The 226,261-nt window shown below is 74.9% G+C and carries 213 protein-coding genes, 6 tRNA genes, 1 other RNA gene and 1 pseudogene (2 of these 221 cut by a window edge); 71 read left to right on the top strand and 150 right to left on the bottom strand.

Features of this window, described 5'->3' with window-relative positions:
* A protein-coding gene (locus EDF32_RS05680; protein ID WP_123307526.1) for a hypothetical protein crosses the window boundary here: on the top strand, window positions 1-876 show its 3' portion. Its footprint begins 195 nt before the window's first position; only the last 876 of its 1,071 coding nucleotides appear in the window; the start codon falls outside the window, past its left edge; the stop codon is at window positions 874-876.
* A gap of 25 nt (window positions 877-901) precedes the next feature.
* On the opposite strand, the gene truB is transcribed toward EDF32_RS05680, so the two are convergent.
* The 6 genes from truB to rimP all read right to left on the bottom strand — a co-directional run bounded on the left by truB (window position 902) and on the right by rimP (window position 7,352).
* Window positions 902-1,864, bottom strand: coding sequence for a tRNA pseudouridine(55) synthase TruB (gene truB / locus EDF32_RS05675; RefSeq protein WP_123307525.1), 963 nt, complete (start codon window positions 1,862-1,864; stop codon window positions 902-904).
* Complete coding sequence (gene rbfA / locus EDF32_RS05670) at window positions 1,861-2,307, bottom strand: 30S ribosome-binding factor RbfA (protein ID WP_123307524.1); 447 nt, start codon at window positions 2,305-2,307, stop codon at window positions 1,861-1,863. Before rbfA ends, truB begins: the two co-directional genes overlap by 4 nt.
* Window positions 2,308-2,476: 169 nt before the next feature.
* Window positions 2,477-5,323, bottom strand: coding sequence for a translation initiation factor IF-2 (infB, locus tag EDF32_RS05665; protein WP_123307523.1), 2,847 nt, complete (start codon window positions 5,321-5,323; stop codon window positions 2,477-2,479).
* A gap of 70 nt (window positions 5,324-5,393) precedes the next feature.
* Window positions 5,394-5,654, bottom strand: a complete 261-nt coding sequence (locus EDF32_RS05660; protein WP_233565726.1) for a YlxR family protein — start codon at window positions 5,652-5,654, stop codon at window positions 5,394-5,396.
* A gap of 138 nt (window positions 5,655-5,792) precedes the next feature.
* On the bottom strand, window positions 5,793-6,824 hold the full coding sequence (gene nusA, locus EDF32_RS05655; RefSeq protein ID WP_123307521.1) for a transcription termination factor NusA: 1,032 nt from the start codon (window positions 6,822-6,824) through the stop codon (window positions 5,793-5,795).
* Between the two features lie 3 nt (window positions 6,825-6,827).
* Entirely contained in the window at window positions 6,828-7,352 is a 525-nt protein-coding gene (gene rimP, locus EDF32_RS05650) for a ribosome maturation factor RimP (protein ID WP_123307520.1), read from the bottom strand.
* Between the two features lie 205 nt (window positions 7,353-7,557).
* Between rimP and EDF32_RS05645 the strand changes: the two genes are divergently transcribed.
* Window positions 7,558-8,529, top strand: a complete 972-nt coding sequence (locus EDF32_RS05645) for a DUF4439 domain-containing protein (protein ID WP_148061568.1) — start codon at window positions 7,558-7,560, stop codon at window positions 8,527-8,529.
* Between the two features lie 17 nt (window positions 8,530-8,546).
* Here EDF32_RS05645 and EDF32_RS05640 read toward each other — a convergent pair whose 3' ends face one another.
* Window positions 8,547-10,358, bottom strand: coding sequence for a proline--tRNA ligase (locus tag EDF32_RS05640; RefSeq protein WP_233565725.1), 1,812 nt, complete (start codon window positions 10,356-10,358; stop codon window positions 8,547-8,549).
* A 33-nt stretch (window positions 10,359-10,391) separates the two neighbouring features.
* Between EDF32_RS05640 and EDF32_RS05635 the strand changes: the two genes are divergently transcribed.
* Window positions 10,392-11,306, top strand: a complete 915-nt coding sequence (locus tag EDF32_RS05635) for a DNA-formamidopyrimidine glycosylase family protein (RefSeq protein WP_123307518.1) — start codon at window positions 10,392-10,394, stop codon at window positions 11,304-11,306.
* Between the two features lie 18 nt (window positions 11,307-11,324).
* Here EDF32_RS05635 and EDF32_RS05630 read toward each other — a convergent pair whose 3' ends face one another.
* The 12 genes from EDF32_RS05630 to EDF32_RS05575 form a co-directional block, all read right to left on the bottom strand.
* Window positions 11,325-12,212, bottom strand: a complete 888-nt coding sequence (locus tag EDF32_RS05630; protein ID WP_123307517.1) for a DUF4081 domain-containing GNAT family N-acetyltransferase — start codon at window positions 12,210-12,212, stop codon at window positions 11,325-11,327.
* On the bottom strand, window positions 12,213-13,352 hold the full coding sequence (gene ispG / locus EDF32_RS05625) for a flavodoxin-dependent (E)-4-hydroxy-3-methylbut-2-enyl-diphosphate synthase (RefSeq protein WP_199734825.1): 1,140 nt from the start codon (window positions 13,350-13,352) through the stop codon (window positions 12,213-12,215). It abuts the gene before it with no gap.
* 44 nt (window positions 13,353-13,396) lie between these two features.
* Window positions 13,397-14,710, bottom strand: a complete 1,314-nt coding sequence (locus EDF32_RS05620; RefSeq protein ID WP_370449928.1) for an RIP metalloprotease — start codon at window positions 14,708-14,710, stop codon at window positions 13,397-13,399.
* Between the two features lie 24 nt (window positions 14,711-14,734).
* Complete coding sequence (gene dxr, locus EDF32_RS05615) at window positions 14,735-15,961, bottom strand: 1-deoxy-D-xylulose-5-phosphate reductoisomerase (protein ID WP_123307677.1); 1,227 nt, start codon at window positions 15,959-15,961, stop codon at window positions 14,735-14,737.
* Entirely contained in the window at window positions 15,961-16,515 is a 555-nt protein-coding gene (locus EDF32_RS05610) for a DivIVA domain-containing protein (RefSeq protein WP_123307514.1), read from the bottom strand. The genes dxr and EDF32_RS05610 overlap by 1 nt, the downstream gene beginning before the upstream one ends.
* Window positions 16,512-17,705, bottom strand: a complete 1,194-nt coding sequence (gene rlmN / locus EDF32_RS05605; protein ID WP_123307513.1) for a 23S rRNA (adenine(2503)-C(2))-methyltransferase RlmN — start codon at window positions 17,703-17,705, stop codon at window positions 16,512-16,514. Before rlmN ends, EDF32_RS05610 begins: the two co-directional genes overlap by 4 nt.
* 43 nt (window positions 17,706-17,748) lie before the next feature.
* Complete coding sequence (locus tag EDF32_RS05600; RefSeq protein ID WP_123307512.1) at window positions 17,749-18,591, bottom strand: phosphatidate cytidylyltransferase; 843 nt, start codon at window positions 18,589-18,591, stop codon at window positions 17,749-17,751.
* Window positions 18,591-19,148 carry a ribosome recycling factor gene (gene frr, locus EDF32_RS05595; RefSeq protein ID WP_123307511.1) on the bottom strand — a complete coding sequence of 186 codons (558 nt, stop codon included), beginning with the start codon at window positions 19,146-19,148 and terminating at the stop codon, window positions 18,591-18,593. The genes EDF32_RS05600 and frr overlap by 1 nt, the downstream gene beginning before the upstream one ends.
* A gap of 97 nt (window positions 19,149-19,245) precedes the next feature.
* Entirely contained in the window at window positions 19,246-19,983 is a 738-nt protein-coding gene (gene pyrH / locus EDF32_RS05590; RefSeq protein WP_123307510.1) for a UMP kinase, read from the bottom strand.
* 175 nt (window positions 19,984-20,158) lie between these two features.
* Complete coding sequence (tsf, locus tag EDF32_RS05585; RefSeq protein ID WP_123307509.1) at window positions 20,159-20,998, bottom strand: translation elongation factor Ts; 840 nt, start codon at window positions 20,996-20,998, stop codon at window positions 20,159-20,161.
* Window positions 20,999-21,136: 138 nt separating this feature from the next.
* Window positions 21,137-22,114: a 30S ribosomal protein S2 gene (gene rpsB / locus EDF32_RS05580; protein WP_123307508.1), complete on the bottom strand. Its 978-nt coding sequence runs from the start codon at window positions 22,112-22,114 to the stop codon at window positions 21,137-21,139.
* Between the two features lie 357 nt (window positions 22,115-22,471).
* Window positions 22,472-23,038, bottom strand: a complete 567-nt coding sequence (locus tag EDF32_RS05575) for a GrpB family protein (protein WP_233565724.1) — start codon at window positions 23,036-23,038, stop codon at window positions 22,472-22,474.
* 139 nt (window positions 23,039-23,177) lie between these two features.
* Here EDF32_RS05575 and EDF32_RS05570 point away from each other — a divergent pair, with 139 nt between their 5' ends.
* Window positions 23,178-23,933: a murein hydrolase activator EnvC gene (locus tag EDF32_RS05570; protein ID WP_233565723.1), complete on the top strand. Its 756-nt coding sequence runs from the start codon at window positions 23,178-23,180 to the stop codon at window positions 23,931-23,933.
* 19 nt (window positions 23,934-23,952) lie between these two features.
* Here EDF32_RS05570 and EDF32_RS05565 read toward each other — a convergent pair whose 3' ends face one another.
* From EDF32_RS05565 to EDF32_RS05415, 31 genes are all read right to left on the bottom strand, one after another.
* Window positions 23,953-24,921: a tyrosine recombinase XerC gene (locus tag EDF32_RS05565; protein WP_123307674.1), complete on the bottom strand. Its 969-nt coding sequence runs from the start codon at window positions 24,919-24,921 to the stop codon at window positions 23,953-23,955.
* Window positions 24,922-24,952: 31 nt separating this feature from the next.
* The gene (gene dprA / locus EDF32_RS05560; protein ID WP_233565722.1) at window positions 24,953-26,212 is read right to left on the bottom strand and encodes a DNA-processing protein DprA; all 1,260 of its coding nucleotides are present in this window, start codon (window positions 26,210-26,212) and stop codon (window positions 24,953-24,955) included.
* Window positions 26,205-27,755: a YifB family Mg chelatase-like AAA ATPase gene (locus tag EDF32_RS05555; protein ID WP_233565721.1), complete on the bottom strand. Its 1,551-nt coding sequence runs from the start codon at window positions 27,753-27,755 to the stop codon at window positions 26,205-26,207. The genes dprA and EDF32_RS05555 overlap by 8 nt, the downstream gene beginning before the upstream one ends.
* Window positions 27,752-28,123: a YraN family protein gene (locus tag EDF32_RS05550; RefSeq protein WP_123307507.1), complete on the bottom strand. Its 372-nt coding sequence runs from the start codon at window positions 28,121-28,123 to the stop codon at window positions 27,752-27,754. The genes EDF32_RS05555 and EDF32_RS05550 overlap by 4 nt, the downstream gene beginning before the upstream one ends.
* 135 nt (window positions 28,124-28,258) lie before the next feature.
* Entirely contained in the window at window positions 28,259-28,558 is a 300-nt protein-coding gene (locus EDF32_RS05545; protein ID WP_123307506.1) for a DUF2469 domain-containing protein, read from the bottom strand.
* 7 nt (window positions 28,559-28,565) lie between these two features.
* Window positions 28,566-29,327, bottom strand: coding sequence for a ribonuclease HII (locus EDF32_RS05540; protein WP_123307670.1), 762 nt, complete (start codon window positions 29,325-29,327; stop codon window positions 28,566-28,568).
* A 53-nt stretch (window positions 29,328-29,380) separates the two neighbouring features.
* Window positions 29,381-30,157 (bottom strand): signal peptidase I, encoded by a 777-nt coding sequence (gene lepB / locus EDF32_RS05535; protein WP_370449921.1) that lies wholly within the window; start codon window positions 30,155-30,157, stop codon window positions 29,381-29,383.
* Between the two features lie 118 nt (window positions 30,158-30,275).
* Window positions 30,276-30,626, bottom strand: coding sequence for a 50S ribosomal protein L19 (gene rplS / locus EDF32_RS05530; protein ID WP_123307505.1), 351 nt, complete (start codon window positions 30,624-30,626; stop codon window positions 30,276-30,278).
* A gap of 221 nt (window positions 30,627-30,847) precedes the next feature.
* Window positions 30,848-31,624, bottom strand: a complete 777-nt coding sequence (gene trmD, locus EDF32_RS05525) for a tRNA (guanosine(37)-N1)-methyltransferase TrmD (protein ID WP_123307504.1) — start codon at window positions 31,622-31,624, stop codon at window positions 30,848-30,850.
* A gap of 1 nt (window position 31,625) precedes the next feature.
* Entirely contained in the window at window positions 31,626-32,201 is a 576-nt protein-coding gene (gene rimM / locus EDF32_RS05520; RefSeq protein ID WP_123307503.1) for a ribosome maturation factor RimM, read from the bottom strand.
* Window positions 32,202-32,297: 96 nt separating this feature from the next.
* Window positions 32,298-32,537 carry an RNA-binding protein gene (locus EDF32_RS05515; RefSeq protein WP_123307502.1) on the bottom strand — a complete coding sequence of 80 codons (240 nt, stop codon included), beginning with the start codon at window positions 32,535-32,537 and terminating at the stop codon, window positions 32,298-32,300.
* Window positions 32,537-32,953 (bottom strand): 30S ribosomal protein S16, encoded by a 417-nt coding sequence (gene rpsP / locus EDF32_RS05510; protein WP_123307501.1) that lies wholly within the window; start codon window positions 32,951-32,953, stop codon window positions 32,537-32,539. The genes EDF32_RS05515 and rpsP overlap by 1 nt, the downstream gene beginning before the upstream one ends.
* Window positions 32,954-33,112: 159 nt before the next feature.
* Complete coding sequence (locus EDF32_RS05505) at window positions 33,113-34,264, bottom strand: amidohydrolase family protein (RefSeq protein WP_123307500.1); 1,152 nt, start codon at window positions 34,262-34,264, stop codon at window positions 33,113-33,115.
* A gap of 2 nt (window positions 34,265-34,266) precedes the next feature.
* Window positions 34,267-35,883: a signal recognition particle protein gene (gene ffh / locus EDF32_RS05500; RefSeq protein ID WP_123307499.1), complete on the bottom strand. Its 1,617-nt coding sequence runs from the start codon at window positions 35,881-35,883 to the stop codon at window positions 34,267-34,269.
* Between the two features lie 42 nt (window positions 35,884-35,925).
* Window positions 35,926-37,656 carry a [protein-PII] uridylyltransferase gene (locus EDF32_RS05495; RefSeq protein WP_123307669.1) on the bottom strand — a complete coding sequence of 577 codons (1,731 nt, stop codon included), beginning with the start codon at window positions 37,654-37,656 and terminating at the stop codon, window positions 35,926-35,928.
* 74 nt (window positions 37,657-37,730) lie between these two features.
* Window positions 37,731-38,069 carry a P-II family nitrogen regulator gene (locus EDF32_RS05490; RefSeq protein ID WP_123307498.1) on the bottom strand — a complete coding sequence of 113 codons (339 nt, stop codon included), beginning with the start codon at window positions 38,067-38,069 and terminating at the stop codon, window positions 37,731-37,733.
* Window positions 38,066-39,328: an ammonium transporter gene (locus EDF32_RS05485; protein WP_123307497.1), complete on the bottom strand. Its 1,263-nt coding sequence runs from the start codon at window positions 39,326-39,328 to the stop codon at window positions 38,066-38,068. Before EDF32_RS05485 ends, EDF32_RS05490 begins: the two co-directional genes overlap by 4 nt.
* A gap of 180 nt (window positions 39,329-39,508) precedes the next feature.
* Window positions 39,509-40,687 carry a signal recognition particle-docking protein FtsY gene (gene ftsY, locus EDF32_RS05480; protein ID WP_123307496.1) on the bottom strand — a complete coding sequence of 393 codons (1,179 nt, stop codon included), beginning with the start codon at window positions 40,685-40,687 and terminating at the stop codon, window positions 39,509-39,511.
* Window positions 40,684-41,427, bottom strand: coding sequence for a hypothetical protein (locus EDF32_RS05475; RefSeq protein ID WP_123307495.1), 744 nt, complete (start codon window positions 41,425-41,427; stop codon window positions 40,684-40,686). The genes ftsY and EDF32_RS05475 overlap by 4 nt, the downstream gene beginning before the upstream one ends.
* Window positions 41,428-41,562: 135 nt before the next feature.
* Window positions 41,563-45,153 (bottom strand): chromosome segregation protein SMC, encoded by a 3,591-nt coding sequence (smc, locus tag EDF32_RS05470; RefSeq protein WP_123307494.1) that lies wholly within the window; start codon window positions 45,151-45,153, stop codon window positions 41,563-41,565.
* A 66-nt stretch (window positions 45,154-45,219) separates the two neighbouring features.
* Window positions 45,220-45,684, bottom strand: coding sequence for a nucleoside-diphosphate kinase (gene ndk / locus EDF32_RS05465; RefSeq protein WP_123307493.1), 465 nt, complete (start codon window positions 45,682-45,684; stop codon window positions 45,220-45,222).
* 21 nt (window positions 45,685-45,705) lie between these two features.
* On the bottom strand, window positions 45,706-46,182 hold the full coding sequence (locus tag EDF32_RS05460) for a DUF4233 domain-containing protein (protein ID WP_233565720.1): 477 nt from the start codon (window positions 46,180-46,182) through the stop codon (window positions 45,706-45,708).
* A gap of 4 nt (window positions 46,183-46,186) precedes the next feature.
* Window positions 46,187-47,959 carry an MDR family MFS transporter gene (locus EDF32_RS05455; RefSeq protein WP_123307492.1) on the bottom strand — a complete coding sequence of 591 codons (1,773 nt, stop codon included), beginning with the start codon at window positions 47,957-47,959 and terminating at the stop codon, window positions 46,187-46,189.
* Between the two features lie 85 nt (window positions 47,960-48,044).
* Window positions 48,045-48,653: a TetR/AcrR family transcriptional regulator gene (locus EDF32_RS05450; RefSeq protein WP_233565719.1), complete on the bottom strand. Its 609-nt coding sequence runs from the start codon at window positions 48,651-48,653 to the stop codon at window positions 48,045-48,047.
* Between the two features lie 65 nt (window positions 48,654-48,718).
* Complete coding sequence (gene dhaM / locus EDF32_RS05445) at window positions 48,719-49,471, bottom strand: dihydroxyacetone kinase phosphoryl donor subunit DhaM (protein WP_123307490.1); 753 nt, start codon at window positions 49,469-49,471, stop codon at window positions 48,719-48,721.
* Entirely contained in the window at window positions 49,468-50,109 is a 642-nt protein-coding gene (gene dhaL / locus EDF32_RS05440; RefSeq protein WP_123307489.1) for a dihydroxyacetone kinase subunit DhaL, read from the bottom strand. Before dhaL ends, dhaM begins: the two co-directional genes overlap by 4 nt.
* A gap of 43 nt (window positions 50,110-50,152) precedes the next feature.
* The gene (dhaK, locus tag EDF32_RS05435; protein WP_123307488.1) at window positions 50,153-51,148 is read right to left on the bottom strand and encodes a dihydroxyacetone kinase subunit DhaK; all 996 of its coding nucleotides are present in this window, start codon (window positions 51,146-51,148) and stop codon (window positions 50,153-50,155) included.
* 108 nt (window positions 51,149-51,256) lie between these two features.
* Window positions 51,257-52,669, bottom strand: a complete 1,413-nt coding sequence (locus EDF32_RS05430) for a folylpolyglutamate synthase/dihydrofolate synthase family protein (protein WP_123307487.1) — start codon at window positions 52,667-52,669, stop codon at window positions 51,257-51,259.
* Window positions 52,666-55,995 carry an isoleucine--tRNA ligase gene (ileS, locus tag EDF32_RS05425; protein ID WP_123307486.1) on the bottom strand — a complete coding sequence of 1,110 codons (3,330 nt, stop codon included), beginning with the start codon at window positions 55,993-55,995 and terminating at the stop codon, window positions 52,666-52,668. Before ileS ends, EDF32_RS05430 begins: the two co-directional genes overlap by 4 nt.
* 301 nt (window positions 55,996-56,296) lie before the next feature.
* Window positions 56,297-56,503, bottom strand: a complete 207-nt coding sequence (locus tag EDF32_RS05420) for a hypothetical protein (protein WP_123307485.1) — start codon at window positions 56,501-56,503, stop codon at window positions 56,297-56,299.
* Between the two features lie 313 nt (window positions 56,504-56,816).
* On the bottom strand, window positions 56,817-58,514 hold the full coding sequence (locus tag EDF32_RS05415; RefSeq protein WP_123307484.1) for a molybdopterin-dependent oxidoreductase: 1,698 nt from the start codon (window positions 58,512-58,514) through the stop codon (window positions 56,817-56,819).
* A 273-nt stretch (window positions 58,515-58,787) separates the two neighbouring features.
* Between EDF32_RS05415 and EDF32_RS05410 the strand changes: the two genes are divergently transcribed.
* From EDF32_RS05410 to EDF32_RS05400, 3 genes are read left to right on the top strand one after another with little or no spacing between them, the layout of a single operon-like run.
* On the top strand, window positions 58,788-59,852 hold the full coding sequence (locus EDF32_RS05410; RefSeq protein ID WP_233565718.1) for a putative F420-0 ABC transporter substrate-binding protein: 1,065 nt from the start codon (window positions 58,788-58,790) through the stop codon (window positions 59,850-59,852).
* A gap of 4 nt (window positions 59,853-59,856) precedes the next feature.
* The gene (locus EDF32_RS05405) at window positions 59,857-60,894 is read left to right on the top strand and encodes a putative F420-0 ABC transporter permease subunit (RefSeq protein WP_199734824.1); all 1,038 of its coding nucleotides are present in this window, start codon (window positions 59,857-59,859) and stop codon (window positions 60,892-60,894) included.
* Entirely contained in the window at window positions 60,891-61,751 is an 861-nt protein-coding gene (locus EDF32_RS05400) for a putative F420-0 ABC transporter ATP-binding protein (RefSeq protein WP_123307665.1), read from the top strand. The genes EDF32_RS05405 and EDF32_RS05400 overlap by 4 nt, the downstream gene beginning before the upstream one ends.
* A 19-nt stretch (window positions 61,752-61,770) precedes the next feature.
* Here the strand turns inward: EDF32_RS05400 and EDF32_RS05395 are convergent, their stop codons facing one another.
* The gene (locus EDF32_RS05395) at window positions 61,771-62,256 is read right to left on the bottom strand and encodes a DUF1772 domain-containing protein (protein WP_123307483.1); all 486 of its coding nucleotides are present in this window, start codon (window positions 62,254-62,256) and stop codon (window positions 61,771-61,773) included.
* A 74-nt stretch (window positions 62,257-62,330) separates the two neighbouring features.
* Between EDF32_RS05395 and EDF32_RS05390 the strand changes: the two genes are divergently transcribed.
* From EDF32_RS05390 to cofD, 3 genes are read left to right on the top strand one after another with little or no spacing between them, the layout of a single operon-like run.
* A complete protein-coding gene (locus EDF32_RS05390; RefSeq protein ID WP_123307482.1) occupies window positions 62,331-62,777 on the top strand; it encodes a hypothetical protein in 447 nt (148 codons plus the stop codon).
* Window positions 62,778-62,781: 4 nt separating this feature from the next.
* Window positions 62,782-63,375: an HhH-GPD-type base excision DNA repair protein gene (locus EDF32_RS05385; RefSeq protein ID WP_123307481.1), complete on the top strand. Its 594-nt coding sequence runs from the start codon at window positions 62,782-62,784 to the stop codon at window positions 63,373-63,375.
* Window positions 63,376-63,379: 4 nt separating this feature from the next.
* Entirely contained in the window at window positions 63,380-64,411 is a 1,032-nt protein-coding gene (gene cofD / locus EDF32_RS05380; RefSeq protein WP_123307480.1) for a 2-phospho-L-lactate transferase, read from the top strand.
* Between the two features lie 37 nt (window positions 64,412-64,448).
* Here cofD and cofC read toward each other — a convergent pair whose 3' ends face one another.
* From cofC to EDF32_RS05365, 3 genes are read right to left on the bottom strand one after another with little or no spacing between them, the layout of a single operon-like run.
* The gene (cofC, locus tag EDF32_RS05375; RefSeq protein ID WP_123307479.1) at window positions 64,449-65,096 is read right to left on the bottom strand and encodes a 2-phospho-L-lactate guanylyltransferase; all 648 of its coding nucleotides are present in this window, start codon (window positions 65,094-65,096) and stop codon (window positions 64,449-64,451) included.
* Between the two features lie 25 nt (window positions 65,097-65,121).
* Window positions 65,122-65,949: a coenzyme F420-0:L-glutamate ligase gene (gene cofE, locus EDF32_RS05370; RefSeq protein WP_123307478.1), complete on the bottom strand. Its 828-nt coding sequence runs from the start codon at window positions 65,947-65,949 to the stop codon at window positions 65,122-65,124.
* Window positions 65,946-66,947, bottom strand: coding sequence for a TIGR03557 family F420-dependent LLM class oxidoreductase (locus EDF32_RS05365; RefSeq protein WP_123307477.1), 1,002 nt, complete (start codon window positions 66,945-66,947; stop codon window positions 65,946-65,948). Before EDF32_RS05365 ends, cofE begins: the two co-directional genes overlap by 4 nt.
* Window positions 66,948-67,006: 59 nt before the next feature.
* Between EDF32_RS05365 and valS the strand changes: the two genes are divergently transcribed.
* Entirely contained in the window at window positions 67,007-69,754 is a 2,748-nt protein-coding gene (gene valS, locus EDF32_RS05360) for a valine--tRNA ligase (RefSeq protein WP_123307664.1), read from the top strand.
* Window positions 69,755-69,839: 85 nt separating this feature from the next.
* On the opposite strand, the gene EDF32_RS05355 is transcribed toward valS, so the two are convergent.
* Together EDF32_RS05355 and EDF32_RS05350 are read right to left on the bottom strand one after the other, a co-directional pair.
* Window positions 69,840-71,030, bottom strand: a complete 1,191-nt coding sequence (locus EDF32_RS05355; protein WP_123307476.1) for a Vms1/Ankzf1 family peptidyl-tRNA hydrolase — start codon at window positions 71,028-71,030, stop codon at window positions 69,840-69,842.
* A 102-nt stretch (window positions 71,031-71,132) separates the two neighbouring features.
* Window positions 71,133-71,465 carry a chorismate mutase gene (locus tag EDF32_RS05350; protein WP_123307475.1) on the bottom strand — a complete coding sequence of 111 codons (333 nt, stop codon included), beginning with the start codon at window positions 71,463-71,465 and terminating at the stop codon, window positions 71,133-71,135.
* 94 nt (window positions 71,466-71,559) lie between these two features.
* Here EDF32_RS05350 and EDF32_RS05345 point away from each other — a divergent pair, with 94 nt between their 5' ends.
* Window positions 71,560-73,371 (top strand): long-chain fatty acid--CoA ligase, encoded by a 1,812-nt coding sequence (locus EDF32_RS05345; protein ID WP_123307474.1) that lies wholly within the window; start codon window positions 71,560-71,562, stop codon window positions 73,369-73,371.
* Window positions 73,372-73,404: 33 nt separating this feature from the next.
* Here EDF32_RS05345 and clpX read toward each other — a convergent pair whose 3' ends face one another.
* From clpX to EDF32_RS05320, 5 genes are all read right to left on the bottom strand, one after another.
* Window positions 73,405-74,679 (bottom strand): ATP-dependent Clp protease ATP-binding subunit ClpX, encoded by a 1,275-nt coding sequence (clpX, locus tag EDF32_RS05340; protein WP_123307473.1) that lies wholly within the window; start codon window positions 74,677-74,679, stop codon window positions 73,405-73,407.
* A gap of 196 nt (window positions 74,680-74,875) precedes the next feature.
* Complete coding sequence (locus EDF32_RS05335; RefSeq protein ID WP_123307472.1) at window positions 74,876-75,592, bottom strand: ATP-dependent Clp protease proteolytic subunit; 717 nt, start codon at window positions 75,590-75,592, stop codon at window positions 74,876-74,878.
* A gap of 58 nt (window positions 75,593-75,650) precedes the next feature.
* On the bottom strand, window positions 75,651-76,274 hold the full coding sequence (locus EDF32_RS05330) for an ATP-dependent Clp protease proteolytic subunit (RefSeq protein WP_370449919.1): 624 nt from the start codon (window positions 76,272-76,274) through the stop codon (window positions 75,651-75,653).
* A 266-nt stretch (window positions 76,275-76,540) separates the two neighbouring features.
* Window positions 76,541-77,932 (bottom strand): trigger factor, encoded by a 1,392-nt coding sequence (gene tig / locus EDF32_RS05325; RefSeq protein ID WP_123307471.1) that lies wholly within the window; start codon window positions 77,930-77,932, stop codon window positions 76,541-76,543.
* A gap of 279 nt (window positions 77,933-78,211) precedes the next feature.
* Window positions 78,212-78,285 (bottom strand) — tRNA-Pro (locus tag EDF32_RS05320).
* Window positions 78,286-78,408: 123 nt separating this feature from the next.
* On the opposite strand from EDF32_RS05320, the gene EDF32_RS05315 reads away from it, so the two are divergent.
* The 3 genes from EDF32_RS05315 (at window position 78,409) to epsC (ending at window position 80,479) form a co-directional block, all read left to right on the top strand.
* Window positions 78,409-78,479, top strand: a tRNA-Gly gene (locus tag EDF32_RS05315).
* Between the two features lie 468 nt (window positions 78,480-78,947).
* Window positions 78,948-79,883, top strand: coding sequence for a cysteine synthase A (gene cysK / locus EDF32_RS05310; RefSeq protein ID WP_123307470.1), 936 nt, complete (start codon window positions 78,948-78,950; stop codon window positions 79,881-79,883).
* Between the two features lie 2 nt (window positions 79,884-79,885).
* On the top strand, window positions 79,886-80,479 hold the full coding sequence (gene epsC, locus EDF32_RS05305; RefSeq protein WP_123307469.1) for a serine O-acetyltransferase EpsC: 594 nt from the start codon (window positions 79,886-79,888) through the stop codon (window positions 80,477-80,479).
* Between the two features lie 59 nt (window positions 80,480-80,538).
* Here epsC and EDF32_RS05300 read toward each other — a convergent pair whose 3' ends face one another.
* Both EDF32_RS05300 and EDF32_RS05295 read right to left on the bottom strand, forming a co-directional pair.
* Window positions 80,539-81,573 (bottom strand): LLM class F420-dependent oxidoreductase, encoded by a 1,035-nt coding sequence (locus EDF32_RS05300; RefSeq protein ID WP_123307468.1) that lies wholly within the window; start codon window positions 81,571-81,573, stop codon window positions 80,539-80,541.
* Window positions 81,574-81,656: 83 nt separating this feature from the next.
* A complete protein-coding gene (locus EDF32_RS05295) occupies window positions 81,657-82,058 on the bottom strand; it encodes an MGMT family protein (RefSeq protein WP_370449918.1) in 402 nt (133 codons plus the stop codon).
* 60 nt (window positions 82,059-82,118) lie between these two features.
* On the opposite strand from EDF32_RS05295, the gene EDF32_RS05290 reads away from it, so the two are divergent.
* Window positions 82,119-83,486 carry a GNAT family N-acetyltransferase gene (locus EDF32_RS05290; protein WP_123307467.1) on the top strand — a complete coding sequence of 456 codons (1,368 nt, stop codon included), beginning with the start codon at window positions 82,119-82,121 and terminating at the stop codon, window positions 83,484-83,486.
* Between the two features lie 13 nt (window positions 83,487-83,499).
* Here EDF32_RS05290 and EDF32_RS05285 read toward each other — a convergent pair whose 3' ends face one another.
* The 6 genes from EDF32_RS05285 to EDF32_RS05260 all read right to left on the bottom strand — a co-directional run bounded on the left by EDF32_RS05285 (window position 83,500) and on the right by EDF32_RS05260 (window position 86,938).
* A complete protein-coding gene (locus EDF32_RS05285; protein WP_123307466.1) occupies window positions 83,500-84,525 on the bottom strand; it encodes an Fpg/Nei family DNA glycosylase in 1,026 nt (341 codons plus the stop codon).
* A 1-nt stretch (window position 84,526) separates the two neighbouring features.
* Complete coding sequence (locus EDF32_RS05280) at window positions 84,527-84,997, bottom strand: ribose-5-phosphate isomerase (protein WP_123307661.1); 471 nt, start codon at window positions 84,995-84,997, stop codon at window positions 84,527-84,529.
* Window positions 84,998-85,070: 73 nt separating this feature from the next.
* Window positions 85,071-85,535, bottom strand: a complete 465-nt coding sequence (locus tag EDF32_RS05275; RefSeq protein ID WP_199734822.1) for a PTS glucose transporter subunit IIA — start codon at window positions 85,533-85,535, stop codon at window positions 85,071-85,073.
* Window positions 85,532-85,762, bottom strand: a complete 231-nt coding sequence (locus EDF32_RS05270; RefSeq protein ID WP_123307464.1) for a PTS transporter subunit EIIB — start codon at window positions 85,760-85,762, stop codon at window positions 85,532-85,534. Before EDF32_RS05270 ends, EDF32_RS05275 begins: the two co-directional genes overlap by 4 nt.
* A gap of 67 nt (window positions 85,763-85,829) precedes the next feature.
* On the bottom strand, window positions 85,830-86,111 hold the full coding sequence (locus EDF32_RS05265; RefSeq protein ID WP_123307660.1) for a PTS transporter subunit EIIB: 282 nt from the start codon (window positions 86,109-86,111) through the stop codon (window positions 85,830-85,832).
* Window positions 86,111-86,938 (bottom strand): GntR family transcriptional regulator, encoded by an 828-nt coding sequence (locus EDF32_RS05260; protein WP_123307463.1) that lies wholly within the window; start codon window positions 86,936-86,938, stop codon window positions 86,111-86,113. The genes EDF32_RS05265 and EDF32_RS05260 overlap by 1 nt, the downstream gene beginning before the upstream one ends.
* Window positions 86,939-87,088: 150 nt before the next feature.
* Here EDF32_RS05260 and EDF32_RS05255 point away from each other — a divergent pair, with 150 nt between their 5' ends.
* Window positions 87,089-88,486 (top strand): PTS transporter subunit EIIC, encoded by a 1,398-nt coding sequence (locus EDF32_RS05255; protein ID WP_123307462.1) that lies wholly within the window; start codon window positions 87,089-87,091, stop codon window positions 88,484-88,486.
* Entirely contained in the window at window positions 88,483-90,162 is a 1,680-nt protein-coding gene (gene ptsP, locus EDF32_RS05250; protein ID WP_123307461.1) for a phosphoenolpyruvate--protein phosphotransferase, read from the top strand. Before EDF32_RS05255 ends, ptsP begins: the two co-directional genes overlap by 4 nt.
* 72 nt (window positions 90,163-90,234) lie before the next feature.
* Here the strand turns inward: ptsP and EDF32_RS05245 are convergent, their stop codons facing one another.
* A complete protein-coding gene (locus tag EDF32_RS05245) occupies window positions 90,235-90,510 on the bottom strand; it encodes an HPr family phosphocarrier protein (protein WP_123307460.1) in 276 nt (91 codons plus the stop codon).
* A gap of 139 nt (window positions 90,511-90,649) precedes the next feature.
* On the opposite strand from EDF32_RS05245, the gene EDF32_RS05240 reads away from it, so the two are divergent.
* Complete coding sequence (locus EDF32_RS05240) at window positions 90,650-92,671, top strand: M13 family metallopeptidase (protein WP_123307459.1); 2,022 nt, start codon at window positions 90,650-90,652, stop codon at window positions 92,669-92,671.
* A 22-nt stretch (window positions 92,672-92,693) separates the two neighbouring features.
* Here the strand turns inward: EDF32_RS05240 and EDF32_RS14545 are convergent, their stop codons facing one another.
* Together EDF32_RS14545 and EDF32_RS05230 are read right to left on the bottom strand one after the other, a co-directional pair.
* Window positions 92,694-93,647, bottom strand: a complete 954-nt coding sequence (locus EDF32_RS14545; protein ID WP_158614058.1) for a hypothetical protein — start codon at window positions 93,645-93,647, stop codon at window positions 92,694-92,696.
* Between the two features lie 119 nt (window positions 93,648-93,766).
* Entirely contained in the window at window positions 93,767-94,411 is a 645-nt protein-coding gene (locus EDF32_RS05230; RefSeq protein WP_123307458.1) for a DsbA family protein, read from the bottom strand.
* Between the two features lie 259 nt (window positions 94,412-94,670).
* Here EDF32_RS05230 and pepN point away from each other — a divergent pair, with 259 nt between their 5' ends.
* Window positions 94,671-97,244 carry an aminopeptidase N gene (gene pepN / locus EDF32_RS05225; RefSeq protein WP_123307457.1) on the top strand — a complete coding sequence of 858 codons (2,574 nt, stop codon included), beginning with the start codon at window positions 94,671-94,673 and terminating at the stop codon, window positions 97,242-97,244.
* Window positions 97,245-97,313: 69 nt separating this feature from the next.
* Here the strand turns inward: pepN and malQ are convergent, their stop codons facing one another.
* Window positions 97,314-99,443: a 4-alpha-glucanotransferase gene (gene malQ / locus EDF32_RS05220; protein ID WP_123307456.1), complete on the bottom strand. Its 2,130-nt coding sequence runs from the start codon at window positions 99,441-99,443 to the stop codon at window positions 97,314-97,316.
* Between the two features lie 98 nt (window positions 99,444-99,541).
* On the opposite strand from malQ, the gene EDF32_RS05215 reads away from it, so the two are divergent.
* Entirely contained in the window at window positions 99,542-100,477 is a 936-nt protein-coding gene (locus EDF32_RS05215; protein WP_123307455.1) for a mechanosensitive ion channel family protein, read from the top strand.
* A gap of 30 nt (window positions 100,478-100,507) precedes the next feature.
* Here EDF32_RS05215 and EDF32_RS05210 read toward each other — a convergent pair whose 3' ends face one another.
* Window positions 100,508-100,756 (bottom strand): glucose PTS transporter subunit EIIB, encoded by a 249-nt coding sequence (locus EDF32_RS05210; RefSeq protein WP_305037912.1) that lies wholly within the window; start codon window positions 100,754-100,756, stop codon window positions 100,508-100,510.
* Window positions 100,757-100,854: 98 nt separating this feature from the next.
* Between EDF32_RS05210 and EDF32_RS05205 the strand changes: the two genes are divergently transcribed.
* From EDF32_RS05205 to EDF32_RS05185, 5 genes are all read left to right on the top strand, one after another.
* Window positions 100,855-101,292, top strand: coding sequence for a globin (locus tag EDF32_RS05205; protein ID WP_123307659.1), 438 nt, complete (start codon window positions 100,855-100,857; stop codon window positions 101,290-101,292).
* 47 nt (window positions 101,293-101,339) lie between these two features.
* Window positions 101,340-102,251, top strand: coding sequence for an acyl-CoA thioesterase domain-containing protein (locus EDF32_RS05200; protein ID WP_123307658.1), 912 nt, complete (start codon window positions 101,340-101,342; stop codon window positions 102,249-102,251).
* 52 nt (window positions 102,252-102,303) lie between these two features.
* Window positions 102,304-103,305, top strand: a complete 1,002-nt coding sequence (locus tag EDF32_RS05195; protein ID WP_123307453.1) for a DNA topoisomerase IB — start codon at window positions 102,304-102,306, stop codon at window positions 103,303-103,305.
* Between the two features lie 83 nt (window positions 103,306-103,388).
* Window positions 103,389-104,963 (top strand): SDR family oxidoreductase, encoded by a 1,575-nt coding sequence (locus EDF32_RS05190; RefSeq protein ID WP_123307452.1) that lies wholly within the window; start codon window positions 103,389-103,391, stop codon window positions 104,961-104,963.
* Window positions 104,960-105,469 carry a GNAT family N-acetyltransferase gene (locus EDF32_RS05185; RefSeq protein ID WP_233565717.1) on the top strand — a complete coding sequence of 170 codons (510 nt, stop codon included), beginning with the start codon at window positions 104,960-104,962 and terminating at the stop codon, window positions 105,467-105,469. Before EDF32_RS05190 ends, EDF32_RS05185 begins: the two co-directional genes overlap by 4 nt.
* Before the next feature lie 30 nt (window positions 105,470-105,499).
* Here the strand turns inward: EDF32_RS05185 and EDF32_RS05180 are convergent, their stop codons facing one another.
* From EDF32_RS05180 to EDF32_RS05145, 8 genes are all read right to left on the bottom strand, one after another.
* A complete protein-coding gene (locus tag EDF32_RS05180) occupies window positions 105,500-105,994 on the bottom strand; it encodes a thioesterase family protein (RefSeq protein ID WP_123307451.1) in 495 nt (164 codons plus the stop codon).
* A 35-nt stretch (window positions 105,995-106,029) separates the two neighbouring features.
* Window positions 106,030-106,650, bottom strand: a complete 621-nt coding sequence (locus EDF32_RS05175; protein ID WP_123307450.1) for a GNAT family N-acetyltransferase — start codon at window positions 106,648-106,650, stop codon at window positions 106,030-106,032.
* A 43-nt stretch (window positions 106,651-106,693) separates the two neighbouring features.
* Window positions 106,694-108,292: a GTPase gene (locus tag EDF32_RS05170; protein ID WP_123307449.1), complete on the bottom strand. Its 1,599-nt coding sequence runs from the start codon at window positions 108,290-108,292 to the stop codon at window positions 106,694-106,696.
* The gene (locus EDF32_RS05165) at window positions 108,292-110,271 is read right to left on the bottom strand and encodes a dynamin family protein (protein WP_123307448.1); all 1,980 of its coding nucleotides are present in this window, start codon (window positions 110,269-110,271) and stop codon (window positions 108,292-108,294) included. Before EDF32_RS05165 ends, EDF32_RS05170 begins: the two co-directional genes overlap by 1 nt.
* 149 nt (window positions 110,272-110,420) lie before the next feature.
* Window positions 110,421-112,103: an energy-dependent translational throttle protein EttA gene (ettA, locus tag EDF32_RS05160; RefSeq protein WP_123307447.1), complete on the bottom strand. Its 1,683-nt coding sequence runs from the start codon at window positions 112,101-112,103 to the stop codon at window positions 110,421-110,423.
* A 162-nt stretch (window positions 112,104-112,265) separates the two neighbouring features.
* Window positions 112,266-112,805: a single-stranded DNA-binding protein gene (locus EDF32_RS05155; protein WP_123307446.1), complete on the bottom strand. Its 540-nt coding sequence runs from the start codon at window positions 112,803-112,805 to the stop codon at window positions 112,266-112,268.
* A 45-nt stretch (window positions 112,806-112,850) separates the two neighbouring features.
* Window positions 112,851-114,437: a GTP-binding protein gene (locus tag EDF32_RS05150; protein ID WP_123307445.1), complete on the bottom strand. Its 1,587-nt coding sequence runs from the start codon at window positions 114,435-114,437 to the stop codon at window positions 112,851-112,853.
* Window positions 114,434-116,149: a GTPase domain-containing protein gene (locus tag EDF32_RS05145; protein ID WP_148061567.1), complete on the bottom strand. Its 1,716-nt coding sequence runs from the start codon at window positions 116,147-116,149 to the stop codon at window positions 114,434-114,436. Before EDF32_RS05145 ends, EDF32_RS05150 begins: the two co-directional genes overlap by 4 nt.
* 111 nt (window positions 116,150-116,260) lie before the next feature.
* On the opposite strand from EDF32_RS05145, the gene EDF32_RS05140 reads away from it, so the two are divergent.
* The 11 genes from EDF32_RS05140 (at window position 116,261) to EDF32_RS05090 (ending at window position 128,445) form a co-directional block, all read left to right on the top strand.
* A tRNA-Arg gene (locus EDF32_RS05140) sits at window positions 116,261-116,333 on the top strand.
* A gap of 24 nt (window positions 116,334-116,357) precedes the next feature.
* Complete coding sequence (locus EDF32_RS05135; RefSeq protein WP_123307443.1) at window positions 116,358-117,452, top strand: toxic anion resistance protein; 1,095 nt, start codon at window positions 116,358-116,360, stop codon at window positions 117,450-117,452.
* Between the two features lie 72 nt (window positions 117,453-117,524).
* The gene (locus tag EDF32_RS05130; RefSeq protein ID WP_123307442.1) at window positions 117,525-118,052 is read left to right on the top strand and encodes a hypothetical protein; all 528 of its coding nucleotides are present in this window, start codon (window positions 117,525-117,527) and stop codon (window positions 118,050-118,052) included.
* Window positions 118,049-119,377: an AAA family ATPase gene (locus EDF32_RS05125; protein WP_123307441.1), complete on the top strand. Its 1,329-nt coding sequence runs from the start codon at window positions 118,049-118,051 to the stop codon at window positions 119,375-119,377. Before EDF32_RS05130 ends, EDF32_RS05125 begins: the two co-directional genes overlap by 4 nt.
* Complete coding sequence (locus EDF32_RS05120; protein ID WP_123307440.1) at window positions 119,374-120,702, top strand: hypothetical protein; 1,329 nt, start codon at window positions 119,374-119,376, stop codon at window positions 120,700-120,702. Before EDF32_RS05125 ends, EDF32_RS05120 begins: the two co-directional genes overlap by 4 nt.
* Window positions 120,699-121,748 (top strand): glutamate ABC transporter substrate-binding protein, encoded by a 1,050-nt coding sequence (locus EDF32_RS05115; RefSeq protein WP_123307439.1) that lies wholly within the window; start codon window positions 120,699-120,701, stop codon window positions 121,746-121,748. Before EDF32_RS05120 ends, EDF32_RS05115 begins: the two co-directional genes overlap by 4 nt.
* Entirely contained in the window at window positions 121,745-122,857 is a 1,113-nt protein-coding gene (locus EDF32_RS05110; RefSeq protein WP_123307438.1) for a hypothetical protein, read from the top strand. The genes EDF32_RS05115 and EDF32_RS05110 overlap by 4 nt, the downstream gene beginning before the upstream one ends.
* The gene (locus EDF32_RS05105; RefSeq protein ID WP_123307437.1) at window positions 122,854-125,136 is read left to right on the top strand and encodes a serine/threonine-protein kinase; all 2,283 of its coding nucleotides are present in this window, start codon (window positions 122,854-122,856) and stop codon (window positions 125,134-125,136) included. The genes EDF32_RS05110 and EDF32_RS05105 overlap by 4 nt, the downstream gene beginning before the upstream one ends.
* Window positions 125,133-126,257 carry a protein phosphatase 2C domain-containing protein gene (locus tag EDF32_RS05100; RefSeq protein ID WP_123307656.1) on the top strand — a complete coding sequence of 375 codons (1,125 nt, stop codon included), beginning with the start codon at window positions 125,133-125,135 and terminating at the stop codon, window positions 126,255-126,257. Before EDF32_RS05105 ends, EDF32_RS05100 begins: the two co-directional genes overlap by 4 nt.
* Before the next feature lie 2 nt (window positions 126,258-126,259).
* Window positions 126,260-127,561 (top strand): VWA domain-containing protein, encoded by a 1,302-nt coding sequence (locus EDF32_RS05095; protein ID WP_123307436.1) that lies wholly within the window; start codon window positions 126,260-126,262, stop codon window positions 127,559-127,561.
* Window positions 127,558-128,445: an FHA domain-containing protein gene (locus EDF32_RS05090; protein ID WP_123307435.1), complete on the top strand. Its 888-nt coding sequence runs from the start codon at window positions 127,558-127,560 to the stop codon at window positions 128,443-128,445. Before EDF32_RS05095 ends, EDF32_RS05090 begins: the two co-directional genes overlap by 4 nt.
* Window positions 128,446-128,464: 19 nt before the next feature.
* On the opposite strand, the gene EDF32_RS05085 is transcribed toward EDF32_RS05090, so the two are convergent.
* Complete coding sequence (locus EDF32_RS05085; protein WP_123307434.1) at window positions 128,465-129,187, bottom strand: phosphatase PAP2 family protein; 723 nt, start codon at window positions 129,185-129,187, stop codon at window positions 128,465-128,467.
* A 439-nt stretch (window positions 129,188-129,626) separates the two neighbouring features.
* Between EDF32_RS05085 and orn the strand changes: the two genes are divergently transcribed.
* Both orn and EDF32_RS05075 read left to right on the top strand, forming a co-directional pair.
* The gene (gene orn / locus EDF32_RS05080) at window positions 129,627-130,277 is read left to right on the top strand and encodes an oligoribonuclease (protein WP_123307433.1); all 651 of its coding nucleotides are present in this window, start codon (window positions 129,627-129,629) and stop codon (window positions 130,275-130,277) included.
* An 88-nt stretch (window positions 130,278-130,365) separates the two neighbouring features.
* Window positions 130,366-130,441 (top strand) — tRNA-His (locus EDF32_RS05075).
* 63 nt (window positions 130,442-130,504) lie between these two features.
* Here EDF32_RS05075 and EDF32_RS05070 read toward each other — a convergent pair.
* Complete coding sequence (locus EDF32_RS05070) at window positions 130,505-131,464, bottom strand: RimK family alpha-L-glutamate ligase (RefSeq protein ID WP_123307432.1); 960 nt, start codon at window positions 131,462-131,464, stop codon at window positions 130,505-130,507.
* Between the two features lie 59 nt (window positions 131,465-131,523).
* Window positions 131,524-132,597 carry an ABC transporter ATP-binding protein gene (locus EDF32_RS05065; RefSeq protein ID WP_123307431.1) on the bottom strand — a complete coding sequence of 358 codons (1,074 nt, stop codon included), beginning with the start codon at window positions 132,595-132,597 and terminating at the stop codon, window positions 131,524-131,526.
* A 120-nt stretch (window positions 132,598-132,717) separates the two neighbouring features.
* Between EDF32_RS05065 and EDF32_RS05060 the strand changes: the two genes are divergently transcribed.
* From EDF32_RS05060 to EDF32_RS05050, 3 genes are all read left to right on the top strand, one after another.
* Window positions 132,718-133,377, top strand: coding sequence for an ABC transporter permease (locus EDF32_RS05060; RefSeq protein WP_123307430.1), 660 nt, complete (start codon window positions 132,718-132,720; stop codon window positions 133,375-133,377).
* Window positions 133,374-134,054, top strand: coding sequence for an ABC transporter permease (locus EDF32_RS05055; RefSeq protein WP_123307429.1), 681 nt, complete (start codon window positions 133,374-133,376; stop codon window positions 134,052-134,054). Before EDF32_RS05060 ends, EDF32_RS05055 begins: the two co-directional genes overlap by 4 nt.
* A gap of 163 nt (window positions 134,055-134,217) precedes the next feature.
* Window positions 134,218-135,255: a glycine betaine ABC transporter substrate-binding protein gene (locus EDF32_RS05050; RefSeq protein WP_123307428.1), complete on the top strand. Its 1,038-nt coding sequence runs from the start codon at window positions 134,218-134,220 to the stop codon at window positions 135,253-135,255.
* 97 nt (window positions 135,256-135,352) lie between these two features.
* Here the strand turns inward: EDF32_RS05050 and EDF32_RS05045 are convergent, their stop codons facing one another.
* The 5 genes from EDF32_RS05045 to EDF32_RS05025 all read right to left on the bottom strand — a co-directional run bounded on the left by EDF32_RS05045 (window position 135,353) and on the right by EDF32_RS05025 (window position 140,036).
* Entirely contained in the window at window positions 135,353-136,918 is a 1,566-nt protein-coding gene (locus tag EDF32_RS05045; protein ID WP_123307427.1) for an NAD(P)/FAD-dependent oxidoreductase, read from the bottom strand.
* A 52-nt stretch (window positions 136,919-136,970) separates the two neighbouring features.
* The gene (locus EDF32_RS05040; RefSeq protein ID WP_233565716.1) at window positions 136,971-138,626 is read right to left on the bottom strand and encodes a cation acetate symporter; all 1,656 of its coding nucleotides are present in this window, start codon (window positions 138,624-138,626) and stop codon (window positions 136,971-136,973) included.
* Entirely contained in the window at window positions 138,623-138,961 is a 339-nt protein-coding gene (locus EDF32_RS05035; RefSeq protein ID WP_123307426.1) for a DUF485 domain-containing protein, read from the bottom strand. The genes EDF32_RS05040 and EDF32_RS05035 overlap by 4 nt, the downstream gene beginning before the upstream one ends.
* Window positions 138,962-139,104: 143 nt before the next feature.
* The gene (trmB, locus tag EDF32_RS05030) at window positions 139,105-139,854 is read right to left on the bottom strand and encodes a tRNA (guanosine(46)-N7)-methyltransferase TrmB (protein ID WP_123307425.1); all 750 of its coding nucleotides are present in this window, start codon (window positions 139,852-139,854) and stop codon (window positions 139,105-139,107) included.
* Between the two features lie 106 nt (window positions 139,855-139,960).
* A tRNA-Lys gene (locus EDF32_RS05025) sits at window positions 139,961-140,036 on the bottom strand.
* Window positions 140,037-140,184: 148 nt separating this feature from the next.
* Between EDF32_RS05025 and bcp the strand changes: the two genes are divergently transcribed.
* Complete coding sequence (bcp, locus tag EDF32_RS05020; RefSeq protein WP_123307424.1) at window positions 140,185-140,661, top strand: thioredoxin-dependent thiol peroxidase; 477 nt, start codon at window positions 140,185-140,187, stop codon at window positions 140,659-140,661.
* A gap of 22 nt (window positions 140,662-140,683) precedes the next feature.
* Window positions 140,684-140,765 (top strand) — tRNA-Leu (locus EDF32_RS05015).
* Window positions 140,766-140,847: 82 nt separating this feature from the next.
* On the opposite strand, the gene trxA is transcribed toward EDF32_RS05015, so the two are convergent.
* Window positions 140,848-141,231 (bottom strand): thioredoxin, encoded by a 384-nt coding sequence (gene trxA / locus EDF32_RS05010; protein ID WP_123307423.1) that lies wholly within the window; start codon window positions 141,229-141,231, stop codon window positions 140,848-140,850.
* Window positions 141,232-141,368: 137 nt separating this feature from the next.
* Here trxA and EDF32_RS05005 point away from each other — a divergent pair, with 137 nt between their 5' ends.
* The 3 genes from EDF32_RS05005 to EDF32_RS04995 are packed head-to-tail and all read left to right on the top strand — an operon-like array spanning window position 141,369 to window position 145,036.
* Entirely contained in the window at window positions 141,369-142,814 is a 1,446-nt protein-coding gene (locus EDF32_RS05005) for an MFS transporter (RefSeq protein ID WP_123307422.1), read from the top strand.
* Window positions 142,811-144,436, top strand: a complete 1,626-nt coding sequence (locus EDF32_RS05000) for an aminotransferase class V-fold PLP-dependent enzyme (protein WP_123307421.1) — start codon at window positions 142,811-142,813, stop codon at window positions 144,434-144,436. The genes EDF32_RS05005 and EDF32_RS05000 overlap by 4 nt, the downstream gene beginning before the upstream one ends.
* Before the next feature lie 9 nt (window positions 144,437-144,445).
* Window positions 144,446-145,036: an NUDIX hydrolase family protein gene (locus EDF32_RS04995; RefSeq protein WP_123307420.1), complete on the top strand. Its 591-nt coding sequence runs from the start codon at window positions 144,446-144,448 to the stop codon at window positions 145,034-145,036.
* Between the two features lie 18 nt (window positions 145,037-145,054).
* Here EDF32_RS04995 and EDF32_RS04990 read toward each other — a convergent pair whose 3' ends face one another.
* Window positions 145,055-146,668 (bottom strand): ATP-binding cassette domain-containing protein, encoded by a 1,614-nt coding sequence (locus tag EDF32_RS04990; protein ID WP_123307419.1) that lies wholly within the window; start codon window positions 146,666-146,668, stop codon window positions 145,055-145,057.
* A gap of 55 nt (window positions 146,669-146,723) precedes the next feature.
* Between EDF32_RS04990 and EDF32_RS04985 the strand changes: the two genes are divergently transcribed.
* Window positions 146,724-147,185 carry a DUF3054 domain-containing protein gene (locus EDF32_RS04985; protein WP_123307418.1) on the top strand — a complete coding sequence of 154 codons (462 nt, stop codon included), beginning with the start codon at window positions 146,724-146,726 and terminating at the stop codon, window positions 147,183-147,185.
* Window positions 147,186-147,199: 14 nt separating this feature from the next.
* Here EDF32_RS04985 and rdgB read toward each other — a convergent pair whose 3' ends face one another.
* From rdgB to clpS, 7 genes are all read right to left on the bottom strand, one after another.
* On the bottom strand, window positions 147,200-147,874 hold the full coding sequence (gene rdgB / locus EDF32_RS04980) for an RdgB/HAM1 family non-canonical purine NTP pyrophosphatase (protein WP_123307417.1): 675 nt from the start codon (window positions 147,872-147,874) through the stop codon (window positions 147,200-147,202).
* Window positions 147,871-148,644 (bottom strand): ribonuclease PH, encoded by a 774-nt coding sequence (gene rph / locus EDF32_RS04975; RefSeq protein ID WP_123307416.1) that lies wholly within the window; start codon window positions 148,642-148,644, stop codon window positions 147,871-147,873. The genes rdgB and rph overlap by 4 nt, the downstream gene beginning before the upstream one ends.
* A gap of 35 nt (window positions 148,645-148,679) precedes the next feature.
* Window positions 148,680-149,510: an MBL fold metallo-hydrolase gene (locus EDF32_RS04970; protein ID WP_123307415.1), complete on the bottom strand. Its 831-nt coding sequence runs from the start codon at window positions 149,508-149,510 to the stop codon at window positions 148,680-148,682.
* A complete protein-coding gene (gene murI, locus EDF32_RS04965; RefSeq protein ID WP_123307414.1) occupies window positions 149,510-150,310 on the bottom strand; it encodes a glutamate racemase in 801 nt (266 codons plus the stop codon). Before murI ends, EDF32_RS04970 begins: the two co-directional genes overlap by 1 nt.
* A 106-nt stretch (window positions 150,311-150,416) precedes the next feature.
* A complete protein-coding gene (locus EDF32_RS14660) occupies window positions 150,417-150,569 on the bottom strand; it encodes a hypothetical protein (protein WP_199734821.1) in 153 nt (50 codons plus the stop codon).
* A gap of 131 nt (window positions 150,570-150,700) precedes the next feature.
* The gene (locus tag EDF32_RS04960; protein ID WP_123307654.1) at window positions 150,701-151,306 is read right to left on the bottom strand and encodes a DUF2017 family protein; all 606 of its coding nucleotides are present in this window, start codon (window positions 151,304-151,306) and stop codon (window positions 150,701-150,703) included.
* Window positions 151,303-151,623 carry an ATP-dependent Clp protease adapter ClpS gene (gene clpS / locus EDF32_RS04955; RefSeq protein ID WP_123307413.1) on the bottom strand — a complete coding sequence of 107 codons (321 nt, stop codon included), beginning with the start codon at window positions 151,621-151,623 and terminating at the stop codon, window positions 151,303-151,305. The genes EDF32_RS04960 and clpS overlap by 4 nt, the downstream gene beginning before the upstream one ends.
* Window positions 151,624-151,728: 105 nt before the next feature.
* Here clpS and EDF32_RS04950 point away from each other — a divergent pair, with 105 nt between their 5' ends.
* Window positions 151,729-153,063 carry a nicotinate phosphoribosyltransferase gene (locus EDF32_RS04950; protein ID WP_255414242.1) on the top strand — a complete coding sequence of 445 codons (1,335 nt, stop codon included), beginning with the start codon at window positions 151,729-151,731 and terminating at the stop codon, window positions 153,061-153,063.
* Window positions 153,064-153,093: 30 nt separating this feature from the next.
* Here EDF32_RS04950 and EDF32_RS04945 read toward each other — a convergent pair whose 3' ends face one another.
* The 9 genes from EDF32_RS04945 to EDF32_RS04900 all read right to left on the bottom strand — a co-directional run bounded on the left by EDF32_RS04945 (window position 153,094) and on the right by EDF32_RS04900 (window position 162,926).
* Window positions 153,094-154,833: a DEAD/DEAH box helicase gene (locus tag EDF32_RS04945; RefSeq protein WP_233565749.1), complete on the bottom strand. Its 1,740-nt coding sequence runs from the start codon at window positions 154,831-154,833 to the stop codon at window positions 153,094-153,096.
* 125 nt (window positions 154,834-154,958) lie between these two features.
* Window positions 154,959-155,270 (bottom strand): DUF3039 domain-containing protein, encoded by a 312-nt coding sequence (locus EDF32_RS04940; protein ID WP_123307410.1) that lies wholly within the window; start codon window positions 155,268-155,270, stop codon window positions 154,959-154,961.
* A gap of 172 nt (window positions 155,271-155,442) precedes the next feature.
* Window positions 155,443-156,225 carry a glucosamine-6-phosphate deaminase gene (gene nagB / locus EDF32_RS04935; protein ID WP_123307409.1) on the bottom strand — a complete coding sequence of 261 codons (783 nt, stop codon included), beginning with the start codon at window positions 156,223-156,225 and terminating at the stop codon, window positions 155,443-155,445.
* The gene (locus tag EDF32_RS04930) at window positions 156,225-157,202 is read right to left on the bottom strand and encodes an ROK family protein (RefSeq protein WP_233565715.1); all 978 of its coding nucleotides are present in this window, start codon (window positions 157,200-157,202) and stop codon (window positions 156,225-156,227) included. The genes nagB and EDF32_RS04930 overlap by 1 nt, the downstream gene beginning before the upstream one ends.
* Window position 157,203: 1 nt before the next feature.
* On the bottom strand, window positions 157,204-158,112 hold the full coding sequence (locus EDF32_RS04925) for a carbohydrate ABC transporter permease (RefSeq protein ID WP_123307408.1): 909 nt from the start codon (window positions 158,110-158,112) through the stop codon (window positions 157,204-157,206).
* Window positions 158,109-159,077 carry a carbohydrate ABC transporter permease gene (locus EDF32_RS04920; protein ID WP_123307407.1) on the bottom strand — a complete coding sequence of 323 codons (969 nt, stop codon included), beginning with the start codon at window positions 159,075-159,077 and terminating at the stop codon, window positions 158,109-158,111. Before EDF32_RS04920 ends, EDF32_RS04925 begins: the two co-directional genes overlap by 4 nt.
* A 162-nt stretch (window positions 159,078-159,239) precedes the next feature.
* Window positions 159,240-160,580, bottom strand: coding sequence for an extracellular solute-binding protein (locus EDF32_RS04915; RefSeq protein ID WP_233565714.1), 1,341 nt, complete (start codon window positions 160,578-160,580; stop codon window positions 159,240-159,242).
* Window positions 160,581-160,741: 161 nt separating this feature from the next.
* Window positions 160,742-161,905 (bottom strand): ROK family transcriptional regulator, encoded by a 1,164-nt coding sequence (locus EDF32_RS04905; RefSeq protein WP_123307404.1) that lies wholly within the window; start codon window positions 161,903-161,905, stop codon window positions 160,742-160,744.
* 109 nt (window positions 161,906-162,014) lie between these two features.
* The gene (locus EDF32_RS04900) at window positions 162,015-162,926 is read right to left on the bottom strand and encodes a PfkB family carbohydrate kinase (protein ID WP_123307403.1); all 912 of its coding nucleotides are present in this window, start codon (window positions 162,924-162,926) and stop codon (window positions 162,015-162,017) included.
* A gap of 144 nt (window positions 162,927-163,070) precedes the next feature.
* Between EDF32_RS04900 and EDF32_RS04895 the strand changes: the two genes are divergently transcribed.
* Entirely contained in the window at window positions 163,071-164,039 is a 969-nt protein-coding gene (locus EDF32_RS04895) for a DUF4349 domain-containing protein (protein ID WP_158614057.1), read from the top strand.
* An 85-nt stretch (window positions 164,040-164,124) separates the two neighbouring features.
* Here the strand turns inward: EDF32_RS04895 and ssrA are convergent.
* The 14 genes and pseudogenes from ssrA to EDF32_RS04825 all read right to left on the bottom strand — a co-directional run bounded on the left by ssrA (window position 164,125) and on the right by EDF32_RS04825 (window position 175,309).
* Window positions 164,125-164,492: a transfer-messenger RNA gene (gene ssrA, locus EDF32_RS04890) on the bottom strand.
* 184 nt (window positions 164,493-164,676) lie between these two features.
* On the bottom strand, window positions 164,677-165,090 hold the full coding sequence (locus EDF32_RS04885) for a hypothetical protein (protein WP_123307401.1): 414 nt from the start codon (window positions 165,088-165,090) through the stop codon (window positions 164,677-164,679).
* Between the two features lie 123 nt (window positions 165,091-165,213).
* The gene (gene smpB, locus EDF32_RS04880) at window positions 165,214-165,684 is read right to left on the bottom strand and encodes an SsrA-binding protein SmpB (protein ID WP_123307400.1); all 471 of its coding nucleotides are present in this window, start codon (window positions 165,682-165,684) and stop codon (window positions 165,214-165,216) included.
* A gap of 94 nt (window positions 165,685-165,778) precedes the next feature.
* Window positions 165,779-167,260, bottom strand: coding sequence for a M23 family metallopeptidase (locus EDF32_RS04875; RefSeq protein ID WP_123307399.1), 1,482 nt, complete (start codon window positions 167,258-167,260; stop codon window positions 165,779-165,781).
* 1 nt (window position 167,261) lies between these two features.
* Window positions 167,262-168,176: a permease-like cell division protein FtsX gene (ftsX, locus tag EDF32_RS04870; RefSeq protein WP_123307398.1), complete on the bottom strand. Its 915-nt coding sequence runs from the start codon at window positions 168,174-168,176 to the stop codon at window positions 167,262-167,264.
* Window positions 168,177-168,427: 251 nt separating this feature from the next.
* Window positions 168,428-169,108, bottom strand: a pseudogene (ftsE, locus tag EDF32_RS04865) (cell division ATP-binding protein FtsE); the annotation flags it as partial.
* A 167-nt stretch (window positions 169,109-169,275) separates the two neighbouring features.
* Window positions 169,276-170,394 carry a peptide chain release factor 2 gene (gene prfB / locus EDF32_RS04860; protein ID WP_123307652.1) on the bottom strand — a complete coding sequence of 373 codons (1,119 nt, stop codon included), beginning with the start codon at window positions 170,392-170,394 and terminating at the stop codon, window positions 169,276-169,278.
* Between the two features lie 20 nt (window positions 170,395-170,414).
* Window positions 170,415-170,948 carry a pilus assembly protein TadG-related protein gene (locus tag EDF32_RS04855; RefSeq protein ID WP_233565712.1) on the bottom strand — a complete coding sequence of 178 codons (534 nt, stop codon included), beginning with the start codon at window positions 170,946-170,948 and terminating at the stop codon, window positions 170,415-170,417.
* Window positions 170,949-170,971: 23 nt separating this feature from the next.
* Window positions 170,972-171,472: a pilus assembly protein gene (locus tag EDF32_RS04850; protein ID WP_233565711.1), complete on the bottom strand. Its 501-nt coding sequence runs from the start codon at window positions 171,470-171,472 to the stop codon at window positions 170,972-170,974.
* Window positions 171,469-171,849: a TadE/TadG family type IV pilus assembly protein gene (locus EDF32_RS04845; protein ID WP_123307397.1), complete on the bottom strand. Its 381-nt coding sequence runs from the start codon at window positions 171,847-171,849 to the stop codon at window positions 171,469-171,471. The genes EDF32_RS04850 and EDF32_RS04845 overlap by 4 nt, the downstream gene beginning before the upstream one ends.
* On the bottom strand, window positions 171,846-172,103 hold the full coding sequence (locus EDF32_RS04840) for a hypothetical protein (protein WP_123307396.1): 258 nt from the start codon (window positions 172,101-172,103) through the stop codon (window positions 171,846-171,848). The genes EDF32_RS04845 and EDF32_RS04840 overlap by 4 nt, the downstream gene beginning before the upstream one ends.
* 85 nt (window positions 172,104-172,188) lie before the next feature.
* Entirely contained in the window at window positions 172,189-173,124 is a 936-nt protein-coding gene (locus EDF32_RS04835; RefSeq protein WP_123307395.1) for a type II secretion system F family protein, read from the bottom strand.
* Window positions 173,121-173,981 (bottom strand): type II secretion system F family protein, encoded by an 861-nt coding sequence (locus EDF32_RS04830; protein ID WP_123307394.1) that lies wholly within the window; start codon window positions 173,979-173,981, stop codon window positions 173,121-173,123. Before EDF32_RS04830 ends, EDF32_RS04835 begins: the two co-directional genes overlap by 4 nt.
* A complete protein-coding gene (locus tag EDF32_RS04825) occupies window positions 173,981-175,309 on the bottom strand; it encodes a CpaF family protein (protein WP_123307393.1) in 1,329 nt (442 codons plus the stop codon). Before EDF32_RS04825 ends, EDF32_RS04830 begins: the two co-directional genes overlap by 1 nt.
* Window positions 175,310-175,456: 147 nt before the next feature.
* On the opposite strand from EDF32_RS04825, the gene EDF32_RS04820 reads away from it, so the two are divergent.
* Window positions 175,457-176,707, top strand: a complete 1,251-nt coding sequence (locus EDF32_RS04820) for a pyridoxal phosphate-dependent aminotransferase (protein WP_123307392.1) — start codon at window positions 175,457-175,459, stop codon at window positions 176,705-176,707.
* A 21-nt stretch (window positions 176,708-176,728) separates the two neighbouring features.
* Here the strand turns inward: EDF32_RS04820 and EDF32_RS04815 are convergent, their stop codons facing one another.
* Window positions 176,729-178,078 (bottom strand): LCP family protein, encoded by a 1,350-nt coding sequence (locus EDF32_RS04815; RefSeq protein ID WP_233565710.1) that lies wholly within the window; start codon window positions 178,076-178,078, stop codon window positions 176,729-176,731.
* Between the two features lie 124 nt (window positions 178,079-178,202).
* On the bottom strand, window positions 178,203-179,441 hold the full coding sequence (locus EDF32_RS04810) for a multidrug effflux MFS transporter (protein WP_123307391.1): 1,239 nt from the start codon (window positions 179,439-179,441) through the stop codon (window positions 178,203-178,205).
* A 140-nt stretch (window positions 179,442-179,581) separates the two neighbouring features.
* Here EDF32_RS04810 and EDF32_RS04805 point away from each other — a divergent pair, with 140 nt between their 5' ends.
* On the top strand, window positions 179,582-180,328 hold the full coding sequence (locus EDF32_RS04805; RefSeq protein WP_123307390.1) for an SOS response-associated peptidase: 747 nt from the start codon (window positions 179,582-179,584) through the stop codon (window positions 180,326-180,328).
* Between the two features lie 47 nt (window positions 180,329-180,375).
* On the opposite strand, the gene EDF32_RS04800 is transcribed toward EDF32_RS04805, so the two are convergent.
* Window positions 180,376-181,503: an adenylate/guanylate cyclase domain-containing protein gene (locus EDF32_RS04800; protein WP_370449916.1), complete on the bottom strand. Its 1,128-nt coding sequence runs from the start codon at window positions 181,501-181,503 to the stop codon at window positions 180,376-180,378.
* A 68-nt stretch (window positions 181,504-181,571) separates the two neighbouring features.
* Entirely contained in the window at window positions 181,572-182,453 is an 882-nt protein-coding gene (locus EDF32_RS04795; RefSeq protein WP_123307388.1) for a biotin--[acetyl-CoA-carboxylase] ligase, read from the bottom strand.
* Window positions 182,454-182,567: 114 nt separating this feature from the next.
* On the opposite strand from EDF32_RS04795, the gene EDF32_RS04790 reads away from it, so the two are divergent.
* The 12 genes from EDF32_RS04790 to efeB all read left to right on the top strand — a co-directional run bounded on the left by EDF32_RS04790 (window position 182,568) and on the right by efeB (window position 195,499).
* Window positions 182,568-184,172 (top strand): acyl-CoA carboxylase subunit beta, encoded by a 1,605-nt coding sequence (locus EDF32_RS04790; protein WP_233565709.1) that lies wholly within the window; start codon window positions 182,568-182,570, stop codon window positions 184,170-184,172.
* Between the two features lie 64 nt (window positions 184,173-184,236).
* Window positions 184,237-184,764 (top strand): hypothetical protein, encoded by a 528-nt coding sequence (locus EDF32_RS04785; protein WP_123307387.1) that lies wholly within the window; start codon window positions 184,237-184,239, stop codon window positions 184,762-184,764.
* On the top strand, window positions 184,761-185,009 hold the full coding sequence (locus EDF32_RS04780) for an acyl-CoA carboxylase epsilon subunit (protein WP_123307386.1): 249 nt from the start codon (window positions 184,761-184,763) through the stop codon (window positions 185,007-185,009). The genes EDF32_RS04785 and EDF32_RS04780 overlap by 4 nt, the downstream gene beginning before the upstream one ends.
* Window positions 185,006-185,629, top strand: coding sequence for a hypothetical protein (locus EDF32_RS04775; protein WP_148061566.1), 624 nt, complete (start codon window positions 185,006-185,008; stop codon window positions 185,627-185,629). Before EDF32_RS04780 ends, EDF32_RS04775 begins: the two co-directional genes overlap by 4 nt.
* A gap of 101 nt (window positions 185,630-185,730) precedes the next feature.
* Window positions 185,731-186,855 carry a glycosyltransferase gene (locus tag EDF32_RS04770; protein ID WP_123307384.1) on the top strand — a complete coding sequence of 375 codons (1,125 nt, stop codon included), beginning with the start codon at window positions 185,731-185,733 and terminating at the stop codon, window positions 186,853-186,855.
* Window positions 186,856-186,893: 38 nt separating this feature from the next.
* A complete protein-coding gene (locus tag EDF32_RS04765) occupies window positions 186,894-188,636 on the top strand; it encodes a DUF885 domain-containing protein (RefSeq protein WP_123307383.1) in 1,743 nt (580 codons plus the stop codon).
* The gene (locus EDF32_RS04760) at window positions 188,633-189,307 is read left to right on the top strand and encodes a nucleoside triphosphate pyrophosphatase (protein ID WP_123307382.1); all 675 of its coding nucleotides are present in this window, start codon (window positions 188,633-188,635) and stop codon (window positions 189,305-189,307) included. Before EDF32_RS04765 ends, EDF32_RS04760 begins: the two co-directional genes overlap by 4 nt.
* A gap of 197 nt (window positions 189,308-189,504) precedes the next feature.
* Window positions 189,505-191,295: a biotin carboxylase N-terminal domain-containing protein gene (locus EDF32_RS04755; RefSeq protein WP_233565708.1), complete on the top strand. Its 1,791-nt coding sequence runs from the start codon at window positions 189,505-189,507 to the stop codon at window positions 191,293-191,295.
* Between the two features lie 2 nt (window positions 191,296-191,297).
* Window positions 191,298-191,852, top strand: a complete 555-nt coding sequence (locus EDF32_RS04750; RefSeq protein ID WP_123307381.1) for an NUDIX hydrolase — start codon at window positions 191,298-191,300, stop codon at window positions 191,850-191,852.
* A 136-nt stretch (window positions 191,853-191,988) separates the two neighbouring features.
* Entirely contained in the window at window positions 191,989-192,888 is a 900-nt protein-coding gene (gene efeU / locus EDF32_RS04745) for an iron uptake transporter permease EfeU (RefSeq protein WP_123307380.1), read from the top strand.
* Window positions 192,885-194,150, top strand: coding sequence for an iron uptake system protein EfeO (gene efeO, locus EDF32_RS04740; RefSeq protein ID WP_123307379.1), 1,266 nt, complete (start codon window positions 192,885-192,887; stop codon window positions 194,148-194,150). Before efeU ends, efeO begins: the two co-directional genes overlap by 4 nt.
* Complete coding sequence (gene efeB / locus EDF32_RS04735) at window positions 194,147-195,499, top strand: iron uptake transporter deferrochelatase/peroxidase subunit (RefSeq protein WP_123307378.1); 1,353 nt, start codon at window positions 194,147-194,149, stop codon at window positions 195,497-195,499. The genes efeO and efeB overlap by 4 nt, the downstream gene beginning before the upstream one ends.
* 18 nt (window positions 195,500-195,517) lie before the next feature.
* On the opposite strand, the gene EDF32_RS04730 is transcribed toward efeB, so the two are convergent.
* Window positions 195,518-196,957 carry an NAD(P)H-quinone dehydrogenase gene (locus EDF32_RS04730; protein ID WP_123307377.1) on the bottom strand — a complete coding sequence of 480 codons (1,440 nt, stop codon included), beginning with the start codon at window positions 196,955-196,957 and terminating at the stop codon, window positions 195,518-195,520.
* A gap of 111 nt (window positions 196,958-197,068) precedes the next feature.
* On the opposite strand from EDF32_RS04730, the gene EDF32_RS04725 reads away from it, so the two are divergent.
* Both EDF32_RS04725 and EDF32_RS04720 read left to right on the top strand, forming a co-directional pair.
* The gene (locus EDF32_RS04725; RefSeq protein ID WP_123307376.1) at window positions 197,069-197,917 is read left to right on the top strand and encodes a purine-nucleoside phosphorylase; all 849 of its coding nucleotides are present in this window, start codon (window positions 197,069-197,071) and stop codon (window positions 197,915-197,917) included.
* 1 nt (window position 197,918) lies between these two features.
* Entirely contained in the window at window positions 197,919-199,697 is a 1,779-nt protein-coding gene (locus EDF32_RS04720; RefSeq protein ID WP_123307375.1) for a phospho-sugar mutase, read from the top strand.
* 97 nt (window positions 199,698-199,794) lie between these two features.
* Here EDF32_RS04720 and EDF32_RS04715 read toward each other — a convergent pair whose 3' ends face one another.
* The 14 genes from EDF32_RS04715 to EDF32_RS04650 form a co-directional block, all read right to left on the bottom strand.
* The gene (locus EDF32_RS04715) at window positions 199,795-200,637 is read right to left on the bottom strand and encodes a siderophore-interacting protein (protein WP_233565707.1); all 843 of its coding nucleotides are present in this window, start codon (window positions 200,635-200,637) and stop codon (window positions 199,795-199,797) included.
* A gap of 5 nt (window positions 200,638-200,642) precedes the next feature.
* On the bottom strand, window positions 200,643-201,362 hold the full coding sequence (gene deoC / locus EDF32_RS04710) for a deoxyribose-phosphate aldolase (protein ID WP_123307374.1): 720 nt from the start codon (window positions 201,360-201,362) through the stop codon (window positions 200,643-200,645).
* On the bottom strand, window positions 201,359-202,456 hold the full coding sequence (locus tag EDF32_RS04705) for an adenosine deaminase (protein ID WP_123307373.1): 1,098 nt from the start codon (window positions 202,454-202,456) through the stop codon (window positions 201,359-201,361). Before EDF32_RS04705 ends, deoC begins: the two co-directional genes overlap by 4 nt.
* Before the next feature lie 10 nt (window positions 202,457-202,466).
* Window positions 202,467-203,306 carry a hypothetical protein gene (locus tag EDF32_RS04700; RefSeq protein WP_148061565.1) on the bottom strand — a complete coding sequence of 280 codons (840 nt, stop codon included), beginning with the start codon at window positions 203,304-203,306 and terminating at the stop codon, window positions 202,467-202,469.
* 37 nt (window positions 203,307-203,343) lie between these two features.
* Complete coding sequence (locus tag EDF32_RS04695) at window positions 203,344-203,703, bottom strand: DUF202 domain-containing protein (RefSeq protein ID WP_158614056.1); 360 nt, start codon at window positions 203,701-203,703, stop codon at window positions 203,344-203,346.
* The gene (locus EDF32_RS04690) at window positions 203,700-204,188 is read right to left on the bottom strand and encodes a YidH family protein (protein WP_123307370.1); all 489 of its coding nucleotides are present in this window, start codon (window positions 204,186-204,188) and stop codon (window positions 203,700-203,702) included. Before EDF32_RS04690 ends, EDF32_RS04695 begins: the two co-directional genes overlap by 4 nt.
* 41 nt (window positions 204,189-204,229) lie before the next feature.
* Window positions 204,230-205,543: a thymidine phosphorylase gene (locus EDF32_RS04685; protein ID WP_123307369.1), complete on the bottom strand. Its 1,314-nt coding sequence runs from the start codon at window positions 205,541-205,543 to the stop codon at window positions 204,230-204,232.
* The gene (locus tag EDF32_RS04680; RefSeq protein WP_255414241.1) at window positions 205,540-206,001 is read right to left on the bottom strand and encodes a cytidine deaminase; all 462 of its coding nucleotides are present in this window, start codon (window positions 205,999-206,001) and stop codon (window positions 205,540-205,542) included. The genes EDF32_RS04685 and EDF32_RS04680 overlap by 4 nt, the downstream gene beginning before the upstream one ends.
* Window positions 206,002-206,005: 4 nt before the next feature.
* Window positions 206,006-207,295 (bottom strand): ABC transporter permease, encoded by a 1,290-nt coding sequence (locus tag EDF32_RS04675; RefSeq protein WP_123307368.1) that lies wholly within the window; start codon window positions 207,293-207,295, stop codon window positions 206,006-206,008.
* Window positions 207,292-208,542 (bottom strand): ABC transporter permease, encoded by a 1,251-nt coding sequence (locus EDF32_RS04670; protein WP_123307367.1) that lies wholly within the window; start codon window positions 208,540-208,542, stop codon window positions 207,292-207,294. The genes EDF32_RS04675 and EDF32_RS04670 overlap by 4 nt, the downstream gene beginning before the upstream one ends.
* On the bottom strand, window positions 208,539-210,146 hold the full coding sequence (locus EDF32_RS04665) for an ABC transporter ATP-binding protein (RefSeq protein WP_123307366.1): 1,608 nt from the start codon (window positions 210,144-210,146) through the stop codon (window positions 208,539-208,541). The genes EDF32_RS04670 and EDF32_RS04665 overlap by 4 nt, the downstream gene beginning before the upstream one ends.
* Before the next feature lie 147 nt (window positions 210,147-210,293).
* Window positions 210,294-211,385, bottom strand: coding sequence for a BMP family protein (locus tag EDF32_RS04660; RefSeq protein ID WP_158614055.1), 1,092 nt, complete (start codon window positions 211,383-211,385; stop codon window positions 210,294-210,296).
* 259 nt (window positions 211,386-211,644) lie between these two features.
* Window positions 211,645-212,850, bottom strand: a complete 1,206-nt coding sequence (locus EDF32_RS04655) for an amidohydrolase (protein ID WP_123307365.1) — start codon at window positions 212,848-212,850, stop codon at window positions 211,645-211,647.
* 22 nt (window positions 212,851-212,872) lie between these two features.
* Window positions 212,873-213,994 carry a mannose-1-phosphate guanylyltransferase gene (locus EDF32_RS04650; protein WP_123307364.1) on the bottom strand — a complete coding sequence of 374 codons (1,122 nt, stop codon included), beginning with the start codon at window positions 213,992-213,994 and terminating at the stop codon, window positions 212,873-212,875.
* A 239-nt stretch (window positions 213,995-214,233) separates the two neighbouring features.
* On the opposite strand from EDF32_RS04650, the gene sdhC reads away from it, so the two are divergent.
* The 4 genes from sdhC to EDF32_RS04630 all read left to right on the top strand — a co-directional run bounded on the left by sdhC (window position 214,234) and on the right by EDF32_RS04630 (window position 217,747).
* On the top strand, window positions 214,234-214,614 hold the full coding sequence (gene sdhC / locus EDF32_RS04645) for a succinate dehydrogenase, cytochrome b556 subunit (protein ID WP_123307643.1): 381 nt from the start codon (window positions 214,234-214,236) through the stop codon (window positions 214,612-214,614).
* The gene (locus EDF32_RS04640; protein ID WP_123307363.1) at window positions 214,614-215,078 is read left to right on the top strand and encodes a succinate dehydrogenase hydrophobic membrane anchor subunit; all 465 of its coding nucleotides are present in this window, start codon (window positions 214,614-214,616) and stop codon (window positions 215,076-215,078) included. The genes sdhC and EDF32_RS04640 overlap by 1 nt, the downstream gene beginning before the upstream one ends.
* Window positions 215,079-215,150: 72 nt before the next feature.
* Window positions 215,151-216,983, top strand: a complete 1,833-nt coding sequence (gene sdhA / locus EDF32_RS04635; RefSeq protein ID WP_123307362.1) for a succinate dehydrogenase flavoprotein subunit — start codon at window positions 215,151-215,153, stop codon at window positions 216,981-216,983.
* Window positions 216,983-217,747 carry a succinate dehydrogenase iron-sulfur subunit gene (locus EDF32_RS04630; RefSeq protein WP_123307361.1) on the top strand — a complete coding sequence of 255 codons (765 nt, stop codon included), beginning with the start codon at window positions 216,983-216,985 and terminating at the stop codon, window positions 217,745-217,747. Before sdhA ends, EDF32_RS04630 begins: the two co-directional genes overlap by 1 nt.
* A gap of 96 nt (window positions 217,748-217,843) precedes the next feature.
* Here the strand turns inward: EDF32_RS04630 and EDF32_RS04625 are convergent, their stop codons facing one another.
* The 5 genes from EDF32_RS04625 to EDF32_RS04605 are packed head-to-tail and all read right to left on the bottom strand — an operon-like array spanning window position 217,844 to window position 222,384.
* Entirely contained in the window at window positions 217,844-218,935 is a 1,092-nt protein-coding gene (locus tag EDF32_RS04625) for a YihY/virulence factor BrkB family protein (protein WP_123307360.1), read from the bottom strand.
* Between the two features lie 13 nt (window positions 218,936-218,948).
* Window positions 218,949-219,503: a 2'-5' RNA ligase family protein gene (locus tag EDF32_RS04620; protein ID WP_123307359.1), complete on the bottom strand. Its 555-nt coding sequence runs from the start codon at window positions 219,501-219,503 to the stop codon at window positions 218,949-218,951.
* The gene (gene trpS, locus EDF32_RS04615; RefSeq protein WP_123307358.1) at window positions 219,500-220,585 is read right to left on the bottom strand and encodes a tryptophan--tRNA ligase; all 1,086 of its coding nucleotides are present in this window, start codon (window positions 220,583-220,585) and stop codon (window positions 219,500-219,502) included. The genes EDF32_RS04620 and trpS overlap by 4 nt, the downstream gene beginning before the upstream one ends.
* Window positions 220,586-220,631: 46 nt before the next feature.
* A complete protein-coding gene (locus EDF32_RS04610; protein ID WP_123307357.1) occupies window positions 220,632-221,003 on the bottom strand; it encodes a Sec-independent protein translocase TatB in 372 nt (123 codons plus the stop codon).
* Between the two features lie 10 nt (window positions 221,004-221,013).
* Window positions 221,014-222,384, bottom strand: coding sequence for a S1C family serine protease (locus tag EDF32_RS04605; protein ID WP_233565706.1), 1,371 nt, complete (start codon window positions 222,382-222,384; stop codon window positions 221,014-221,016).
* 183 nt (window positions 222,385-222,567) lie between these two features.
* Here EDF32_RS04605 and EDF32_RS04600 point away from each other — a divergent pair, with 183 nt between their 5' ends.
* Window positions 222,568-223,173: an O-methyltransferase gene (locus EDF32_RS04600; protein ID WP_123307356.1), complete on the top strand. Its 606-nt coding sequence runs from the start codon at window positions 222,568-222,570 to the stop codon at window positions 223,171-223,173.
* A 69-nt stretch (window positions 223,174-223,242) separates the two neighbouring features.
* Here EDF32_RS04600 and EDF32_RS04595 read toward each other — a convergent pair whose 3' ends face one another.
* From EDF32_RS04595 to EDF32_RS04580, 4 genes are all read right to left on the bottom strand, one after another.
* Window positions 223,243-223,407: a DUF3117 domain-containing protein gene (locus EDF32_RS04595; RefSeq protein ID WP_123307355.1), complete on the bottom strand. Its 165-nt coding sequence runs from the start codon at window positions 223,405-223,407 to the stop codon at window positions 223,243-223,245.
* A gap of 136 nt (window positions 223,408-223,543) precedes the next feature.
* Window positions 223,544-224,818 (bottom strand): hypothetical protein, encoded by a 1,275-nt coding sequence (locus EDF32_RS04590; RefSeq protein ID WP_123307354.1) that lies wholly within the window; start codon window positions 224,816-224,818, stop codon window positions 223,544-223,546.
* Complete coding sequence (gene folP, locus EDF32_RS04585) at window positions 224,815-225,654, bottom strand: dihydropteroate synthase (RefSeq protein ID WP_123307641.1); 840 nt, start codon at window positions 225,652-225,654, stop codon at window positions 224,815-224,817. The genes EDF32_RS04590 and folP overlap by 4 nt, the downstream gene beginning before the upstream one ends.
* 86 nt (window positions 225,655-225,740) lie before the next feature.
* A protein-coding gene (locus EDF32_RS04580; RefSeq protein ID WP_123307353.1) for a TIGR00730 family Rossman fold protein crosses the window boundary here: on the bottom strand, window positions 225,741-226,261 show its 3' portion. It continues 343 nt past the right edge of the window; 521 of the gene's 864 nt are visible here — the last part of the coding sequence; the start codon falls outside the window, past its right edge — the gene reads right to left on this strand; it ends in the stop codon at window positions 225,741-225,743.

The raw sequence follows: 226,261 nt of genomic DNA, 5'->3' as shown, positions 1-226,261 counted from the left end.
GAACCGAAGGACGTGCCGGTCGCGGTCACCGGTCCCGCGCAGGCGGTCGACGCGCTCGATCAGGCCGTGCAGCAGCAGATGCCGGGCGTGATCGACCTGCTCCGCGTCGACGACCGCGCAGCGGCCGTCGACGCGATCGAGACGCGCGACGCGTACGGCGCCGTCGTGCTCGGCAAGACGCCCGAGGTGCTCACCGCCTCGGCCGCCGGCAGCGCCGTGGAGCAGGTCGTCACCGGGCTCGCCACGCAGCTGCAGGAGCAGCAGCCCGCGACGACGGTGACCGACGTCGTCCCCCTGTCCCCCGACGACCCCCACGGCACGGGCCTGACGGCGGCGCTCTTCCCGTTGGTGCTCGGCGGGATGCTCGGCGGGATCGGCATCTCGATCCTCGTCGTCGGCGCCGGCCGGCGCATCCTCGCCGTCGGGGTCTACGCCGTCGTCGGCGGGCTGGCGCTCACGGCGATCCTGCAGGCGTGGTTCGGCTCGATCCAGGGCGACTGGTGGGCGAACGCCGCCGCCATCGCGCTCGCCCTCGCCGCCATCGCCTCGCCGATCACGGGGGCGGTCGCCCTGCTCGGGACGGCGGGCATCGGCGTCGGGGCGGTGCTGATGATGCTCGTCGCCAACCCGCTCTCCGGGGCCACCGTCCCGCCCGAGTTCCTGCCGTGGCACTGGGGCGCGATCGGCCAGTGGTTCCCGCCGGGCGCCGGCGCCACGCTGCTGCGGGACGAGTCCTACTTCCCCTCGGCTCCCGCGGGCCTGGCCTGGCTCGCGCTGGGCCTGTGGACCGCGGCGGGGGTGCTCGGCTCGCTCGTCGGGCACTTCCGCACGGCAGGGGGCACCGAGCCGGACGCCGAGGCCGCGCTCGACAACTGACGGCGCCGTCGGTCCTCGCCCCCGCTCACGCCGGGGCGAGGACCAGGACCGGCCTCGCCAGCGGCTGGCCGCGGCGCACCGCGTCCTCCAGCAGCGCGACCAGGGTGCCGTCCGGGCCGATCGCGGCGACGGCCCCCGACGCGCCGGTGGGCGCGACCCACTGGCCGTACGAGAGCGCCCGGGCCTCGGCCTCCGTGAGGTCGCGCACCGCGAACGTGGCCCGGGCGGCCTCGGCCGGCGGGAGCGTGGCCAGCACGCCGTCCGCGTCGGCCTGCTCCTCGAGCCCCTCGAGCGTCCGCGCCGCGTCGAGCCGGTAGCCCCCGACGCGGGTGCGGCGCAGCGCCGTCAGGTGGCCGCCGACGCCCAGGGCGACCCCGAGGTCGCGGGCCAGCGCCCGCACGTACGTGCCGGAGGAGACGGTCACGGCCACGTCGACGTCCAGGGCCGTGACGTCGTCGCCGTCGCGGTGCTCGCGGACGGCCAGCACGTCGAACCGCGAGACGCTCACGGGTCGGGCCGCCAGCTCGACGTCCTCCCCGTCCCGCACGCGCGCATAGGCCCGGCGCCCGTCCACCTTGATCGCGCTGACGGCGCTGGGCACCTGCTGCAGGTCCCCGGTGAGCCGGGCGACCGCGGCGTCGAGCGCCTCGCGCGCGACGCCCGCCGCATCGACGACCGCCAGCACCTCGCCCTGGGCGTCCTCCGTCGACGTCGTCACGCCCAGCCGGACGGTCGCGTCGTAGTCCTTGTCGGCGCCGACGACGTACGTCAGCAGCCGGGTGGCGCGCCCGACGCCGACGACCAGCACACCCGTCGCCATCGGGTCGAGCGTGCCCGCGTGCCCGACCTTGCGCGTGCCGGCCAGCCGGCGGCACCGCCCGACGACGTCGTGGCTCGTCCAGCCGGCGGGCTTGTCGACGACGAGCAGCCCGTCAGGCGCGGTCGGCCGACGGCCCGCCGGAACGGCTGCCGGGGCGGGCACGCTCAGGCGTCCTCGTCCTCGTCGTCGCTCTCCGCCGGACGGCGGTAGGGGTCCTCGTCGCCGGCGTAGGTCGCCTGCGCGCGCAGCGCCGCGAGCTCGGCGTCCCGGCGGTGCGCCTCGAGCAGCGCGGCGTCGAGGGTCGCGGCGGTCTCCGGCACCGCGTCCAGGTGGAACTCGAGAGCCGGCGTCAGCCGCACGCCGGTCTGCTTGCCGACCTCGGAGCGGATCAGGCCCTTGGCGCTCTCGAGCGCGGCGGCCGTGCCGGCGCGGGCCTCGTCGTCACCGTAGACCGTGTAGAAGATCGAGGCGTTCTGCAGGTCGCCGGTGACGCGGACGTCGGTCACCGTCACGAAGCCGAGCCGCGGGTCCTTGATCCGGGTGTCGAGCATCTGCGCGACGATCACCTTGATGCGGTCGGCGAGCTTGCGCGCCCTGGGGTGGTCGACCATGTCTGGTCCTCTCTGCCTCCCCGTCCGTCGTACGGCGGGGAGCGATGAAAGCCGCCCCGAACCTCGGGGCGGCGGAGTCGTGACGGGTCTGGCGGGAGCGCCGCGAGGAACGCGCGGCGCGGAAGGAAGACCCGCCGCCCCATGAGGGGGCGGCGGGTCTACCGACGGATCACTTGCGCGGCTTCTCCCGCATCTCGAACGTCTGGATCGTGTCGCCGACCTCGAGGTCGTTGAACGAGCCGAGCCCGATACCGCACTCGAAGCCCTCGCGGACCTCGGTCGCATCGTCCTTGAACCGCTTGAGCGACTCGACGGTCAGGTTGTCCCCGACGACCGCACCGCCGCGCAGCACGCGCGCCTTGGTGTTGCGCCGGATCTCGCCCGAACGGACGATCGAGCCCGCGATGTTGCCGAACTTCGAGGAGCGGAAGATCTCGCGGATCTCGGCGGTGCCGAGCTCCGCCTCCTCGTACTCCGGCTTGAGCATCCCCTTGAGGGAGGCCTCCACGTCGTCGATCGCCTGGTAGATGACCGAGTAGTAGCGGATGTCGACACCCTCGCGGTCGGCCAGGGCCTCCACGCGCTCCGCGGGCTTGACGTTGAAGCCCAGGATGATCGCGTTGTCGACCGTCGCGAGGTTGACGTCGTTCTGCGTGATCGCACCGACACCGCGGTGGATGATGCGCAGCTCGACCTCGTCGCCCACGTCGATCTTGAGCAGCGCGTCCTCCAGCGCCTCGACGGCACCGGAGACGTCGCCCTTGAGGACCAGGTTGAGGGTCTCGACCTTGCCCTGCTCGAGCTGCTGCTGGAAGTCCTCGAGGCTGATGCGCTTGCGACGCTTGGCCAGCGTCGCGGCACGCTCCGCCGCCTCGCGCTTCTCGGCGATCTGCCGCGCGGTGCGGTCGTCCGGCGCCACGATGAACGTGTCGCCGGCCCGCGGCACGGACGTGAGCCCGAGCACCAGGACCGGACGCGCCGGCTCCGCGGCCTCCACCGTGTCGCCGTGCTCGTCGAACATCGCACGGACGCGGCCGTAGGCCGTGCCGGCGACGATCGAGTCGCCGACGTGCAGCGTGCCGGACTGGACCAGGACGGTCGCGACGGCGCCGCGACCCTTGTCGAGGTTCGCCTCGATGGCCACGCCGCGCGCGTCCTTGTCGGGGTTCGCCCGCAGGTCGAGGGCGGCGTCCGCCGTCAGCAGCACGGCCTCGAGGAGGTCGTCGATGCCCTGGCCCTGCTTCGCCGAGACGTCGACGAACATCGTGTCGCCGCCGTACTCCTCGGCCACCAGGTTGTACTCGGTGAGCTGCTGCCGGATCTTGGCCGGGTTCGCGCCCTCCTTGTCCACCTTGTTGACCGCCACGACGATCGGCACGTTCGCCGACTGGGCGTGGTTGAGCGCCTCGATGGTCTGCGGCATCACGCCGTCGTCCGCGGCCACGACGAGGATCGCGATGTCGGTCACCTTGGCACCGCGGGCACGCATGGCGGTGAACGCCTCGTGGCCCGGGGTGTCGATGAAGGTGATCGCGCGGTCCGTGCCCTCGTGCTCGTGGCGCACCTGGTAGGCGCCGATGTGCTGCGTGATCCCGCCGGCCTCGCCGGAGATGACGTCGGTCGAGCGGATCGCGTCGAGCAGCCGGGTCTTTCCGTGGTCCACGTGGCCCATGACGGTGACGACCGGGGGCCGGGCGGCGAGCTCGTCGTCGCCCTCCCCCTCGAGCTCGGCATCGAGGTCGATGTCGAACCCACCGAGGAGCTCACGGTCCTCGTCCTCCGCCGAGACCATCTCGATCTGGTAGCCGAGCTCGTCGCCGAGCGAGCTGAACGTGTCCTCGTCGAGCGACTGCGTCGCGGTCGCCATCTCACCGAGGTGGAACAGCACCGTGACCAGGCTCGCCGGGTTCGCGTCGATCTTGTCGGCGAAGTCGCTCAGCGAGGAGCCCCGGCGCAGCCGGATGACGGTCGAGCCGTCGCCGCGCGGGACCTGCACGCCGCCCAGCGAGGGGGCCTGCATCTGCTCGAACTCCTGGCGCTTCGCGCGCTTGGACTTGCGTCCACGCACGGGGCGCCCTCCAGCACGCCCGAAGGCACCCTGAGTGGAGCCACGACCGGCGCCGCCACGACCGCCGGGGCGGCCGGCGAACCCGCCGCCCGGGCGTCCGCCGAAGCCTGCGCCGCCGGCGTTGCCGCCGCCCGCGCCGCCGCGACCGCCGCTGCCACGACCCCCGGGGGCCGGACGGTCACCGGGACGGCCGATGCTCGACTTGCCGGGCATCATGTTCGGGTTCGGCCGGGCGCCGCCGCCGGGGCGCGGGGCCGGACGGGGGCCGCCCGGACGCGGGCCGCCGGAGCGCTCCGCGCCTGCCTCGCCACGGTCCGAGCGCTCGGGGCGCTGCCCCGGACGGGGCATCCCCTGGCTCGGGGCGAACGGGTTGTTCCCCGGACGCGGCTGTGCGGGACGCGGGCCGCCGGAGCGCTCCGCGCCTGCCTCGCCACGGTCCGAGCGCTCGGGACGCTGCCCCGGACGGGGCATCCCCTGGCTCGGGGCGAACGGGTTGTTCCCCGGACGGGCGGCGCCGCCGGAACGCGCCGGACGCGCCGTCGGCTGCGCCGCAGGGCGCGGGGCGCGCGGCGTCGGGGCCGCAGGCGCGGGAGCGGCCGCAGCGGCGGGCTCCGTCGTCTGCGCCGCGGGGGCGGGCTCGGCGACGGGGGCCGGCGCGGCCGCGGGGGCCGGCGTCGGCGCGGTCTGGGTCGCGGCGTCCGAGGACGTCGCGGGTGCCGCGGACGGCTTCGCCGCGGGCTTCGGGGCCGCCATGCGCGCGGCGGGCTTCGGCTCCGCCGTGCTCGCGCCGTTCGCCGGGTACTGGTCACGGATCTTGCGGACCACCGGCGGTTCCAGTGTCGATGATGCTGAACGGACGTACTCTCCTGCTGCCTTCAGCTCGGCGAGCAGGGTCTTGCTCTCCACCCCGAGCTCCTTCGCGAGCTCGTAGACGCGGACCTTTGCCACAACTCTCCTGTCTCGGCCCGCCCCGGACAGGGAGGACCGTCGTTAGTACCGGGTGCTCATCGCTGAGTACTCATCGGGTGCCCATCGGCTTCTGACCCGCTTCCTTCTCGACGTGTCGTGCATGTCGGTCCGTCCCGGCGAGGATCTCCTCGACGGCCTCGGAGCCGGCCGCTCCCGGCGCACGCAGCGCGCGCTGGAACGCCCGGCGCCGCAGCGCCAGGTCGACGCAGCGCGGGTCGTGATGGACCCAGGCGCCCCGACCGGGGGACGAGCTCGTGGTGTCCACGACGAGCCGGGGCTCCTCGTGGGACGTCGTGCGGTCGACGACCACACGGGCGAGGACGGACCGCTGGTCACGCTCCCGGCAGCCGACGCACGTGCGCACCGGACCTTGGGGGTCCGAGGCAGGGGACGACGACCGAGCACGCGGCCCGTTCTCGTACATCTTAGCGCGTCGCGCCACCGGCGGTCAGGCGTCCCCGGCGGCGGGGCCGTCCTGGGCGCCGCCCTCGTCCGAGCGGATGTCGATGCGCCAGCCCGTCAGCTTCGCCGCGAGCCGCGCGTTCTGACCCTCCTTGCCGATCGCGAGGGACAGCTGGTAGTCCGGGACGACCACGCGCGCCGACCGGGCCTCGGCGTCCACGACCGTGACCGAGGTCACTCGCGCCGGGGACAGGGCGTGGGCCACGAGCTCGGCCGGGTCGTCGCTGTGGTCGACGATGTCGATCTTCTCGCCGTGCAGCTCCGCCATGACGGCACGCACCCGTGCGCCCATCGGGCCGATGCACGCACCCTTGGCGTTCAGCCCGCGGACCGTCGAGCGGACCGACACCTTGGTGCGGTGCCCCGCCTCGCGCGCGACCGCGACGATCTCGACGGACCCGTCGGCGACCTCGGGGACCTCGAGCTCGAACAGCTTGCGGACGAGTCCCGGGTGCGTGCGGCTGAGCGTGATCTGCGCACCCTTGGATCCGCGGGCGACCTCGACCACGAGCGCTCGCAGGCGCTCGCCGTGCACGTAGTCCTCCGTCGGGACCTGCTCGTGCGCCGGGAGCACCGCCTCGACGTCGCCGAGGTCCACCAGCACGGTCCGCGGGTCGCGCCCCTGCTGGATGATCCCGGCGAGCACCTCGCCCTCCTTGCCGCTGAAGGCGCCCAGGACCTGGTCGTCCTCGGCGTCGCGCAGCCGCTGGACGATGACCTGGCGCGCGGTCGCGGTCGCGACGCGTCCGAAGTCCGCCGGCGTGTGGTCGAACTCCGGACCCAGCTCGACCGGGGCCCGGTAGCCGTCCTCGTCCGGCTCCGGCGTCGAGACGACCTCGCGCGCCCAGACGGTCACGTGACCGCTCGTCCGGTCGAGCTCGACGCGGGCGCGCGAGTACGCGTCCGGGGTCCGCTGGTAGGCCGAGAGCAGAGCCTGCTCGATCGCCTCCACCAGGACGTCGAGACTGATCTCGCGCTCCCGCTCGAGCAGCCTCAGGGTGCTCATGTCGATGTCCATCGATCAGTCCTCCTCGTCCTCGGGGCCGAGGTCGGCCTCCGCCATGCGCTTGAGCTCGACCTCGACGTGCGCGTCCGCGACGTCGGCGAGCGGGATCTCGTGCCGGGCGCCGGTGCCCGCGCCGGCCGGTCCGTCGTCGGCCAGGACGAGGACGCCGTCGACCACGTCCTGGACGCGCGCCGTCGTCGTGGCACCGCCGCGCGTCACCACGCGGGCGAGCCGCCCACGGGCACGGCGGAAGTGGCGCGGCTCGCTCAGCGGCCTCGACGTGCCGGGCGTGCCCACCTCGAGCGTGTACACGCCGGGCACCACGTCGGTCGCGTCGAGCACGTCCGACACGGCCCTGGAGACGTCCGCGACACGGTCCAGGTCGACACCGCCGAGCTCGTCCTCCGGCAGGTCGACGACGACGCGGACCACGCTGCGGCTGCCCGCGCGAGAGACGCTGACGTCCTCCAGGAAGAGACCCGCACCGGCCACCACCGGCTCCACGGCCTCGCGCACCGCGTCCTGCGTCTGGTTGGACATCGTCTTCGCTCCTGTCGGTCCTGCGCGCCCACCGGGCTCGGACTCGACCGGTGTGTTGTTGTGCGGGGTCAAGCCTAACGACTCGGGGGCGCCGACCGTGACAAGATCGGCCACGATGCACCCCACACGCGCAGCACGGACGACCGCCGGCGAGGACCGCGAGACGCCCAGGCTCCGTCGGCGCGAGCGAGGCGCGGTGGCCGGCGTGGCCGCACTGGTGGCCGTCGTCGCGCTCGGGGGGTGCGGCGTGCGCGTCGACACCCCGCCGCCCGCCGAGCCCTCCCCCGGGCCGCACGAGGTGATCCGGTCCTCCGCGGTCACCGACGCGCTCCAGGTCGAGCAGCTCGCCCGCACGCTCGGCGACGAGATCGCCTCGGGGGACGCGCCGGGTGCGGCCGACGGCGAGGCGGCGCTCCTCGGCCAGATCGCCGACTTCGCGTCCCAGCACGTGGCGCAGCTCGGGGGCGTCTACCGCTCCGGGCTGCCCGGCTCCGCAGGAGCCGCTCCGGGCGAGACCTCGACGAGCGCGACGGGCACCCCGGACGTCGCCGACGTGGACGCCGGCGACGTGCTCGACGCCCTGGCCGGCGCCTCCGTCCGGGGACGGGCCGGCGCGGACTCCACCCGGGACGGGGCCCTCGCCCGGCTGCTCGCGTCCGTCTCCACGTCCCAGATCGTCTCGGCCGGCCGGCTCGCCGACCTGGTCGGGGCGCGCATGCCGGCCACGATCGTGCCGGGCGACCCGGCGCTGCCGGAGAAGACCCCCGCCGGGCTGGCCGCCGCGGACCTCGCCACGCTCGTCGCGTCCGAGGACGCCTCCGGCTACACCTACGAGGTCGAGGCCGCGCGCTCGACGGGCTCGACCCGCACGCGGGCGGTCCGGCTCGCCGCCGCGCACCGGGACCGCGCCGAGGGCTGGGCGCGGCTCGTCGACGTCGCGGGGGGCGCGCAGGACCCCCGCCGCGTGGCCTACCAGATCGAGGGCACGTCGGCGAAGAAGACGGGCCGCGGGCTCGAGTCGTCGCTGGCCACGACCTACGCCACGCTCGTCGGCGAGGCCGCGCCCGTGCACCGTGCCGCCCTCGTCGACCTCATGGCCGAGGCCACGCGCGACGCCGGCACCTGGGGCGCGGCCCAGCTCCCGTTCCCCGGCATGCCGGAGCGCGCCGCGGACTGAGGACCGCGTCGCCCGGCTCAGCCGGCGACGGCTGCCTCCACGCGGGCGAGGACGTGCTCGAGGACCTCGTCGACCGGGACCTGCACGGCGTCGTCCCCGGCGCGCGAACGCACCTCCACGAGCCCGTCCGCCAGCCCACGGCCCACCACGACCACGAGCGGGACCCCCAGCAGCTCGGCGTCCTTGAACTTCACGCCGGGCGAGACCTTCGGCCGGTCGTCGTAGAGCACCTCGGCGCCTGCCGCCTGCAGCTGCAGGGCGAGCGCCTCGGCCGCATCGAAGACCTCCGCGTCCTTGCCCGTGGCGACCAGGTGCACGTGCGCCGGGGCGACGTGCGCGGGCCAGGCGAGGCCCTTCTCGTCGTGGTTCGCCTCGGCGATGGCGGCGACGGCACGGGTGACCCCGACGCCGTAGGAGCCCATGGTGACGGTGACGGCCTTGCCGTTGACGTCCAGGACCTTCAGGTCGAGGGCCTCGGCGAACTTGCGGCCGAGCTGGAAGACGTGGCCCATCTCGATGCCGCGCGCGGTCTCGAGGACCCCGTCCCCGTTCGGGCACGGGTCGCCGGCCCGGACCTCGGCCACCTCGATCGTCCCGTCCGCGGTGAAGTCGCGACCCGCGACCAGGTCGACGACGTGCCGTCCGGGCTCGTCGGCGCCCGTGACCCAGCGGCTGCCCTCGACGACGCGCGGGTCGACGAGGTAGCGGATCCCCGACGAGCGCTCCTCGCCGAGCGCCCCCGGACCGATGTAGCCCTTGACCAGCGCCGGGGCCGCCGCGAAGTCCTCCTCGCCGAAGGGCACGAGCTCCGCCGGGTAGAACGCGGCCTCCATGCGCTTGGCGTCGACCTCGCGGTCGCCGGGGACGCCGATGGCGACGCCCTCGGTCGTGCCGTCCGGGTGGGTGAGCCGGAAGAGCACGTTCTTCAGCGTGTCCGCCGCGCCCCACGGGCGGTCGTCGCGCGGCAGCGTCCGCTCGAGGTGCGCGACGAGCGAGTCGATGGTCGGCGTGCCCGGGGTGTCCTCGACGTGCGCCGCGGGGGCGTCGTCGTAGGGCACCGGCTCGGGGACGGGCGTGCGCGCCGCCTCCACGTTCGCCGCGTACCCGCACGCCCGGCACTCGACGTAGGTGTCCTCGCCGATCGGGGACTTGGCGAGGAACTCCTCGGACCTCGAGCCACCCATGGCGCCGGCGTGCGCCGAGACGATCACGTACTCGAAGCCGAACCGGTCGAAGATCCGCCGGTAGGCCGCACGGTGCTTGGCGTAGCTGGCCTCCAGGCCCGCGTCGTCGACGTCGAAGGAGTACGAGTCCTTCATGACGAACTCGCGCCCGCGGATGAGCCCCGCGCGCGGGCGCGCCTCGTCCCGGTACTTCGTCTGCACCTGGAAGAGGGTCAGCGGCAGGTCCTTGTAGGAGGAGAACAGGTCCTTGACGAGGAGGGTGAACATCTCCTCGTGCGTGGGCGCGAGCAGGTAGTCCGCCTTCTTGCGGTCCTGGAGCCGGAACAGGTTCGGGCCGTACTCCGTCCAGCGGCCGGAGACCTCGTAGGGCTCGCGCGGCAGCAGCGCCGGGAAGTGCACCTCCTGGCCGCCGATCGCTTCCATCTCCTCGCGGACGACGGCCTCGACCTTCGCGAGCACCCGCAGCCCGAGCGGCAGCCAGGTGTAGATGCCGGGCGCGGCGCGACGGATGTATCCCGCCCGCACCAGCAGACGGTGGCTCGCGACCTCGGCCTCCGCCGGGTCGTCGCGCAGGGTGCGCAGGAAGAGGGTGGACATGCGCAGGAGAGCCGGCGGCCGCGCGGCCGCGAGGCGAGCTGAGGACATGCGGACAGCCTACCGGCGGGCCAGCATGGGACCGTGCCCGAGCTCCCCGAGGTCGAGGCCCTCGCGCAGTTCCTCGACGACCGCGCGCAGGGCAGGACGGTCGTGGCCGCCGACGTCGCGGCGATCGCCGCGCTGAAGACGTACGACCCACCCGTGAGCGCCCTCGTCGGGCGCCGGGTCGCGGGGGTCGCACGGCACGGCAAGTGGCTCGACGTGGGCTTCGGTCCCGCCGCGGGCACGGCCGACGACGACGCCCCGCTGCACCTCCTCGTCCACCTGTCCCGCGGCGGGTGGGTGCGCTGGTCCGAGAAGGCCCCGACGACGCCGGTGCGCCCGTCCTCGAGCCGCGGCGGCACCCGCGCCGCACTCGGTCTGCGCGTCCGGCTCGACGACGGTTCCGGGTTCGACGTGACCGAGGCGGGGACGCGCAAGCGGCTGGCGCTGCACGTGGTCCGCGGCCCGGCGCAGGTGCCGCAGGTCGCCTCGCTCGGCATCGACCCGCTCTCGGCGGCCTTCACCCCGGACGCGCTCGCCGGGCTCCTCGCCGCCCGGAACCAGCAGGTCAAGGGTCTGCTGCGCGACCAGGGCGCGATCGCCGGGATCGGCAACGCCTACTCCGACGAGATCCTGCACGTGGCCCGGACCAGCCCGTTCCGGCTGACCCGGACCTGGTCGGGCGACACCGACGCCGTCGACCACCTGCACCGCGCCGTCGTCGACGTGCTCACCGAGGCGGTCGCCACGTCGTCGGGCAGGCCGGCGGCCGAGCTCAAGGACGCGAAGCGTCGCGGCATGCGCGTGCACGGGCGCACCGGCGAGGCGTGCCCGGTCTGCGGCGACGTGGTGCGCGAGGTCTCGTTCGCCGACCGCAGCCTGCAGTACTGCGCGACCTGCCAGACCGGCGGCCAGGTGCTCGCCGACCGCCGGATGTCCCGGCTGCTGCGCTGACCGCGTCCCGCGCGGCCCTCAGAACAGCACCGTCGCGTACGTGCCGACCTGCTCGAAGCCCACGCGCCGGTACGTGCGCAGCGCCCGCTCGTTGTAGGAGTTCACGTACAGGGAGACGGTCGGCGCCACCGACGCGCGGGTGAGCTCGACGACCGCGGCCATGCCCGGTGCTGCCGCGCCCCGGCCCCGGTGACGCGGGTCGACCCACACCCCCTGCACCTGCGCGACCTGCGGCGTCGCCGCGCCGATCTCGGCCTTGAACACGACGGGGCCGCCCGCCGTGCCCGCGTCGCGGCGCACGAAGGAACGCCCGTCCCGGACGAGCGCGCGCACCCGGTCCTCGTAGACCCGCCCGTTGCCCGAGACCGGGGAGTAGCCGACCTCCTCGACGAACATGCGCACGCACGCCGGCAGCACCACGTCGAGCTCCTCGACCCGCGAGCGCCGCACCTCAGGGTCGGGCGGGACGTCGGGGACGCGGTCGATCGCGAGCGACGGCTGGTCGTCGCGGACCTCGCGCGCGGCAGGCCAGTGCACCGAGAGCCGCCGCCAGAGGGCGAGGGCGGCGTCCCGCTCCCCCACGATCGAGGAGCTGCGCCGCCCGTGGCGCAGGGCGAGGGCGGCGAACGCCTCGGCGACCTGGTCGGGGTCCGGCCCACCGGCCGGCGAGGACACGGGGACCACCGGGACGAGGTTCGCGCCCGCCCAGCACACCGCCTGCAGCGGCCCGGTCGCCGGGTAGCCCCAGACGGCGCCTCCCGTGGCGCGCAGGCCGGTGCGGCTGGCCTGCAGGATCCGGTTCGCGGCGAGCACGGACGCCACCGGGTCGAGCGCGCACAGCCGCAGGGCCTCGGCCAGGTCCGTGTCGCGGAGCGTGCGCCCGCCGTGCCGCGGCTGGGCCGGCACTCAGCCGACGCTCACTGTGGGCGCGCCCGCCTGGGCCTCGCCCTGCGGGGGCATCTGCTCCGCGATCCGCATGGCCTCGTCGATCAGCGTCTCGACGATCAGCGCCTCGGGCACGGTCTTGACGACCTCGCCCTTGACGAAGATCTGCCCCTTGCCGTTCCCGGACGCGACGCCCAGGTCTGCCTCGCGCGCCTCGCCCGGGCCGTTCACGACGCAGCCCATGACCGCGACCCGCAGGGGCACCTCCATGCCCTCGAGTCCGGCGGTGACCTTCTCGGCGAGCGAGTACACGTCGACCTGCGCGCGTCCGCAGGACGGGCAGGAGACGATCTCGAGCTTGCGCGGGCGCAGGTTGAGCGACTGCAGGATCTGGGTCCCGACCTTCACCTCCTCGACCGGCGGCGCGGACAGGGAGACCCGGATCGTGTCGCCGATGCCCTGGCTCAGGAGGGCGCCGAACGCGGTCGCCGACTTGATCGTGCCCTGGAATGCGGGCCCCGCCTCGGTCACGCCGAGGTGCAACGGCCAGTCCCCCGCCTGCGAGAGCAGCTCGTACGCGTGCACCATGACGACGGGGTCGTTGTGCTTGACGGAGATCTTGAAGTCGTGGAAGCCGTGCTCCTCGAAGAGCGAGGCCTCCCACCGCGCCGACTCCACGAGCGCCTCGGGGGTCGCCTTCCCGTACTTCGCCAGCAGGCGCCGGTCGAGGGAGCCGGCGTTCACGCCGATGCGCAGGGACACGCCCGCGTCGCTCGCCGCCCGCGCGATCTCCTTGACCTGGTCGTCGAACTGCCGGATGTTGCCGGGGTTGACGCGCACCGCCGCGCACCCCGCGTCGATCGCCGCGAAGACGTACTTCGGCTGGAAGTGGATGTCGGCGACCACGGGGATCTGCGACTTGCGCGCGATCGCCGGCAGGGCGTCCGCGTCGTCCTGCGTCGGGACGGCGACCCGGACGATGTCGCAGCCGGCCGCGGTGAGCTCCGCGATCTGCTGGAGCGTGGCGTTGACGTCCGTGGTGGGGGTCGTCGTCATCGACTGCACGCTGACCGGCGCGTCCCCCCCGACGTCGACGGACCCGACCCGGATCTTGCGCGTCGGACGGCGGGGTGCGAGCACCGGCGCGGGGGCTTCGGGCATTCCGAGACTGATGGGCTGGCTCACCCGACCAGTATCCACCCCGGTCAGCCGATCGTGACGGGGTTCACGATGTCCGCGTAGATCAGCAGCCCGCCGACGCCGACGAGCACGACGAACATCACGTACGCCACCGGCATCATCCGCGCGACGTCCGCCGGACCGGGCCGCGGAGCGCCCCGAACGCGCGCGACCTGCCGCTTCGCGCCCTCGTAAAGGGCGTTGACCACGTGCCCGCCGTCGAGCGGCAGCAAGGGGATGAGGTTGAACACGAACAGGGCCACGTTCAGGGACGCCAGGAGCGAGAGCAGGAAGGCGAGCCGGTCGACGACCGGGGAGTCCGACTCGGCGGCGTCCACCGCGATGCGCCCCACCCCGACCACGCCCATGACCGACGTCGCGTCGCGCTCCTGGCCGCCGAACGCCGCCTCCGCCACGCCGACGATCTTCGCGGGGAGGGTCACCACGACACCGGCGGTCGCCGCGACCTGGTCCCAGACCGCACCCGGCACGGACGAGACCGGCTGGGACACCCGCTCGGAGGTCGGCGCGAGGCCGACGTAGCCGCCGGGCCGGGTGACCGGGTCGCCGTCACCGTCGACGACGGGCGTGCCCGCGGCGGAGACCACCTGGCGCTGGACCGGCGCCGGGGTGACGGTCAGGGTGGTCCGCGCGCCGCCGCGGACGACGTCGACCTCGGTCGGGGTGCCCGCCGCGCCGTCGATCAGCCCGACCATCTGGTCCCACCCGGTCACGGCCGTGCCACCGACGGCGACGATCTCGTCGCCCGGCTCGAGGCCCGCCGCCGCCGCGGGAGACTGCGGGTCGTCCGCCGTGCAGGTCGAGGGGGCCGTCGTCGCGCTCGTCGAGGTGACGCACGGGACCACGGAGGCGACGGTGGTCGTCGCCGTCGGCAGGCCGATGCCCACGTCCACGACGAGCAGCAGGACGAGGGCGATGACGAGGTTCATCACTGGCCCGCCGAGCATCACGACGACCTTCTTGGGCGCCGAGAGGTGGTAGAACGCCCGGCCCTCCTCGCCGGGCCGGACCTCCTCGGTGCTCTGCTCGCGCGCGTCCGCCACGAGCCGTCCGAAGAAGCCGGTGGGCCGGTCCGCGGCAACGGCGCCCGCCGGCGCCGGCGGGTACATCCCGACCAGGCGGACGTACCCGCCGAGCGGGACCGCCTTGAGGCCGTACTCCGTCTCGCCGCGCACGCGCGACCACAGCGTCGGGCCGAACCCGACCATGTACTGGCTCACGCGCACGCCGAACCGCCGGGCCGGCACCATGTGCCCCACCTCGTGCAGCGCGATCGACGCCAGCACCCCGACGACCACCACGACGATCCCGACGATCATGTCCACGGGGGCAGGGTACGTCGCTCAGGTGTGCGCCAGGTGGGCGCGGGCCCGATCGCGCGCCCAGCGCTCGGCGTCGTGCACGGCCTCCAGCGTGAGGTCCGCGCCGCGGACGCCGTCGTGCTCGCCCAGCACCCGCTCGACCGTCGCCACGACGTCGCCGAAGCGCGCGCGGCCCGCCAGGAACGCCGCGACGCACACCTCGTTGGCCGCGTTGTAGACCGCCGGGTGGGTCGCCGAGGTGTCCACGGCCTCGCGGGCGAGCCGCACGGCGGGGAACGCCGCCTCGTCCAGGGGCTCGAACGTCCACGTCGCCGCCGACGTCCAGTCGCACCCAGGGACCACGGGGTCCAGGCGCTCCGGCCAGCTCAGGCCCAGCGCGATCGGCAGCCGCATGTCGGGCGGTGACGCCTGGGCGATCGTCGCCCCGTCGACGAACTCGACCATCGAGTGCACGACCGACTGCGGGTGGACGACCACGGTGATGTCGGACGTCGGCACGTCGAACAGCAGGTGCGCCTCGATCAGCTCGAGCCCCTTGTTCACCAGGCTCGCGGAGTTCACGGACACCACCGGGCCCATCGACCACGTGGGGTGGGCGAGCGCCTGCGCGGGCGTGGCCGCCGCGACCCGGTCGGCCGGCCAGCCGCGGAACGGGCCGCCCGACGCGGTCAGGACGAGCCGGCGCACCTCGCGCCGCGCGCCCCCGCGCAGCGACTGGGCGATCGCCGAGTGCTCGGAGTCGACCGGCACGATCTGATCCGCGCGCCGCCGCGCCGCGCGGACCAGTGCGCCCCCGGCGACGAGCGACTCCTTGTTCGCGAGGGCGAGCGTCGACCCGGCCCCCAGCGCCGCCAGCGTCGGGCCGAGACCCACCGACCCGGTGATCCCGTTGAGCACCACGTCCGCGCCCGACGCCGCCACCCGGCTCGCGGCGTCCGGTCCGGCGACGACGTCCACGCCCGCCGCCCCGACTGCGCGCAGCGCGGCGGCCAGCCGGTCGGTGGCGCCCGCGTCCGCGACGGCGACCCGGGCGACGCCCAGGCGCGCGGCCTGCGCGGCGAGGAGGTCGATGTCCGACCCCCCTGCCGTCAGCGACTCGACCCGGAAGCGGTCCGGGTGCGCGCACAGCACCTCGACGGCCTGCGTACCGATCGAGCCGGTCGACCCGAGGAGCGCGACGCTCCGGGCGTCCGCGACACCGCCTTCGCCGGCGGGCGTGCGGCGGTCCGGCACGTCCGGCACGGGCATCACTCGACGCCGAGCAGCACCTCGACGGCGCGTGCGAGGAACGCGTCGACGGGCCCCTCGGCGTACCCGGCGGTGCCGCGCCGGCGCCGGAAGACGGTGTCGCGCACCTCCGTGGAGGTGAGCGGGACCTGCCGGTCGAAGAAGTCCACGAGGCGGTCGCACAGGTCGTCGACGTCGTCCGTGTCGTAGGCGGGCTCGCCACGCTCCGCCGGACGGAACTTCTGCCCCTCCGGGCGGCCGAGGCGGTCGTAGAGCGTGCGTGCGCGCTCGGCGAGCGCGTCGAGCCAGGCCTGCTGGCCGTGCGCCGCGACGTAGGCCGCGCGCTGACGCGCGATGAAGGCGCCCTCGAGGCGGTCGAGCGCCTCGTCGACCTCGTGGGTGTCGTACCCGCCGCGCACGAGCTCGAACGTGGAGGTCTGGATCTGGGTGCTCGTCAGCGACCTGCCCTCGCGCCCCTCGTACAGCGCGCGCGCCTGCGCGAAGAAGGTGTCGACCTCGTCGGGCTCGTACCCGCGCTCGGACCCCTTCACGGTGCTGAACAGGCTCGTCGTCACTCGTCCTCCTCGGCTGCGAGCTGTCCGCAGGCACCGTCGATGTCGCTGCCGCGGGTGTCACGGATCGTGGTGGGGATCCCGTGCGCGCGCAATCGTGCCACGAACTCGTCCTCCACGTCACGGTCGCTGGCCGTCCAGATCGAGCCAGGCGTGGGGTTGAGCGGGATCGGGTTGACGTGCACCCAGCCCTTGCCCCGCGCGTTGAGCTTCTCCCCCAGCAGGTCGGCACGCCACGCATGGTCGTTCATGTCCTTGATCAGCGCGTACTCGATGCTCACGCGCCGACCGGTCTTCTCGAAGTAGGCCCGCGCGGCGTCGAGCGCCTCGTCGACCGACCAGCGCGTGTTGATCGGCACGAGCTCGCTGCGCAGCTCGTCGTCCGGCGCGTGCAGCGACAGCGCGAGGGTCACGGGGATCCCCTCGTCCGTCAGGCGGCGCATCGCCGGGACGAGCCCGACCGTCGAGACCGTGATGTTGCGCGCCGACATCCCGAACCCCTCGGGGGCGGGCGCCACGAGCCGGCGGACCGTGCCGATGACGGCCTTGTAGTTCGCCATCGGCTCGCCCATACCCATGAAGACCAGGTTGTTCAGCCGGGCGGGTCCGCCCGGGATCTCCCCGTCCGCGAGCGAGCGGGAGGCGGCGCGCACCTGCTCGACGATCTCCGCGACGGAGAGGTTGCGGGTCAGGCCGAGCTGGCCCGTCGCACAGAACGGGCAGGCCATGCCGCAGCCGGCCTGGCTGGAGACGCACAGCGTCGTCCTGCGCGGGTAGCGCATGAGGACCGACTCGACCTTCGCCCCGTCGAACAGGTGCCAGAGCATCTTCACCGTCGTGCCGCCGTCGGCCTCCATGCGGCGCCGGGGCGTGAGCAGCTCGGGGAACAGGTGCTCGGCGAGCAGGTCCCGCGTGGCGGCCGGGAGGTCGGTCATCCCGTCCGGGTCGCGCGTGAGGTGGCTGTAGTAGTGCGTGGCGAGCTGCTTGGCGCGGAACGGCTTCTCGCCGAGGCTCTCGACGACCTCGCGGACCTCGTCGGAGGTGAGGTCGGCGAAGTGGCGCGGCGGCTTGCCGCGGCGACGAGCGGTGAAGCTCAGCGGCAGGGGCGCGGTCTCGTCCGACGGGCGCACCGTCGGACGGCCGAGGTCGGTCGTGCTGCCTCGCGCGGGGCGGGAGGTCGGGTGCTCTGCCATGTCAGGTCCTGAGGTCGGTGTGGTGGCGGGGACGTCGCGGCGTTCAGACCGCGACGCTGAGGATGAGGTAGACGAAGGGTGCGGTCAGCAGCATGGAGTCGAGCCGGTCGAGCACGCCCCCGTGCCCGGGCAGGAGCGAGCCCATGTCCTTGAGCTCGAGGTCGCGCTTCATGAGGGACTCGGCGAGGTCCCCGACGGTCGCGGTCAGCGGGGCGACCACACCGAGGGCGACGCCGAGCCACGGGCTCGCGTCCAGCCCCCACGTCGCGCCGACCACGCCGACCACGATCGCGAGGACGAACGATCCCGCGAGCCCTTCCCAGCTCTTCTTCGGGCTGACCGTCGGCGCCAGCGGGTGGCGCCCGAAGAGGACCCCCGCCACGTACCCGCCGACGTCGTTGGCCACGGCCAGCAGGATGAACAGGAGCACGCGCACCCGACCCTGGGGGTCCGCGAGCATGAGCATCACGAACCCCGCCATGAACGGCAGGTAGGTCACCGCGAAGGTGGTCGCGGCCGAGTCGCGCACGGCCGCCGGCCCGCCGCCGTCGACCAGGCGCCACACGACGCACCCGACGACGGTGATCAGGAAGGCCACCATGAGCGCCTCGGCACCCGAGACGTAGGACGAGACGATGATCCCGGTGCTCCCCACGAGGAGCGGGACGATCGGGATCCGGATGTCGCGGCGGGCGAACGCCGTCCGCAGCTCCCACAGGGCCGCCCCGACCGCCACCGCCGCGAAGACGACGAACGGCACAGCGCTGTAGCCCAGCGACGCACCGACGACGACGAGCAGCAGGACCCCGACGCCGATGGCGGCCGGGAGGTTGCGCCCGGCGCGCGGGACGCGCGCCGGACGCTCGGAGAGGGGGTCGGCAGTCATCAGACCTCGAGCAGCTCGTTCTCCTTGCCCGAGAGCAGGTGGTCGATCGCCTCGACGTGGGACCGGGTCAGGCCCTCCAGCTCCTTCTCGGCGCGCGAGCCCTCGTCTTCGCCGGCCTCGCCGTCCTTGACGATGCGGTCGAGCGCCTCCTTGGCCCGACGGCGGACGTTGCGCACCGAGACGCGCGCCTCCTCCGCCTTCGAGCGTGCCAGCTTGACGTACTCGCGACGACGCTCCTCGGTCAGCACGGGCAGCACGACGCGGATGATGTTGCCGTCGTTGCTGGGGCTGACCCCGAGGTCGGAGTCGCGGATCGCCTTCTCGATCGCCGCCATCGCCGTCTTGTCGAACGGGGAGACGACCATCGTGCGGGCCTCCGGCGTCGAGAACGACGCGAGCTGCTGCAGCGGCGTCGGCGCACCGTAGTACTCGACGGTGATCTTGGAGAACATCGCAGGGTTCGCGCGGCCCGTCCGGATCGTCGCGAAGTCCTCCTTGGCGACCTCGATCGCCTTGTCCATCTTCTCCTCCGCCTCGAGGAGGGTCTCGTCGATCACCTGTGCTCCTTAGTGCGTGCGTCGGGCGTCGTGCGGTGCAGCGTCCGCCCCTGATCGATCCGTCGCCGCGCCCGGGGCACGGCGTCCCACCGCGGTCTCAGTCCGCAGTGACCAGTGTGCCAATACTCTCGCCCAGCAGGGCACGGGTCACGTTGCCCGGCTCGTTCATGCCGAACACGCGCATGCGCACGTCGTTGTCGCGGCACAGGCTCATCGCGGTCTGGTCCATCACGCCGAGATCCTGGACCAGCGCCTCCGTGTACGTCAGGTGCTCGAGACGGACCGCGTCGGGGTCCACCCGCGGGTCCGCGGTGTAGACCGCGTCCACACCGTTCTTGCCCATGAGCACCTCGTCGCAGTGCACCTCCAGCGCCCGCTGGACCGAGACCGTGTCGGTCGAGAAGTACGGCATGCCGGCGCCCGCGCCGAAGATGACGACCCGACCCTTGTCGAGGTGGCGGATCGCGCGCAGCGGGATGTACGGCTCGGCGACCTGCCCCATCGTGATGGCGGTCTGCACCCGCGTGCTCGTGCCCGACTGCTCGAGGAAGTCCTGGAGCGCCAGGCAGTTCATCACCGTGCCGAGCATGCCCATGTAGTCGGCGCGGGCGCGGTCCATCCCGCTCTGCGAGAGCTCCGCGCCCCGGAAGAAGTTCCCGCCGCCGACGACGATCGCCACCTGCACGCCACGGTCCACGGCGCCGGAGATCTCCTCCGCGACCCGGCGGACGACGTCGGCCGCGAGACCGATCTCGCCCCCGCCGAAGGTCTCGCCCGAGAGCTTGAGGAGCACGCGGCGGGCTCTGCCCGCCTCGACCTGGTTCGTCGCGGTCACCGTTCGAAACACCGTCCTTCGTCGTCGTGCTGGTCGGGCCGGGCACCCGCCACGACACCGTACCGCCGCAGGGGGGCACGGGCCGCCGGGGCCGACCGGGCGGTCGCCGTCCACGACCGTGCCCGGGTGCGCGTCGGCCCGGCCCGCGTGACGCGGGCCGGGCCGACGGGTGGGGTCAGGAGCCGACGCGGAAGCGCACGAACGCGCTCATCGAGCCGCCGACACCCTCGAGGTGCTTCGCGACCGTCGTCTTCGGGTCCTTCGCCAGCGGCTGGTCGAGCAGCACCGCGGACTTGAAGTAGCCGTTCAGCCGGCCCTCGACGATCTTCGGGAGCGCCGCCTCGGGCTTGCCCTCGTTGCGCGAGGTCTCCTCGGCGATCCGGCGCTCGTTCGCGACGGTCTCGGCCGGGACGTCCTCGCGGGTGAGGAACTCCGGCGACATCGCCGCGATGTGCTGGGCGACGTCCTTCGCGACGGCCTCGCCCTTCGCGTCGGTGACGACGACCGCGGCGATCGACGGCGGCAGGTCCTTGGCCGTGCGGTGGAGGTACGCGGTGACCTTCTCGCCCTCGAGGCGCGCGACACGACGCAGGACGATCTTCTCGCCCATCGTGGCGGCGGCCCCGTTGACGGCGTCCTGCACGGTGCCCTCGCCCAGCGGCGCGGCGAGCGCGGCGTCGAGGTCCGCGGCACCGGCCGCGGCGACGGCCGCGAGGACGTCGTTCGCGAAGCCGATGAACGTGTCGTTCTTCGCGACGAAGTCCGTCTCGGAGTTGAGCTCGACGACCGTGGCCGTCTGGCCGCCGTCGACGTCGTCGACCTGCACGGCGACGAGGCCCTCGGAGGTGGTGTTGCCCTCGCGCTTGGCAACGCCCTTGAGGCCCTTGACGCGGATGATCTCGAGCGCCTTGTCGGCGTTGCCGTCGGCCTCGTCGAGCGCCTTCTTGACGTCGAGCATGCCGGCGCCGGTGCGCTCGCGGAGCGCCTTGATGTCAGCAGCGGTGTAGTTCGCCATGTCTGCTTCCTTACGTCGTGTCGTGGATGGTGCCGGGTCCGCCGTCGGAGGGCGGTGCACCGGACCGCCGGAGCCTGCAGCTGCGGCCGGTCGCGGCAGGACCCCGGGCGAGACTCGCTCGCCCGGGGTCCTGTCGGCTCACTTCGAGTCGGTCGCCTCGGCGGCGGGCGCCTCGGTCGTCTCGGCGGCGGGCGCCTCGGTCTCGGCAGCCGGAGCCTCGGTCGCCTCGGCGGCGGGCGCCTCGGCCTCGGGAGCGGCAGCCTCGGTCGCCTCGGCGGCGGGCGCCTCGGTCTCGGCAGCCGGAGCCTCGGTCGCCTCGGCGGCGGGCGCCTCGGCGGCCTCCGCGCCGGTCAGGAGCTCGCGCTCCCACTCGGCGAGGGGCTCGGTCTCGTCGGACGCGTCCTGCTCGCCGCTCTTCTTGCCGGAGTGGCGCTGCATGAGGCCCTCGGCCGCGGCGTCCGCGATCACGCGGGTGAGCAGCGTGACGGCGCGGATCGCGTCGTCGTTGCCGGGGATCTTGTAGTCGACGACGTCCGGGTCGCAGTTCGTGTCGAGGATCGCGACGATCGGGATGTTGAGCTTGCGCGCCTCGTCGACGGCGAGGTGCTCCTTGTTCGTGTCGACGATCCACACGGCGGAGGGGACCTTCGCCATGTCGCGGATGCCGCCCAGCGTGCGCGTGAGCTTGTCCTTCTCGCGACGCAGGACCAGGAGCTCCTTCTTGGTCAGACCCGACGCGGCGACGTCGTCGAAGTCGATCTCCTCGAGCTCCTTCATCCGCTGCAGACGCTTGTGCACGGTGGTGAAGTTGGTGAGCATCCCACCGAGCCAGCGGTGGTTCACGTAGGGCATGCCGACGCGCGCGGCCTGCTCGGCGACGGGCTCCTGCGCCTGGCGCTTGGTGCCGACGAAGAGGATGGTGCCACCGTGGGCCACCGTCTCCTTGACGAACTCGTAGGCGCTGTCGATGTAGGACAGCGACTGCTGCAGGTCGACGATGTAGATGCCGTTGCGCTCCGTGAAGATGAAACGCTTCATCTTCGGGTTCCACCGGCGGGTCTGGTGCCCGAAGTGGACACCGCTCTCGAGGAGCTGGCGCATGGTCACGACGGCCATGGCACGTCCTTTCGCGCGTGGCCCAGGACCCACCCGGTACCACGCTTGTCAGGCGCCCTGCCCGGTCTCCCGGCGGGACGCACTCTCGGTTGTCGGCGAGGGCCGGACGGCCCGCACCCCTGGTGCCACGTCCCGCCGGCGCCGCCCCGGAGGGCGGACCGCTACCGACGACGACCCACGACCACCGGGCAGGACCCGATGACGGTGGAGGTGGCACGCGATGTCGACCGACGGGACCCGGAGACCTCCGGGGACGCTGCCTCGGCGGCGCCGTGCGCGCGGGCATGGCCCACCGGTCGCAGCACCGAGTCTACCCGATCGGCGCGGGGCTCCGGACCCTGCCGGTCCCGCACGTCCTCACCGCTCGCGAGCCGACCTCGCCCGTGCCTTGACCGCCGTGATGACCTCGGTCTTGGCGTCGGCGTAGTCGTTCATGTCGTCCCACCGCCTGCTGAGCAGCGCACGCTTCGTGCTCTCGTAGAGGGCGCGGTCGGTCGGGCCGGAGCGCAGGTGGTCGCGAAGGAGCAGGTACTCGTCCACGGCGGGGTCGCCACGCTCGTACAGGTGCACGTGGACGTCGCGGACCGGCGTGCGCACGAGGCGGTGCCCCGGCTCGCGGACCCGCAGCTCGTATCCGGCGGACAGGAGCGCGTCGAGGTAGTCCTCCTCGGCGGTGATGTCGTCCACCGCCACCACGATGTCGATGATCGGCTTCGCCGCCAGCCCGGGGACCGACGTGGACCCGATGTGCTCGATCTGGGCGTCCGACGCTCCCAGCGCCTCCAGGATCCGCCCCCGGTGCTCGAGGTAGGCGTCCGCCCAGCGACCGTCGTACCCCTGCAGCTGGTGCTCGAGCCGCTCCGGGCCGCCGACCAGCTCGACTCCCGTGACGTCCGGCCGGCGCCGCTCGTGGTTCTCCCTCACGCGACCATCCTCGCACCGGTGCGAACCGGACCAGGGGCCGCGGCCTCGGCGCCCTCCACACCGCGCCCCTGCGCGGCCGGCCTCCACAGGCTCGCCCCTCCGCGCGCCGCCACCGGGGTTCTCGCGCCAGGGTCGCAGCATGGCCTCGCCGATTGTGCCCGCCCCTGTCCCCGCCGCTGGACGCACCGGTGCCCCGTCCGGTGCGACCGCCGGCGCGCGGCCGCGAGCGCAGCGCGCCGTCCTCGCGGCGGCCGTGGTGCTGCTGCTCGCCGGGTCGCCGTCGACCGCGGCCGTCGGGACAGCGGGCACCCGCGCGGCGGGCACCGGTGCGGCCGGCGCCCAGGCCATGGACACCGCGGGAGCGGGCTCCTGGACCCTCGGACCCGGGCCCACCGGCGCGCCGCGCGCCGTCGGCGTACCACGGGAGGCCGACCCGCGCCGCCCGGGAGGCGACGCCTCGGCGGACGCGGTCTGGGTGCTGCCGCTGCCGGGACCGGCGGACGTCGCGGCGCCCGCGGACCTCCCCGCGCACGACTGGCTGCCCGGGCACCGCGGGGTCGACCTCCGCGCCGCGCCGGGCGCCACGGTGCTCTCCCCCGCCGACGGTGTCGTGACGTTCGCCGGGCCCGTCGCCGGGCGACGCGTCCTCGTCGTCACGCACGACGGCGGCCTGCGCACCAGCCTCGAACCGGTGGCAGCGCTCGTGGACGTGGGCGACCGGGTGCGCCGCGGCGACGCGGTCGGCACGCTCACCGACGACGCCGGGCACTGCGACGGGCCGTGCGTGCACTGGGGAGTGCGGCGGGGCGAGCGCTACCTCGACCCCATGGTCCTGCTCGCCCAGGGCGACCCGGTCGTCCTGCTCCCCCTCGGTCGGCTGCCCGCCGTCTCCTAGGTCGCGGGCGACACGAGGCTCACGCGCGCGGGAACGCCTGCTCGAACGAGGACCGCAGGCGCTCTGCGCCGACGTGGGTGTAGCGCTCGGTGGTGGCCAGCGACGTGTGCCCCAGGACCTCCTGCACGGAGCGCAGGTCGGAGCCTCCCTCGAGGAGATGGGTCGCGGCGCTGTGGCGCAGGGCGTGCGGGGCCACGTCGTCGACCCCCGCGCAGGCCGCCGCGCGGTGCACCGCCTCGCGCGCCTGGCGCTGGCCCCATCGCCCGCCGCGGTCGCCGACCAGCAGCGCCGCGCCCGCGGCGGGGCTCCACAGCGCGGGGCGCCCCCGGTCGAGCCAGGCCCGCAGGGCGCGCGCGGCGGGAACGCCGAAAGGGACCACGCGCTCCTTGCGCCCCTTGCCCAGGACCCGGACGCTGCGCCCGGCGAGGTCCACGTCGTCGACGTCGACCGACACCAGCTCTCCCACCCGGGCACCCGTGCCGTAGAGCAGCTCGAGCGCGGCCCACGTGCGCAGCGCCGCCGGGTCGCCCTCCTGTGCGGCGTCCCGCGCGACGTCCATCAGCCGAGCCGCCGGTGCGACGTCGAGCACGACGGGCAAGGTGCGGGCGACCCGCGGGCTCGCGAGGCGCACGGACGGGTCGCTCGGGACGAGCCCCGCCCGGCGCGCCCACCCGAAGAACGCCCGGACCGACGCGCCGCGGCGCGCGATGCTCGCCCGCGAGCGACCCGCGGCCGACATCCCCGCGAGCCACGCCCGCAGGTCCCCGAGCCCGACGTCCTCGAGCGCGCGCCCGGCGCCCACGGAGGCCAGCATCGACGCGGTGTCCCCGACATAGGCCCGGACCGTGTGCTCGGACAGCCCACGCTCCACGAGCAGGTGCTCCTCGAACGCGGCGAGAGCCCGGGCCGCGCCGCCGCTCACGCCGCACTCGGCGCTCTCGGCGCTCTCGGCGCTCTCGGCGCTCGTCGCGCCCGTGGGGGTACCCATGACGCCAGGGTCGGTGCCGCGCCGCACCGGATCAAGCAGGCGCTCCGCGCGCGCCGACCCCGGCCCGCCCGGCCGGGGCACGCCGCCAGCGGCCGTCGACCCGCTCGGCGTACCCCCCGAGCTCGAGCACGCCGAGCACGCCGAGCGTCTCGGCGAACGAGAGGCCGGCGGCGCGCGCCACCGAGGCGGGCTCGGCCCCGCCGCGCAGCGGGAGCGACTCGAACACCCGGCGACCCGCCGGGTCCAGCTCGTCGCCGGGCCGGGCCGTGGCCGCGCGCTCGGGCGCCAGGTCGGCGAGGTCGCCGGCGAGCTCCACCACCTCGTCGGCGTCCGTCACGCACACGGCCCCCTCGCGCAGCAGGCGGTGGCAGCCTGCCGAGGCCATCGAGGTCACCGGGCCGGGGACCGCGCCGACCGGCCGCAGGAGGTCGCGCGCCCGGGCGGCGGTGCTCAGCGAACCCGAGCGCCACGCGGCCTCGACCACCACCGTCGCGCACGCGGCAGCGGCGATGAGCCGGTTGCGCAGCAGGAAGCGGGCCCTGCTCGGCGCCGACCCGGGAGGCACCTCGCTGACCACCGACCCGCCCCGCTCGACCACCGCGCGCAGGACGTCGGCGTTGCCCGCCGGGTACAGGCGGTCGGGTCCGCCGGCGAGGAACGCGACCGTCGGGCCCCGTGCCGCGAGCGCGCCCCGGTGCGCCGCGACGTCGATGCCGTACGCGCCGCCGGAGAGCACCGTGACACCCCGCGACGCCAGCGTCTCGCCGAGGTCTGTCGCCACGCGGCGGCCGTAGTCGGTGCAGGCGCGCGCGCCCACGAGCGCCACCGAGCGGGCGAAGGCCGCGGAGAGGTCGGCGTCGCCGCGCACCCACAGGCACAGGGGGGACTGCGGCCCGAGGTCCTGCGTCCGCGCGGGCCACCCCGGTGCGCCGGGTGTCACGAGGCGACCGCCCAGGCGGTCCAGCACGGCCAGGTCCCGCTCCGGGTCGAGCCCGTCGAGCCGTGGCTCCCACCGCTCCAGGGCGCGTCGCAGCCGCTGCGGCGCCGTGAAGGCCGGGGCGGCCGGGGCGCCCGCCTCCGCGTCCGCTGCCGCGTCCGTCCCCGCGCCCCCGTCTGCCGCGCGCACGGCGCCCGCCGGGTCCTCGACCGCGGCGCACACCCACCCGAGCGCGCCGCCCGGGCCCATGGCGTCCACCAGCGCCGTGGCGACGGCGTCACCCGGTTCGACGAGCCGGCTCCAGGCGGCCCGCGCCAGGCGCTCGTCGCCGAGGTCGAAGCGGGGCTCAGCCACCGGTCCCCCTCGTGCGCAGCGCGAGGCCCTGACCGATCTCCGCCCGCCCGGGCGCCGTGCGGCCGGCGAGGTCGGCGAGCGTCCACGCCACGCGCACCACCCGGTCCGCCCCCCGCAGGCTGAGCGTCCCCCGGTCGATCGCGCGGTCGAGATCACCGAGCAGGCCGCGTCCCGGACCGAGCCGCTCGCGCAGCCACCGGCCCGGCACCTCCGCCGTCGTGCGCCACGGTGTCCCGGACAGCCGCTCGGCCGCCGCGGCACGCGCCGCCGCGACACGCACGGCAACCTGCGCGCTGGACTCCGCCTCGGGCGCCGCGTCGAGCGCGCTGCGCCGGACGGGGTGCACGTCGACCTGCAGGTCGACACGGTCGAGCAGCGGTCCGGACAGGCGCGCGAAGTAGCGTCGGCGCTCGAGCGCGGTGCAGGTGCAGTCGAGCCCCTTGCCGATCCCGTGGCCGCACGGGCACGGGTTGGCGGCGAGCACGAGCTGGAAGCGCGCCGGGAAGCGCGCGCTGCCCGCCGCCCGGTGGATCACCAGCTCGCCCGCCTCGAGCGGCTGGCGCAGCGTCTGCAGGACCCGCGAGCCGAACTCGGGCGCCTCGTCCAGGAACAGCACGCCGCGGTGGGCCCGCGACGCCGCTCCGGGACGAGGGACCCCGGAGCCGCCGCCCACCACGGCCGCGGGGGTCGCGGTGTGGTGCGGGTCCTCGAAGGGCGGGCGCCGCACCAGCCCGGCGTCGGCGTCGAACGTCCCCGCGACCGAGTGGATCGCCGTGACCGCGACCGCGTCCTCCTCGTCGAGGTCGGGGAGGAGGCCCGGCAGCCGGGACGCGAGCATCGTCTTGCCCGCCCCGGGCGGCCCGACCATGAGCAGGTGGTGCCCCCCGGCGGCCGCGACCTCGAGCGCGTGCCTCGCCTCCGGCTGGCCGACGACGTCCCGCAGGTCCCCGGGCACGGCGCCTCGCACCCGCACGGGCTCCGGCCGCGGCACGGGCTCGGCCGGGACGTGGTGCTCCAGGACGGCGCCGTGCATCACCAGCACGTCCCCGAGGCTCGCCGCCCCGCGCACACGGGCCCCGGGCACGAGCGCCGCCTCGCCCGCGTCGGCGGACGGGACCACGACGTCACGGAAGCCGGCGGCGACGGCCGCGGCGACGGCGGGCAGGACGCCCCGGCCGGGCTGCAGGCGGCCGTCGAGGGAGAGCTCCCCGATGTGCACGGTCCGCGAGACGTCCCGGGGCACCAGCCCCACCCCCGCGAGGACGGCCACGGCCACCGCCAGGTCGAACCCCGTGCCGGACTTCGGCAGCGACGCGGGCGAGAGGTTCACCGTGATCTTGCGCTGCGGCCACGGCACCCCCGTCGAGGAGACCGCGGCGCGGACGCGGTCCCGCGACTCGCTCACGGCGGCGTCCGGGAGCCCGACGAGCGAGAACCCGGGCACCGAGGCGGCCAGGTGGGCCTGCACCTCGACGACGTGGCCGGCGAGCCCCACGAGCGACACCCCGGCGGTCACGCCCAGCCGGCTGCGGTACCCGCTCACCAGACACCGGCCAGGTGCTCGATCTCGGCGGCCCCGGCCTGCGGGAGCACGACCGCGACGACGTCGATGCGCACGTCACGCACGTACGGTGCGCCCTCCAGGGACAGGTGCGCCGTCATCCACTCCCCCGCGAGCCGTCGGACGCGGGCGAGCTTCGCCGGCGTCACGCCCTGGGCAGGATGCCCGTACGCGGTCCCGCGCCGTGTCTTGACCTCGACGACCACGAGCGTCTCTCCGTCGAGCGCGACGACGTCGAGCTCCCCGCCCGTGCCCCGCCAGTTGCGGTCCAGCACCACCCAGCCCGAGTCCTCCAGGAACCGGGCCGCCAACCGCTCTCCGTACTCACCCACCGCGTCTTTCGCGAGCATGCGCCACCTCCGCGACCCACGGTGCCGCAGGCGCGAGGGTCGGGAAGGGCCGGTGCGGGCGGTCGTGGACCGGAGGGCCGCGGAGGCCGGGTGTGGACGAGCACGGGCCAAGCGCCCGGCGGCCCGGCGCCCCGCTCAGAGCTGGAGGTCCGCCTTGGCGAGCTCCTCGACGTTGACGTCCTTGAACGTCACCACCCGCACAGACTTCACGAAGCGCGCCGACCTGTAGACGTCCCACACCCACGCGTCGGCGAGCCGGAGCTCGAAGTAGACCTCGCCGGCCGCGGAGCGCACCTGCAGGTCGACGTGGTTCGCGAGGTAGAACCGCCGTTCCGTCTCGACGACGTAGGAGAAGAGGTTCACCACGTCCCGGTACTCGCGGTAGAGCGCGAGCTCCATGTCGGTCTCGTAGTTCTCCAGGTCCTCGGCGCTCACGAGCCCATCATTCCTCATGCACCCCGATCGGCGTGCCGACCGCCGCCACGGGCGCGCCGGGCTCGGTCCCGGGGACCAGCCCGGGCAGGCGCCAGCTCGTGCGGTGCAGGGGGCTGGGTCCGTGCCGGCGCAGCGCGTCGGCATGCTCGGCAGACGCGTAGCCCTTGTTGCTCTCCCAGGCGTAGGCGGCGTGCTCGTGCGCGAGCCCGACGAGCATCGCGTCCCGCTCGCACTTGGCCAGCACGCTCGCTCCCGCGACCGACGCGCACCGCAGGTCCGCTTTGACGAGCGTCACGACGGCCGGGTCCCCGACCAGCGCCTCGTCCGCCGCGCCGCCCCCTCCGCCGGGCACGGGCGCGGCGAGCCCCGCGAACAGGTCTTCCTGCGGCCGGCTCAGCCAGTCGTGGGACCCGTCCAGCAGGACGACGTCGACCGGACCGCAGCGGTCCGCGACGGCGGCGAGCGCCCGCCGCCCGGCCAGGCGCAGCGCCGCGACGATGCCCACGGCGTCGATCTCCCAGGACGACGCGTGGCCCACCGCCGAGGCCACGCACCAGCGGCGCGTCGGCGCGACGAACCCCTCGCGGGCCCGCGGGGTGAGCAGCTTGGAGTCGGTCAGACCTCGCGGGCAGGACCGCGTGCGCTCGTCGACGACGACGACCCCCACGCTGACCGGCCCCGCGAGCGCGCCGCGCCCGACCTCGTCCATCCCCGCGACCAGGCGGGCGCCGCCGCGCAGCAGCGACCGTTCGTGGCGCAGGTCGGGCATCGTGCGCGCCCTGCGGGCCGACGGCGCCTGGGCCGTCGTCCCCCCCGGGACGGTCACGGTGCGGGGACGTCCGCGAAGACGTCACCCGGGTTGCGCAGGAAGGCGAAGCGGTCGAGCGGCCAGACGCGCAGGAACGCCGTCCCCGTCACGTCGTCCATCGGCACGAACCCGCCCCCCGGCTTGCCGGTGTTGTAGCGCGAGTCGGCGGAGTGCTGGCGGTTGTCGCCCATCACGAAGAGCATGTCGTCCGGGACGGTCACGTCGAACGGGATCTCGCTCGGCACCGAGCCGGGCTTGACGTAGGTCTCGTCGATGCTCTGACCGTTGACCTGCACGCGCCCCTGCGCGTCGCAGCACGTCACGTGGTCGCCGGGGGTACCGATGACGCGCTTGACGAGGTGGTCCTCGCTGTCCTGCGGCACGAGGCCCACCCAGGTCAGGACGTCGTGCACGCCGTTGCCCAGCGCGCCGCGGTCCGTCTCGGTGTACTGCGGGCCCAGCCAGCCGCCCGGGTCCTGGAAGACGACGACGTCGCCCCGGTGGACGTCGAAGACGTCCGGCACCATCCGCGAGACCATCACCCGGTCGTTCACCTTCAGCGTGTCCTCCATGGACTCGCTCGGGATGTAGAAGGCCTGCACGAGGAAGGTCTTGATCAACCACGAGAGCAGGAGCGCCGAGACGAGGACGATCGCGACCTCGCGCAGGAACGAGCCGCGCCGGGCGGGAGCGCCGCCGGTCTCGGCTCGCGCCCCGGCGGCCGAGAAGTCCGCCGCGGGCTGCAGGGCGGGCACGGCCGGGGAGTGCTCGGGGGCGGTGTCGTCGGTCACGCGGACACTCTGCCACCTTTTCCTGGGCGCCGGAAAACCCTCGCGGGGCCCCGCCCGCGGACGACGACGGGCACCCACCAGCAGGTGGGTGCCCGTCGTCCGTGCCGTGCAGGAGGGGTCAGCGCGCCTCGCGCTTCTCCTTGATCTTCGCCTTCTTGCCGCGCAGCGCACGCAGGTAGTACAGCTTCGCGCGGCGCACGTCACCGCGGGTCGCGACCTCGATCGTGTCGATCGTCGGGGAGTGCACCGGGAAGGTGCGCTCGACGCCGACGCCGAAGCTGACCTTGCGGACGGTGAACGTCTCGCGGACGCCCTCGCCCTGGCGCGCGATGACGACGCCCTGGAAGAGCTGGACGCGAGAGCGGTTGCCCTCGACGACCTTCACGTTGACCTTGAGGGTGTCACCGGCGCGGAAGTCCGGGATGTCGCTGCGCAGCGATGCTGCGTCGACGCTGTCGAGCGTGTGCATGTCTTCTCCTCGCACCGCCACAGGTCGGTCGCGTACTCGTGGCCCGCCCGAGGCGGGTCCGGCTGGTCGATCGGTTCGGGGTGCGTGCCCGGTGACCGCTCGCACGCGTCCGCGTGGTCACGCTCCGTCACCGGCAGGCGTCGGGGACCGGACCGTCGAAGGTCGGCACCCCGTCGCACCCTCCCCTGTGGCAGAGGACGCGAACCGCACACACCGAAGGTCTATTCTGCCACAACCCTGCCGTCGGACACGACCCAGCCCAGCTCGCCCAGCAGCCGCACGTCGTCCTTGTCGAGCGCGGCCGTGTCCAGCGCCGCCACGAGGTCCGGCCGGCGCGCCGCGGTCCGTCGCAGCGACTCGTCGCGGCGCCATCGTGCGATCCGCGCGTGGTGCCCCGAGAGCAGGACCTCCGGGACGGCGAGGCCCTCCCACCGCGGCGGCTTGGTGTAGACGGGGTACTCCAGCAGCCCGGCCGCGCCGTGCGACTCCTCGACCAGCGACGCGGGGTTCCCGACGACGCCCGGCAGGAGCCGGGCCACCGCCTCGATCATCACGAGGGCGGCCACCTCTCCCCCGTTGAGCACGTAGTCGCCGATCGAGACCTCGCTGACCCGGCCGCCGGACGCGCGGTGGCGCTCCGCGACCCGCGCGTCGATCCCCTCGTACCGGCCGCACGCGAACACCAGGTGGGCCTCCCCGGCCATGGACTCGGCCGTGCGCTGGGTGAACGTCGTGCCCGACGGCGTCGGGACGACGAGGTGCGCCGGCCCCGGGGCGAGGACGTCGTCGAGTGCCGCGCCCCACACGTCGGGCCGCATGACCATCCCGGCACCGCCGCCCGCGGGGGTGTCGTCGACGGTCCGGTGCCGGTCGGTCGTCCAGTCGCGCAGGTCGTGGACCCGCAGGTCCAGCAGACCTGACGTCCGGGCCTTGCCCACCAGGGACAGGTCGAGGGCCGCCAGGTACTCGGGGAAGATCGAGACGACGTCGATGCGCACGTCAGGCCCCGGCCCCGTCCGCCCCGGCGGGCCCGTGGGTCTCCTCCGAGACGACGAGCGCGGCCGCGTCGCTCGCCAGCAGCCCGCCGGGCGGGGTCAGGACCACCCGGCCGCCGGAGACGTCCACGACCGGGACGATGGCCGTCACGAACGGCACCAGGGTCCGCTCGCCGCCGGGCTCGCGGAGCACCAGGACGTCCTGCGCGGGCAGGTGCTCGAGGCCGACCACCTCGCCGACGACGGTGCCGTCCGTGAGCTCGGCCCGCAGCCCGGCGAGCTCGTGCTCGTACCAGGCGTCCTCCTCGTCCGCCTCGGCGTCCTCGTCCACCTCGACGACGATCGTGGTGCCACGCAGCGCCTCGGCGGCGCCGCGGTCCTCGACGCCCTCGAACCGGGCGAACCACCGGCCGTCCTGGTCGCGGGTCGAGACGACGGTGAGCGGACCGGCCCCCGCAGGCTCGGTGGTCAGGCTCGCGCCGACGGCGAGCCTCGCGGCGGGGTCGTCCGTGCGGACGTCGAGCGCCACCTCGCCCTTGAGGCCGTGCGGCCGGCCGATCCGTGCGACGGTCAGCTTCATCGCGTCATCTCTCGTTCCGTGCTCGTGGGCGGTGCTGCGGGTACGGGTGAGGCCCGGTCCCAGGAGGGACCGGGCCTCGCCCGCGGTGGGCCGGTCTCAGCGCCGGTCGACGTCGACGACGTCCACCCGCACCGGACCGTCGGTCGCGAGAGCCGAGACGATCGTGCGCAGCGCGCGCGCCGTCCGTCCCCCGCGACCGATGACGCGACCGAGGTCGTCGGGGTGGACGCGGACCTCGAGCAGCTCCCCGCGCCGCAGCACCTTCGAGCCCACCCGGACGTCGTCCGGGTGGTCGACGATGCCGCGCACGAGGTGCTCGAGCGCGTCGGCGAGCATCAGGCCTCGTCGGACGCGGCGGCGTCCTCGGCGGGCGCCTCCGCCTTCTTCTCGGCGGCCTTGGCCTTGGCCTTCTCGGCCTCGGCGGAGACGGCCTCGACGGCGGCAGCCGTGTCCGCCTTCTCGCCCTTGACCTTCAGGGTGCCCTCGGCGCCCGGCAGGCCCTTGAACTTCTGCCAGTCGCCGGTGATCTTGAGCAGCACGAGGACCTGCTCGGTCGGCTGCGCGCCGACGCCGAGCCAGTACTGCGCACGCTCGGAGGAGATCTCGATGAACGAGGGCTCCTCGGTCGGGTGGTACTTGCCGATCTCCTCGATCACGCGGCCGTCGCGCTTGGCGCGCGAGTCGGCGACGATGACGCGGTAGTACGGCGAGTGGGTCTTGCCGAGACGCTTCAGACGAATCTTGGTGGCCACAGTGGTGGTCTCTCCTGGTTCCGGTGGTGGTGACCCGGGGCACGACCCCGTGGGGCGAGGTCGGATCGGGTCGGGACACGGCGCTGCACGGTGAGAGGGGCCGGGCACGCCGAGTACCCCGCCATTCTGCCAGATGTCCGGGTGTGCGACCAATCCCGGTCAGCGCGCCGTGACGTGCCCGGCGGACCGCCCAGCGAGCCGCCCGGCCACGACGCGCCCGCGCAGGACGACGGCGGTCGGGTGGCGCAGCACCTCGACGTCCTCGCGCGGGTCGGCGGGATAGACCACCAGGTCGGCGCTCGCACCCTCAACGAGAGACCCGTACCCGAGGATCTCGCGCGCCTGCCAGCTCGCCGCCGCGACGACGTCGCGCACCGGGATCCCCGCGGCGACGAGCTCGGCGCACTCGTCCACGACCCGCCCGTGCGCGATGGTCCCGCCCGCGTCCGTGCCGACGAGGAGCCGGACCCCGGCGTCGAACAGGTCGCGCACGTGCTCGTACCGTCGCGCGTGCATGCGGCGCATGCGCGCGGCATAGACGGGGTAGCGCCCGGCCCGGGCCGCGATCGCGTCGAACTGGGCCACCTGCAGCAGCGTGGGGGTGACCGGGATGCCCCGCGCGGCGACCTCGCCGATCGTGGACGCGTCGATGCCCGTGCCGTGCTCGATGCAGTCGACGCCCGCCGCGAGGAGCATCGGGACCACCTCGTCGGAGAAGGCGTGCACCGTCACCCGTGCCGCCTCCGCGTGGGCCGCTGCTACCGCCTCGTCCAGCACGGCCTGCGGCCACAGGGGGCGCAGGTCGCCGTCCGCCCCCAGGTCCCGGTCGATCCAGTCGCCGACGAGCTTGACCCAGCCGTCCCCGGAGCGGGCCTCCGCGCGCACCGCCTCCGGCAGCATCGCCGGGTCCTCGAGCTCGAGCCCGTAGCGTCGCAGGTAGCGCCGGGGGCGCGCGAGGTGCCGGCCGGAGCGCAGGATGCGCGGCATGTCCTCGCGCCGCTGCAGCCACCGGGTGTCGCGGGGGGACCCGGCGTCGCGCAGGAGCAGGACGCCGGTGTCGCGGTCCGCCGTGGCCTGGGTCTCGGCCGTGACGTCGTCGACGGGGCCGTCCGCGTCGAGCCCGACGTGGCAGTGCACGTCCACGAGCCCGGGCAGCACCCAGCCCTCGAGCTCGAGCATCGACGAGCCCTGCGCCGACGGCCGGGTCAGCGTGACCCTGCCGTCCTTGACCCACAGCTCGTCGATCTCCCGGTCGCGGCCGAGGACGACCCGTCCGCGCACGTGCACGCTCGGCGCCTCGGTCCCGGCCACGGTCAGCGCCCGCCGAGCAGCTTGTCCAGGCCCTCCGGGAGCTCGAGGTCGGAGGCGGAGGCCGCCGGGCCGGAGCGTGCCTGGGTCCCGCTCCCGGCCGGGGCGCCGAAGGAGGAGCCGGGCGCGGCGGCGGGCGCCCCGCCCGTCGAGCGCGTGGCGGCGGCACGCTCCTGCGCGGCGCGCTTCGCGGGGTTGCCGGACTTGCCCTTCTTGCGCGCCGGCGCCGGGGTGCGTCCACGCGCCTTCTTGCCGCCCATCCCGGGGAGGCTGCCCATGCCGGGCATCCCGGGCACACCGCCGCCCTTGTTCATCTGGCGCATCATCTTCTGCGCCCCGGCGAACCGCTCCAGGAGCTGGTTGACGTCGCTCGTGCGCACGCCGGAGCCGCGGGCGATGCGCGCCCGCCGGGAGCCGTTGATGATCCGCGGGTTGTCCCGCTCGGCCGGGGTCATCGACCGGATGATCGCCTCGACGCGATCCATCTCCCGCTCGTCGAAGCTGTCGATCGCCTCGCGCATCTGGCCCATGCCCGGGAGCATCCCGAGCATCTTCTTCATCGAGCCCATCTTCTTCATCTGCTGCATCTGCACCAGGAAGTCGGCGAGCGTGAAGTCCTGCCCCGCGGCGACCTTGGCCGCCATCCGCTCCGCCTCGTCGGCGTCGAAGGCCTTCTCGGCCTGCTCGATGAGCGTCAGGACGTCGCCCATGTCGAGGATGCGCGAGGCCATCCGGTCGGGGTGGAAGGCCTCGAAGTCGGTGAGCTTCTCGCCCGTCGAGGCGAACATGATCGGGCGGCCGGTGATCTTCGCGACCGAGAGCGCGGCACCGCCACGGGCGTCGCCGTCGAGCTTGGACAGCACGACCCCGGTGAAGTCGACGCCCTCGAGGAACGCCTGCGCCGTGAGGACCGCGTCCTGGCCGATCATCGCGTCGATGACGAACAGGACCTCGTCCGGCTGCACGGCGTCGCGGATGTCCGCGGCCTGCTGCATGAGCTCGGCGTCGACGCCGAGCCGTCCGGCCGTGTCGATGATGACGACGTCGTGCTCGCGCGTGCGGGCCGTCGCCACGCCGTCGCGCGCGACGGCGACCGGGTCGCCCGTCGGCACCTCGTCCTCGCCGGAGACGCCGGGGTGGGGCGCGTACACGGGGACCCCGGCCCGCTCGGCGACCACGGAGAGCTGCGTGACCGCGTTCGGGCGCTGCAGGTCGGCCGCGACGAGCAGCGGCGTGTGCCCGCGGCCCTTGAGGTCGAGCGCGAGCTTGCCGGCCAGGGTCGTCTTGCCGGCGCCCTGGAGCCCCGCGAGCATGATCACGGTCGGGGGCGTCTTGGCGAACCGCAGCGGGCGCGCCTCGCCGCCGAGGATCGTCACCAGCTCGTCGTTGACGATCTTGACGACCTGCTGGGCGGGGTTCAGCGCGCCCGAGACCTCCGCGGAGAGGGCACGCTCGCGCACGCTCGCGGAGAACTCGCGCACGACGGGCACGGCGACGTCGGCGTCCAGCAGGGCGCGCCGGATCTCCCGGATCGTCGCGTCGATGTCCGCCTCGCTGAGCCGGCCCTTCGAGCGCAGGTTCTTGAAGGTGGACGTCAGACGGTCCGACAGCGTGGTGAACAACGCAGGGTCCTCACGGTTCGTGGATCTCGGGGCCCCACCAGCCTACCGTTCGCCCGGCCCGTCCTCCTCGCCCCCCGGTGCGCCCAGCCCGCGCAGCGACGGTGCCGTGCGTGCGACGAGGTCGTCGTGCAGCCTCGCCCGCCACGACGTCCACGCCGTCGGGCCGAGCGACGACGCGTCCGCCTCGGTGAGGTACCGCAGCACCTCGAGCAGCTCGGCGCGCCCGTCGACGGCGTCGACCAGCTCCGCCACCGTCGCCGGGTCGTCCGGGTCGTGGTGCACGGCGAGGCGCGCGAGCGTGAGGTGGTGGCGCACGAGCCGAGCGACGTCGTCGGCCGCCTCGTCGCCGAAGCCCAGGCGCGCGACGACGTCGCGGGCGAGCGGGGCTCCGACGACCGAGTGGTCGCGCGCCCCCGCGCGCTTGCCGAGGTCGTGCAGGAGCGCCGCGAGCAGGAGCAGGTCCGGCCGGGCGACGCGCCTGCGGAACCCGGACGCCCGCGACACGGTCTCCACGAGGTGGCGGTCGACGGTGTGCCGGTGGACCGCGGCACGCTGCGGGCGGTTGCGCACCCCCGCCCACTCCGGCATCCACGTCGTCACCACGCCGGCGAGGTCGAGCGCCTCCCACACCGGCACCTGGGCGTGCCCGCTCCCGAGCAGCTGCAGGAACGCCGCACGGGCCGCCCTGGGCCAGGGGTCCCCCGGCGCCGGGCAGCGGGCGAGGCTCGCCACCGAGATCGGGGACAGCGTGAGGCCGGTGCGCGCGGCCGTGGCCGCCGCGCGCACCGCGAGCAGGGGGTCCTGCTCCGGCTGGGCGCCGATCGCGAGCACGAGCTCGCCGTCGTGCTCGACCAGCCCGTCGCCCACCGAGCGCAGCCGCGGCGCGGCGCGGCGCCCGCGCACGAGGACGGGCCGTCGCAGCGAGGGGCGCTGGAGCGCCTGGCGCGCCCGGCGCACGGTGGTGTCCAGCGCGTAGGAGACCTCACGGCCGGAGGCAGCCAGGCTGGCGAGGAGCTCGTCGGGGTCGTCGTGGCCCGTGACGGCGGCGACCTCGTCGAGGTCGGCCAGCAGGAGCCGGTTGGTGTGCCGGCCGGTGACGACCTGCACGGCGTCGCGCACGTCGAGCAGGTGGCTGTGCGCCCGGTCCACGGTGCCGTGGGGGCGGTCCGTGAGCCAGGTGGCCGCGAGCGCCGAGAGCACCACGGCGTCGCGGATGCCGCCGCGGGCCTCCTTGAGGTCGGGCTCGATGAGATAGGCGAGCTCGCCGGAGCGTTCCGCGCGCTCCTTGAGGGACGTGAAGAGCTCGGGCAGCCGCCGGCGCGACGCCGAGCGCCAGTCCGTCAGGACGGCGCTCGCCGCCCGGTGCACGACGACGGTGTCCCCCGCCACCGCGCGCACGTCGAGCCAGCCCACCGCCGCGGGGACGTCCTTGGAGGCGACCTGCCGGCACTGCGCCAGCGACCGCACGGCGTGGTCGAGGTCCACCCCGGAGTCCCACAGCGGGTACCAGAGCCGCTCGGCGACCTCCTGCACGACGTCCGCCGGATGGCTGCGCCCGTCGTGCACGAGGACGAGGTCCAGGTCGCTCGCCGGGCCGATGTCGCCGCGCCCGAGGCTGCCGACGGCCGCCAGGGCCAGGCCGGTCGGGTCCACGTCCGCCGTCGCCGCGTCCCACAGCTCGACGAGGCGGCCCGTCACGAGCTCGACCAGCGCCGAGCGTCGCGCGACGCCGCTGCGACCGGGCCCGGTCAGGGACCGGGCGACGGCGGCCATCTCGCCGCGGAGGTCCCGCACCCCGGCGGGGTGCGGGACCTCCTGCGGCTCACCCACGGCGGACCCCGGACTGCTCAGAGAGCACCGGCGCCGTGCTCTCCCGTGCGGACCCGGGCGACGTCGTCGACCGGGACCGTCCAGACCTTGCCGTCGCCGATCTTGCCGGTCTGCGCGGCCTTGACGATCACGTCCGTGACCGTCTCGGCGTCCGCGTCGTCGACGAGGACCTCGAGGCGGACCTTCGGGACCAGGTCGACCGTGTACTCCGCACCCCGGTAGACCTCGGTGTGGCCCTTCTGGCGGCCGTAGCCGCTGGCCTCGGAGACGGTCATCCCCCGGACCCCGGCGGCCTCGAGCGCGGACTTCACGTCGTCGAGACGGTGAGGCTGGATGATTCCGGTGACGAGCTTCATGAACGGACCTCCTTGATGACACTGCCCTGGGCGATGTTCTCGTACGCGGTCTCCCCGTGCACCGCGAGGTCGATCCCGCCGACCTCGGCCTCCTCGCTGACGCGGAAGCCCATGGTGGCGCGGATGACGAACCCGATGATCATGGTCATGACGAACGAGAACGCGACGACCGCCAGCGCGGAGACGACCTGGATGACCAGCTGCGAGGCGCCTCCGCCGTAGAGCAGGCCGTCGACGCCCGCGGGGGCGTCGGCCGTGGCCAGGAAGCCGATGAGGACCGTGCCGGTCAGGCCGCCCACGAGGTGGACGCCGACGACGTCGAGCGAGTCGTCGTACCCGAACCGGTACTTCAGGCCGACCGCGAGGGCGCACAGCACGCCGGCCACGACACCCACGACGATCGCGCCGATCGGGCTGACGGCGGAGCAGGACGGCGTGATGGCCACGAGGCCCGCGACCACGCCGGAGGCGGCACCGAGGGAGGTCGCGCTGCCGTCGCGCAGCTTCTCCGTGAGCAGCCAGGCGAGCATCGCGGCGCAGGTGGCGACGAGGGTGTTGACCCAGACCACGCTCGCCGAGTTGTTCGCGGCCAGGGCGGAGCCGGCGTTGAAGCCGAACCAGCCGAACCACAGCAGCCCGGCACCGAGCATCACGAAGGGCAGGTTGTGCGGACGCATCGGCTCCTTGGCGAAGCCCTTGCGCTTGCCGAGCAGGATCGCCAGGACCAGGCCGGCCACGCCGGCGTTGATGTGCACCACGGTCCCGCCCGCGAAGTCGATCGCGCCGTACTTGAAGATCCAGCCGTCGGAGGCCCAGACCCAGTGCGCGACGGGGAAGTAGACCAGCGTGACCCACACGCCCGCGAAGACGAGCCACGAGCCGAACCGCGCGCGGTCGGCGATCGCCCCCGAGATCAGCGCCACGGTGATGATCGCGAACGTGGCCTGGAACCCGACGAACGCCATCGAGGGCAGCGTCGCCTCCGGGTCCTCGGCGAGGAGGTTGCCGAGGCCGAACCCGTCGAACGGGTTGCCGAAGAGGCCACCGACGTCGGTGCCGAAGGCCATCGGGTAGCCCCAGAGCACCCAGACGACGCCGACGACGCCCATCGCCCCGAAGCTCATCATCATCATGTTCAGGACGGACTTGCCGCGCACCATGCCGCCGTAGAAGAACGCCAGGCCTGGCGTCATCAGCAGCACGAGGGCGGAAGCCGTCAGGATCCAGGCGGTGTCGCCGGAATTCAGTGCGGAGTCCATTGGTCCTGTCTCTCCCCTCGCCAGCCCGGGGTGGCTGGTCGGGATCAACCGTCGTGGAGAGCGGTTTCGATCGAGAGGTCCCCCGGTTACGGGGTCGTGACAGAGGCTGCGCGCGTGTAAACATCGCGTTTCCGGTCTCACGGAGCAAGACCGGCCCCGCACCGGCGGCCGGCGGGCGGCTCAGACGTCGCCGAGCAGCCCGTCCACGAACGACCCGGCGTCGAAGGGCGCGAGGTCGTCGGGCCCCTCGCCCAGGCCGACCAGCTTGACCGGCACGCCCAGCTCGCGCTGGACCGCGACGACGATGCCGCCGCGCGCGGTCCCGTCGAGCTTGGTCAGCACGATGCCGGTGACTCCGGCGACCTCGCCGAAGACGCGCGCCTGGTTCATGCCGTTCTGCCCGGTGGTCGCGTCCAGCACGAGCAGCACCTCGGCGAGCGGCGCCTCCTTGGTGATGACGCGGCGGATCTTGCCGAGCTCGTCCATGAGACCGGCCTTGTTCTGCAGCCGGCCGGCGGTGTCGACGAGCACCACGTCGACCGAGTCCTCGCGGCCGCGCCGGACGGCGTCGAACGCGACGGCCGCCGGGTCGGCGCCCTCCTTGTCGGAGCGCACCGTCGGGACGCCCACGCGCCCGCCCCAGGTCTGGAGCTGGTCCGCGGCGGCCGCGCGGAACGTGTCCGCGGCGCCGAGCACCACCGCGCGGTCCTCGGCCACGAGGACCCGCGCCAGCTTGCCGACCGTCGTGGTCTTGCCCGTCCCGTTGACGCCGACCACGAGGACGACGGCGGGAACCTCGACGCCGTCGTCGCGCCGCACGCGCGTCGTCGCGAGCGAGCGGTCCAGGCTCGGGTCCACCAGCGCGAGGAGCTCGGCGCGCAGCATCGCTCGCACGGCCGCGGGATCGCGCACCCCCTCGACGCGCACCCGGGTGCGCAGCGCGTCGACGATCTCCGAGGTGGGCCCGGCGCCGATGTCCGCGAGCAGGAGCGTCTCCTCGAGCTCGTCCCAGTCGTCCTCCGTCAGGTGGTCGCGCGAGAGGACGGCGAGCAGGCGCGCGCCCAGCGGCGACCCGGAGCGCGCCAGGCGCGAGCGCAGGCGGACCAGGCGGCCCTCGACCGGCTCCGGGACGTCGAGCTGCCGCGCGGGCCGCTCGAGGACCTCGGCCTCGGGCGCCGCAGGCTCCGCGGTCCCGGCCTCCGGGCGGTCCAGGACCCCGGTGCCGCCCGCCGCACGCGGGGGCCCGGCCTGCGGCGGACGCGGCGCGCGGCGTCCGCGCGTGGACGCCACGAGCGCCGTGCCGAGCGCGGCGACGAGGACGACGGCGAGAAGGATCCAGATCCAGGCGGTGTCAGTCACGCCGAGATTCTCTCAGGCCCGTCCGTCCCGGTGCGACGTACGGGCGCCCAGAGCGGGACGAGCGGCGGCAGGTCGTCCTCGTCGTCCGCGTCGGAGGACCCGGCCGCGCCGTCGTGGTCGGCCGCGCGCCGGTGGTCCTTCGCGTCGTCGGCGTCCGCCGTGCCGTCGCGGTCGGCGGTGTCCTCGGTGACGGGCCCGTCGGAGGCACGAGGCGCGCCGCCGGCGACGGCCTGCGCCCCCGGCTCGCGCGGCTCGACCGTCGTCCACCCGTCGGGCAGGCGCAGCGTGCCGACGCGCTGCTCGTCCTCCGGCACGTCCCCGTCCGCCGGCCGCTCGGACCGCGCCGTGCGCTGCTCGTGCCACGTCCGGGCGCGCTCGCGCGCCAGGACCGCGTGGTCCCGGGCCCACAGGAGCGGCTCGGTGATCTCGGTGGGGTCCACGTACGCGGGCTCGGCGACCTGGGTGGCCTCGAGGAACTCGGCCAGACCGGCGTTGGGGCCGGTGGACCGCGGCGCTCGGGCGGCGGCGTCGGGCACCTCGGCGGGCGCGGTCCCGGACGCGGCGTCGGGCACGTCACGGCGCCGCCGGCCGAACCCCCGCAGGCCGGCGAGGACGTCCGCGAGGAACCCCCGCAGGCCGCCGGACACCTCGCGGTGGTCGCTCGTCACCCGCGCAGCGAAGACGAGCACCGCCACCGCCGCGGCGAGGGCGACCGCCCACCAGAAGAAGAGTCCGACCATGGTGACCAGTGTGCGTGGCCTCCCCGCGAGCCGTCGCAACGACACGGACCCACGGGTGTGATTCCCACAGCATCTCCACAACTGCAGGTCTGCACGTGTCTCCACGTGACCCCCCGACCGCCGCGGGCGAGGGGCTCAGGCCGGCTGCTCCGCACGCATGCGCTGGCTGATCACGGTCGTGACGCCGTCGCCGCGCATCGTCACCCCGTAGAGCGCGTCGGCGACCTCCATCGTCCGCTTCTGGTGGGTGATGACGATGAGCTGGGAGTCCTGCTGCAGCTCGGTGAAGATCTCCAGCAGCCGGCCGAGGTTGACGTCGTCGAGCGCCGCCTCGACCTCGTCCATGACGTAGAACGGGCTCGGCCGCGCCTTGAAGATCGAGACGAGGATCGCGACGGCAGTGAGCGAGCGCTCCCCGCCGGACAGCAGCGAGAGCCGTTTGACCTTCTTGCCGGCGGGCCGGGCCTCCACCTCGATCCCCGTCGTGAGCATGTCGGACGGGTCGGTGAGCACGAGCCGGCCCTCCCCACCGGGGAACATCCGGGCGAAGACCCGCTCGAACTGGTCCGCGGTGTCGGCGAAGGCCGAGGCGAAGACCTGCTCGACGCGCTCGTCGATCTCGCGGACGATCTCCAGGAGGTCCGCGCGGGACTTCTTCAGGTCGGCCAGCTGGGTGGTCAGGAAGGTGTGCCGCTCCTCGAGCGCGGCGAACTCCTCGAGCGCGAGGGGGTTCACGCGTCCCAGCGTCCTGAGCGCCCGCTCGGCGGAGCGCAGCCGCTTCTCCTGCTCCGCCCGCACGTACGCCACCTCCGCCGGGCCGTCCCCGGGCGCGTCCGGGTCGGCGCCGGGGACCGGCACGGGGCGGTGGGGACCGAACTCCTCGACGAGCACCGCCGGGTCCGTGCCCAGCTCCTCGACGACCCGCGCCTCGAGCTGCTCGATGCGCATCCGCTGCTGGGCCCGCGCCAGCTCGTCCCGGTGCGCGACGTCCGTGAGGTCGCGCAGCTCGCCCGTCAGCGCGTCCGCGTCCGCCCGCGCGCGCCCCGCCTCGACGTCGCGCCGGGCCCGCGCCTCCTCGGCCGCCGCCTTCGCGTCCGCCGCGCGCGTGATCGACGCGTCGATCGCCCCCAGCGCGACCTGTGCCGCCTCGAGCACCGCTCGCGCCCGGTCGGCGCGCACGACGCGCTGCTGCTCGCGACGGTCCGCCTCGACCCGGGCCGCGCGCTCGGCGGCCGCGGCACGGTCCAGCGACTCGGCGCGGCCGCCCAGCGCCCGGGCCCGCTCCTCGCACGTGCGCACCGCGAGCCGCGCCTCGGTCTCCGCCGCCCGCGACCCCTGCGCCGCGGTCGCCGTCGCGTCACGCTCGGCGCTCGCCGCGCCGACGGCGTCGTGCGACTCCTCCGGTTCCGCCTGCGCGACGTCCAGCCGCTCGACGAGGGCGGCGAGCGCCTCCTGCTCGTCCTCCAGCCCGGACCCCGCGCGCTCGAGGTTCGCCCGGGCACGGTCCGCCTCCGCGGCCGCACCCCGTGCGGTGGAGCCCAGCGTGCCGAGCCGCTCCGCCACCGCGGCCAGCGCCGCGTCGTTCTCGTCGAGCCGCTCCAGGGTCGCGTCGTACCGCTCCTGCGCCGCCGCGAGCCGCTCGCCGGCCCCGCCGAGCGCGAACCTGCTCCGTTCCCCGCGCGCGACGGCCGCCGCGTGCTCCTCGCGGGCCTCGTCGAGCGCCGCCTGCAGGTGCAGCACACCGGGGGCGGAGGCCGACCCGCCCCAGGCCCGGTCGGGTCCGAGCAGGTCACCGGCCGGCGTGACGGCGGTGGTCCCGGGGCGTTCGACGACCAGGCGGCGCGCCTGGGCGAGGTCCTCGACCACGACGACGTCCGCGAGCAGCCGCTCGACCGCCGCCCGGGCGGCCGGGGCGGCCTGGACGACGTCGGCGGCCCGGCGGGCCCCGGCGGGCAGCCCGCCCGTCGCGGACGCGTCGCGCGCGGGGGGGGCGTCCGGGCCGTCGCCCGCCGCCGGCCCGTGCGCGAGCAGGAGCCCGGCCCGGCCGGCGTCCTCGTCGCGCAGGTGCCGCAGCGCGTCGACCGCCGCGTCGAGGCTCTCCACGACGACGGCGTCCGCCGCGCTGCCCAGCGCCGCCGCCACCGCGTCCTCGTACCCGGCCTCGATGCCCACGAGCGCGGCGACCGAGCCGAGGGTGCCCGCGACGTCTCCCGACAGCAGCGCGCCCGCGCCGTCCTTGCGCTCCAGGCTGAGCTCCAGCGCCTCGACCCGCGCGCTCCAGGTCGCGCGCTCGCGCTCGGCGGCGGACTCCTGCGCGCGCAGTCGCTCGACCGCCTCCGTGGCCTCGGCGAGCGCGTCGGCCGCCTCCTCGTGGGCGGCGTCCAGCCCGACCTCGCCCTCCTCGGCACCGACCACCTGCGTCTCGAGCGCGGCGAACTCCCGGCGCGCGGTCTCGGCACGCCGCTCGGCCTCCGTCACGACCTCTCGCAGCCGGCCGATCTCCGCCTGGGTGGCCTCCACGCGGCTGCGCCGCGCCGCGACCTGTCCGGTCAGCCGCGCCAGTCCCTCGCGCCGGTCGGCGGCGCCGCGCACCAGGGCGGCGAGCCGCTGCTCGGCGCCGCGCGCGGCGTCCTCGTCCGCCGCACGCACCGCCACGGCGGCGTCCAGCGCCTCACGGGCCGCCCCGAGCTCGGCCGCGAGCTCGCGCTCCGAGCGCCGCACGGCCTCCGCCTGCCGCGCCAGCTCCTCGGGGTCGCGACCCTGGTGCGCCGGCCCGGGCGTGCCGAGGTGGCGCACCCGCTCCTCGGCGAGGCTCTGCGTGCTGCGCAGCCGCTCGCGCTCCGACGAGAGGCGGTACCAGACGTCGCCCGCGCGCGTGACCTCGGGGGCCGAACGGGCGGCATCCTGCTCGAGGTCGGCGAGCCGCGCCCGCGCCTGGGCGAGCCGTGCCTCGACGTCCGCGACCCGCTCGCGCACGGCGGCCTCGTCCTCGAGGTCCTGCTCCAGGGCGGACGTGAGCTGCACGAGGTCGTCGGCGAGCAGCCGGGCCTTGGCGTCGCGCAGGTCGACCTGCACGGTCTGTGCCCTGCGGGCCACCTCCGCCTGGCGCCCGAGCGGACCGAGCTGGCGCCGGATCTCGCTCGTCAGGTCCCCGAGCCGCGTGAGGTTGCCCTGCATCGCGTCGAGCTTGCGGAGGGCCTTCTCCTTGCGCTTGCGGTGCTTGAGGACCCCCGCGGCCTCCTCGACGAACCCGCGCCGTTCCTCCGGCGTCGCGCGCAGCACCGCGTCGAGCCGGCCCTGGCCGACGATGACGTGCATCTCGCGCCCGATGCCGGAGTCGGAGAGCAGGTCCTGGATGTCCAGGAGGCGGCACCCGGAGCCGTTGATCGCGTACTCCGAGCCCCCGTTGCGGAACAGGGTGCGCGAGATCGTGACCTCGGTGTACTCGATCGGCAGCGCGCCGTCGGTGTTGTCGATCGTCAGCGAGACCTCGGCACGCCCGAGCGGCGGGCGCCCGGACGTGCCGGCGAAGATGACATCCTCCATCTTGCCGCCGCGCAGCGTCTTGGCGCCCTGCTCCCCCATCACCCAGGAGAGCGCGTCGACGACGTTCGACTTGCCGGAGCCGTTGGGTCCGACGACGCACGTCACGCCCGGCTCGAACCTCAGCGTCGTCGCCGACGCGAAGGACTTGAAGCCTCGCAGCGTGAGCGTCTTCAGGTGCACGCACCGCACTCTAGTGCGGGCAGGCCGCCCGCCCCGGGAGGACGGGCCCGCGCGGGGGCGTCCGGCTCAGAGCCCGGGGAACCAGAGCGCGATCTCGCGCTCCGCCGACTCCGCGGAGTCCGACCCGTGCACGAGGTTCTGCTGGACCTTCAGCCCCCAGTCGCGGCCGAGGTCGCCGCGGATGGTCCCGGGGGCGGCCGACGTCGGGTCGGTGGCGCCCGCGAGGGAGCGGAAGCCGGCGATCACGCCCTGCCCCTCGGCGACGACGGCGAGGATCTTGCCGGAGAGCATGAAGTCGACGAGCGGCTGGTAGAACGGCTTGCCCTCGTGCTCGGCGTAGTGCGCGGCGAGCAGCTCCGGGTCGGCGTCGCGCAGCCGGACCTCGGAGAGGGTGTAGCCCTTGGTCTCCACGCGGCGCAGCACCTCGCCCGACAGCCCCCGGCGGACGCCGTCGGGCTTGACGAGGATGAGGGTGCGCTCGACGGTCTCGGTCACTGCGGGCGCCACGGTGTCGGCGAGGGTCTCGGTCATGGAGCCAACCCTACCGGCGCGTCAGGAGACGTTCGGCGCGGTCTCGGGGTGCGCGGCGTCGTACGCGGCACGCTCCCGGTCGATGCGCCCGCCGAGGCGCAGCGACACGATCCACATCGCGGCGAAGACCACGCCCACGACGAACATCAGGGGCACGACCAGGCCGGTCGCGAGGACCGGGAGCTGCACGACGCTCCCGGCGACGTAGCCCGGCCCCGTGCCGACCGCACGCGAGAGCACGACCAGCACCACCATCAGCACGGCGCCCACGGTCCAGATCGCCGCACCGGTCGGCGGCGCCACGGCGTCGGGCCACACGGACGGGACGGTGCGCAGCGCGTAGACCGTGAACGTCGCGAACAGCACGACGACCGCCTCGAGCACCAGCGTCGTCGACGTGAACTGGAGCTTCGCGGACTTCTTCGCGCGGATGCGCGGCGCGGCGCCGTCCGCGCCCGGACCGGGCACGGAGGACGCCGCGGCGTTCGGGTGGCTCACCCGATCAGGATACCGGCGCGTCGCCGCGTCCCGGTCCTCCGGCACCGTCCGGCCCCGCGCCCGGCGAGCCCGCACCGGGGCCCGCGACGCGCACCGGCTCCAGCCGGGCGCCGGCGTCCGCGCCCCCGGAGGCTGCGGGCTCGGCCGACGCAGCGGGCTCGGCCGACGCAGCGGACGCAGCGGCGGACGGGTCGTGCGCGAGAGCCTCGCCGCGGGCGACCATCCCGGCCGTGTCGGAGAGCTTGACGACGGGCAGGAAGATCGCCAGCACGGCGCCGACGGCGAGCAGCGGCACCAGGTACCAGAACGAGGGGGCGAGCGCGTCGGCGAACGCGTCGACCACGCCCGAGTGCAGCGGCTCGGGCAGCTGCTGGACGGCGGCGGGCGTCAGCGACGAGGCGGAGCCTGCGGGCACCGCGCCGGCCGGGGCGCCCGCGAAGACACCCTGGAGGTTGTCCGTGAGCCGGCTGGTGAAGACGGTGCTGAAGAACGCGGTGCCGACCGCCGCACCGATCTCGCGGAAGAAGTTGTTCGCGCTCGTCGCGGTGCCGATCTCCCGGGGGTCGACGGCGTTCTGCACGGCGAGCACGATCGTCTGCATCACGAGCCCGATGCCGGCCCCGAGAGCGAAGATCATCGTGCCGAACAGCAGCATCGAGATGTCCCCGGTCATGGTCGTCATCCACACCAGCGCGAGCGTCGCGACGATCATCCCGGCGATCGGGAACGGCCGGTATCGGCCCGTCCGGGTGATCGCGATGCCGGAGGCGATCGACGTGGCCATCAGCCCGACCATCATCGGCAGCATGAGGAACCCGGACTCGGTGACGCCGGCCCCGGTCGCCATCTGCAGGAAGGTCGGCAGGAACGCGAGCGCGGCGAACATGCCCATGCCCACGGTCAGGCCGATGAGCGTGGCCAGCGTGAAGGTGCGGTTCGTGAACAGGCGCAGGGGCAGCAGCGGGTCCGCGACACGCAGCTCGACCACGACGAAGAGCACGACGCCGAGGACCGTCGCCACGAGGAGCCCGAGCAGCGTGGGGTCGCTCCAGTCGTACGTGCCGTTGCCGAGGCTCTTCCAGCTCGTCATCAGGACGATGCCGGAGGTCGCCACGACCAGGAAGAAGATGCCCCAGACGTCGATCCTCGCCCGGGCGCGGTGGGACGGCAGCCGGAGGGCGAAGTACGCGATCGCGAAGGCCGCGATCCCGATCGGCACGTTGATCCAGAAGCACCAGCGCCAGTCGGCGTGCTCGGTGAACACCCCGCCCAGCAGCGGGCCGAGCACCGCGGAGACCCCGAAGAGCGCGCCCATCGGCCCCATGTACTTGCCGCGCTGGGACGCCGGCACGATGTCCGCGATGATCGCCTGGGAGAGGATCATCAGCCCGCCGCCACCGAGGCCCTGCAGGAAGCGCCAGAAGACGATCTCCCCCATCGACCCGGAGAGTCCCGCACCGAGCGAGGCCAGCGTGAAGACGCCGATCGCGACGAGGAAGATCCACCGGCGGCCCCAGACGTCGCCGAACTTGCCGTAGAGCGGCATCACGATCGCGACGGCGAGGATGTAGGCGGTGACGACCCAGCCCTGGTGCTCGACCCCGCCGAGGTCTCCGACGATCGTCGGCAGCGCCGTGCCGACGATGGACTGGTCCAGGGACGCCATGAACATCCCGGCCATCAGGGCTCCGAAGATGAGCCACACGGTCCTGGGGGTCAGGACGATCAGGGGCTTGTCCGGTGCGGGCGCTCCGGTGGTGGTGCTCGACGAGCTCATGGGTGCCTCTCGGTTCGGGTCAGGGTCGGGTCAGGTCAGGTCAGGTCAGGGTCGGGTCGGGCGGTTCGGCCTCTGGCGGGTGCGCTCACTCGCGCAGCAGCGCGCGCAGGTCCTCGAGCGCGGGCCCGACGGCGTCCGGGAGCGAGCCCGCCGCGCCGTCGCGCTCCCACCGCAGGTAGGCCGCACGGAAGACGGCCATCGCCACGGTGATGACCAGGTCGGGCTCGACGCCGGTGCGCGTCGCCCGGGCCCGGGCGGCGAGCAGCGCGCGCATCCCCTCGAGCTGCGACTCCATCCACGCCATCTGGTGGGCGACGAGGCGGGGCTCGTCGTGCACGATCTCCAGCACCGCCGCGACGCGCTCGGGCGTCATCAGCGGCCCCTCGAGGCACTCGGCGATCAGCGGGAGCAGGTCGTCGACCAGCCGCCCGCTCGGGCCGCCGGCCGTGAACGTCGCCGTGGTCGCCTCGGACAGCTCGATCGGGACGATGCCGAGGACGGCGTCGTCCTTGCTCGCGAAGTAGTTGAAGAAGGTGCGGGTGGACACGCCGACGCGGGCGCAGACGGCCTCGACCGTGACGCCGTCGAGGCCGCGCTCGCGGACGAGCGCGTGGGCGGCGTCGACGAGCGCGGCGCGCCGCAGGCGCTTCTTGCGCTCCCTCAGCCCGACCGGCTGGTCCGGTGTTTCTTGCACGTCGTGCATTCTTGCACTGCGTGCAGGTTCCGCTCCAGGCGCCCGGGAGTGAGGTCGGTCACGCGTCAGAGGTCGCCGAGCCCGCCCTCGATCGCGCCGACGACGGCGTCGACGGCCTCCGCGGCGCCGGTGCCGCTCGCCCGGACCTCGACCGTGCTGCCCTGGCCGGCCCCGAGCTTCATGATCTCCAGGACGCTCGCCCCGTTCACCCCGTCGATCGTGACCGCGACCCCGAGGCCCGCCACCATCCGGGCGAGCACCGCTGCCGGACGCGCGTGCAGCCCGGTCGGGTTGGGCACGACGACGGTCCGCACCGCGCCCGTCCCGGCGCCGGCATCGCGGCCCGACCCGACCGCGGTCTCGGGCACCGGCGCGGTGTCGCCGTCACCGGCGGCGCCGAACATCGTCCCCGCGTGCTCCGCCGACCGGGCGACGACGTCCAGGTCACCCCCGCCGTGGGCGGTGACGGCAGCGGCGACCGCGCCCTCCAGGAACGGCGCGCTGACCAGCCGGGAGCGCTCCGCGAGCTCCGGCTCGGCCTCCAGGACCGCCTCGACGGTCATCACGGCCGACCCCAGGTCCGTCAGCACGACCGCGGTGGCGTCCGCGTCGTCGAGCGCCGCGCGCAGCGCGTCCTCGACCCGCTCGTAGCCCGTGCCGATCCCGCCGTCCTCGGTCCCGCCCGCCGGGACGAGGCGCACGCCCGGCGCCATCTGCGCGGCGAGCTCGCACACGCCCTCGGCGACGGAGGCGGAGTGGGAGACCAGCACGAGGCGCACCCGAGCGACCGCCCGCGGCGCGGGGGCGGTCGCGCTCATCCGCGCTCCTCCGCCGCGCGGACCGCCGCGTCGAGGATCAGCCGGGTCGACGCGGCGCCCGGGTCCTCGTGCCCGGCGCTGCGCTCGCCCAGATAGCTCGCCCGGCCCTTGGTCGCCACCATCGGCGTCGTGGACCGCGCGCCGTCGGCGGCCGCGCGCGCCGCCGCGGCCAGCACGCGCTCCGGGTCGTCACCCGCGCCGGCCGCCGCCTCGGCGGCGTCGACCGCGGGCTGCCAGGCGTCGACCATCGTCTTCTGCCCCGCCTCGGCGTGCCCGCGTGCGGTGATGCCCTCGAGCGCCGCCTCGAGGAGCGCGACGACCCCCTGCGAGTCGAGCTCCGGGATGCCGGTGACCTTCGCGGCCCGCAGGAACGCCGTGCCGTACAGCGGGCCCGACGCGCCTCCCACCTTGGACATGAGCGTCGTCGCCACGATCTTGAGCACCTCGTCGATCCGTGCCGGCTGCTCCTCGAGCGCCCCGAGCTTGGCGCTCACGGCCGTGAACCCCCGGTCCAGGTTCTCCCCGTGGTCGCCGTCGCCGATGACCCGGTCCAGCTCGGTGAGCTCGTCCTTCGCCGCCCGGACGGACTCCGCCGTCAGCCGTACCCACAGCAGCGCCCACGTCACGTCCAGCGTCATCCCGCACCCTCTTCGGATCGCCCACCTCGGTCGCCGGGACGGCTCACCAGCGCAGAGCAGCCGTGTGCACAGGAGCGTCCCAGAGGGTCGTGAGCTCGGGGTCCAGGCGGAGCACCGTCACCGACGCCCCCTGCATCTCGAGGGACGTGACGTAGCTCCCGACGAGCGAGCGCGTCACGCGCACGCCCTGTGCCTCGAGCACCGACCGAGCCCGACGATAGACGACGTAGAGCTCCGACAAGGGCGTGCCGCCAATACCGTTAACGAACAGCAACACGTCCTCGCCGTCGGCGAGCGACAGGTCCTCCACGACGGGCGCGAGGAGCTGGTCGGTGATCTCGTCCGCGCTCGCCATCGGCACCTTGTGGCGACCCGGCTCGCCGTGGATGCCGATGCCGATCTCGATCTCGTCGTCGGCGAGGTCGAAGCTCGGCCGGCCCACGTGCGGGACCGTGCACGCGCTCAGGGCGACGCCCATGCTGCGCACGTTCGCCACCACGCGCCGCGCGACGTCCGCCACCGCATCGAGGTCGTCGCCGCGCTCGGCCGCCGCACCCGCGATCTTCTCCACCGCCAGCGTGCCCGCGACACCGCGCCGGCCGGCGGTGTAGAGCGAGTCCTCGACCGCCACGTCGTCGTTCACCACGACGCTGAGCACGCGGCGGTCCTCGGCCTCGGCGAGCTCGACCGCCGTCTCGAAGTTCAGCACGTCGCCGGTGTAGTTCTTGACGATCGCGAGGACCCCGGCACCGGAGTCGGCCGCCTCGAAGGCCGGGGCGACCTGGTCGGGCGTCGGGGACGTGAAGACCGCTCCGGGGACGGCGGCGTCGAGCATCCCGCGCCCGACGAACCCGGCGTGCAGGGGCTCGTGCCCCGACCCGCCGCCGCTGACCAGCCCGACCTTGCCCGCGACGGCGCCGCCCGCGCGGCGCACGAACGCCGGGTCGAGCGAGACCTCGACGAGGTCCGCGTGCGCGGCGGCGAACCCCTGCAGCGTCTCCTCGACGACGTCCTGCGGGTCGTTGATCAGCTTCTTCATCGCGCGGTCCTCCCGGGGTCGGCGGCTCCGCCGAGGGTTCGCCGGCGGACCGTGGCTCCATCAAACACCCCCGCCGCGACGGGCGCGACGCCCGGGCTCAGCCCCGGTTCAGCCCCGGCCCACCAGCACGCGGGCGTCCGCGACCGTGACCACGGAGCCCGTCACCAGCACCCCCGCGCCGGCCCCCACGCCCGTCTCGTCGCCCCGCTCCGCGAGGTCCGCGGCGACCGCGAGCGCCTCGTCGAGCCGCTCCGCGACGTGCACGCGGTCCTCGCCGAACACGTCCTGGGCGACCTCCGCGAGATCCTGGGGGTCGGCCGAGCGGTCCGAGCTGTTGCGCGTGACGACGACCTCGGCCAGGTACGGCTCGAAGGCGGCGAGGAGTCCCTCCGCGTCCTTGTCGCCCATGACGGCGACGACGCCGATCAGGCGGGTGAACCCGAACGCCTCGTCGAGCGCGTCGACGAGCGCCTGCGCCCCCGCAGGGTTGTGCGCCGCGTCGACGATGACGGTCGGACTGGAGCGCACCACCTCGAGCCGGCCGGGGGCGCTGGCGTCCGCGAACGCCGCCTCGACGATCTCGGCGCCGAGCGCGCGCCCGCCCAGCAGCGCCTCGGTCGCCGCGAGCGCGAGCAGCGCGTTGTGCGCCTGGAACTGCCCGTGCAGCGGCAGGAAGATCTCGGTGTAGAGGCCCGCGGGCGTGCGCAGGTCCACGAGCTGGCCGCCGACGGCGACCGCGCGGCGCGCGACCTCGAGCTCGACGCCCTCGCGCAGCACGTGGGCGCCCCGCGCAGCGGCGGCTTCCAGGACCACGACCTCCGCGGCCTCGGGCTGCTCCGCGAGGACCACGGTCGCGCGGTCCTTGACGATCCCGGACTTGGTCGTCGCGATCTCGGTCACGGTCCGGCCCAGCCACCGCTCGTGGTCGAGCGCCACGGGGGTGATCACCGCGACGTCGCCGTCGACGACGTTGGTCGAGTCCCACTCGCCGCCCATGCCGACCTCGACGACCGCCACGTCCACGGGCGCGTCCGCGAACGCCGCGAAGGCCATGACCGTGAGCACCTCGAAGAAGCTCAGGCGCGGGCCGCCCTCCTCCTGCGACTCGCGGTCGACGACGTTGACGTACGGGGCCACGTCCTCCCAGACCTCGACGAAGCGCGCCGGGGCGATGGGCACGCCGTCGACCGCGATCCGCTCGGTGACGCTCGTCAGGTGCGGGCTCGTGAACCGGCCCGTGCGCAGGCCGTGCTCGCGCACGAGCCGCTCGGTCATGCGCGCCGTGGAGGTCTTGCCGTTGGTCCCTGTCAGGTGGATCGTGCGGTACGCCTTCTGCGGGTCGCCCATGAGCTCCAGCACGCGGCGCACCCGGTCGAGCGTCGGGTCGATGTCGTGCTCCGGCGCCCGGTCCATGATGTGGGCGTAGACGGTGGCGAGGTCGGCGCGCGCGTCGGCGTCGGCCGCCTCCTGGCGCGCCGCGCGCCGCCGATCACGGTCCTGGCTGTCCTGCGACGGGCTCATGCGTCCTCCTGCTGTGCGTCGTCTGCCTTCACCACGGCGACCGCGAGCGCGGCCCCCGCTGCGCCCTGCGCCACCGTGACCTCGCGAGCGAGCGTCTCCGCGGCGATCAGCCCGCGGTGCGCCTCGACGGCCGCGGCGTGCTCCGGCGCGACGACGAGGGACAGGACGATCCGGTCCGCGACCTGCAGCCCGGCCGCCTTGCGCGCGTCCTGGACCTCGCGCACGACGTCGCGGGCGTAGCCCTCGGCGCGCAGCTCGTCGTCCAGCGCCAGGTCGAGGACGACGAAGCCGCCGTCGGCCAGGACGGCCGCCGCGACGTCGGCGTCGTCACCGGAGGCGACGACCGTGGTCAGCTCGTACTCCTGATCCTCGAGCGCGACGTCTCCGCCGGGCGTCGTCACGACGACCGTGCCGTCGTCCGACCGGCGCCAGGACCCGGCCTTGGCGCCCTGGATCACGGCCTGCACCCCGCGGCCCAGCCGCGGGCCGGCCGCCCGCGCGTTCACCGCGAGCCGCTCGCTGATCCCGAACCGGGCGGCGACGTCCCCGTCCAGCGCCAGCACCTCGACGGAGCGGACGTTGAGCTCGGCAGCGAGCAGCGCGGCGTAGGGGCGCACGCCGTCCGGCACCGGCGAGGCGACCGTGAGCGAGCGCAGCGGCTGACGCACCCGCAGGCGGTGCGCCTTGCGCAGGCCCAGGGTCGCGGACACCGCCGCACGGACCTGCTCGACGGCCTCGACCAGCGCGCCGTCGGCCGGCAGGACGCCGTCCTCCGGGCCGTCGGCCCCGACCCGGGGCCAGTCCGTCAGGTGCACCGAGCGGCCGCCGGTCAGGCCGCGCCAGACCTCCTCGGTCAGCAGCGGGGCGAGCGGCGCCATCACGCGCGTGAGCACCTCGAGCGCCGTCCAGAGCGTGTCGAACGCGTCGTGGTCCTCGGACCAGAAGCGCTCACGCTGGGTCCGCACGTACCAGTTGGTCAGGGCGTCGAGGTAGCGGCGCACGCTCTCGCACGCGCCGGCGATGTCGTAGGCGCCGAGCTGCTCGCCCGTGGTCTCGACCAGCTCGCGCGTGCGGGCCAGCAGGTAGCGGTCCATCGCCGGCAGCGAGGCGACGCGCTCCGCCCCGACGCGCTGCGCCGCGTAGCCCGCGCCGCCGTCGGCGCTGTTCGCGTACAGGGTGAAGAAGTAGTACGTGCTCCACAGCGGCAGCAGCACCTGGCGCACCGAGTCGCGGATGCCCTCCTCCGTGACGACGAGGTTGCCGCCGCGCAGGATGGGGCTGGACATGAGGAACCAGCGCATGGCGTCGGAGCCGTCGCGGTCGAGCACCTCGCTCACGTCCGGGTAGTTGCGCAGCGACTTGCTCATCTTGCGGCCGTCGGAGCCCAGCACGATGCCGTGCGAGACGGCGCTGGAGAACGCCGGGCGGTCGAAGAGCGCCGTCGAGAGCACGTGCAGCAGGTAGAACCAGCCCCGCGTCTGGCCGATGTACTCGACGATGAAGTCGCCCGGGAAGTGGTGGTCGAACCAGTCGGCGTTCTCGAACGGGTAGTGCACCTGGGCGAAGGGCATCGAGCCCGAGTCGAACCAGACGTCGAGCACGTCCGGGATGCGCCGCATGGTCGCCCGGCCGCTCGGGTCGTCCGGGTTCGGTCGCGTCAGGTCGTCGATGTAGGGCCGGTGCAGGTCGGGCTCCCCCGCCGCGTTCACGGGCAGGCGCCCGAAGTCCGCCTCCAGCTCGGCGAGCGACCCGTACACGTCCGTGCGCGGGTGCTCCGGGTCGTCCGAGACCCACACCGGGATCGGCGTGCCCCAGTAGCGGTTGCGGCTGATCGACCAGTCGCGCGCGCCGGCGAGCCACTTGCCGAACTGCCCGTCGCGGATGTGCTCGGGGGTCCAGTCGATGTCCCGGTTGAGCTCGACCATGCGGTCGCGGAACTCGGTCACGCGCACGAACCAGCTCGAGACCGCCTTGTAGATCAGGGGGTTCCGGCAGCGCCAGCAGTGCGGGTAGGAGTGCTCGTAGGTCTCGTGGCGCACCACGACGGCCCGACGGCGCTCCTCGACCCGCGCGAGCGGGCCCTCACCGCCCTTGAGGTCCTTGATGACCCGCGGGTTCGCGTCGAAGACCTGCTCGCCCGCGTAGTCGGCGACCTGGCTCGTGAAGCGGCCGCGGCCGTCGACCGGGAGCACCGGCTCGATGCCCGCCGCCGCGCAGACCGCCATGTCGTCCTCGCCGAACGCCGGGGCGAGGTGCACGATCCCCGTCCCGTCCTCGGTCGAGACGAACTCGCCGGCCAGCACCCGGTGGGCACCCTCGTGACCGGCGAAGTAGTCGAACGGCGGCGTGTACGAGGTGCCGACGAGGTCGGCGCCGGTCAGCGTCGCGACGACCGCCGCGTCCTCGCCGAGCTCCTTGGCGTAGGCCGCGAGCCGGGCCGCGCCGAGCACCACGCGGTCGCCGGACAGGGCCGAGCCCTCCCCCGGCTCCACGACGACGTACTCGATCTCCGGCCCCACGGCGACGGCGAGGTTCGAGGGCAGCGTCCACGGCGTCGTCGTCCACACGAGCGCCAGCGCACCCGCCGCGGGCGCCGCCGCGCCCGCCGCGTCGTCCGCCAGCCGGAACCCGACCGTCAGCGCGGGGTCCTGGCGCGACTGGTAGACGTCGTCGTCCATGCGCAGCTCGTGGTTGGACAGCGGCGTCTCGTCGCGCCAGCAGTAGGGCAGCACGCGGTAGCCCTCGTACGCCAGGCCCCGGGTGTGCAGCGTCTTGAACGCCCACAGCACGGACTCCATGAACGTGACGTCCAGCGTCTTGTAGTCGTGCTCGAAGTCGACCCACCGGGCCTGACGGGTGACGTACTCCTGCCACTCGTCGGTGTAGGTGAGGACCGAGGTGCGGCACGCCTCGTTGAAGGCCTCGATGCCCATGGCCTCGATCTGCGACTTGTCGGTGATGCCGAGCACGCGCTCCGCCTCGAGCTCCGCCGGCAGGCCGTGCGTGTCCCAGCCGAAGCGGCGCTCGACGCGCCGTCCGCACATCGTCATGAAGCGCGGCACGACGTCCTTCGCGTACCCGGTCAGGAGGTGGCCGTAGTGCGGCAGGCCGTTCGCGAACGGCGGTCCGTCGTAGAAGACGAACTCGTTGTCGCCGTCGGTCCCGGCGGAGCGCGCCTCGACGGACGCACGGAAGGTGTCGTCCTGCTTCCAGAAGGCGAGCACCCCGCGCTCGAGCGCGGGAAGGTCCGGCGAGGCGGGGATCTGGGCACCGGTCCCGGACGGGTCGGGGGACGGTGCGGCGGGGCGGTGCAGCGGGTACGCCATGGCGGTCGGGCTCCTGGGCTGGGTGGCACGGGTCGTTCCTTCGTGCGAGGACGACCCGTCCGGCCCGACGACGTCCGTGCGGACGCCCGTCGGGTGGCACGAGCCGCGGTACCACCCCGCTTGCCGACGTCCTCCCGGCCGCCGGGGCGGCCGGGAGCGGTCGTCGACCGCTCTTCGCAGGCTGTGACGGGCCCACCCGTCCGGTTCTACCGGGCGCCCGCCGGGCGGACGCCGTTCTTCCGGAGGCTCGCCGGTGATGGCCGGGTCGACGCCTGTGGGCCCATGCTACCGCGGGACCCGGTCAGGCCTCCCTCGGGTGCGAGCGCAGGCGCTGGCTGAAGGCCTCGATGTCGAGCGCGACGAGCGCCTCGATCGTCAGACCGGGGGCGGCGAGGTCGACGAGCCGCGCGGCCGGTCGCGGGGAGCCTGGCCGGGCGTCTGCTGTCGTGGGGCGGGGGGCGGTGGCACGGGGGGCGAGGGCACGGGGGGCGAGGGACGTGGTGCTCATGAGGGTTCCTCCGAGGAGCTGCGACGGGGGTCCGCAGACCGCGCCCGCGAGGGCCCGGCGATCGCAGGGACGCGGCGCACCGCGTACCGCTCGCCGACCCCGGATCCTGGCTGCCTCGGGTCGGCGAGCCCTCAACACGCGAGGACGGTCCGCGCGGCGTCCACGCGCGCGCCGAGCGGCGTCCGCGACGCGACCGCGCGCTGCGGCCGGTGCGGGGCGTCGACGGGGCTCATGCGGACGATGCTGGCAGCCGCGCCGCACGCCCCGCAAGGGGGCGACCGGATCCCGGACGCGTGTAACGCGTCCCGGCAGGTCAGGAGACCGAGACCTCGACCGTGTGCCAGCCCGTCGCGCCGTCGGGCGCGGGAGGAGCCTGCGCCTCCGTCTGGACCTCGCCGTCGGCGCCGGTCGCCCGGCAGCGCAGCGTGTGGTCGCCCGGTGTCGCGTCCCACGAGTACACCCACTGGCGCCAGGTGTCGGAGGAGACGGTGTCGGCCAGGCGGGCGGCCCGCCAGGGCCCGTCGTCGACCTGGACCTCGACGCCGGCGACCCCCGTGTGCTGGTGCCACGCCACGCCGGCGACCGCCACGGCCCCCGCGGCGGTCCCGTCGCCGGGGGTGGGGGTGTCGATCCGGCTCGCGAGCTTGATCGGCCCCCGCTCGGTCCAGCCGCGCGTGGACCAGTACGCGACGTCGTCGGCGAACGTCGTGACCTTCAGCTCGGTCACCCACTTGGTGGCGGAGACGTACCCGTAGAGCCCCGGCACGACGAGGCGCGCGGGGAAGCCGTGCTCGACGGGCAGCGGCTGCCCGTTCATCCCGACGGCGAGCAGGCACTCGCGGTCGGCGTCCTGCAGCACCTCGAGCGGCGTGCCCGCCGTGAAGCCGTCGACGCTGGTGGACAGCACCATGTCCGCGCCGGCCCGCGGCCTCGCCCGGGCGAGCAGCTCGCGCACCGGGTACCCGAGCCACAGCGCGTTGCCGACCAGGGAGCCGCCGACCTCGTTCGAGACGCACGTCAGCGTGAGCAGGTGCTCCTCGAGCGGGAGGTCCAGCAGCTGGGCGAACGTCAGCTCGAAGGGCTCGTCGACCATCCCGGTCACGCGCAGCACCCAGTCCGCCGGGTCGACCTGCGGCACCCGCAGCGCGGTGTCGATCCGGTAGAAGTCGTCGTTCTCCGTGACGTACGGCGCCAGCCCGTCGACGTGCAGGTCCGCCCCGGGCGGGACCGGGTCGGCGGGGACCGCGGCCCGCGGCAGCCGCAGGGTGTCGCGGACCTGCGTGACCGCCCGGGTGCTCGCGCCGAGCACCCGGGAGCCCGCCGCGACGAGCACGGCGGCGCCCGCGGTCGTGGCGGTCCACGCGAGGAACCGGCGCCGGTCGAGGCTCTCGCGCAGCCGGGCGGCCGTCAGCGGCGTCTCGACCTGCCCGCCGGGCGCCGCCCCGACCGCGGCGGCCCGCCGCGTCGCCGCGGACCAGTCGCGCAGGAGGCTCAGGAGCGCGCGCACGGCCATCACCGCCACGACGACGCCGACGACGGTCGGCAGCGCCCAGGACAGGCCGGCGCCCGGCCGGGTCAGCGCGACCGCGGCGCCCACCGCGCCCACGGCGGCCAGCAGCACCGACCCGACGGGCGGGCGACGCAGCTCGAGCACGCCCGCGAGCGCCGCGCCCAGCGCCAGCACCACCACCATCCCGCCGATGAGCACCGCCTTGTCCGCGGTCCCGAAGGTCGAGGTCGCGAACTCCTTCAGCCAGGGCGGGACGTGGTCCACGAAGCCCGCGCCGACGGCGTAGACCGGGCTCGCCGACGGCGAGACGAACGCCGCGACGACCTCGGCCACCGCGAAGCCGACCGCGGCCGCCGCCACCCCGGCGAGCGCGGCCCACCACGAGGTGCGGCGCGCGCCCGGGCCGCGGGCCGGCGTCGGGCGCTCCTCAGCGACCCCTGCCGACGGTGCGCCGGCGGGGCGGCCCTGGTGCTGGGTGGTCACCTCTCGACTATCTCCCATGCGGACCGCCCGGTGGTGCCCGTCGCGCGGATCGTTCGGCAACCGTCATCCGCGCGGCGTGCCGCCACAGCCACAGCGACCACCACCGCCACCGGCGCTGCGTGTCGCGGGCCGCGTACTAGGGTGGAGGTCGCGGATCGCGGGCCTGTGCTGGCCCGAACCGGCGACCCCGGCACTGGGGCGCAGATCCCCGGCACGAGATGACGTGCCCGCGCCAGCCCGGCGCCAGTCCTGGCGCCTGTCCGCCGACACCTCTTCGCTGGAGACCGCACCGTGCCTGCACTCCCCCGTGCGCCCCGAGAACCGCGCACGCCCCGGCGCCCGCGCGCCGCATACCTGTCCCTCACCGCGGCCGCGGTCCTCGCCGCGGGCACCGCCTGCTCGTCCCCCACGACGGACCACCCGGCGAGCGCGGCGGACGCCTCCTCCGCCCCGAGCGCGACGGGCTCGCCCACCTACCCGCTGACGATCGACGACTGCGGGTTCGACACGGTCGTCGACGGCCCGCCGCAGCGCGTCGTGACGATCAAGTCCTCCACGACCGAGACGATGCTCGCGCTCGGGCTCGGTGACCGGATCGTGGGCAGCGCGTTCCTCGACGGGCCGCTGCCCGACGACCTCGCCGCCGACGCCCCCGAGGCCGTCACCCACCCGATGGCCGAGCAGGTGCCGGGCGCCGAGGCGGTCCTCGGGCTCGAGCCCGACCTCGTCTACGCGGGCTGGGAGTCCACCCTCACGGCCGACGGCGCGGGAGACCGCCAGACCCTGTCCGACCTCGGCGTCGCGACCTACGTGGCCCCGTCCGCGTGCAAGGAGGACGGCTACCAGCCCGACCCGCTGACGTTCGACGACGTCTTCGCGGAGATCACGCAGGTGGGGCAGATCTTCGACGTGCCCGACGCCGCGGCCGCAGAGGTCGCGGACGAGCGGGCCACGCTCGAGGGCACCACCCCCGACGACCGGGGCCTGACCGCGCTCTGGTACTCCTCCGGCACGGACACCCCGTACGTGGGCGCGGGCATCGGCGCGCCGCAGATGATCATGGACGCCGCCGGGCTGACGAACGTCGCCGCCGACGTGCACGACACCTGGACCTCCCTCGGCTGGGAGTCCGTCGTCGCGGACGACCCGGACGTCATCGTCCTGGTCGACGCGGCCTGGAACACGGCGGCCGACAAGAAGAAGTCCCTCGCGGCGAACCCGGCCACGGCGAAGCTCAGCGCGGTCGAGAACGAGCGCTACCTCGTCGTGCCCTTCGCCGCGACGGAGGCCGGCGTGCGCAACGCCGACGCCGTCGCGGACCTCGACGACCAGCTCGCCGACCTGGACGTCGGATGACCTCGTGACCACGACGAGAGCACCGGCGCTGTGGCTGGCCGGCGCCTTGCTGGCGGCCGTCGCGAGCGTCGTGCTGGCGGTGACGATCGGGCCCACCGACCTCGGCGCGGCGGACGTCTGGCGCACCGTCGTCGACCACGCGGGCCTGAGCGGCGCCCTCGGGACCGAGCCGCTCGCACGGCTGCAGGACGCGACGATCTGGCAGCTGCGCATGCCCCGGGTGCTGACCGCCGCGGCCGTCGGCGCCGGGCTGGCGGTGTGCGGAGTCGTCATGCAGTCGCTCACCCGCAACCCGCTGGCGGACCCCTACCTGCTCGGGCTCTCGTCGGGGGCCTCGCTGGGCGCGGTCCTCGTGCTCGTCGTCGGGATCACCGCCCTGCTGCCCGTGGCGGCGTTCGTGGGCGCCGTCGCGGCGCTCGTCGGGGCGCTCGCCCTCGCCGGGTCCATGGGCGCGATCACCCCGACGCGCACGGTGCTGGCGGGACTCGCGATCAGCCAGCTCGCCGCCGCCGCGACGTCGTTCGTCATCTTCTGGTCGGCGACCGGGGACTCCTACCGCTCGATCCTCTCGTGGCTGATGGGCTCCGTCGCCGGCGCGACCTGGACGTCCGTGGCCATCGCGGGGGGCGCCGTCCTCGTGCTCGGTACCCTGCTGGCGAGCACCGGCTCGATCCTCGACGCCTTCACCTTCGGAGACACCGCCGCCGCGACCCTCGGCATCCCGGTGCAGCGCACGCGCTGGACCCTCCTGATCGGGGTGGCCCTGCTGACCGGCGCCCTGGTGTCCGTCTCCGGCTCGATCGGGTTCGTCGGCCTCGTCCTGCCGCACGCCGTGCGGATGGCGACCGGCGCCCGGCACCGCCTCCTGCTGCCGCTCTCGGCGCTGCTGGGCGCGAGCTTCCTCGTCTGGGCCGACACGGCCGCGCGCACGGTCTTCGCCCCGCGCGAGCTGCCCGTGGGCATCGTGACCGCCGCGATCGGGGCGCCGGTCTTCGCGCTGCTGCTGTGGCGCGGGCGGCGCGCACCGCGGGGGCTCGGATGAGCGCCCCCTCGACGGACCGCCGCGCGCGAGGCGCCGGGGCCGCCCGCGGCGCCGACGCCCTCGACCGCTCCGGCGCTGCCCAGCCCGGCGCCGGCCTCGCCGTCGAGCGGGTGCGCTGGTCGGTCGACGGCACGCTGATCGTCGACGGCGTCGACTGCACCGCTCCCCCCGGCGCGGTGACGGGCCTGCTCGGGCCCAACGGCTCGGGCAAGTCCAGCCTGCTGCGGCTCGTCGCCGGCGTCACGCGGCCCGACGACGGCACGGTCCGCCTCGGCGGGACCGACCTCGTGTCCATGGCGCGCCGGCCCCGCGCGCGCGTCGTCGCCTTCGTCGAGCAGGACTCGTCCACGGACCTGCCGCTGACCGCCCTGGACGCGGTGCTCCTCGGGCGGATCCCGCACCGCTCGCTCCTCGCGGGCGACGGCGCCGACGACCTGCGCCTCGCGCAGGACGCGCTCGCGCGCGTCGGCATGGCGGCGTTCGCCGGGCGCGACCTCGGCTCGCTCTCGGGCGGGGAGCGCCAGCGGGTGCACATGGCGCGCGCGCTCGTCCAGGAGCCGCGCCTCCTGCTGCTCGACGAGCCGACCAACCACCTCGACATCGCCGCGCAGCTCGCGACGATGGACCTGGTGCGCACGCTCGCGGCGGACGGCGTCACGGTCCTCGCCGCGCTGCACGACCTCAACCTCGCCGCCGGCGCCTGCGACCACGTGGTGATGCTCTCGGGCGGGCGCGTCGTCGCCGCCGGCCCCGTCGAGCAGGTGCTGGTGCCGGACGTCGTCGAGGCGGTCTACGGCGTGCGCTGCGAGGTGCTGCGCCACCCGCGCACGGGTCGTCCGGTGCTCGTCCTGGGCTGAGGGCCCCGCCGAGCCCCGGTCACACCACCAGGGAGACGAGCAGGAGCAGGCACGCCGCCGCCGACCCGGCGGCGCGCAGGTCGTTGCGCGCGCTCCACCGCTCGGCGTACCGCGGCCAGTACTCGCGCGACCCGGGCACGTCCAGGGCGGCGAGCCGGCGGTTGAGCGGGACGTTCCCCGCGACGGTCACGACGATCGCGCCCACCAGGTAGAGGACCGATCCCGCGACCACCCAGCCGAGGACCGGGCCGTCCGAGGAGTTCCCGGCGCCCACGACGAAGGGCGCCAGCAGGCACAGCAGGCCCGTGCCGAACAGGAGCGCCATGAGCGGCCAGCGCACCGCGGCGCGGTTCGCCGCGCGCATCGCCGCGGCGCCGAGCGCCGGCGAGCCCTCGCGCAGCCCGGGGACGACCACGGCGGAGAAGGCGAAGAAGACCCCGGCCACCACCCCGCTGCCGACGATCGCGAGGAGGACGACCAGCACACCGAGCGACGGGTCCACCATCGCTCCAGCGTCGCAGGGCGCGGCGCACGTCACGCCGAGGCGCGCGGGCGCGCCGGCAGGCGCACGATGGAGGGATGGCACTCCCACCCGCGGTCGCGAAGGCGACCAAGCGCTTCAACCCGTACGCCCTGAAGCTGTCCTCGCGCGTGCCGCCGTGGGCGACGGTCCACCACGTGGGCCGGCGCAGCGGGCGGGAGTACCGCACCCCGGTGATCGCGTTCGCGGCGCGCGAGCCGGCCGATCCTTCACCGACGAGCGTGCCCGGCGCGCCGGGGGCTGTCGTGGTCCTGCACCCGCTGCCCTGGGGCGCCGAGGTCGACTGGTGCCGCAACATCCGCGCGGCCGGCTCGTACACGCTGACCCGCAAGGGCGTCGACTACCGCGTGGACGGTCTGCGGGTCGTGGCGGCCGACGACGCGGGCCCGCTCCTCGACAGCGGCGTCGGCAGGGTCTCGCGGGCCGTGGGCGCCGAGGCGTTCCTCGTGGGCCGCCTCCACCGGGCGCCCGCTGGGACAGAATGACCCCATGACCACGCCCCTCTGGATGACCGGTGACCCGGCAGCCGACGAGCTCCTCGACACCGACCCGTTCGCCCTGCTGATCGGGATGCTGCTCGACCAGCAGTACCCGATGGAGCACGCGTTCGCGGGACCGAGCAAGATCACCGGCCGGCTCGGCACCTTCGACCCGGCCGTGATCGCCGCCCAGGAGCCGGAGGCGTTCGCGGCCCTGTGCACCACGACGCCGGCCGTGCACCGCTACCCCGGGTCGATGGCGGCGCGCATCCAGGCCGTCGCCCGCGTCGTCGTCGACGAGTACGACGGCGACGTGACCCGGCTCTGGGCGGGCGACGGGTCCGGCCCCGCGCCCGCCGCCCGCGAGGTCCTGCGGCGCCTGAAGGCGCTGCCCGGGTTCGGCGACCAGAAGGCGCGGATCTTCCTGGCGCTGCTGGCGAAGCAGCGCGACGTCGCCCCCGAGGGATGGCGGGACGTCGTCGGGCCCTACGGCGAGGAGGGTTCGCGCCGGTCCATCGCCGACGTCACGGACGCGACCTCGCTGGCCGAGGTCCGCGCGACGAAGCAGGCCGCGAAGGCCGCCGCCAAGGCCGCGAAGGCGTAGCGGCGTGCGGATCACGCTCCTCGCCGGCGGCGTCGGCGGGGCACGGTTCACGCGCGGCCTGCGCGACCACCTCGCCGTGCACGGGACGCCCGACGGCGAGCCCGCAGAGCTCACCGTCGTCGTCAACACCGGTGACGACCTGTGGCTGGACGGCCTGCGCGTGTGCCCCGACCTGGACACCGTCATGTACACGCTCGGCGGCGCGGTCCACGAGGGGCAGGGCTGGGGTCGCGCGGACGAGACCCGCCGCGTCTCCGCCGAGCTGCACGCCTACGGCCTCGGGTGGGACTGGTTCACGCTCGGCGACCTCGACATCGCCACCCACGTCGCGCGCACCGAGCTGCTGCGGCGCGGGATCCCCCTCGGCGCGGTCACCGAGCGGCTGTGCGCACGGTGGGAGCCGGGGGCGCGGCTGCTGCCGATGAGCGACCAGCCGGTGGAGACCCACGTCGAGCTCGTCGGCGGGCGCGTGGTGCACTTCGAGGAGTGGTGGGTACGCCACCGCGCCGCGGTGCCGGCGCGGCGGTTCCTGCAGGTCGGCGTCGAGGACGCAGTGCCCGGCCCGGGCGTGCTCGAGGCGCTGCACGACGCCGACGTCGTCCTCCTGCCCCCGTCCAACCCGGTCGTCTCGATCGGCACGATCCTCGGCGTGCCCGGGATCCGCGACGCGCTCGCCGCGACGGCGGCGCCCGTGGTCGGGGTCTCCCCCATCGTCGGCGGCAGCCCCGTGCGGGGGATGGCCGACGCGTGCCTCACCGCGATCGGCGTCGAGACGAGCGCGGCCGCCGTCGGGGCGCACTACGGCGCGCGGCGTGCCGCCGAGGGCGGCGAGGGTCTCGACGTCGCAGGCTCCGGCCTGCTCGACGGCTGGCTCGTCGACGTGGCGGACGCCGGTGCTGTCCCCGCGCTCGAGCGCCTGGGCCTGCGGGCCCGCGCGGTCCCGCTGCTGATGGGCGACGACGCCGGTCCCGACGGGCGCACCGCGACCGGCGCGATCGTCGACGCGGCGCTGGGGCTGGCGGGCGTGCCGGCCTGACACGCACGTCCGGTCGGCCGGCCGGTCGGCCGGCAGCTCAGCCGGTCAGGCCGGCCAGGACGTGCGCCGTGCGGGGCCCGACGCCGAGGCGGACCGCGGCCTCGAGGTCCGCGGCGGTGTCGACGTCGCGGCGCACGCGCTCGCCGACGTCGGTCACCACCGCGTGCCCGGCGCGGGCGTGGGCCGCCGCGGACCCGGAGCCGAACCGTGGCTCGAGCCGCTGGCCCGCCCGGGCAGTCAGCAGCGTGGTGCCGGTACCGGCCGCGTCCGGCACGACGGCGCGCGGGCGGCCCCCGCACGCGCGCAGCGCCGCCTCGAGATCCGCCGCCCGCAGCGAGGGCAGGTCCCCGAGCAGGACGGCGCGCGCCCCCGACCCGGCGTGGGCCACGCCCGCGGCGACCGCGGCGCCGAGCCCGTCGCCCGGGTCGGGGACCACCTCCACCGCGGCGACGCCCGACGCTCCCGGCGTCTCCAGGCCGGGCGCCCCCACGACCGACGGCTCGCTGCTGACCAGGACCACGCGCGCGACACCGGGCGTCGCCCGCACCGCCGCGAGCGTGTCGAGCGCGAAGGCGCGCGCGAGGTCGCGCCGCACCGCGGAGGCGTCCGCGAACCCGCTCGTCGCCGGCGGGTGCGCCACCTCGAGCCGGCTCTTGGCCCCGGTGAGCCGCTTGACGGGGACCACGACGGTCCACGGGCCCCCGGAGACCTCAGAGCTCGTCGGACTCGACCTCGACGTCCCGCTCCCGCGAGGAGTCGGTCGCCTCGGCGACCCCCTCGTCGAACCCCGTGGAGTAGCCCTCCTCGTAGGCCTCCTCGCTGCCGAGCCGGAAGAGGTCGTCGGCCGCGCCGCGCACCAGCGCCCGCGCGCCCGGACCGTCGTCGTCCGTGACGAGGTGGGCGAGCCCGCGCACGACGGCGACGGGGCGACCCTCCGCCTTGCCGCGCACCAGCTCGGTCGCGGAGGCGACCTGGTCGACGACGGCGGTCATCGTCACGACGATCTCCCGGCCGTGGGTGTCGCGCGTCCCGCGCAGGTCGGTCACGGGCACGATCCCCGCGGCGCCGATCGCGAGGTCGACCTGACCCTCGCGCCACGGTCGCCCGGCGGTGTCGGAGACGACGACGCCGAGGCGCGCCCCGAACCGCTCGGCGAGCGCCGCGCGGATCCCCCGCGCCGAGGCGTCGGGGTCCTCGGGCAGCAGCAGCACCGTGCCCTCGGGGGTGTTGCTCGCGTCGACCCCGGCGGCGGCCATCACCAGGCCGAGCCGGTTCTCCACGATCCGCAGCACCCCGCGAGACGACGTCCGCGACGCCACGAGCCGCACCGTCTCCGCGTCGATCGCGGCCTCCCGGTCGTGGGCCTCGCGCACGCGACCCTCGGCCTTCGAGACGACCTTGCTGGTCACGACGACGACGTCGCCGTCCTCGATCCCGCCGTCGGCCTCCAGCGCGTCGCCGACCAGCGCCGCGAGGTCGTCGCCCGGGACGACCTCCCCGATCCCGTCCGGCGCCCAGACCTGGAACCGGGCCGTCATCGGGCCAGCTTCGGCAGGACGTCCCGGCCGAAGGTCTCGATCCACTCGCGCTGGTTGCGCCCGACGTTGTGCAGGTAGATGCGGTCGAAACCGAGGTCGACGAACTTCTGGATGTACGCGCGGTGCTCGTCCGGGTCCGCGGAGATGACGAGCCGGCCCTCGAAGTCCTCGGGGCGCACGAGCTTGGCCATCTGCTCGAGGTCGTGCGGGGTGCGGATGTCGCCCTTGGGGAACTTCATGCCTCCGTTGGGCCACTGCGTCATCGCGTTCTCCAGCGCCTCCTCGTCGGTGGCGGCCCACGACATGTGCAGCTGCAGCACCTTCGGCATCGTCTGGGGGTCGCGGCCCGACTCGCGCACGCCCGCGTCGAACCGGTCGAAGAGCATCGAGATCTTCTCCAGCGGTGCTCCGACGGTGATCAGGCCGTCCGCGTGCTTGCCGGCGCGCTTCGCGGTGACGGGCCCGGCGGTCGCGACGAGGATCTCCGGGGCGACCTCCGGCATCGTCCACAGCCGCGTGGACTCCATCTTGTAGAACGTCCCCGCGTGCTTGACGTCCTTGCCGGCGAGCGACGCCGCGAAGAGCTTCTTGATGATGTCGATCGCCTCGAACATCCGGTTGATGCGCTCCGGCGCCTCCGGCCAGTACTGGGCGACCATGTGCTCGTTGAGGGCCTCGCCCGAGCCGAGCCCGAGCCAGTGCCGGCCCGGGTACATCGCCGCGAGCGTCGCCGACGCCTGCGCCACCATCGCGGGGTGCCAGCGGAACGTCGGCGCCGTCACGCCGGGGCCCATGTCCCCCGTGGTCCGCTCGCCCAGCGCCGTCAGGACGTTCCAGACGAAGGAGGCCTGCCCCTGGGCGGGGACCCACGGCTGGAAGTGGTCGGCCGCCATGGTCCCGGAGAAGCCGTGCTGCTCGGCCAGAGCGCTGAGCTCGACGGCCTCCGTGGGGTGGAACTGCTCGAGTGCTGCGGCATAGCCGACGGTGAGAGGTGCCATGGCCCGAGCGTAGTCCGGCCCGGCACCTTCTCGTCGTCCGATCTGGGAGAATGCCGACCATGAGCAGCTCCCCCTCCCCCCGTCCCGACGCCACGCCCCTGTCCAGCACCGCGGCCACGCCCGTGCCGGCCCCCGACGTCGTGCGCGCGGTGGTCCGCGAGGTACCGGACAAGGTCAGCACGGACGGCCTCGAGGACAAGTACGGGGCACGGTGGGCGGAGCAGGGCACGTACCGGTTCGACCGCACGCGCACGCGCGAGCAGGTCTACTCGATCGACACCCCGCCGCCGACGGTCTCCGGGTCGCTGCACGTGGGCCACGTGTTCTCCTACACCCACACCGACGTCGTCGCGCGGTTCCAGCGCATGCGCGGCAACGAGGTCTTCTACCCGATGGGGTGGGACGACAACGGCCTGCCGACCGAGCGCCGCGTGCAGAACTACTACGGCGTGCGCTGCGACCCGACGCTGCCCTACGTCGAGGGCTACGAGCCCCCGCACGAGGGCGGCGAGGGCAAGAGCATCAAGAACGCCGACCAGCAGCCGATCTCCCGCCGCAACTTCGTCGAGCTGTGCGAGCGCCTGACCGTCGAGGACGAGAAGACCTTCGAGGCGCTCTGGCGGCGCCTGGGCCTCTCGGTGGACTGGGACCACCACTACCAGACCATCTCCGCGGACTCCCGGACGGTCGCCCAGAAGGCGTTCCTGCGCAACCTCGCCCGCGGGGAGGCCTACCAGGCCGAGGCACCGGGCCTGTGGGACGTGACGTTCCAGACCGCCGTCGCGCAGGCCGAGCTCGAGGCCCGCGACTACCCCGGCCACTTCCACCGGGTCGCCTTCCACCCCACGGCGCAGAGCCCGGCCGCGGGCACGCCGGTGCACATCGAGACGACCCGACCCGAGCTGCTGCCGGCCTGCGTCGCGCTCATCGCGCACCCGGACGACGAGCGCTACCAGCACCTGTTCGGGACCACCGTGCGCTCCCCCCTGTTCGACGTCGAGGTCCCCGTCCTCGCCCACCCCGCCGCCCAGGCGGACAAGGGCGCGGGCATCGCGATGTGCTGCACCTTCGGCGACCTCACCGACGTCTCGTGGTGGCGCGAGCTGCGCCTGCCGACCCGCTCGGTGATCAGCCGCGACGGCCGCATCGCCCGGGAGACGCCGGCATGGATCGAGACCGACGGCGCCCGCGCCCTGTTCGCCGAGCTCGCCGGGAAGACGACGTTCTCGGCCCGCACCGCCGTGGTCGACGCGCTGCGCGCGTCCGGCGACCTCGACGGCGAGCCCGTCGCGACCCAGCGCAAGGCCAACTTCTTCGAGAAGGGCGACAAGCCGCTGGAGATCGTCACCTCGCGCCAGTGGTACATCCGCAACGGCGGGCGCGACGCCGCCCTCAACGCGGAGCTGCTGCAGCGCGGCAAGGAGATCGACTTCCACCCCGACTTCATGCGCGTGCGCTACGAGAACTGGGTCGGCGGCCTCAACGGCGACTGGCTGGTCTCGCGCCAGCGCTTCTTCGGCGTGTCCATCCCCCTGTGGTACCCGGTCCTCGCCTCCGGGGAGGTCGACCACGACCACCCGATCGTCCCGGACGAGGCGACCCTGCCCGTCGACCCGTCGTCCGACGTCCCCGCGGGCTACCAGGCAGACCAGCGCGGCGAGCCCGGCGGGTTCGTGGGCGAGGCCGACGTCATGGACACGTGGGCGACGTCGTCCCTCACCCCGCAGATCGCCGGCGGCTGGGAGCGCGACCCCGACCTGTTCGAGCGGGTGTTCCCCATGGACCTGCGCCCGCAGGGCCAGGACATCATCCGCACCTGGCTCTTCTCGACGGTCGTGCGCTCGCACCTCGAGCACGGCACGCTGCCCTGGAAGAACGCCGGCATCTCCGGGTGGATCCTCGACCCCGACCGCAAGAAGATGAGCAAGTCCAAGGGCAACGTCGTCACGCCGATGGGCCTGCTCGAGGAGCACGGCTCCGACGCGGTCCGCTACTGGGCCGCCTCGGCCCGGCTCGGCACGGACGCGGCCTTCGAGGTCGGCCAGATGAAGATCGGTCGCCGCCTGGCGATCAAGATCCTCAACGCCTCGAAGTTCGCGCTCACGTTCGGTGACGGCGAGATCGTGCTCGACCCGGCGCTCGTCACCGCCGAGCTGGACCGCGCGATGCTCGCCGGCCTGGCCGACGTCGTCGACCGCGCCACCGAGGCGTTCGAGGCCTACGACCACACGCGGGCGCTCGAGACCACCGAGACGTTCTTCTGGACGTTCTGCGACGACTACCTCGAGCTCGTCAAGGACCGCGCCTACGGCGCCGGGGCGGACGCCGGCGACATCGGCGCCGAGACCCGCTCCGCGCGGGTGGCCCTCGGGCTCGCGCTCGACGTGCTGCTGCGCCTGTTCGCGCCGGTCGTGCCGTTCGCGACCGAGGAGGTCTGGTCGTGGTGGCGCGAGGGCTCGGTGCACCGCGCCCCGTGGCCGACGTCGCAGGGCCTGCGCGCCGCCGCCGCGGGGGCCGACCCCGCCACGCTCGTCGTGGCCGGGCACGCCCTCGCCGCCCTGCGCCGCCTGAAGTCCGAGGCGAAGGTCTCCATGCGCACCCCGATCCTCTCGGTGGAGCTCGCCGTCCCGGCCGCCGGGGTCTCCGGCGTGCGGGCGGCGGAGGTCGACGTCCGCAACGGCGGGCGCGTGGAGGGCGGCCTGACGATCGTGGAGGCCGGCGAGGGCCAGGGCGACCCCGCGGTCCAGGGCGGCCTCGTCGTCCTCGCCCACGAGCTCGGCGAGCCCGTGGTCCGCAACCGCGGCTGACCACCGCCCGCGTCCGCACGGCGACGGCGGCCGTCCCCTCCTCGAGGAGGGGACGGCCGCCGTCGTCGTCGGCTCTGGCGGGGCGTCAGACGCCCTCGCGCAGCCGCTCCTTGTCGGCGCTCATGCTGGGCGCCGACTCGTGGGGAGTGTCCCCGTCGGCCCAGCGCAGGACGGCGCCGACGCCGTCGGTGAGCTCGGCCGTGCCCTCGGGGGCGTACGTCAGCCCGGCATCCTGCCCGAGCGCGGCACGGACCATCGCGACCCCGGCCGGGTACTCGTCGATCTCGTCGGTCGCGCCCAGCTCGACGACCCCCTCGCGCGTCGTGGCGATCTGCAGGGGCTCGGCGCCCACCCAGAGGCGGTGCGCTCCCTGCTCCTCGGCCGCGACGAACGCCTCCGTGACGACGAGCTCGCGCACCTGCCCGCGCTGGAGCACGGCGACGACGTCCTCGATCGACGTGACGCCGCCGTCGTCGCGCCCCTGGCCCGCGCGCAGCGCGTCGAGGACCTCGTCCCGGCGACGGGTACGGACCACCTCGAGCGCCTCGGCGATCTGCGCGTCGAGCGCGCCGCGGTTGACGCCCGCGCCGCGGGCGCCGCCCGAGATCTCCGCGACGAGCTCCGCGGCCGGCTTGGGGAGCGCGCCGTGCACCAGCCGCACGGCGTGCACGTCGCCGGTCAGCAGCACGACCTCGGGGCTCCGCTCCGCGACGACGCGCGCGACCTCCGCGGCCACCGCCTCGGCGTTGCGCTCCCAGGAGTCCTCCGCGCGGGCGTCGACCCGGCGCTGCTGCGTCGGTGCCGCCTGCGCCTTGCTGAGCTCGTCGTGCTCGCCGGCGACCGTGACCGAGCCGATGTCGGTCCCGCCGGCGGTGACCCAGGAGACGTCCGCGCCCTGCCGGTCGACGACCACGAGCACCCGCGAGACCGACTCGTCCGCGGCGCGCGCCGCGGGCAGGAGCACCGGGACGGGCCCGTAGGTCGCCTGGTTCACCGACGGCGGGGTACGCACGAGCCGGTCCACGAGGACGCCGTCGGCGTTCGCCACGAGCACCCGCCCGTGCGGCGCCCGCAGGTACGTCGGGCGCAGCGCCGCGTCCTCGAGGGCGTCCAGCAGCGACGCCGGGGCGCCGTCCTTTCCGAGGGTGCGGCGCACCGAGCGCCAGCGGTTCTCGACCTCGCGCTCGCCCGTCTCGCTGCCGCGCGTCGCGTCCAGCACGACCGTCGCGAACGGTCCGTCGTGCCCGAGCAAGGGCTTGAGCCAGTCGATCTTCATCCAGATCCCCGTCCGTCGTGGGTGGGGCGGTGCGCCACCGTCGCGCGGGCACCGCCGAGGATCCGTCCAGCGTGCGTCAGATCGCCGCGCGACGCCAACCGCTCAGGCGTACAGGTCGGGCTCCGGGGCCGTGACGGCGCCGCGCGCGTCCGCGATGGTGCGGTGCTGGCGCTTGACCTCGCTGACGATGAACTCGCGGAACTGCTCGGCGAACGCGGGGTCCAGGCCCGAGGCCTGGGCGATCGTCCCCAGCCGGGCGATCTGCGCCGCCTCGCGGTCGAGGTCCGCCGCCGGGAGCCCCGCCTCCGCCTTCAGCTCACCGACCCGGCGCGTGAACTTGAACCGTTCCGCGAGCAGGTGCATCAGGGCCGCGTCGACGTTGTCGATGCTGTCGCGCAGGCGGTGGATCTCCTCGGGCAGGTCGGCGTCGCTCATGCCGGCGATCCTAGGGCGCGCCGGGCGCGACCGGTGCCGTCGCCCACGGCGCGGACCGAAGGAACCGGACGTCCGCCGCGTAGGATCTGCCACCATGCAGCAGAGCGAGTCACCGAGCCTCGTCGACGTCGATCCCCGCACGACGATCTCCTCGATCCTCGACGAGCGCGTCGAGCGCGCCGGCGACGAGCCGATGATCGAGCGCCGCGACGCCTCGGGCGCCTGGGTCCCGACGACGGCCCGCACGTTCCGCGCCGAGGTCCGCGCCGTGGCGAAGGGGCTGGTCGCCCGCGGGCTGCAGAGCGGGGACCGCGTCGCGATCATGTCGCGCACGCGGTACGAGTGGACGCTGCTGGACTTCGCCTGCTGGGCGGCGGGACTCGTCCCGGTCCCGGTCTACGAGACGTCCTCCGTCGAGCAGGTCCGCTGGATCCTCGCCGACTCCGGGGCGCGGGCGATCGTGACCGAGACGGCCGCGCACGCCGCGACGGTCGCCCAGGTCCGCGACGGTCTGGAGCAGCTCGAGTCGGTCCTCGTGCTCGACGACGGCGCTGTCGACGACCTCGTGCGCGCGGGCGCCACCGTCGACGACGCCCACCTCGACGCCCGGCGCCGCGCGGCCCAGCGCGACGACCGCGCCACGATCATCTACACGTCGGGCTCCACCGGACGGCCCAAGGGCGCCGAGCTCACGCACGGCAACTTCGTGCACCTCGCCGTCAACGGCGTGCGCGGCCTGCCCGAGATCGTCACGCCCCCGGGCGCGCGGACGCTGCTGTTCCTGCCCCTGGCGCACGTGTTCGCGCGGTACATCCAGGTGATGGCCGTGGCCTCGGCGGGGGTGCTCGGCCACAGCCCGGACACGCACCGGCTCCTGGACGACCTGTCGAGCTTCCGGCCCACATACCTCCTCGCGGTGCCGCGCATCTTCGAGAAGGTGTACGCCGGTGCCCAGCGCTCGGCGGGCACCGGGGTGCGCGCCCGCGTCTTCGAGTGGGCCGCGGAGGCGTCGCGCGCCTACTCCCGCGCGCTCGACGACGGCCGCCCCTCCGCGGCGGTCCGCGCCCGGCACGCCGTCGCCGGCCGCCTCGTGCTGCAGAAGCTGCGGGACGCGCTCGGCGGCCAGGCCGAGTTCGCCATCTCGGGCGGCGCGCCGCTCGCGGAGGACCTCGGCCACTTCTTCCGTGGCGCGGGCCTGACGATCCTCGAGGGCTACGGGCTCACCGAGACGACGGCGCCCACGGCGGTCAACCGGCCCGGGGCGAGCCGCGTGGGCACGGTGGGACCCGTCTTCCCCGGCACCGCGATGCGCGTGGCCGACGACGGCGAGCTGCAGGTCCGCGGCGGGCACGTCTTCCGCGGCTACCGCAACCAGCCGGGCCTGACCGCCGAGGTCTTCGACGGCCCGTGGTTCCGCACGGGCGACCTCGGGGCGATCGACGACGACGGCTACGTGCGGATCATCGGCCGCAAGAAGGAGATCATCGTCACCGCCGGCGGCAAGAACGTCGCCCCGTCCGGTCTCGAGGACCGCCTGCGCACGCACCCGCTGGTGAGCCAGTGCGTCGTCGTGGGCGACCAACGGCCCTTCGTGGGCGCGCTCGTCACGCTCGACGAGGAGGGGCTCGAGCACTGGGCCCGCACGCAGGGCCGCCCGGCACCGAGCCCCGAGGAGGCGGCCACCGACCCGCAGGTGCTCGCCGAGCTCGACACGGCCGTGGCCGCCGCCAACGAGCCCGTCTCCCGGGCCGAGTCGATCCGCAAGATCCTCGTGCTCCCCGTGGACTTCACGGAGGAGAACGGGTACCTGACGCCGTCGCTCAAGGTGAAGCGGCCTCAGGTGCTGCGGGACTTCGCCGCGCAGATCGAGACGCTGTACACCGACACCCGTACCGCGGCGCGCTGAGGGAGCCGGGGCTCGGGCCGGCCGCCGGCTCGGTCAGGCGGACTTCTCCCGCGAGGACCGGCCCGGGTCGCGGCGCGGGACGATCGTCGGGTTGACGTTGTCGAGGACGACCTCGCGGGTGATGACGACCCGCTCGACGTCGTCCCGGCTCGGCACGTCGAACATGACGGGCTGGAGGACCTCCTCCATGATCGCGCGCAGGCCGCGCGCGCCCGTCCCCCGCAGCAGCGCCTGGTCCGCGATCGCGCCGATCGCGGGCTCGTCGAACTCCAGCTCGACGCCGTCGATCTCGAACATCCGCTCGTACTGCTTGACGAGGGCGTTCTTGGGCTCCGTGAGGATCTTGACCAGCGCGTCGCGGTCCAGCGGGGAGACCGAGGCGATCACGGGCAGGCGCCCGATGAACTCGGGGATCAGCCCGTACTTCTGCAGGTCCTCGGGCCGGACCTCCGCGAACAGGTCGCCCACGTCGTCCGACTCCATGGGGGCGCCGAACCCGACACCGCGCTTGCGCACCCGGGTGGAGACGATGTCGTCGAGCCCGGCGAACGCGCCGGCCACGATGAACAGGACGTTCGTCGTGTCGATCTGGATGAACTCCTGGTGCGGGTGCTTGCGACCGCCCTGCGGCGGCACCGAGGCGCTCGTGCCCTCGATGATCTTCAGCAGCGCCTGCTGCACGCCCTCGCCCGAGACGTCGCGGGTGATCGACGGGTTCTCGGCCTTGCGCGCGACCTTGTCGACCTCGTCGATGTAGATGATGCCGGTCTCGGCCTTCTTGACGTCGAAGTCCGCCGCCTGGATCAGCTTGAGCAGGATGTTCTCGACATCCTCGCCGACGTAGCCCGCCTCCGTCAGCGCCGTGGCGTCCGCGATAGCGAACGGGACGTCGAGCATCTTCGCGAGCGTCTGGGCGAGGTAGGTCTTGCCGGTGCCCGTCGGGCCGATGAGCAGGATGTTCGACTTCGCGATCTCGACCGGCGCGTCCTCGCGCGAGGCGGTCGCGGCCTCGGCGGCCTGGATCCGCTTGTAGTGGTTGTAGACCGCCACCGCCAGGGCCCGCTTCGCCGCGTCCTGGCCGATGATGTACTGCTCGAGGAAGGTGAAGATCTCCCGGGGCTTGGGCAGGTCGACGATGCCGAGCTCCGCGGCCTCCGTCAGCTCCTCCTGCATGATCTCGTTGCAGAGCTCGATGCACTCGTCGCAGATGTAGACGCCTGGTCCGGCGATGAGCTTCTTGACCTGCTTCTGCGACTTCCCGCAGAACGAGCACTTGAGCAGATCGGCGCCGTCCGAGATCCGGGCCACTGAACGTCTCCTCGCCATCGATGAACGCAGGTCCGCGGGTGCACGGCCGCTGCGGCCGGGCGCCGGTCGCCTGCTGACACGTACCGGTCGATCGACTCCATTGGACACCACCGGGGGCCCGTTGTCAGCAGGGCACCCCGGTGGCGTCCGGGATGTTTCGCGAAGTCAGTGCCCTTCGCGCGGTTGATCCGGTTCGTCAGGGAGTGTTCTGGATGACCGGCTTGCGGCTCTCGAGCACCTGGTCGACGAGACCGTAGTCCTTCGCCTGGGCGGCGGTGAGGATCTTGTCGCGCTCGATGTCCTTGCGGACCTGCTCGATGTCCTGCCCGCTGTGCAGCGCGAGGGTGTCCTCGAGCCACTCACGCATGCGGATCAGCTCGTTCGCGTGGATCTCGATGTCGGACGCCTGGGCGTAGCCGCCGCCCTCCATGGCCGGCTGGTGGATCAGCACGCGCGCGTTCGGGAGCGCGAGGCGCTTGCCCGGGTGCCCGGCGGCGAGCAGCACCGCGGCGGCCGAGGCCGCCTGGCCGAGGCACACGGTCTGGATCTGCGGCTTGATGTACTGCATCGTGTCGTACAGCGCGGTCATCGCGGTGAACGATCCGCCCGGCGAGTTGATGTAGAGGATGATGTCGCGGTCCGGGTCCGTGCTCTCGAGCACGAGGAGCTGGGCCATGACGTCGTCCGCCGACGCGTCGTCGACCTGGACGCCCAGGAAGATGATGCGGTCCTCGAACAGCTTCGTGTAGGGGTCCTGGCGCTTGTAGCCGTAGGCGGTGCGCTCCTCGAACTGCGGCAGGACGTAGCGGTTGGACGGCGCGCCGTACGGCAGCGCGCGCCCGCCGGCGCCCTGCAGGCCGGCGGGCCCGGCGAGCCGCTGCGCGGTGGACAGGTACTGGGACTCGATGCTCACGGGGTCTCCTCGTGACGAAGGTGGAGGTCGGGGTGCGGCCGGGGCCGGGTGGTGGCGCTCAGGCGCCCGTGCCGCCGCCGCCGGAGACCGAGTCCGCGTGCTCGACGACGTGGTCGATGAACCCGTACTCGAGCGCCTCGGTGGCCGTGAACCAGTTGTCGCGGTCGTTGTCCCGGTTGATCTGCTCGATCGGCTTGCCGGTCTGCTCGGCGGTCAGCTCGGAGAGGACCTTCTTCATGTGCATGATCAGCTGCGCGTTGATCCGCACGTCGGTCGCGGTCCCGCCGATGCCGCCGGACGGCTGGTGCATCATCACGCGGGCGTGGGGGGTCGCGTACCGCTTGCCCTTCGTGCCCGAGGAGAGCAGGAACTGCCCCATCGACGCCGCCATGCCCATGGCGATGGTCGCGACGTCGGGCTGGATGTACTGCATCGTGTCGTAGATCGCCATGCCCGCGGTGATCGAGCCGCCGGGGCTGTTGATGTAGAGCCAGATGTCCTTGTCGGGGTCCTCGGCCGCGAGCAGCATCATCTGGGCGCAGATCGCGTTCGCGTTCTCGTCGCGGACCTCGGACCCGAGCCAGATGATCCGCTCCTTGAGGAGCCTGTTGTAGATGGAGTCGTTCAGCCCGAGACCTGATCCCTCGGCCCGTGACATCGGCAGCTGGTCGTTCACGTCCATCTCCTAGCGTCGTCGGCATGCGTGGCGCATGCTCGCCTGCGTGCTGATCTGCGTGCGTGGTCTGCTTCGCGTTGCTGTGACCCTAACGCGCGAGGCACCCCGGATCCGTCCTGCTCGGCGCCCGTTTCGCCCACGGCGCACAAACCCTCCCCGCACCCCCGCCGCCCCGCGTACGACGACGCCCGGCCCCCGTCCAGGAGGACGAGGGCCGGGCGTGCGTGCGTGCGGCGTCCCGGCGTGCGGGCCGGGTCAGGGACCGGGGTCGGTCAGGCCTTGGCCTTCTCGTCCGTCGCCTCCGTGCCCGCGTCCTCGGCGGGGATCGCGGTGGCGTCGTCGGCAGCGTCGCCCGCCTCGGCGGCCTCCGCGGCGGCGTCGGCCGCGTCGTCCTCCTCCGAGCCGATGAAGTCGCTCAGGTCGACGGCGTTGCCCTCGCCGTCGACCACCTCGACGTCGCGGAGCGCGACGGCGAGCGACTTGGACCGGGCGACCTCGCCGACCATGGCCGGGATCTGGCCGTTCTGGTCCAGCGTCTGGATGAACTGGTTCGGGTCCATGTTGTACTGGCGCGACGCGCCGACGAGGTACTCGAGCAGCTCGTTCTGGGCGACCTGGATCTCGAGCTTCTCGGCGAGCGAGTCGAGCAGGATCTGGTTGCGCAGGGCCTCTGTCGCCTGGTCGGCGACCTCGGCGCGGTGCTCCTCGTCCTCGAGGCGGTTCTCGCCCTCGAGGTGACGGTGCACCTCGGCCTCGACCGCGCCGGCCGGCACGGGGAAGTCCACGGCGGCGAGCAGGTGGGCGAGGAGCGCGTCGCGCGCCTCGACGGCCTGGTCGTTGACCTTGGACTCGGCGACCTGGTTGCGCAGGTCGGCCTCGAGCTCCTCGAGGGTGTCGAACTCCGACGCGAGCTCGGCGAACTCGTCGTCGGCCTCCGGCAGCTCGCGCTGCTTGACGGACGTCGCGGTCACCGTGACCTCCGCGTCCTTGCCCTCGTGGTCACCGCCGGCCAACGGCGCGGTGAACGTCGTCGTCTCGTCGGCCGAGAGCCCGGTGAGGGCCTCGTCCAGGCCCTCGAGCATGTTGCCGGAGCCGATCTGGTAGCTGACGCCCGAGACCGAGTCGACCTCCTCGCCGTCGATCGTCGCGCGCAGGTCGATGACGACGTAGTCGCCCTCGGCCGCCGGGCGGTCGACGCCGACGAGGGTCCCGAAGCGCTCGCGGAGCGCGTCGAGGCGCGTGGCCACGTCCTCGTCGCTCACCTGGGCGGTCGCGACGGAGAGCTTGACGCCCTCGAGCGACGGCAGCTCGAACTCGGGGCGCACCTCGACCTCGGCGGTGAAGTGCAGCGAGCCCTCCGCGTCCAGGGGGACCTCGGTGACCTCGATCTCCGGCTGGCCCAGGGGGCGCAGCTCGGCCTCGGAGGCGGCCTGGCGGTAGAAGCCCGGCATGCCCTCGTTGATCGCGTGCTCCAGCACGGCGGCGCGCCCGACCCGCTGGTCGATGATGCGCGGGGGGACCTTGCCCTTGCGGAAGCCCGGGATGTTGACCTGCTCGGCGATGTGCGCGTAGGCGTGCTCGATGCTCGGCGCGAGCTCCGACTGCTCCACCTCGACGGTCAGCTTCACCTTGGTGGGGTCCAGGGTCTCGACAGCACTCTTCACTTCGATGATCTCCAACTGGTCGGGTCTCGCCGGTGTGCGGCAACGGTCTGTTCTGCGGCGACGACCTCGGGAGGGCGCCGGATGCTCTGCCGCACACGCCGGGCGTGCGTGCCGTCGTGCGGGCACGCACGAGCCTGCGGGTGTACGGACAACCGTTCCATGCTACGTCATCGGCGCGCCGGTCTGCCGGGCCGGGCTTCCGCGCCGGCCCCGGGCAAGGCGCGAGGACCTCGGAGCGACGGTGCCTGGGCGGCGGTGTCGGGTGACGGGACGGCGGTGTCGGGGTGACAGGATTCGAACCTGCGACCTTCCGCTCCCAAAGCGGACGCGCTACCAAGCTGCGCTACACCCCGTGGTGCTCGTCGCGACCGGCCGCCGAGCCCGGTCAGCATACCGGCGCGACGCGCGGGGTCCGGGTTTCGGGATTCCGCCCGGGGCTTGCTAGGGTGTGGAACGGGCCGCTCGACGCGGCCCGTGCGGGCGTAGCTCAATGGTAGAGCCTCAGTCTTCCAAACTGATCACGCAGGTTCGATTCCTGTCGCCCGCTCCGCAGGAGGCCCCCGGAACGCTCCGGGGGCCTTCGTCGTCCGTGGAGACGGCCCTGCCCGCGGATGAGACACCGTTGCCACATCGTGGACGTCTCGTTAGTGTCGTTCTCGGCACACACCGGAGCACAGGTCGGAGGATCGAGGATGAGCGAGCACATCGCCACCGTCGTCCTTTCCCCTGCCTGCGCGCTGCCGCAGGCCGTCGGCGCTCGCCGCGGCACCTGTCGCTGCTGTCCCTGCTGTCGCTAGAGCGCTGGCCCGCGGCTCCACGCCCACCACCCAGCGCTCCCCGTGCGCCCCCGGCCTCGTCTCCGGCCGCGCACCCTCGCCCCGCCCCAGGTCGGGCGAGACCCGGGTCCGCCCGCACCGTCTCTCCTCGACCGGCGCCGACCCACCGCCCGCTGCACCCCATCCGCCGGGACCCCGGCACCCATCCGGCCCTCGGGCCGTCGAGCAGAAGAGGAACCATGGCACGCATCTACGACGACGTGACGAAGCTGGTCGGCAACACCCCCCTCGTGCGGTTGAACAGGCTCACCGAGGGCCTCGACGCGACGGTCGTCGGCAAGCTGGAGTTCTACAACCCGGCGAACTCCGTCAAGGACCGCATCGGTGTCGCGATCATCGACGCCGCCGAGGCAGCCGGGGCCCTCGCGCCGGGCGGGACGATCGTCGAGGCCACCTCCGGCAACACCGGCATCGCCCTGGCGATGGTGGGCGCGGCCCGCGGCTACGACGTCGTCCTCACGATGCCCGAGAGCATGTCGAAGGAGCGCCGCGCCCTGCTGCGCGCGTTCGGCGCCGAGCTCATCCTCACCCCCGCGGGCGGCGGGATGAAGGGCGCGGTCGACGAGGCGGACAAGATCGTCGCCGAGCGCCCCGGGGCCATCCTCGCGAAGCAGTTCGCCAACGAGGCCAACCCCGCGATCCACCGCGCCACGACCGCCGAGGAGATCTGGGCGGACACCGACGGCGAGGTCGACATCGTCGTCGCCGGGATCGGCACCGGCGGGACGATCACCGGCGTCGGGCAGGTGCTCAAGGAGCGCAAGCCGGGGGTCCAGATCATCGCGGTCGAGCCCGAGGAGTCGCCCATCCTCAACGGCGGCCAGCCCGGTCCGCACAAGATCCAGGGCATCGGCGCGAACTTCGTGCCCGAGATCCTCGACACGGAGATCTACGACGAGGTCATCGACGTCAACGCCGAGACGGCCGTCGAGTACGCCCGCCGCGCCGCGAAGGAGGAGGGCCTGCTGGTCGGCATCTCCTCCGGCGCCGCCATCTACGCCGCGCTCCAGGTCGCCGCGCGACCGGAGAACGCCGGCAAGACGATCGTGACGATCATCCCGTCCTTCGGGGAGCGCTACCTCTCCTCGATCCTCTACTCGGACCTGATGGACTGACCGTGTCGAGACTGCGCCGGTTCGTCGAGGTCCTCGACGAGGACCTCGACGCCGCGCGCCACGGCGACCCCGCGGCGCGCTCCCGTCTCGAGGTCGCGCTCACCTATCCCGGGGTCCACGCGATCTGGGCCTACCGGGTCGCGCACCACCTCTGGAACACCCCGGGGGCGCGCTTCCCGGCGCGCCTGCTCTCGCAGCTCACCAGGGCGGCGACCGGGGTGGAGATCCACCCCGGCGCCGTCCTCGGGCGGCGTCTGTTCATCGACCACGGCATGGGCGTCGTCGTCGGCGAGACCGCCGTGGTGGGCGACGACGTCGTCCTGTTCCACGGGGCGACGCTCGGGGGACGCACGATGACCAAGGGCAAGCGGCACCCCACGCTCGGCGACCGCATCGTCGTCGGCGCGGGGGCCAAGATCCTGGGTCCTGTGTGGATCGGCGACGACGCCCAGGTGGGCGCGAACGCCGTCGTGCTCAAGGACGTGCCCGTCGGCGCGGTCGCGGTCGGCGTGCCCGCCCGGGTCCGCCTGCCGAAGGGCGACGTGCCCCGGCCGCCGGTCGAGGACGCGTCCCAGCTCATCGAGTACGTGATCTGACGCCTCGGCCCCCGCACGCCCGACCGGGCGGGCGGGGCCGACGGCCTCGGGGACGCGTCTCAGCCGAGGATGGCGGCGACCGTCCGCACGGCCTCCGCGTCGCCCTGGACGAGGATCGTGGTGACGGCGGTGGCCTCCCACGCGCGCAGGTCCTCGGCGATCTTCTCGGCCGGGCCGACGAGCGCGATGTCCTCGACGAGGGCCGTCGGCACCGCGGCCACCGCCTCCGCCCGGCGACCCGCCGCGTAGTGGTCCTCGATCTCGTCCGCCGCGTCGGAGTACCCGAGGCGGTCGATCGCGGCGCGGTGGAAGTTGGCGCCCTTGGCGCCCATCCCCCCGATGTAGAGGGAGAGGAACGGCCGCACGGCGTCGGCGGCCCGCTCGACGTCGTCAGCCACGACGACGGGGACCGTGGCGCTGACCTCGAAGTCCGCGACCGCGCTGCGCTCCGGCGCCCGCAGGGCGAAGCCCTCGGCGAGGCGCTCGCGGAACTCCGCGTCCAGGCGCGGCGTGTAGAACAGCGGGAGCCACCCGTCCGCGATCTCGGCCGCGAGCGCGATGTTCTTCGGGCCCTCCGCGGCGAGGTGGATCGGCAGGTCGGCGCGCAGCGGGTGCACGGTCGAGCGCAGCGCCTTGCCGAGCCCGGTCGTCCCCTCCCCGCGCAGCGGCAGCTGGTAGAACTGGCCGTCGTGCTCGACCGGCGCCCCGCGCTCGAGCACCTGACGCACGATGTCGACGTACTCCCGCGTGCGGGCGAGCGGACGCGGGTAGGGCTGGCCGTACCAGCCCTCGACCACCTGAGGGCCCGAGGCGCCCAGGCCCAGGATCGCGCGGCCGCCCGACAGGTGGTCGAGCGTCAGGGCGGCCATCGCCGTGGCGGTGGGCGTGCGCGCGGACATCTGGGCGACGGCGGTCCCCAGCCGGATGCTCCTGGTGCGGCTCCCCCACCACGCGAGCGGGGTGAAGACGTCCGACCCGTACGCCTCGGCCGTCCAGACGGAGTCGACCCCCAGGGCATCGGCCGCCTGGACGGCCTCCTCGATGCCCTCGGGCGGGCCCGCCGACCAGTAGCCGCTGTGGATGCCGATGCGCATGGTTCTCCTCGTCGTCGAGGTCGGGGACCGAGGACGCGGCCCGACAGATGTCTAGGACCCGGGGTTCGGGGTACCGGCACACTCTAGCGTCCCTGCGGCTCGTCCTCCCACGGCTCCCAGCCGGCACGGCGCAGGTCCACCCGCAGCCCGTCCGCGCTCAGCGGGCACCCCTCGGCGCGCAGCTCGTCCAGGGCCCGGTCCAGGTGGTGCCCCGGCGGCGAGCCGGCGGCGTTGACCACCCGCCACCACGGGACGCCGGAACCGGCGCGCGCGAGCACCGTCCCGACCTGCCGCGGACCGCCGCGCCCCAGCACCGCCGCGACCGCCTCCGCGACGACGCCGTAGGTCGTCGCACGACCTCGCGGGACCCGCTCGACCACCGCCAGGACCTCGTCGAGGTACTCCAGGGCACGGTCGGGTGCGGGCCCGTCGTCCGGCGCGCGGCCTGAGGGGGCGGCGGCCGCCCCGGCGGATGAGTCCTCCACGGGACCGACCGTACCGGGAATGCCGTGGCGGCCCACGAGCGAGCGCGGGAGGATCGGCGCATGAGCGAACCCCGACGCGTGCCGGCGACCGACCTGCCCGACGGATACCGGCTCGTCCCGCTCTCCGACGAGCGGCGCGCCGAGGTGCTCGCGGTCGATCAGTGGGCGTTCCCCAGCGGGGACTCCGCCGAGGACTTCGCCTCCGTGGCGCTCCCCGTCACGTGGGACCGCACCTGGGGCGTCGAGGCCGACCGGGAGGACACGGCCGCCGTGCCGGTCGACGGGGCCCTGCCCCGCGTCACCGAGCTCGTCGCGATCAGCTCGTCCTACCCGTTCGCGCACTTCCCGGTACCCGGCGGCCGGCTGGCCGTCGGCGGCCTGACCTGGGTCGGCGTCCACCCCGGGCACCGACGGCGCGGGCTGCTGCGCGCCATGATCGCGGCACACCGGGTGGCGTGCGCCGAGGCCGGCGAGGCGCTCTCGGTCCTCACGGCCTCCGAGGCCACGATCTACGGCCGCTTCGGCTACGGTACGGCGGCCCACAGCGTCCGCGTCACGCTCCCCCGCGGTGCGGCGCTCGCGGACGTCCCCGGTGCCGCGCAGCACACGGTGCGGATCGAGGCGGCCGACCGGGCCCGGCACGAGGAGATCGTCGCCGATCTGCACCGTCGCGGGGGCGCCGCGCACGGCGGGTCCGGCCGCCCCGGGTGGGCGACGCGCGAGTCCCCCGAGCAGATCGCCTGGTACTGGGCGCACGTCCCGGCCTGGCGGGCGGGCAAGGAGCCGTGGCGCGTCCTGATCGTGGAACGCGACGGCGAACCGCGCGGGTACGCGAGGTTCCGCCGCGCCGTCGACTTCGACCCGTCGGGCGCCGTCGGCACCGCGGAGGTGTTCGAGGCCGTGGCCCTCGACGCCGCCGCCTCGCGCGCCCTGTGGGGCGTGCTGCTCGACCTGGACCTGATCAAGGAGGTCACCGTTCCGCGCCTCGCGGTCGACGACCCGCTCCTGACGATGCTGCTCGACCCGCGTCTCGCCCGTCCGGAGCTGGAGGACACGCTCTGGGTGCGGGTGCTCGACGTCGCGGCCGCTCTCGCCGGGCGGCAGTACGCGGCGGACGTCGACGTCGTCCTCGCCGTCAGGGACACGGCTGCTGGGGACACGGCGGCCGGGGACACGGCGGCCGACGACACGGCCCGGCACTGGCACCTGCGCGCGGGCGCCTTCATGCCGGCGACCTGCGAGCGCACCGACCGGCCGGCGGACCTCGACCTGGGCGTCCGGGAGCTCGGGCGCGTCTACCTGGGCGGGACGAGCCTCGCGTCGCTCGGGGCCGCCGGGCTCGTGACCGAGCTGACGCCGGGAGCGCTCGCCCGCACGTCCGTGGCGTTCGGGTGGCCCGTGCCACCCGCGTGCTCGTGGATCTGGTGACCCACCCGGCGGCTCAGACCTGGCAGGACGGGCAGCGGTAGAGCGTGCGACCGGCGAGATCGCTCACCAGCACGGTCGTGCCGCACACGCGGCAGGGAAGACCCTCGCGGTGGTAGACGTAGAACGACTGCTCGCGGGGCACCGCGTCGGGGTCGTCGTCGGTGTTCTGGCGCACGCGGTGCCGCCCGGCGACCCGGTCGTCCCCGCGGTGCTCGGGGCGCGTGGTGACGATCCTGCCCGTGCGCAGGCCCTCCCCCAGCAGCACGACCAGGTCGGCGAACAGAGTGCGCAGCACCTCGGTCGGGACGTCGCGTCCCGGGGTCAGGGGGTCGAGGCCGGCGCGGAAGAGCGCCTCGGCCCGGTAGATGTTGCCGACGCCGGCGACCACGGCCTGGTCCATGAGCTGGACGCCGACGCTCGTGCGCGAGCGACGCACCCGGTCGACGAACGCCGCGACGTCCGCGTCGTCGGTCCCGCCCGCGCGCAGCGGGTCGGGGCCCAGGCGCTGCTCGACGGCTCGCTTGCCCGCCGGGTCGAGGACCTCGCAGGCGGTCGGCCCCGTCAGGTCCGCGACGGCGTGCTCACCGGCCAGCCGCACGCGCACGGCGCCCCGCGGCGGGCCGGGCAGCCAGCCGTCCCCCGCGGCCCCGATCTCGCGACCGGGCTCGCCGCCGACCGACTCGTCCTCGCCGACCCGCCGGCGCGGCGCCCCGATCGCGTGCACGACGGCGGTGCTCCCGTCCCCCGCGAACGTCCAGGCTCCGTAGAGGCCGAGGTGGACGCGCAGCCACCGGCCCGGCTCTCCGGCGCCGGCCGCGCCGTCGGGACCCGTACCGCCGTCGGGACCCGTACCGCCGTCGGGCACGAACCCGAGGAAGAGGTGCTTGCCCCCCGCCTGCGCGTCGACGAGGCGCGCGCCGTCGAGCAGCGCCGCGCCCGCGGCGAACCGGCCCTGCGGGCTGGAGACGGACAGCACCTGGCCGCCGAAGAGCTCCGCGAAGGTGCGGGCGAGTCGGTGGACCGTGTGGCCCTCGGGCACGTCAGGCCGTGCGGCCCGCGGCCGGGCGTGCAGCCTCGTAGTCCGCGAGCTGGTCGATGCGTCGCCGGTGCCGCTCGTCGCCGCTGAACGGCTCGGCGAGGAAGGCGTCGACCAGCGCGGTCGCCTCCTCGGCGGTGTGCTGGCGGGCGCCGACGGCGACCACGTTCGCGTCGTTGTGCTGGCGGGCGAGCGTGGCCGTCGCGGCGTTCCAGGCCAGCGCCGCCCGGACGCCGACGACCTTGTTCGCCGCGATCTGCTCGCCGTTCCCCGAGCCGCCGATCACGACCCCGAGGCTGCCGGGGTCGGCGACGACGCCCTCGCCCGCGGCGATGCAGAACGAGGGGTAGTCGTCGAGGGCGTCGTACGCCTCCGCGCCGTGGTCGACCACGTCGTGGCCGGCCCCCCGCAGGTGGTCGACGAGGTGGGACTTGAGCTCGAAGCCGGCGTGGTCCGCGGCGAGGTGAACGCGCATGGGACCCATCATGCCGCACCCGTCCGTGCCGGTCGCGTGCCGGTCGCGTGCCGGTCGCGTGCCCCTCGCCCGATCAGGTCCAGCGCAGGAAGGGCGTGCCCGCCGCGACCTCGTCCCCCGGCTCCACGAGCCGCTCGATCGACCCCGCGGCGGCGTCCAGCCCGACGACGGGGCAGACCGGGGAGCGCCCCCCGGCCTCGACCTGGGCGGGGTCCCAGCCGACCAGCACCTGGCCGAGGGCCACGTCGTCGCCCTCCGCGGCGTGCAGCGTGAAGCCCGTCCCCTCGAGCTGGACCGTGTTGATCCCGAGGTGCACGAGGACGCCACGGCCGTCCTCGGCCTGGAGCACGAACGCGTGCGCGTGCAGCTTCGCGATGCGGCCCGCGACCGGCGCGAGGACCTCCGAGACCGGACCCCGCACCGGCTCGATCGCGAGTCCCGGCCCGACCAGCTCGGCCGAGAACACCGGGTCGTCGACGTCGGCGAGCGCCACGACGAGGCCGCTCACCGGCGCCAGGACGGTCAACGGTGCGCTCAACGCAGGTCCTCGATGTCCGAGGCGAGCGTGTCGGCCTCGGGGCCGACGATGACCTGCACGACGGTGCCGGACCGGACGACGGCGATCGCGCCCGCCGCCTTGAGCGTCGGCTCGTCGACCTTGGTGCCGTCCTCGACCTCGACGCGCAGGCGCGTGATGCAGGGCTCGATGTCGACGATGTTCGCGTCGCCGCCGAGGCCCCGGAGGATCTGCTCTGCCTTGCTCATGTGGTGCTCCTTGGCTCGTGGCCGCGGGTGCGGCCGGGTGTCTCGTGTCTCGGGTACTTCGGGTGTCTCAGGTTCTCGGCGGTCGGTCGTCGGGGTCGTCGCCGGACATCAGCTCGTCCAGGTCGGTCGCGATGGTGTCGACCTTCGGGCCGACGACGACCTGCACGACCCGCCCGGACAGCATGACCCCGAACGCCCCCGCCGCACGCAGCGCGGCGACGTCGACGAGGCCCGGCTCCCGGACGAGCGACCGCAGCCGCGTCGTGCAGGGCTCGACCTCCTCGATGTTGTCGACGCCGCCGAGCCCGGCCAGGATCGCCGCGGCCTGCTCTGTGCTCTCGGTCTGCATCACACCTCCGTCGTCGTGCCGTCGTGCGCGCCGGCCACGGGCGCGCTCGTGTCGTGCGGGTCCCGGCGGGCGGACCGCCCGCGAGGGACGATCGCCGGCCCGGGCGCCCGCAGCGGGACCCAGACGCTGTAGCGGTCGCTGCGGTAGCTCGCGTGGGAGTACATGCAGGGGCCGGTGTCGCTGAACGTGCGCCGCCGCGCGCGCAGCACGGCGCGAGACCGGCCGAGACCGAGCAGCGACGCCTCCGCGTCGGTCGCGTCCGCGGCCGCGAGCGTCTGCTCACCCCAGACCGGCGCCTGGCCGTGCGCGCGCAGCGCCTCGTAGACGCTCGCCGGCGGCCCGTCGTCGAACAGCGGCGGCACGAGCGCGACGGGGACCCAGACCTGCTCGATGCACATGGGGGCACCGTCCGCGCTGCGGACCCGGTAGAGGAAGTGCACGTCGTCGCCGGGAGCGATCTCCAGCTCGGTCGCCACCTCGGGCGTCGCCGCCACGGTCTGGGAGGCGAGCACGGTCGTCGTCGGCTCCATGCCACGGCGCTGCATCTCCTCGCCGAACGTCGTCAGGCGCAGCTCGAAGTCCATGCGCTGCGGGGCGACGAACGTCCCCCGGCCCTGCACCCGCTCGAGCACGCCCTCGGTGACGAGCGCGGCGACGGCCTGGCGCACCGTCATCCGCGAGACGCCGAACCGCTCGGTGAGCGTGCGCTCCGACGGGATCGCGTCGCCGACCTTGAGCTCGCGCACGACGAGGTTCGTCAGGTAGTCGCGCACGGCGAGGTACTTGTGCGACCCCGACGACACCGCGTCCTGCTGTGCTCGTCCCACTCGAGTGCTGCTCCTTCACGGCCGTCCGGATGTGACCCTTGACACGATGATGAGGTCTAGACCACTCTGTGCGCAACTGGTCCGGACCAGCGGGTCGTGCACCGCCACGACGGCCCAGAATAGCCACGAACACGCGACGAGGAGTGCTTCATGACCGCCACAGCAGTCGAGAGACCACGCCGGGGAATTCCCGGTTTCGCCCAGATGCAGCGCGTCGGCCGTTCGCTGATGCTCCCCATCGCGTCGCTCCCCGCGGCCGCCCTCCTGCTGCGCCTCGGGCAGCCCGACATGCTCGGGGCCGACGGCGTCGCCGCGCACGCCTCCTGGATGCAGCCGGTCGCCGACGTCCTCGCGGCCGCCGGCAACGCGCTGTTCGCGAACCTCGCCCTGCTGTTCGCCGTCGGTGTCGCGGTCGGCTACGCGAAGAAGTCCGACGGGTCGACGGCGCTCGCCGCTGTCATCGGCTACCTCGTCTTCAAGGCCGTCGGCGACGCGCTGTCCCCCCAGACCTGGGTGCTCGGCCCGCCCGCCGAGGGCCAGGACCAGGCGCTCGTCGACTACGGGGTCCTCGGCGGGATCGTCGTCGGCATCGTCACGGCGCTGCTCTACCAGCGCTACTACCGGATCAAGCTGCCCCCGTACCTCGCCTTCTTCGGCGGCCGGCGCTTCGTGCCCATCGTGACGGCGGGGGCCTCGCTGCTGATCGCCGTCGTCGGGGCGTTCGTCTACCCGTACTTCGACACGGTGTTCAACGACAAGATCGGCGGCTGGGTCACCGGCTCGACGATCCTCGGAGCGTTCGTCTTCGGCACGCTGAACCGCCTCCTCGTCCCGCTCGGCCTGCACCACCTGCTCAACTCGCTGCCCTGGTTCCAGTTCGGCTCCTACACCGGCCAGGACGGCACGGTCGCGCACGGCGACATCTTCCGCTTCCTCGCCGGCGACCCGACCGCCGGGACGTTCCTCACCGGCTTCTTCCCGATCATGATGTTCGCGCTGCCCGCCGCGGCCCTCGCGATCATCCACACCGCGAAGCCGGAGAACCGCAAGGTCATCGCCGGCGTCATGGGCTCCGCAGCGCTCGTCTCGATCGTCACCGGCGTCACCGAGCCGCTCGAGTTCTCGTTCGTCTTCGTCGCGTACCCGCTCTACGCGATCCACGCCGTGCTCACCGGCACGTCGCTGGCGCTCGTCAACGCGCTCGGGATCCGCGACGGGTTCGGGTTCTCGGCCGGCATCATCGACTACCTCCTGAACTTCCGGATCGCCGAGATGCCGCTGCTGCTGATCCCCATCGGGCTCGGGTACGCGGTCGTCTACTACGTCCTCTTCCGCTGGGTGATCACCCGCTGGAACCTGCGGACGCCGGGTCGCGAGGACGACCCGTCCGCCGTCGGCCTCGACCCGACCGCGGACCAGGACGCGGACCGGTCCGCCGGTGACGGGACCCGCGGTGCCGCCGCAGCCGGGGACGACGACGCGTCGGTCACGGCGGGCACCCGGGCCGACGGCGGTCCCGGCTCCGCGGGCCCGGAGCCGACCAGGTGAGCGCGCCCCAGGTGCTGCGCGGCGTCGGGGTGAGCCCCGGGCGCCGCGCGGCGGTCGTCGCCCGGATGCCCGACCCGGTGCCCGCGCCGTCCGACCGTCCGCTCCCGTTCGACGCCGACCGGGAGGCGGCCGCCGCGACGATCGACGCCGCGTCCGCCCGCGTCCAGGCCGACCTCGAGCGCGCGTCCGCCGCGACGTCCGGCACGGTCTCCGACATCCTCGGCGTCACCGCCGCCATGGCCGCCGACCCGACGCTCGTGCAGGGCGCCCGGCGCCTCGTGGTCGACGACGGCGAGAGCCCCGCCCGCGCGGTGTGGGACACGGCCGGCGAGATCGCCGAGCGGCTGCGCAGCCTCGGCGGGGACCTCGCGGAGCGCGCCCGGGACGTCGCCGACGTCCGCGACCGCATCGTCGCCGTGCTGACGGACGCCCCGGTGCCAGGGATCCCCGTGCGCGAGGAGCCGTCCGTGCTCGTCGCGCACGACCTGGCACCGGCGGACGCCGCGCTCCTCGACCCGGAGGTCGTCGTGGCCCTGGTGACGAGCGGCGGCGGCCCGACGTCGCACACCGCGATCCTGGCGCGCTCGCTCGGCATCCCCTGCGTCGTGGCGACCCGGGGCGCCGACGACCTCGCCGACGGCGAGCTCGTCGCCGTGGACGGCGCGACCGGCGAGGTGGTCCGCGACCCGGACGAGGCGGCCGTCGCCCGCGCCAACCGGGTCGTGGACCGCCCGACGACGCTGCGCTCCCCCGGCGCCACGAGCGACGGGCACCCGGTGGAGCTGCTCGCCAACGTCGGCGACCCGTCCGGCGCGAGCGCCGCGGCCCGGGCCGGGGCGCAGGGCGTCGGGCTGTTCCGCACGGAGTTCTGCTTCCTCGGGCGCACGAGCGCCCCGGGGATCGACGAGCAGGTCTCGGCCTACCGGACGGTGCTCGCGGCGTTCGCGGGACGCAAGGTCGTGGTGCGCACGCTGGACGCGGGCGCCGACAAGCCGCTGCCCTTCGTGACCGCCCCGCACGAGCCCAACCCGGCGCTCGGCGTCCGCGGGCTGCGGACGGCGGCGGTGCACCCGCAGGTGCTCGAGGACCAGCTCGCGGCGATCGCGCAGGCCGCCGCCGCCGAGTCGGCCGAGGTGTGGGTCATGGCGCCGATGGTCGCGACCCCCGACGAGGCCGAGGCGTTCGTGGCCCGCTGCGCGGAGCACGGGCTGGCGACCGCCGGGGTGATGGTGGAGGTCCCCGCGGCCGCGCTGCGCGCGCGGCACGTGCTCGCCCACGCCGCGTTCGCGAGCATCGGCACGAACGACCTGACGCAGTATGCCCTCGCCGCGGACCGGGAGCTGGCAGGGGTCGCGGAGCTCTCGACGCCGTGGCAGCCCGCGGTGCTGGACCTCGTCGACGCGACCTGCCGCGGGGGCGGCGCGAACGCGCGTCCCGTCGGGGTGTGCGGCGAGGCGGCGGCCGACCCGGCGCTGGCGACCGTGCTCGTCGGGCTGGGCGTCTCGTCGCTCTCGATGACGCCCCGCGCGCTGGTCGACGTCGGCGCGGTGCTCGCCGCGACGAGCCTCGACGAGTGCCGCGCGCTCGCCGCGCTCGCGCTGGCCCAGCCGACCGCCACGGCCGCGCGGGACGCGGTGCGCGCGCGCCTGCCGGTGCTGGAGGAGCTCGGGCTCTGAGACCCGCAGGACGCCGCAGGGGCGCCACCCGTCACGGGTGGCGCCCCTGCGGCGTCGTGCATGCCGGGCGGGCTACGAGGCGGCCGCCCGGGCGAGGAACGCCTCGAGCGCCTCGAGCGACGCGGCCGCGGCGGCCTCGTCCGCGTCCTCGGCGACGGCGAGCTCGACCTCGTCCCCGGCGTTCACGCCGAGGGTCATCACGCCCAGGATCGACGCGGCAGCGACGGGCTCGGCGCCGCCCTTGGCGATGGTGACCGGTGCGGGCTGCTTGCCCGCCTCGGCGACGAAGAGCGCCGCGGGCCGCGCGTGCAGGCCCTCCTCGATGGCGACGACGACCGAGCGCTTCATTGCCCTACCTCTTCCGTGCTGACGACTGCTGACCGGTGCTGACGGGTGCTGACGGGTGCTGATCATTGCTGGGGCCAGCCTAGTGGTCTAGACCAGATCCTGCCAGACCTGCCCGACGTCGGCTGGCTAGGCTGGCGGCATGGAGACCCACGACACCACCACCGCGCTCCGGTCCGGCATCGACCTCGACGCCCTCGACCCCGCCGCACGGCCCCAGGACGACCTCTACCGGCACGTCAACGGCCGGTGGATCGACAGCCACGAGATCCCCGCGGACCGGGCGATCGACGGGGCGTTCCGCGCCCTGCACGACCAGGCCGAGGAGCACGTGCGCGAGATCGTGCGCGACTGCGCGGAAGGGTCCGCGGACGAGTCCGACCCCACCGGCGTCCGCGCCAAGATCGGCGACCTGTTCCAGAGCTTCATGGACACGGCCGCCGTCGAGGCGCTGGGGACCACGCCGATCGCCGCCGACCTGGCGCTCGTGCACGCCGCGACGTCCCAGGCCGAGCTCACTGGCGCCCTCGGCGCCCTGCAGAGCACCGGTGCCGGGGGCGCCGTCTCCTTCTGGGTGGACAACGACGCGAAGGACCCCGAGACGTACGTCGTCTACCTGCACCAGTCGGGCCTGGGCCTGCCGGACGAGGCCTACTACCGCGAGGAGCAGCACGCGGGGCTGCGCGAGGCCTACGTCGCCCACGTCGGTCGCATGCTGGCGCTTGCCGGCGTCGTCGAGCAGGACGCGGCCGCCGGGGCCGCGGAGCGCGTCATGGCGCTCGAGACCGCGCTGGCCGGCCACCACTGGGACGTGGTGCGCGACCGCGACGCGGACCTGACGTACAACCCGACGACGCTGGAGCGGCTCGCCGCCGACGCCCCCGGCTTCGACTGGTGCGCGTGGGCACAGGCGCTCGGAGCGCCCGCCGGTGCGCTCGACCGCCTCGTGGTCCGCGAGCCGGGCTTCGCCACCGGGTTCGCGGAGCTGTGGGGCTCCCTCCCGCTCGAGGACTGGAAGACGTGGGCCGCGTTCCACGTCGTCTCCGCCCGCAGCCCCTACCTGCACGACGCGCTCGTGGAGGCCAACTTCGACTTCTACGGACGCACGCTCTCCGGCGCGCAGGAGGTCCGCGACCGCTGGAAGCGCGGCGTCTCGCTCGTGCAGGGCGCCCTCGGCGAGGCGGTCGGCGAGGTCTACGTGGCCCGCCACTTCCCCCCGTCGCACAAGGAGCGCATGACCGGGCTGGTGGCCCACCTGGTCGAGGCGTACCGGGAGTCCATCACCGGGCTCGACTGGATGACGCAGGAGACCAAGGCCAAGGCGCTCGACAAGCTCGACGCGTTCGTCCCGAAGATCGGCTACCCGGCCCGGTGGCGCGACTACTCGGCGCTCGTGGTGCACGACGACGACCTCGTCGGCAACGTGCGCCGCGCCCACGCGTTCGAGCAGGACCGCGAGCTCGCGAAGATCGGCCGGCCCCTGGACCGCGACGAGTGGTTCATGACGCCGCAGACGGTCAACGCCTACTACAACCCGGGGATGAACGAGATCGTCTTCCCGGCCGCGATCCTGCAGCCCCCCTTCTTCGACCCCGAGGCCGAGGACGCCGTGAACTACGGCGGCATCGGCGCGGTGATCGGCCACGAGATCGGGCACGGGTTCGACGACCAGGGCTCGAAGTACGACGGTACGGGCCGTCTCGAGGACTGGTGGACCGAGTCCGACCGCACCGAGTTCGACAAGCGCACCCGGGCGCTCGTCGACCAGTACGACGCGTTCCGGCCCGCCCAGCTGACCGGCGAGCGCTGGGCCGGCGTGCACGTCAACGGCGCGCTGACGATCGGCGAGAACATCGGTGACCTCGGCGGCCTGTCCATCGCGCTCGCCGCCTACCGGATCGCGCTGGGCGCCCCGCTCGAGGACGCGCCGGAGATCGACGGGCTCACCGGGATCCAGCGCGTGCTGCTCGGCTGGGGACAGGTCTGGCAGTCCAAGGGCCGCGACGAGGAGGTGGCGCGCCGGATCGCGACGGACCCGCACTCCCCCAACGAGTTCCGCTGCAACGGCGTGCTGCGCAACCTCGACGAGTTCTACGCCGCGTACGACGTCGTCCCCGGGGACGCCCTCTACCTCGAGCCGGACCAGCGGGTCCGCATCTGGTGAGCGGCCCGCGTCGGGCCGGGCGTCAGAAGGTCGTGATGCCGGCGCGGGCGACGTTGAAGCCCTTGCCCGTGCCGGTGTCCTGGCAGACCATGCCCGACTCGCCGCTCACGCACTCGAAGTCCCCGGCGGTCTTCTTCTCGCCGTAGTCGAGGGCGGCGACGTCGTCGGAGGCGGCGCTGGGCGTGCCCGACGACGGGACGCACGGCTGGTCGACGCCGTCGGCCGTCACCCGCACGACGTGCCCGACGGTGCCGTCGCAACCGTCGACGGCGTCCGGCTCGGCCGCGAGCGAGGCGATGCCGCACTCCGCACCGTCCGCGGAGACGTGGCAGGTGATGTTGCCGCTCGGCGCGGCGAAGGCCTCGCCGTCGAGCGGCGCGTACGCCGAGCCGTCCTGCGCGCCCTTCGCCGGCGCGGACGAGGGGGCCGCGCTCGCGGACGCGTCCGGCGCGCCGCCGTCGCCCCCGCCCAGCAGCAGGACGCCCAGGACGACCGCGGTCAGCACGAGGAGCACGTCCACGACGATCAGGGTGACCACGGCGGCGCCCAGCGGCGCGCGCCGGGCGGGGCCCGCCGGCCCCGCGGGAGCGGTCCCCGCCGGCGGGGTCGCGGGCGCCGCGCCGGTGGGCACGACGGCGGGAACAGCAGCGGGCGAGCCCACCGGCGCCGTGCCGCCCGGGGCGAGGGGCGCCGGCTGGACCGTCGTCGCCGCCGGGGAACCCTCGGCGGGGCTCGCCGGCGCCGTGGTCCGCGCCGTCACCGGCGCGGTCGTGGAGGTCCAGACGGCGGAGCGAGTCGAACCGAGGGGCTTCGTCGGCCGGGCGACGGGAGGCGCGGAACGACGGACCTGCGCGCCCGCGGCGTCGACGGCGTCCTGTCGCTCGGTCGCGTCGTCCTCGGGCCGTCGCGGCGGCTGCTGCGAGGCCCGCTCGTCGCGGGGCGGGGGCGGCGGGACGGGTGGGGTGCTGCCGGGCATCGACTCTCCTTGCACGGTCCCGGTGGACACGTCGGTAGGAGCGCCAGCATCCCACGACGGCGCGCGCGCGGTCGAAAGGCCCCGACGCCGGCCGACCGCTCGCGCCCCGCGCGGAGCCGTCAGTCGAAGACCGGGCCCTGCGTCCGCGTGCGCTTGAGCTCGAAGAAGCCCGGGGTCCCGGCGACGAGGACCGCGCCGTCCCAGAGCCGACCGGCGGCCTCGCCGCGCGGCGCCGGGGTCACGACGGGGCCGAAGAACGCGGTCCCGTCGAACGCCACCACCGGGGTGCCGACGTCCTCGCCCACGAGGGCGATGCCCTCGGCGTGCGACGCGCGCAGGCGCTCGTCGTACGCGTCGGACGTCGCCGCGTCGACCAGCGACGCCGGCAGCCCGACCTCGGCGAGCGCCTCGGCCAGGATCGCGTCGTGGTCGTCACGGCCGCCCGGGTGGATCCGGGTGCCGATCGCGTCGTAGAGCGGCTTGACGACGTCGTCCCCGTGCTCCGCCTGCGCGGCGACCACGACGCGGACGGGCCCCCACGCGCGGTCCATCATGGCGCGGTACTCGTCGGGCAGGTCACGACCCTCGTTGAGCACCGCGAGGCTCATCACGTGCCAGCGGACGGTGACGTCGCGGACCTTCTCCACCTCGCCCATCCAGCGGCTCGTCATCCACGCCCACGGGCACAGGGGGTCGAACCAGAAGTCGGCCGTCCCGGTCTGCCCGGTAGAGGTGGCGGGGGCTGAGGTGTCGGTCGCGGTCATCGGTGATCTCCTCGGGTCGGGGGACGCCCGGTGGCCGGGCGCGCTCGCTCAGGCCTAACCTCGACGGGGACGGCGGCATTCCGTGGACCGGCCGGTCCACGGCCCGGCCCGGCGGTGGGTATCGTCGGTAGCCGTCCCACCGACCACAGGTGGCGTGACCCCACACCGGTCCGCCGCACCGCAGCACCGACGTGCACGCACGCTTCGTACCGACACGTACGGACGCGCGGGCAACGCCACGACGACCAAGGAGCAGTCCGTGCCCGGAGAGAACCTGACCCGCACCGAGGCGAGCGAGCGCGCGGCACTCGTCGAGGTGCAGTCCTACGACGTCGACCTCGACCTCACGACGGGGCCGACGACGTTCACCTCGACGAGCGTGGTGCGCTTCACCGCCGCCGCGGGTGCCTCGACGTTCGTCGACCTGGTCGCGCCGTCGGTGCGCGAGGTCGTCCTCAACGGGCGTTCCCTGGACCCCGCCACCGTCTTCGCGGACTCCCGCATCGCCCTCGACGGGCTCGAGGCGGACAACGAGCTGCGGGTCGTGGCCGACTGCGCCTACACGAACACCGGCGAGGGCCTGCACCGCTTCGTCGACCCCGCCGACGGCGAGGTGTACCTGTACACCCAGTTCGAGGTGCCCGACTCGCGGCGCATGTTCGCCGTCTTCGAGCAGCCCGACCTCAAGGCGACGTTCGCGTTCACCGTCACCGCGCCGTCGGCCTGGCAGGTCGTCTCGAACCAGCCGACGCCGGAGCCCGTCGCCGCCCGGCACGCGAGCGACCCCGACGTGGCGGCCTCGACGTGGGCGTTCGGCGCCACGCCCCGCATCTCCTCGTACATCACCGCGCTGGTCGCGGGGCCGTACGTCGTCGAGCGCAGCGAGCTCACCAGCTCCGACGGGCGCACGATCCCGCTCGGCGTCTTCGCGCGCGCCTCGATGGCGGAGCACCTCGACGCCGACTACGTCTTCGCGAAGACCCGCGAGGGCTTCACGTTCTACGAGAAGGCCTTCGAGCACCCGTACCCGTTCGACAAGTACGACCAGCTCTTCGTGCCCGAGTACAACATGGGCGCGATGGAGAACGCGGGCTGCGTGACGTTCACCGAGACGTACGTGTTCCGGTCCAAGGTGACCGACGCCGTCAAGGAGCGGCGCGTCGTGACGATCCTGCACGAGCTCGCGCACATGTGGTTCGGCGACCTCGTGACCATGCGCTGGTGGAACGACCTGTGGCTGAACGAGTCGTTCGCCGAGTACGCCTCGACGCTCGCGACCGCGGAGGCCACCGAGTGGACCCAGGCGTGGACGACGTTCACCGCCATGGAGAAGTCCTGGGCCTACCGCCAGGACCAGCTGCCCTCGACGCACCCCGTCGTCGCCACGATCAACGACCTCGACGACGTCCAGGTCAACTTCGACGGGATCACCTACGCCAAGGGCGGCTCCGTCCTCAAGCAGCTCGTCGCCTGGGTCGGCCAGGACGAGTTCCTCGCGGGCGTCGCGGCCTACTTCCGCAAGCACGCGTGGGGCAACACCGAGCTCAAGGACCTGCTCACGGAGCTCGAGGCGACGAGCGGGCGCGAGCTCGGCGAGTGGAGCCGGCTGTGGCTCGAGACCGCGGGCGTCAACACGCTGCGCCCCCAGATCGAGACGGACGACGACGGCCGGATCACCTCCGCCGTGGTGCACCAGTTCGCCCCCGAGGACCACCCGACGATCCGCCCGCACCGGCTCGCGATCGGCTGCTACGAGCTGACCGGGCCCGACGGCGCCCGCCGGCTCGAGCGGACCCGCCGCGTCGAGATCGACGTCGACGGGCCGAGCACGGAGGTCCCGGAGCTGCTCGGGGCAACCCGCCCCGACCTGCTGCTGATCAACGACGACGACCTCGCGTACGCGAAGATCCGGCTCGACGACGACTCGATGCGCGCGGCGCTCGCCCACCTCGGCGACATCACCGACCCGCTGGCGCGCTCCTTGGTCTGGGGCGCCGCGTGGGACGCGACGCGCGACGGCGAGACGCCGGCGAGCGACTACGTGCGCCTCGTCCTGGCGAACATCGGCCGGGAGACCGAGTCGACCACCGTCCGCACGACGCTGAGCCAGCTGGCCCTCGCGGTCCGCTCGTACGTCGCGCCCGAGCGGCGCGGGGCGCTCCTGCCGGTCGTCGGCGACGGGCTGTGGGCGCTGGCGCAGGCGGCGGAGGCCGGCTCGGACGCCCAGTTCCAGCTCGTCAAGTACTTCGCGCACCTGGCGTCCACGCAGGAGCACGGCGACACCCTCGCCGGCCTGCTCGACGGGTCCGTCGCGCTGGCGGGCCTGGAGATCGACACCGACCTGCGGTGGGAGGTGCTCGAGGGCCTCGTCCTCGTCGGCCGCGCCGGGCAGGCGGAGATCGACGCCATGCTCGAGACCGACCGCACCGCCAACGGGAACCAGTCCGCCGCGCGCGCGACGGCGACGATCCCGACGACCGACGGCAAGCGGGCCGCGTTCGCGCGGCTCGTGGAGGCCGACGACGCACCGAACGCGATCGTCCGCGCGACGGCGGCCGGCTTCGGGCACGTGAACGACCCGTCGGTCCTGGAGCCGCTCGTCGAGCCCTACCTCGCGGCGCTGCTGCGGGTCTGGGAGTCGCGCAGCTACCACATCGCGGAGACCGTCATCGAGGGCCTTTACCCCGCGGCGCTCGCGAGCGAGGGCCTGCGGGACGCGACGCGGTCCTGGCTCGACGCGAACGCCGGGGCGTCCCCGGCGCTGCGCCGGATGGTCGTCGAGTCGCTGGCCGGCACCGAGCGAGCGCTCGCCGCCCAGGCCGCGGACGTCTGAGCCGGACGGGGCCCCGCCTCCCGGGCCGCCGCGTGCGGCCCGGGAGGCGGGGCCTCCCGCACTCCCGGCTCAGTCCTCGCGCATCACGTCGACGAGGGACTCCAGGCGGGCGCTGTCGAAGAGGTCCTCGAGGAGCACCAGGGTCCCCGCGGCGTCGGCCAGCGGGACCTTCCAGTTCGGGTACTCCTGGTCCGTTCCGGGCTGGTTCTGCGCCCTGCGCTCCCCCACCGCGTCGGTGAGCGCGACCCCGAGGAGGACCGACGGGGTCGCCCGGACGAACCGGTGCATCGCCTCGACGATCTCGCGCTCGGACGGGCGGTCCTCCACGAGCCCGCGCGCGGCGAGCGCCCGGACCATCTCCTCGCGCTCGTTGCGCGCGGCGCGCCGCTCGCTCTCCACGTCGCGCTCCAGCAGCCCGAGCCGCTCGCGCAGGTCCACGTGCTCACCGGCGAGGTACCCCGCGGTCGGCGGCAGGTCGTGCGTCGTCACCGAGGTCAGGGCGAGGCGCCGGTAGCGCTCGGGTGCGAGCGGCGATCCGTCGGACCCCTTCTCGAACCACACGATCGAGGTGCCCAGCACGCCCCGCTCGGCGAGGTACTCGCGGGCGGACGGCTCGACGGTGCCGAGGTCCTCGCCGATGACGACGGCGCCCGCGCGCTGCGCCTCGAGGCACAGGATGCCGACCATCGCCTCGTGGTCGTAGCGCACGTACGTCCCGGCCGCGGGACCCTCGCCGCGCGGCACCCACCACAGACGGAAGAGGCCGATGACGTGGTCGATGCGGATCGCGCCCGCGTGGCGCAGGACGGTGCGCAGCATGTCCCGGTACGGCGCGTACCCCGCGCGCGCCAGCGCCCGCGGGTGCCACGGCGGCTGGGACCAGTCCTGGCCCTGCTGGTTGTACATGTCGGGCGGCGCACCGACCGAGACGCCCTCGGCGAGGACGGAGCGCAGCGCCCAGGCGTCGGCCCCCTCCGGGTGCACCCCGACGGCGAGGTCGTGCATGATCCCGACCGACATGCCGGCGTCGGTCGCCGTGCGCTGGGCGAGGCTCAGCTGCTCGTCCGCCACCCACTGCAGCCAGCGGTAGAAGTCGACGCGCCCGGCCAGGGACTCGCGCAGCTCTGCGACGGCCCGCGAGCGCGGGTCGTGCAGCGGAGCGGGCCACGTGCTCCCGTGCAGGTGCTCGGTGATCGCGCACCACGTCGCGAAGTCGTCCAGCCCCCGGCCCTCGCGGGCGCAGTACTCGTCGAAGGCGGCCTGGCGCGCGGTCGAGCGCGGTGCGGCGTGCACGACCTCGAGCGCGGAGCGCTTGGCCTCCCAGGCGGCGTCGCGGTCGATCGGCCCCGGGTCCGTGTCGAGGTCGCGCACCGCGTCGAACGACCACTCGACCAGCGACCGGTCGGCCGCGTTCAGGTACGCCGTCTCGCGCACGTCCTCGACCCGGACGTACAGAGGGTTGACGAACCGCCGGCTCGTCGGCAGGTACGGGGACGGCGCCATGGGCGCGACCGGCTCGGCGGCGTGCAGGGGGTTGATCAGCACGAAGTCCGCGCCGTGCCGGGCCGAGAGCCAGGCCAGGTCGGCCAGGTCGGCGAGGTCGCCCACGCCCCACGACTGCCGGGAACGCACCGAGTACAGCTGCGCCATGAATCCCCAGCTGGGGTGGTCGGCGAGCGCTGGCGGCAGCTCGAGCCGCCGCGGGGTGACCACGAGCGTGGCGGACGCCTCGCCGGCCCCGCTCCGCGCCCGCAGCGTGTGCCAGCCCAGCGGGAGGTCGCCGGGCACGACGAACGTCGCGCGACCGACCGTGCGGCCGAGCACCTCGCGGGGCGCCACCCACCGGTCGACCTGGCCGAGGTCGCGCCGCCCGCCCGAGGACTCGAGCTCGACCCAGACCTCGACGGCCGCGCCGTCGTCCACGTGCACGCCCAGCTCGCGCTGGTCGCCCTCGACGAGGACCACGGACCCGGGGAGCATCCGCGTCCAGGGCTCGCTCTCCGCGTGCTCGAGCTCGAGCTCGATCTGCGCGGGGGTGTCCGCGCGGACACCGAGCGCCGCGAGCGCCGCCACGAGGGAGGCGGCCGACACGCGCTGCACGCCGCCGTCAAACCCGGAGAACTCGGTCGAGACGCCGTGGGCCTGCGCGAGCCGCAGCAGAGGGTCGGGCACGGGCTCGGGCGGGTCGACGGTGCTCACACCCTGATCCTGCCAGAGGTACCGCCCGCCGACCGTCCCATCCGGGCGGCGCGTGGGAAAGAGGTGCCGCCCGCCGCCGGCGCGTTAGCCTGCCACGCATGCCTGCGCACCTTCCGACCTCGCTCCCGCACGCCACGACGCCCGGCGCCGCGGTCCCGGCGGCGCCCGAGCTGCCCGGCACGGACCCGGGCACCTGGCTCGACTGGTTCCTCGGCGCCCCGCTGCACCTGATCCTCGTCCTCGTGGTGGGCTCGACGCTGCTGGTGCTGCTCCGGCACGCCATCCGGACCGTCACGGACCGCATCGCCCGCGAGCGCCCGGACCAGCCGTCCGGCTACACGAGCGTGCTCCAGCGCGCCAACCCGCTCGCCACCGCGCGCCGGGCCCAGCGCGCGCGGACCATCGGGTCCGTGCTGCGCTCGAGCGCCAACATCGTCGTCGGCACGATCATGCTGCTCCTGGTCCTGGACATCCTCGGGGTGAACATCGCCCCGTTCATCGCGTCCGCGGGCATCGCCGGCGTCGCGCTGGGCTTCGGCGCCCAGGCGCTCGTCAAGGACTTCCTCTCCGGCATGTTCATGCTCATGGAGGACCAGTACGGCGTCGGTGACACGGTCGACCTCGGCGACGTGACCGGGACGGTCGAGGAGGTGGCCCTGCGCGTGACCAAGGTGCGCGACATCCAGGGCACGCTCTGGTTCGTGCGCAACGGGGAGATCGTCCGCACGGGGAACATGTCCCAGGGCTGGAGCTCGACCCTCGTCGAGGTGCCGGTCCCCCTGGCGTCCGACGTCGACCAGGTGCGCGAGGTGCTGACCGCGGCCGCGACGCGGGTGTGCGAGGAGAGCGACGTGGCGCCCTCCGTGCTGGCCGAGCCCGAGGTCACCGGGATCGAGTCGTTCGGGTCCGGGCGCCTGGTCTTCCGCGTGCGCATCCGGACCAGCCCGGGCATGCAGTGGGCCGTGGCCCGCGAGCTGCGGATCGCGATCCGCGACGACTGCGCGCAGGCCGGCGTGCCGCTGGCAGCCTGGTGACCCGCCCGGCGACACAGGCCGGCGCGCGGGTCAGCGCAGGCCGTCGAGCTCCGCGGCCAGGTTGTCCGCCTCGGGGCCGACGATGACCTGGACGATGCGGCCCGAGCGGACCACGCCGAACGCGCCGGTCGCCTTGAGACCGGCCTCGTCGACCTGCTCGGTGTCCGCGACCTCGACCCGCAGCCGCGTGATGCACGGCTCGAGCTCGACGACGTTGGTACGGCCCCCGAGGGCCTCGAGGATCTGCTCTGCTCTGCTCATGTGGTGATGCTCCTGCACAGGTCGGTTGCGGTGATCTACAGCCTAGTCTCCCCGGCGCGCGGGGGTGCCATGATGGGCGCGTGAACCTCTCCCCCCAGGACCGCACGTCCCTGCCGGTGACGGGGACGACCCCGGGCTCCGCCGCCCGGCCGCCGGAGCCGGCCGCGGCCGACGCCTCCTTCTACGCCCAGGTCGGCGGCCACGAGACCTTCGTCCGGCTCGTCGACGCGTTCTACGACTGCGTCGCCCAGGACGCGGTGCTGCGTCCGATGTACCCGGAGCAGGACCTCGCGCCGGCGCGCGAACGCCTGACGCTGTTCCTCGAGCAGTACTGGGGCGGCCCGACGACGTACAGCGAGCGCCGCGGGCACCCGCGCCTGCGGATGCGGCACGCGGGGTTCCGGGTGAACCCCGACGCCCGGGACCGCTGGCTCGCCCACATGCGCACCGCCGTCGAGAGCCTCGGCCTCGCGCCGCTGCACGAGGCCACGCTCTGGGACTACCTCGAGCGCGCAGCGCACTCCCTGGTCAACAGCGTCGAGGAGTCCGCGTGAGCGGCGCGGGCGCGCCCGCCGGCCCGGCCGGCCACGGCGCGGCGTGCCTGTCCTCCGCCGAGCTCGCCGACGACCCGCTGGGCAGCCTGCTGAGCGTGCTCGACCTCGAGGCGCTGGCGCCCGTCGGGCCCGGCGACGTCGAGCGCCCGCACGAGGCCGACGACCGGTTCCGCGGTCGCAACCTCCCCCAGCCCAACGGGCGCGTCTACGGCGGCCAGGTGCTCGCGCAGGCGCTCGTCGCGGCCGGCCGCACCGTGCCCGGCTCGCGCGTACCGCACTCGATGCACGGCTACTTCCTGCGGCCGGGGTCGCTCACCGAGCCGATCGAGTTCGCGGTCGAGCGGATGCGCGACGGCGGATCGTTCAGCGCGCGCCGCACCCACGCGATCCAGCACGGCAAGCCGATCCTGTCGATGATCGCGTCGTTCCAGGAGCGTCAGGACGGCGTCGAGAGCACCACGCCGATGCCTCCGGCGCCCGCGCCGGAGGACGTCCCGTCCGCGCTCGACGAGCTCGGTGGCATCGATCACCCGGCGGCCCGCTCGCGCTCGCACGAGGCGGCGTTCGACGTCCGGCACGTCGGCGGGTCGCTGTACGTGCGACCCGGGGCGGAGCGCACGGACCACCAGATGGTCTGGATGCGGGCCCGCGGCCCGGTCGCCGGCGACCAGCTCCTGCACCGCGCCCTGACCGTCTTCGCGTGCGACCAGGTCATGCTCGAGCCCGTCCTGCGGCGCGCCGGGCACGCCTGGGCCACGCCCGGCATCTCCGTGGCGAGCCTCGACCACGCCATGTGGTGGCACCGCGACGTGCGCGCCGACGAGTGGCTCCTCTACGTCCAGACGTCGCCCAGCGCGCAGGGCGGGCGCGGCCTCGGCGCCGCCCGCGTCTACGCGCAGGACGGCACGATGGTCGCGAGCATCGGCCAGGAGGGCATGCTCCGCCTGCCCGTGTCCTGAGGCCGGCGCCGCACGGCGGGCGAGCGCCGCGACGCCGCCGCACACTGGCGGCGTGCCCCGCCTCCGCCGCGTCTCCCCCGACGAGCCCGGGTACGCCCGCAGGCGCCGGGGCCGGGGCTGGTCCTACCTCGACGTGGACGGCACGCCGCTGCGCGAGCCCGAGGAGCTCGCCCGCTGCCGACGCCTCGTCGTCCCGCCCGCGTGGCGGGACGTGTGGATCTGCCGGTACCCGGACGGGCACCTGCAGGCCTTCGGCCTGGACGACGCCGGCCGCGGACAGTACCTCTACCACCCGGCATGGACGGAGCGCCGTGCGCGCCGCAAGCACGACCACGTCCTCGCCGTCGCGCGGCGCCTGCCCGCGGCCCGCCGCGTGGTGACCCGCGACCTGCGCCTGCCGGGCATGCCGCGCGAGCGGGTCCTGGCCCTCGCGTTCCGGCTCCTGGACCTCGCCTACTTCCGCTCGGGCAGCGAGCTGTACGCCCGCCAGCGCGGCAGCTACGGTCTCGCCACCATCCGCAAGGAGCACGTGCGGGTGAGCCGCGACGGGACCGTCCGGTTCGTCTACCCCGCGAAGTCCGGCCAGGTCCGCGACGTCAGCGTGGACGACCCGGAGGTCGCCGCCGCGGTCTCGACCCTGCGCCGGCGTCGGGACGGGGAGGGCGACGAGCTGCTCGCCTGGCGCGAGGAGCCGTCCCGGGCCGGGGAGCACGCCGTCTGGCACGACGTCACCAGCGCCGACGTCCAGCGGTACGTGCGCGAGCGCCTGGGCGAGGACGCCACCCCCAAGGACTTCCGCACCTGGCACGCCACCGTCCTCGCCGCCCGCGCGCTGGCCGACGCGGGCCCCCCGCCCGGTTCCCGGCGGGCTCGCGCCGCCGTGGTCGCGGCGACGGTGCGCGAGGTCGCGGACGAGCTGGGCAACACGCCCGCCGTCGCCCGCAGCTCCTACATCGACCCGCGCCTCGTCGACCTCTGGGAGCGGGGCACGACCATCGGTCCCACCCGCACGTCGGCTGCCGCGGAGCGCGCGGTGCTGGAGCTCCTCGCGTGACGGCCGCATCCGCGGCAGCCCCGGGAGCAGAAGGACCGACCGGACGACCGGGCCCACCGGGCCCGACGAGCGCAGGAGGACCCGTGGAGCAGTACGACCGACAGACCGTCGCCGTCACCGGCGTGACCGGGTACGTGGGCGGCCGCCTGGTGCCCGAGCTGCTCGCCGCCGGGCACCGGGTGCGTGCGGTCGCGCGCAACCCCGACCGGCTCGTGGCGCGGCCCTGGGCCGACGACGTCGAGACCGTCGAGGCGGACGCGAGCGACCTCGACCAGATCCGCTCAGCGCTCGAGGGCGCCGACGTCGCCTACTACCTCATCCACTCCCTCGGCAGCGGTAAGAAGTTCGAGGCGCGCGACCGGCACACCGCGCTGACCTTCGCCCGCGCGGCCCGCGAGGCCGGCGTGCGGCGCATCGTGTATCTCGGCGGCCTGTACCCGCAGGGCGAGGACCTCTCGCCCCACCTGTCCTCCCGCAAGGAGGTCGGGGAGATCCTGCTCGCCTCCGGGGTCCCCACGACGGTCCTGCAGGCCGCCGTGATCATCGGCTCCGGCTCCGCGTCGTTCGAGATGATGCGCTACCTGACCGAGCGGCTGCCCGCGATGACCACGCCCCGCTGGGTCGACAACCGGATCCAGCCGATCGCCGTGCGCGACGTGCTGCGCTACCTCGTGGGCAGCGCCACGATGCCCGACGACGTCTCGCGCGCCTTCGACATCGGCGGGCCCGACGTGCTGACCTACCGGGACATGATGCAGCGCTACGCGAAGGTCGCCGGCCTGCCCCGGCGGATCATCGCCAGCGTCCCGGTGCTGACCCCGCGGCTCTCCTCGCTCTGGGTGGGCCTGGTCACGCCCGTGCCCGCGGGCATCGCCCGGCCGCTCGTCGAGTCGCTCCAGCACGAGGTGGTCTGCGACGAGGACGACGTGCGGGCCTACGTGCCGGACCCGCCGGAGGGGCTGCTCGGGTTCACCGACGCCGTCGGTCTCGCCCTGGAGCGCATCCACGACGGGGAGGTGGCGACCCGGTGGTCGTCGGCGTCCGTGCCCGGGGCGCCGAGCGAGCCCCTGCCCACCGACCCGGACTGGGCCGGCGGGTCGCTGTTCGTGGACGAGCGCCGCACCGTCGTCGACGCCCCGGCCGAGACGCTCTGGACGGTGGTCCAGGCGATCGGGGGGCAGCGCGGCTGGTACTCGTGGTCGCTCGCGTGGCGGGCGCGTGGGCTGATGGACCGCGCCGTCGGCGGCCCGGGCCTGCGCCGCGGACGCCGCGACGAGCGCACCCTGCGCGTGGACGACGTCCTGGACTTCTGGCGCGTCGAGGCCATCGACCCCGGCCGCAGGCTCCTGCTGCGCGCGGAGATGCGCGCGCCCGGGCTCGCCTGGCTCGAGCTGCGGGTCGACGACGCGGCCGAGGAGATCACCGACGCCGAGGACACGGCGAGCGCCCGGGTCCCCGACGTCTCCGAGGCGGCCGGCCCCGGCCGCACCTACTTCGCTCAGCGGGCGCTCTTCTACCCCCACGGCCTCGCGGGCCAGGCGTACTGGTGGGCGGTCAAGCCCTTCCACGGCATCGTGTTCGGCGGCATGCAGCGCAACATCAAGGAGGCCGCGGAGCGTGCCGCCCGGCGCGCCCGACCGGTACGATCCCGGGCGTGACGAGCCCCGCCGAGATCCGCACCGTGCGCCCGGACGACGCCCTCGCCCGGCGCGTGCTGCGCGAGTACACCGACGAGGTCGCGAGCCGCTGGTACGGGCGCCCCGCGACCACGGCCGAGGTCGACGCCGCGCTCGCCGAGGACCCGAGCGACGAGCTCGCGGCGCCCGGCGGCACGTTCCTCGTCGCGCTCGACGCGGCCGGGGAGCCGATCGGCTGCGCGGGCCTCGAGCTCGCGCCCGACGGCGCGGCGGGCGTCGGCGAGGTCAAGCGCGTGTTCGTCACGCCCGCAGCCCGCGGCACGGGCCTCGGCGGCCACCTCCTGGACGCGGTCGAGTCCTTCGCGGCCGGTCGCGGCGTGCGGCGGGTGCAGCTCGACACGCGCCACGACCTCGTCGAGTCCCACCGCCTGTACGAGGGGCGCGGCTACGTCCGCGTGCCCGCCTTCAACGGCGGCCCGTACTCCGAGCGCTGGTACGCCAAGGAGCTCGCGCGGACCGACGCGTAGGACCGGCGAGAGCTCGACACCGCCGGGCGCTCAGCGCCGCCGGAAGGTCAGGGGCTCCTCGAGGAACGGTTCCCACGCCGCGCGCTCGCGCGGGTCGAGGCGTCGCGGCGAGCCCGTCGCCGCGTCGACGACGACGATCGTCGTGGACGCCTTGGCGTAGGGGCTGCCGCCCGTCGTCGGGCCGGTCCGGTCGAAGTGCTGCGCGCCGTCGTGCACCTCGTAGCAGACCTCCATGCTGGCCCCGCCGAGCCGGCCGATCCACATCTCCACGCGCACCGGCGTCCGGGTGAACCCGAGCGGGCGCAGGTACTCGATCTCCTGGCGCGCGACGAGGGTGTGGGAGGTCGCCCGAGGGCCCGTGTCGAGCACCGCCGTCGGCCACGGCTCCTCGAGGTCCGCGTCGTCGTGGCGCCAGAAGGCGGTGATGCGCGCGTCCTCCAGGAGCCGGAACATCTCGACGTTGTTGACGTGCTGGTAGGCGTCCAGGTCGGACCAGCGCAGCGCGACGGGCACGTGCAGTCTCACGGTTCTCCTTCGGATCGGGTCGCGGTCGTCGCCCCTCAGCCGAGCGCGACCAGCGCGTCGAGCGTAACGCTGTCCAGCGGGCGGTCCGCGAGGACCATGCGGCGCACGCCCCGGGTCAGCTCGGCGCCCGGCGCGGTACCCCACGCATCGCCCTCCCACCGGACCGCCATGCCCACCTTGCGCAGGACGGCGACCGACGCGGGGTTGTGCGCCAGGACCCGTCCCGTCACCGGCCGCCCGGGCCGGACCGACCGTGCGGCGGCGAGCGCCGCCCACGAGACCTCGGTCGCCACGCCCATCCCCCAGGCGCGCGGGTCCAGCCGGTAGCCCAGGTTCCACGCCTCGAACGGGCAGGGGCTCGCGCCGCCCCAGCCCACCGCCTCCCCCGCCCGCAGACCGCGCTCCGGGACGTCCTCCCGCAGCCGCACGACCCACGACGCGAGGCCCTCGCGCTCGCGGCCCTGGACCTGACGCTCGATGAGCGACCGCGTCTGCTCGGGGTCGGTGTGCCGGACCGCGGGCACGTGCTCGCAGGTGCGCGGGTCGGAGAACCACGCGTGCACGGCGTCCAGGTCGTCCGGCACGGCGGGGGCCAGGACGAGGCGCGGCGTGCGCACGGCGTCGATCGACAGGTCGGGGGGAAGGGCGACGTCCACGCCCGGATGCTCGCACGCACCACCGACACGCGACCGGCGCGGCTCAGCCCGCCGCGATCACCGCGCTCGTCCGGCAGCGGGCGAGCTCCGCCTGCTCCTCCGCGAGGGGCAGGCGCACGTGCTCGTCGGCGACGGCGCCCACCGCGCGGCGCAGGCGGCGGCGCACCTGGCGGGCCCGGACCCGGGCCCCGGCCCCCGCCGCGAGCCGGCTCGCCCCCGCCACGACCAGCCCCACGACGAGAGCCCCGAGAACGAGGACGGTGGGCACCGGGAGGCCCCACCAGGACGGCGTCGTCGGCTCCGTCACCCGCAGGTAGCCCGCCACGGCGAGCACGCCGAGCCAGACCAGCCCCAGCGCGCCGACGCCCAGCACGAGCCACTGCAGGACGTTGACCGCGCGCCACCACCAGGGGCGCTCGGCGGCCCCGAGGCTCGTCCCCGCGACGGCGCGGTCGAGGGCGTCGGGGAGCGCGTCGGCGCTGCGCTCGACCCGGTCCCGCGCCGCCTGGGCCCAGCGGGGCGGCATCGCGGCGGTCGCCTCCCGCACCGCGTCCCGCACGGCGGAGCGCGACGCGGCGCTCGCCGAGGAGCGAGCGACCGGCAGCGACGTGCGCACGAGGTCCGCGCGCTCGCCGACGTCGCGCAGCCCGATCCGGCGCAGCGGGTCCGGGCGGAAGCGCGCGAGCCAGCGGGTGACCGGCCAGCCCGTGGCCGCTCGCGCGTCGCGGACCGCTGCCGCGCGCACCGCACGCACGACCGTGTCGACGCCGGCGGCGCGCTCGAGCCCGTCGACCAGGCGCTCCCGTCCGGGCGGCCCGGGCTCACGGCCGTCGCCGCACGCCTCCAGGACCTCCTCCGCGGCGGCGCGCACCCCGGCGGCGAGCCGGGCGGTCGCGGCCTCGCGCCGGTCCGCGGCCTGCGCGAGCATGCGGCGCAGCTCCGGCACGCCCTCGCCGGTCAGGGCCGACGCCGCCAGCACCCGGACGTCGGGCAGGCCGTCCTGCGCGGCGAGGCGCGCGAGGTCCGCGGCAACGGCCGCGGCCTCCTCGGGCTCGAGCCGGTCGACCTGGTTGACCACGAGGACGACGACGTCCTGGTGGCGCGCCAGCGGCCGCAGGAACCGCTCGTGCAGCGCGGCGTCGGCGTACTTCTGCGGGTCGACGACCCAGACCAGCAGGTCCGCCCGTTCGACGAGCCGCTCGGCGCGCAGCCGGTGCTCGACGACGACGGAGTCGTGGTCCGGCAGGTCCAGCAGGACCAGACCGCGCGCGGACCCGTCGCCGGGCGGGAGGTCCACGCGGTCGCTCACCTCGAGCCAGTCGAGCAGCGCCCGGGCACCGTCGCCCTCCCCCGGCGTGCCGGAGGACTCGACCGCCGCCCGCGCCCGGGCCGTCGTCGGGCGCAGCACGCCGGGCTCGGCCACCCGGGCCCCCGCGAGCGCGTTGACGAGCGTGGACTTGCCGGACCCGGTCGCCCCCGCGACGGCCACGACCGTGTGCTCGGCGGAGAGCGCGGTGCGCTGCTCGGTGAGCTCGACGACGCGCCGCGCGCGGTCCGCGACCTGTGGCGGCAGGCGCCCCTCGCCGGCGGCCAGCGCGCCGCCCAGCGCGCGCGTGCGCGCCTCGAGCCCGATGCCGGCCATCAGCCCTCGCCGCCCGCGGTGCCCGCGCTGCCTGCCGTGTCCACGTCACCCGCCGCGTGGCGCCGCCGGAACAGCCCGCGCCGGCGCGGCCCGGGGACCACGGCGTCCTGCGCACCGTCGCCGGGCCCGGTGCTCGGTGCCGCCGATACCGCCCCCGCGCCGGCGCCGCGCAGCCGCCCGCCGTCGGCCGCGCCCGGGTCCAGGGCCCCGGCCGCCGGCCGCTCGGCGCGCTCGGCGAGCGCCACCTGCTCGACGGCGTCGGCCAGCGCCCCGAGCGCGCCGGGCCCGGGGGCACCGGCGCCGAGCTCGTCGAGCACGTCCGTCCAGCGTCGCGCCTGGCGGTCGAGCACCTCCCCGGCCCGCGCGTCGAGGCGCTCGTGCGCGACGCGCGTCAGGCGCCGCACGGCGTCGTCGCCGAAGACCGCCTCGAGCACCTTCTGCGCCGCCAGCGCCGTCCCGCCCGCGATCCCCACCTCGGCGCCGGTCAGCCCGCCGGTCGAGGCGAACACGACGACCATGAGGCTCACGCCCACGCCGTTGAGCCCGAACGACAGCGCGCGAGCGACGCCGCGCCGCCCCTGGCCCTGCTCGCGCACCAGCCCGAGCACGTCGCCCTGCCACTCGCGCACCGTGGTGGCGACCTCGTCGGCGAGCCCCGGCGCGGCGCGGTCGAGACCGGCACCCACGAGCTCGCGGCCCGCCGGGTCGGCGAGCCAGGCCGTCCCGGTCCGCTCGGCGGCGGCGTCCGCGGCGTCGAGCAGCACCGCGGCGAGGCCGTGCGCGATCGCCTCCTCGACCTCCGGCGCGCGCGGGCGGCCCCGCAGGAACGCCACGACACGGTCGCGCGCCCGCCCGACGCGCCGCTCGAGGGCACGGAAGAACTCCCCCGTGCCGACGAAGTCCTGCCAGCGCGCGAGCACCTCGCCGCGCAGCATCGACCCGTCGCGGGTAGCCGCGCCGATCCGGTCCCGCGCCTCGTCGTGCGCCACGTGGACCGCCTCGCGCAGGCGGTGCGCGGCGTCCTGCTGGCGCCGGGCCGCCGCCGCGAGTCGCCGGGTCCGCACGACGACGTCGTCCACCGCGCCGTCCCGTGTCGCGGCGGCGACCGCGCCGCGGCGGGCGGGGTCGGCACCGAGCGCGGTGAGCCGGTCGGCGACCGGCGCGACGGCGCGCTCGGGCAGCAGGCCGTCCACCAGGGCGTCCTCCGGCACGACGAGCAGGTCGGAGGCCTCGAGGCCGTGCTCGCGCATGAGCCGTCCCAGGTCCGCGGCGACCTCCGGCACCGCGGGGTCCGCGCGGTCGAGCACCACCGCCACCTGGGCGTGCCGCGCGGCGGCGCCCGCGAGCGCGTCCCACGGCACGGCGTCGGCGTACCGGGACGCGGTCGTGACGAACAGCCACAGGTCGGCGGCCGCGAACAGCTGGGCGGCGAGCGCGCGGTTCTCCGTCGAGACCGAGTCCAGGTCCGGGGCGTCGAGCAGGGCGAGCCCCGCGGGCAGCAGGTCGCTCGCGACGAGCACGAGCTCGCCCGACTCGCCCCGCGGTGCCGCGACGCCGGAAGCGTTCGCCGGCGCCTCCCGCGGTGCGCGGCGGCGCCGGGAGAGCGACCCGAGCACGCGGTCGTCCGCGAACCACCGCTCGTCCTCCGGCCGGTGCACGAGCAGGGGCGCGCGCGTCGTCGGGCGCAGCACCCCGGCCGCGCTGACGCGCGCGCCGAGGAGGGAGTTGAGGAGCGTGGACTTGCCTGCCCCGGTGGAGCCGCCGACCACGACGAGCAGCGGCGCCCGGGCGGCGCGCAGGCGCGGCAGCAGGTAGTCGTCGAGCTGGGCGACGACGCCGTCGCGCGCCGCGACGTCGTCGGCCAGGCCGGGGACGCCCAGCGGGAGCCGCAGCCGCGCGGCGGTCTCCCGCAGTGCCACGAGGGGCCCGACGAGCGTCGGCTCGCGGGCTCCCGCGTCGGCGCGCCCGGGCTCGGTCATGGCGCCAGTCTGCCCGAGGTGCCCGACCTTCACGCGGCGAGACGGGACCGGGCGGCGGGCGACGTGGTCGCCGGCCGCACCGGGCCCGGTGCGGCCGCCCTCCCGGGTGACCGGGCACGTCGGCAGGGCGGCCGCGGGGCGTCTGCGCGTCAGTCGCGCGTCAGGCGGCGGTGCGTGACGCGGTGCGGGCGTGCCGCCTCGACGCCGAGCCGCTCCACCTTGTTCTCCTCGTAGGAGGCGAAGTTGCCCTCGAACCAGTACCAGCTCGCCGGGTCCTGCTCCGTGCCCTCGTAGGCGAGGATGTGCGTCGCGACGCGGTCGAGGAACCACCGGTCGTGGGAGACCACGACGGCGCAGCCCGGGAACTCGAGCAGCGCGTTCTCGAGCGAGCCGAGCGTCTCGGTGTCCAGGTCGTTGGTGGGCTCGTCGAGGAGCAGCAGGTTGCCGCCCTGCTTGAGGGTCAGGGCCAGGTTCAGCCGGTTGCGCTCACCGCCGGAGAGCACGCCCGCGGGCTTCTGCTGGTCCGGACCCTTGAACCCGAAGGCCGCCACGTACGCGCGCGAGGGCATCTCGACGTTGCCGACCTTGATGAAGTCGAGCCCGTCCGAGACGACCTCGAAGAGGGTCTTCTTCGGGTCGATGCCGCCGCGGCCCTGGTCGACGTAGGAGATCGAGACGGTCTCGCCGACCTTGAGCTCGCCCCCGTCGAGCGGCTCGAGGCCCACGATCGTCTTGAAGAGCGTCGTCTTGCCGACACCGTTGGGGCCGATGACGCCGACGATGCCGTTGCGCGGCAGCGTGAACGACAGGCCGTCGATGAGGGCGCGCCCGTCGAAGCCCTTCTCGAGGCCCTGCGCCTCCAGGACGAGCGACCCCAGGCGCGGGCCCGGCGGGATCTGGATCTCCTCGAAGTCGAGCTTGCGGGTGCGGTCCGCCTCCGCGGCCATCTCCTCGTATCGGGCGAGGCGCGCCTTCGACTTGGTCTGGCGGCCCTTGGCGTTCGACCTGACCCACTCGAGCTCGTCGCGCAGCCGCTTGGCGAGCTTGGCGTCCTTCTTGCCCTGGACCTCGAGGCGCTCCTGCTTCTTCTCCAGGTACGTCGAGTAGTTGCCCTCGTACGGGTACAGGCGGCCGCGGTCGACCTCGCAGATCCACTCCGCGACGTGGTCGAGGAAGTAGCGGTCGTGGGTGACGGCCAGGATGGCGCCCGGGTACTGGGACAGGTGCTGCTCGAGCCAGTTCACCGACTCCGCGTCCAGGTGGTTCGTGGGCTCGTCGAGGAGCAGCAGGTCGGGCTTCTCGAGCAGCAACTTGCACAGCGCGACGCGGCGCCGCTCACCTCCGGAGAGCACCGAGACGTCGGCGTCCGGCGGCGGGCACTGCAGGGCGTCCATCGCCTGCTCGAGCTGGGAGTCGAGGTCCCACGCGTCGGCGGCGTCGATGGCCTCCTGGAGCTCGCCCATCTCGGCCATGAGCGCGTCGAAGTCCGCGTCGGGCTCCGCCATGAGCGCGGAGATCTCGTTGAAGCGGTCGAGCTTGCCCTTGATCTCGGCGACGCCCTCCTCGACGTTGCCGAGGACCGTCTTCTCCTCGTTCAGCGGCGGCTCCTGCTGGAGGATCCCGACCGTGTACCCGGGCGAGAGCCGGGCCTCGCCGTTGGAGGGCTGGTCGAGCCCGGCCATGATCTTGAGGATCGTGGACTTCCCGGCGCCGTTGGGGCCGACGACGCCGATCTTGGCACCGGGCAGGAAGTTCAGGGTGACGTCATCGAGGATGACCTTGTCACCGTGCGCCTTGCGCGTCTTGTACATGGAGTAGATGAACTCAGCCACTGGCTCTGTTCCACCGTTCGCTCGATCGCGGATGCTGGTCCGGGCGCGCCCTGCGCGCCGACGGTCGTGGTCGCGCCCGCCTCGCCCGCAGCGCGCCCACGCCGGGCACTGGGCTCGACGCGCGGGCGCTGCGACCGGGGCGGGCGACGCCGACCACCCAGCCTACGCGGTCGCTCCCGCGAGCGCCGCGACCTCCTCCTGCGCCTCGGGGTCCGCGGGCGGGCTCTCGGGCTCGACGGCGAACGGGTCGTCCTCGGGGCCGGCGCCGGGCTCCGGCGTGCCGGCCTCGGCGGTGCCGTGCCCTGCCTCGCCGGCGTCACCGCCGTCGTCGTCGGCCTTGCGCGTCGCCCGGTGGGCGAAGTGCGCGGTGCCGCGCGACAGGTCCGGGCCGAGCGCGCTCGCCTCGACCACGAGGTCCGTGCGCGGCCCCTCCGCGCCCGCCCACTCGTCGACCGAGAGCCGGCCGGTAACGACGACGGCGTCGCCCTTGCGCAGGGACGACGCCACGTTCTCCGCCGTCTGGCGCCAGGCCTTGACGGTGAACCACAGGGTGCGCCCGTCGGTCCACTCGCCCCGGGCGCGGTCGAGGTAGCGCCGCGTCGCGGCGATGCGGAAGCTGGTGAACGCGGTGCCGTTCTGCGACGTGAAGAGCCGCGGGGTGGTGCCGACGAAGCCGGCGAGCGTGACGGTGACGTCCGACATGTGTCCTCCTCCAGGTCGCGGACGGCGGGTGCCGTCCGTGGACCGTCAGGATGTCGGCGCGGCCTCCGGGACGTCGCCCCCCGCCGGGCTGCCGGTGGACGCCGCGCCGGTCGCCGCGGCTGTGGACACCGGGACGGCGCCCGTCAGCGGGGCGAGGCTCCCCTTCTCGCGCGCGGCCTGCGCGAGCTCGCGCACCTGGCGGTGCTCCGCGAGCAGGGTCCGGGTCGGCTCGCCGTAGCACCGGTCGACCACACGCTCGATCGCGGCGCGTCCCGCGGCCACCACCGCCCGCCGGCGCTGGCGGGCCGTCGAGCGCCGCAGGCGCACCGCGAGCAGCAGCAGGACCAGACCCGCGACCACCAGCACCGCGGCCGCGACGGCCGCCGCGGTCTCGGCTCCGGAGGACAGCGCGAGGACGGAGCCGCCCCCGAGGACCGCGAGGACGCCGGCGACGATGCCGAGGGCGAGCGCGACGAGCGCGACGACGCGCATCGGGCGGCCCGCGGCGGGCGGGCGCGTGTCGAGGCGCACCTTGCCGAGCTCGCCGGTCAGCGCGTCCGTCACGTCGGGCCGGGAGGCCACGTCGGCCTCGAGCGCGGCGCGCCAGCCCGGGCGCAGGCCCTTGCCGGCGCGGGCGAGCCACCGGCCGCGCGACAGCGCCACCGCGTCGGCCTGCGGCGGCTCGAAGGCCGGCCGGCCGTACCCGTGGCGCACCGCGTTCTCGACCTGCGCGCCGACGGACTCCAGGCCCGTCGCGGCCGCGAGCGCGTCGACCTCCGCCTCGACGGCCGACGTGGTGCTCCAGGGCGCGTCCGCGGGCGTCTGGGAGAGCAGCAGAGCGCCCGCGCCGTCGAGCTCCCCGGCGACGCGGCTCGCGGCGACGCTGCGCCGGTCGACGGCCTGCTCGAGCAGGTCCACCATCGCGTCGACGCCCTCGCCGGTCGCCGCGGAGACGGTCGTCACGTGCACCCCGCGCAGGCCGTCCTCCTCCAGCAGCCGCTCCAGGTCCGCCACCAGTGCCTCGCGCCGGCCCTCGGGCACGGTGTCGATCTGGTTCACGGCCACCACCATCGAGGCCTCGTAGCCGACGGACCGGCTGAGGTACTCGGTGTGCAGGGAGTCGTCGGCGTACTTCTGCGGGTCGACCACCCACACGAGCAGGTCGACGTACGGCAGCACGCGGTCGACCACGACGCGGTGCGCCGGCTCGATCGAGTCGTGGTCGGGCAGGTCCAGGAGAACCAGGCCGGCGAGCGCGTCCTCGTCCGCGGCGTCGAGCTCGTGCCCGCGAGTGATGCGGCGCTCGGGGATGACGCGCAGCCAGTCGAGCAGCGGCGTCGCCCGGGTGCTCCACGCGCACGCGGTGATCTGCGCCGTCGTCGGGCGCTTGACGCCCACGTCCGCGAAGTCCAGGCGCGAGAGCCGGTTGAACAAGCTCGACTTGCCGGACCCGGTGCCGCCCGCGAGGGCGACCACGGTGTGGTCGACGCCGAGGTCGAGACGCTCGCGCACGCCGGTGATGGCGGCGCGCACGGTGGCCTCGACGTCGGCCGGCACCCGGTCCGCCGCAAGGTCCAGCGCCGTGGCGAGGTCCTCGGTCCGTCCCCGCAGGTCGCGGTCGTCGGTGGTCATACCATCCTCCTCAGCTCGGCGAGCCGGACGCGCAGCGCGGCCCCGGCGCCGTCGGCGAACGCCGGTGCGTCCAGAGCGGACCGCAGCCCGGCGACCTCGGCCTCGACGGTCGGCCGCGCGCAGGCGCCGAGCGCGTCGCGCAGCGCCTCGACGGCCGCCACCTCCTGCCCGTCGAGCACGCGGGCCACGAGCCGCCGCGCGTCGTCGGTGCCGGCCGCCGCGGCCGCCAGGAGCGTGCCGAGGCCGCGCCGCCCGAACGCCGTGCGCGCGGCGTCCCCGGCGGGCGAGCCCGCGAGCGCGTCCGCGGCGTCGTCCGCCGCGGCGAGCCACGCCTCGGCCCGCTCCCGGGAGTCGGAGGTGCGCGCGGCCTCCGGGTCCTCGTCCCACGTCGCGACGAGCCCCGCGGCGCCCGCGGGGGCGTCGGGGCCGGTCAGCGCTCGCGTCGCGGCCGCCCGCGCCTCGGCGGCTGCGGCGACCAGCGCCCGCACGAGGCTGTCGGCGAGCCCGGCACGCAGCGGCTCGAGGTCGCGCTCGCGGCGGCGGCCCTGCCGGGCGCTCGAGCGCGCGACCCCGGCCCGCAGCCGGATCCGGTCGACCCGGGCGCCGGTGACGCTGTGTGTCCACAGCGAGGCGACCGGGCCGCTCCCGACCCGGCCGGAGACCAGCGACTCCTGCGCCGTGGCGGCGACGCGCGGGACGACGTCGTCCAGCCGCGCCCGCAGGACGCGCGCCGCCTCGCCCTGGGCGTCGACGGCATCCGCGATCCCGGTCACCCATCCGGGCAGTGCCGCGAGCGACCCCTTGAGGGTGCGCACGATCACCGACCGGGACCGCTCGGGGCCGCCGATCTTGTGCAGCCAGCGGGTGATCGGGGCGACCTGGTCGGCCTCGAGCAGCCCCTCGTGCGGGCCGGCGTCGGGGACCACGAAGAGCGGCACGTTGTCCATCCCGTGGTCCCGCAGGCGCTGCAGCAGGTCGGCGCGGATCGTCACGAGGTTCTCCCGCGGCACCCGGTTGAGCACGAGCGCGACGCTCGCCCCGCGCTCGCGGGCCTTCGCCAGCGCCTGCCAGGGGAGCGCGTCCCCGTACCGCGCGGCGGTGGTCGCGAAGAGCCAGAGGTCGGCCGCCTCGAGCAGGCGCCCGGCGGTCGCGCGGTTCTCGGCGAGCAGCGAGTCGAGGTCGGGCGCGTCGACGAAGGCCACCCCGCGGGGGACGGCGTCGTGGGCGATCGTCCGCGCCGCCTGCGTCGCGGGGCCGGTGACCAGGACGTCGACGTCCTCCGGGTGGTGGGCGAGGACCGGCTCGCGCGTCGTGGGCCGCAGGACCCCCGCGACCGAGACCTCCTCGCCCAGGATCGAGTTGTACAGCGTCGACTTGCCGGCACCCGTCGAGCCGGCGAGCACGACCAGCGCCGGCGAGGACAGCTCCTTCAGGCGCGGCAGCAGGTGCTCGTCGAGCTGGACGACCAGCCGGTCGCGCGACGCCGCCGCCTCCTGCGCTCCCTCGAGGGGCAGCGGCAGGTCGACGCCCGCGACGACGGCGCGCAGGTCCCGCGCGACGTCGTGCACCGTCGTGCCGAGCCGGTGCTCGGTGCGGTCCGTCGGCGTGGACGTCGCAGGACCGGGCGCCGCGGCGCCAGGGGTCTCGGGGGCGCGCTCGACGCCGCCCGGTCGGGCAGGGTCGTCGTTGCCGACGGCGGTGCGGGGGGTCACCCGTCCATCCTCGCGGGCCTGGCGGGCGATGCACAACAAGCGCGCCGACGACCCGGTCACACCGGCCGCCGCAGCCGGCGCCCCGGCCCGGTCCTCTAGGATCGGAGCCGCGCCCCGATAGCTCAATGGATAGAGCAACGGCCTTCTAATCCGTAGGTTGCAGGTTCGAGTCCTGCTCGGGGCACCTGCCCGTAGACTCGGCCGGGACATGGACGACGCCCGCGCCGACGCCGCTCTCCGCCTCACCCCGCCCACCGCCGTGCCCGTCGTCGCGCCCGCCGCGGCGCCCGCACTCGCACCGGCCGTCGACGCGCGCGAGGTCCCGGCGCTCGAGGCCCGGGCCGACGCGCTGCGGGCCCGCCTCGTCGCCGGCGACCCCGGCTCGCGGGACCTGCGGGCGGCGCTGCGCGACGCGCGCAGCCTCGGCGCCGACGACGTCCGCGCCGCCGCGGAGACCTCCGCCGCCGTCCTGGCCGCGTCGGCCCGCGCACCGCAGGCGGGCCTCGACGCCACCCACGCTCTGGAGCGCCTGCGTGCCACCGTCGAGGCGCTGGACCCCGGCCGGCGGCGCGTGGGCCGGCGCCTGTTCGGGCTCGTCCCCGTCGGCGAGAGCGCCGACCGCTACTTCCGCCGCTACGAGGACGCGCAGGCCGAGCTCGACGCCGTCGTCACCGGGCTCTACGACGCGAAGGACGCCCTGCTGCGGCAGAACGCGACGCTCGGGATCGAGCAGGAGCGGCTCGGGGAGACGTCGGCGCGCCTGCACCGCTGGGTGCACGTCGCGGCGCGGCTCGACGCCGGTCTCGCCGCCGAGGCCTCCGCGGCCGCGGCGCCGGACGCCGGGTCGCCGCTCGCCGAGGCGCTGCACGCCGTGCGCGCCCGGCACCAGGACCTGCTCGTCCAGCTCGCGGTGTGCGTGCAGGGGCACCTGGCCGTCGCCGCGGTGGTGCGGACCAACGCCGAGCTCGTGCGCGGTGTCGAGCGCGCGACCACGACGACGCTGGCCGCGCTGCGCACCGCCGTCCTGACCGCGGGGGCCCTCGCGCACCGCGAGCTCGTGCTGGACCGCGTCGCCGCGCTCGACGCGGCCTCGCGGGCGGCGCTGCGCACCACGGCGGCGGGGGCGCGGGACGCCGGCGGCGGTGCGACCGCACGCGGCATCGTGCCGCTGCGCTCCGCGTTCGCCGACGTCGTCGCGACGCTCGACTCGCTCGGCGAGTTCCAGGGTGTCGCCGCGGCCTCGCTCGGCACTACGCTCGACACTCTCGCGCTCGAGGTGGAGCGCACGCACCGGGACCGGTGACCCTGGCGCGGATGCCGGGGCAGCGGGGCAGGGCAGCGGACGACGGAGCACGGCGAGGAGGGCGCGGCACGGATGGGCTGGTTCGGTGACGCGATCGCGCGGGTGGTCGGGCGCGACGCACCGCGACCGGACGTGCCCGCGCGTCCCGCGCCGCCCACCGGCGCCGAGATCCTTGCGGCCGTCGACGCGGTCGAGGCGCGGGCCGCGCAGGCGCAGGTGCCGGCGTCGGTCACGGCGCGCGTGCGGCGCATCAGCCTGACCGTCGACGAGATGGTCCCGCGCCTCGACCGGCTCGGCGTCGGCAGCGACCGCGCGCACACCGTCGTGGCGACCGCCACGAGCTATCTGCCCGAGGCGGTCGGCGCCTACCTGCGCCTGCCCCGGGACTTCGCCGACACGCGGCCGGTCGACCGGGGCCGCACCGCCCTGCTCGTGCTCTGCGACCAGCTCGACCTGCTCGGGCGCACGCTGGACCAGATCTCCGACGCCGTCTCCCGCCAGGACGCCGTCGCGCTCGTCGCGCACGGGCGCTTCCTGGAGGAGAAGCTCGGCCCGTCCTCGGTCTCCGTCGCTCCCCCGCCGGGCGGTGAGCCCGGGTGACGGCTGCCCTCGCGGACACCGTCGCCGCGGCCGTCGCCGCCGCGCGGGAGGCCGGGCTCGACGCCGGCGCCGCGCGGACCGAGGCGCTGCGCCTGACCGCCGCCGTCGCCGAGTCGGCGCCCGGCGCGGCCGCCGAGTGGCTCGCGGCGGTGGGCGAGGGCGCCTCGCTGCGGGACTTCTTCGGCACCGCGTCGCTCGGGCGACGCTGGCGTACGGCCCCGACCGACCTCACGCTCGCGCTCGCGGAGCAGGACCCGACGGCGGCGTCGCGCTACACCTCGGCGCTGGCCGACGCCGTGGAGGCCGCGGCGCGCCTCGGCGAGCCCGCACCGGGCCTGGCCTCCGCGGCCGCGCGGACCGCGGCGGTCCACCGCTCTGCCGCCCATGGCTCTGCCGTCCACAGCACGGCGGTCCACAGCACGGCGGTCCGGTCGCCCGGCGACCCGGACCGCGCCCCGCAGGCGCCGGTGGTCAGCGGACCGGCGCCGGCGGACGCGACGCCCGCCGAGCCGCTCGCCGACGTCCTCGCCGAGCTCGACGCCCTCGTCGGGCTCGGGTCCGTCAAGCGCGAGGTCCGGCGCCAGGCCGAGCTGCTGCGCGTCGAGGGGCTGCGCGCCGCGGCGGGCCTCGGCGGCCCGACGCTCACCCGCCATCTCGTCTTCACGGGCAACCCGGGCACGGGCAAGACGACGGTCGGCCGGCTCGTCGCCCGGATCTACCGCTCCCTCGGCATCCTGAGCTCCGGCCATCTCGTCGAGGTCGACCGCTCCGAGCTCGTCGCCGGGTACCTGGGCCAGACCGCCGAGCGCACCACCGCCGTCGTCACCTCCGCGCTCGGCGGGGTGCTCCTCGTGGACGAGGCGTACGCGCTCGCCGGCGACCGGTACGGCGAGGAGGCGGTCGACACGCTGGTCAAGGACATGGAGGACCACCGCGACGACCTGGTCGTGATCGTCGCCGGCTACCCCGGGCCGATGACGCGGCTGCTCGAGTCCAACCCGGGCCTGCGCTCACGCTTCTCCCGCGTGCTCGAGTTCGACGACTACACGGGCGACGAGCTCGGGACGATCTTCGCCCGGGCCGCGGCCGCGGCGGACTTCTCCCCCACGCCCGACGCCGTCGAGGCCTTCGCGCGGCGGACGGCGACCGTGGAGCGCGGCCCCGCGTTCGGCAACGCGCGCTGGGTCCGCAACGTCCTCGACGTCGCCGTCGCGCGCCACGCCTGGCGCCTGCGCGACGTCGCCCGCCCCACACTCGACGAGCTGCGGACCCTGCTCCCGCAGGACCTCGCTCCCGACGACGGTCCGACCCAGGAGAGCGCATGACCGCCCCCGACACCCTCGCCCGCCCGCCCGGCGCCGACGCGGCTCCCGCCGTGGTCTCCCCGAGCGCCGCTCCCCGCCGGCCGGGGGTCGCGGCGCGCGCCGTCGCGGCGCTGTCCAGCACCCCGGGGCACCTGCGCACCGCGCTCGCCGTCGCGCTCGTGGGCGCCGTCGTCGTGGGGCTGCTCGGGTTCCAGGCCGGGCGCGCCCAGGACGCGGCGCTCGACGCCGCCCGCACGGGCTCGGAGCGCCTCGTGCTCCTGCAGGACGTGCGCACCGACCTCGTCACGGCGGACGCGACGGCCACCAACGCCTTCCTCGTCGGTGGCCTCGAGCCCGTCGACCAGCGCGAGGAGTACGACGCGCGGGTCGCGAGCGCCGCCCGGAACCTGGCGCGGCTCGCGCAGACCGGGGACGCCGGCGACGTGGCGGTGCTCGGGTCGGTCGGCGCGCAGATCACCCGCTACACCGGTCTCGTCGAGCAGGCGCGGGCCAACAACCGCCAGGGCTTCCCGGTCGGCTCGGCCTACCTCGGCACGGCCTCGACCGTCATGAGCGAGGAGATCCTGCCGCCGCTGACGGATCTCGTCGCCGCCGAGAGCGGTCGCGTCGACGCCCGCTTCGACGCGACCGGGACCGCGCTGCGCCTCGTCGCCGCCTGCCTGCTCGGCCTGGTGCTGCTGCTCGGCGTCCAGGTCTGGCTCGCCCGGCGCACCCACCGGGTGCTGAACACGGGCCTGGTCACGGCCACCGCCGTCGTCCTCGTCGCCGGCATCGTGGGGACCGCGCTGCTCGCCTCCGTCCGCGGCACGGCAGACGACGTGCGCGCCGGCCCGTACACGACTGCGACCTCCGTCGCCGCCGCCGAGACCCAGGCCAACGTGGCCCGCTCGGGCGCGGGCCTCGGCCTCATCCAGCGCGGGTCGGGCGCCGACGTCGAGCCCGAGGTGCAGAGCGCTCTCGACAGCGCGCGGGACCACCTCGCCGACGCCGGCACCGAAGCGGCCGGTCGCCTCACCGACGACCTCGACGCCTGGGCCGACGCGCACGCCGCGGTGCGCGAGCTCGACGACGCCGGCCGCTGGGACGACGCCGTCGCCGCCGCCACGGACGCGTCGGACGACCCGACGAGCTCGACCGCCACGTTCGCGACGTTCATGGCCGACGCCGACACGGCGGTCTCGTCGAACGCCGGGCAGGTCGGGGACGAGCTGCTCTCCGCCGGGACCCGTGCGGAGGTGGCCGCCTGGCTGCTGCTCGCCGCGGGGGCCGTCGCCGCGCTGGCCTCCTGGCGCGGCGTCCACCGCCGACTGGAGGAGTACCGATGACCGCACCACGGACCGGCCGAAGGGCGCGCGGCGCGTCCGCGGCGGGCGCGCTCCTGGCCCTCACCCTCGCCCTGGCGGGCTGCGCGCCGTCGGCGCCCGGGAGCGTACCGGGCGGCACCGCGGCGGTGCAGCGCGAGGCCGCGGACCGGCCGGCGGGCGCCGGCACCGGTGCCGCACCGGCGAGGGACCTCGCCGGGGCCGCCGGAGCCGCCGGGAAGACCGCGGCGACGTCGTCGTGCGGCGACCCCACGGCGTCGTACGCGCCCGACGGCGACCTCCCCTCCCCCGCGGACCTGCCCGCGGGCAGCACCATGGCGAAGATCCGCGAGCGCGGGGCGCTGCGCGTGGGTGTCTCCGCCGACACCCTGCTCATGGGCTCGCGCAACCCGCTGGACGGCGAGATCGAGGGCTTCGACATCGACGTGCTGCACGCCGTCTCCGACGCCATCTTCGGCGACCCCGACCGGCTGCAGTTCAAGGTGATCACCTCCGACCAGCGCATCGGCGTGCTCGAGTCCGGCGAGGTGGACCTCGTGGCGCGCGCGTTCACGATCACCTGCGACCGGTGGGAGCAGATCGCCTTCTCGTCCGTGTACTACCGCGCCGGGCAGAAGCTCCTCGTCCCCCGCGGCTCCGGCGCGACCACGTTCGACGACCTCGCCGGGAAGCGCGTGTGCGCGCCGGAGGGCACGACGACGCTCGCGAGCCTGGACGCGCACCCCGGAGTCGTCCCCGTCCCCGCCGCGACCCACACCCAGTGCCTCGTGCTCTTCCAGCAGGGCAAGGTCGACGCGATCACCGGGGACGACACGATCCTCGCCGGCTTCGCGCGCCAGGACCCGTACACCACCGTCGTCGGCGACGCGCTGAGCGACGAGCCCTACGGCGTCGGGGTGAACAAGGACCAGGTGGACCTCGTGCGGTTCGTCAACGCCGTCCTCGAGACGATGCGCGACGACGGGACGTGGGAGAAGTCCTACCAGCGCTGGCTCGGGAGCCTCGGCAGCGCACAGCCGCCGCGGCCGACGTACGGGCGCGAGCCGTGACGGGCGTGCGCACGCCCGCTCCCACGGCGCCGGGCCGGCTCGGCGAGGCGCCCGACCCGCAGGAGGTGGCCGACTACCTCGCGGGCCTCGACGCCTGGCTCGCCGAGCGCCGCCGGGAGCTCGACCGGCTCGACGCCGCGGTGCTCGCCGCGGAGGACCCCGAGGCGCACAGCGCCGACGTCGTGCTCGCCCTGACGCTCTGGCGTGCGGTCCAGGACCGCTCGCGGGAGATCGCGCGGGAGTGGGACGGCGGACGGGCCGACCGCGTCGCCCGCGAGTCCGTCGCGCGCCTCGTCTGGGGCCGGCTCAGCTCGGGCGACGGCGCCGCGCTCGTCTCCCTCGTGGAGGCGGTGCGCCTGTGCGACGCGCTCGTGACCTCGCTCGCCGCCCGCCTCTCCTTCGAGCCGGACGTCGCCGACGTGCGCGCGCGGGTGCGCGCGCTGCGCTCGGCGCTCGTGCGCTGCGAGGACGCCGGCGGGGACGTCGCGCGCGAGCGGGCGGAGATCGCCCGCATCGAGGAGCGCACGGCGCGGGGCGCGGACGAGAGCGGCACGCTGCGCGAGCTGGAGTCCGCCCTCGCGCGGGTCGAGCGCGACCTCATCGTCACCTCCGCGCGCCGCCACGCCCAGGACTCCGCGCGGGACGCGGCCGGTGCCCGGGCGCAGGCGCTCGCGGCGCGCGCCCCGACCCTCGGCACGCTCGTCGCCCGCGTGCGCCGGGAGATCGCCGACCCGCCCCGGCTCGCGGTGCCCGACGTCGCGCGCCTGGGCCCGGTGCCCGACGACGCGGCCGGGGTCGCCGCGTACGTCGCGCGGCTCGACGCCGTCGACCGCGCGATGGAGACGATCGAGGACGTGTACACCGCGCCGCTGCGCGAGCGTGCCGGTCTGCGCTACCGCACCGAGCGGCTCACGGAACGGGCGCGGGCGAACGGCCGGGCCGGCTCGGCCACCGTGCGCTCGGGGATCGCCGAGGCGGTGCACGCGGTCGGTGCCGAGCCCTGCGACCTCCCGCTCGCCCGCTTCTACGTCGAGCAGCTCGAGGTGCTCGCCCGCGCCCTCCCCGCCCGTGCCCCCGCCCGAGACCATGCCCCCGGAGACGATCGATGACCACCCAGCGGTGCGCCGAGCCGGGCTGCCCCGGCACCATCGAGGACGGCTGGTGCGACTACTGCGGCGCCCCGGCGCCCGCGCCCGGCGACGGTCCCGCCGGTGGCCCGGCGCCCGGCGTGTCGGCGTCCTCGGGCGTCTCGGCCTCGGCCGGCACGTCGGCCCCGTCCGTCGCCGTGGCGCGAGGCTCCTCGCGCACCAGCTCGAGCCGGCTCGCGTCGAGCGCGCTGGGCTCCGCGCGCAACCGGGGCACCGGGAGCCGCGCGACGCGGCAGGTGGGCACGTCCTCGACCCGGCTGCGCGGGCACCGCCTCGGCGCCGGGCTGACGACCGTGCCCAGCGTCCCGGTCGCGGACCCCGCCGACGCCGTGATGCGCGAGCCCGAGGTCCCCGAGCACAAGCGGTACTGCCCCGCGTGCGGCGCGAAGGTGGGCCGCGCCCACGGGGACGCGCCCGGTCGCTCCCAGGGGTTCTGCCCCCAGTGCGGGGCCCGGTTCGACTTCACCCCCCAGCTCGCGCCCGGCGACGTCGTCGGCGGCCAGTACGAGGTGGCCGGCTGCCTGGCGCACGGCGGCCTCGGCTGGATCTACCTCGCCCGCGACCGCAACGTCTCCGGACGGTGGGTGGTGCTCAAGGGCCTGCTGAACTCGGGCGACGCCGACGCGTACGCCGCCGCGATCTCCGAGCGGCAGTTCCTCGCCGAGGTCGAGCACCCGCTGATCGTCGAGATCTACAACTTCGCGATGCACGACGACGCGGGGTACACGGTCATGGAGTACGTGGGCGGCCTCTCGCTCAAGGAGATCCTCACCCACCGCCGCGCGGCGGCCGGTCGGGTCGACCCGCTGCCCGTGGACCAGGCGATCGCCTACGTCCTCGAGGTGCTGCCCGCGTTCGCCTACCTGCACGACCGCGGCCTGCTGTTCTGCGACTTCAAGCCCGACAACATCATCCAGCAGGGCGACGGCGTCAAGCTCATCGACCTCGGCGGGGTGCGCCGGGCCGACGACTACGAGTCCGCGATCTACGGCACCGTCGGCTTCCAGGCGCCCGAGGTCGCCGAGGTCGGGCCGTCGGTCGCCTCCGACGTCTACACGATCGGGCGGACGCTCGCGACGCTGGTGCTCGACTTCCGGGGCAACACCTCCACCTACGTCGCGAGCCTGCCGCCCGTCGCCGAGACGCCCGTCCTGCAGCGCTACGACTCGTTCTCCCGGCTGCTCGCCAAGGCCTGCGCGCCCGACCCGTCGGACCGGTTCGCGACCGTCGACGAGCTGCGCGCGCAGCTGCTGGGCGTGCTGCGCGAGGTCGTGGCGACCGACCGCCGCCCCGTGCCCGGCGGCGTCCACTCGTCGGCCTCCGTGCTGTTCCACTCCCCGCGGGCCGACGTCGCGGGCCGCCCCCTGCGCTGGGACGAGCTGCCCGCCCTGCGGGTCGACGAGCACGACCCGGGCGCGGCGTGGCTCGCGGGCGTCGCCGTCGCCGACCCGCGGCAGCGGCTCGCCGCCCTCGCCGCGGCCCCCGTGCCGAGCGTCGAGGTCCAGCTCGCGCGGGCCCTGGCTGCCATCGAGGCCGGGCTGCACGAGGCCGCGCACGAGACGATCCACGAGGTGCTCGCCGAGGATCCCTGGGAGTGGCGCGCGGCGTGGCTCGAGGGCCTCGACGACCTCGCCGCCGGGGACCTCGCGGGTGCCGCGGCCGCGTTCAACGCCGTCTACGGCCAGGTCCCCGGCGAGCTCGCCCCGAAGCTCGCGCTCGCCGCCGCCTGCGAGCCGCTCGGCGAGGTGGGCGTCGCCGAGGCGCTCTACGTGGTCTGCGCCCGCACCGACGCGAACTACACGCCGCCCGCGGCGTTCGGGCTGGCGCGCATCCGCGAGCTCGAGGACGACCTGGACGGCGCGCTCGCCGCGCTCGACCAGGTCGGCTCGACGCGCGGCAGCTATGTGGACGCCCGCCTGCGGCGCGCGCGGCTGCTCGCGGGCTCCGGCCGCGGCCTCGACGCCCTGGCCGACGCCGCGGCGTCCGTCGACGCGGTCGCGCTCGCCCCGCGCGACCGGGCGACCCTCGCCATCACGGTGCTCGGCGCCGCGCTGGACGTCGTCCAGGAGCAGGGCCCCGAACCGGGCCTGAGCGTCGGGGGCGTGGCCGCCGAGGCGGACGCGCTGCGCGACGGGCTCGAGGCGGCCTACCGCGGTCTCGCGGCGCTCACCGAGGGGCACGCCGAGCGGGTGGTCCTCGTCGACCGCGCGAACGACGTGCGGAGGTGGACGCTGCGATGACCGACGACGTCTGCGGCCGCTGCGGCGAGCCGTACCCGCCCTCGGCACGCTACTGCGAGAGCTGCGGGCACCGGGTCGCGGGCATCGCGGGCGCGACGGACAGCCCGGGCACGGCGGAGCACGGCACGGCGGAGCACGGCACGACTGGCCCCGGCTCCGGCGCCACCGCTCCCGCGTGCCGCGACTGCGCCGGCCCCGTCGCGGCCGACGGCTACTGCCTGCAGTGCGGCGGCCGCGAGGCCGACCCGCGCGACCACTGGTCGGACGAGCCGGCGCCCGGCACGGGCGGCGTGTGCGACCGCGGCGTCCGGCACACGCGCAACGAGGACGCCATGGCCCTGTACGCCGCGCCGGACGTGCGGGTCCTCGTCGTGTGCGACGGCGTCTCGTCCGCGCCGGACTCCGACCGGGCCAGCCTCGCCGCGGCGGTCGCCGCGCGCGACCACCTGGCCGCCGTCGCGCGCACGGAGCCCGCGGCGGAGCTCGACGCGGGCTGGTCCGAGGCGCTCGTCGCCGCGGTGGCGCTCGCGGAGCAGGCGGTCCTCGACGGGGTCGGCGAGATGGCCGAGCGCCGCGAGCCGCCGTCGTGCACGTTCGTCGCCTCCGTGGTGACGGCCACGCGCGTCACGACGGCGTGGCTCGGCGACTCGCGGGCCTACTGGGTCCCGGACGACGGCCCGGCCCAGCCCCTGAGCACCGACGACTCCTGGGTCGAGGAGATGGTCGCGCAGGGGATGGCGCGCGCGGACGCCGTCGCGTCACCGCACGCCCACGCGATCACCCGGTGGATCGGCCCGGACTCGGGGGACGCGCCGCCGCGCGTCGTCGAGACCCCGCTCGACACGCCCGGCTGGGTCGTCCTCTGCTCGGACGGGCTCTGGAACTACTGCCCGGACGTCGAGGCGTTCACCGCCGTCGTGCGCGAGGCGGTCCTCGGCACGGAGGGCGGCGGCACGGCGGGCGGCGGCACAGCCGTCGCGGTCGCGGACCGCCTGGTCCGCTGGGCCACCGAGCAGGGCGGCGCCGACAACATCACGGTGGCGCTCGCCCGGCACCCGGAGCCGGGTGCCGCACCGTCGGATAACCTTCCCCTCGACGCCTCTGACCCGAAGGAGCTCTGACCGTGGCCGTCTTCACCGCCGAGGTCTTTCAGAACGAGTACCTGGCCCCCGGGACGACGGACGTACACGCGATCGTCACGCTCGCCTGCACCGGAGCGGGCGGCGCCGGGAGCACCGCCGCCGCGGGAGCCGGTGCGTCCGGGGAGGCCGCCGCCGAGATCGTCATGGTGGACACCTCCGGCTCGATGACCGGAGCCTCCCTGGCGGCGGCCAAGCACGCCGCGACGGTCGCGCTGGACCAGATCGTCGACGGCACGTGGTTCGCGATCGTCGGCGGCAGCCACGTCGCGCAGCGGACGTTCCCCTACCCGAACGCGACGATGGCCATGGTGCCGATGGAGCCCGGCGCCCGGGAGGCCGCAAAGCAGGCGGTCTCGCTGATGTCCGCGTCCGGCGGGACCGCGATGAGCACGTGGCTCGTGCTCGCCGCCCAGCTGTTCGACACGCTGCCCGACGTCCGCCAGAAGCACGCGATCCTGCTCACCGACGGCAAGAACGAGTCCGAGCCCCGCGAGCGCCTGAGCCGCGCGGTCGAGTCCGTGACCGGCCGCTACCAGTGCGACGCGCGCGGCGTCGGGGCGCGCTGGCAGGTCGACGAGCTCCGCGAGATCGCCACGGCCCTGCTCGGCACGGTGGGCCTGATCGCCACGCCGGACGAGATCGCCGCGGACTTCGAGCGGATCCTCGCCCGCTCCATGGCGCGTGGCGTGCCGCCGGCCGACCTGCGGGTCTGGGTCCCCGCCGGCGGCGAGGTCCTGTTCGTGCGCCAGGTCTCGCCGACCGTCGAGGACCTGACCCACCGGCGCACGCCCGTGAACCCGCTCACCGGGGCGTACCCGACGGGCGCGTGGGGCGACGAGTCCCGCGACTACCACGTCGCGGTGCGGGTCCCCACGCGATCGGTGGGCACCGAGCAGCTCGCGGCGCGCGTCCAGCTCGCGGTGGACGACGTCGTGGTCGCGTCCGGGCTGGTCAAGGCCACCTGGTCCGACGACGACGGGCTGACCGCCCGCATCAACCGCGAGGTCGCGCACTACACCGGCCAGGCGGAGCTCGCCTCGGCGATCCAGGACGGGCTCGCGGCGAAGGCCGCGGGGGACGTCGCGACCGCCACCACCCGGCTCGGTCGGGCCGTCCTGCTCGCCAAGGAGACCGGCAACGCGGAGGCGACGACCCGGCTGCGGCGCGTCGTGGAGATCGACGACGAGGACACCGGCACCGTGCGGCTGCGACGCGACGCGGCGCGGCTCGACGAGATGGCGCTGGACACCGCGTCGACCAAGACGACGCGGGTGCGCCGATGAGCGCCGTCCGCTGCCCCGCCGGGCACGTCTCGGCGTCGACCGACTACTGCGACACGTGCGGCGCCCCCATCGCCCCGGGGACGCCCGCCGGGCCGGGCGGACCGGAGGCCTCCGCGCCGCCCCCCGCGGTCGGGAGCGCTCCCACCGGCGGCCCGACGACGACGTGCCCGAGCTGCGCCGCCCCGGCGGCCACCGGTGCCCTGTTCTGCGAGCGCTGCGGCTACGACTTCACCACGGGCACCGCACCCGAGCCGTTCGCCGGGACCGGGGTCGAGGCAGGCGAGACGCCGGAGCGGGGCGACGGTCCGCGGGAGCCGGAGCCGGAGGCGGACCCGGGCTCGCGGAGCCGTCCCCCGCGTGCGGCCGGTGGCGCGCGCCCCGGCGAGACCGGGCTGCTCCGCTCGGCGGGGTCGGGCCGCATCTCCACGCCCACGCACGCGCCGGAGTCCACCTCACCGGCCGCCCCCTCGCCACCGGCCGCCGAGCCGTGGGTCGTGGAGGTCTGGGTGGACCCGGAGTGGTACGCGGACCAGCAGGCCCCCGACCCGTTGCCGTCGGGCGCACCGCCCGGCCTGGTGGTGCTGCGCGAGCGCAGCGTGCTCGTCGGGCGTGCGTCGGCGTCGCGGCACATCCATCCCCAGGTCGACTGCGGCTCGGACACGGCGGTCTCGCGCCGCCACTGCCAGCTCAACACGGACGGGCGGCGCTGGTGGGTCGAGGACCTCGAGTCGTCCAACGGGACGTTCGTCGGGCGCCCCGGGGAGAGCCTGCCGCAGGAGCCCCTGGTCCCCGGCCGCCGCCAGGAGCTCGGCGACGGCGACCGCGTCTACGTCGGGGCGTGGACCCGGCTGGTCGTCCGCCGCGCGCTGCCCGGCGAGATCTGAGCACGCGGGCGACGGCCGGCTACGGCGCGCCGCGGCCGCGCGCGAGCCGGTGCCACCGGTCGACCGCGACGACGAGCCCGAGCACCGCCACGCCCACGCACACCCCAGCGAGCACGTCCGTGAGGAAGTGGTAGCCGAGGTAGAGGCGGCTGCCGCCGACGAGCACCACGACGACGACGCTCACCAGCGCCCACACCGCCAGCGCACGACCGCCGCCGGTGCGGCGCCACACGAGGTAGCCCGTGACGAGCACCAGCGTCGACGCGCCGATCGTGTGCCCGGACGGGAACGAGAACGAGGTCTCGAGCCCGGCGACCGACATCAGCTCCGCCTCCGGCCGCGGGCGCGCGACGAGGCCCTTGAGCAGCATCGACAGGAGCGTCGAGAGGAGCATCGCGCCCACCGTCAGGGCCGGGTCCCACCAGTCGCGGGCGACGCGGGCCCACACGAGCGCGCCCGCGGCGACGAGGACCGGCAGGACCACCGGGCCGAACACCGTCGTGACGGCCGTCAGCGCGGTGGTGAGCCCGTCGCTGCGGTGCGCCACGAGCCACTCGAGCAGCGGGCCGTCGGCCGTCCAGAGGTCGTCCCGGTCGCGCAGCGCGTCGAGCAGCAGCGCGAACCCGAGCACGCCGGCCAGGACCAGGACGAGGCCCGGCCACACCGCGCGGAGCACGCCCCGCTGCGCCGCGGGCGCGCCGCCACCGCCCCGCGCACCGTCCACGTCCTGCGCCTCGCCCATCGCGCGAGCCTAGGTGCCCGGAAAAACCCGTGCACCTGCGCCGCCCGCCGTGGTTGTGTGGGCACCACACCGCGGTGGCGTCCGTCCGGTCCGTACCGGGCGGTGGAGGGTCCGGCCAGGCCCGTCGATCCAGCGTCACGAGAGGCACCACCACCATGTATTCCTGGGACAGCTACGAGGCCCTGGCTCTCGACCAGAGGCTCAGGCTCGAAGAGCTCGAACGCCGGCGTCAGACGCTCCGGCACCTCGGCGCACGCGTCTCCGCGCGCACGAGGAACCATCGTCTGCCGCACGACCCGGCATGAGCCGCGACCGTGGCAGCGCGCCACGACCACCGGCACGAGCAGCACGACCCGCACGCACAGGGCCCCGCACCGGCCGCCGCCCACCGGCACCGGTCCGGGGCCCTCGTGCGTCCCGGACCCTCTAGGGTGGGCTTGTGAGCCCCGTGACACCGAACGCCAACGACCGCATCGTCTGGATCGACTGCGAGATGACCGGCCTCGACCTCGAGGCCGACGCGCTCGTCGAGGTCGCCGCCGTCGTGACCGACTCCGAGCTGAACGTGCTCGGGGACGGCGTGGACGTCGTCGTCCGCCCGCCCGCCGCGGCCCTCGAGCAGATGAACGACTTCGTCCGCACCATGCACACCACCTCCGGCCTGATCACCGAGCTCGACGCGGGCACCACGATGGCCGACGCCGAGGCCCAGGTCCTCGCCTACGTCAGGCAGTGGGTCCCGGAGCCGGGACGCGCACCGCTCGGCGGCAACTCCGTCGGCACCGACCGCGCGTTCCTCGCCCGCGACATGCCGTCGCTCGTGGGGCACCTGCACTACCGGATCATCGACGTCTCCTCCATCAAGGAGCTCGCCCGCCGGTGGTACCCGCGCGTGTACTTCGCGTCCCCCGAGAAGAACGGCGGGCACCGCGCGCTCGCGGACATCCTCGAGAGCATCGACGAGCTCCGCTACTACCGCGCGGCGCTGCTCCCGGCGCAGCCCGGACCGGACAGCGCCACGGCCCGCCAGATCGCCGCTCAGGTGAAGGAGACGAGCGTCACCCGCACGGCGGCGCCCGAGGTGTCCTGAGGCCCCCGCGCGAACGGGTACACTTTTCGACGGCTGGTCGCCCGTCCTGCGCCTCCTCGGAGGGCCCGACGACGCCTGTCAGCCCCTGGTGGGTATAGCTCAGCTGGTAGAGCACCTGGTTGTGGTCCAGGGGGTCGCGGGTTCAAGTCCCGTTACTCACCCCAGCACGAAGGCCGCCCCGCGACACGCGGGGCGGCCTTCGTCGTGCGTGCCGGCGGGAGCGGAGCTCAGGCGCCCGGCAGCACCCGCGCGGCGATCGCCGCCGCGAACCGCTCCACCGCGCCGGGGACCGATGCCATGAACAGCGACGGCTCGGTGAGCTCCAGCTCGATGACCGTGGGCTCGCCGTCCTCGCCCAGCACCAGGTCGACCCGCGCGTAGAGCAGCGTCCCGGCGTCGGGGACCGCCGACCCGACGACGTCCAGCGCGCGGCGCGCGACGTCCTCCTGCGCGGCGTCGGGCTCGAAGGTGCGCGTGCTCTCCTTGCGGTACAGGCCCTGGGTGGGCCGGTGCGGCCCCGTCAGCCGGGTGCTGGTCGTGACGCCGTAGGCGAGCTCGCCGTCGACGAACACCAGCCGCGCCTCGCCGGCCGTGTCGACGCTGGTCATGTAGGGCTGCACCATCACGTGCCGGCCCTGCGCGAGCAGCTCTTTGACGTGGGTGATCGCCAGCCCGCGCGAGGCGGCGTCGACCGACTGGTAGCGGCCCGTGTCCTTCGCCCCGGCGCTCACCACGGGCTTGATGACGAAGTTCCCGTGGGCGGGCATCCGCGTGTGGATGGCCCGGCTGCTGAAGTTGCGCTCCGGGTCGAGCCACAGCGTCGGGATCACGGGGACGCCCGCCGCCTCGAGGTCCTTGAGGTAGAACTTGTGCGTGTTCCAGCGCAGGACGGACTCCGGGTTGAGGATGCGCGGGACGCTCGCGGCCCAGGAGACGAACTCGTCGCGCCTCGCCGAGTAGTCGTACGTGGAGCGGACCACGACGGCGTCGAACGACGACCAGTCGACGTCCGGGTCGTCCCAGACGGCAGGGACCGCCTCGACGCCCAGCTCCTCGAGCGCGGGCACGAGCGGCGCGTCGTCCGGGTCGAGCCGCGGGAGGACCGAGCAGGTCGCGAGAGCCACGCGCGGAGGCGTCGCGGGCGCGGTGGTCGGGTCGGGCGTGGGGGAAGCCGCTGTCGTGGTCACGGCACCGAGCGTAGACGTCCGGTGCCACCGGACGGTGTCGCGCCGGTGACGCGGGCGTTTCAGCGCGCCTGGGCGCGGTGGCCGGCCGCCGAGTCCTCGAGCCCCTCGCCGGCCTCGTCGGCCGTGCGGCGCAGGGCGGCGAGGATCCCGTCGGCCGTCAGGGAGCCGACGACGTGGCCCGCCTCGTCCGTGACCGGCACGCGGCCCGTGGCCCGCGCCGACAGCGCGGCGATCGCCTCGAACGCGACGGTGAGCGGGGCGCCGAGCGGCACGGGGTCGGGCGCGGGGGCGACGACCCGGTCGGCGGGCTCGAGGTCGCTGCGCTGCACCGTCGCCAGCCCGAGCATCCGCACGGGCGCGCCCTCGCCGATGAACTCGCGCACGGCGTCCGACGCCGGGTGCGACAGGATGGTCAGGGGCTCGGCGATCTGCTCGAGGTGCCCGCCGATGCTGAACACCGCGACCCGGTCGCCGAGCTGGACCGCCTCCTCGATGTCGTGGGTGACGAACATGACCGTGGTGCCGAGCTCGCGCTGGATGCGGCGGAACTCGTTCTGCAGGCGTCGCCGCCCGGCGGGGTCGACCGCACCGAACGGCTCGTCCATCAGCAGCACGGGCGGGTCCGTCGCCAGCGCCCGGGCGACGCCCACGCGCTGGCGCTCGCCCCCCGAGAGCTCGTGCGGGTAGCGCTTGAGGTACCGGGCCGGGTCGAGACCCACGAGGTCGAGCAGCTCCTCCGTGCGGGCCGCGGTGCGCTTCTTGTCCCACCCGAGCAGCGCGGGGACCGTGCCCACGTTCTGCCCGACGGTGCGGTGCGGGAACAGGCCCACGTTCTGGATGACGTAGCCGATCCGCCGGCGCAGGGCCACCGGGTCCGCGCCCGTCACGTCGGTGCCCTCGAGCAGGATGCGCCCGCCCGACGGCTCGACGAGCCGGTTGGCCATGCGCAGCGTCGTGGACTTGCCGCAGCCCGAGGCGCCGACGAGCGCGAGGAGCTCGTGCTCGCGCACCTCGAGCGAGAGCTCGTGGACGGCGACGGTGCCGTCCGCGTAGACCTTGCGCACGGCGTCGAACTCGATGACGGACCGCGCGGACCCGGCGGTCGGGGCGGCGTCGGTGGTCGGTGAGGGCATGCCCGGCACGCTACCGGTCGGGCCCGACACCCGCAGACGGGCACCGCACCGCCCGCGGGCCCGTACCGCGGGCGGTGCGGTCCGGTGCGGGTGTCCCCCGCGACGGGTACGTTCGGGCCCATGCCGCCCAACCCCTGGTTCTCGTGGGACTACGTGCAGCAGAACTGGTCGGACATCGCCGACGCGCTGCGCATCCACACGACGATGACGATCGAGGCCGTCCTCATCGCCCTGGTGATCGCCGTCCCGCTGTCCGCGCTCGCGGTCCGGGTCCGCTGGCTCTCGGGGGTGATCGTCGGCACGGCCTCCGTCCTGTACACGATCCCCTCGTTGGCGCTGTTCGCGATCCTCGCGCCGATCGTCGGGATCGGACGAGAGCCCGTGCTGATCGGCGTCGTCATGTATGCGCTGCTCGTGCTCATCCGCAACACGATCGCGGGCCTGCAGGGCGTGGACCCCGACGTCGTCGACGCCGCGCGCGGGCTCGGCTACGGCCCGTCGCGGCGGCTGTGGCTCGTCGAGATGCCCAACGCGCTGCCCGGCATCGTCGCGGGTCTGCGGCTCGCGACCGTCTCCACGGTGGCGCTCGTCACGGTCGGCGCCGTCGTCGGGTACGGCGGCCTGGGCCAGCTGATGTTCCGCGGGTTCCAGACGTTCTACCGGCCCGAGATCGTCACCGCCACGCTGCTGTGCCTGCTGCTCGCCGTCGTCCTCGACGCGCTGCTGTGGGCGCTGGGCAGGGCGCTGACGCCGTGGCTGCGCGAGCGGAGCGCGGCATGAACATCGTCGGCGACGCGATCACCTGGCTCAACGACCCGTACAACTGGACGGCGCCCGGCACCGGGATCATCGACCTCGGCGTCGAGCACCTCGAGATGACCGCGGCGGCCGTGATCGTCGCGGCGGTGCTCGCCCTGCCCCTGGGCATCTACCTGGGCCACACCAACCGCGGGGCGGGCGTGACGATCCTCGCCGCCAACACCACGCGCGCGTTCCCCACGCTCGGCATCATGTTCATCCTCGCGACCACGGGGCTGTTCGGGGACGGGGCGGCGATCGTCGCCGCCGCGATCTTCGCCTTCCCCGTCCTGCTGGCCAACACCTACACGGGCATGCACGACGTGGACCGAGACGTCGTCGACGCGGCGCGCGGCATGGGCATGTCGGGCGCGCGGATCGTCACCAGCGTCGAGCTGCCCCTGGCGGTCCCGCTCATCGCCGCCGGGTTCCGGACGACGATCGTCCAGGTCGTGGCGACCATCCCGCTCGCGGCCGTCGTCGCCGGCGGCGGGCTCGGCGCGATCGTCGTGTACGGGTTCGCCAACCAGCGCTACGACCAGGTGCTCGCCGGCGGCCTGGTCATCGCGGTGCTCGCCCTGGTCATCGACCTGCTGCTCGGGCTCGTCCAACGGGCCCTGACCCCCGTCTACCAGCGCCGAGGCGTGCGGACGGCGTGAGACCCCCGCAACGTCACGGAATGCTTACGGCTCGCCGGAGGCCGCCCCGAGCGCTTGCCTGTCGCGCGGACGGGCTATCGAATGGACCGGTGCGCCCCGCACGCCCCCGCGGCCGGCGGCCGCGCCCCTTCCCGAGGAATCCCCCCGAGATCAAGGTGAACCGATGAGAATCAACCGAACGTCCGGCCTGCGCTCCGTCGCGGCCGCAGCCGCGCTCGTCGCGCTGCTCGCAGCGTGCGGCCAGTCCGGCTCGTCCGGGACCGGCGGCTCCACCTCCGCCGCGAGCGGTGCCGCGTCCGACGACGGGTCCGCGCCGCCCACCTGCGAGCCGGTCCCGGGCGACCAGCTCGTCGTCCTCGACGACGACAAGCACCTGCAGACCGTCGACAACATCGTCCCCGCGGTGAACGCCGCCGCGGCCGAGGGCGACGACGCGTTGCTCTCCCTGCTGAGCAGCGTGTCGGAGGCGCTGGACACGGACAAGCTCATCGCGCTCAACAAGGCCGTGGACGTGGACCGCAAGACGTCGGCCGACGTCGCCACGCAGTTTGTCGAGGACGAGGGGCTCGCCGCGAAGGACGCGCCGGGCAAGGGGAAGTCCGTGGTCGTCGGCGCGGGCAACTTCTCGGAGTCCAGCACGCTCGCCGCGATCTACGCGGACGTGCTCAAGAGCGCCGGCTACACGACCAAGGTGCAGACGATCGGCAACCGCGAGACCTACTACCCGGCCCTGACGGCGGGCGACCTCACGGTCGTGCCGGAGTACGTGGGCACGCTCACCGAGTTCATCAACAAGAAGGAGAACGGCGCCGACGCGAAGCCGATGGCGAGCGCCGACCTCGACGCGACCATGGACGCCCTGACCTCGCTGGGCGAGAAGGTCGGCCTGGCGTTCGGCACCCCGTCGCCGGCGCAGGACCAGAACGCGTTCGCGGTCACCACCGGGTTCGCGGAGGCCAACGACCTCACGACGCTGTCCGACCTCGCCGCCACGTGCGGCGGCGTGGTGCTCGGCGGCCCGCCGGAGTGCGCGGAGCGCTCGTTCTGCCAGCCCGGCCTCGAGGAGACCTACGGGCTCGACGTCGCCTCGTTCCAGTCCCTCGACGCCGGCGGCCCGCTGACGAAGAAGGCGCTGCAGCAGGGCAAGGCCACGGTCGGGCTCGTCTTCTCCTCCGACGGACAGCTGACGACGGGCGGCTGACGAGCGGTCGGCGGGCATGCGGCAGGGGCGGGGAGCATCGGCTCCCCGCCCCTGCTGCGTGCGCGCCCGTCGGCGTGCCGGTCGAGGTGCCCCGTCGTCAGAGCCCGTACGTCTCCAGCAGCCGCAGCCAGACCTCGCTGACCGTCGGGTAGGCGGGCACGGCGTGCCACAGCCGCTCCAGCGGGACCTCGCCGACGACGGCGACCGTCGCCGCGTGCAGCATCTCGCCCGCCTCCGCGCCCACGAACGTGGCGCCGACGATCACGCGGCGCGCCTCGTCGACCAGGATCGACGCCGTGCCGGAGAACCCCTCGCCCATGAGGTACCCGCCCGCGACGTCGCCCAGCTCGTACTCGACCGCCCGCACGTCGAGGCCGGCGTCGCGCGCCTGCGCGAGGGTCGGCCCCACGGACGACGCCTGCGGACGGGTGAAGACCACCTGCGTCTGGGCGGAGACGTCCGCGCTCGCGGCGTACCGCGTCCAGGGCGCCGGCTCCTCGCGCGCCTCCGGGACGTCGCCGCCCCAGGTCGCGACGCCCTCGCGCGGGTCGTCGCGGGCGAAGCGCGCGGCGATCGCGTCTCCGCACACCCGCGCCTGGTACTTGCCCTGGTGCGTCGTCGCGACGGTGCCCAGCACGTCACCGGTCGCGTACAGCCAGTCCCCCTCGACCCCCCGCACGAGGCCGGTCGGGTCGACGTCGAGACCGCGGGCGGCGTCGAGGGGCGAGCCGACGTTCTCCAGGCCGACGTCCCCCGTGCGCGGCACCCGCCCGGTGGCCACGAGGATCTCGGCGGCGGTCACGCTCTCGGGCCCCTGCGGCCCGTCGTAGGCGACCGTGACCTCGCCGCCCTCGTGCCGCTCGACCCGCGTGGGTGACGCACCGACGACGACGTCGACCCCGGACGCGCGCAGCGCCGCGGTCACGGCCTCGCCGACGAACGGCTCCATGGTGCCGAGCAGCGCACCGCGTGCCAGCACCGTGACGCGCGAGCCCAGGTCGGCGTAGGCCGTCGCCATCTCCGTCGCGACGACGCCGCCGCCGACGACGACGAGGGAGTCCGGGACCTGCTCCGCGCTGGTCGCCTCCCGGCTGCCCCAGGGCTCGGCCGCCGCGAGGCCCGGGACGTCCGGCAGCCGCGGCACGCTCCCGGTGGAGACCACGACCGCGTGGCGCGCCCGCAGGGTGCGGGGACCGCCGTCGTGCGCGGCGCTGCCGCCGTCGTCGCCGGCGGGCAGGACCGACGGGTCGACCCGCACGGTCCGGGGGGCGACGATGGTCGCCCGGCCGCGCACGAGCGTCATCCCCGCGCTCTCGATCCAGTCGGCCTGTCCCGAGTCGTCCCAGTGGGAGGCGACGTCGTCGCGGTGGGCGAGCACCTTCGCCGCGTCGATCACCGGCGAGGCCGCCACGCCCGCGACCGCGCGGGCCGCCTCGACGACGGCGCCCGGCCGCAGCAGCGCCTTGGACGGCATGCACGCCCAGTAGGAGCACTCGCCGCCGGCGAGCTCGGCCTCCACCACCGCGACGCTCAGGCCGGAGCGCCCGGCGCGGTCGGCGACGTTCTCGCCCACCGCGCCCGCGCCGATCACGATCACGTCGTACGTCTCGTCGGGAGCGGCCGCGGCCGCGTCGTCGGTTGCCCGGGGTGCATCGGTTGTCATGGGTGCATCGTGGCCCGGGTGCGGTGGCGCCGCACCCGGGCCGCGCGTCCGGTCAGTGCTCGGTGGCCTTCTCCGCCCCCGCGCCCGTCAGGGAGCGGACCTCCATCTCGGCGAACAGCTCCGGGTGGGCCTTCTCCTTCGACAGGTACGTCCCGACGATCCCGAGGACGAACGCGAGCGGGATCGAGATCAGGCCCGGGTTCTCCAGGGAGATCAGGTGGAAGTCGACGTCGACGTTCTTGATCATCGACAGGCTCTCGCCCGTGGCGGGGTCGACCTTGCCCGACACGACGGGCGAGACCGCGATGAGCCCGATGCACGAGACCAGCCCGCCGTAGATGCTCCACAGCGCCCCGGACGTGTTGAACCGCTTCCAGAACAGCGAGTAGAGGATCGTCGGCAGGTTGGCGCTCGCCGCGACCGCGAACGCGAGCGCCACGAGGAACGCCACGTTCTGCCCCTGGGCGAAGATGCCGCCGACGATCGCGAGGATCCCGATGACGACGACGGTGATGCGCGCGACGCGCACCTCGCCGTCGGGCGCGACCTCCCCCTTCTTGATCACGTTCGCGTAGATGTCGTGCGCGAAGCTGGCCGCCGCCGTGATCGTCAGGCCCGCGACGACCGCGAGGATCGTCGCGAACGCCACGGCGGAGATGAACCCGAGCAGGATCTCCCCGCCGAGCGCGTACGCGAGCAGCGGCGCCGCGGAGTTGACGCCGCCGGGTGCCGCCTTGATCTCGTCCGGACCGACGAGGGCCGCCGCGCCGTAGCCGAGCACGAGGGTGAAGAGGTAGAAGATCCCGATGAGCCAGATCGCCCAGACGACCGAGCGGCGCGCCTCCTTGGCGTTCGGCACCGTGTAGAAGCGCATGAGGACGTGCGGCAGGCCCGCCGTCCCGAGCACCAGGGCGAGCGCGAGGGAGAGGAAGTTGAGCTTCGACATCGACGTCGCGCCGTAGGCCAGGCCCGGCTCAATCAGCGCCTCGCCACCCTCGCCGGCCTTGTCGATCGCCCCCTGGAACAGGTCGGAGATGCTGAAGCCGAACTTCGCGAGCACCCAGGCGGTCATGACCGCGGCCCCCGCGATGAGCAGCATCGCCTTGATGATCTGCACCCAGGTGGTGCCCTTCATGCCGCCGACCAGGACGTAGACGATCATCAGCACGCCGACCACCGCGACGACGAGGCTCTGCCCGCCCGAGGTGTCGATGCCGAGCAGCAGCGCGACGAGCCCGCCGGCCCCGGCCATCTGCGCCAGCAGGTAGAAGAACACCACGCACAGGGTCGCGAGCGCCGCCGCCATGCGCACGGGACGCTGCTTGAGCCGGAACGAGAGGACGTCCGCCATGGTGAACCGGCCCGTGTTGCGCAGCAGCTCGGCGACCAGCAGGAGAGCCACCAACCACGCGACGAGGAACCCGATCGAGTAGAGGAAGCCGTCGTAGCCGTTGACCGCGATCGCCCCGCAGATGCCGAGGAAGCTGGCGGCGGAGAGGTAGTCGCCCGCGATCGCCGTGCCGTTCTGCGGTCCGGTGAAGTTGCGCCCGCCCGCGTAGTAGTCGGCGGCCGACTTGTTCTGCCGCGATGCCCGCAGCACGACGATCAGCGTCACCGCCACGAACGCGGCGAAGATGGAGATGTTGACGGCGGGGTTGCCGATGTCCGAGCTCTCGGCGGCCATGACCGCCCCGGTCGCGGCGCTCATCGGGTCTCCCCCTCGATGACGTCGCGCAGCCTCTCGGCCTCCGGGTCGAACCTCCGGTTGGCCCAGCGCGCGTAGATCATGGTGATCGCGAACGTGGAGACGAACTGGCCGAGGCCGAACAGCAGTCCCACGGTGATGTTCCCGCTCACGCGCTGCGACATGAAGTCGTGCGCGTAGTCGGCGAGGAGCACGTAGACCGCATACCAGACCAGGAAGATCGCGGTCATCGGGAAGACGAAGCGACGGAACCGTCGCCTCAGGTCCTGGAAGTCGTCCGAGCGTTGCGCCCGCTGGTACGCCGTCTCTGCGACGGGCACCTCCACGTCGTCGGTCATGCCGCCTCCGTCGTCGTCCGCGGGGCGACCGTCAGGCACCGTCGCCTCGCTGGGCACCGTTGCCCTGGGACAAATGTCCCGTACGGGACGGCCTGCGCCCCGGCGCGACACGCCGTCGGCGGCGGGTGCGGGTGCGGGGACGGTCAGACGCGGCGGTAGGCAAGGTCCACGACGTCGCGGCCCGCGCGCCCGGCCTTGGCCTCGAACCCGGTCGGCACCCGTCCTTCGAACCGGGGCGCGTGCGCCCGGGGGCCGTGCACGTTCTCGAAGTGCGCGCTCGACTCGACGACGTCGAGCATCTGCTCGGCGTACTCCGCCCAGTCCGTCGCCAGGCGCCACGTGCCGCCGGGGCGCAGCACCCGCGCGACCAGGTCGACGAACGGCGGCGCCACGAGGCGCCGCTTGGTGTGCCGCGCCTTCTGCCACGGGTCCGGGAAGAAGACCCACACCTCGTCGACGGACCCCGCGGGCAGCGAGTGCTCGAGGACCTCCGGCGCGTTGGCCTGCATGAGGCGCACGTTGGTCAGCCCCGCCCGCAGGCAGCGGTACACGGTCTGCCCGAGCCCGGGCGTGTAGACCTCGAGCGCGAGGAAGTTCCTCGACGGGTCGGCCCCGGCCGCCGCGACGACCGCCTCGCCCTGCCCCGAGCCCACCTCGACGACGAGCGGCGCGCGCCGACCGAAGCCCTCCGCCGCGTCGTAGCGCCACGTCGGGTCGACCGAGGTGCGCGCGACCGACCTCGGCACGTCCACGACGAGCTCGTGCCGGCGGGTGTCCCACACCTTCTGCTGGCGGGCGTTCATGCGGCCGCTGCGGCGGACGAACGAGACCGGGCTGGTGCGGTACGGCAGCGGTGCGTCGGGCGCTGCGGGCTCGTCGGGCTCTGCGGGCATCCGCCAAGGATAGGTCCGGGGCTCAGCACCCCGGGACCCAGCACCCCCGGGACCCCGCAACGACGAAAGGCCCCGCCCGGCGTCTGCCGGTCGGGGCCTTTCGTGCTGGTGCGCCATCTAGGACTTGAACCTAGAACCCGCTGATTAAGAGTCAGCTGCTCTGCCAATTGAGCTAATGGCGCAACGGGGAAAACACTAGCAGGGCCCGGGCCGCGGGAGGAAATCGAGCCAGGCGGTCCGCCGTGTGACCTGTGCGACAGGCGACCGTGCCGGCGCGGTCGCCTACGCTCGGACCCCGTCCCCGTCTCCCGTCCCAGCCCAGGAGGACCCATGTCCGCACGCCTCGCCGTCGGCGACGTCGCCCCCGACTTCACGCTCCCCACCGCCGACGGCGGCACGGTGCGCCTCGCCGACCTGCGCGGGGAGTCGGTCGTCGTCTACTTCTACCCGGCGGCCGCGACGCCGGGGTGCACCACCCAGGCGTGCGACTTCCGCGACTCGCTCGCCTCCCTCGCGGGGGCCGGCTACCGCGTCGTCGGCATCTCGCCGGACCCGGTGCACACGCTCGCGCGGTTCGCCGCGGACGAGCAGCTGACGTTCCCGCTCGCGTCCGACGCCGACCGCTCGACCCTCGAGGCGTACGGCGCCTGGGGCGAGAAGAAGCTCTACGGCAAGGTCGTCACGGGCGTGATCCGCTCGACCGTCGTCGTCGACCCCGAGGGCAAGATCGCGCTCGCCCGCTACAACGTCAAGGCGACCGGCCACGTGGCGATGCTGCGCCGCGAGCTGGGCGTCGACGCGCGGTAGCGCCGCCGTAGACTGGCCGCGCGCGCGAGTGGCGTAACTGGCAGCCGCGCCAGGTTTAGGTCCTGGTGTCCTCGGACGTGCGGGTTCGAGTCCCGCCTCGCGCACCCCTGGACGCGACGCACGAAGCCCCCGGAGCCTGCGCTCCGGGGGCTTCGTCGTGGCGCGCGGGGCGCCTGCGTCCGGGGCTCAGGCCTCGGGCGCGCCCTCCTGCGCCTCGTGCTCGGCGATCTGCTTGCGCACGTCGTCCATGTCGAGCGCCTTGACGGCGCTGACGACCTCGGCGAGCTGGGGCGCCGGCAGCGCGCCCGGCTGGCTGAAGACGAGGACGCCCTCGCGGAACGCCATCAGCGTCGGGATCGACGTGATGCTCGCGGCGGCGGCGAGCGCCTGCTCGGCCTCCGTGTCGATCTTCGCGTGGACGATCTCGGGGTTCTCCTCCGAGGACTTCTCGAAGACGGGCCCGAACTGCTTGCACGGGCCGCACCACTCCGCCCAGAAGTCCACGAGGACGATGTCGTTCTCGGTGACGGTCTTCTCGAACGTGGCCTCGGTCAGCTCCAGGGTTGCCATGCTGTTCCTTCCGACGGTTGCGACGCGACGCGCCCTCGCGCGCCCGCTTCTCCCCAGGCACAGCACCCGGTGCCGCCCAGGTATTCCACCGGGTGCCACGGCCTCTCGCACGCGCGCGGTCGCCTACCCTGTGCGGTGTGACCCTGACCACGCCGGCGCTCTCCCGTGCCCGCACCGCCCGCTACGCGGCGGGGTCGGTCGGCACGGGCGGGTTCTCCACGCTGCCGGGCCTCGTGCTCCTGTACTACCTGACGGACGCCCGGGCCGTCCCCGCCCTCGCCGCGGGCCTGATCGTCACGGTCGCCAAGGTGTGGGACGTGGCGATCGCACCCGTCGTGGGGCACCTGAGCGACCGGGACCTCGCCCGGACGGGGTCCCGACGGCGCCTGATGCTCTGGGGCGGCTCTGCCCTCCCGGTGCTGTTCGCGCTGACTTTCGCGGTCCCGGCGGGCACGGCGCCGTCGGCCGCGGCGCTGTGGGTGTTCGTCGCGTTCTGGGCCACCGGAAGCGCGTTCAGCCTCTTCCAGGTGCCCTACGTGGCTCTGCCCGCGGAGATCGCACCCACCTACGACGACCGGACCCGGCTGCTCGCCTGGCGGGTCGCGCTCCTCGCGGTCTCCATCCTGGCGTTCGGCGCCGGCGGTCCGCTGCTGCGCGGGGAGAGCGACGACGCGGCCGGCTATCTGCGCATGGGCATCGTCTCCGGCCTCGTCATCGGCGCCGGGATGCTCGTGGCCGTGCGCGCCGCGCCCCGGCCGTCGGTCGCCCGCGCCGTGCTGCCCCGCGCCCGGCCGACCGCGGCGGTCGCCGACGGCTTCCGCACGACCGGCGCGGCCCTGCGCCGCAGCGCCCCGTTCCGGGCGCTCTTCGGCACGTTCGTGCTGCAGGCACTCGCCACCGGCGTGATGCTCGCCGGCGCCCAGTACGTGGCGACGTACGTCCTCGACTCCGAGGCGGCCGTCAGCATCCTCTTCGCCGCGCTGATCGCGCCCGCGCTGCTCGCCATGCCGCTGTGGACCCGCCTGGCCGCACGCACCGGGAAGGAGCGGGCCTACGCCGTCGCCTCCGTGCTGTTCGTGGCGGCGACGCTCGCGATGGTGCCGCTGGTCTGGGCGCCCGGCCCCTGGGTCTACGCGCCCACCGCCCTGGCGGGCGTCGCGTACGCGGGCATGCAGGCGCTCCCCCTCGCGATGCTGCCCGACGTCATCGAGCACGACGCGCGCTCCCGCCGCGCGGACCCGGCCGCGGGCGCTGCCTCGGGCACCGCCGCGGGACGGGCCGCGGGCCGAGCAGCGGAGCCGGCCCCGGACCGGGAGGGCGGCGCGTTCAGCGGTGCCTGGACCGCCGGGGAGACCACGGCCATGGCGCTCGGGGGTGGCGCGCTCTCGCTCGTGCTCGCGGTGACCGGGTTCCTCTCCACCGACGCGACGTCGACGGCCGTGCAGCCGGGCTCCGCGCTCACGGGCATCTCGCTCGCCTTCTCCGTGCTCCCGGCGGCCCTGACCGCCGCGAGCCTGCTGACCCTCGCCCGCTACCGGCTCCGCCGCAGCGACTTCTCGCACCACCCGCCGGAGGAATCATGAGCACCACCCCCGCCCCGCTGCCCGTCGAGGTGCCGGTCCGCACCCAGGGCATCCTCGAGCGGCTCGCCGAGCTGCGCGCCGCCGACGCCCCGACCCACGGCGGGCACGTGCTGTCCTACGTGTACGACCCGGGGCTGGCCGTGCTCGACGACCTCGCCGCCGCGGCCATCCGGGCGGCCCAGCCGCTCAACGGGCTCGACCCGACGACGTTCACCTCGGTCGCGGTCATGGAGCGCGAGCTGCTGACCTTCGCGCGGGAGGTCCTCGGCGGGGACGACGACGTCGTCGGGTCGGTGACGTCCGGCGGGACGGAGAGCTGCATGCTCGCCGTGAAGATCGCCCGCGACGAGCACCGGGCGCGCCGCGCGGCCGCGGGCCTCGAGCCCGCGCGGGCTCGCGTGGTGCTGGCCACGACCGCGCACGCCGCCTTCCACAAGGCGGCGGCCTACCTCGACGTCGACCTCGACCTGGTCCCCGTCGACCCGGACGCCGGTGTGCCGCGGGCGGCCGACCTGATCGGCCGGCTGGACGACGACGTCGCGCTCGTCGTGGTCTCCGCCCCCGCCTACCCGCACGGCTGCGTGGACCCGGTCGCCGAGGTCGCCGGGGCGGCCCGGGCGCTCGGCGTGCCCGTGCACGTCGACGCGTGCGTCGGCGGCTGGGTGCTGCCGTTCTGGGAGGCGGCGGGCGGCGGCACCGTGCCGGCCTTCGACCTGCGCGTCCCGGGCGTGACGAGCCTGTCGGCGGACGTGCACAAGTACGGCTACACGCCCAAGGGCACGTCGGTGCTCCTGGTCCGCGGCCGCGACCGCCACCGCCGCCAGTACTTCTCGGTCACCGACTGGCCGGGCTACCCCGTCGTCAACGCCACGTTCGCGGGCTCCCGCTCGGCAGGTCCGCTCGCGGCCGCGTGGGCGGTCACCCAGGCGCTCGGCGTCGACGGCTACACCGCACTGACCCGGCGCTGCGTCGACGCGACCCGCGTCCTGGCCCGCGCCGTCGCGTCGATCGAGGGCCTGCGCGTCGTCGGCGAGCCCACCGGACCGCTGCTGTGCGTCGCGCAGGACCCGTCCGTCGAGCCCGCGCGGCGCGTCGACCCTCACGTGTGGGCCGACGAGGTCCGCTCGCTCGGCTGGCTCCTGCAGGGCCAGCCGGGGCTGGTGCAGGCCGACGGCACCCGGCTCCCGCACACGACGCACCTGACCGTGACGCCCGTCACCGCCCGCGTGGTCGACGAGCTGTCCGCCGCCCTCGTGGCGGCGGCCGACGCCGTCCGCGGCCAGGAGCGCCCGGCTCCCGGGGCCGTGCTCGCGCAGGTGGTCGAGGCCGCCGCCCCCGGCGCGACCGCGGAGCAGGCGCTGGCCGGGTTCGCCGCGCTCGACGCCGACGGCGCGTGGGACCTGGTGCGCGGCACCCTGCTCGGCGCCGGCCCGCAGGACCCGGGCGCCGCCCCGCGGCTGCCGGAGCGGATGGCTCCCCTGCTCTCCCTCGTCGAGGCGCTGCCGCCCGCGCTGAGCGGCCGCCTGCTCGTGGAGATCGTGGCGCGCACCACGGAACCGGGCCGGGCGGGCGAGCCCGGGCCGGCGAGCGCGCCGGTGGATCGCGTCGCGGATGCGGGGTAGAACTGTCGGGTGACTGAGACCGCCGACTTCCCCGACGACTGGTCGGACCCGCCGTCCGACCCCACGCCCCCGCAGGAGCCGACGCCGTCGGGCTGGCTCGCCGACGAGGAGATCGCCGCGGCGCGCGCCCGCCTTCCCATCGTCTACGTCGACGCCGTGCCGGTGCGCGTGGACGACTCGGGCGACGTGGTCGCCGTCGGGCTCCTGCTGCGCGTCACGGCGGAGGGCCAGATGACGCGTGCGCTGGTGTCGGGGCGCGTGATGTACCACGAGCGGATCCGGGACGCGCTGCTGCGGCACATCGAGAAGGACCTCGGCCCGGTGGCGCTGCCGCAGGTGCCGCCCTCGCCGCAGCCGTTCACGGTCGCGGAGTACTTCCCGACGCCCGGCATCACCAGCTACCACGACCCGCGCCAGCACGCGGTCTCGCTCGCGTACGTCGTGCCCGTCACGGGCGACTGCCAGCCGCAGCAGCACGCGCTGGACCTGGCGTGGCTCACGCCCGAGCAGGCGTGCGACGACGCGGTGCAGATCGAGATGCACGGCGGGCAGGGGGCGCTGCTGCGCCAGGCGATGGCGCACGTGGGCCGCCTGGGCTGAGACGGCGCCGACAGCCGCTCAGCCGCCGAGCGCGAGCTCCGGCCAGTCCGCGAGGTCCTCGCGCATCCGGCGGTCGTGGGTGGCGACGACGACGGCGGCGGGAGTGACGCGCAGCGCCTGCGTCAGCTCGTCGACGAGGTCGATCGACAGGTGGTTGGTCGGCTCGTCGAGCAGCAGCAGGTGCGGCGCGTGCAGCAGGGCGCGCGCCAGGTCGAAGCGCCGGCGCTGCCCGGCGGAGAGCTCGCCCAGGGGACGGTCCAGGTCCTCCTCCGTGAGCAGGCCGAGGAACGCGACCGGCACGACGTGGTCGGGGTCCAGGGCGCCGGAGGCGAGCAGGTCCAGGGCCTCGCGCGCGTAGGCGTCGAAGCCGGTGCTGCCGACCGGGACCGGCGCGCCCTCCTGCGCCACGACGCCGACGCGCACACCGTCCCCGACCCGCCGCGACCCGCGGTCGAGCGTCGCGCGGCCCGCGAGCGCGGCGAGGAGCGTCGACTTGCCCGAGCCGTTGGCCCCGGTCACCAGCAGGCGCCCCGCGGGCGCGACCGCGACGCGCGTGCCCGGCAGGTCCAGGCGCCCGTCGACGCGCGGGCTGCGCACCTCCACGAGGGGGTCCCCCGGGTCCCAGCCCGCGCCCATCGCCGCGAGGTCGGGGAACCTCAGGGCGAGCGGCGGGACGGGGACCTCGACGGCCTCCTCCTCGAGCTTCTGCGCGAGCCGGTCGGCGGACTTCACGTGCTGGCGCGCCCGCGTCGCGCGCCGGTGCTTCTGGCTGCCCTTCGCCGGCCGCCACTCGTCGGAGAGGTTCTCGTAGGAGCGGTCGAGCACGGCCGCCAGGCGGTCCGCGCGGCGGCGCTCGTCGCGGTACCGCGCCCGCCAGCGGCGCAGCGCCTGGTCCTTGGCGAAGCGGTAGGACAGGTACCCGGGCTGGCCGTAGAGCACGGGCCGACCGTCGGGCGACGGGTCGAGGTCGAGGATCGCGGTCGCGACCTCGTCGAGGAGCCGGCGGTCGTGCGTGACGACGACGACCCCGCCGCGCCACGCGATCAGCTCCCCCGTGAGGAAGTCGATCCCGGCGTCGTCGAGGTGGTTGGTCGGCTCGTCGAGGAGCAGCACGTCGCTGCGCTCGGCGAGGCGGCACGCGAGGCGCACCCGGAAGCGCTGCCCGACGGACAGCGTCGCGAGCCCGCGGCCCCGGTCGCGGCAGGCCCCGAGGCGCGTGAGCGCGACCTCGACCCGGCGGTCCGCGTCCCACACCGCGAGGTGCTCCGCGGCGGCGAGGAGCTCGCCCAGCGCGGCCAGGTCCCCGGACTCGTGGTCGAAGTCGCGCGTGGCCGCCTCGACCCGGGCGGCGACGGCCCGCAGCCGGCCGAGGCTCGCGTCGACGAGCCCGCCGACGGTCAGGCCCTCCGGGACGGCCATCTCCTGCTCGACGACCGCGAACGTCCCCTCGCGCCGGACGGTCCCCGACGCGGGCGCCAGGTCGCCGGCCAGCAGCCGCAGCAGCGTGGACTTGCCCGTGCCGTTCTCCCCGACGACGCCGAGGCGCGTCCCGGGCGAGACGGCGAGGTCGACGCGCGCGAGGACGTCGCGCCCGGGGTAGGCGAACGAGAGGTCCTGGGCGACGAGCTGCACCGGGCCAGCCTACGGGCCGGCCTGGGGGCCGGCGGCCGACGGTAGGCTCGCGCTGATGAGCACCCACGACGACAGCACGGAGGCGCTGCCCGGCGAGCGGGGACGGCACGTCCGGACCGTCGTGCTCGCCGCCGTCGCGGACGTCGCGTGCGTCGTCGCGCTGACGCTCGGCGGCTACCGCGCGCACGACGAGGGGTCCGCGTTCTCGGTCACCCTGCGCATCGCCTGGCCGTTCCTCACCGGCCTCGTCCTGGGCTGGCTCCTCGTGCGGGCGTGGCGCCGGCCGACCGCGGCCTGGCCCACCGGCGTGATCGTGTGGGGCTGCACGTGGGCGGGCGGCATCGGGCTGCGCGCCGCGACCGGCCAGGGGATCGACCCGGCCTTCCAGCTCGTGAGCTTCGGGTTCCTGGCGTTCACCGTCGTCGGGTGGCGCGGGGTGGTCAGCCTGATCGAGGTCCTGAGCCCCCGCGAGCGCCGCCGCCGCGCCGCCGCCCTGCGCGGCACGCCGAGGCGGTAGCCGACGCCGGCGGCTCAGCGCGCCAGCGCCGCCGCGACCGCCGGTGCGATCGCCCGGAACGCCTGGCCGCGGTGGCTGATCGCGTTCTTCTCGGCCGGGTCGAGCTCGGCGCAGGAGCGCTCCTCGCCGTCGGGCCGCAGGACGGGGTCGTAGCCGAACCCGCTCTCACCGCGGGGCGCGGTGAGCAGCGTCCCGCGCAGCGCGCCCTCCCGGACCGTCTCGGTGCCGTCCGGCGTCACGAGGGCCGCCGCGCAGACGAAGCCCGCGGCGCGGTGCTCCGGCCGCACGTCCGCGAGCTGGGCGAGCAGCAGCTCGAGGTTCGCGGCGTCGTCCCCGTGGCGTCCTGCCCAGCGCGCCGAGAAGATCCCCGGGGCGCCGCCGAGCACGTCGACGGCGAGGCCCGAGTCGTCCGCCAGTGCGGGCAGCCCCGTGGCGGCGGCGAGCGCGCGCGCCTTGATCAGCGCGTTCTCGGCGAACGTCGCGCCGTCCTCGACCGGCTCCTGCGTCGCGAGGTCGGCGGCCGAGACGACCGCGTCGTCCGGCAGGTCGAGCCCGGGCTGCTCCGCGAGGATCGCGCGCAGCTCGGCGAGCTTGCCCCGGTTGTGGGTGGCGAGCACGAGCCGGGCCGACGCCGGTACCGCGACCCGGGCCGCGCCGTCGGGCGCGCTCACGCCGTCCGGCAGGCTCATCGGCGGCCCGGCTCGCCGGCGAGCGCGTCGCGCTGGAGCCCGGCGAGCGTCGCGTTGCCCGCGACGGCGAGGTCCAGCAGCGCGTCGAGCTCGGCGCGGTCGAACGGCGCGTGCTCCGCCGTCCCCTGCACCTCGACGAAGGTCCCGGCGCCGGTCACGACCACGTTCATGTCCGTCTCGGCGCGCACGTCCTCGACGTAGGGCAGGTCGAGCAGCGGCGTGCCGTCGACGATCCCGACGCTCACGGCCGAGACGGAGTCCGTCAGGACGTCCTTGCCGCCGGTGACGTGCCCGTGGCGCCGGCCCCACGCGATCGCGTCGGCGAGCGCCACGTAGGCGCCGGTGATGGCGGCGGTGCGCGTGCCGCCGTCGGCCTGCAGGACGTCGCAGTCGAGGACGATCGTGTTCTCCCCGAGCGCGGCGATGTCGACCACCGCGCGCAGCGAGCGCCCGATCAGGCGGGAGATCTCGTGGGTGCGCCCCCCGATCTTGCCCTTGACGGACTCGCGCTGGTTCCGGGAGTCCGTGGCGCGCGGGAGCATCGCGTACTCGGCGGTGACCCAGCCCTCGCCGGAGCCCTTCTTCCACCGGGGGACGCCCTCGGTGAAGGAGGCCGCGCAGAGCACGCGCGTGCCGCCGAACTCGACGAGGACGCTGCCCTCGGCATGGTCGAGCCAGCCGCGCGTGATCGTCACGGGGCGGAGCTCGTCGTGGGCGCGTCCGTCGGCGCGGGCGGGCGCACCGGACGTGGTCGGGGTCTGTGAGGTCATGGCGACCACCCTAGCGGCGCCCCGGTGAGCGGGGCTCAGAGCGTGAAGGCGGCGCCGCCCGTCGCGACCTCGGCCGGCCCGGCGTACTCGGCCCGCGCCTCGGCCAGCGTGACCGCGGGGTCGTTCCAGGCCGGCAGGTGGGTCAGCACGAGCCGGCGGGCGCCCGACTCGCGCGCCACACGCCCGGCGCCGCGCCCGGTGAGATGGATGCCGGGCTCGACGCAGTCGTCGCGCCCCTCGTGGAACGCCGCCTCGCACAGCAGCAGGTCGGCGTCGCGCGCGGCCTCGACGACGCCCGGGCTGTAGTCGGTGTCCCCCGTGTAGACGAGCGTCGCCGTCGTCCCCGGCCGCGCGCTCGACGGGCCGGTGACCCGCACGCCGTAGGCCTCGACCGGGTGGTAGGCGCGGAACGGCTCGAGCACGAGCGGGCCGACGGCGACCTGCTCCCCCGCCGACCAGGCGCGGAAGTCGAGCTGGCCGCCCATGTGCTCCCCGGGACCCAGGCCGTACGCGGCGCCCACGCGCTCGGCGACGTCCGCCGGGCCCAGCACCGGCAGCCCGCCGGCGCGCCGCGGGTGGCCGCCGGTGCGCTCGGTGCCGCGCTCGGGGTGGTAGCGCAGGTACACGTACAGCCCGCACAGGTCGACGAAGTGGTCGGGGTGCAGGTGGGAGATCGCGACGGCGTCCAGGTCGAGCGGCTCGACCGCGCGCTGCAGCGCCCCGAGCGCACCGTTGCCGAGATCGAGCACCACGTTCCACTCCCGCCCGTCCGGCGAGACGTCCGCGGGGACCTGGACCAGGTGGCACGACGCCGGGGAGCCCGGCCCCGCGAAGGAGCCCGAGACGCCGACCGTCACGAGGCGCATCAGCGGGCCTCCACCAGCGCGACCTCGGGGCCGAGGAAGCGGCGCGCGAGGTGGTCGAACGGCTCGGGGCTGCCGGTCGCGACGAACCGGTGCCGCGGCGGCCCGGCGTCCCGCGAACGCTCCAGCCCCTGCGCGACGAGGGTGCGGTAGACGTCCTTCGCCGTCTCCTCGGCGCTAGAGACGAGGGTGACGTCGTCGCCCATCACGTAGGAGATCGCGCCGGTGAGCAGCGGGTAGTGCGTGCAGCCGAGCACCAGGGTGTCCACGCCGGCGTCGCGCACCGGCTCCAGGTAGGTCCGCGCGACGTCGAGGACCTCGGGCCCCGACGTCGTCCCCGCCTCCACGAGGCGCACGAACTCGGGGCACGCCTGCGAGACGAGGGTGACGGGCGCGACGGCGAGCGCGTCGTCGTACGCGCGGGAGGTGATGGTCGCCTGCGTCCCGATGACGCCGATGCGACCGTTGCGCGTGGCCGCGGCGGCGCGACGGGCGGCGGGGAGGATCACCTCGACGACCGGCAGGCCGTGGCGCACCGTGTAGCGCTCGCGCGCGTCGCGCAGCACGGCCGCCGTGGCGCTGTTGCAGGCGATGACGAGCATCTTCACGCCCTGGTCCACCAGGTCGTCCATGATCGACAGCGCCATCGCCCGCACGGCGGCGAGCGGCTTGGGGCCGTAGGGGCTGTTCGCGGTGTCCCCGATGTAGTGCAGGGCCTCGCCGGGGAGCTGGTCCAGGATGGCCCGGGCCACCGTCAGCCCGCCCACGCCGGAGTCGAAGATCCCGATGGGTGCGTCGTTCACCCGGCCGAGACTATCCGGACGCGCCGCGGCGCACGCCCCGGAACGGTGTGATCCGGACGACGTGCGCCGCGTGCGTGCTTCAGGGTCCCGCGCTCGGCGGGACCCGCTAGACCCGGCTCTTGCCCCGGTTCAGCAGCCAGATCACGAGGCTGACGACCAGGATGACGACGCCGATCCAGATGAGGATCTGGCCGACGCCGGCGAAGCCGACGATCACCAGGATGACACCGACGATGAGAATGATGAGCCAGAGAGGCACTGTGGGTCCCTTCCACGACGCCGGGGCGTGGTGCCCCGGTCACGAGGAGGAACCATACGGACAATCTCGCGACACGCACGCCGGGAGCCACGACGTCCCTGGTGGGACGGCGTGTCGCGCCCGGGCACGGATCAGCCGCGCGGCAGGTCGGCCAGCATCCCCTCCACGAGCGACTCCTGGAGCCACCCTGCCGTGAGGAAGACGCTCGCGAAGAACCGTCGCGGCCCCGGCCCGGCGGCGCCCGCGGCGTCCTCGGGACCGTCGGTCTCGACGGGGTCTGCGGGGTCGACCGGATCGTCCTCGCTGCCGAGCTCCTCGTGCAGCGCCTCGACCGCGGCGTCCGTCTCGAGCCCGAGCCGCGAGGCCAGCACGAGGCGCAGGTCGGTCAGCGCCGCGGCGACCACCCGACCGTCCTCGCGGCGCACGAGCAACGGCGACCGGGTCCCGGGCTCCGGCTCGTCGTCGAGCAGCAGGCGCGCGAACCTCAGCAGCCCGTCGACCTTGCCCGCGGCCACCTCCGTCTGCGTGAGGCGCCGGAACTCCGCGGAGACCTCGGCGTCGTCGCGCGAGGCGTCGGGCAGCAGCCGGGCGACCGCGGGGTCGTCGGGGCCGCCGGTGCCGGGAGCGGCGTCCTGCAGCATCTGGGCGACGTCGCCGACCACCTGCGCGAGGACGATCCGCTCGGTGGCGTCGAGCTCGGCGACATAGCCGAGCGCGTGCGGCCGGAAGGCCCTCACGCGGAGCCCCGCTGCATGGTCGCCCACAGCCCGAACCCGTGCATCGCGCGGACGTCGACCTCGATCTTCTCGCGGCCGCCGTGGGACACGACCGCCCGGCCCTCCTCGTGCACGCGGAGCATCAGGGTGCGGGCCCGCGCCTCGTCATAGCCGAAGTAGCTGCGGAACACGTAGCTGACGTACGACATGAGGTTGACCGGGTCGTTCCACACCACGGTCGACCACGCGTCGCCGACCGACCCGGCGCGCTCCGGGCGCGTCCGCTCCAGCACGTCCGTGCCCGCACCGCCGGGAACCCCGGTCGTCGTCTCGCTCACCCGACCACTCTAGGTGGCGCCCGGACGGTGCGCGCCGAGGAGCGGGGCACGCGGCAGCACGCGGCGGCACGCGGCGGCACGCGTCGGCACAGCCCGCGCCATAAGGTGTCCCCCATGACGACGGCGTTGCTCACCGACCGCTATGAGCTGACCATGCTCCAGGCCGCGCTCGCCGACGGCACCGCGCACCGCCACAGCATCTTCGAGGTGTTCACCCGCCGCCTGCCCGCCGGCCGGCGCTACGGCGTCCTCGCCGGGACCGGCCGCGTGCTCGAGGCGCTGGCGGACTTCCGGTTCGACGACGCCGACCTGGCGTGGCTCGAGCGCGAGCGGGTGGTGGACGCGGCGACGCTCGAGTACCTCGCCGGCTACCGGTTCACCGGATCCGTCACCGGCTACGCCGAGGGCGAGACCTACTTCCCGCAGTCGCCGGTGCTGACGGTCGAGGGGACCTTCGCCGAGGCGGTGCTCCTGGAGACGCTCGTCCTGTCGGTGCTCAACCACGACTCCGCCGTCGCCGCCGCGGCGTCACGCATGACCAGCGCCGCCGTCGACCGCCCGTGCCTCGAGATGGGGGCGCGCCGCACGCACGAGGAGTCGGCCGTCGCCGCCGCACGCGCCGCCGTCGTCGCCGGGTTCGCGGGCACCTCCCACCTCGAGGCGGGGCGCCGCTACGGCCTGGCGACCATCGGCACCGCCGCGCACGCCTTCACGCTCCTGCACGACGACGAGGAGTCGGCCTTCGCCGGGCAGGTCGCCTCCCAGGGGGTGGGGACCACGCTCCTGGTCGACACCTACGACGTCCTCGCCGGCGTCGAGCACGCCGTGGCGGCCGCCGGCACGGGTCTGGGCGCCGTGCGGCTCGACTCGGGCGACCTGGGGGGCCTCGCGGTGGACGTGCGCCGGCGGCTCGACGAGCTCGGCGCGACGAGGACGAAGATCACCGTCACGTCCGACCTCGACGAGCACGCGATCGCGGCGCTCGCGGCGGCACCCGTGGACTCCTACGGTGTCGGCACGCAGCTCGTCGTCGGTTCCGGCGCCCCGACCTGCGGCATGGTCTACAAGCTCGTCGCGCGCGAGGACTCCGAGGGCGTCGTGCGACCGGTCGCCAAGGCGTCCACCGCCAAGACGAGCGTCGGGGGCCGCAAGGCCGCCGCACGCCGGTACGACGAGGACGGCCGGGCGGTGGCCGAGGTGCTGGCCACCGGCACGCGGGACGCCGTCGACCGCTGGGACGGCGGGGGCGACGCCACGCTGCGCCTCCTGCAGGTGCCGCTCGTCGCCGAGGGGTCGGTGGACTCGCGCTGGACCGGCCACTCGGGGGTGCGCAAGGCGGCAGAGCGCCATGCCGACTCCCGGGCCGAGCTGCCCCGGGGGGCGCGCCGGCTGTCGGCCGGCGAGCCCGCCATCCCGACGCAGACGATCACCCTGGACTGAGCCGCGTCCCCGGAGGGACCCGGCGACGGTTCAGCGCTTGCCGACGAACCAGCCGCGCACCACGGCGATCCGCGCGTCGAGCTGCTCGGCGGTCGCCAGCGGCACCTCCGGGCCACCGGACCTGCGCCGCAGCTCGTTGTGCACCGAGCCGTGCGGCTGCCCGCTGCGCCGCGCCCACGCCGAGACGAGCTGGGAGAGCTCCTTGCGCAGCTCCGCCACCCGGCGGTGCTCCAGCTCGGAGCGGTCGGCCTCGGCCGCGCGCCGGGAGCGCGAGGACACCTGGCTCGCCTGGCGCTGACGCAGCAGCGTGGCGACCTGGTCGGCGTCGAGCAGCCCCGGCAGCCCGAGGAAGTCCTGCTCGTCCTCGCTGCCCACGTCCGCACCCGTGCCGAACTCGCCGCCGTCGAACAGCACACGGTCGAACGACGCCTGCGCGTCGAGCGCCTCGAAGCTGCCCTGGACCCCGTCGTCGGACGCCTTCTCCTCGCGGTTCGCCGCGGCGAGCAGCGCGTCCTCGGGCGTGAAGTCCTCGCCCTGCTCCTCCGCCGTCAGGGGCCGGTCGAGGGCGTGGTCGCGCTCGACCTCCATCGCGTTCGCGAGGTCGACGAGGTGCGGCACGCTCGGCAGGAACACCGACGCGGTCTCCCCGCGCCGTCGCGCCCGCACGAACCGCCCGACCGCCTGCGCGAAGTACAGCGGGGTCGACGTCGACGTCGCGTACACGCCCACGGCGAGGCGCGGGACGTCCACTCCCTCCGAGACCATGCGGACGGCGACCATCCACCGCGCGTCGCCGTCGGCGAACTCCTCGATCCGGCTGCTCGCCCCGTCGTCGTCCGAGAGCACGACGACGGGCGACCTGCCGGTGATCCGGGCCAGGTGACCCGCGTACGCCCGGGCGTCCGTCTGGTCGGTCGCGATGACCAGCCCACCGGCGTCCGGGACCGCGCGCCGGACCTCGCTGAGCCGCGTGTCCGCCGCCGCCAGGACGGAGGGGACCCACTGGCCCTGCGGGTCGAGCGCGGTGCGCCATGCCTGGGCGGTGAGGTCCTTGGTCAGGTCCTCGCCGAGCCGGGCGCTGACCTCGTCGCCGGCGCGGGTGCGCCAGCGCATCTGCCCCGAGTAGGTGAGGAACAGCACGGGGCGCACGACGTGGTCGCGCAGCGCGTCGCCGTAGCCGTACGTGTAGTCCGCGACCGAGCGGCGGATGCCGTGTGCGTCGCGGTCGTAGCGCACGAACGGGATCGCGGCGGTGTCCGAGCGGAACGGCGTCCCGGTCAGCGCGAGGCGCCGCGTCGCACCCTCGAACGACTCGCGCACCGCGTCGCCCCACGAGAGGGCGTCGCCGCCGTGGTGCACCTCGTCGAGGATCACCAGCGTGGGCGCGGCAGAGGTCCGGGCGGCGTGCAGAGCGGGCTTCGCCGCGACCTGGGCATAGGTGAGCGCGACACCGTCGTAGTGCGCGCCGTGCCGTCCCTGGCTGTTGCGGAAGCTCGGGTCGATCCGGATGCCCACGCGTGCCGCGGCGTCCGCCCACTGGTGCTTGAGGTGCTCCGTCGGCGCGACCACCGTCACCCGCCGGACCGTGCCCGCCTCGAGCAGCTCGGTGGCCACGCGCAGCGCGAACGTCGTCTTTCCCGCGCCGGGGGTCGCGACCGCGAGGAAGTCCCGCGGAGCGTCACGCCGGTACTGCTCGAGCGCCTCGGCCTGCCAGGCGCGCAGCTTCGACGCCGTGCCCCACGGGGCGCGGCGCGGGAACGCGGGCGACAGCGTGGACGCGGCGAAGGGCGAGGGCGTCTGCGGTACCGGGTGGGCGCCGCCGTGCCCGGTGGGGTGCGCGGGGCCGCCCTCGGCGGCGGCGGGTGCGTGGTCGGTGCGGGAGGTGGCGCCGTCGCTCACTTGTCGGAGTCGCCGTCGCCGTCCTGAGGCGAGCGGAGACCCTCGTAGATCTCCTTGCACACCGGGCACACGGGGAACTTGTTCGGGTCACGGCCGGGGACCCAGACCTTGCCGCAGAGCGCGATCACCGGCTTGCCGGACATCGCCGACGCCATGATCTTCTCCTTGCGCACGTAGTGCGCGAACCGCTCGTGGTCGCCGGGCTCGACCTTCTCCTCGGCCTCGGTGCGCTCGAGGACGCTCGTCGAGGTGCCGGACGACGGGTCGTTGTACGGGTCCTCGGGACCGGCAGGAGTGCTCTGGCTCATGCGCACGATTCTAGGTGTCGCCACCGACGTCCCGTCGACCACCCGCCCGGCACCCGTCGACCACCCGTCGACCACCCGTCCGCCGAGACGTCGAATTCGGCCCCGATCCCTCCGGGATCAGGGGCGGAGTTCGACGTCTCGGCGGGTGCGGTCGGCCGGTGGGCGTGCCGCGTCAGAGGCCCTGCCAGCCCGGCTTCGAGGCGTAGGTCTGGCGGTAGTAGTCGGCGAGCTGCAGCCGGCCCGCGGCCGCGTCGTCGACCAGGACGGTCGCGTGCGGGTGCATCTGCACGATCGTCGCCGGCCACATCGCGGTCACCGGGCCCTCCACGAGCTGGTGCACCGCCTCGGCCTTGCCCCGGCCCGTGGCGAGCAGCAGCAGGTGGCGCGCCGACATGATCGTCGCGAGCCCCTGCGTGAGGCAGTGCCGCGGCACCTGCTCGAGGTCGTCGTCGAAGAACCGCGCGTTGTCCTGCCGCGTCTGGGCCGTGAGCGTCTTGATCCGCGTGCGCGACGCCAGCGACGAGCCCGGCTCGTTGAACGCGATGTGACCGTCGGTGCCGATCCCGAGGATCTGCACGTCGACGCCGCCGGCGTCCGCGATGGCCTCCTCGTACGCCGCGCACGCCGCCGGGAGGTCGTCGGCGAGGCCGTCGGGTCCGCACAGCGCACCGGGCGCGAGGTCCACGCGGGAGGCGAGCTCGGCCTCGACGACGTTGCGGTAGCGCTGGGGGTGGTCGGCCGCGAGGCCGACGTACTCGTCGAGCATGAACGCGCGGGCGCGGGCGAAGGACAGGCCCTCCTCCGCGTGCCGGCGCGCGAGCTCGTCGTACACCTTCAGGGGGCTCGAGCCGGTCGCGACGCCGAGGACGGTCCCCGGCTCGCGCCGCAGCCTCTCCTCGATCGCGTCCGCGGCGAGGCGCGCGAGCTCGTCGGCGGGGGCGATGACGACTTCCATCAGAGGACCTCTCTCCGGCCGACGAGGGCAGCACCCACCGCGGCCACGGGGACGTCGGCCGGGCTCAGGGCGACCCGGTCCGTGATACCGAGCGACGCGACGAACGCGGAGCGCCCGGCGCGCTCGGCCAGGGCCGCGCGGACCCCGGCGAGGAGCGGCTCGCCGAGCGCGGCGACGCCGCCACCGATGACGACCCGCTCGACGTCGTACGTCAGCGCGAGGAGCTGGACGGCCGAGGCCACCGCGTCGAAGAACTCGTCGCGCACGGCGACGGCACCGGCGTCGCCCGCGTCCGCGTCCGCGAGGAGCTGCGCCGGGGCGGGGGTGCCGTCCCGGGAGGGTCGCCGGGACGCGATCGCGGACCCCGAGGCGAAGGTCTCGAGGCAGCCCCGCTGCCCGCACGCGCACCACGGGCCGGCGGGGTCCACGGGCACGTGCCCGATCTCCCCGGCGGCGCCCGCGGCGCCGCGCCGCAGCGTGCCGTTGAGCACCACGCCCGCGGCAAGGCCCGTCCCGAGCGCCAGGTAGGCGAGGTCGACGTCGGCCTCCGGCAGCAGGTGCGCCGCGCCGAGCGCGGCGACGTTGAGGTCGTTGTCCACCCGCACGCCCGCGACCCCCAGAGCCTGGGCGACTCGACCGGCGAGCGGGAACGGCTCGTCGCCGATGCCGAGGTTCACGGCGTGCTGGACGCTGCCGGAGACCGGGTCGACCAGCCCGGGGACGCCGATCCCCACGCCCGTGAGGGCGCCCGGCGCGGTGCCGTCGGGCTCGAGGAGCGCGCGCACCATCTCCACGACGCCGGCCACGACGCCGTCCGGCCCGTGGACCGTCGGACGCCGCAGCGTGCGCACGACCCGCCCGTCGGGGGCGAGCAGGACCCCGAGGATCTTGGTGCCGCCGACGTCGAGGCCGACGGAGCACCCCCCGCCGACGCCTCCCGTGCGGACCGCCGGCCCGGCGATGATCGGCCCGGCCACGTCAGCCCTTGACCGCACCGGAGACCAGGCCCCCGGTCATCCGGTTCTGCACGAGCAGGAAGAAGATCATCACGGGCAGCGCGATGAGGGTCGAGGCCGCCATGACCTGCGCCCAGTTCACGCCCTCGTTCACGCTGGCGTTGAGGAACCCGCGCAGCCACAGCGGGAGCGTCTGGGAGCCCTCCGCGGGCAGCGCCACGAGGGCCACCGTGAACTCGTTCCAGGCCTGGAGGAACGCGTACACGCCGGACGCGACGAGCCCGGGCGCGAGGAGCGGGAAGGTGATCCTGAGGAACGCCCCCGTCCGGCTGAGCCCGTCGACCATCGCGGCCTCCTCGAGCTCGGCCGGGATGCCGGCGACGAACCCGCGCAGCATCCACACGGTGAACGGCACGATCGCGGCCGTGTAGAGCACCGAGACCCCCACCACCGAGTTGAGCAGGTCCGCCGCGGAGAGCATCTTGTACTGGGCGATGAACAGGCCCTCGGCGGGCAGCATCTGGATGAACAGCACGGCCACGACGAACGACCTGCGCCCACGGAACCGGAACCGGCTGATCGCAAGCGCGGCGAGGAAGGCGAAGGCCAGCACCGCGACGACCGTGACGAGCGTGATCGCCAGGCTCATCTGCAGCGCCGACCAGAAACCTGACCCGTCGACGGCGTCGCGGTAGTTGGCCGTCGTCCCGTGGGTCGGGAAGAACGACGGCGTCCGCGCGCCCAGCCGGGCGTCGGGCGTGAAGGACGAGTTGATCATCCAGTAGACGGGAAAGACCCAGCACAGAGCGACGACGACGGCGACGACGTTCCCGGCGACGCGGCCCGCGCGGACCCGGGGCCGCCGGGGGCCGGCCGGCGTCGTGCCGCTGGTCACGGCGGGCCGGGCCGGGGCGAGGGGGGCGGCGCTCATGACTCGTCCTCCTTGAGAAGGGTGCGCACGTAGGGCCAGCTGAGCACGATCGTCAGCGCGAGGACGAACAGCGACACCGCCGCCGCCCCGGCGAAGTCCTGGCGCCCGATGCCGAGCTCGTAGATGAAGTTGCCGAGCAGGTTCGTCTCGCTCACCGGCGCGCCCGCGTCCTGCAGCAGCCGGATCTGGGCGAAGACGCGCAGGTCCCAGATGATCTGCAGCAGCAGGACGATCGAGACGACCGGCCGGACGATCGGCAGGATGATGTAGAAGAACCGCTTCGCGCCGCTCGCGCCGTCGAGGGCCGCGGCCTCGAGCACCTCGTCGGAGACCTGCGTGAGCGCGGCGTAGACGGACAGCGCCACGAACGGGACCGACATCCAGGTGACGATGACGGTGGCCACGAAGAAGAAGGACAGCGGCTGGGCGAGCCAGTTGTGGTTCTCGAACGAGCCCAGCCCGATCTGCACGAGCAGCCAGTTGACGACGCCCTGGCGCCAGTCGAACAGCCACTTCCAGACGGTCACCGCGGCCACCATCGGCATCGCCCAGGCGAGCAGCAGCGCGACCTGCAGCGCGAGGCGCGGGGCCGTGCCCACGCCCTTCATCAGCAGGGCCAGGAGCGTCCCGATGCCGACGGCGAGGAACGCGTTGACGAGGCAGAACGCCACCGAGCGTGCCACGACGACCCACACGACGTCGCTGGTGAAGATCTCGACGTAGTTCGCGAGCCCGACGAACTCGGGCGGCGCGGTGCCGAACTGCTGGGCGAGGCCGAACTCCTGCATCGAGGTGACGACCTGCCAGTACACCGGGTAGCCGAGGCCGAGCAGGAGCACCGCGACGGCGGGCACCAGGAGCAGGTACGGCGTCCTCGGACGCCGGCGCCGGCGGACGGGGGGCGGCGGGGCTCCGGCCGCCTCGACCGGGGCGGCGCCGGGGCCGCCGGTCGCGGTTGTCGTCATGGTTCTCTCCCTGGCCGGGCCTCGCCCGGTGACGCGGCGACCGGTCCCCCGGCGCCGTCGCGCGGATCTGCGTTGGGTCGTGCCTGCGTGGGTCGCGCGCCGCCGTGCGGGGCGCCCGTGCCCGGGCCCCCGGCCGCGGTGGCCGGGGGTCCGGGGCGGAGGTCACTTCCCGTTGAGCATGGGGGTGATCTTCGCGTCGTAGGTCTTCGCGAGCTGGGTCACGTCGCCACCCTCGGCGATCTTCTGGAAGAGCTCCTCCAGGACGTTGGCGCCCTCGACGGACGCCCATCCCGGCGCGGCCGGGGTGAGCTTGGAGACCTTCGCGGTGTCGATCGTCGTCTTCGCGAACTTGTCGTCGCCGAGCGAGGACACGTAGTCCGTGTTCGCCGGGCCGAGCCCGTTCTTGCCGAGCATCTGCTGGTACTCCGGCGAGAAGACGATCTTGAGCAGGTTCTCGGCGAGCTCCGGGTGCTGCGACTTCGCCGAGACGGCGATGTTGGACCCGCCGGCGAAGACCGGCGCCAGGCCGCCGTCGACGCCCGGGAGACCGAAGATGTCGAACTTCGAGTCGTCGGCCATGCCGTCGCGGACCTCCTTGCCGTCGTCGCCCTTGGTCATGTCGCCGATGGACCAACGAGCCCATCCCGGCGCCATGATCGTGGCCGCCTCGGGCGCCTCGCCGTCGACGCCGTCGTTGAGGAAGTCCCAGTAGGCGAGGTCCTTGCCCGTGGCCGGGGCGTTGGAGGCGCCCTCGTACACGTCCTGCCACTGCTCGAGGCCCTTGACCGACTTCGGGTCGGAGAGGGTCGAGACCCACTGGTCGCCGTCCTGCTTCGCGAGGTCGCCGCCGTTCGCGAAGATCCAGGAGATGCCGTTGCGCCAGTCCTGGCCGCCGATCGCGAAGCCGGACTGCTTGTCGGTCTTCAGCTTCTTGACGTCGTCGCCGAACTCGGCGAGCGTCTTCGGCGCCGTCAGGCCCGCCTTCTTCCAGATGTCCGCGCGGTAGAACATGTAGCGCGAGCCGAAGTAGTACGGCAGGGCGTAGTTCTTGTCGCCGACCTTGCCGACGTCGACGAACGACTGGAGGAGCTTGTCACCGCCCAGCTCGTCGTAGAGCGGGGTCAGGTCGCGGAACGCTCCGACGGTCGTGAACGTGGGCGACTGCGTGTTGCCGACCTCGACGACGTCGGGCGTGTTGTTCGCGTCGGGCAGCGCGGTCGTCAGCGAGGTGACCAGGTCCGGCCACTCCTGCTGCTCGATCGTGAGCGTGGAGCCGGGGTTCTCCTTGGCGAACTCCGTCTTCAGGTAGTCGCGCAGCTCGTCCGGCGTGTCGCCGCCGGCGAGCCAGAGGGTGATGTCCGCGGCCTCGGGCGTGCTGGACGCGCCCGACGACGCGGAGCCGTCCGCGGTGTCGTCCGAGTCGCTGCTGGAGCACGCGGCGAGCGCCATGGTCAGGGTGATCGTCGACGCCACCGAGGTGACAACGAGGCGGTTCCTCTTCACTGGGGTACTTCCTCTCGGTTTCTGCTGGGACGCGCGCTGGGGACGCCGTCGGTCGAGCTGGCGGGACTACGTGGAGCGGCCGTGCTGACTGGTGCTGCCTGGTGCGGGGTGCTGCGTCGTGCGGTGGGTGCCGTGCTGCTCGGGTGCTCGCCGGGTGGGGGTCACGAGACCCCCAGCTGTCCGGAGAGCACGAGGACCGCCGCCCCGGCGAGGACAACGTCCTCGTCGAGGGCGGCCATGCGCACGGAGAGGTCGGCGTGGACCACCGGCATCGTCCGTGCGCGGACGACCTCGAGCGCGCCCTCCCGGAACGGCCCGTCGAGCAGTTCCGCGGGCCCGCTGAGGATGACCTCGGCGAGGTTGAGCGCGCTCACGACAGGAGCCAGGGCGCCGCCCAGCACCCTGCCCGCCGACGCCAGCGCGGCGTCGGAGCCTTCGCGACCGAGCCCGGCGGTCGCGCGCCGCAGGGCGGGCACCGAGACGACCGTCTCGAGGCACCCCACCCGGCCGCAGCCGCAGGTCCGGTCGCTGTCCGGGTCGACGGTGACGTGGCCGATCTCCCCCGCCGCGTAGCCGTGGCCGCGCACGGGCGAGCCGTCCACGACCACACCGGCGCCGACCCCGGCGCCGACCGTCACGACCATGAACCCGGAGCCCTCGGCGCCGCCGAAGGTGAACTCGGCGAGCGCCGCGATGTTCGCGTCGTTGGCCACGTGCACGGGCAGGCCGAGCCGGTCGGAGAGCTCCGCCGCGAGGGGCACCTGGTACCAGCCGCGGTTCGGGGCCTCGATCACGTGGCCGGTGGCGTCGATGACCCCCGGCGAGCCGAGGCCGACGCCGAGCACGGGCTGGGTGGCGGAGGCCGTCAGGCGGCGGACGAACCGGGTGACGAAGTCGACGAGGTCCTCGCCGGTGCGCCCGTCGATGGGCAGCGCGGCGTGCACGACCGCCTCCCCCGTCAGCGCCATGACCGCGCCCCGCAGCTGCGAGGCGTCCGTCAGATCGACGGAGACGATCTGGTACGCGCTGGTCCGCATCCCGACGAGGATCGCGGGCTTGCCGACGCGCTGGCCGGGGCGGATGCCGCGCTCCTCGACGAGCCCCTCGGCGATCAGGACCGAGACGAGGTCGGAGATCGTGACCCGGGTCAGGCCGCTGGCGCGGGCGAGGTCCGCACGGGAGGTGGGCCCGTCGTGGAAGAGGTGCTGCAGGACGAGCGAGCGGTTGTGCGCCCGGGCGTGCTCGGGGAGCACCTTGGACGTGGGCCGCAGCACCGTGCGCATGCTGCGCCGGGGGGCCGCGGTCCGGTCGGTCTCGGTCGTCATGTTTGTTAGTAGAGCGACCTTACTAACACGGTGTCAACGGTTCGTTCGGACCGTGTCCAAATCGTTGCCGAGAGGAAAATCCGCCGAAACACGACCCGCAGGGCCCGCGTCAGCGCCGCGCGGCGATCCAGCCTCGCGCTCCCGCGTGCTCCACCGACCCGGTGGCGGTCCGGGCCGCGCTCCGGAGCGCGGCGAGCGGCGTGGCGCCGCCGACGAGCGCCGCGGCGCAAGCCCCGTGCAGCACGTCGCCGGCACCGAGCGTGTCCACGACGCGACGCGCCCGCGGCACCTCCACCGCCCGTTCCCGCCCCTCGGAGAGCACCTCGATCGGGCCGGGGCCCGCCGAGCGGGCCACGAACCGCGGGCCGAGCCCGGCGACCGCCCGCACCGTCCGGTCGGCAGGCTCGCCCGGCACGCGGAAGTCCGCCGAGAGGACGACGACGTCGCACAGCCCCAGCAGCTCGGGCGTGCCCGGCTTCCACGACCCGCCGTCGAGGAGCACCGTCGAGCCCCGGCCGCGGGCCACGCGCGCCAGCAGGAGGGCCAGGTCGTGGTGGTGCCCGTCCAGCAGCAGCACGTCGCCCTCGCGCCATCGCGACGGCGCGGCGAGGCCCGCGAGGCGCTGCGCGACGTCGGGGTCCTCCGCGGTGCCCGCGGCGCGGGCGGTCTCGCCGGCCCGCGTGGCGTTGGTGCTGGCGACGGCGCGCTCCCCCGTCGCCGCGGTGACGAGGACGGTGGACACGGGCGGGACGTCGTCGGGCCCGGCGACGTCGAGCAGGTCGACGCCGGCCGCCGACAGCCCCGCCGCGACGAGCGCGCCGGCGGGCGACCCGCCGACGCGGGTGGCGAGCAGCGCCGGCACGCCGAGCGCGACGGCGGTCGCCGCGGCGTTGGCGGCGGGGCCGCCGAACGTCACGGACGCGCCCGCGGCGACGACCTTCTCGTCCGCCCGCGGCACCCGCTCGACGGTCTGCATCACGTCCAGGGTCGCGAGCCCGCAGCACACCAGCACGCGAGCCATCGTCCCAGGTCGGCGGGCGCCGCGGGTGCCGACGGTACGGGCGGGCGCGATGGGCGAATTGCCCGGATCACGATGTCAGCACGGATCGGTCACGATCGGGTACCGAGCCGGGCGCCGCGAACCGCCGAACCCTACGCTCGCCCCATGAGAGCCCTCCCGCGCCGCGCCGGTGCCGCACTCGTCGGCACGCTGCTCGCCGCCGCGCTGGTGACCGGCTGCTCCTCGTCCGACTCCTCCGACACCTCAGCCTCGTCGGTGGCCGACGCCGGTGCCGGTGCCCGTGCCGGCTCGGCGGCCGACGAGGCTGCCGACGAGGACGGCTCCGCCGCCCAGGACCGCAGCATCGTCACCACCGGCTACGTCACGGTCCTGGCCGACGACCCGGTCGGCGCGTCCGACCGGGTCTCCCAGATGGTCGAGACCGCCGGCGGGCGCGTCGAGGCCCGCACCCGGTACGAGCCCGCCCCGGGAGAGGACGCGGCGGCCTCCGCGGACCTCACCGTCCGCGTGCCTGCCGACGCGGTCACCGGGACGGTCGAGGCGCTCGGCAAGCTGGGCGACGTCCGGGACGTGAGCATCGACAGCACGGACGTCACCTCCGACGTGCAGGACCTCGACGCCCGGATCCTCGCGCTGAGCACGTCGACCCAGCGCCTCGAGGAGCTCATGGCCAAGGCGGCCACCACGTCCGACCTGCTCGCCGCGGAGAAACAGCTCACGAGCAGGCAGGGGGACCTCGAGAGCCTCGAGGGCCAGCGCAAGGCGCTCGGCGACCAGGTCGCGATGTCCACGCTCTCGATCTCGATCACGGAGCCCGACGCGCAGCCGGAGCTCTCCCCCGGCGGCTTCCTCGGCGGCCTCTCGACGGGCTGGGACGCCCTCCTGAGCTTCCTCAACGCGGCGGTCGTCGTCGTGGGGGTGCTGCTGCCGTGGATCGTCGCGGTCGCGGTCGTGGCGGCCGTGGTCCTCGCCGTCCGGCGCCGTCGGCGTCGAGGGGCGGAGGGCACCTCGGGGTCTGCGGGCGGGCGCGGCGGCCCCGAGGACGACGACCACGGCCCCGCAGGGCCGTCCGGCTCCGCGACGGACACCGAGCTCGTGGGCGCAGGACGCTGAGGCGGCCCGCGCGCCCGGCGCACGACGAAGCCCCCGCCCGGTTCTCCGGGCGGGGGCTTCGTCGTCGGGTCCGGCAGGACCCCAGGGGTGGAGGTGCGGGGAATCGAACCCCGGTCCGGCAGCGCTTTTCCAGGACTTCTCCGGGCGCAGTCCGCAGCGATTTTCTCAGCCTCAGCACTCATGCGGACGAGGTGCTGACAGGCTCAGTCGGCTAAGAGTCCCCGCGATACCACCGACGAGCATCGCGAGCAGTGGCTCTCTGTCTGACGCCAGGAACCGAGGCGAGAGCTACCCCGGGCTGACGGACTTCGAAGACTCGCTCAGGCGGCGAGTGCGAAGTCGGTGCGCTTGTTATCGGCACCTATGGTTTCGCAGACATCGTTAACGAGATAAGTCTGCATCCTCGGCCCGCTTCTCCTCGAAGCACGACCACCGTCGAAACCGATCACCCCCTGTGCAGTTGTCAAGCAGACCGGCACGCCCGGGCCCGAGGGCCCTCACCTGCCGGACGCCGACCCGCTGCCGCGGGCCGGACTCGTCCATCGTACCCGTCAACACCGCCGGCGGCCCCACTATTTCCGGCGCCCACCACGCGGGCCGAGACGCCCTGGCGGGACGCCGGCAGCGGTGGCGGCCGCTACCTCTTGCCGGTCAGCGCGTCGGCGACCAGCCCGCCCGCGATGCCGAGCATGAACACGTCCTTGGACAGCGCCGTGCCCTCCTGCGTCGGGCGGAAGCCGTCCGGCTGGGTCATTCCCGGGGTCTTGAGGTACAGGCCGACCAGCCCGCCGGAGAAGCCGGCCAGGGCCAGGCCGACGAGCCCGGAGGGCACGAACGGCACCAGGAGCGCGGCGCCCAGCGCGATCTCCGCGGTCGAGAGCGTCTTGACGAACTCCTGCGGGTCGACGTCCGCGAGGAAGGGGTAGGTGCCGGCGGCCAGGCCGTGCAGGCCGGCCGCGGTCTCGGCGTCCGCGCCCCGCTTGCCGAGGCCCGAGTTGAGGATGTACGCGCCGGTGACGAGGCGCGGGATGTACTGACGGAGCTTGACCACGGGCTACCTCCGGGCGTCGTCCCGTGACGGCGCCGGTCGGACGGACAGGGACCCCGGTACCGTACGACGCGCCGCGGGCGGCTGCACCCGGCAGGAAGGCCCGCCGGCCGTTCTCCGCGACCGTCAGCGCAGCTCGCGGGAGCGCATCGCGCGCAGCGCCTCGCGGTTGTCCTGCTGCTCGCGCAGCGTCTGGCGCTTGTCGTACTCCCGCTTGCCGCGCCCGACGGCGATCTCGACCTTCACGCGCCCGTCCAGGAAGTACAGCTGCAGCGGGATCAGGGTGTGGCCCTTCTCGCGCGCGCGGATCTCGAGGCGGTGGATCTCGTCGCGGTGCAGCAGGAGCTTGCGCCGCCGCCGCGGCGCGTGGTTGTTCCACGTGCCCTGCGTGTACTCCTGGATGTGCACGTTCTCGAGCCACGCCTCGCCGCCGTCGATCGACGCGTACCCGTCCGCGAGCGACGCCCGGCCCTGGCGCAACGCCTTGACCTCGGTGCCGCTGAGCACGAGGCCCGCCTCGTAGACGTCCTCGATCACGTAGTCGTGCCGCGCCTTGCGGTTGGTGGCGATGACCGACCGTCCCGCGTCCTTCGCCATCGTCCGTACTCCCTCACCTGCCGCGCTCGCGCCGTCTGCGCACGCGAGGGACCAATCTACGCGACCCGGGCCGGGCGATCACGTCCTTTGCCGGTCAGAGCACCGTCATCGGGTTGATCGTCGTGCCGTTGATGTAGATCTCGAAGTGCAGGTGGCACGCCGTCGAGGTCCCGGTGCTGCCGGAGTAGCCGACGACCTGGCCCTGGCTGACGTGCTGGCCCACCGACACCGCGAACCGCGAGAGGTGGTTGTAGCTCGTCATCACGCTGCGTCCGCTGTGGAAGCCGTGGTCGACCATCACCTGGTTGCCCTTGCCGCCCCAGTACCGCGTGTACAGGACGGTCCCCGACGCCGACGCGTACACCGGGGTGCCGCAGTGCGCGCGCAGGTCGGTGCCCGAGTGCAGCCGCCACTCGTCGTAGACCGGGTGGTAGCGCATCCCGTAGGACGACGTCACCGTGTGGTCCGACGTCGGCCAGTGCAGGAACGACAGGTACCCGCTCGAGCCGGAGGACGAGCCGCCGGACGAGGACCCGCCGGACGAGGAGCCACCGCCCGAGGACCCACCGCCCGAGGACCCGCCGCCCGAGGACCCGCCCGAGGAGCTGCCGCCGGACGACGAGCCGGACTTCTTGCGGGCGGCGGCGTCGGCCCGGGCCTGCGCCTCGGCGGCGGCCTTCGCCTCCGCCTTCGCCCTGGCCTCGGCCGCCGCCTTGGCCTTGCGGATCCGCTCGTCGCGCGCGACCTGCTGGGCGATGACGGCCTTGAGGTCCGACTCGAGCTCGTCCTGCTTGGCGGCCTCCTGCGCGAGGTCGCCCTTCGTGGCGGCCTTGCGCTCCTCGATCGTCGCCTGCTTCGACTTCTGCTGGACGAGGAGGTTCTCGATCTCCGCCTTGCGGTCCGCGGCGGCCTGCCGCGCGTTCTTCGCGTCGACGACGTTCTGGTCGGCCTCGTCCTTGAGGTCGGCGATCGTCTCGCGGATCGCGGCGAGCCGCTCGGACCGGTTGCGCGCGACCGACTCGGCCTCGCGCAGGTCGTCGAGCGTGCGGGAGGTGGTGCGCGACGCCGACGCGACGGCCGCGTACTCGGCGACGAACTCGTCCGCGTCCTGCGCCCCCGTGACGATGCCGAGCCCGTTGACCGCGCCCTCGCCGCGGATCGCCTGGCGGGCCATCTCGGCGAGGTCGGAGCGCGCGCCGTCGACCTCGGCCGAGCTCTTCTCGATCTCCTCGGTGACCTGGGTCTCCTGCGCCCGGGCGTCCTCGAGGCGCTGCGCCAGCTGCTCGGCCTCCCGCGTGGTGCGCGTGACCTCCGCCTCGGCGTCGGCCAGCTCCTGGCGGGCGGCGGGCAGGCGCGACTCGATGTCGTGCAGCTCGAGGACCGCCTGCGCGAGCGCGGCGTCGGTGTCCTCGAGCTGTCCGGCGAGCTCCTCGCGCTTGTCCTGCGCGGCGGCCTTCTCGCGCTCGATCTGCGCGCGGTGGTCGTCGATGTCGTCGGCCTGCGCCGGCACGGCCAGGAGCAGGGCGAGGACGGCGACCAGGCAGGCCGCGAGCGCGCGGCGGACGGTGCGGAGCATCTCAGATCCTCGTGTAGCGGCGCAGGGTCACGACGGACGAGATCGCCGCGAGCAGGAAGGCGATCCCGACGAGCGCGGGCGCGAGCAGGAGCACGTCCGAGGCGTCGACGTAGGCGACCCAGGAGACAGACTCGGCCAGCCAGTCCGAGACGAGGTACTTGACCCCCAGCAGGAGTCCGCCCACCGCGAGCAGGGAGCCCACCACGGCGGCGATCGCCCCCTCGAGCAGGAACGGGAGCTGGATGAACACGTTCGACGCCCCGACCAGGCGCATGATGCTCGTCTCGCGCCGGCGGCTGAACGCCGAGAGCCGGATGGTCGTCGTGATCAGCAGCACGGCCGCCAGCAGCATCACGCCGGCGAGCCCGGCCGCGAGCATCGACGCCCGGTTCATCGCGAGGAAGATCGGCTCGAAGATGGCCCGCTGGTCCTCGACGGACTCGACGCCGGGCCGCCCGGAGAGCACGTCGCTGACCACGACGTAGTCCTTCTCCGGGTCCGTGAGCTTCAGGCGCAGGGACGCCTGCATGTCGTCCTCGGTGAGCGGCACCTGCATGTACCCGTCCGGGAAGCGCTCCTGGAAGGACTTGAAGGCGTCGGCCTTGGTCTCGACGTACGTCTTCTGCACAGAGTCCGCGAGGTCGTCGTCGATGACGTCGCGCAGCCCGTCGATCTGCTCCTTCGTGGCCTCGCCCCCGGCGCACGTGGCAGCCGGCGAGTCCTGCGGGCACAGGTAGACGGTGACCTCGACGCGGTCGTACCAGTCGTCCTTGAGCTTGCCGATCTGCATCTGCAGCAGCCCGGCGGCGCCGACGAACGTCAGGGAGACGAACGTGACGAGGACGACCGAGATCGTCATCGACAGGTTGCGGCGCAGCCCGGAGCCGATCTCGCCGAGGATGAACTGCGCGCGCATCAGGCCTCGCTCACGACGACGTCGCGGGGTTCGGCGTCGCTGGCTTCGGCGTCGCTGGCTTCGGTGTCGCTGGCTTCGGCGTCGCTGGCTTCGGTGTCGCTGGCTTCGGTGTCGCTGGCTTCGGCGTCGCTGGCTTCGGTGTCGCTGGCTTCGGTGTCGCTGGCTTCGGTGTCGCTGGCTTCGGTGTCACGGGGCCCCGTGGCGCGGACCGTGCGCACGACGGCGCCCGTCTCGGGGTCGACCGACTGCGCCGAGTCGTAGGTGCCCTCCGCCTCGTCGCGGACCATGCGGCCGTCGGTCAGCTCGACGACCCGCTTGCGCCACTGGTTCACGGTGTCCTCGTCGTGGGTGGCCATGACCACCGTCGTGCCCTGGCGGTTGATCCGGTCCAGCAGGCGCATGATCCCCATCGAGGTCGTCGGGTCGAGGTTCCCGGTCGGCTCGTCCGCGAGCAGGATCGGCGGGCGGTTGACGTAGGCGCGCGCGATCGCGACCCGCTGCTGCTCGCCGCCGGACAGCTCGTGCGGCCGGCGCTTCTCCTTGCCGCCGAGCCCCACCATCTCGAGGACCTCGGGGACGGCGAGCTGGATCGTGTGCCGCCGCTTGCCGATCACCTGGAGCGCGAAGGCGACGTTCTCGTAGACCGTCTTGTTCGGCAGGAGCCGGAAGTCCTGGAACACGATGCCGATCTTGCGGCGCAGGTCGGGGACCTTCCAGCTCGAGAGCGTCGAGAGGTCGCGCCCGGCGACGAACACGCTGCCGGCGGATGGCCGCTCCTCGCGCAGCACCAGGCGCAGGCAGGTGGACTTGCCCGAGCCCGACGGTCCCACGAGGAACACGAACTCGCCCCGCTCGATCTCCAGCGAGATGCCGTCGAGCGCGGGCCGCGCGCCGCGCGCGTAGACCTTGGTGACGTTCTCGAGTCGGATCACAACAGCTCACGCTTCGCTCGGGGCAGGGTCGCTCGGACCCGGGGGCGAATCGACACTAAGCACCGCGAGCTGGCGTGGATGACCGACACGCCGCGCGCCCGGGCACCCGGCAGGCAGCTCGGCGGGGACCACGGGTCCGCGCCGGTTACCGCCGACGCGGGGCTGCGTCAGCGCGCGTCGCGCTCCGCGGACCTGCGCCAGCGGATCCCGGCCTCGATGAATCCGTCGATGTCGCCGTCGAACACACCGGCGGTGTTGCCCACCTCGTGCTCCGTGCGCAGGTCCTTGACCATCTGGTACGGGTGCAGCACGTAGGACCGCATCTGGTCGCCCCAGCTCGCCTTGATGTCGCCGGCGAGCGCCTTCTTCTTCGCGTTCTCCTCCTCCTGGCGCACCAGGAGCAGGCGGGACTGCAGCACGCGCAGCGCGGCGGCGCGGTTCTGGATCTGCGACTTCTCGTTCTGCATCGAGACGACGATGCCGGTGGGGATGTGCGTCATGCGCACCGCGGAGTCGGTGGTGTTGACCGACTGCCCGCCGGGACCCGAGGAACGGAACACGTCGACCTTGATCTCCGACTCGGGGATCTCGACGGAGTCGGTCTGCTCGATGAGCGGGATGACCTCGACGGCGGCGAACGACGTCTGGCGCCGACCCTGGTTGTCGAACGGGGAGATCCGCACGAGCCGGTGCGTGCCGGCTTCGACGGAGAGGTTGCCGAACGCGTAGGGCGCCTTGACCTCGAAGGTGGCCGACTTCAGGCCCGCCTCCTCCGCGTAGGAGGTGTCGAGCACCGTGGTCGGGTAGCCGTGGCGCTCGGCCCAGCGCAGGTACATGCGCAGGAGCATCTCCGCGAAGTCGGCGGCGTCCACGCCGCCCGCGCCCGCGCGGATCGTCACGACCGCCTCGCGGACGTCGTACTCCCCCGCCAGCAGGGTACGGACCTCGAGCTCGCCGAGCGTCTTGCGGATCGCCTCGAGCTCGCCCTCCGCCTCCGTGAGCGTCTCGGCGTCCCCGCCGTCCTCGGTCGCCATCTCCACGAGGGCCTCGAGGTCGTCGATGTCGCTGGTCATGTGCGTGATGCGGTCGAGCTCGCTCTGCGACTGCGACAGGGCGGTGGTGACCTTCTGCGCGGCCTCCGGGTCGTCCCACAGGTCGGGGGCCGACGCCGCCTCGGACAGCTCGGCGATCTTCGCGCGGAGCGCGTCCGGGTCGCTGACGGCGCTGATGGTCTCCAGCGTCGCGCGCAGGTTCTTGATCTCGTGCGGGAAGTCGATGGTGGCCACGAGCGTCCAGGGTACGCGGTTCACCAGGCCCGGGCCGTCGAGCGGGCCCGCACCAGGACGCCGTCGGACCACGGGGCGGTGGCCCAGCTGACCAGGACGGGACGGGAGCGCGCGGTGAGCACGACCCGTGCAGAGCGCCCGTCGGGCGTCGAGGCCTCCACGAGGGCGACGTCCTCCAGCCCCGCGGTCACGCGCGGGTTCTGCGCGAGGTAGTCGACGACGGCGTCGCGCACCTCCGGGTCCGTCAGGACGAGGCCGCCGGCCACCTCCGGCGGCGGCGCGGTGCCCTGGTAGAGCGACTGCTCCGCGACCGCGTCGGCGGCGGCGAGGGCGGCGCCGTCCGCGACGTCGAGCAGGCGCGTGCGGTCGAGGTGGATCGCGGTCGCCGAGACCACCACGGTCACCAGCACCAGCACCAGGGCGACGAACCCCGTGGCGAGGAGCAGGATCCGGCCGTCCTCCGCAGATGCCTCACCGCCCGGCCCGTGCACGGGGGCGACGCGTCGCGCCAGCCACCGGGCGCACCGTCGCGCCCCGGCCGCCGGTCGCGCCACCGCTCGCCCCACCATGCGCCCGGTCACCACCGGTCGACGGCGTGCTCGTCGACCGGTGACGCCTGCACCGCCTCGACCGGCACCGCGAGCGAGCGCCCGTCGAGCAGGCCGCGCGGGACGAAGGGGAGGCCGACCTCGTAACGGACGGTCACGACCACGGTGCTTCCCGGGACGTGGCACGGGTCCGACGAGCACTCGACCGAGACGTCCGCCGTGCCCGGGAGCCTCTGGTCGGCGAGAGCCAGCCGGGTGGCGGTCTGCGCCCGGGCTGCGGCTGCAGCAGCGGAGTCGGCGGTCACCACGGCACGCGCGACGGAGCGCGCGGCGCTCTCGACCGCGAGCGCCCCGGACTGCACGCGGGCCACCGCCACGACGAGGTAGAGCGCCGGCACCAGCAGGAGCACGGTCGCACCGATGAACTCCACGAGCGCGTTGCCCCGGTCACCGTCGCCTCGGCGCAGCGCGTCGAAGCGCCGGGCGAGAGCGGCCCCGGCTCCACGGACGGCGCGGCCCAGGCCCCTCATGCGGGCTCCTCGACGGCGTGACCGACGACCGTCATGACCCCGGACGGCCCGAGCACGCCGACGACGGGCAGCGGGGCGACGACGCGCACCTCGACGACGGCGAGGCCGTCGACGCTCGTCGTCGTCGCCGTGACGTGCTCCGCGTAGCGGGAGGCGACGGACGCAGTGATGAGCTCCTGGGCGCGCACGACACCGTCGTCGGCGCCGCGGTCCGCCCGCGCCGCGAGACGCGCGCCCTCGCCCGCGCTGTCGACCAGGACGGAGTGCACGTGCAGCGCGAGAGCCACCTGGACGACGCCGAGGAAGACGACGACCACGAGCACCGAGACGAGCACGAACTCGGTGACTGCGGACCCCCGCTCCCCTCGCCCGCTCACGGCCCGTTGACCCCCTCGATGGCGTCCTGGAACGCGCTGGTCAGCAACGGCCCGGCGACCGCCCAGAGCGCGATGACGAGCCCGGCGGTCATCAAGGTCACGAGCACCCAGCCGGGCACGTCGCCGCGCTCGGCGCCTCCGGTCAGGAGGCGGCTGTGCAGCCGCCCGACGAGGCGACTGGCGCGGCCCGGCCGGGCCGGGGGCGCCGTCGTCGTCTCGTGCCGCTCGGTCTGGACGGGGTTCGCGTCGGTCATGGCTGCTCCTCGGTGGGTGGGACGTCGGGTGTTCGGGGTCTCGGGCGTGTCGACCACGGGTCCGCGGGCCGGTCGCGCGCGGCGGTCACAGGCCGATCCGGAGGGTCGCGAGGCTCGGGAAGACGGCGAAGACGACGGTGACGGGCAGGACGAGGAAGACGACCGGGACCATCATCGCCACCTCCTTGCGCCCGCCCTGCTCCATCAGCTCGCGACGGCCCGCCTCGCGCACGTCCTGGGCCTGGGCCCGGAGCACGTCGGCGAGCGGCGTCCCGCGGTCGACCGCCACGGAGACCGTCTCGGCGAAGCGGCTCAGGCTCACGAGCTCGGTGCGCGACGCGAGGCGTTCGAGCCCGCGCGCGAGCGGGACCCCGGACCGCCCCTCGGCGAGCAGGAGCCCGAACTCTCTCGCGAGCTCGCCGTGGACCGTCGTCGCCACGCGCTCGACCGCCGCGAGCGGGCCCTCGCCGGCGCCGACGGCGAGCGCGAGCAGGTCGGCGAGCGCGGGGAACTCCGCCTGCATCCGGGCCTCGCGGCGCCGTGCGCGACGCGTGAGGTCGGCGTCGCAGGCGAGGGCGCCCCCGAGCGCCGCGAGGACCACGACCAGCGTCGGCAGCAGGATGCCCGGTTGCCGCACCGCCGCGATGACGAGCGCTCCGGAGAGCCCGAGCGCGAGACCGGCCGCGCCCCACACGAGCTGCCGCGACCGGAAGGCCTCGACCGACTCGGTGATGCCCGCGCGACGCTGACGGCGGGCGACGTCCGCGTGCGAGGACCCCAGCCGCTCGAGCAGCGGGACCAGGCGCTCGGACAGGGGCCGCACCACCAGCGCGAGGGGCGTGCGAGCGCCGGGGAGAACGCTCAGGAGGCCCGAGGACGACTCGGACACCCGCAGGTACGGGGCGACGCGCTCGACCAGGCGTATGCGCCGCCGGCGCAGGGCAGCGACCACCAGCAGGACGCCCGCCGCGCACACCAGGCCGGCGACCGCGCCCGAGGCGGACCATCCGACGGCGCTCATCGCAGCACCCTCTCCTCGCTGGGGAGCCGTCCGATGCGGATCATCGCGCGGTAGGCGACGAGCGAGCAGACCGCCCCGCCCGCGAGCACGAGCGCCCCGGCGACCGAGTCGTACGCGGCCGCGGTCTCCGGGCGCGTCGCGAGCAGGCCGAGGACGACCCAGGGACCCGCCACGGCGACCCGCGCCCCGTTGACGGTCCACGACTGCCGCGCCTCGAGCTCGCCGCGCGTGCGGGCGTCCTCGCGCAGGAACGCCGAGAGCGTGCGCAGGAGCCGGCCCAGGTCGGCGCCGCCGACGTCGCTGGTGATACGCAGGGACTCGACGATCCGGTCCCCGACGGGGTCGGCCAGCCGGTCCTTGAGCGCGTCCAGCGCGTCGGAGAGACGGCCGCCGGCACGGTAGTCCTGCGCGAAGGCCGCGAACGGGGCGCGCAGCTCGGCCGGCCCGCGCTGTCCGATCTGGCCGAGCGCCTCGGGGATGCTCAACCCGGCCCGGACCGCCGAGACCAGGTGGTCGACGACGTCGGGCCACAGGTCGCGCAGGACCATGCTGCGCTTGCGTGCGCGTGACCGCACCACGGCTCGCGGTGCCAGCCCGGCAAGGACACCGAAGCAGACGGCGATCGTCGGCGAGCGGGTGAGCGCGAAGACGACGAGGGCCGTCAGCACCGCGAGGCCGACGGTCGCCGCCGTCAGGGTCCCGGGCGAGATCTCCGGGAAGCCCGCCTGGACCAGAAGGTCCCGGGACCGCGCCCGCCGGAGGTCGCCGCGACGCGGCCCGCGCCGGGGCGGCGCCCAGAACGACGCCCACACGCTCACCAGGCCCGCCCCGAGGACCAGGCCGACGACGACCCCCATCAGCGCACCCCCGTGCCGAGCGCCTCGTCGTGGTCCGCGGCGCGCAGGATCGCCGCGACGTCGATCCCGGCCCGCGCGAACCTCTCCTCGCCCGGGGGATAGCCCGAGGCGCGCACGAGCCGTCCGTCGCGGGTCGTGAACAGCTCGCTCGCCTCGACCACGCCCGCCTCCACCCGACCGGAGACCCCGAGCACCTCCCGGACGCGGCGGACCCCGTGCGCGTCGATCCCGAGGTGGACGACGACGTCGACGGCCGCGGCGACCGTGGGGACGACGAACCTGTCGGAGATGTTCGGCCCGGCGAGGAGCGGCAGGGTGCAGAGCTTGACCAGCGCCTCGCGACCCGAGCTCGCGTGGATGGTGCACAGCCCCGGCACCCCCGCGTTGAGTGCCACGAGCAGGTCCAGGCTCTCCGCCTCGCGGACCTCCCCGATCACGATGCGGTCGGGGCGCATGCGCAACGCCTCCTTGACCAGGCGGCGCAGCGGCACCTCTCCGGTGCCCTCGAGGCTGGGCTGGCGGCACTGCATCGCGACGAGGTCGCGCGACTCGAACCGAAGCTCGAACACCTCCTCGCAGGTGATCACGCGCTCCTGCCCGGGGATGGACCCGGCGAGCGCGTTGAGCATGGTCGTCTTGCCAGCCTGCGTCGCACCCGAGACCAGCACGTTCAGCCCGGCGCGGACCGCGGCGTCGAGGAACCGCGCCGCGGGCGCCGGGAGCGACCCCATGCGGACGAGGTCGTCGATCCGCGAGGTCCGGGCCACGTGCTTGCGGATGTTGACCGCGAAGTGCCGGCGGGTGATGTCGGGGATGACGACGTGGAGCCGTTCACCACCCGGCAGCGTCGCGTCGACGAACGGGCTGCTGAGGTCGAGGCGGCGCCCCGAGGAGCGCAGCATCCGCTCGACGAGATCGCGGACGGTCGCCTCGGTGAGGATCGTGGTGGTCAGCTCGGGGACGCCGTCGCGGGCCACGAAGACGGTGGCCGGGGAGTTGATCCAGATCTCCTCCACCGCCGGGTCGTCGAGGTAGGCCTGCAGCGGGCCGAACCCCGCGACCGCGTCCAGCACCGCCCGCGCCGTCGACCGGACGTCCGCGAGCGCCGGCACGGAGCCGATGGCCGCGCGGCGCTCGTAGTCGGCCACCGCGTCCTCGACGAGGAGCGCCGTGGCCTCGGGGTCCGTCGCCGGGTCGACGTCGCCGCGCCGCACCAGCTCGCGCACCTCGGCCTCGACGATCCGCGTGCCGTCGCCCGGCAGCGCGTGCACCGTGGGCACGCCCTGCACCGTCCTCGCGACCGACCTTGCGCCGGACGTGACCGCCATCCGCACCCCTCGTGCCTGAGTGCCGGTGGGGGCGGCCCTGCCCGCCCCCACCGGCGCCGGCCCCCTGCCGACGTGCGGGAAGCCTAGGCGCGATCGCGTGCGCCCGGTCCTGCCCTGTGGAAAACCCGTCGGCTAGGGTCGCCACCCATGAGCACCTCCCTCGAGCAGGCAGGCCCGTACCCGCCCGGCCGCTGGCGGGACGTCGCCCGCGCGTCGGGCCTCCTGGGCCCCACCGGCACGGTCACGCAGACCGTCTTCGCCGAGATGACGCAGCTCGCCACGGCCACCGGGGCGATCAACCTCGGGCAGGGCTTCCCCGACGTCGACGGCCCCGCCTGGGTCCAGGAGCTCGCGGTGGACGCGATCCGTGCGGGCCACAACCAGTACGCCCCGGGCGACGGCGTCCCTCCGCTGCGCCGGGCGGTGGCCGACCACCAGCGCCGCCGCTACGGCCTCGACCTCGACCCGGACACCCAGGTCCTGGTCACCACGGGCGCAACCGAGGCGATCGCGGCGACCCTGCTCGCCCTCGCCGGCCCCGGCGACGAGGTCGTCACGCTCGAGCCGTTCTACGACTCCTACGCCGCGAGCATCGCGATGGCCGGCGCCACGCACGTCACCGTCCCCCTCGTAGCGACCCCCGCAGGGTTCCGCCTCGACCGCGAGGCGCTGCGCCGCGCCGTCGGGCCCCGTACCCGCATCGTCCTGCTCAACTCTCCGCACAACCCCACGGGCACCGTCCTGGACGCCGACGAGCTCGCGGCGATCGCCGCCGCCGCGCGCGAGCACGACGCGATCGTCGTCACCGACGAGGTCTACGAGCACCTGGTGTTCGACGACGCGCGGCACGTCCCGGTCGCGACGCTGCCCGGGATGGCGCAGCGCACCCTGGCGATCAGCTCCGCCGGCAAGACCTTCTCCTTCACCGGCTGGAAGGTCGGCTGGCTCACCGGGCCCGCCGAGCTGGTCACCGCGGTCCGCACCGTCAAGCAGTTCCTCACCTACTCCTCCGGCCCCGCCTTCCAGCACGCGGTCGCCGGCGCCCTCGCCGACGACGACGCCCCGCGCGCCCTCGCCACCTCCCTCGCCGCGCGGCGCGACCTGCTCTGCGCGGGCCTGGTCGCCGCCGGTTTCGACGTCACCGTCCCGCGCGGCACCTACTTCGTCGTCGCGGACGGCGCCCCGCTCGGCTTCGCCGACGGGTGGGACCTGTGCCGCCGGCTCCCGGACCTCGCCGGCGTCGTCGGCGTGCCCGTCTCCGCGTTCTGCGGCACGGACGCCGACGGCGACCCCTCGGCCACCGCGCGCGCCCTCGCCTCCCGCGTCCGGTTCACCTTCGTCAAGCGCGAGGAGGTCCTGCGCGACGCCGTCGGGCGCCTCGCGGCCCTGCGCCGCTGATCCCCGCGGGCCCGCCCGCGCTCAGTCCGGGCAGACGCCCTCCGCGGTCGTCGCCGTCGGCGACGGGGTCGGGTCCGGCTCCGACGACGGCGCCGCCGTCTCCTTCGGCGCCGACGGGGCCCTCGTCGAGGACGGGCGGGAACCGCCGTCGGCCTCGGCCGCGTCGCCCGGCATCGGCGGCAGGCCCGGGGGCGGCTCGTCGGCCGCGACCCGCTCCCAGATCTCGTCGGTCCCCTCGGCCCAGACCACCCGGTTCGGGTCCGACGGCGCGTCGACGACCGGCAGGGCGGTGAACACGATCCGGTCGGCCGGGACCGAGCGCAGGCTGAACGCGAGGCCCGCGAGCGCCGCCGGGCTGCCCAGGCCGGGGCTCGTGCTGATCGAGCGCAGCGTGGCCTGCACCACCTTGTACAGCCGGGGCGAGTCGGTGACGAGGTTCTTGGACAGCACCTCCTGCGACATCGCGTCGAGGAACGCCTGCTGCCGCGTGATCCGCGTCAGGTCGCTGCCCAGCTCTAGCCCGAACCCGGTGCCGTGCCGCACCCGCAGGAAGTCGATGGCCGTGCGGCCGTCGAGCACCTGCTCGCCCGCCGGCAGGTCGAGGTCCGGCTTGACGCCGTGCATGGCCTCGGGCAGGCACATCCGCACCCCGCCGACGGCGTCGACGATCGGCTCGATGCCGTTCATCTGCACCACGACGTGGTCGGTCGTGCGCACGCCGGTCAGCTGCTCGACGGTGCGGCGCGTGCAGGCGGCCGCGCTGCCGATGTCCTCGTCCGGGCCGCCCCCGATGGTGAAGGCCTCGTTGAACATCGCCGAGCTGCGCGGCGACGTCGTCGTCCCGTCGCCGAGCGTGCAGGAGGGGATGTCGACGAGCGAGTCGCGCGGGATCGAGACGACCTCCGCGCGCGTGCGGTCCGCGGAGACGTGCACGAGCAGCGTCGTGTCGGAGCGCATCCCGTCCCCGGTGCCGGCGACGTCGACGTTGGTCCCGCTGCGCAGGTCCGTGCCCATGACCAGGAGGTTGATCGGGTCCCCGGCGTACGGGTCGGTCGGGTCGGGCGCCGTCGTCGGCACGGCGACCGGGCGCTGGACCGGGCGGTCCGAGCCCAGCAGGGGGTCGACGTCGTCGACGCGCAGGTCGGAGCTGAGGTCGAGGTAGGCCGCGCCCGCGCCGGCGGCGACGAACGCGACGACACCCGTGAGGCCGAGCGCGAGCAGCCGCAGCAGGTGGGGCCGGTGACGCGGCGGCGTGTGGCGCGGCGCGGGCCGGTGCTCGTAGGGCCCTCGGGGCCGCCCGGGGGATGCCGCGCGGCGGCTGCCGGAGGGCTCCTCGAGCGCCCCGGCGCCCTCCGTCGTCACGGCCGCCACGCTCGAAGACTATGCCGGAGCAACGGCGCCGCGACCGCAGGGCGGGCCGGGACGCGCCGCTGACCGCCCCAGGATCACCCGGCGACGACCCGCCGACCGCCCGCGCACGGCACCTCGCGGACGGTCAGAGCTCGGCGTGCCAGCCGCCGCGCCGGAACGCCGGGGTCGCGGTCGCGAGCACGAGGATCGCGAGCAGCACGGCGCCGAGCATGACGGTCGCCATGGCGACCGCGTCGCCCCCGAGGGCGCCCACGAGCGGGCTGATCGACCCGGCGATGCCGGACTGGAACGCGCCGATCACGGCGGCGGCGGTCCCGGCGATCTCCCCGTGCCGCGAGAGCGCGAGCGCGGAGGCGTTCGCGGGGATCATGCCCTGCATGGCGAGCACGAGCCAGAGCGCCGCGAGCAGCCCGAGGATCCCGCCGCCGCCGGTCAGCGCGATGACGAACAGCACGAGGGCGAAGAACGCCTGCAGCACGATCGCGGTGCGCAGCAGGCGGATCGGGGCGACCCGCCGCACCAGGGAGGCGTTGACCTGCGCGGAGACGACCAGCCCGATCCCGTTCGCGGCGAACAGCAGCGAGAACTGGGTGTGCGTGAGCCCGTAGCCCTCCTGCAGCACGAACGGCGAGCCGACGACGTAGCTCATGAGCACGGCCTGGCCGAGGCCGGGGATGACCGCCAGCGCGACGAAGTGGCGGTCGCGCAGCAGGGACCGGTAGCCGCCGAGGACGGAGCGCGTGCCGCCGGGGCGGCGCCGCTCGGCCGGCAGCGACTCGGGCATCCAGCGCAGGACGATCGCCGCGAGCACCGCGCCCATGATCGCGAGCAGGCCGAAGACCCACCGCCACGTGCCGAACCCGAGGACCGCGCTGCCGATGGTCGGCGCGAGCAGCGGCGCGAGCCCGATCACGAGCATCAGCCGCGACAGGATCCGTGCGGCCTCGGAGCCGGTGAACCGGTCGCGGATCACCGCGAGCGCCGAGACCTGCGACGCCGCGTTGAAGAACCCCTGGAGCACGCGCAGCGCGACGAGGCCGCCGATGCTGGGCACCACGATGCACGCCAGCGAGGTGAGCACCTGGAGCACGAGGCCGACGACGACGGGTGCCCGCCGCCCGTAGCGGTCCGAGAGCGGCCCGATGACGAGCTGGCCGACCGCGCCGCCGATGAGCATCCCGGAGACGGTGAGCTGGGCGAGGGCGGGCGTCGTCGCCAGGTCGCTCGTCACGTCCGGCAGCGCGGGCAGGTACATGTCCACCGTGAAGGCGGGCAGGGCGGTCAGCGCGCCGAGCAGCAGCACCCAACGGATCGGGGACCGGGGCGCGGGAGGGGCGCCGGGCGGGACCTGGGGTGTGCTCACCGGTCGATGGTAGGTGCGTCGCAGCCCTCCTGTCGTATCGATTCGACCCGGGTTCGTCACACCTGCCGTGGTGACCGGGCGCTGCAGGGTCCGACGACGGTGCCCCGGCGGGTGTCGGCGGCGTCCGGCACCCTGGGGGCATGTGCGGACGCTATGCCTCGTTCACCGACGCCCAGGACCTCGCCGACGAGTTCGCGATCGCCCGCGTGGCGGACGACGCCCGCCTCCTGCCGCCCTCGTGGAACCTCGCCCCCACCGACCCGGTGCGCATCGTGGTCGAGCGCGCCGCGCGGGGCACCGGCGAGGTCGAGCGGACGCTGCGTGTCGCGCGCTGGGGCCTGGTGCCCGGCTGGGCGAAGGACCCCTCGGTCGGCACGCGGATGATCAACGCCCGCGCCGAGACCCTCGTCGACAAGCCGGCGTTCGCCAAGCCGCTCGCGGTGCGCCGCTGCCTCCTGCCCGCCGACGGGTACTACGAGTGGATGCGGCTGCCCGCGCCGGACGGCTCGGCGGGCTCGGCCCGCACCCGCAAGCAGCCGTACTACCTCACGGGCGAGGGCGGGCGGCCCGTCGCCCTCGCCGGGCTGTACGAGTTCTGGCGCGACCGCTCCCGCGCCGACGACGACCCGGACCGGTGGCTCGTCTCGGCCACCGTCGTCACCACGGACGCCTCCCCGGACCTCGCCCGGATCCATGACCGCATGCCCGTCGTCCTGCCCGCCGGGACCTGGGACGCCTGGCTCGACCCCGCCCGCGGCCGGGACGAGGCGCTCGAGGTGCTGCGGGCCGGGTCGGTCACGATGCGCGCGCGCCCCGTCGGCGGTGCCGTCGGCTCGGTCGCGAACGACGGTCCGGGGCTCGTCGAGGAGGTCCAGCCGCAGGAGTGAGCCGCGGCCGCCGGCCACGGCCCCACGGCGATGGTCCGACGATGCGGTCAGGCGCGCTCCAGCCGCACGGGACGCACCGTCCCGAGGCCCTGCAGCTCCTGCGCGGGCTCGTACGTCAGCGCGAACCGCCGGTCGTGGCGAAGCCGCTCGGCCGTGCCCGGGTCGACGAGCACCGTCGAGGGCTCGGCGATCTCGGTCAGGCGCGCGGCGAGGTTGACGGAGGTCCCGAACACGTCGCCGAAGCGCGAGAGCACGCGACCCCAGACCAGGCTCACCCGCACCGGCGGGACGTCCACGTCTCCCTGCCCCCGCAGCGTCGGCGCCTCCGCGAGCGCGAGCGCGACGTCCGCACCGGTCGCCGGGTCGTCCGCCACGAAGAGCACGGCGTCGCCGATGGTCTTGACCACCCGGCCGCCCGCCGCCGTGATCTGGTCGCGGGCGCCCGTCTCGAAGAGCTGGACGAACTCGGCGAGCTCCGCCGACCCGAGTCCCGCGGTGCGCTTGGTGAAGGAGACGATGTCGGCGAACCCGACCGCGCGGGGCAGCGGGAGCCGGGCGGAGTCGTCCTCCGCCGCGCGCGCCCCCGAGAACTCGACGGCGAACCGGCCGGCGACCGCGGCGAGCTGGCGGCGCCAGGCGTGCAGGAGCTGCCGCTCGAGGACCGGGGCCAGGTCGGGAAGGCGGTCGAGGACGAGCAGCCGGGCGCTCGTGTCGTCCAGCCCGAAGCGCCGGGACATGTGCTCCACGAGCGCCTCGACCTGCCAGAGCGCGAGCCGCTCGGTCGTGTGGCCCATCGAGCGCACGAGGGTCGTCTGGATCCGCTCGTCCAGCTCTTCGCGCGCGAAGAGGGCCGAGATCTCCCGCAGCGCCTGCGCGTCGGCCTCCGTGAAGTGCGGGTCCGCCGGGTCCGTCACCGGCAGACCGAGCCAGCGCCAGTAGTCCGCGACCGCGTCGGCGTCGAGGTGCGCGTCCTGCGCCAGGTCGTCGAGCGCGAGGGTGCGGGGACCTCCGAGGAGCACCTCGTCGAGCCGCTCCGCGGTCGAGCGCCGCACCGCGTCCCCGTGCCCGTGGACGGGCGGCTCGGCGGAGGGCTGCGGGGAGGCGGGCCGCGAGGAGAAGGGCTGTGGGGGCGTCGGCGGAACCTCGCCGTCGGGACGGTCGTCGCTGAGCTGCACGCAGGCCATCCTAGTGACCGCGATCACCCGCGCGGTCGCGATCACCCGTGCGGTCGCCCCTGACCCGCTCAGTCGCCGGTCCCCGCCAGCCGCGCGTGGTGCACGTCGCCGGCGACCACGCGGCGCACCGCCCCCGACGCGTCGCGCACGAGCAGCGCCCCGTCGTCGTCCAGGCCGGTCCCCTCGCCTTCGAACGCGGCGCCCTCGAACGGCGCGCCCTCGAGCGCCGCGCCGGCCGCCGGCTCGACGCGCACGCGCGCACCCACCGACACGCACACCGCCGCGCACTCGTCGCGCAGCCCCGCGCCGACGGCGTCCCCCCCGGCGTCGCGCCAGCGCCCGAGCACGTCCCCGAACGACTCGTGCAGCGCCGTGAGCAGCACCTCCCGGTCGGTGGTCGCGGCCCCCGCCAGCAGCAGCGAGGTCGCGGTCGGCACGGGCAGCTCGGCCGGGGTCTGCGACACGTTGACACCCAGGCCCACGACGACGGCGCCGTCGCCCAGCGCCTCCGCGAGGATGCCGACCACCTTGCGGGGACCGCCGGTGTCGTCGGGCACCGGGACGAGGACGTCGTTGGGCCACTTCACCACCGCCGCGACACCCGCGGTGGCGCGCAGGGCGTGCGCGGTCGCGAGGCCGGCGAGCAGCGGCAGCCAGGTCAGCGCCGCGACCGGGACCGGCGGGCGCACGAGCAGCGAGACGACGAGCGAGGAGCGCGGCGTCGTCGTCCACGTGCGCCCGGCACGCCCCTTGCCGGCGCTCTGGTGCTCCGCGACCAGCAGCGCCGGGGCGGGCCACGCGTCGGGGTCGGCGCGGACCGCCGCCGCGAGCTGGTCGTTCGTCGAGGGCGACTCCTCGACGACCTCGAGCCGGCGCAGCGGCCGGCCCTCGCCGACGAGGAGACGCCGCAGCACGTCGGGGCGCAGCCGGGGACGCTCGGGGATGTCCATGGCCCCATGATGCCGCCGGGAGGCGCCGTTGTGGAGAACCACCAACGACGACCCGTCCCTCGCTGCGTCGAGGCGCTATCGAGATGGAGGCATCCACCAACTAGTGTCGGTCGGGTGAACACCGCCGCCAGCACCACCCGGCCGACCGGGACCGCAGCCAAGCTCGCCGACCTCGACGCCCGCCGCGCCGCGGCCGTCACCGAGCCCGAGCAGACCGCCCGCGACAAGCAGCACGCCCGCGGGAAGAAGACGGCCCGCGAGCGCCTCGACGCGCTGCTCGACGAGGGCAGCTTCGTCGAGCTCGACGCGTTCGCGAAGCACCGCTCGCAGAACTTCGGCCTCGAGAAGCGGCGCATCGCGGGCGACGGCGTCGTCGTCGGGCACGGCACGATCGACGGCCGCCAGGTGTGCGTCTACTCCCAGGACTTCACGGCCTTCGGCGGCAGCCTCGGCGAGGTGCACGGCCAGAAGATCGTCAAGGTCCAGGACCTCGCGCTGCGCACCGGCGTGCCGCTGATCGGCATCTCCGATGGCGGCGGCGCGCGCATCCAGGAGGGCGTCGCGGCCCTGACCCAGTTCGCGGAGATGTTCCGGCGCAACGTCGCCGCCTCGGGCGTCATCCCGCAGATCTCGCTCATCCTCGGTCCGAGCGCCGGCGGCGCCGTGTACTCCCCCGCGCTGACCGACTTCATCGTCATGGCCGACAAGACGTCGAACATGTTCATCACGGGCCCCGACGTCATCCGCTCCGTGACCGGCGAGGACGTCGGCTTCGAGGAGCTCGGCGGCGCCCAGACCCACAACGAGCGCTCCGGCGTCGCGCACTACATGGGTGCCGACGAGGACGACGCCATCGACTACGTGCGCCACCTCATCGGCTACCTGCCGCAGAACAACCTCTCCGACCCGCCCGCCTTCGTGCCGGACGAGGAGACCGAGCTCGACGTCACCGACGCGGACCTGGTGCTCGACACGCTGGTGCCCGACTCCGACAACCAGCCGTACGACATGAAGACGGTGATCGAGACCGTCCTGGACGACGGCACCTTCCTCGAGGTCCAGCCGCTGTTCGCCAGGAACGTCGTCGTGGGGTTCGGGCACGTCGAGGGCCAGGCCGTCGGCGTCGTGGCCAACCAGCCCCTCGCGATGGCGGGGACGCTCGACATCGACGCCTCGGAGAAGGCCGCACGGTTCGTGCGCACCTGCGACGCCTTCAACATCCCCGTGCTCACGCTCGTGGACGTGCCGGGGTTCCTCCCCGGCGTCGGCCAGGAGCACCAGGGGATCATCCGCCGCGGCGCGAAGCTCATCTACGCCTACGCCGAGGCGACCGTCCCGCTCGTGACGGTCATCACCCGCAAGGCCTACGGCGGCGCGTACATCGTCATGGGCTCCAAGCAGCTCGGCGCGGACGTGAACCTCGCCTGGCCGACGGCGCAGGTCGCCGTCATGGGCGCGAGCGGCGCCGTGAACATCCTCCAGCGCGGCGCGCTGAAGCGGGCGGAGGCCGAGGGCCTGGACGTCGACGCCGAGCGCGCCCGACTGGTCGGCGAGTACGAGGACGCGATCGTCAACCCGTGGGACGCCGCCGAGCGGGGCTACGTGGACGCCGTGGTCCGGCCGTCCGAGACCCGCGTGCAGGTGGTCCGGGCGCTGCGCGCGCTGCGCACCAAGCGCGCCAGCCTGCCGCCCAAGAAGCACGGGAACATCCCCCTGTGACGCGGGTGACCCGAGCGACCAGCGAGACCAGCGAGACCAGCGAGACCAGCGAGAGGATGGGGCGATGAACCACGAGGACTCCACCCACGGACCGGCACCCCTCGGCTCGGTGGACGCCGAGCCCCTGCACCGCGCCGTCGACCGCGTCGCCGAGGCCCTGCACGAGTACGTGGAGTCCGCCGTCGGGGTGCGGGCCGAGTTCGGCGCCGCCGAGGCCGACGAGGACCCGCGCATCCTCGCCCTCGAGTCGCGGATCGGCATGCTCAACGGCGCGCTCTACGACACGCTGCACGACGCGCTCGGCACCCACCCGGACGTGACCTCCCAGATCTGGGAGCCCGAGGACGAGGCCGACCCGGACGAGGACCCGGAGGCCGCGGGGACCGACGCCGACGTGTTCTACCTCGGGTACGTCGTCGGCACCCCCGTCGCGACGACCGACGCCACGCTCGACGGCGTCATGGAGATCATCGACTCGGCGGGCGCCCGCATCGCCCAGCAGCTGCTGGACACCGGCTACCACGTGGGCGAGTGGGGGGTCTCGCGCGGCGACGCCCCGGACTTCTTCGACGACGAGGACGACGACGCATGAGCGAGCCCGCCCACCTGCGCATCGTGCGCGGGAGCCCCGACGAGATCGAGGTCGCCGCGCTAGTCGCGGGCCTGAGCGCCGCGCTGGCGGCAGGCGACGCCCCCGCCGACGCCGCGCCCGTCGAGGAGTGGACCAACCGCGCCCGCGGGCTGCGCGGGACCGGTGGAGGTGCCACCGCCCGCTCGTTCGGCGGCCGCGCGGGACGCCACAACGCCGACGCGTGGCGGTGGAGCCTGCGGTCGTGAGCGACCGCGGCGCCCCCGCGGCCCGGCCGCCGGCCGCGCGCGTCGTCCTCGAGGTGGTCGCCGCGGCGCCGGAGGTCGAGGCCGTGCCTCACCGGCTGCGCGAGCAGCCCGGACGCCCCCGGTGGCAGCGCTCCGCGTGGGTGGTCCCGCTGGTCGCCGCGGTCGCGCTCCTCGCCTGGCGCGCGAGCCTCGACAGCCCGGGCGCCGAGCCCGGCTGGCTCGGGCCGGCGATCACCCTCGCCGTCGCGCTGACGGCGGCGCTCACCCTCGCCGAGCACGTCGCCCAGCGCCGCGCGGCCGGGGTGCGGCGCGGGCGCGCAGCCCTGCTGGCCGAGCCGGTGCGCACCACGGGCACCGTCACCGCGGGCGCGACGCCCGGCCGCGGCACGGTGACGTTCACGCGCCCCGGGTCCGACGGCGCCGCCTCGACCCGCACGCTGGCCTGGCGCCTGCCCGGGGGCGCGGCCGCCGAGCACGGGCCCCGCCCCGGCCGGCGCGAGCCCGTCACGGTCTGGTACCCGGCCCGTCCCGACGGCCTCGAGGTCGTCCTCGTCCGGTACGGGCGCACCTGGGCCGACGACCTGCTGCGGTCCGTGGACGACGACGCCGGCCCGGCCTGAGCGCCGGCGTTCACCGAGCGTTCACAGCGGTCACGACGAGGTTCGTGCCGCGGGCACGGCCCGTTCACCGTGCGGCCGGACGGGCGCCCTAGCGTGAAGGCATGCGCCCGGACCGACCGCTCGTCACCGCCGTCGTCACCGTCGCCCGCCCCGACGCCCGGCTCGGCGAGACCCTCGAGAGCCTGACCCGCCAGCTGCCCGACCCCGGGCTCCTCGAGGTCCTCCTCGTCGACCGCACCGCCCCCGGGACCGGCCCGGCGGCGCACGGCGCGCTGGGTGCGCCCGGGCAGGCGGGGCTGCCCCTGCTGCGCCGGCTCGACGCCCACGGGCTCGGCCCGAGCGCCGCGCACAACCTCGCGACCGCGATCGCGACCGGTCGCCACCTGACCTACCTCGGCGGCGACGACGTCCTGGCGCCCGGCCGCCTCGAGGTGCTCGCCGGCGTGCTCACGCGGCTGGGCTGCGACTTCGTCCGTACCGACCACGCCCGCGGGGACGACGCCGGCGTCGTCCACCTCCGCGCACCGGAGTCGCGGCGCGGCACCGCGCTCGACCCGCGCGGGCCGCTGCGCGCCTTCCCGACCCGCTCGACCGCCGACCTGCGCAGCGTCGAGGTCGGGATGTTCGACGCGCGTCTCGCGGACGCCGGCCTGCTCGACCTCCCCGACGACCTGTACTGGTCGGCGGAGCGGCCCTGGACCTGGCGCCTGCACCTGCGCGCCCGCGCCTACGCCGTCGTCGACGCGCCGGAGATCCTCCTGCGCCGGGCGCAGCGACCCCGGTCCGGGGACGGGGCGCCCGAGGAGGGGACCGACGCCGCGGCAGGCGCACCGGGCCGGCGGCCGGACCTCGTCGCCGGCCTGCGCCGCACGCTCGACGTCGTGCTCGCCGACCCGCAGGCGGAGCGCTTCCTGCCGCGCCTGGCCCGCGAGCTCGTCGACGCCGTCGGGCAGGTCCTCGAGCCTGCCCACGCCGCACCGCGGGGCGCCCGCGGCGCGCGGGCGGGCCGGGACTCCGCCGCGCTCGAGCGCGAGACCCGCACCCTGCTCGAGTCCCTCCCGCCCGCGATCGTGCGCGACGCCGTCGGCGGCTCGAGCCCGGCCTGCCGCAGCGCGCTGCACGCGGTGCTGCCCCGGCGCGGGGCCACCGCACGCCACCCCCGCGCCGCGGGCCCGCGCCTGGAGACGCACGGCACCCTCGACGCCGCGCTGCGCGCCGCACGCTGACCGCGGTCCGGGACCGCGCGCCCGGTAGCCTCGGGCGCGTGAGCACCGAAGCCGCCCCCCGGACACCGAGCCCCCGGACGCCCAGCGCCGTCGACGCGATCGCCGAGGCGTACGTCGCCCGGCTCGCCGAGCTCGACCCCGTCTCGGCGACGTTCATGGGCCTGTCCGGGCACGACCACCGCATGACGGACCTGTCCCCCGCCGGGCACGCCGCGCGCGCCGACCTCGACCGCAGCACCCTGGACGCGCTGGACGCGCTCGAGGCCGCGGGCGGGGCCGACGAGCTCGACGCCGTCGACCGGGTCACCGTCGCCGCGATGCGCGAGCGCCTCGGACTCCAGCTCGAGACGTACGCCGACGACGAGCCGCTGGCGAGCCTGAACGTCATCGAGTCCCCGCTGCAGGCGCTGCGCGACGTCTTCGACCTCGTGCCCACCGGGACCGTCGAGGCGTGGGAGGACGTCGCCGCGCGGCTCGAGGCGCTGCCCGCCGCCCTGGCCGGGTACCGGGAGTCGCTGCGCGCCGCCGCCGGGCGCGGGCACGTCGCGGCGGTGCGCCAGGTGCGCGCCTGCGCGGCGCAGGCCCGCGGGCTGGCGGGCGAGGAGTCCTTCTTCACCGCGTTCGTGCGGGGCGGGGCCGCCGCGGCCGTCCTCGACGGGTCCGGCGCCTGCCAGCTCCTCCAGGGGCGCCTCGAGACCGGCGCCGCCGGGGCACGGGCCGCCTACGGCGAGCTCGCCGACTTCCTCGCCGACGAGCTCGCGCCGCTCGCGCCGGCCGGCGACGGGGTCGGGCGGCGACGCTACGCGCTCGCCTCCCGGTACTTCCTGGGCGCGCAGGTCGACCTCGACGAGACCTACGCCTGGGGCCTGGCCGAGCTCGCCCGCATCGTCGCCGAGCAGGAGGCCGTGGCGCGCGAGGTCGCCGGCCCGGACGCGACGCTCGCGGACGCCGTCGCCGTGCTCGACGCCGACCCCGCGCGGCGGCTGGAGGGCACCGACGCGCTGCGCGCCTGGATGCAGAAGACCTCCGACGCCGCGATCGAGGCCCTGGACGGCGTGCACTTCGACGTCCCCGGGCCCGTGCGCACGCTCGAGTGCCGGATCGCCCCCACGCAGACCGGCGGGATCTACTACACGCCGCCGAGCGACGACTTCTCGCGGCCCGGGCGCATGTGGTGGTCCGTCCCGGCGGGGGTGGAGAGCTTCACGACGTGGATGGAACGCACCACCGTCTACCACGAGGGCGTGCCGGGCCACCACCTGCAGTGCGGCCAGGCCGTCTTCGCCCGCGACACCCTCAACTCCTGGCGCCGGCTCGCCTGCTGGGTCTCGGGTCACGGCGAGGGGTGGGCGCTGTACGCGGAGCGCCTGATGGCGGACCTCGGCTTCCTCGACGACCCGGGCGACCGCCTCGGCATGCTCGACGCGCAGCGCCTGCGCGCGGCGCGCGTCGTCGTCGACCTCGGCGTGCACCTCGGCCTCGACGCACCGCCGGAGTGGGGCGGCGGGACCTGGGACGCGGACAAGGCCTGGGACTTCCTGCGCGCCAACGTCACGCTCGACGACGCGACCCTGCGCTTCGAGCTCGACCGGTACCTCGGCTGGCCGGGCCAGGCGCCGTCGTACAAGGTCGGCCAGCGCCTGTGGGAGCAGGTCCGGGACGCGGCGCGCGACGCCGCGCGCGCCCGGGGCGAGGAGCTCGACCTGCGCGCCTTCCACGCCCGGGCGCTGGGGCTCGGGTCGGTCGGTCTCGACGTGCTGCGCGAGGAGCTGGCCCGATGACGCTCGTCCTCGGCTCGCGCTCGCCCGCGCGCCTGGCGACGCTGCGCGCCGCCGGTGTGCGGCCCGCCGTGCGGGTCTCGCACGTCGACGAGGACGCCGTGCTCGCGGCCGGGCGCGCGGCCGCGGGCGAGGCGGGGCTCGCGCCGGTCGACGCCGTCCTGCTCCTGGCCCGTGCCAAGGCCGAGCGGGTGCTCGAGCTGCTGCGCCCGGACCCGCTGGCCCCGGACGAGCGCTCCGGCGCCGGGGACGACGTCGTCGTCGGCTGCGACTCGATGCTCGAGCTCGACGGCGAGGTGCTCGGCAAGCCGGCCGACGCCGCCGACGCGCGGCGGCGCTGGCGGGCGATGCGCGGGCGCACCGCCGTCCTGCACACCGGGCACTGGGTCGTCCGCACGGGCGGGCGCGGGCCGGGCGGGGGCACGGGAACCGGTGCGACCAGCTCGACGGTCGTCCACTTCGCCGACGTCAGCGACGCGGAGATCGACGCGTACGTCGCGACCGGGGAACCGCTGCAGGTCGCCGGGGCCTTCACGATCGACGGCCTCGGCGGGGCGTTCGTCCGCGGGATCGAGGGCGACCACCACGGCGTCGTCGGGATCAGCCTGCCCCTGCTGCGCGATCTGCTCGCGGGCGCGGGCGTCGCCTGGACCGGCCTCTGGCACACCGCCTGACGGGCGACTCCGCAGACGGTCGCCCGAGCCGCCGTTGTCGGGAGCGCACAAGCCCGGCGGCCCCAGAGTGCCCGTCCGCGCCCTGCCATGTCGGTTCCCTACAACAGCACCGGCGCACGCTTGGCCGCATCCCCAATCTTGGCGCCGGCACCCCGCTCGTGCGTGTGAGCACGGACCCGCGCGCGTTACGGTGAGCCGTGCCCGCCAACTCCGTCATCTCCAAGGTGCTCGTCGCCAACCGCGGCGAGATCGCCGTCCGGATCGTCCGTGCCTGCGCCGACGCGGGCATCGCGTCGGTCGCCGTGTACGCCGACCCGGACCGCACCGCGCTCCACGTCTCGCTGGCCGACGACGCCTACGCGCTCGGCGGGGTCCGCGCCGCGGACACCTACCTCGACATCGCGAAGCTCGTCGACGTCGCGCGCCGCTCCGGGGCGGACGCCGTCCACCCGGGCTACGGGTTCCTCTCCGAGCGCGCCGACTTCGCCCAGGCCGTGCTCGACGCCGGGCTCGTGTGGATCGGCCCGCCCCCGTCGGCCATCGAGTCCCTCGGCGACAAGGTCAGCGCCCGGCACATCGCCGAGCGGGCCGGGGCGCCGCTGGTGCCGGGCACCAGGGACCCGGTCGCCGACGCCTCGGAGATCCACGCCTTCGCCGCCGAGCACGGGCTGCCGCTCGCCATCAAGGCGGCGTTCGGCGGCGGCGGCCGCGGCATCAAGGTCGTGCGCGACGCCGCCGAGATCGACGAGCTCTACGAGTCGGCCGTGCGCGAGGCGGTCGCGGCCTTCGGGCGGGGCGAGTGCTTCGTGGAGCGCTATCTCGACGAGCCCCGGCACGTCGAGACGCAGTGCCTCGCCGACGAGCACGGCGGCGTCGTGGTCGTCTCGACCCGCGACTGCTCGCTGCAGCGCCGCCACCAGAAGCTCGTGGAGGAGGCGCCGGCGCCGTTCCTCAGCGCGGAGCAGGAGGCCGAGCTCTACCGCGCCTCGGAGGCGATCCTGCGCGAGGCCGGCTACGTGGGCGCCGGCACCTGCGAGTTCCTCGTCGGCAAGGACGGCACGATCTCCTTCCTCGAGGTCAACACCCGCCTGCAGGTCGAGCACCCGGTCAGCGAAGAGGTCACGGGCATCGACCTCGTGCGCGAGCAGCTGCGCATCGCGACGGGCGAGCCGCTCGGCTACACGAGCACGACCGTGCGCGGGCACTCCTTCGAGTTCCGCATCAACGGCGAGGACCCGGGCGCGGGCTTCATCCCGTCGCCGGGCCGCGTCACCCGCCTGCGCCTGCCCAGCGGTCCCGGCGTGCGGGTCGACTCGGGGGTCGTCGAGGGCGACACGATCTCGGGCGCGTTCGACTCGATGGTCGCCAAGCTGATCGTCACGGGCGCGGACCGCGCCCAGGCGGTCGAGCGGTCCCGGCGCGCGCTGCGCGAGCTGGAGATCGCCGGGATCCCCACCGTGGTGCCGTTCCACCGCGCCGTGCTCGAGTCCGAGGACTTCGTCCCGCGCGACGACGCCCCGTTCCGCGTGCACACCCGCTGGATCGAGACCGCGTTCGTCGACGAGCTCGCCAAGCTCGCCCCCGCGCCGGCCGCGCCCGCCGAGGACGAGCCGGAGCCGGTCCTGACCGAGCGCGTCGTCGTCGAGGTGGGCGGCAAGCGCCTCGAGGTCGTGTTGCCCGCGGGCCTCGGTGGCGCCGCGGGCCGCGCACGCACCGCGAACGCTGCCCGCCGGCCGGCGCGCCGCACGTCGGCCCGCGCCGCCGCGCCGTCGTCCACGACCCTCGCGTCGCCCATGCAGGGGACGATCGTCAAGGTGGCCGTGGCCGAGGGCGCGCAGGTCGCGGAGGGCGACCTCGTCGTCGTGCTCGAGGCGATGAAGATGGAGCAGCCGCTCGTCGCCCACCGGGCCGGCACCGTCACCTCGCTCGGCGCCGCGGTCGGCGAGACCGTGAGCTCCGGCACCGTCATCTGCGACATCGTCGACTGAGCGTGCCGCCGCTGCCCCGGCACCGCCAGCCCGGCGACGGGTGGGTCGAGTGCGCCTGCGGGCAGCGCCACTGGGGACTGTTCGGCGCGGCGGGGCTCCTGCTCGCCGGGCACGACCCCCGCGCGAGCGGCCCGTCGGACGCGCCCGAGGGCGCCCGCGCCACGCACGTCGTCCTGCAGCACCGCGCGACGTGGAGCCACCACGGCGGCACCTGGGGCATCCCCGGGGGCGCCCGCGCACCGCACGAGTCCGCGGTCGACGCGGCCCTGCGCGAGTCCGGGGAGGAGGCCGGCATCGCGCCGGCGAGCGTGCGCGTCCTGGAGACCTCGGTGCTCGACCACGGCACCTGGAGCTACACGACCGTCCTGGCGGAGGTCGCGCCGGGCGCACGCGTGGACCCGCGCCCGACGGACGCCGAGAGCCTCGACGTGCGGTGGGTCGCGCTCGACGACGTCGCCCGCCTGCCCCTGCTGCCCGCCTTCGGCGCGGCCTGGCCCGTGCTGCGCCGCCGCCTCGTCGGCACGCCTCGGCCCGACGGGCACCGCGCCCGGGACTGACGGTCCGCTGCGCAAGACGGCTGTTCCACGAACGCTCCCGCGCGCGCTATCCTCAGCGCATTAAGGCAAGGCGCACCTTAGGAAGCCCAGCCTTACCGATACGAGGCATCGCCACCCCACCCGGCACGGAGGCCCAGTGTTCGCGAACTTCCTCATCGGCCTCCGTGAAGGTCTGGAGGCAGCGCTCGTCGTCGGCATCCTCGTCGCCTACCTCGTCAGGAGCGGACGTCGCGACCTGCTCCCCCAGCTGTGGGCGGGCATCGCGATCGCCGTGCTCGCCTCGCTCGCGTTCGGCGCCGCCCTCACGTTCGGACCCCAGGGCCTGACCTTCGAGGCGCAGGAGGCCATCGGCGGCACCCTCTCCGTCGTCGCCGTCGGGCTGATCACCTGGATGATCTTCTGGATGGGGCGCACCGCGCGCTTCCTCAAGCGCGACCTGCACGAGAAGCTGGACAGCGCCGTGCGGTCCGGGCGGTGGGCGGTGCTCGTCATGGCGATGCTCGCGGTGGGCCGCGAGGGGCTCGAGACCGCGCTGTTCCTGTGGGCCGGCGCCCAGGCGACCGGGCGCTCCACCCAGCCGCTGCTCGGCGCCGTGCTCGGCCTCGCCGTCGCCGTCGCGCTCGGCTGGCTCGTCTACCGCGGGGCCGTGCGGCTCGACCTGAGGGTCTTCTTCTCCTGGACGGGCCTCGCGCTGATCGTCATCGCCGCCGGCGTCCTGTCCTACGGCGTGCACGACCTGCAGGAGGCCGGGATCCTGCCCGGCCTGAACCACCTCGCCTTCGACGTCTCCGCCGCGGTCCCGCCGTCGAGCTGGTACGGCACCGTGCTCAAGGGCGTCCTCAACTTCTCCCCCGCCACCACCTGGCTCGAGCTCGCCGCCTGGGTGCTGTATCTCGTCCCCACCCTGCTCGTCTACGTCCGCACCGTCTGGTTCTCCGGACCGCCCACGAAGGGGTCCGCCGCCCCGGCACCGGTCCCCGCCGCCGGCGCCGGACGCCCGCTCGGCGCCCCCACCACCGGAGGAACCCCCCGATGAGCCCCACGACCACCCGCCGGCGCGTCGCCCGCACGGCCGCCCCGCTCACCGCCCCGCTCACCGTCGTGGCGCTGCTGGCCGCCCTGACCGCCTGCACCCCCAACGACCCGGCCGCCGGCGCGGACGCCGCCGCGGGCACCGACGCCGCGGGGACCGGGGCGCAGGACGCCACCCTCACCGTCAGCTCCACCGACGACGCGTGCGAGCTCTCGGCGACGCAGGCGCCGTCGGGCCCCGTGGTCTTCGAGGTCACGAACGACGGCGACCAGGTCACCGAGTTCTACCTCCTCGCCGAGGACGGACTGCGGATCGTCTCCGAGGTCGAGAACATCGGCCCCGGGATCACCCGCGACCTGGTGGTCACCGCCAAGCCCGGCAGCTACCAGACCGCGTGCAAGCCCGGCATGGTCGGCGACGGGATCCGCGACGCGTTCACCGTGACCGACTCGGGCGCCGACGTCACGCCCACCGGGGCGACGTCCGAGCAGGTCGACGCCGCCGTGACGAACTACGTCGCCTACGTCAAGGACCAGACCGAGCAGCTGCAGACCGGCACCGCCGACTTCGTCGAGGCGTACCAGGCCGGCGACGTCGCGAAGGCCCGCGAGCTCTACGCGCCGGTCCGCGCCCACTGGGAGCGCATCGAGCCCGTCGCCGAGTCCTTCGGCGACCTCGACCCGCGCATGGACCTGCGCGAGGCCGACCTCGAGGAGGGCCAGGAGTGGACGGGCTGGCACCTGCTCGAGAAGGACCTGTGGCAGCCGGAGCCCGACGCGAACGGCGGCAAGGCCTACGCGCCCCTCACCGACGCGCAGCGCACCCGGTACGCGGACACGCTCCTGGAGGACACCCAGGACCTCTACGCCCGAACGCACGACGCGGGGTTCGCCGACCAGATCGACGCCGCGGCGATCGGCAACGGTGCCAAGGGCCTGCTCGACGAGGTCGCCACCGGGAAGGTCACCGGCGAGGAGGAGATCTGGTCGCACACCGACCTGTGGGACTTCCAGGCCAACGTCGACGGCGCGAAGGTCGCCTACGACGGGCTGCGTGACGTGGTCGCCGCCAAGGACCCCGACCTCGCCGCCACCCTCGACGAGCGCTTCGCGTCGCTGCAGACGCTGCTCGACGCCCAGCGCGACGGCGACGGGTTCGTGCTCTACGACGACCTCGACCAGGACCAGGTGCGTGAGCTGTCCTCCGCCGTCGACGCCCTCGGCGAGCCGCTCTCGCAGCTGACGGCCGCCGTCGTCCTGCGATGAGCGACCCGACGCCCGCCGAGGAGCCGCGCCGCGGGGTCTCCCGCCGCGCGCTCCTCGGCGGCGTCGCCGGCGCGCTCGGGGTCGGCGCCGCGGCCGGCTTCGCGGGGGCGAGCGCCGCGCAGGCCGGCGGGTCGTCCGGGACCGGCGGTGCCGGCGGTGCGTCGCCGGGCTCGGCGGGCTCGGCGGGGACCGCCTTCGCCGGCGCGCACCAGGCCGGGATCACCACCCGCGTCCAGGAGCACCTGCACTTCGCCACGTTCGACGTCACGACGGCGTCCCGCGAGGAGCTCGTCGGCCTGCTGCGGGCATGGACCCTCGCGGCCTCCCGGATGACGCGCGGGCTGCCCGCCGGCGAGCTCGGGCCGACGTCGGGCCCGTACGAGGCCCCGCCGGACGACACGGGCGAGGTGCAGGGCCTGGGCGCGGCGGGGCTGACGATCACGTTCGGCCTCGGGCCGAGCCTCTTCCGCGACGCCGGCGGCACGGACCGGTTCGGGCTCGACGCCCGGCGCCCCGCGCTGCTCGAGGACCTGCCGCACTTCCCCGGCGACATGCTGGAGGACCCGCGCTGCGGCGGCGACCTCGCCGTGCAGGCCTGCGCCGACGACCCCCAGGTCGCGGTGCACGCGGTCCGCAACCTGTCCCGCATCGCGTTCGGCACCGCCGCCGTCCGGTGGAGCCAGCTGGGCTACGGCCGCACGTCCACGACGACGACCAGCCAGTCCACGCCGCGCAACCTCTTCGGGTTCAAGGACGGCACCGCGAACATCAAGGCCGAGGAGCCCGAGGCGGCCGCCGAGCACGTCTGGGTGGACCCGGACGACGACGCCGGCGCCGCGTGGTTGGCCGGCGGCTCCTACCTGGTCGCGCGGCGGATCCGCATGATGATCGAGACCTGGGACCGCTCGTCGCTGCGCGAGCAGGAGCAGGTCGTCGGGCGCACCAAGGCCTCGGGCGCCCCGCTCTCCGGGGGCCAGGAGCACACCGAGCCGGACCTCGCCGCGACGGGCGGCGACGGCGCACCGCTGGTCGACACCGCCGCGCACGTGCGCCTCGCGCACCCGAGCAGCAACGGCGGCGCCCGCATGCTGCGCCGCGGGTACAACTACACGGACGGCTCGGACGGCCTCGGCCGCCTCGACGCGGGGCTGTTCTTCCTCGCCTACGTCCGCGACCCCGCGACCCAGTACGTGCCGATGCAGAACCGCCTCGCGCGCGACGACGCGATGTCGGAGTACCTGCGCCACACGGGCTCGGGGCTGTGGGCCGTGCCCCCGGGCGTGCCCGTGGGCGCCGCCCTCGGGGGCACCGACGGCGCCTACGTGGGCCAGGCGCTGTTCGAGGCCTGAGGCCGGCCCCGGCCCGACTCAGGAGATGCGGTGGTGCAGCGTGCGCGCCGCCTCCGCGATCGAGCCGCTCAGCGAGGGGTAGATCGTGAAGGACGCGGCGACGTCGTCCACCGTCATCCGCTGCGAGACCGCGAGGGTGATCGGGAAGATCAGCTCGCTCGCGCGCTGGGCGACGACGACGCCCCCGAGCACCATGCCCGTGTCGGGCCGCGCGAACAGCTTCACGAAACCGTCCTGCATGCCCATCATCTTCGCCCGGGGGTTGCGCCCGAGCGGCAGCGTCGCCGTGAGGTACTTCGCGCCGGACTCGACCAGCGCCGCCTCGGAGTAGCCGACCGTCGCGATCTCGGGCGCGGTGAAGATGTTCGCGGCCACCGAGCGCAGCCGGATCGGGCTGACCGCGTCGCCGAGCGCGTGCGACATCGCCACGCGCCCCTGCATCGCGGCCACGGACGCCAGCGGCAGGACGCCGGTGCAGTCGCCGGCGGCGTACACGCCGCGGGCCGTGGTGCGCGAGACCTTGTCGACCCGCACGTACCCCTGCGCCGTCAGCTCCACGCCCGCCTCCTCCAGGCCGATGCCCCGCGTGGACGGGATCGACCCGACGGCGAGCAGCACGTGGCTGCCCTCGAGCACCCGCCCGTCGGCCAGGGTGACCGCGACGCCGTCGGCCGTGCGGACCGCTGCCTCCGCGCGCGAGCGCGAGCACACGGTCATCCCGCGGGCGCGGAAGACGTTCTCGATGAGCTCCGCCGCGTCGGCGTCCTCCCCCGGCAGCACGCGGTCGCGGCTCGAGACGAGCGTCACCTCGGAGCCCAGCGCGTTGTACGCCCCGGCGAACTCCGCACCGGTGACGCCCGAGCCGACGACGATGAGCCTCTCCGGGAGCTCGGTGAGCCCGTACAGCTGGGTCCAGGTGAGGATCCGCTCGCCGTCCGGCACGGCGGTGGGCAGCACCCGCGGCGTCGCGCCCAGGGCGAGCAGGACGACGTCGGCCTCCAGCCGCTCCTCGTCGCCGTCCGCACCGGAGGCGACGACCGCCGTCGGGCCGTCGAGGCGGCCGTCGCCGATGACGACGCGCACGCCCTCGCGCTCCAGGCGTCCGCGGACGTCGGCCGACTGGGCGGTCGCGAGCGCCCGGACCCGCGTGTTGACGGCGTCGAGGTCGACGGCGTGCGCGCCCGCCTCGCGGGCGACGCCGGCCGCGGCGTGCGGACGCACACCGAGGTCGGAGGCGGCCTCCGCCGTCGTCATCCAGTCCGCGGTGGCGATGAGGGTCTTGGACGGGACGACGTCGGTGAGCACCGCGGCACCACCGAGCCCCTGCCGCTCGACGACGGTGACGTCCGCGCCGAGCCGCCGTGCCACGAGCGCCGCCTCGTACCCGCCGGGGCCGCCCCCGAGGATCACGACGCGGCCGGACATCATGGGAGGGGTCTCGATGCTCACAGGGGCCATTGTGCCTGGCGCGAGGGGGACGCGGCGCCCGGCGCGACGGGCGGTGCGACGGGCGGTGCCCGGCGCCTGCTTCGCAGGTCGGTTCCGCACGGACGTACTAGCCTCGCACCCATGACGACGACGCATGCACCCGACGCCCTGGACGACCCGGCGACGGACCCGTTCCTGGTCGCCCAGGAGGCCGCGGAGCACATCGCCGCGGCGAGCGGCGTGGACCGTCACGACCTCGCCCTGGTGCTCGGCTCGGGCTGGGGCGCGGCGGCCGACCTGCTCGGCGAGACGGTGGCCGAGATCCCCTCCCACGAGATCCCCGGCTTCAGCCGGCCCACCGTGGCGGGCCACGGGTCGACGACGCGCTCGATCCGCATCGAGCGGCCCGACGGGCAGGTCCGGCACGCCCTGGTCCTCGGCTCGCGCACGCACCTGTACGAGGGGCGCGGCGTGCGGCGCGTCGTGCACGGCGTGCGTACCGCGGCCGCGACCGGCGCCGAGGCGGTCGTGCTGACCAACGGCTGCGGCGGCCTGCACCCGTCCTGGAAGGCGGGCACGCCCGTGCTCATCAGGGACCACCTCAACCTCACCGCGACCTCGCCGCTGGAGGGCGCGACCTTCGTGGACCTCAGCGACGTGTACAGCGCCCGACTGCGGGACCTCGCCCGCACCGTCGACGCGACCCTCGCGGACGGCGTCTACGCCCAGTTCCCCGGGCCGCACTACGAGACTCCGGCCGAGGTCCGCATGGCGGGGGTGCTCGGCGCCGACCTGGTGGGGATGTCCACGACGCTCGAGGCGATCGCCGCCCGGCACTGCGGGCTCGACGTCCTCGGCATCTCCCTCGTCACCAACCTCGCGGCGGGGATCAGCGCGACCCCGCTCTCGCACGACGAGGTCATCGAGGCCGGCCGCGCGGCCGGTCCTCGGATCAGCGCGCTGCTCGCCTCGATCGCCCGGCTGGTGTGAGATGACCGACCTCCGTACCCCGCAGGACCTGGACGCGCTGCTCGAGCGCGCCGACGCCTGGGCCGCCGCCGACCCGGACCCCCACGACCGCGCGGAGATCGAGGCGCTCGTCGCCCACGCACGGGGCACGGACCCGCGCGGCGAGGACGTCCGCCGCGCGGCACGGGAGGAGCTCGCCGACCGCTTCGCGGGCCCCCTCGAGTTCGGCACCGCCGGGCTGCGCGGCCGCATGGGCGCGGGCCCGCGCCGGATGAACCGGGCCGTCGTCGTGCGCGCCGCCGCGGGTCTCGGCGCGTACCTCGGCGACCGCGTGGGGGCGGGCGACGCCCCCCGCGTCGTCGTGGGGTACGACGCGCGGCACCGCTCGCACGACTTCGCGCTCGCCACCGCACAGGTGCTCACGGCGGCGGGCGCGCGCGTCGACCTGCTGCCGCAGGCCCTGCCCACCCCCGTCCTCGCGTTCGCGGTCCAGCACCTGGCCGCCGACGCCGGCGTGATGGTCACGGCGAGCCACAACCCCGCGCAGGACAACGGGTACAAGGTCTACCTCGGCGGCAGGGCCGTCGAGGAGTCGGGCCGCGGCGCCCAGATCGTCCCGCCGGCCGACACCGAGATCTCCGACCGGATCGCCGCGGCGCCGGGGGCCGACGACGTGCCGCGCGCCGACGACGGCTGGACGGTGCTCGGACCGGACGTGCTGCGCGCCTACCTCGACGCCGTCGGCCGGCGCGCCGAGGACGGCCCGCGCCGGCTGCGGATCGTCACGACCGCCCTGCACGGCGTCGGCGGCCGCGTGCTGCACGCCGCGCTGCGCGAGGCGGGGTTCGAGCACGTGGTCGCGGTCGAGGAGCAGCAGGAGCCGGACCCCGACTTCGGCTCGGTCGCCTTCCCCAACCCGGAGGAGCCCGGCGCCGTCGACATGGCGCTGGCGCTGGCGCAGGACTCCGCCGCGGACCTGGTGATCGCCAACGACCCGGACGCGGACCGCTGCGCGGTCGCCGTCCTCGACCCCTCGCGCGGCACGTACCAGGGCGCGGAGACCGCCCGGAGCAACGGCTGGCGCATGCTGCACGGCGACGAGGTCGGGGCGCTGCTCGGCGAGGACCTGGCCCGTCGCGCGGGTGCCGGCGGCGGCGTCCTCGCGAGCTCCGTCGTGTCCTCCCGGGTCCTCGCCCGCATCGCCGCCGCCCACGGGCTCGAGCACCGCACCACGCTGACCGGCTTCAAGTGGATCGCCCGCGTCGAGGGGCTCGTCTACGGCTACGAGGAGGCGCTCGGGTACTGCGTCGACCCGGCGACGGTCCGCGACAAGGACGGCATCAGCGCCGCCCTCGCGTTCGCGCAGCTCGCGGCGCGGCTGCACGCCGCGGGACGCACCGTCCTCGACGCCCTCGACGACCTCGCGCGGGCGCACGGCCTGCACGTGACCGACCAGGTCTCCGCACGGTTCGAGGACCTGGCCGAGATCGGCGAGACGATGGACCGCCTGCGCGCCGCGCCGCCCACGACGCTCGGCGGCGCCGAGGTCACGGAGGTCGCCGACCTCGCCGACGGGTACGCCGGGCTGCCGCCCACGGACGGCGTGCTGCTCGGCGTAGCGGACGGCACCCGGGTGATCGTCCGGCCGAGCGGCACCGAGCCCAAGGTCAAGTGCTACCTCGAGGTGGTGCTCCCCGTCGCCGCGGGCGCCACGCGCGCCGCCGTGACCGAGTCCCGCGCGCAGGCGCGCGAGCGCCTCGACCGGGTGGCCGACGACGTCCGGGCGGCGCTGGGTCTCTGACCGCCCCCACCGCCGAACGCGTCATCTGTCGGCCCATCGGCCCGGCTCGACCCACAGATGGCGCGCTCGGCGGTGGGTGCCGTGCACGTCACGTGCGTCAGGCCGGGCCCGCGAGCTCGGCGTCGTCCGCCGCGACGGCCTCGTTCCAGCCGCGCTTCTCGGTGCGCCAGGCCTCGTCGCTGCGACCCAGGCGCCAGTACCCCGACGCCGAGAGGTCGCCCGCGGCCAGGCCGGCCGCCCGCAGGGTGCGGCGCACGGACCGGACGGCGCCCGCCTCGCCGTGCAGGAAGACCTGCGGCGCCCCGCCGTGCTCGGCCTGCAGGGCGACGAGGTCGAGCGCCCCCGCCGCGGCGACCAGGCTCTGACCGGCGGGGGTCCCCGGACCCCGGTGGACCCACCGGACGTCCAGCCGGCCCGGCGAGGCGAGGGGCTGCTCCTCCGCGGGCGAGGCGACCTCGACCACGGCGAGGACCGGGACGCCACGCGGCACGGCCTCCGCGGCCGCGGCGATCGCCGGCAGCGCGGACTCGTCGCCGAGCAGCAGGTGCCACGGCGCCTCCGGCCGTGGCGCGTAGCCGCCGCCCGGTCCGCGGAACCGGACGGTGTCGCCCGGCCGCGCGGAGGCCGCCCACGCGGCCGCGATCCCGGCGTCGTCCCCGGTCCCGTGCACGACGACGTCGATCGTCATCTGCGAGGCCGCCGCGTCCCACGAGCGGACCGTGTAGGCCCGCACCGGCGGCCGTCCGTCGACCGCCCGCTCGGGGAACAGCAGCTTGACGTAGCGGTCGCTCGAGGCACCGACGTCGAGTCCCACCAGGTCGGGGCCGCCGAGCACGAGGCGCACCATGGCCGGGGTGAGCCGCTCGGCGCGGAGCACGGTCGCCTCGCGCGGCGGGGCGTCCTTCGCGCGACGCCGCTCGCCGGCCTCCGGTGCCGCCACGCCGCTCAGTACCCGCCGCCGGCGGTGCCCGAGCCGGGCGCGGGGGTCCTGTCGAAGCCGGCGAGCACGGCCGCCGTCCCCGACAGGCCGAGCCGCGTCGCGCCGTGCTCGATCATCGCGACGGCGTCGGCGAGCGTGCGCACGCCGCCGGACGCCTTGACGCCGAGGCGGCCGCCGACGGTCTCGGCCATGATCGCCACCGCGTGGGTGCTCGCGCCGCCGGCGGGGTGGAACCCCGTGGAGGTCTTGACGAAGTCGGCGCCCGCCGCCTGCGCCGCCCGGCAGGCCGCCACGATCTCGTGCTCGGTCAACGCGGCCGACTCGATGATCACCTTGAGCACGCGGGGCTCCGGGACGGCGGCCCGGACGGCCGCGACGTCGGCCTGGACGTGGTCCCACGCGCCCGCCTTCGCGGCGCCGAGGTCGATCACCATGTCCACCTCGTCCGCGCCCTGCGCGACCGAGAGCGCCGCCTCGGCGGCCTTGACCTCGCTGTGATGGGTGCCGGACGGGAAGCCGCACACCGTGGCGACGGCGAGCCCGCGCTCCCGGGTCGCGGCGGCGTCCAGCGGCAGCATCGACGGCGACACGCAGACGGAGAAGACGCCGAGGGCGACGCCCTCGGCGACCAGCGCCGCCACGTCGTCGGCCGTGGCCTCCGGCTTGAGCAGGGTGTGGTCGACGAACCGGGCCAGGCTCGCGCGGTCCAGGGGGGCGGTGCTCACAGCCGGGCCCCCTCGATCTGCTGGTAGCGCGGCAGGATCACGTCGTCGACGAGCGAGCGCCGCTCGTCGTGGTGGATGAACGCGCTCCACGCGGCGGTGATGGTGACGTCGGCGAGGTCGTCGACGGTCCAGCCGGCCTCGTGCACCAGGCGGGTCATCTCGTGGGTCATCGAGGTCCGCGACATCAGGCGGTTGTCGGTGTTGAGCGTCACCGCGAAGTCGAGCTCCTTGAGCCGCGTGATCTGGTGCTCCCGGATCGACGGCGCCAGGCCCGTCTGCAGGTTCGAGCACGGGCACAGCTCGAGGGGGATCTGGTGGTCGCGCACCCAGTGGGCGAGCCGGCCGAGCGTCGCGGTCCCGGACCCGGCGTCGAACGCGATGTCCTCGACGAGGCGCGCCCCGTGCCCGAGGCGGTCGGCCTGGCCCAGGTGCACGGCCTCGCGGATCGAGTCGGTCCCGGCCGCCTCGCCGGCGTGGATCGTCGTCGGGAAGTCGTTCTCGGCGAGGTAGCGCCACACCTCGGGGTGGCGCGACGGCGGGAACCCGTCCTCGGCGCCCGCGATGTCGAAGCCGACGACGCCGGCCTCGCGGTTCGCCACCGCGAGCTCGGCGATCTCCTGCCACCGGTCCGCGTGCCGCATCGCCGTGACGAGCTGGCCGACGCGGATGTCCCGGCCCTGCTCGGCCGCGAGCGCCGTCCCCTCCTCGATGCCGGCCTGCACGGCCTCGACGGTCTGCTGGAGCGTGAGCCCGCGGCGCAGGTGCTGCTCGGGCGCCCAGCGCTGCTCGGCGTACACCACGCCGTCGGCGGCCAGGTCGAGCACGGCCTCGCGGGCGACCCGGCGCAGCGCGTCCGCCGTCTGCATCACGGCGATCGTGTGCTCGAACGTCTCGAGATAGCGCACCAGCGAGCCCGAGTCGGCCGACTCCTCGAACCAGTCGGCGAGCGCCTCCGGGTCCTCGGCCGGGAGCGTGTGCCCGACGTCGGCGGCGAGCTCGACGAGGGTCTGGGGGCGCAGCCCGCCGTCGAGATGGTCGTGCAGGAGGACCTTGGGCAGCTCGGCGATGTGCGCCTCGAGCTCGGTGGGTGTCATGGGCGCAACGCTACCGTTCGGGGCCCCGCGGCGCGGCGGCCGCGCGGCCCGGCAGGAGGGCCCAGCAGAACCGCGTCCAGCCGCCGAGCGCGGGCCGGCGCGCCGCCCGGGCGGCCCGCCCCGGGACGCCCCTCCCCGGGAGGGCGGCGTCGGCCGGGAGCCGGTGGACCGCGCCCGACGACGGCTCGTAGACGTGCCAGACGTCGCCGCCGTCCGGCGGCCCCGCAGGGCCGGCGACCGCAGGACCGGCGACCGCAGGGTCGGCGACCGCAGGGCCGGCGACCGCGACGAGCAGGACGACGTGGCGCGGGACGGCGGTGGCCACCCCCGTGGCGAGGTCACCGCCCACGTACAGGGGTACGGGCGTCCCGGCGCGCGCCCGGGCCCCGGCGGCGGCGAGCACCCGCTGCCCCCGCGCCGTGGCGTCGTCGAGCAGCACGGAGCGGTACCGGGTCGCGTCGGGGCCCGCCCCGAACCGTGCGGCGCGGGCCGCGCCCCACGGCGGCGTGCCGAGGGCTCCGGGCCACGCGCGCCCGGCGCGGCGGCGGAGGACGACCTGGAGCGCGCGCCAGGCGTCCGGGCCGCCGTCGCGCACGTGCCGCGCCAGCACCGGGTCCCCCGCGAGCGCCAGCGCGCCGAGCACGGCGGGACCGCAGGAGGAGGCGTCGGCCTGGACGAGCCGCGCGGCGCCCAGCCGCACGGGCCACGGCCCCGCCGCCGTGCCGTCGAGGACGCCGGCGAACGGGCCCGTCCCGTGCCACGCCCGCTCGGCGGTGGCGGGCCCCGCGCCCGGCGGCCGGGGCGCCGTGAGCGGTGCCCGGCCGTCCCGGTCCGGCAGCAGGCGGGCCACCGAGGTGAGCATCAGGCCGCCCGGCCGCACCGCACCCTCACCCGTCGCCCTGCAGCATCGAGACGAGCGCCGCGGCCGTCCCCACCGCGCCGAGCGCGGAGACGAGGAGCACCATCCGCACGAGGAAGCGCCAGCTGCGCAGGTGCCCGTGGCTCGGCAGCCCGCCCTCGGGCAGCCGCAGCACGGAGGGCAGCATCGCGGCGATCGCGACCGCCGCGGCGGCGACGACGATGACCGGCTGGTCGAGCCGCAGCGCCGTGGCCCCGCACACGAGGGACCCCACGGTGACCGAGAGGATCGTGCGCTGCCACGCGAGCGCCGTGCGCTCGGGCTGCAGGCCGACGTCGCGCGAGGGGTGGGCGCGCGGCGCGTCGTCGCCCGCGCCCGCCGCGCTCACCATGCGGAGAAGACCGCGTAGACGCCCAGGCCGAGGCCGAACGCGACGACCCCGACGACGAGCACCGGCAGCGCGCGCGGCGAGGGCAGCGGACGGTCGAGGCGCAGCGCCTTCTCGTTGCGCTGCCAGCCCACCAGGGCCCAGACGCTCAGCCCGGCGCCCGCCACGCACGCGATCGCCGCGACGACGTCCAGGACCGCCGACAGGTCGGCGAAGGTCGCGAACGAGGTCAGCGCGATGCCCCCGGCGACGAGGCTCAGGCCCGTGCGCACCCAGGCCAGCGCGGTGCGCTCGTTGGCCAGGCTGAACCGGGCGTCCGGCTCCTGACCGACCCCGTAGACCGACCGCGGACGCCGCTCGTCCACCCACGCGGGCACCTGTCGCCCCGGGGGACCCTCCGGGGCGGGGGGCACGCCGTCGGTGTCGGGATCGGCGTCGCGCGCCGGCGTGCCGCCCGCGTCCGGGCGCTCGTGCTCGTCCACCATGTGCGCTCTCCGCTCCTGCCTCGTGCCGCGCGGGTCCAGCCTCAGCCTGCCCGATCCACCCGGTCGAGCACCACCGGGGCGGCGTCCGGCCGGATCCCCGGGTCCTCGGCGCCGAGGACGCTCCAGCCGCCCGCCAGCGCCTCGCGGGCGCGGGCGAACCGCTCGGGGGTGTCCGTGTGCAGCGTCAGCAGCGGCTGCCCGCGCCGGACGACGTCGCCCGGCTTCGCGTGCAGCTCGACGCCCGCCCCGGCCTGGACCGGGTCCTCCCGGCGAGCCCGGCCCGCGCCCAGGCGCCACGCGGCCACGCCGACGGCGTACGCGTCGAGGCTCGCCAACGTCCCGTCGGCGTCGGCGAGCACCTGCTCGCTCTCGCGCGCGACGGGCAGCGCCGCCGCGGGGTCTCCGCCCTGGGCGGCGATCATCCGGTTCCAGGCGTCCATCGCGCGGCCGTCCGCGAGCGCCGCCCGGACGTCGTCCTCGCCCTGGGGGCGCCCCGCGCCGTCGAGCATCTCCACCGCGAGCGCGACGGTGAGGTCGACCACGTCGGCCGGACCGCCGCCCGAGAGCACGTCCACCGACTCGCGCACCTCGAGGGCGTTGCCCGCGGTGAGCCCCAGCGGCGTGGACATGTCCGTGAGCAGGGCGACGGTGCGCACGCCGGCGTCGGTCCCGAGGTCGACCATCGTGCGGGCGAGCTCGCGCGCCTGGTCGAGCTCCTTCATGAACGCGCCGGAGCCGACCTTGACGTCGAGCACCAGCGCGCCCGTGCCCTCCGCGATCTTCTTGCTCATGATCGACGACGCGATGAGCGGGATCGCCTCGACGGTCCCGGTGACGTCGCGCAGCGCGTAGAGCTTGCGGTCCGCGGGCGCGAGCCCTGACCCGGCCTGGCAGACGACGGCGCCGACGTCGTCGAGCTGGGCGAGCATCTCCTCGGTGCTCAGGGCCGCGCGCCAGCCGGGCACGGACTCGAGCTTGTCGAGCGTGCCGCCGGTGTGCCCGAGCCCGCGGCCCGACAGCTGCGGCACCGCGACGCCGAACACGGCGACGAGCGGCGCCAGGGGCAGCGTGATCTTGTCGCCGACGCCCCCGGTCGAGTGCTTGTCCGCCGTCGGGCGCGAGAGCCCCGAGAAGTCCATCCGCTCCCCGGAGGCGATCATCGCCGCCGTCCAGCGGGAGATCTCCGCGCGGTCCATCCCGTTGAGCAGGATCGCCATGGCGAGCGCGGACATCTGCTCCTCCGCCACGGCACCGCGCGTGTAGGCGTCGACGACCCAGTCGATCTGGGCGTCGTCGAGGCGACCACGGTCGCGCTTGGTCCGGATGACGTCCACGGCGTCATGGGTCTCGGTCATGCTGTCCTCTCCTCGGGGCGGGCGTCGGCGTGCACGAGGTCGTCGGGGCCGAAGGCGTCGGGCAGCACCTCGGACATCGGCCGCGGACCGCGCGGCGTCTCCACCACGAGCCCCGGACCGCCGTGCTCCCACAGGAGCTGGCGGCAGCGGCCGCAGGGCATGACCACGCGACCGTCGCCCCCGACGCACGTGAACGCCACCAGGCGCCCGCCGCCGCCGGTGACCAGCGCGCTGACGAGCGAGCACTCGGCGCACAGGGTCACGCCGTACGCGGCGTTCTCCACGTTGCAGCCGACGACGACGCGGCCGTCGTCGACGAGCGCGGCGGCGCCCACCCGGTAGCGGGAGTAGGGCGCGTACGCGCGGCCCATGACCTCCACGGCGCGGGCACGCAGCGCGTCCCAGCCGACGTTGGGGCCGTCGTCCCGCGTGCCGGGACCCTCGTGCGCGTCACCCACGCCGTCAGCCCTTCTCGTAGGGCTCGCCGGCCGCGGCCGGACCGCGCACGCGCCCGACGAGGCCGGCGACCGCGAAGATCGTCACGATGTACGGCAGCATCAGCATGAACTGGTTGGGGATCGGCGTCTGCAGGACGCCGAGCACCTGCTGCAGCTTGTCCGCGAACCCGAACAGCAGCGCCGCGGTGAGCGCGCCCACCGGGGACCAGCGCCCGAGGATCATCGCCGCCAGGGCGATGTACCCCTTGCCGGCGGTCATCTCCTCGCCGAACGCCCCGACGGAGCCGATGGTGAAGAACGCCCCGCCGAGACCCGCGACCGCGGAGCCGAGCAGCACGTTGTGCCAGCGCGTGCGCTCGACGTCGATCCCGACGGTGTCGGCCGCCTGCGGGTACTCCCCCACGGCCCGCACACGCAGGCCCCACCGGGTGCGGAACAGCGCCACCGAGACCACGACGACCGCGACGTAGAGCAGGTAGACGATGATCGTCTGGCGGAACAGGACCGGGCCGAGGACCGGGATCTGCGACAGGCCGGGCACCGGCAGCACCTCGAGGCGCGGCGGCGAGTTGAGCCGCGCCGCGTCCTCCTTGAGCACGGAGCCGTACAGGAAGCTCGTCAGGCCGACGGCGAAGACGTTGAGCACGACGCCGACGATGATCTGGTTGACGTGGTACTTCACGGTGAACAGGGCGAGCATCGCCCCGATGACGAGCGCGAAGACGGGCGCCGCCACCAGGCCGACGTACGCGTTGCCGGTCACGGAGCCGATGACGGCGGCGCCGAAGGCCCCCGTGAGGAGCTGGCCCTCGATCGCGATGTTCACGACACCGGCGCGCTCGTTGAGCAGGCCGCCGAGGGCGCCGAAGGCGAGCGGGACGGCGAGCAGGAGCGAGCCCTGGAGCAGGCTCACGAGCGAGGTCGACTTGCCCGCGACGGCCCACGTGAGGAACGCGAGCACCCACACGACACCGAACACGGTCACCAGCCAGACGGGGACCTCGCGGGACGCGCGGGCGACGACCGCCGAGTACGCGGCCAGCAGCAGCGCCACGACCGAGAGCACGACCGCCGTCGCACGCGACGGGAGCTCGAGCGGGTCGATGCGCACGAGGTCCGAGGCACCCGAGACGCCGAACGTCGTCGTCTCGCCCGCGGGGCCGAGGAGGCCGAACAGGACGAGCGCGGCGAGGCCCAGCACGCCGAGCGCGACCGGGACCTTGTAGGACACGGTGCGCCCGACGACCGCTGCGGACGGTGCGGGACGCGCGGGGGCGACGTCGGTGGCGGTCATGCCGCGACCTCCTTCGTCTCGGGGGACGGCAGCCGGAAGACGGCCCGCACCAGGGGCGGGGCCGCGATGAAGAGCACGACGAGGGACTGGATGACCAGGACGATGTCGATGGGCGTGCCGGTGGAGACCTCCATGACCCGGCCGCCGACGTTCAGGCCGCCGTACAGCAGGCCGGCCAGGAAGATGCCGAGCGGCTTCGACCGGCCGAGCAGCGCGACCGTGATCGCGTCGAAGCCCAGCGTGCCCGCGATGCCGTCGGTGAGGAACTTCTCCGTGCCGAGCACCTGCGTCGCCCCGGCGAGCCCGGCGAGCGCACCGGAGACGACCATGACGAGCACGAACGTGGCGGTGACGCTCATGCCGGCGGTGCGCGCCGCGTGGGCGTTGGAGCCGACGGCGCGGAACCGGAACCCGATCGTCGAGCGGGTCATCAGCCACCAGACGAACACGGCGGCCAGGATCGCGAGGAGGAAGCCCGCGTTGAGGCGGAACTGGTCACCCAGGAGCAACGGCAGCTGGGCGGAAGGGTCGACGCTCCGGCTCTTGGGCTGGTTGCCGGTGCTGAACAGCGAGGTCGTGAGCAGGTACTGCAGCAGGTAGAGCGCGACGTAGTTGAGCATGATCGTGACGATCACCTCGTGTGCCCCCGTGCGCGCCTTGAGGAACCCGGCGATGCCCGCCCACAGCCCGCCCGCGACGACCCCGCCGAGCAGCGCCACGACGAGGTGGATCCCGACCGGCAGGTGCCAGGCGAACCCGACGAGCCCGGAGACCGTCGCGCCCATGATCACCTGGCCCTGGGCGCCGATGTTGAACAGCCCGGCGCGGAACCCGACGGCCACGCCGAGCGCGGCGATGATCAGCGGGGTCGCGGCCGTGAGCGTCTCGGTCAGGGGGTGGATGACGCCGGCGAGATCGTCCGCCCGGTAGTTGATCACGGCGCCGCGGAAGAGCGCGGAGTAGGCGTCGGCGACGGCGCTCCACGCGGCGGAGAAGAAGTCGGCCGGCCGCGCGAACAGATAGCCCGCCGCGGCCGCGACGTCGTCGTCCACCGCGATGATCAGGACCGCGCCGATGACCAGGGCGAGGACGAACGCGAGCACCGTGACGCCGAGGCTGCCCGTGCTGACCTCGCGCAGCACCTGGGACGCGCGCCCGCCCGTGCCCGCCGTGTGCTCCGCGGGGTCCGCAGAGCGGGTCGGTACCGGCGCCGCCGCCCCGGGGGGCGGGGCCTGCTGCTCGCTCACTGCTCGTCTCCTGTCGCGCTCGTGCTGGTCGTGCCGGTGTCGACCGGGGTCCCGGGCGCCCCGTCCTCGGGCTCCGCGTCCTCGCGTGCCTGCTCGCGCGCCTCCTCCAGCGGGACGCCCGCCATCATCAGGCCCAGCACGGAGCGCGGGGTGTCCCCCGCGACGATGCCGACGATCCGGCCCTCGTACATGACCGCGATCCGGTCGGCGAGCTCGGCCACCTCGTCGAGCTCGGTGGACACGATGATCACCGGGGTGCCGGCGTCGCGCTCGGCGACGATGCGCCGGTGCAGGAACTCGATCGACCCGACGTCCACGCCGCGGGTCGGCTGGCTCGCGATGAACAGCTTCAGCGGGCGCGACAGCTCGCGCGCCACGACGACCTTCTGCTGGTTGCCGCCCGAGAGCCGCCCGACCTCCTGGCCGTGGCCCTGCGTGCGGATGTCGTACTCGGCGATCCGCTCCTGGGCGTTGCGCCGCAGCGCCTTGAGGTCGAGCCCGACGCCCCGCGCGAACGGCGCGGTGTCGTACCGGTCGAGCACGAGGTTCTCGCCGACCGTGAAGTCGAGGACGAGGCCCTCCACCTTGCGGTCCTCGGGGACGAAGCCCAGCCCGGCGGCGAGGATGTCGTGCGGCGACATGCCGACCAGCTCGCGGCCCGCGAGGGTCACCGAGCCGGCGTCGGCGGGCAGCACGCCGAGGATCGCCTCGGTGAGCTCCGTCTGGCCGTTCCCCTGGACGCCGGCGACCGCGAGGATCTCGCCCTGCGCGACGGAGAACGAGACGCCGTCGACCGCCGTGTGCCCGGTGCTGTCCCGGACGGTCAGGCCCTCGACGACGAAGGTGACGTCCCCGAGGGTGGGCGGCGCCTTGTCGAGGCCGAGCGAGACCTCCCGCCCCACCATGAGCTCGGCGAGCTGGTTCTCGGAGGCGTCCGGCTGCGCCGAGCCCACGACGGCACCGCGGCGGATCACGGTGATCGTGTCGGCGACCTCCTTGACCTCGCGGAGCTTGTGGGTGATGAAGACGATCGACGTCCCGGCGTCCTTGAGCTGGCGCATGATGCCGATCAGGTCGTCGGTCTCCTGCGGGGTCAGTACGGCGGTCGGCTCGTCCAGGATGAGCACCTTCGCCTCGCGCGCGAGCGCCTTGACGATCTCCACGCGCTGCTGGACGCCGACGGGCAGGTCCTCGACGACGGCGTCGGGGTCGAGGCCGAACCCGAACCGGTCGGACAGCTCGCGCACGCGCCGGCGCGCGGTGTCGAGGTCGAGGAAGCCGCCGCCGCGGGTGTCCTCGTGACCGAGCATGACGCTCTCGGCCACCGTGAAGACGGGGACGAGCATGAAGTGCTGGTGCACCATCCCGATCCCGGCGGCGAGCGCGTCGCGCGGGCCGCGGAACGTGCGCTCCTGCCCGTCGAGGAGGATCGTGCCCTCGTCCGCCGTGTACAGGCCGAAGAGGACGTTCATCAGCGTGCTCTTGCCGGCGCCGTTCTCGCCGAGCAGGGCGTGGATCTGGCCGGGCTCGACGACGAGGTCGATCGCGTCGTTCGCCACGAGCGGTCCGAACCTCTTCGTGATCCCCTGCAGTTCGAGCTTCACGCACGATCTCCTTCCGGGCGCAGGCCTGCTGGCCCGACCCTAGACCGACGCGACCGAGCCGACCCGGCGAGGGGCCGGGTCGGCTCGGTCGTCGTCCTGGGCACCGACGGAGCGTCGCCCGGCCGGGTCACGGCCGGGCGACCGGACTCACTTCGGGGCGTTCTCCGACTCGACGGTGATGGTGCCGTCGATGATGTCCTTCTTGAGCTTCTCGACCTCGTCCTTCAGGTCCTGCGGGACCTTCGAGTCGAAGTCGTGGTACGGCGCGAGGCCGACGCCCTCGTTCTCCAGCGTGCCGACGTACGGCGTGGAGTCGAACTTGTCGTTCGCCGCACCGGTGATGACGTCGTCCACCGCGGGGCCGATCTGCTTCATGACCGAGGTCATGATCAGGTCGGCCGCGTCCGGGTTGGTCGCGGCGCCGTCGGAGTCGACCCAGATGACCGAGACGTCCTTGGCGTCCTTGGCGGCCGCGAGCGTGCCGAGACCGACCGGGCCCGCCACCGGCAGGATGATGTCCGCGCCCTGGTCGATGAACGTCTGCGTGAGCTGCTGGCCGGCGGACTGGTCGTCGAAGGTGCCCGCGAAGGAGCCGTTCTGCTTCGCCTTGTCCCAGCCGAGGACCTTGACGTCCTTGCCCTTGTCCTCGTCGTACTTCGCGACGCCGTCGACGAACCCGTCCATGAAGACCGTGACGGACGGGATCTGCAGGCCGCCGTAGGTGGCGACGGTGCCGGTCTTGCTCATCCCGGCGGCCAGGTAGCCGGCGAGGTAGGCGGCCTGGGCCGTGTCGAAGCTGATCGGCTTGACGTTGTCCATCTCGACGGGGTTGCCGTCCGCGTCCTGGGCGGTCGAGTCGACGATGCCGAACTCGACGTCCGGGTTGGCCTTCGCCGCGTCGCCCGTGGCGGTCGCGAGCAGGAAGCCGACCGTGACGATCATGTTGCAGTCCTGCTGAACCAAGTTGTCGATGTTCGGCGCGAAGTCGGAGTTCGACTGCGACTCCGCCGTCGCGACCTGGATGCCGAGCTCGTCCTTCGCGTCCTGCAGGCCGTTGTACCCGGACTCGTTGAACGACTTGTCGTCGAAGCCGCCGGCGTCGGAGACCATGCAGGCCTTGAAGTCGCTGCCCGCCGCCGCGGAGCCGCTCGCCGACGGCTCGTCGGGGGCCGAGCCGCACGCGGTGAGCGCGAGGGTTGAGAGTGCTGCGAGCGCGGTGACCTTGGTCGCTCTCTTCACGTGATGCTCCTGTCGTGGTGGGTGTCCCGGCCGCCCGGCGCTGCCGCGTCGTCCGCACGCACCGTCGCCGTGCAGGACTGGTGGAGGACGCGTGGAGGGCAGCGGCCCGGTGGCCTGTTGGAGCACAGTAGCCACGGCGCACACCCCCGCAGGTTACGCAGCGGTAACCGTCCCGATTCGTTACGCAAGCGTCATCGTTCGTCTCGCGCCCGGGCGATGCCCGTCCATCTGGTGGGACGCCCTGGTCGGGGACCCGGGATCAGCCCAGCGCGACCCGCGCCAGCACCTGCACGCCGACGTCGATCGCGCGCTCGTCGACGCGCAGGTCGCCCTGGTGGATGTCGTACGACCGGCCGCCGGGCGTGCGCGTCCCGAGCCGCGCGAGGGAGCCGGGTCGCTCGGTCAGGTACCACGCGAAGTCCTCCCCGCCGAGCGACTGCTCGGTCAGCACGACGGCGTCCGGCCCGACGACGTCGCGCACCGCCGCCTCGAGGCGCCCGGTCGGCTCCTCGTGGTTCTCGACCGGCGGCACGCCGCGCTCGTGGTGCACGGCGACCTCGACCCCGTACGGGGCCGCGACCATCTCGACGGAGTCGTGCAGGACCTGCGCGGCGAGCTCCCACGCGCGGGCGTCCAGGCAGCGCAGCGTGCCGCGGGCCGTCCCCGTGCTCGGGATGGCGTTCGGCGTGCTGCCCGCCTGCACGGCGCCCCACGTGAGGTTGACCCCCGAGCGCGGGTCGAGCCGCCGCCCGAGCACCGCCGGCACCTGCGTGACCACCTGGGCGAGCGCGTAGACCAGGTCGCCGGTCAGGTGCGGGCGGGAGGTGTGCCCGCCGTCGGAGCTGAGCGAGACCGTGACGACGTCGCTGGCCGAGGTGATCGGCCCGATGCGCGTGCCGACGCGGCCCACGTCGATCTTCGGGTCGCAGTGCAGCGCGAAGATCTCGCCGACGCCGTCGAGCGCGCCGGCCGCGATCGTGTCGAGCGCGCCGCCCGGCATGACCTCCTCCGCCGGCTGGAACACGAGGCGCACGCCGCGCGGCAGCTCGCCGTCCGCCGCGAGCTCCGCGAGCACGAGGCCCGCGCCGAGCACGACCGTCGTGTGCACGTCGTGCCCGCAGGCGTGCGCGACGCCGGGCACGGTCGAGGAGAACGGCAGGCCGCACGAGTCCTCGAGCGGCAGCGCGTCGAGGTCGGCGCGCAGCGCGACCCGGTCCGCGCCGGGCGCGCTCTCGCCGATGTCGCAGACCAGCCCGGTGCGCGGCAGCAGGCGCGGCTCGAGGCCGGCGGCGCGCAGCCGCTCGGCGACCAGCGCCGTGGTGCGGGTCTCGGTGTGGGCGGTCTCCGGGTGCGCGTGGATGTCCCGGCGGATCTCGACGAGCTCGTCGTGCAGCGTCGCCACGAGGCCCTCGATCCGCGCGGCGAGGCTGGACCGGGGCGGGGTGCGGACGGTGCGGGTGGTCACGCCCCGAGGGTATCCCCGGCGCTCAGGCCAGCTCGTCGAGGCCGATCTCGCGCAGCGTGTCGACCATGCGCTTGACCTGCTGCGCGCGGGCCCGCGTCGTCACGAGCAGGGCGTCGGGCGTGTCGACCACGACGACGTCGTCCAGGCCCAGGACGGCGACCACGCGGTCGCCCGGGACGACGACGGACCCGGCGCTGTCCAGCCGCACGACCGAGGACTCGTCGCCGAGCACCTTGGAGCCCGCGCCGTCGACGGACGGCAGCAGCGCCGCGAGGGAGTTGAAGTCGCCCACGTCGTCCCAGCCGAAGGCGCCGGGGACGACGGCGACGCCGCCGGCCGCGGCGACCGGCTCGGCGACCGCGTGGTCGATGGCGACCCGCTCGAGCCCCGGCCAGACCCGCGCGACGACCTCGGCGCGGTCCGGACCGTCCCAGGCGCGTGCCACCTCGCGCAGGCCGTCGTGCAGGGCCGGGCGCTCGCGCGCGAGATGGTCGAGCAGCACGGACGTGCGCGTGATGAAGATGCCCGCGTTCCAGCGGTAGCGCCCGGTCGCCAGGTAGGCGCGCGCGGTCTCGGCGTCGGGCTTCTCCGTGAAGCCCTCGGCGTGCAGCGCCGTGGGGGCGCCCGTGATGCCGAGGCCCGCGCCGCTGCGCACGTAGCCGAACGCGGTGGACGGGCGCGACGCCGCGATGCCGATGGTGGCGACGTAGCCGGCACGGGCTGCCTCCACCCCCTCGCGCACGGCCTGCTCGAACGAGTCCTGCCCCGAGATCACCTGGTCCGCCGCGAACGAGCCGACGACGACGTCCCCGTGCCGCTCGGCCAGCACGGCCGCGGCGAGACCGATCGCGGCCATCGAGTCGCGCGGCGAGGGCTCGGCGAGGACGGCGTCCGCGGCGAGGTCCGGCAGCTGCTCCCGGGCGGCGGCGACGTGCCCCTCGCCCGTGACGAGGACGACGCCGCCCGGCCCGGCGAGACCGACCAGCCGGTCGTACGTGCCCTGCAGGAGCGAGCGTCCGGTGCCCGTCAGGTCGAGCAGGAACTTCGGTGCCGCCCGGCGCGAGAGCGGCCACAGCCGGGTCCCCGCGCCGCCGGCCGGCACCACGGCGTAGAAGTCGTCGACGGGCTCGCGCGGGGTGTCCATGAGCGTGATCCTACTGAGCCGCGGACCGTGTGGGATGAGTCACGATCCGGGCGCGATACCGCGTCCCACGGCATCTCGGGTGCCTGCCGACCCGATCCGGTCATTACAGTGTCTCCAGAGAACGGACACCGTGGTTCCTCACCACGCCGCGCCCGGCCCGGTCCCCAGGACCGGGGATGCGCCACGCGGTCGGGGAACGCCACGACGTCGCACCGGATCCCGTCACAGGAGGCCACACCGTGCCGAGTGCACCTGCTGGCACGTTGTACCGCGGCCGCGAAGGCATGTGGTCGTGGGTCGCGCACCGCGTGACCGGCGTGCTCATCTTCTTCTTCCTGCTCGTCCACGTGCTCGACACCGCACTGGTGCGCGTGTCGCCCGAGGCGTACAACGCCGTGATCGGCACGTATCAGACGCCGATCATGGGCCTCGGGGAGATCGGCCTCGTCGCCGCGATCGTCTTCCACGCCTTCAACGGCGTCCGCATCATCCTCGTCGACTTCTGGGCCAAGGGGCCCAAGTACCAGCGCACGATGCTCTGGGTCGTCGTCGGGCTCTTCGTCGTGACGATGGCCGGGTTCCTGCCGCGCCAGCTCATGCACGTCTTCGGGGGGAACTGATGGCCGCCACCGTCCCGGACCTTGCCGCGCCGCGCGACCCGTACGCGCGCCGCAAGACGACGCGCTCGAACTACGAGCTGTACGGCTGGATCTTCATGCGGGCCTCCGGCGCGCTGCTGATCGTCCTGATCTTCGCCCACCTGTGGGTCAACCTCGTCTCGGGCGAGGGCGTCAACGCGATCGACTTCGGCTTCGTCGGCGGCAAGTGGGCCAACCCGGTCTGGCAGGTCTGGGACCTGGTCATGCTCTGGCTCGCGATGATCCACGGCACCAACGGCGTGCGCACGATCATCAACGACTACGCCGAGCGCGACCGCACCCGCCTCGTGCTCAAGCTCTTCCTCTACCTCGCGTTCACGGTGGTGGTGGTGCTGGGCACCCTGGTGATCTTCACGTTCGACCCGTGCCCGACCGACGCGGCGGCGGACCTGCTGCCCTCGTTCTGCAGCTCTCTGCCGGGCTGACCGGTCTGCCGGGCCGACCGGCACCCACCACCGCATCCATCCGTTCGGAACCGCCAGGAGGCATCGACCCCGATGCAGACCCACCAGTACGACGTCGTCATCGTCGGTGCCGGAGGCGCCGGCATGCGTGCGGCGCTCGAGGCGTCCGGCGAGGTCCGGACCGCCGTCATCTCCAAGCTGTACCCCACGCGCTCCCACACCGGCGCCGCGCAGGGCGGCATGTGCGCCGCCCTCGCGAACGTCGAGGAGGACAACTGGGAGTGGCACACGTTCGACACCGTCAAGGGCGGTGACTACCTCGTCGACCAGGACGCCGCCGAGATCATGGCCAAGGAGGCCATCGACGCGGTGCTCGACCTCGAGCGGATGGGGCTGCCCTTCAACCGCACGCCCGAGGGCCGCATCGACCAGCGGCGCTTCGGCGGCCACACGCGCAACCACGGCGAGGCGGCCGTGCGCCGCTCGTGCTACGCGGCCGACCGCACCGGGCACATGATCCTGCAGACGCTGTACCAGAACTGCGTCAAGCAGGACGTCGAGTTCTTCAACGAGTTCTACGTCCTGGACCTCATCACCACCCACGACCTGTCCCAGGGCGACGTGCCCGACGACGAGGACGTGCACGCCACCGGCGTCGTCGCCTACGACCTGCAGACGGGCGAGATCCACGTCTTCCAGGCGAAGTCGATCATCTTCGCCACGGGCGGCGCGGGCAAGATCTTCAAGACGACGTCGAACGCCCACACCCTCACGGGCGACGGGATGGCGCTCGCGCTGCGCCGCGGGTTCCCCCTCGAGGACATGGAGTTCTTCCAGTTCCACCCGACGGGGCTCGCGGGCCTCGGCATCCTGCTGTCCGAGGCGGCGCGCGGCGAGGGCGCGATCCTGCGCAACTCCGAGGGCGAGCGCTTCATGGAGCGGTACGCCCCCACGATCAAGGACCTCGCGCCCCGCGACATCGTCGCGCGCTCCATGGCGAACGAGGTCCGCGAGGGCCGCGGCTGCGGCCCGAACAAGGACTACGTCCTGCTCGACCTCACGCACCTGGAGCCGGCGCACATCGACGCCAAGCTCCCGGACATCACGGAGTTCGCCCGCACCTACCTCGGCATCGAGCCCTACACGGAGCCCGTGCCGGTGTACCCGACGGCGCACTATGCCATGGGCGGCATCCCGACCAACGTGGACGCCGAGGTGCTGCGCGACTCCCACCACGTCGTCAAGGGGCTGTACGCGGCCGGCGAGGTCGCCTGCGTCTCCGTGCACGGGTCCAACCGCCTCGGCACCAACTCGCTGCTGGACATCAACGTCTTCGGCAAGCGCGCCGGCCGCACGGCCGCCGCCTACGCACGGACGGCGTCCTTCACCGAGCTCCCCGAGGACGCGGCGGCCCGGACCGTCGCCCAGCTCGACGAGATGCGCGACCGGCCCGACGGCGACCGCGTCGCCGACGTGCGCCGGGCGCTGCAGGAGACGATGGACGCCAACGCCCAGGTGTTCCGCACCGGGGAGTCGCTGGGCCAGGCCCTGACGGACATCCGCGAGCTGCAGGCGCGCTTCCGCACCGTCTCGGTCCAGGACAAGGGCCGGATGTTCAACACCGACCTCCTCGAGGCGCTCGAGCTGGGCTTCCTCCTCGACATCGCCGAGGTCACGGTCGTCGCGGCGATCAACCGCAAGGAGTCGCGCGGCGGCCACTACCGCGAGGACTTCCCGAAGCGCGACGACACCAACTACATGCTGCACACGATGACGTACCGCCGGCCGCCGTCGGCGCCCGACGCCGTCGACGGCACGGTCGAGGAGTACTTCGACCACGTCGAGGAGTTCGACGGCTACAAGGTCGTCCTGGGCTCCAAGTCCGTGACGCAGACCCGCTACGAGCCGATGGAGCGGAAGTACTGATGACTGCCACCCTCGAGGACGCCCCCGCCGCCGAGCAGCCGGCGGGCGAGATCCCCACCTTCGACGTCACGCTGCGCGTGCGGCGCTACTCGCCCGAGAACGGCGAGGAGTCCACCTGGGACGAGTTCACGGTCACCGCGCACGGGACCGACCGCGTCCTGGACGCCCTGCACATGATCAAGTGGGAGAAGGACGGCTCGCTCACGTTCCGCCGCTCCTGCGCGCACGGCGTGTGCGGGTCGGACGCGATGCGGATCAACGGCCGCAACCGCCTCGCCTGCAAGACGCTCCTCAAGGACGTCAACCCGGACAAGCCGATCACGGTCGAGCCCATCAAGGGCCTGCCCGTGCTCAAGGACCTCGTCGTGGACATGGAGCCGTTCTTCGCCTCCTACCGCGAGATCATGCCGTTCCTCATCACCCACGGGAACGAGCCCAGCCGCGAGCGCATCCAGTCCGCCGAGCAGCGCGAGCGCTTCGACGACACGACCAAGTGCATCCTCTGCGCGGCGTGCACCAGCTCGTGCCCCGTGTTCTGGACGGACGGGCAGTACTTCGGTCCCGCCGCCATCGTCAACGCGCACCGCTTCATCTTCGACAGCCGGGACGACGGCGCCACCCAGCGCCTGGAGATCCTCAACGACAAGGAGGGCGTGTGGCGCTGCCGCACGACCTTCAACTGCACCGAGGCGTGCCCCCGTGGCATCGAGGTCACCAAGGCGATCGCCGAGGTCAAGCAGGCGATGATCACCCGCGCCTTCTGACGGCCCGCGGCCGCGCCGACGACGCCGCCCCACCCCTCGCGGGGGTGGGGCGGCGTCGTCGTTCCTGGGCCTGCCTGCCGGTCGAGGCGTCGCGGCTCAGGCGCCGTCGGGGTGGTTCTCGGGGCGCAGCGCCTCGCCGCGCCCGACGAGCCGGCGCGCGCGCGGGCGCAGGCCGCGGCGCACCCCGCGCACGACCGGGCTCCACGGGTAGCCGACCCCCTGGCCTGCGCGCACGGCCGCCTCGCGCGCGGCGCGCTCGGCCGGGGTCTCCACCGGGTCCGGGTGCGGCTCGACGAACGGCGGGTCGGCCATCCAGGAGGCGACCATGAGCAGCACGCGCGCCACGAAGTTGACGAGCAGCAGGAGCGTCACGATGACGGCGGCGGGCGCGAGGATCGGGTTGCCCTGCGCGCTGCCGGCGACCACGCTCGTGCCGAGGTATCGCAGGACCCCGAACGCGACCGCGGCGAGCAGCGCCCCGAACCACAGGTCCCGGGCCCGCGGACGCGCACCGGCCACGATCCAGACGATGCCGACGACGAGCGCCGCGTCGATCACCAGGCTCGCCAGGATCCCTGCGACCTGCACGGCGACCGCCCCGGACTCCCCGAGGTGGAGCAGGTCCGCGAGCCAGCTGCTGAGGCTGCCCACCACCACGCTCGCCGCGGTCGAGACGATCACCCCGATGCCGAGCCCGACGAAGCCCGCGAGCGCCCAGACCTTGCTCAGCACCGGGCTCTGGCCGATCTCGGAGAGCCCGAACATGGCCCGCACGCCGCGGCGCAGGTAGGTCATGAAGCTGATCGCCGTCCACAGCAGGACCAGCGCGGGGACGAGGGTGGACCAGCCGAGCTCGAGCCGCAGCTGGTCCGGCGTGATCATCCCGCCGTCACCGGTGTCGATCAGGTTCGGCACGAACGAGTTGACCTCGTCGAACACGCGGTCCTCGAGCTCGACGTTCGAGCCGAGCACGGTGGCGAAGGCGGTGTACCCGATGGTCAGCGCGGCGAACACCGAGAACAGCGCCGAGAACGCGATGCCGCCGCACAGGAGCGCCCCGCGCTCGCCGCCGTAGTGCTGCAGCGCCCGCCCCGGGCGGCTGTGCTTCCAGAGGTCGTTCAGGCGCTTGCCCCGGGTCACCAGGGCGGAGGTCGACGACGTCGTCTCCTCGTCGGTCGCGGCGGCCATGCCCCGACCCTAGTCAGCGCACGGCGGGCCCGCCCGCGAGCGCGAACTCCCGGACCGGTCGCCAGACGCCGTCGTCCCCGTGCTCGTACAGGTGCAGCGCGACGACGTCGAACTTCTCGTCGAAGCCCGCCATCTCGGCGAACGCGCGGTCCAGCGCGTCGTCGGGCACCTCGTGCGCCACGGTCACGTGCGGGTGGTAGTTGAAGCGCAGCTCCTGGGCGAGCAGGTCCGTGCGCACGAGCGACTCGAGCCGCTCGCACTCCGCGATGCCCTCGACGACCTGGACGAACACGACCGGTGAGACCGGGCGGAACGTCGCGGTCCCACGCAGGTGGACCCGGAACGGCGCGACGTGCGCGCACAGCGCCCGCAGGTGCTCATGGACGCGCGGCACCTCGGCCTCGTCGACGACCGTCGGGCCGAGCACCGTGATGTGCGGGGGGATGGTGTCCGCGAGCGGGTCGCCGAACCGGGCCCGCGCGCGCTGCAGCCGGGTCGCGTACGGCTCGGGGACCTCGATCGCGACCCCGACGCGCAGCTGCCCGTCGCCCCGCTCCGGCAGGTTCACCGCACCGGGCTCCCGGTGGCGACCGCGGACCGCGCCGGGAGCAGCCCGAACCGGTCGTAGTAGCGCTCCAGCGTGCCCTGGGCGATGTCGCGGGCCCGCTCCGCCCCGCGCGCGAGGACGGCGTCGAGCTCGGCCGGGTCGTCGAGGTACGTCGCCGCCCGCTCCTGGAAGGGCACCAGGAGGTCGACGACGGCGTCCGCCAGGTCGACCTTCAGGTGCCCGTACCCGCGCCCGTCGTACTCCGCGGCGATCGACCCCACGTCCCGCCCGGTGACGGCCGAGAAGATCGTCAGCAGGTTGGAGATGCCGGGCTTGGCGTCCCGGTCGAAGAACACCTCGGTGCCGGAGTCCGTCGCGGCGGCACGGATGCGCTTGGCAGCGGCCTTCGGCGAGTCGAGCATGCCGATGACGCCCTTGTCGCTGGTCGCGGACTTGCTCATCTTCGCCGTCGGGTCCTGCAGGTCGTAGATCTTGGCGACCGACCGGACGATGTGCGGCTCCGGCACGACGGCGGTGCCCGGTCCGAAGCGCGCGTTGAGCCTCGCCGCGAGGTCGCGCGTGAGCTCGAGGTGCTGGCGCTGGTCCTCGCCGACCGGCACGCGGGCCGCGTCGTACAGCAGGATGTCGGCGGCCATCAGCACCGGGTAGGTGAACAGCCCGACGTTCGTGCCCTCGGTCCCGCGCTTGGCCGACTTGTCCTTGAACTGGGTCATGCGCGCCGCCTCGCCGTACCCGGTCTGGCAGGACAGCAGCCACGCGAGCTCCGCGTGCTGCGGCGCGTGGGACTGGACGAAGAGCGTCGAGCGCTCCGGGTCGATCCCGCCCGCGAGGTACTGCGCCGCGGTGCGGCGGGTGCGCTCGCGCAGCAGCGCCGGGTCGGGGTTGACCGTCAGCGAGTGCAGGTCCACCACGGAGTAGATGGCCTCGTGGGACTCCTGCAGCGCGACCCACTGGGTCAGCGCGCCGATGTAGTTGCCCAGGTGCAGCGTGTCGTCGGTCGGCTGCATCCCCGAGAAGAGGCGGGGCAGGCCCGACGACGGGGCGGGGACGGCGGCGGTGGCGTGCTCGGGCATGGGGGCCATTCTGTCAGGTCGGGCGGGTGCGTCGGCGGACCGGTCCACCGGCGGGTCAGGTCGCCTCGTCGTCCCACGGGGCGGGGTGCTCCGGCGAGACCGGTGGCCCGGCGGGCGCCGGTGCTGCGGCGGCGGCTGCGGCGCCCGCCGGACGCACGGCGGCCCCGGCTCCGGAGCCGTCCATCAGGGCGTCGCGCACGATGCGGCGCGGGTCGTACTGGCGCGGGTCGAGCTTCGACCAGTCGACGTCCTTGACCTCGTCGCCGAGCTCGTCGTCCACGCGCGCCTTGGCCTGCTCGAACCAGGCGCGACCGGACCGGACGACGCGGCCGAGCTGCTCGGCGTAGCCCGGGAGGCGCTCGGGGCCGATGAGGACCACGGCGAGCACGAGGAGCACGACGAACTCGCTCCCGTTGATCCCGAACACGCGGCTCAGACTACTCGCTGGTCGCCTCGTCGAGGACCACGCGGACGTCCCGCTCGGCGCCCTCGCCCCCGGCGGGCCGCACCCGGAGCGTCACGGCGTCGCCCGGCGCGCGGGCGCGCACCGCGACCACGAGCTCGTCGGGGCTCGTGACCGGGCGGCCGTCCACGGCGACGATCACGTCGCCCGGCCGGACACCGGCGTCGTCCGCGGGGCCGCCCGGGGCGACGGGGGGCTCGTCGCCCGAACCGTCGGCCACGACCTTCACGCCCTCGCCGGTGTACCGCTCGTCGAGGTAGACGCCGATCACCGGGTAGGTGGCCGTCCCGTCCTCGATGAGCTGCTCGGCGGTTCGCCGCGCCTGGTTCGACGGGATGGCGAAGCCGAGGCCGATGCTGCCGGTCGCCTGGAAGGAGCCCGGCGGCTGGGCGATCGCGGAGTTGATGCCCACCACCTCCCCCGCCATGTCCACCAGCGGGCCGCCGGAGTTGCCCGGGTTGATCGCCGCGTCGGTCTGGATGGCGTCGATGAACGCCGTCCCCGACGACTCCCCCGCCGTGACCGGCCGGTGCAGCGCGCTGACGATCCCCGTGGTGACGGTGCCGTCGAGCCCGAGCGGGGCGCCGACGGCGACCACCGGGTCGCCCACCGTCGTCGCGTCGGAGTCGCCGAGCACCAGCGGCGTCAGGTCGCGCGCCCTCACCCGCACGACGGCGAGGTCGTAGTCGGCCGTCGCGCCGACGAGCGAGGCGTCCAGGTGGGTGCCGTCGGGCAGCAGCGCGACGATCGCGCCCTTCGCGCCGGCCGCCGCGACGACGTGGTTGTTCGTCAGCACGTAGCCGTCGGAGCGGATGACGACGCCGGAGCCCGTCGTGACCCCGTCGGACCCCTCGACGCGCAGGGAGACGACGCTCGGCGTGACCCGCGCGGCGACGTCGCCGACGGAGGCCCCGGCGCCGCCGGTGCCCGCCGCGCCGTCCGACCCCGTCCCCTCGGCGCCCCGGGCGGGCGACGCGGGCTGCGGGAGCGCGGCGTCGACGGGCCGGTACATGCCCGCGGCGTCGACGATGCGCTCCGCCGCGATCCCGCCCACCGCGCCGGCGACCAGGGCGACGACCGCCACGCCCGCGGTCAGCACCGGGCCGACGCGCCGCGCCGCGGGCCGTGGCCAGTCCGCGGCGGGACGGGCGGGTCCCGCCGGAGCGCCGTGCCCGTGCTGAGGCTGCGGGGGCGGCCCCGACGGCGACGGGTCCGGGCGCTCGTGCGGCGCACCGGCCGGTGCGCCGCGCGCGGGGGCCGGCGTCGGCGACGCGAACAGCCCGTCACCGCCGGTGCCCGCCTCGGACGCGGGGACGGGCGGTCGCGTACGGGGGTCGTCGGCCACCCCTGAACGATACGTGGCGCCCGCTCCGCTCGTGGCTGCCCGGCCGCCGCGCGCGGCGGCGGGGCGCGCCGCACGTCGCCCGGTAGCATCGACCCGGTGGCGCCGTCGGGAGCACGGCACCGGACCGGGGAGGCAACCATCAGGGACGTCGGCGGTACCACGAGCGCGCAGGCCGCGGGGTGGATGTACTGCGAGGAGTTCGTCCCGGAGGACGAGGTCCTGCTGCGCGCCAGGGAGCGCGCCGCGGAGCTCGGGTGCCGGTCCGTGTCGTCGGGCACCGGCGCCGCGATCAGCGCGATCGCGGCGGCGCTGCAGGCCCGGGCGGTCGTGGAGGTCGGCACCGGGACCGGCGTGGGCTCGCTCTGGCTGCTGCGGGGGATGCCCGCGGACGGCGTGCTCACGACCATCGACGTCGAGGTCGAGCACCAGCGGGCCGCCAAGCAGGCGTTCGGGGAGGCCAGGGTCCGCCCGACGCGCACCCGCACCATCCCCGGGCGCGCCCGGGACGTGCTCCCCCGGCTCACGGACGGCGCGTACGACCTGGTGCTCGTCGCGGCGGACCGCCCCGGCTACGCGGACTACGTCGAGCAGGCGCTGCGCCTGCTGCGCCCCGGGGGCGTACTCGCCGTCGACGGCGCGCTCGGCGGGGGCAAGGTCGCCGACCCGGCGCGGCGCGACGACGTCACGACCGTCGTCCGGCAGGTCGGGCGGGCGCTGCGCGACGACGAGCGCGTCGTCCCGGCGCTGCTGCCCGTCGGCGACGGGCTGCTCGTCGCCGTGCGCCGCTGAGCCGCTCCCGGACGACGAAGGGCCGGGCAGCACCCGCAGGTGCGCCCGGCCCGATCCGTACGGGGTCGGTCAGCCGACGGCCTGGAGAGCGTCGCCCAGCTCGCTCGCCTCGGTCGCGTTGAGCTCGACGACGAGCCGGCCACCACCCTCGAGCGGGACGCGCATGACGATCCCGCGGCCCTCCTTGGTCACCTCGAGAGGTCCGTCGCCCGTCCGCGGCTTCATCGCAGCCATTGGTGGCTCTCCATTTCTGTCGTGCATCGGCTCGTTCGCCTCTGCGGTCCGTCGGCGGGGACCCGGTCGGCCCCCATGGACGTCCGTAGAGGTCCAGGTCACAGTCTAGTTCACCGCCGTGCGTGGCTCGGACCGGTCACGGCGGCCACCCGCTGGGCGGGACGAGCCGCCAGAAGGTCCAGACCCACCAGAGCTGGCCCGCCACGCTCGCGACGACGACGCACCAGAACCACAGGCGCGAGCGGGTCCACCCGACCAGGGACGCGCCGAGCGGGAACGCGAGGAGCAGGAACCGCACGAGGCTGCTGCCCGGCGGCACGACCGCCACGAGGTACGCCAGGTACGCGCCCGACCACGCCTGCAGCTCCGGGCCGAGCCGCGCCGTCGGCGGGCTGAGCACCGCGGCCGCGAACGCGACGAGGACGGCGAGCATGATCCACGGCCCGGCGTCGCCCCACAGCCATCGGGACACGTCGATCCAGGGCTGGACGGGGACGACGTCGGCCCCGGCGCGCCAGGCGGACTGGGTGCGGAAGTACGCGTCCCGCTCCCCCGTCACCGCCCCGACGACGAGCTGCCAGGCCACGCCCGCGAGCAGCGTGATCACGAGGAGGGCGCCGACCCGCGCGCCGTCGACCAGGGCGCGCCCCCGCGCCGCCGCCCGGGCACCCGCCGGGGCGGCGGCCCGGGCGCGCCACCAGTGCCGGGCGCGCACGAGGCCGTGCCAGAGCACCACGCAGGCCATCGGCAGGGCCACGGCCCGGCTGAGCCCGAGCAGGAGCACCGCCCCCGCCGCCCACTCGTAGCGGCGCCGCACGAGGAGCAGGAGGGTCGTGGCGACCAGGAGCAGGCCGAGGCTCTCGGTGTAGGCGGTCTGCAGCACCGGCGACGACGGGAACACCGAGACCACGGCGACGGTCGCCAGCGGGAGGCCGGGCCGGCGCGCCACCGCGCGGTCGGCGCCGGCCACGAGCCGGTGGATCACGAGCATCGCCGCCGCGCCGAGCAGGAGCGAGAGCGTGGGGGCCACGACGTCCCAGCCGAGGCCCGTCAGGCTCGTCAGGCCGCGGGCCAGCACCGGGAAGAGCGGGTAGAACGCCCACGCGTTCTGCTCGACGGCGCCGTCGTCACCGCGCGGCAGCGTCGACGGATACCCGCCCTCGGCGATGGAGCGGTACCAGGACGCGTCCCACATCCGGCCCGTCCACTGCGCGTACGACGGCGACGCGGGGGTCCACAGGTTCTCGGCCTGCTGATGGGCCACCACGAGCAGGATCACGGCGCTGACGAGCCGCGCCGCACCGTAGACGGCGAGCACCTGCACCCACCACGGCCAGTCCCGCACCGCGGCGGCCGCGCGGGCGGCCGCCGCCGGTCGTGCCGCCGGCGCTGCGGGCACCGTCGCCGTCACGCGAGCCCCCGGGTCGCCCGGGCCGGCGCGAGGTCCCCGCGCACGACCGCCACCATCTCCAGCACGCGCACGGTCTCGCGCACGTCGTGCGCCCGGAACACGCGCGCGCCGAGCCACGCCGCCACCGCGGTCGCCGCGAGCGTGCCCTCGAGGCGCTCGTCGGCCGGCAGGCCGAGCGACTCCCCCACGAAGTCCTTGCGGGAGAGCGCCATGAGCAGCGGGAAGCCGAGGCCCGCGAGCGCCTCGGTGCGCCGCAGCAGGTGCAGGGAGTGCCAGGTGTTCTTGCCGAAGTCGTGCGTCGGGTCCACCAGGACGGACGCGGCCGGGACACCGGCTTCGACCGCCCGCCGCGCCGCGGCGCGGAGGGTCGCGACGACGTCGCGCAGGACGCCGTCGCGCGGGTCGGCGAGCCCGTCGCCCGGGTAGGCGACGCGGTACGGGTCGGTGCGGGGCACGGCGCCGCCCGTGTGCGAGCACACCAGGCCGACGCCGTGGCGACCCGCCACCTCGGCGACCCGCGGGTCGTGGCCCGCCCACGTGTCGTTGACCAGGTCGGCCCCGGCCGCCGCGGCCGCGTCCGCGACCTCGGCGCGCCACGTGTCGACGCTGACCAGCAGGTCGGGGAACTCCTCGCGCACGCGGGCGACGAACGGGACGACGCGGCGCACCTCCTCCGCCGCGTCCACCTCGGGACCGACCCCGGCGCGGACGCCGCCGACGTCCACGATCGCCGCGCCCTCGACCGCGGCGCGCTCGACGGCGCGCAGCGCGACCGCGTCGTCGAGCTGGCGGGCGCCGGCGTAGAAGGAGTCGTCGGTGCGGTTGACGATGGCCATAACGACCGGCGCCGGGCCCAGGTCCCGGCCCCGGAGCACGAGCGGGGCGGACGACGCGGGCGGGCTCGCCGGTGCGGACCCGCCGCTCACGCGGTGCGGTCCGCCTGGCCGTCGGGCGCCGCGTCCGGGTCGGCCGCGGCGTCCGCGGCGCCGGACCGCGCCTCCGCGGCGTCCTGGACGGCGGCGCGCTCCTGCTCGGCCAGCTCCGCGCCCCGGTCGCACACGTACTGCACGGCCGACGCCGCGTCGTCGAACACCCGGACCAGCTCGAGGTCGTGCTCGCTGATCATGCCGCGGGGCAGGACCACCTCCCTGGCCCAGTCGAGCAGCCCGCCCCAGTAGTCGGCACCGACCAGGGCCACGGGGAACTCGGTGACCTTGTGGGTCTGGACCAGGGTGAGGGCCTCGAACAGCTCGTCGAAGGTGCCGAAGCCGCCGGGCAGGACCACGAAGCCCTGGGAGTACTTGACGAACATCATCTTGCGCGTGAAGAAGTACCGGAAGCTGATGCCGAGGTTGACGTGCTCGTTGACGCCCTGCTCGAAGGGCAGCTCGATGCCGAGGCCGACCGAGGTCCCGCCGGCGAGGGACGCGCCCCGGTTCGCCG

Origin of the sequence: Cellulomonas sp. PhB143 (assembly GCF_003752595.1) — a bacterium.
Classification (GTDB): domain Bacteria; phylum Actinomycetota; class Actinomycetes; order Actinomycetales; family Cellulomonadaceae; genus Paraoerskovia.
This window is presented reverse-complemented; position numbering and strand designations above follow the sequence as displayed.

What these genes read in the sequence shown, in the direction of transcription:
- EDF32_RS04725 (WP_123307376.1), top strand. Translation starts at nt 197,069, where the DNA reads ATGACGACGACGCATGCACCCGACGCCCTGGACGACCCGGCGACGGAC.
- EDF32_RS05415 (WP_123307484.1), bottom strand. Translation starts at nt 58,514, where the DNA reads ATGGGAGATAGTCGAGAGGTGACCACCCAGCACCAGGGCCGCCCCGCC.
- EDF32_RS05280 (WP_123307661.1), bottom strand. Translation starts at nt 84,997, where the DNA reads ATGCGCGTTCACCTCGCCGCGGACCACGCCGGCTTCGAGCTCAAGTCC.
- EDF32_RS05090 (WP_123307435.1), top strand. Translation starts at nt 127,558, where the DNA reads ATGAGCGCCGTCCGCTGCCCCGCCGGGCACGTCTCGGCGTCGACCGAC.
- dhaL (WP_123307489.1), bottom strand. Translation starts at nt 50,109, where the DNA reads ATGACGCTGGACGTGACGTGGGCGCTGCTGTGGGTACGGCTGACGGCG.
- EDF32_RS04905 (WP_123307404.1), bottom strand. Translation starts at nt 161,905, where the DNA reads ATGACGACCGAGACCGACCGGACCGCGGCCCCCCGGCGCAGCATGCGC.
- EDF32_RS05040 (WP_233565716.1), bottom strand. Translation starts at nt 138,626, where the DNA reads ATGAGCGCCGCGACCGGGGCGGTCATGGCCGCCGAGAGCTCGGACATC.
- EDF32_RS05570 (WP_233565723.1), top strand. Translation starts at nt 23,178, where the DNA reads ATGGCCTCGCCGATTGTGCCCGCCCCTGTCCCCGCCGCTGGACGCACC.
- EDF32_RS04720 (WP_123307375.1), top strand. Translation starts at nt 197,919, where the DNA reads ATGACCGACCTCCGTACCCCGCAGGACCTGGACGCGCTGCTCGAGCGC.
- dhaM (WP_123307490.1), bottom strand. Translation starts at nt 49,471, where the DNA reads ATGAGCGCGACCGCCCCCGCGCCGCGGGCGGTCGCTCGGGTGCGCCTC.
- EDF32_RS05065 (WP_123307431.1), bottom strand. Translation starts at nt 132,597, where the DNA reads ATGCCCTCACCGACCACCGACGCCGCCCCGACCGCCGGGTCCGCGCGG.
- EDF32_RS05060 (WP_123307430.1), top strand. Translation starts at nt 132,718, where the DNA reads ATGCCGCCCAACCCCTGGTTCTCGTGGGACTACGTGCAGCAGAACTGG.
- EDF32_RS05245 (WP_123307460.1), bottom strand. Translation starts at nt 90,510, where the DNA reads ATGAAGCGCTCGGTCGTCGTCGCCATCGAGGAGGGCCTGCACGCGCGG.
- EDF32_RS05000 (WP_123307421.1), top strand. Translation starts at nt 142,811, where the DNA reads ATGAGCACCACCCCCGCCCCGCTGCCCGTCGAGGTGCCGGTCCGCACC.
- EDF32_RS05085 (WP_123307434.1), bottom strand. Translation starts at nt 129,187, where the DNA reads ATGGGCGAGGCGCAGGACGTGGACGGTGCGCGGGGCGGTGGCGGCGCG.
- EDF32_RS05540 (WP_123307670.1), bottom strand. Translation starts at nt 29,327, where the DNA reads ATGCCCGACCTGCGCCACGAACGGTCGCTGCTGCGCGGCGGCGCCCGC.
- rph (WP_123307416.1), bottom strand. Translation starts at nt 148,644, where the DNA reads ATGACCTCACAGACCCCGACCACGTCCGGTGCGCCCGCCCGCGCCGAC.
- trmB (WP_123307425.1), bottom strand. Translation starts at nt 139,854, where the DNA reads ATGCCCGCAGAGCCCGACGAGCCCGCAGCGCCCGACGCACCGCTGCCG.
- EDF32_RS05550 (WP_123307507.1), bottom strand. Translation starts at nt 28,123, where the DNA reads ATGCTCGCGAAAGACGCGGTGGGTGAGTACGGAGAGCGGTTGGCGGCC.
- smpB (WP_123307400.1), bottom strand. Translation starts at nt 165,684, where the DNA reads ATGGCGAAGGACGCGGGACGGTCGGTCATCGCCACCAACCGCAAGGCG.
- EDF32_RS04825 (WP_123307393.1), bottom strand. Translation starts at nt 175,309, where the DNA reads ATGGCGGTCACGTCCGGCGCAAGGTCGGTCGCGAGGACGGTGCAGGGC.
- EDF32_RS05035 (WP_123307426.1), bottom strand. Translation starts at nt 138,961, where the DNA reads ATGACCGACGACGTGGAGGTGCCCGTCGCAGAGACGGCGTACCAGCGG.
- EDF32_RS05055 (WP_123307429.1), top strand. Translation starts at nt 133,374, where the DNA reads ATGAACATCGTCGGCGACGCGATCACCTGGCTCAACGACCCGTACAAC.
- EDF32_RS05290 (WP_123307467.1), top strand. Translation starts at nt 82,119, where the DNA reads ATGAGCGAACCCCGACGCGTGCCGGCGACCGACCTGCCCGACGGATAC.
- EDF32_RS05620 (WP_370449928.1), bottom strand. Translation starts at nt 14,710, where the DNA reads ATGATCGTCGGGATCGTCGTGGTGGTCGTCGGGGTGCTGGCGTCGATC.
- EDF32_RS05455 (WP_123307492.1), bottom strand. Translation starts at nt 47,959, where the DNA reads ATGAGCTCGTCGAGCACCACCACCGGAGCGCCCGCACCGGACAAGCCC.
- trpS (WP_123307358.1), bottom strand. Translation starts at nt 220,585, where the DNA reads ATGGCCCCCATGCCCGAGCACGCCACCGCCGCCGTCCCCGCCCCGTCG.
- EDF32_RS04685 (WP_123307369.1), bottom strand. Translation starts at nt 205,543, where the DNA reads ATGACCGAGACCCATGACGCCGTGGACGTCATCCGGACCAAGCGCGAC.
- EDF32_RS04595 (WP_123307355.1), bottom strand. Translation starts at nt 223,407, where the DNA reads ATGGCTGCGATGAAGCCGCGGACGGGCGACGGACCTCTCGAGGTGACC.
- rplS (WP_123307505.1), bottom strand. Translation starts at nt 30,626, where the DNA reads ATGCACACGCTCGACAGCGTCGACGCAGCATCGCTGCGCAGCGACATC.
- trxA (WP_123307423.1), bottom strand. Translation starts at nt 141,231, where the DNA reads ATGGCAACCCTGGAGCTGACCGAGGCCACGTTCGAGAAGACCGTCACC.
- ileS (WP_123307486.1), bottom strand. Translation starts at nt 55,995, where the DNA reads ATGGCGTACCCGCTGCACCGCCCCGCCGCACCGTCCCCCGACCCGTCC.
- efeB (WP_123307378.1), top strand. Translation starts at nt 194,147, where the DNA reads ATGAGCGACCCGACGCCCGCCGAGGAGCCGCGCCGCGGGGTCTCCCGC.
- EDF32_RS05050 (WP_123307428.1), top strand. Translation starts at nt 134,218, where the DNA reads ATGAGAATCAACCGAACGTCCGGCCTGCGCTCCGTCGCGGCCGCAGCC.
- EDF32_RS04840 (WP_123307396.1), bottom strand. Translation starts at nt 172,103, where the DNA reads ATGACCGACGCGAACCCCGTCCAGACCGAGCGGCACGAGACGACGACG.
- EDF32_RS05395 (WP_123307483.1), bottom strand. Translation starts at nt 62,256, where the DNA reads ATGGTGGACCCGTCGCTCGGTGTGCTGGTCGTCCTCCTCGCGATCGTC.
- EDF32_RS05600 (WP_123307512.1), bottom strand. Translation starts at nt 18,591, where the DNA reads ATGACTGCCGACCCCCTCTCCGAGCGTCCGGCGCGCGTCCCGCGCGCC.
- EDF32_RS04690 (WP_123307370.1), bottom strand. Translation starts at nt 204,188, where the DNA reads ATGGTGGACGAGCACGAGCGCCCGGACGCGGGCGGCACGCCGGCGCGC.
- EDF32_RS14545 (WP_158614058.1), bottom strand. Translation starts at nt 93,647, where the DNA reads ATGCCCGGCAGCACCCCACCCGTCCCGCCGCCCCCGCCCCGCGACGAG.
- EDF32_RS05155 (WP_123307446.1), bottom strand. Translation starts at nt 112,805, where the DNA reads ATGTCGGACGTCACCGTCACGCTCGCCGGCTTCGTCGGCACCACCCCG.
- EDF32_RS04940 (WP_123307410.1), bottom strand. Translation starts at nt 155,270, where the DNA reads ATGAGCCAGAGCACTCCTGCCGGTCCCGAGGACCCGTACAACGACCCG.
- EDF32_RS04920 (WP_123307407.1), bottom strand. Translation starts at nt 159,077, where the DNA reads ATGACGACAACCGCGACCGGCGGCCCCGGCGCCGCCCCGGTCGAGGCG.
- EDF32_RS04780 (WP_123307386.1), top strand. Translation starts at nt 184,761, where the DNA reads ATGAGCGAGCCCGCCCACCTGCGCATCGTGCGCGGGAGCCCCGACGAG.
- EDF32_RS04985 (WP_123307418.1), top strand. Translation starts at nt 146,724, where the DNA reads ATGAGCACCCACGACGACAGCACGGAGGCGCTGCCCGGCGAGCGGGGA.
- sdhA (WP_123307362.1), top strand. Translation starts at nt 215,151, where the DNA reads ATGCAGACCCACCAGTACGACGTCGTCATCGTCGGTGCCGGAGGCGCC.
- tsf (WP_123307509.1), bottom strand. Translation starts at nt 20,998, where the DNA reads ATGGCGAACTACACCGCTGCTGACATCAAGGCGCTCCGCGAGCGCACC.
- EDF32_RS05330 (WP_370449919.1), bottom strand. Translation starts at nt 76,274, where the DNA reads ATGGACGTGAACGACCAGCTGCCGATGTCACGGGCCGAGGGATCAGGT.
- rpsB (WP_123307508.1), bottom strand. Translation starts at nt 22,114, where the DNA reads ATGGCCGTCGTGACCATGCGCCAGCTCCTCGAGAGCGGTGTCCACTTC.
- EDF32_RS05105 (WP_123307437.1), top strand. Translation starts at nt 122,854, where the DNA reads ATGACCACCCAGCGGTGCGCCGAGCCGGGCTGCCCCGGCACCATCGAG.
- EDF32_RS04640 (WP_123307363.1), top strand. Translation starts at nt 214,614, where the DNA reads ATGGCCGCCACCGTCCCGGACCTTGCCGCGCCGCGCGACCCGTACGCG.
- EDF32_RS04730 (WP_123307377.1), bottom strand. Translation starts at nt 196,957, where the DNA reads ATGGCCCCTGTGAGCATCGAGACCCCTCCCATGATGTCCGGCCGCGTC.
- EDF32_RS05230 (WP_123307458.1), bottom strand. Translation starts at nt 94,411, where the DNA reads ATGACCGCGACCGACACCTCAGCCCCCGCCACCTCTACCGGGCAGACC.
- ispG (WP_199734825.1), bottom strand. Translation starts at nt 13,352, where the DNA reads ATGCCCGAAGCCCCCGCGCCGGTGCTCGCACCCCGCCGTCCGACGCGC.
- EDF32_RS04875 (WP_123307399.1), bottom strand. Translation starts at nt 167,260, where the DNA reads ATGCTCCGCACCGTCCGCCGCGCGCTCGCGGCCTGCCTGGTCGCCGTC.
- rdgB (WP_123307417.1), bottom strand. Translation starts at nt 147,874, where the DNA reads ATGAGCCTGCCGGACGGCGTGAGCGCGCCCGACGGCGCGGCCCGGGTC.
- EDF32_RS05475 (WP_123307495.1), bottom strand. Translation starts at nt 41,427, where the DNA reads ATGGTCGGACTCTTCTTCTGGTGGGCGGTCGCCCTCGCCGCGGCGGTG.
- EDF32_RS04650 (WP_123307364.1), bottom strand. Translation starts at nt 213,994, where the DNA reads ATGGACACCCCGCGCGAGCCCGTCGACGACTTCTACGCCGTGGTGCCG.
- cysK (WP_123307470.1), top strand. Translation starts at nt 78,948, where the DNA reads ATGGCACGCATCTACGACGACGTGACGAAGCTGGTCGGCAACACCCCC.
- EDF32_RS05565 (WP_123307674.1), bottom strand. Translation starts at nt 24,921, where the DNA reads ATGGGTACCCCCACGGGCGCGACGAGCGCCGAGAGCGCCGAGAGCGCC.
- EDF32_RS05115 (WP_123307439.1), top strand. Translation starts at nt 120,699, where the DNA reads ATGACCGCACCACGGACCGGCCGAAGGGCGCGCGGCGCGTCCGCGGCG.
- valS (WP_123307664.1), top strand. Translation starts at nt 67,007, where the DNA reads ATGAGCAGCTCCCCCTCCCCCCGTCCCGACGCCACGCCCCTGTCCAGC.
- EDF32_RS05355 (WP_123307476.1), bottom strand. Translation starts at nt 71,030, where the DNA reads ATGAAGATCGACTGGCTCAAGCCCTTGCTCGGGCACGACGGACCGTTC.
- EDF32_RS05255 (WP_123307462.1), top strand. Translation starts at nt 87,089, where the DNA reads ATGACCGCCACAGCAGTCGAGAGACCACGCCGGGGAATTCCCGGTTTC.
- EDF32_RS04625 (WP_123307360.1), bottom strand. Translation starts at nt 218,935, where the DNA reads ATGGCCGCCGCGACCGACGAGGAGACGACGTCGTCGACCTCCGCCCTG.
- EDF32_RS04785 (WP_123307387.1), top strand. Translation starts at nt 184,237, where the DNA reads ATGAACCACGAGGACTCCACCCACGGACCGGCACCCCTCGGCTCGGTG.
- EDF32_RS05350 (WP_123307475.1), bottom strand. Translation starts at nt 71,465, where the DNA reads ATGAGCGACGCCGACCTGCCCGAGGAGATCCACCGCCTGCGCGACAGC.
- EDF32_RS05485 (WP_123307497.1), bottom strand. Translation starts at nt 39,328, where the DNA reads ATGGACTCCGCACTGAATTCCGGCGACACCGCCTGGATCCTGACGGCT.
- EDF32_RS05300 (WP_123307468.1), bottom strand. Translation starts at nt 81,573, where the DNA reads ATGCGCATCGGCATCCACAGCGGCTACTGGTCGGCGGGCCCGCCCGAG.
- EDF32_RS05100 (WP_123307656.1), top strand. Translation starts at nt 125,133, where the DNA reads ATGACCGACGACGTCTGCGGCCGCTGCGGCGAGCCGTACCCGCCCTCG.
- EDF32_RS04895 (WP_158614057.1), top strand. Translation starts at nt 163,071, where the DNA reads ATGAGAGCCCTCCCGCGCCGCGCCGGTGCCGCACTCGTCGGCACGCTG.
- EDF32_RS05515 (WP_123307502.1), bottom strand. Translation starts at nt 32,537, where the DNA reads ATGCTCGCCGACGCGCTCGAGCACCTCGTGCGCGGCATCGTCGACCAC.
- EDF32_RS04820 (WP_123307392.1), top strand. Translation starts at nt 175,457, where the DNA reads ATGAGCACCTCCCTCGAGCAGGCAGGCCCGTACCCGCCCGGCCGCTGG.
- EDF32_RS04805 (WP_123307390.1), top strand. Translation starts at nt 179,582, where the DNA reads ATGTGCGGACGCTATGCCTCGTTCACCGACGCCCAGGACCTCGCCGAC.
- EDF32_RS05135 (WP_123307443.1), top strand. Translation starts at nt 116,358, where the DNA reads ATGGACGACGCCCGCGCCGACGCCGCTCTCCGCCTCACCCCGCCCACC.
- EDF32_RS05120 (WP_123307440.1), top strand. Translation starts at nt 119,374, where the DNA reads ATGACCGCCCCCGACACCCTCGCCCGCCCGCCCGGCGCCGACGCGGCT.
- EDF32_RS04675 (WP_123307368.1), bottom strand. Translation starts at nt 207,295, where the DNA reads ATGACCGCCACCGACGTCGCCCCCGCGCGTCCCGCACCGTCCGCAGCG.
- EDF32_RS05400 (WP_123307665.1), top strand. Translation starts at nt 60,891, where the DNA reads ATGAGCGCCCCCTCGACGGACCGCCGCGCGCGAGGCGCCGGGGCCGCC.
- EDF32_RS04835 (WP_123307395.1), bottom strand. Translation starts at nt 173,124, where the DNA reads ATGAGCGCCGTCGGATGGTCCGCCTCGGGCGCGGTCGCCGGCCTGGTG.
- efeO (WP_123307379.1), top strand. Translation starts at nt 192,885, where the DNA reads ATGAGCCCCACGACCACCCGCCGGCGCGTCGCCCGCACGGCCGCCCCG.
- rimP (WP_123307520.1), bottom strand. Translation starts at nt 7,352, where the DNA reads ATGTCCAACCAGACGCAGGACGCGGTGCGCGAGGCCGTGGAGCCGGTG.
- EDF32_RS04760 (WP_123307382.1), top strand. Translation starts at nt 188,633, where the DNA reads ATGACGCTCGTCCTCGGCTCGCGCTCGCCCGCGCGCCTGGCGACGCTG.
- EDF32_RS05430 (WP_123307487.1), bottom strand. Translation starts at nt 52,669, where the DNA reads ATGAGCCCGTCGCAGGACAGCCAGGACCGTGATCGGCGGCGCGCGGCG.
- dxr (WP_123307677.1), bottom strand. Translation starts at nt 15,961, where the DNA reads ATGCCCGTGCCGGACGTGCCGGACCGCCGCACGCCCGCCGGCGAAGGC.
- EDF32_RS05130 (WP_123307442.1), top strand. Translation starts at nt 117,525, where the DNA reads ATGGGCTGGTTCGGTGACGCGATCGCGCGGGTGGTCGGGCGCGACGCA.
- EDF32_RS05265 (WP_123307660.1), bottom strand. Translation starts at nt 86,111, where the DNA reads ATGCAGACCGAGAGCACAGAGCAGGCCGCGGCGATCCTGGCCGGGCTC.
- EDF32_RS05390 (WP_123307482.1), top strand. Translation starts at nt 62,331, where the DNA reads ATGGCACTCCCACCCGCGGTCGCGAAGGCGACCAAGCGCTTCAACCCG.
- EDF32_RS04705 (WP_123307373.1), bottom strand. Translation starts at nt 202,456, where the DNA reads ATGACACCCACCGAGCTCGAGGCGCACATCGCCGAGCTGCCCAAGGTC.
- EDF32_RS05420 (WP_123307485.1), bottom strand. Translation starts at nt 56,503, where the DNA reads ATGAGCACCACGTCCCTCGCCCCCCGTGCCCTCGCCCCCCGTGCCACC.
- bcp (WP_123307424.1), top strand. Translation starts at nt 140,185, where the DNA reads ATGTCCGCACGCCTCGCCGTCGGCGACGTCGCCCCCGACTTCACGCTC.
- EDF32_RS05150 (WP_123307445.1), bottom strand. Translation starts at nt 114,437, where the DNA reads ATGACCACCGACGACCGCGACCTGCGGGGACGGACCGAGGACCTCGCC.
- EDF32_RS04900 (WP_123307403.1), bottom strand. Translation starts at nt 162,926, where the DNA reads ATGGCTCGCGTGCTGGTGTGCTGCGGGCTCGCGACCCTGGACGTGATG.
- nusA (WP_123307521.1), bottom strand. Translation starts at nt 6,824, where the DNA reads ATGGACATCGACATGAGCACCCTGAGGCTGCTCGAGCGGGAGCGCGAG.
- EDF32_RS04630 (WP_123307361.1), top strand. Translation starts at nt 216,983, where the DNA reads ATGACTGCCACCCTCGAGGACGCCCCCGCCGCCGAGCAGCCGGCGGGC.
- ndk (WP_123307493.1), bottom strand. Translation starts at nt 45,684, where the DNA reads ATGACCGAGACCCTCGCCGACACCGTGGCGCCCGCAGTGACCGAGACC.
- rlmN (WP_123307513.1), bottom strand. Translation starts at nt 17,705, where the DNA reads ATGGCAGAGCACCCGACCTCCCGCCCCGCGCGAGGCAGCACGACCGAC.
- EDF32_RS04600 (WP_123307356.1), top strand. Translation starts at nt 222,568, where the DNA reads ATGTACTGCGAGGAGTTCGTCCCGGAGGACGAGGTCCTGCTGCGCGCC.
- EDF32_RS05385 (WP_123307481.1), top strand. Translation starts at nt 62,782, where the DNA reads ATGACCACGCCCCTCTGGATGACCGGTGACCCGGCAGCCGACGAGCTC.
- EDF32_RS04795 (WP_123307388.1), bottom strand. Translation starts at nt 182,453, where the DNA reads ATGGACATCCCCGAGCGTCCCCGGCTGCGCCCCGACGTGCTGCGGCGT.
- EDF32_RS04850 (WP_233565711.1), bottom strand. Translation starts at nt 171,472, where the DNA reads ATGAGGGGCCTGGGCCGCGCCGTCCGTGGAGCCGGGGCCGCTCTCGCC.
- EDF32_RS05365 (WP_123307477.1), bottom strand. Translation starts at nt 66,947, where the DNA reads ATGGCACCTCTCACCGTCGGCTATGCCGCAGCACTCGAGCAGTTCCAC.
- EDF32_RS05640 (WP_233565725.1), bottom strand. Translation starts at nt 10,358, where the DNA reads ATGTCCTCAGCTCGCCTCGCGGCCGCGCGGCCGCCGGCTCTCCTGCGC.
- EDF32_RS04970 (WP_123307415.1), bottom strand. Translation starts at nt 149,510, where the DNA reads ATGCGCCTCGTGACGGTCGGCGTCTCGGGCTCCTTCGCGGGGCCGGGC.
- EDF32_RS05170 (WP_123307449.1), bottom strand. Translation starts at nt 108,292, where the DNA reads ATGGCCGGCATCGGGCTCGAGGCGCGCACGCGCGCGCTGGGCGGCGCG.
- EDF32_RS05345 (WP_123307474.1), top strand. Translation starts at nt 71,560, where the DNA reads ATGCAGCAGAGCGAGTCACCGAGCCTCGTCGACGTCGATCCCCGCACG.
- folP (WP_123307641.1), bottom strand. Translation starts at nt 225,654, where the DNA reads ATGGCCATCGTCAACCGCACCGACGACTCCTTCTACGCCGGCGCCCGC.
- EDF32_RS04770 (WP_123307384.1), top strand. Translation starts at nt 185,731, where the DNA reads ATGCGCCCGGACCGACCGCTCGTCACCGCCGTCGTCACCGTCGCCCGC.
- EDF32_RS04830 (WP_123307394.1), bottom strand. Translation starts at nt 173,981, where the DNA reads ATGGGGGTCGTCGTCGGCCTGGTCCTCGGGGCGGGCCTGGTGAGCGTG.
- EDF32_RS04925 (WP_123307408.1), bottom strand. Translation starts at nt 158,112, where the DNA reads ATGAGCGCCGCCCCCCTCGCCCCGGCCCGGCCCGCCGTGACCAGCGGC.
- EDF32_RS05240 (WP_123307459.1), top strand. Translation starts at nt 90,650, where the DNA reads ATGGAGACCCACGACACCACCACCGCGCTCCGGTCCGGCATCGACCTC.
- nagB (WP_123307409.1), bottom strand. Translation starts at nt 156,225, where the DNA reads ATGGAAGTCGTCATCGCCCCCGCCGACGAGCTCGCGCGCCTCGCCGCG.
- EDF32_RS05215 (WP_123307455.1), top strand. Translation starts at nt 99,542, where the DNA reads ATGCCTGCGCACCTTCCGACCTCGCTCCCGCACGCCACGACGCCCGGC.
- EDF32_RS05270 (WP_123307464.1), bottom strand. Translation starts at nt 85,762, where the DNA reads ATGAGCAAGGCAGAGCAGATCCTCCGGGGCCTCGGCGGCGACGCGAAC.
- rbfA (WP_123307524.1), bottom strand. Translation starts at nt 2,307, where the DNA reads ATGGTCGACCACCCCAGGGCGCGCAAGCTCGCCGACCGCATCAAGGTG.
- EDF32_RS05165 (WP_123307448.1), bottom strand. Translation starts at nt 110,271, where the DNA reads ATGACCGAGCCCGGGCGCGCCGACGCGGGAGCCCGCGAGCCGACGCTC.
- dhaK (WP_123307488.1), bottom strand. Translation starts at nt 51,148, where the DNA reads ATGAAGAAGCTGATCAACGACCCGCAGGACGTCGTCGAGGAGACGCTG.
- rimM (WP_123307503.1), bottom strand. Translation starts at nt 32,201, where the DNA reads ATGAAGCTGACCGTCGCACGGATCGGCCGGCCGCACGGCCTCAAGGGC.
- cofE (WP_123307478.1), bottom strand. Translation starts at nt 65,949, where the DNA reads ATGACGGCCCGGTTCCAGGTCTGGGCGCCGGACGGGATCGGGGAGGTC.
- EDF32_RS05045 (WP_123307427.1), bottom strand. Translation starts at nt 136,918, where the DNA reads ATGACAACCGATGCACCCCGGGCAACCGACGACGCGGCCGCGGCCGCT.
- ftsX (WP_123307398.1), bottom strand. Translation starts at nt 168,176, where the DNA reads ATGCGCGCGCAGTTCATCCTCGGCGAGATCGGCTCCGGGCTGCGCCGC.
- EDF32_RS05495 (WP_123307669.1), bottom strand. Translation starts at nt 37,656, where the DNA reads ATGGCCGCCGTCGCCCGGTCCCTGACCGGGCCCGGTCGCAGCGGCGTC.
- EDF32_RS05490 (WP_123307498.1), bottom strand. Translation starts at nt 38,069, where the DNA reads ATGAAGCTCGTCACCGGAATCATCCAGCCTCACCGTCTCGACGACGTG.